Source organism: Pseudarthrobacter adonitolis (assembly GCF_055412845.1).
On sequence record NZ_JBVAYW010000003.1, the window covers coordinates 1 to 230686 of the forward strand.

A 230686-nucleotide genomic window follows, 5' to 3' on the forward strand; every position below is an offset into this window, starting at 1 on the left:
GTGATTCCCGTCCGACTGGACCCCTACCCGTCCCTGCCGGCAGGGCCCAGTAACTGACGAAGGTTGCTGAATCCGTCACGGATGCGGGACTTGACCGCCGGGACGCTCAGATTCAGGGCCCCGGCCACTTCCGTATAAGTTTTCCCACCAAGGTATGCCAGGGCGATTGCTTCGGCCTGCGGGGCACCGATTTTGGAGAGGCTGGCCAATACCTCCTTGTCCTGCAACCTGCGCAGGACAAGCTCCTCGGTGGAATCCTGACCCCGCGCTGATGCCTCCCGGTGGTGCCGGGCATCACGCTCAAGGCAGCTCTGCTCCCGCCGCACGACATCTACCGCCCGTCGGTGGGTCATCGTGAACAACCATGCGAGGGGCGTGCCACGAGAGGAATCACACCTGCGGGCCGATAACCACACCTCGACATAGACTTCCTGCACGATCTCCTCGGCCAGCTCCGGTCTCCGGACAACCTTCAGCGCCAGGCCAAACAGCCGCCGGGCAGTGCGGGAATAGAAATCCCGGAAGGCTTCCGCGTCGCCTTCGGCGATCCTGCCCAACAGAGTCTGGAGCGGATCCGAACCAGCGGGAACCCGCCCCCGGTTGCCGGCCACTGCCACGCTTACCTGCAAGGTCGGGCGGATAAACCCGCCAGACTATGAAGGCCCTTCACTTCAACGTCAGAGGCACACATGTCTTCAGCTCCGCACTGTTCAGGGGAAACCACTTCACATCCCACTGAACATATCCCGGAAAGAGGCCAATAACCACGAATATGTCAATGAATCCTTCAACGGATGACAAAGAGATGTGAAAAGTTGTCATCCTCGGAGGTAGGCCGAACCTGCCGACATGCGACGCTCCAGTGCACGTAGACCTCGTGGATTCGCCTCCTGACCTCCACCCTGGACGACCCCCGGCAAGGCCCGGGTTCCGCTAGGAAATTTTGAAGGATATGCCAGCCCGCAATTCACGCTCAACCCTCGTCATCGGCATGAGCTAGAACCGCCAATCGAACAGTGAAAAAACCGCCATTCTGAACTAACAGTCACGCCGCGGCCGCTCGATTCCCGTAAGACCCGCCCGAGAAAATGCCGGTGGGCGGGGTATAAACGGTACCTTCAGAGCCATGACCGGGCACCTCATCAGATACGCCCGCCTATCCACCAACGACCAAGAGCTCACCGCCCAGAAAACGCCCTGGCCGTGACCAAACTCGATCGTCTGGCCCGGTCGCTGCGCGATGCAAAAGACATTGGTGATGAACTCACCCGCCGCGATGGTCGCCGCATTCGAAGCCGACCTGATCCGGGCGCGGACCCGCGAGGGCAGGCAGGTCGCAAAAGCAAAAGGCCGCCTCCGGGAAACAGCCCAAACTTTCAAAAAGCAGGAAGCCCACCTGGTCTCCGTTCATCTGGCAGGTACGCACACGACGGTGGAACTTGCCGAACTCTTCGCCGTGGCGCGCTCAACCGTCTACCGCGCCATCAAACGGTCCGGCGACACCACACAACCCCTTAGCGTGAATTTCCGCACCGATCCTCCTCAGACCCTTATGTAAGAGAAGTCCTGCATAGCGCGTAGTCAGTGGCCGCCAAGGGTTTCCTTCGGCGGGACGGCAACCCGCCATTCCAACTGTGATTTAACCGCCAATTCGCGCTAACAGTCACAGCCCAGCAGATACCCCGAATGAGTAATCTGCACCACGTTTGGTGGAAATTTTCGCAAAAACCCCAAAAGTGGCACAAGCACCCTCAAACAGCAGGTAAGCTGTTTGAGTTGCCTTTCCAGAACACCGGATCGCCGGGAAACCTGCGGGGCACATGGTGGGCTTAGCTCAGTTGGCAGAGCGCCTGGTTGTGGTCCAGGAGGTCGCGGGTTCAACCCCCGTAGCTCACCCTCATAGGGCGGCAGTAGCAGCCGTCCAATTGGAGGCCGTACCGGATATCCGGTACGGCCTCTCTTTTTGCACAAAATGCCGGTGCCACACCGCACGCACGAAGGGTCACCTGCCATGACAGTTCTGCCGATCACCGTCTGGGGAGAACCGGTGCTGCACCGCCGCGCCGCCGAGGTGGAGGTGTTCGACGACGAACTGCGCGCCCTGATCGCGGACATGTTTGAAACCAACGACGCTGCCAACGGCGTGGGCCTGGCCGCCCCCCAGGTGGGAGTCGGCAAGAGAATCTTCGTGTACAAATACGACAATGACGACGGCGCTCCCCCCACCGGGGTCCTGGTCAACCCGGTCCTGACACTGTCCAAAATCTCTGGCGCCGTGCCGGACCCCGACGAAGAGGAAGAGGGCTGCCTCTCGTTCCCGGGCGGCGCGTACCCGCTCAAGCGTGCGGAGTGGGCACGGGTGGAAGGATTTGACGGCTACGGGCAGCCAGTCGAATTCGAAGCGACGGGCTGGTTCGCACGGGTGATCCAGCACGAATACGACCACCTCGACGGAAAACTCTACGTCAACCGCCTGATGGACCGCTATGCACGGAAGGCCATGAAACAGGCCAAGAAGAGCGGCTGGGGCGTGCCCGGGCTGACCTGGATGCCCGGCGTGGATCCGGACCCGTTCGGCCACTAGGGCCGCATGGCTTCACCTCGCTGAGACAGTCGGCTGGTCCGGGCAGGAGTCCAGGACGCGCTTCATCGCATCCTTCTCCGGCTGCGTGACCCACAGTCCATAGGACGCTTTTACCGAAATCTGGCGGGCAACATAATGGCAGCGAATGTTCTTGTTCTTCGGAAGCCAGGTGGCAGCGTCGCTTGCGCTCTTCTGCTGGTTGGCCGGACCGTCTGCGGCGATGAGGTTCAGCGGATCGTTGCCGAGGCTCTGGCGCTGCTGCATGGTCAGCTGCTGGGCGCCCTTTTGCCAGGCGTCAGCTAGCGCGACCACGTGATCGACCTGGACCGCCTTGCTGGTTTCCGGGCCGCGGCGGAAGTCCACCATCTCCCCCGTGTAGGGCTCGTGGAAAGCGCCCGACATTACCCTGCATTTGGACCCCTCCGTGAAGCCCACGGCGGTCAGGTCCCTGCGTAGGATGTCGTTACGGGTGTCGCAGCCGTTCCGGTCCACGTCCAGCCAGGCCGGCCCGAAGGCCTCCCGCTGGTAGTTGTCCTTGGGAGCCCGTCCCTTGACGGGCAGCCCCTCGAGGGCGGCGAGGGCACTCCCCTGCGGTACAGCGTGAACCGGGACCACGGGCTTCATCCAGGTCCCGTCGAAAACAGGCGCCTCGCTGGGCCCTGCGATTGCTGGTTCTGCCGCGGCGAACTGGCCCGCAGTGAAAAACCACACCGCAGAGCCCGCTACAGACAGGGCCAGCACCGCGAGTAAAACCCAGGCCTGCCTCGAACGGCGGCGGGCACGGCGGTAGGCACGCCAGCTGACGGTCATGGGCAACCAGCTCTTCCGGAAATGTAATGCACCAGAAGAGCCTAGGCCACCCCACTGACACCGAAGCGGTTATCCACAATGGGGAGGAAGAGTGGCCCGGGTACGCCGCCTACTGCTAAGACCGGCTACTGCTCCCGGGCTACCCGGCGCAGATCTTCTTCGGCAACCTGGAGGAGCCCCTCGAGCTGGCGCACTCGGTCCGCGCCGACGTCGCCGGAAGCCCGGGACGCTCGCGCCTGCTCCAGGAGCCTGATTGCTTCTTTGTGGTTGGCCTTGGCGACGTCGAGGGCGTGTTCAAGGGTGGTCTCGTGGAGAGTTTCGTTATCCATGCCACCAGTGTGGGCCCGATTCCCGGCTGATTCCAGCGAATCAGCCGGGAATGTCGGGCAGCCAGCCCGGGGGACGGGCCTAGACGGCGATTGCGGCCAAGGCAGCAGCGGGTTCCTTGGCAGGGAAGGACGGCGGGTTGACGCCAGCCATCTCTTCCATAACCCGGACCACCTGGCAGCTGTAGCCGAATTCGTTGTCGTACCAAACGTAGAGAACCAGGTTCTTGTCGTTAGAGATCGTGGCCAGGCCATCAATGATGCCGGCGCGGCGGGAGCCAACGAAGTCCGTGGAAACAACGTCAGGTGAGTCAATGTAGTCGATCTGCTTGCGCAGGTCCGAGTGCAGTGACATCTGACGGAGGTAGTTGTTGACCTCGTCCCTGGTGGTTCCGTTTTCCAGGCTGAGGTTCAGGATGGCCAGGGAGACGTCAGGGGTGGGGACGCGGATGGAGCTGCCGGTGAGCTTGCCCAGCAGCTCGGGCAGCGCCTTCGCCACGGCCTTGGCGGCGCCGGTTTCGGTGATCACCATGTTCAGTGCGGCGGAGCGGCCGCGGCGGTCGCCCTTGTGGAAGTTGTCGATCAGGTTCTGGTCGTTGGTGAAGGAGTGGACGGTCTCCACGTGGCCGTGGATCACACCGAACTTGTCGTTGATGGCCTTCAGGATCGGGGTGATGGCGTTGGTGGTGCAGGAGGCTGCGGACACGATCTGGTCCGTGTCCTCGATGGTGCCGTGGTTGATGCCATGCACAATGTTTTTGAGTTCGCCCTTGCCCGGTGCGGTGAGGAGAACTCGGGAAACGCCCTTGCTCTGCAGGTGCTGCGACAGGCCCTCGGCGTCGCGCCACCGGCCCGTGTTGTCCACCACCAGGGCGTTGTGGATGCCGTAGGCGGTGTAGTCGATCGTGGCGGGGTTGTCAGAGTAGATGACCTGGACCTGGACGCCGTTCGCCGTGATGGTGTTGGCGTCCTCGTCCACACGGATGGTGCCTTCGAAGGAGCCGTGGACCGAGTCGCGGCGCAGGAGGCTGGCGCGCTTGGTGAGGTCGTTGTCGGAGCCGCGGCGCACCACGATGGCGCGCAGGCGCAGGCCGTGGCCGCCGCCTGCCTTTTCGATCAGGAGGCGGGCCAGGAGCCGGCCGATCCGGCCAAAGCCGTACAGCACAACATCGGTGCTGGTGCGGTCATCGCCCCCACGCTTGCCCACTACCTCGGCAAGCTCGGCGCGGAGGAACTCTTCCAGGGTGGCGCCGCCGCCTTCTGCCTTGAACTTCTCCGCCAGGCGGGCGACATCGATGGCCGCCGCACCAAGCTCCAGCTGAGCCAGGATGTTAAGCAGCGGTGCGGTCTCTTCGAGCAGGAGTTCGGTGTTGCTCATGCGGCGGGCGAAACGGTGCGCCTTGAGGATGTTCATGGTGGACTTGTTGATCAGGCTGCGGCCGTGAATGCTGGTCACCACGTTGTTTTCGCGGTACAGCCGGCCAATCACCGGAATCATGGCCTCAGCGAGAGCCTCCCGGCCCATCCAGGTATCAAGACAAGAATCTGACGTATGGCTCACAGAACTACCTTCCTCGGTTCAGCCGCATACGTCGTCGTACACGGTTGGCGGCCACCTGATGTTGTCCAGGGGCTCTGGCACCGGCAGGATGCGTTCCAATCCCGGGTGCCGTGGAGAAGCGTAAAGAAAGCCACCGGCTGCGAACGCAGACCCGGCGGCAGAACTTCTACGTTCGCTCTCCATTCTAGGCTGGAGCAGACCCGCGGACCGCCGCCCCCAGCGTGAAATCACTCACATGCGGGGCAGGTCCGTACCGGGCTGATGGTGGTTGGATGGGTTGACCGATACGCCGGGTTCTGTGCTCCCGTGCCGTTACCAGCGCGGGAGTAGCGGCCATCCATCTACGGACGCCGTTGCCGACGCCCTCCAGCGGCCTACCCGGACACTCGGGCGGGCAGCCCTCAAACGTGTCCTGTCTGGCCTTGCTCCGGGTGGGGTTTACCTAGCCTTCCCGGTCACCCGGGAAGCTGGTGGTCTCTTACACCACCGTTTCACCCTTACCTGCTGCCCTCCGTCACCGGAAAACGCAGGCGGTCTGTTCTCTGTGGCACTGGCCTGCGGGTTACCCCGAGTGGGCGTTACCCACCACCCTGCCCTGCGGAGCCCGGACGTTCCTCGAGCCACTTGCGTGACGCGCGGCCGCCTAGCCAACCCATCCGCAGCCCAGTCTACCGCCGGAAGGGGCACCGCCGCCGCCGCCGGTAGGATCGTACGGTGCTGATCCTGCTTCCCCCCTCCGAAGGCAAGACCCCCGCAGTCCACGGGTCCGCCGTCGACTGGCCGTCACTGACCTTTCCCGAACTCAACACCTACCGGGCCAAGGTCCTGGAGGCGCTGGGGACTGTCAGCGCACATGAGGATGCCCTCGCACTGCTGGGCGTCGGCGCATCGCTGCAGGACGACGTCGAACGCAATACCCGCCTCCATGCCGAACCGGCTGCCCCGGCGCACCAGATCTATTCCGGCGTTCTGTACGACGCCCTCGGCTACAAAACCCTGACGCCGGCGCAGCGCCGGAAGGCCGACGACTCAGTGCTGGTCATCTCGGCATTGTGGGGTGCCATCCGCTTCGCCGACCGTGTGCCCGCCTACCGGCTGTCGATGGGAACGGCACTGCCCGACGTCGGCCGCCTCGCCTCGTTCTGGAAGCCGCAGCTTTCGGAGGCCCTTGCGGAGTCGGTGTCCGGACATCTGCTCGTGGACTGCCGCTCCAGTACGTATGCCGCAGCATGGGCACCGCCGCCGGTGAACACCGTCTCCGTCAACGTGTTCACCGAGGTGAACGGGGTGCGCAAGGTGGTCAGCCACTTCGCTAAGCACACCCGCGGCGAGCTGGCTCGGCACCTGCTGGCCCGCCGCGGCAACGCCCCGCAGACCCCGGTGCAGCTGCTGAAGGCCACGCGCGAAAAATGGGACGCGGAGCTGGTTGATGGTTCAGCGCGGAAGCCGCATGCCCTGAACGTCATCCTGCCCAACTAGGTATCAGCAGATGTCGTTATGGGCGCTCATAACGAGATCTGCTGCGACCTACATGGGCTGCTAGTTAGCTGGGGAGGGCGTGTTCCACTCGGCCGAGCGCACCAGGATGGCACCTGAATCCGGGCAGAACACAATGTCGTCTTCGGCGGCGGCCTTGATCTCGGCCAGGTCTCCGGGGCTCAGCTTCATTCCGGAGGCTTCAGAGGTGCCGTGGAACAACCGGGCGGCGCCCACTCCCCGCTTTGCCAGCGTCTTTTCGTAGACCGCCAGCATCCCGGCGTCGAGTCCTTCAGCGAATTCAGCACGCTTGCCGCGGACAACGGTCGCGTCAGCGCCTACTTCGGCCAGGGCTTCATCGAGTTCGGCGCGGATGCCGCCGAACGAGCCCTGGACGTTATCCACGATGAGCTGCTGGGCAGCCTGCCGCTCGCGCAGCGAATCAAGGCGTTCCAGGATTTCGAGCTCAACGTCTTCAAGGTCCGAACGGCGCTTGTTCAGCGATGCAATGTCCTTCTGCAGCGCCACGAGGTCCTTTGACAGCCCCGTTCCGCTGTTGAGCCGGGCTTCGTCGCGTTCGATGCGGGAGGCGACCTGTTCGACGTCGGCCTCGGCGCGCTTCAGCTCGGCTTCGGCGTCGTGGACGGCCATCTTGGCGGAGCCGAGTTCACCGTTCGCGACGGACAGGGCGGATTGCAGGTCCTCGATCCGGGGATCGGTTTCCAGGGCGCGGCGGCGGTTGGACAGGGACTTGAGCTTTGCGTCCAGCCCCTGCAGTTCGAGCAACTTCAACTGTTCCGCCGGTGCTGCCTTGGCCACTATTTACCTCCGCTAAATCCAATCCGGCCGAAGCCGGGCACCGTATCGGCGCTGTATAGACTCTAGCGCCTAGCGTGCTCCCCAGCCTCGCTACGCTCACCCGGGGCCCCTCGCACGCCAGGCTTAGCCCGGAGTCAGAATGAAGTCCCACGGATCGCTGTTGGTGGTACTTACCTGGATCTCGACGTCGTGGCCCTGGTCGGCGAGCACATTGCCCAGTGCCGACGCCGCGGCCGGCAGCCACAGCCATTCGCTGGCGAAGTGCGAAACGTCAATCAGGTACGGCCGGCCGTTCACTGCCGCCTCGCGGGCTTCGGACGCCGGATGGTGCCGGAGGTCGGCGGTGACATAGACATCGGCGTTGTTGGCCCGCACCTCGTTGAACAGGGAATCACCCGCGCCGCCGCACACCGCAATGCGCCGCACCAGCCCATCCTTATCACCTGACACACGGACTCCCCCGGCCACCGACGGCAGGATGCTGAACACCCGGGCAGCGAAATCGCCCAGGCTCATCACGTCAGCCAGATCACCCACGCGTCCGATGCCTTCCTCGGGCAGCCCGTTCGCGGCAACTGTCAGCGGGACAACGCCTTCGAGTCCCAACGCATCAGCCAGGACGTCGGAAACGCCCCCGACGGCGGAATCACCGTTGGTGTGGACGGTCAGCAGTGCGGTTCCAGACTCGATGAGCCGGTGAATGGCCTGTCCTTTGGCCGTGGTGGCCGCCACTGACGTGACGCCCTTGAGGAGCAACGGGTGGTGGGTAATCAGGAGCTCAGCACCCCATTCCACGGCTTCCTCGATCACAGTAAGCGTGGGATCCACGGCGAACATCACCCGAGTAACGGGCGCTGACGGGTGGCCGGCCACGAGCCCTACTTCGTCCCAGTTTTCGGCCAGTGACTCGGGCCAGAGTTCCTCTACCGCCAGCAGCACCTGGCCCAGCGTGGGAGCGACCGGACCAGCCACTGCAGCGTCCGCCCCCGTAAGCGTGCCGTCGTCGTGCTTGTCCGCATCTGTGACGCCGATGTCTGCAGGTTCCATACTCTCAGTTTTACCCCATCGGGCCGTTTGCCCCGCATGTTTCAAAGTCTCGTAGGGTGGTCAGGGAATCATCCGGCGCGCTCAACCATTGAAGAGGTCATGAAAACTTTTGTGCTTGGCGGGGGCTGCTTCTGGTGCCTGGACGCTGTCTACCAAATAACCAAGGGCGTCACATCGGTGATTTCCGGGTACACGGGCGGCCATGATCCCCAGCCGGACTACTACTCCGTCTGCGGCGGGACCACGGGCCACGCTGAGGTCGTGGCGGTCACATTCGACGAGTCCGTCATCCCGGCCGAGGTCATCCTGGACATGTTCTTCGCGCTACACGATCCCACCACGCTCAACCGCCAGGGCTACGACGTAGGCACGCAATACCGCTCGTCCATGTTCTATGAAACCACCGAAGAGAAGATCCTTTTCGAGGAAGCCATCGAACGGAACCAGGCGCTGTGGTCGCACCCGATCGTGACCGAGGTCAGCCGGCTGCCACGGTTCCATGTGGCCGAGGACCTCCATCAGGCCTACTACGCCAAGTATCCCGAGCAGGGTTACTGCCAGGTGATCATCAATCCCAAGCTCGCCAAGGCCAGGAAATATTACTCTGCATGGCTTAATGCTTAGCAGCGGCTGCTCAGCCATCGTTAGGCTGACCTCAGCATTCACACTTGAGAGATAGGCATATCTACATGGCACGGATCTATGACGATGTAACGCAGTTGGTCGGCGGCACTCCGCTGGTCCGCCTGAACCGGCTCACCGAAGGCCTGGGCGCCACTGTGGCCGTCAAGCTTGAGTTCTACAACCCGGCCAACAGCGTCAAGGACCGCATCGGCGTGGCCATCGTTGACGCCGCCGAGAAGTCCGGCGCCCTCAAGCCCGGCGGCACCATCGTTGAAGGCACATCCGGCAACACCGGCATCGCGCTTGCCATGGTGGGCGCGGCCCGCGGTTACAAGGTCATCCTGACCATGCCCGAGACCATGTCCACCGAGCGCCGCGTCATGCTGCGGGCGTTCGGTGCCGAGATTGTCCTGACCCCGGGTTCCGAGGGCATGCGCGGCGCTGTGGAAAAGGCCCAGGAAATCGTGGCCAACACGGAGAACTCCATCTGGGCCCAGCAGTTCGCCAACGAGGCCAACCCTGAGATCCACCGCACCACCACCGCCGAGGAAATCTGGTCCGACACCGACGGCAAGGTGGACATCTTCGTCGCCGGCATCGGCACTGGCGGAACTGTCACCGGCGTCGGGCAGGTCCTGAAGGAGCGCAATCCTGAGGTCCAGATTGTTGCCATCGAACCGAAGGACTCCGCCATCCTGAACGGCGGCGCTCCCGGGCCGCACAAGATCCAGGGCATTGGTGCAAACTTCATCCCGGAAATCCTGGACACCAACGTCTACGACGAAGTCCTGGACGCCACCCTGGAGGATTCGGTCCGTGTCGCCCGTGAACTCGGCGTCAAGGAAGGCATCCTCGGCGGCATCTCCTCCGGCGCCATCGTCTGGGGCGCCCTGGAACTTGCCAAGCGCCCGGAGAATGCCGGCAAGCTGATCGTCGCGGTTGTCTGCGACTTCGGCGAGCGTTACATCTCCACCGTGCTCTATGACGACATCCGCGGCTGATCAGCCCGTTGTCGCCCCGTTTCCTGTAGAAAGAACTTTGTGGGCTTTTTCGCAAGACTGAAGGAAGACCTCGACGCCGCCCGGTCACACGACCCGGCGGCGCGAGGCTCTTTTGAGAACTTTTTCGCCTATTCGGGGCTGCACGCCATCTGGATCCACCGGCTGACGCACCGTATGTGGCAAACCCCGGGGCTGCGGTTCCCGGCGCGGCTGGTGTCGCAGCTTGGCCGCTTCCTGACCGGAATCGAGATCCATCCCGGCGCCACGGTCGGCCGGCGCTTCTTCATCGACCACGGCATGGGTGTAGTCATCGGCGAGACCGCCGAAATCGGCGAAGACGTGATGATCTATCACGGCGTCACGCTAGGCGGCCGCTCCCTTGCTAAGGTCAAGCGCCACCCCACCATTGAGGACCGGGTCACCATCGGTGCCGGAGCCAAGATCCTGGGACCCATCACCATCGGCCGGGACAGCGCCGTGGGCGCGAACGCCGTGGTGGTCAAGGACGCGCCGCCGGAATCGATTGTTACCGGAGTGCCCGCCAAGTGGCGCCACCGCGATGCCCAGCGCGAAACCAAGCCCGCAGTGGATCCGGCCGAGTACGACATCGAATACCGGATCTGACCTTTCGCTGCAGCCTCTACCCGGCAACACGCTTCAGGACTGCCATGACCACCGCATCATAGAGCCGGTCAGGCAGGACGCGCCGAAGGCCCAGAATGGCCGCCGCGCCCCTGCCCACCGGGTACCGGGTCCGGGGACGCGCGGCCTTAGCCGCGTGCAGGACAGCCGCCGCAATCACCGCCGGTTGCGTTGACGTTTCAGGCCTGTCCGTGGACGCCAGGACATCCGCCATGTGCCTTGCCTGGGCAGCGTACGGCCCCTCGCCGCTGCTGGCCAGGAGCCCGTCAGCGGAAATCCGGCCCCATTCGCTCAGCGTACTTGCCGGTTCAATGATGGCGACTTCGATGCCGTGCGGCTTGAGTTCTAGCCGCAGTGCATCGCTCATGCCCTCAACGGCGAACTTCGTGGCGTGGTACCAGGCACCGAGGGGCTCGTAGAATTTTCCGCCGATGGACGAGATGTTGATGATCCTGCCCCGCCCCGCACTCCGCATGGCCGGCAGGACCAGCTGGGTCATCCTGGCAAGGCCAAAGACGTTCACCTCGAATTGGCGCCGGCCTTCGTCCAGGTCCACCTGTTCCAGCGCCCCGTAGGACCCGTAGCCGGCGTTGTTGACCAGGACGTCTATCCGCCCGCGCTCTTCCAGGACACGGCCGACGGCGGCACGCATCGAATCGTCGTCCGTCACGTCCAGTGCCAGGACCTGGATGCCAAGCGCTTTCAGCGGCTCCATCCTGTCCACCCGGCGGGCGCCGGCATAGACGATGAAGCCGTGGCTGCTGAGCTTCTTCGCCGCCTCGAAGCCGATACCCGTGGAAGCTCCCGTAACTAATGCGACTGGCTTGGGCATTCTGACTCCTTGGATGGACACCACAACTGCCGGAAACGCCAACGGCCGGCAACTCCCAGAATATCCGGGAAGTGCCGGCCGCAGCGTGTGCAGCTTGATGCATTCAGAGCGTGGTGATTAGTGCGTGTCCACTGCTTCGATTTCGGTCTTGTCCTCGCCCCATAGGGTGTGGAACGTGCCCTCTGCGTCGACGCGGCCGTAGGTGTGCGCGCCAAAGAGGTCACGCTGGCCCTGGATCACTGCGGCCGGCAGGCGCTTGCGGCGCAGGCCGTCGTAGTAGGCCAGTGAAGAGGAGAAGACCGGCACGGGGATGCCGAGCTGGACGGCGGTGGAGACCACGCGGCGCCATGCCGGCAGGACATCGGCGATGGCCTTGGTGAATGCCGGGGCGAACAGCAGGTTGGCCGGCTTGTCTTCGGCGGCGTAGGCCTTGGTGATTTCCTTGAGCAGTTCTGCACGGATGATGCAGCCGCCGCGCCACAGCGAAGCGATCTCGTCCAGCTTGAGGTCCCAGCCGTATTCCTTGGCTGCGGATGTCAGCATGTCCAGGCCTTGGGCGTAGGAAACTAGCTTGGAGGCGTAGAGCGCCTGGCGGACGTCCTCAACAAAGGTGTCCGGAACGTCGACGGCGATTTCCTCACCGGCGAGGAGTTCCTGGGCGATCTTGCGCTGCTCGGCCTGCGAAGACAGGGCCCGGGCGAAGACGGACTCGGCGATGCCCGACGTCGGGGAACCAAGCTCCAGCGCGGAGATGACCGTCCAGCGTCCGGTGCCCTTCTGGCCTGCGGCATCCACCACAACGTCCACAAACGGCTTGCCGGTACGGGTATCAACGTGACCCAGGACCTCGGCGGAGATTTCGATCAGGAAAGATGCGAGCTCGCCCTTGTTCCACTCTTCGAAGATCTTGGCCTGGTCGGCGGGCTCGATGCCGGCGCCGGAGCGGAGCAGGTCAAAGGCTTCACCGATGACCTGCATGTCGGCGTATTCGATGCCGTTGTGCACCATCTTGACGAAGTGGCCGGCGCCGTCGGTGCCGATCCACGCGCAGCAGGGCTTGCCGTCGACGTGCGCGGCGATCTTTTCGAGCAGCGGGCCGAGGGCGTCGTAGGACTCCTTGGAACCACCGGGCATGATGGACGGGCCGTTCAGGGCACCTTCCTCACCGCCGGAGACGCCGATGCCGACGAAGTGCAGGTCCTTTTTCGCCAGCGCGGCTTCGCGGCGGCGGGTGTCCTCGTAGTGCGAGTTTCCGGCGTCGATGATGATGTCGCCGGCTTCCAGCAGGGGTTCAAGTTGCTCGATGACCGAGTCAACCGGCTTGCCGGCCTTGACCATGATCAGGACACGGCGGGGCTTCTCCAGGGAGTCAACAAGCTCCTGCAGCGTTTCGGTGCGGACGAAGTCGCCGTCCGTGCCGTGCTTTGCGAGCAGCGCGTCAGTCTTTTCGACGGACCTGTTGTGCAGGGCAACGGTGAAGCCGTTGCGGGCCAGGTTGCGGGCCAGGTTGGCGCCCATCACCGCGAGGCCGGTGACACCGATGTGTGCAGACATCAAAAAACTCCAATTCGTTGTGCAATGGATGTGCAGATGGCTCCGCGTTCGCTGCGAAGCACGCTGTCACGAACCGATGGATCCTAATAAAGCATATATATTCAACCGATGTGAGGGAAGCGGTGCCCATTTTGTGGAACGGGGCCAGTCAATCCCAGTTTAGGCTTGAGTCCATGTCGACCAGCCTGCACCACCGTGCCATTGAGAACCTTGGCAGCCGGATCATCACGGGCGAGCTGCCCTCCGGACACATCATGCTGGCCGAGCACCTTGAGGAAGAACTGAAGGTTTCGCGCTCCGTGGTCCGCGAGGCCGTGCGGGTTCTCCAGTCCCTGGGCCTTGTGGAAACCACCAAGCGGGTGGGTATCCGCGTGCTGCCGCCGAGCCGCTGGAACCCCTTCGATTCCCAGGTCATTCGCTGGCGGCTGTCCAGCGACGCCCGCGGCGCCCAGCTGCGGTCATTGATCGAACTGCGCTCCGCCGTCGAGCCCGCCGCTGCAGAGCTGGCAGCGAACAATGCACCGGCACAGCTGCGGCGGGAACTAGTGGACATTGCCCATGCCCTGCGCGACGCCGGCCACAACGGGGATGCGCAGAAGTTCCTGGAGCTGGACATCGCCTTTCACTCCGTCCTGCTCTCCGGGTCGGGCAACGAAATGTTCGCCAACCTGATGGGGCAGGTGGCGGAGACCCTGACGGGGCGCACGGTCCACGGACTGATGCCGGACCATCCCCATGAGGGGGCGCTCCAGTGGCACGTTGACCTGGCCGAGGCGGTCGCCGCCGGGGACGCCGCCACGGCCCGGGACGCGTCCGAACAGATCATGCGCCGCACCACCTCCCGGCTGTCCGGAACCTGGACGGACCAGCCCCGGGTGTTCATTCCGGTCCGCCGGAACTGACCGCGCCGCCCAGAACCAGCCCAGAACCAGCCCGTCCGCAATCGCGTTACTCAGGCTGGAAGTTGAGGAGTACTTTTCCTGATTCTGCGGAGTTCCTGGCTGTTTCGAAGGCCGCCAGTCCTTGACTGAGGGGGTGTTCGTGGGTGATGACGGGGCTGATGTGCAGGGTGCCGTCGGCGAGGGCGGTGATTACTTCGTCGATCTCGTTGTTGAAGCGGAAAGAACCGCGCAGGTCCCCCGACGGCGGCGGCGATCTCCAGCGGTTTGGCGTGGACGTCGACGGCGGTGATCCGGGTGGCGCCGGCACCTTTGAGGACCGCGACGGCCAGGGCGCCGACGGGGCCGCAGCCGATCACCAGCACGCTCTTGCCCTTACCCCGCGGGATCATGTGCCGGGCCGCCTCACGCCCCACCAGGAACGCGCTCGTCAGATCCGTCTTGATCACCCGCTCCCAATCCGCCACATCCAGCTCCAGCATCGGCACCCGGTGCTGGATCCCGGCATTGTTCACCAGGATCTGCAACGGCCCCACATGCTCCTCCACCCTCGAAATACCCCGCGCAGCCTCGGCATCACTCGTGACATCGAACGCGACGCTGTGCACCCGGCCCGGGGCAAAGTCCGCGGCCATCGCCGCCTCCGCCGCCTTCAACCGCTCCGCATTAATCCCGTTCAACACCACCGTCGCCCCGGCCTCAGCCAACGCCCGCGCCAACGCATTACCAATCCCCCGGCTCGAGCCCGTCACCAGGGCAACCCGCCCCGTGATATCAAAAAGTCCACTCATGGTGCAGCTGTCCCTTTCGTTGCGGTATCCACAGGTTCCGCGATATCGAGGTTGTCGCTCAGATTCGAAATGGCCCGGCGGACCACGGCAAGCTCCTGATCGCCAACGCCCTGGCGCTTGAGTTCGGCGTAAAGCTCGACGCCGGCAGTCGCCATCGGCACGGCAGCGCAGGCCGCCCGGGCTGATTCGAGCACAAAGGACAGGTCCTTACGCATGAATTTAGCCGGGCCGGTTGGTGTGTAGTCCTTCCGGATGAGGCGTGGTCCCACGTTCTCCAGCACGCGGCTGCCCGCAAGGCCGCCGGCCAAAACGTCGAAAAGCGCTGCCGGATCCATCCCGGAGCGCTGGCGAGCTCGGCTGCCTCGGCGAGCGCCGCCGTCACGGTTCCTACAATGAGCTGGTTGCCTGCCTTGGCGAGTGAACCCTTGCCCAGTGGGCCCATGTGCCTAAGTTGAACACGTAGCAAGTGGTTGACGGATATTTTGTTCACAACCGGGGTTATGAACGTTGGGCCTCAGCCCAAGGGGTTGCCCAGGGACCGCGCCAGTTCGTTCAGTTCCTTGACCATCCGGGAACCCTGTTCCGCGGAGTATGTGGCCCTAAGGGCCGTGACTGACAAACCAAGGCTCGGGCCATGGGCGCCGCGCGTCGGCACCGAGACCGCCAGGCAGACTACTGCCGTAGTGGATTCCTCATCTTCGAACGCATAGCCCTGTTCACGGATGGTGGTCAGCCGGGCCTTCAACTCGGCCCCGGTGCGGAGGGACTTCGGGGTCAGCACCGGAAGTTCGGTGTCGTCGGAAAACATTGCGTCGACTTCGTGGTCATGAAGGCGGGCAATCAGGGCCTTGCCTACGGCACACAGGGACACCGGCATCTTGTCGCCGATGTTGGACGTCAGTCGGACCGCCGGATGACCCTCGTAGCGGGCCAGATAGATCACGTTGGTTCCGTCCAGCATGGCCATGCGTACCGTCTCCCGGAAAGCGTCGGCGCCTGCTCGCAGAACCGGTAGAACTCCTGCACTTCGTCGATCCGGCTGAGATATGCGGCGCCGAGTTCCACGAGCTTGCGGCCCAGCGTGAATTCGGCGCCCTGGCGGCTGATCAACCGGGCTTCTTCCAACGCCAGCAACAGGTTGGAGGTGGACGACTTGGGGATCCCCAACTCGCGGGCAAGGTCGCTCATTGTCAGCCTTCCGGTAGCAGCGGCTGCCAGTGCGTCCATGACGGCGGCGGCACGCGTGACCGCCGGTGCGGGCGATGTGCTCCCCAAACCCTCAGACGAGCGGGGGTGCGGGAATCGGCCATGATTCTCCTTCGATCGGCACACCGGGGCGCTTCGTGTAGATGCGTTCATTCTGCTGAACAGTAACCATCATCACGGCATAGCGATGATTCAGGGCCCGTAACGAGGCGCCGTCCGCCGCGCAAAGCACGCCGGCTCGCGTGGCTTTTTGTTTGTTTCAGGAAGTTCACGGTATATTCATTTCAGACCCTCCACCGCGGCATCCCCCAATAGTCGCGGTGGAGGGTTTTCCAATCCCTAAATGTTGTCTTGGCATCTGCCGCCGGGTTCAGGCGACGTCCACCACGGCTTCCCTCAGCCTCCAGCCGCCACCAAGGCCGTCGCGCTCCAGCATCATGGTGGTCAGCGCGGAATGCGGATTGCGACCCAGCCGCACCTGAACCTGCAACACCTCAACATCCACGCGGCCCAGCCCTTTGGGCATACGGCGCTGCGCCTCCCACCAGTTCACACGTTCAAACCATCTCACCGCATCGGCACCGACGGCCCATTCCCTGCCGTTGCTGACCACTTCCGTCGGGCTGCCGTCCCTGGCCGTCTTCACCACCACATATTCCATAGCGGGAACACTAGGGACTGCCACCGACAAAATGGCGCCCTAGCGGAATTGAGCCAGAAGGGCGCGGATCGTTTTGCCCTTGGCATCTGCGTAGTCCTGCATGAAGGTCCATTTCTGATCCGCCAGCCTACGTTTGATCTGTTCGTATTCGATCCGGACGTCCTGGTTACTTCGCAGGTAGTCCCGAAACCGGATCATGAGTGTTGCTTCCTCGCATCCAGCGGTAAACACGTGCAAATTCACCTGCTGAACCTTGTGCTTCAACAGGCGGTGTTCGTACCACCCCGGCTCGCGGAGGTGGTGGAGGAAGCCGACGGCCTCAAGCTGGGGGATGTACGTTTCCTCAGCGGCGGAGTCTTTGACGAGCAGGACAATGTCGATGACTGGCTTGGAAGCAAGCCCGGGAACAGATGTCGAGCCGACGTGCTCCAGTGCGCTGTTTGAGGAGCCCAGCGCGGAAAGGATGTCGTCGCGGATTTCGCAAAAGATCTCCGGCCACACTACGTCGTATGCCACGAGCTCCACGCGCCCGTTAAGGGAATCCCTCCCGCGCAGATACTCGACCCCATTCACAGTCATGGGCCGATCCTACGCCCTGAACCGCGCAGGGCAACAAAAAACCCCGCTATTCCCAGCCACTCGGGCCGGGAACAACGGGGTTTGGTGGTGGGTCCTACCGGGATCGAACCGATGACATCCACGGTGTAAACGTGGCGCTCTACCAGCTGAGCTAAAGACCCAAACTGCCGGTTTTTCGTGCCTCAGCGCGTCAACCAACGAACATAAACTCTACCCGACGGGCGGGACGAAAAGCCAATCGACACGTTCGTCCCCGGCACGGGTCAAAGATCGGGGAGTTCGGCGGCGAGCCAGGTCAGTGCCTCGCTGACGCCTGCGTGGAGCTTGATGGTGGCGTACTGATCGCCCCGGGTATCGCCCCTGTTGATGATCACCACAGGTTTACCGTCCTTCGCCGCGTGACGGACGAACCGCAGTCCGCTCATCACGGTCAGCGATGATCCCGCAACAAGCAAAGCAGCGGCGCCGTCCACCATCATGTAGGCGTCTTCCACACGCTCCTTGGGCACGTTCTCGCCGAAGTAGACAAAGTCAGGCTTGAGCATTCCGCCACAGGCGGGGCAGGCAGCGACCACAAAATTGCTGATCAGCGCCATGTCGTCCACAGTAGCGTCGGCGTCGGGGGCCATTTCCACCAAACCGGACGTGGTGGCGCGCGCCAGGAAGCCCGGATTCAGTTCTTCGAGCACCCCCGCCAGCAGGTGGCGGGTGTAGGTGCGTTTGCAATCCAGGCAGACCACCCGGTCATAGCGGCCGTGGAGGTCAATGACATTCCGGCTGCCGGCGTCTTCATGCAGCCGGTCCACGTTCTGCGTGATCAACCCGGTGAGGAGGCCCCGCCGCTCCAGTTCCGCGGCCGCACGGTGCCCAGGGTTTGGATCTGCGTGCCGCAAGTGGGACCAGCCGATGTGGTTCCGCGCCCAATAGCGCTGGCGGTTGGCGGCCTCGCGCACAAACTCCTGGTAAGTCATGGGCGAACGTGGCACGGCGTCAGGCCCACGGTAATCCGGAATGCCCGAATCGGTGCTCAGCCCTGCGCCAGTCAGCAGCGCCAGCCGTTTGCCGGACAACAATTCCCGGACCCGTTCCAGTCCTTGAAGGTCCGCACTGGACAGCGCAGCAGGGTCAGCGGCTGGCAGGCTGGCGAAGCCCGTCAGGCCGATACCGTGCCGCTGCTGGTCCATGCGGCGTCAGGCCTGGTCCAGACCTGCAAGAGCATCCTGGTAGTCGGCGAGCTCGCGGGCCTGCCCACGCGGATTCACCACAACGTAGCGGATTGTTCCCGCCGCATCGATGATGAACGTCCCTCGGCCAGCCATACCGCTCTCCGGGTCGAAGACACCATACGCGGTAGCGACAGCGCCGTGCGGCCAGAAATCGGCCAGGAGATCGAAGCCGTAGCCTTCCTTCTCGGCATAGGCCCGCAGGCTGAACTTACTGTCCACGGACACTGCCAGGATGGTGGCCCTGGCATCCTCGAACGAGGCCAGGTTGTCCCGGATTTCACAGAGCTCACCGGTGCAGACGCCCGAAAATGCAAACGGATAAAACACCAGCACAACGTTCTGCCCGCGGTAAGAGGACAACCGGACAGGTTCCCCGAACTGGTTCACCAGCTCAAAGTCCGGGGCAAGCTCCCCCACCGCCGGAACAGTCTGCCCGGCTACGGCAAGAGCTGCCGTCACTTGTTCTTCCGGCTGACCAGGCGGGTGGCGCTCCAGTCCTTCGACACGCCTGCGGAGGTAGTGAGGTGCAGGCCCGAAGTGGGCGCCGCTTCCTGGATTTCCGCCGGCGACACATACCCGGTGCGCCCGGACTTTGGAGTCAACACCCAGACAACCCCGGTTTCACTCAGGGTAGTCAGGGAATCCATGAGGGTGTCGACCAGGTCCCCGTCGCCGTCCCGCCACCAAAAAATGACGGCGTCAACAACGTCGTGGTCGTCCTCGTCCAGGAGCTCGGACCCTGTCAGGTCCTCAATATCATCACGTAAGTCGAAATCGACGTCGTCGTCGTAACCGAACTCCTGAATCAGATCCCCGTTTTTGAAACCCAATTTTTCCGCCACATTTACCGAAGTGGCGGCGTCGGCCTCGCTCACGTGTTCCTCCAATGCCTAATACATGCAATACGCATAGTGATTTCCATTACTCCCAGCCAACACCTTTTGTGCCTGCGCTTCAAGCTGCCACCACCGCGATCCGCCATATTCTGCGTCACATCCGGCGCCGTCAGCCTGCATTGCAGCGGCTTTCGTCACACAACCAGTATGACGGCGAAATACAACCGGGACGCCATGGACGCGGCTACGCATCGTGCTGGAGTCACAGCTAGAGTGGCTGGTGACAACTATGCCTGCGGGGCGACCGCCTGGAACTCAACGGCAGACATAGGCGTGATAGGACCCTGCCCGGCGCACATGACCGGGCTGTTGTAACCGATACGTCGCACACGTCGCATTCATGCCGGACAGCCACCCTGCCCGGCATGTGGGCGCCGATGCATGCGCGCAAAGAGAGGTTGGACGTGGCTGCAGGAGAAGAGACCTCCCATATCCTCAGCGGGTTGACAGACCAGCTGCCTGATCGTGATCCGGAAGAGACCGCCGAATGGGTTGAGTCCCTGGATGCGCTGATCAGGGAACAGGGCACCGAGCGTGCCCAATACATCATGCGCAGCCTGCTGCAGCGCGCCGGCGCGCAGAGCGTCGGTGTTCCGATGGTGACCACCACGGACTACGTGAACACCATCCCCGTGGATCAGGAAGCGACGTTCCCCGGCAACGAGGAGTTCGAGCGCCGGTACCGGGCGTACATGCGCTGGAACGCGGCCATCATGGTGCACCGGTCCCAGCGTCCGAACATCGGGGTAGGCGGACACATCTCCACTTACGCCGGTGCCGCCACCCTGTACGAAGTCGGGTTCAACCACTTCTTCCGCGGCAAGGACCACCCCGGCGGCGGTGACCAGGTCTTCTTCCAGGGCCACGCCTCCCCCGGCATGTACGCCCGCGCATTTATGGAAGGCCGGCTATCCGAGGAGGACCTGGACGGATTCCGGCAGGAAAAGTCCAAGGAAGGCCACGCGCTCTCCTCCTACCCGCACCCGCGCCTGATGCCGGACTTCTGGGAATTCCCCACGGTGTCCATGGGCATCGGCCCGATGAACGCCATCTACCAGGCGCAGTCCAACCGCTACCTGCACAACCGCGGCCTGAAAGACACCTCGGACCAGCAGGTCTGGGCGTTCCTCGGCGACGGCGAAATGGACGAGCCCGAGTCCCGCGGCCTGCTCCAGCTCGCCGCGAACGAGAACCTCGACAACTTGAACTTTGTGATCAACTGCAACCTCCAGCGCCTGGACGGTCCCGTCCGTGGCAACGGCAAGATCATGCAGGAACTGGAAGCGTTCTTCCGCGGCGCGGGCTGGAACGTCATCAAGGTGGTCTGGGGCCGGGAGTGGGATGACCTGCTCACCAACGACGCCGACGGCTCGCTGGTGAAGATCATGAACGAGACCCTGGACGGGGACTACCAGACCTACAAGGCAGAATCCGGCGGGTTCGTCCGCGAGCACTTCTTCGGCAAGTCCCCGCAGACCAAGGACATGGTCGCGGACCTGTCCGATGACGAGATCTGGAACCTCAAGCGCGGCGGCCACGACTACCACAAGGTCTACGCCGCGTATAAGGCAGCCACCGAATTCAAGGGCAAGCCCACCGTGATCCTGGCCAAAACGGTCAAGGGCTACGGACTCGGACCCCACTTCGAGGGCCGCAACGCGACCCACCAGATGAAAAAGCTCACCCTCGATGACCTGAAGAAGTTCCGCGACCACCTGCGGATCCCGGTCACCGACGAGCAGCTGGAGAAGGACCCGTACCAGCCTCCGTACTTCCACCCGGGCACCGATGCGCCAGAGATCCAGTACATGATGGAACGCCGCGCCCAGCTGGGCGGTTCTGTTCCTGAGCGCCGCTCCAAGCACCAGGAGATCGCCCTCCCCGAAGCAAAAACGTACGAGGTTGCCAAGCGCGGTTCCGGGAAGCAGCAGGCTGCCACCACCATGGCGTTTGTCCGGCTCCTCAAGGACCTGATGCGGGACAAGAACTTCGGCAAGCACATCGCGCCGATCATCCCCGATGAGGCCCGGACGTTCGGCATGGATGCGTTCTTCCCCACGGCGAAGATCTACAACCCGAAGGGCCAGAACTACCTGTCCGTGGACCGGGACCTGGTCCTGGCCTACAAGGAATCGGCCCAGGGCCAGCTGATCCACCCGGGCATCAATGAGGCAGGCGCCGTCGCGGCGTTCACCGCCGCCGGCACCGCCTACGCCACCCACGGCGTACCGCTGATCCCGGTATACGTGTTCTACTCGATGTTCGGGTTCCAGCGCACCGGCGACGCCTTCTGGGCCGCCGCGGACCAGATGACCCGCGGTTTCATCATCGGCGCCACGGCCGGCCGGACCACCCTGACCGGTGAAGGCCTCCAGCACGCCGACGGCCACTCCCCGCTGCTGGCCTCCACGAACCCGGCAGTGGTCACCTACGATCCGGCCTACGGGTACGAGATGGGCCACATCATCCGGGACGGCATCGAGCGCATGTACGGGCCCGATTCGGCTGACCGGAACCTCATGTACTACCTGACGGTGTACAACGAGCCCATCACGCAGCCCGCGGAACCCGAGGAGCTCGACGTGGAAGGTGTCCTCAAGGGCATCTACCTCCTGGCTCCGGCGAAGATCGACGGTCCCCGGACCCAGATCCTGGCTTCCGGCGTCTCGGTTCCCTGGGCCATCGAAGCCCAGCGGCTGCTCGCCGAGGACTGGGGCGTCTCCGCCGACGTCTGGTCCGTGACGTCCTGGAACGAACTGCGCCGCGACGGCATGGCCGCCGAGGAAGAGGCGTTCCTGAACCCGGGCAAGCCTGCCCGTGTTCCGTTTGTGACCCAGCAGCTCGCCGGTGCCACAGGACCCGTAGTGGCGGTCTCGGACTACATGAAGGCCGTCCCGGACCAGATCCGCCAGTTTGTGCCGAACGAGTTCGCCACGCTGGGTGCGGATGGCTTCGGGTTCTCCGACACCCGTGCAGCTGCCCGCCGCTTCTTCAAGAACGACATCCACTCCATCGTGGTCCGTTCCCTGGAACTGCTGGCGCGCCGCGGCGAAGTTGATGCCCAGGCCCCGGCCCAGGCCATCGAGAAGTACAAGCTGCACAACGTCAACGCCGGTTCCACCGGCAACGCGGGCGGCGAATCCTGATCAACTCCTGCTGACCTGCTGTCAGCGGAAATGAACGACGACGGCGACCCTCACCGAAAGGCGAGGGTCGCCGTCGTCGTTCCCTGCGTTCCTGTACCGGAGACCGCCTGTGATGCGGGTCCAACAACGTTGTAGCCTTTACACAAATGGAGCTTGCCGGGCAGGCACCGTATGCTCGGAGGATGCCAGAGCCAACCACCCCGCCCGTGAAGCGCAAGCCGTCCTCGCGCAGCATGACACCGGAGAAATCCGAAACCCTGAAAAAGCTCCGGGCCAGCGTGGGCCAGCTCTCCACCACCACCCTTCGCCAGCTGGAGAAGTCGCTGCCGTGGTATTCCCGGCTCAGCTCCGATGAACGCTCGGCCCTGGGCATGGTGGCGCAAAACGGCATCGCAGCGTTTGTCACCTGGTATGAGCGGCCCAGCTCGCCGTCGTGGATTCTCTCCGACGTTTTTGGGACGGCCCCCACAGAGCTGACGCGCTCCATCAGCCTCCAGAAGGCGCTCCAGCTCATCCGGATCGTGGTTGAAGTGGTGGAAGACCAGGTGCCGGTCATCGCCCCCGAAGCTGACCAGCCATCCCTCCGCGAAGCGGTACTGCGGTACTCGCGGGAAGTGGCCTTCGCGGCGGCAGACGTGTACGCGAGGGCGGCAGAGTCCCGCGGTTCCTGGGATACGCGGCTGGAAGCGCTGATCGTGGACGCCATCCTCCGTGGCGAAAACACGGACGCGCTACGGTCCAGGATCGCCGCGCTGGGTTGGAAGGCACAGGAGAGGTTTACTGTGATGGTGGGCAATTCGCCGTCTGAACCCAGTGCCAGCTACGTCAGCGAACTGCGCCGCCTGGCGGGCCGCTACGCCGAGGATGCGTTGGTGGGCATCCAGGGCGACCGGCTGATCCTGATCCTTGGCGGCGTCCAGGACCGCGAGACCGCGTACCTGAAACTCAGCGAAATGTTCGCCCCGGGCCCGGTGGTTTACGGCCCGGAAGCCGGTTCCCTGCTGGAGGCCAGCGGATCAGCTCAGTCTGCCTTTTCCGGTCTGACCGCGGCGAGGGCCTGGCCCGCCGCTCCCCGGCCCGTGGCCGCTGATGACCTGTTGCCCGAACGCGTCATCTCCGGTGACGAAGCGGCGCGCCGTTCCCTGGTGAAGAACATCTACCGTCCGCTTGTCGCGGCCTCCAACGGGCTGGTCGAGACCCTGGGCACCTACCTGGAGTTGGGTCATTCCCTTGAGGCGACTGCCCGCGAATTGTTCGTCCACGCCAACACCGTCAGGTACCGGCTCAAGCGCGTCTGCGACGTCACGGGCTGGGATCCGCTCCTCCCCCGGGAGGCGTTTGTGCTGCAGGCGGCGTTGGTAGTCGGGCGACTTTCGACGCCGCCAAAAGCCCCGGCGGAGCGTCATCCGGCGCGGAATCAGCCGTGAGTCGTTGTAGACTTCCTACAATCTGACTCCTTGAGCTTGGTGCAGTGAAACACCGCTGGATGACCCCGTAATTTGGAAAGCTGGATACGTGCTTGCAATAGTCTGCCCTGGACAGGGCTCACAGACCCCGGGTTTCCTGGCCCCTTGGCTGGAACTGCCTTCGGTAGCAGGCCATCTGGCCTCCCTCAGTGTGATCGCAGGCATCGACCTGACAGCCCACGGGACCACCTCTGACGAGGACACCATCAAGGACACCGCCGTCGCGCAGCCCCTGATTGTTGCCGCCGGGCTGGTCGCCGCAAAATCGCTGTTCGACGTCGACCTCGGCACGCTTCCTGTGATCCTTGCCGGTCACTCTGTCGGTGAAATCACCGCCGCTGCCCTCGCCGGCGTGCTCACCGAGCAGGAAGCCATGACGTTCGTCCGTGAACGCGCCAACAGCATGGCCGCCGCCGCTGCCGTGACCCCCACCGGCATGAGCGCCGTGGTGGGCGGGGACCCTGCCGAGGTCATGGCTGCCATCGAGGCTTCCGGCGCGACACCGGCCAATGTCAACGGAGCGGGCCAGACTGTGGCAGCCGGAACCTTCGAACAGCTCAAGGCCCTGGCGGACAACCCGCCGGCCAAGGCGCGCGTCATCCCGCTGAAGGTGGCCGGAGCGTTCCACACCTCACATATGTCCCCCGCTGTGAGCGCCCTTGAGTCTCTGAAGCCGGCCCTCAAGCCGCAGAAGCCGCAGGTGCCCCTGCTGTCCAACTTTGACGGCCGTGAAGTGACCGACGGCGGCGCCGCCGTCGAAAGCCTCATCGCGCAGGTCTCCCGGCCGGTCCGCTGGGACCTCTGCATGGAAACTCTTGTGCAGCGCGGCGTCACCGGTGTCATTGAGCTGGCCCCGGCCGGCACACTGGCCGGGCTCGCTAAGCGCGGCATGCCCGGCGTCAAGACCGTTGCAGTCAAAACCCCGGACGACCTCACGGCCGCATTGGCACTCTTCGCAGAACTGGAGGGAAATGCATGAGCGTTCCCACGCTGAAACAGGTTCCCGTAAACGAATACAGCCGCATCATCGGCCTCGGCGCATTCCGGCCCGACGTCATCGTTACCAACGACGACGTCTGCCAGTGGATTGATTCCTCGGACGAATGGATCCGCCAGCGGACCGGCATCGTGACCCGTCACCGGGCCGCTGCCGACGTCAGCGTCATCGACATGGCCGAGGGCGCCGCCCGGGAGGCCCTGCAGCAGGCAGGCATCGAAGCCTCCCAGCTGGGCGCTGTCATCGTTTCCACCGTCACCCACCCGTACGCCACGCCGTCGGCTGCCGTCGCCCTGGCTGACCGCATCGGTGCGACGCCGGCACCGGCCTTCGATATCTCGGCCGCCTGCGCCGGGTACTGCTACGGCATCGCCCAGGCTGATGCCTTGGTCCGTTCCGGCACCGCCACCTACGTGCTGGTGGTTGGCGCGGAGAAGCTTTCCGACGTCATCGACAACCGGGAACGCACCATTTCCTTCCTGCTGGGCGACGGCGCGGGCGCTGTTGTCATCGGCCCCTCGGACACCCCCGGAATCGGCCCCTCGGTATGGGGCTCGGACGGCAGCAAGTGGGACGCCATCGGCATGACGCGTTCTATGCTGGATGTCCGCGACCTGAGCATGGCGGCCCGCCAGTCCGACGAGCCTGGCGACTTTGCCCTGCTCGAAGAGGCGCAGGAGCTCTACCCCACCCTCCGCCAGGACGGACAGACCGTCTTCCGCTGGGCGGTCTGGGAAATGGCCAAGATGGCACAGCAGGCTCTGGAGGCCGCCGGTGTCCAGGCTGAAGACCTCGTTGCGTTCATCCCGCATCAGGCCAACATGCGGATCATCGACGAGATGGTCAAGAAACTTAATCTTCCCGAATCCGTCACCGTGGCCCGGGACATCGCCGATGCCGGAAACACCTCCGCGGCCTCCATCCCCCTGGCCACCCACCGCCTGCTCAAGGAAAACCCTGAGCTCAGCGGCGGCCTCGCGCTCCAGATCGGCTTCGGCGCCGGGCTGGTCTTCGGTGCCCAGGTAATCGTCCTTCCTTAGGAACGTCCCACACAGGCCGCATCCGCGGACTGCACCGTTTCCGGCACCCCCTGCCGGCAATAACAAGAAAAGGAGCCATCAATGGCTAGCAACGAAGAGATCCTGGCCGGCTTGGCTGAAATCGTCAACGAAGAAACCGGCCTCGCCCCCGAGGCTGTGGAACTGGACAAGTCCTTCACCGAGGACCTGGACATCGACTCCATCTCCATGATGACCATCGTGGTCAACGCCGAAGAGAAGTTCGGCGTGCGTATCCCGGACGAAGAGGTCAAGAACCTCAAGACCGTGGGCGACGCCGTCAGCTTCATCGCCGGCGCACAGGCCTAGCCAAGGCTACAGCCCCTTATGGCTGACTGGACTGCCGGTCCGTGCTCAGGCCGGACCGGCAGTCCACCACATTTTTCGGCAGCCAGCTGCCCCACACGCGGGACCCCGCCGGATAACCGGATACGGCCTGCCCACCGACAGAGAGTGATCCAATGACACGCAAAGTAGTCATTACCGGTCTGGGTGCCACCACGCCCATCGGCGGCGACGTACCCACCATGTGGAACAACGCGCTGAAAGGGGTCTCCGGTGCCCGCACGCTGGAAGACGAATGGGTCGCCAAGTACGAACTGCCGGTCCACTTCGCCGCCCGCTGCTCCACTCCGGCCCTGGAGGTCCTGAGCCGCGTTGAGGCCAAGCGGATGGACCCGTCCACCCAGTTCGGCGTCATCGCCTCCCGTGAAGCCTGGGCCGATTCCGGCATCACCGAGATTGACCCCGACCGCCTTGCGGTCGCCTTCGCCACCGGCATCGGCGGCGTCTGGACCCTGCTGGACGCGTGGGACACGCTGAAGGAAAAAGGCCCGCGCCGAGTCCTGCCCATGACGGTGCCCATGCTGATGCCCAACGGCGTCGCAGCAGCCGTCAGCCTTGACCTTGGCGCCCGTGCCGGCGCCCACACCCCGGTTTCGGCCTGCGCGTCGGGCACCGAGGCCCTTCATCTGGGCCTGGAGCTGATCCGCTCCGGCAAGGCCGACGTGGTGATGTGCGGCGGCGCCGAAGCGGCCATCCACCCCATGCCCCTGGCCGCGTTCTCGTCCATGCAGGCGCTCTCCCGCCGCAACGATGACCCTCAGGGCGCCTCGCGCCCATACGATCTTGGCCGCGACGGCTTTGTGATGGGCGAAGGCGCCGGTGCGCTGGTGCTCGAGGCTGAGGAACACGCCCTTGCCCGCGGCGCCCGCATCTACGGCGAACTGGCCGGCACCTCCGTGACCGCCGACGCCTACCACATCACCGCCCCGGACCCCCAGGGCCTGGGCGCCACCCGCGCGCTGAAGGCAGCCATGTTCGACGGCCGGATCCAGGCCGAGGACGTTGTCCACGTCAACGCGCACGCCACCTCCACTCCCGTAGGTGACAAGCCCGAGTACACGGCGCTTCGCGCATCGCTGGGGAACCACCTCGACAGTGTTGCGGTGTCCGCCACCAAGTCGCAGATGGGACACCTCCTGGGCGCGTCCGGTGCCGTGGAGGCAGTACTCACTGTGCTGTCCGTCTACCACCGCAAGGCCCCGGTCACCATCAACCTCGAGAACCAGGATCCAGAGATCCCGCTCGACGTCGTCACGTCGGCCAGGGATCTGCCGGCAGGCGACATCGTGGCGCTGAGCAACTCGTTCGGCTTCGGCGGCCACAACGCCGTGATCGCTGTCCGCAGCATCTAGCAGCGCGGGAACAGCAAGTACCGCAGACGGAGGAGAGGCCCCGCCATGTGGCGGGGCCTCTGCTTTTTGCTATGGAGCGCCGCATTCCGATCCTGCACGGCTTCTGCCAGGACAGCGGACGGGAAGTACGACGGCGTGACGTCCGACGGCGGTCAACCCACCTGGTGGAGCCAGCGGACCGGTGCGCCCTCGGCTGCGTGGCGGAACGGTTCGAGTTCCTCGTCCCAGGCCTCACCCAAGGCCAGGGAAAGCTCGTGGTACACGGCGGAAGGATCGCCGGCGCCCGTTTCGTAGGCGTAACGGATGCGGTCCTCTGAGACCATGATGTTGCCGTGGACATCCGTGGTGGCATGGAATATCCCCAATTCGGGGGTGTGCGACCAGCGGCCGCCGTCAACGCCCTGGCTCGGCTCTTCAGTGACCTCGTAGCGAAGATGGGCCCAGCCGCGAAGTGATGAAGCCAGCAGTGATCCGGTGCCCGGGGTTCCCGTCCAGGAGAGCTCGGCGCGGAACATTCCGGGCGCGGCAGGCTGAGGGATCCACTCAAGATCCGTCCGCTTATCCACGACGGATCCAATGGCCCACTCAACGTGCGGGCACAGTGCTGTAGGGGCTGAGTGAACAAACAGCACACCGCGGGTCATTGCAACAGACATTCCATCCTCCATAGCTGTAGGTACGTCTTCCCCAACGACCTCTGCCTGGATGAAACTGCCCGGTGCTGTACGTTCCAGCGGCGGTGTTCCCTGCCTGAATATTAAGCTGTGTCCGGACTTGCGGTGACGCGCGAAGCGAAGTGCTTCAAGCGAAACTTGAAAGTTTCCGGACGTGACTCTCATTGTGCCGTACGCCGCGTAATTACGCCAGTGCGATTCGCCACAGGCGACACGGACCAGGATTTGCCCGGATTGGCGGGAACCCGCCGGCTCTCAGGCCCGGGGATGTGCCTGCTGGTAGCTGCTCCGGAGCCGCTCAACGGACACATGTGTGTAGATCTGCGTGGTGGCGAGGCTGCTGTGGCCCAGGATTTCCTGGACCGCACGAAGATCCGCGCCGCCATCGAGCAGGTGCGTGGCCGCGGAATGCCTCAGCGCGTGCGGGCCGGTTGCCGACGTATCTCCCAGGGCTTCGAAGAGAGCATTTACCACGGTCCTGACCTGGCGCTGGTCAACGCGGTTTCCTCTGGCACCCAAAAAAAGTGCCGGTCCGCTGTGCCCCGTAACCAGGAGCGGCCTGCCTCGGCGGAGCCAGTCGTCGACGGCCACAGCGGCCGGGACGCCGTAGGGAACTGTCCGTTCCTTGTTGCCCTTGCCCACCACGCGCAGCGTCCGGCGGTCCGAGTTGAGATCGTCCACATCCAAAGCGGCCAACTCCCCGACCCGCAGTCCGGTGGCGTACAGGAGCTCCACCATGGCCCGGTTGCGCACCGGAACCGGTGACCCGTCAGCCGCGGCTTCCTCCAGACTGTTCAGCAGCCTGAGCAGTTGTTGGGACTGCAGCACCCCGGGCAGTGACTTTTCCGCTTTGGGAGCCCTGAGACGGAGTGCAGGATCGGTCTCGATGAGTTCTTCCCGCATGGCCCACGTGGTGAAGGAACGCGCAGTAGCCGATCTGCGCGCAAGGGTGGCCCGGGATATCCCGGCCTGGCTCTGCGCCCCCAGCCAGCGCCGGAGAGTGCCCAGCTCCAGGCCCGGCAGATCCGTGACGCCCTCGAAGGCGGCGTATTCCAGGAGGCTTCGAAGATCGGACAGGTATGCCCGAAGCGTATGCCCGGACCGGGCCCGCTCGGCCGTCAGGTATCTGCCGAAGCCGGCAAGGGCCTGCTCAAACGCCCGGGACAGTTCCTGATTCTCCACTGTTCCACTGTCCCAGAAGTCCTCGAGGAATCCCGTACCGGACACAGGCAACTACGCTGATTCCTTGGCCCGTTTCCAGCCGCCCCTTTCTGAAGCTGCGAGCCCCAGCAGGCCTAGCCTACCCAACCCGGCCCGCACCGATTCCGCACTGAGGCCTGCAACTGCGCAGAGCTTGTCCACTGACGTGGTGGACCGCAGCGGCAGGGCATCAAGAAGGATCAGGTCCTCCAAGGTCAGTCCGTCATGGTCGGCCTCGGGCGCGGTCCCGGGTGCCGCAAGCCCCACGCCGCTTGGAGACGCCAGCTCGGCGATCTCCGCGGCGTCAGTCACGCAGACGGCGCCGCCATCCCGGAGCAGCCGGTGGCAGCCAGCGGAGTTGGCGCTGTGCACGGACCCCGGAACAGCTCCAACCGCCCGGCCAAGCGTCTCGGCGTGGTGGGCCGTATTCAGCGCACCAGACCGCCAACGGGCCTCCACCACCACCGTTACTGCAGCCAAGGCCGCGATCAGCCTGTTCCGCTGGAGAAAGCGGTAGCGGGTGGGCGCCGACCCCGGCGGCACCTCGGCGAGCACCGCTCCCTGGTTGCAGACCGCCCGCAGGAGGTCCTCGTTGCCGGACGGGTAGAACCGGTCCACACCACCTGCCATCACCGCGATGGTAGGCACCGCCGCTGATCCCCCGGCCAGTGCGGCCCGGTGCGCGTGGGCGTCGATGCCGTACGCGCCCCCGGAAACCACTGTGAAGCCCCGCTGAGCCAGGGAGTAGGCCAGGTCCCCGGTCACCGAGGCGCCGTAGCTGGTGCTGTCGCGGGACCCCACGAGCGCCACGCTCCGGGCCGGGCCGGGAAGCTCCTGTTCCAGGCCCCGCCACCACAGACAGAGGGGCTCCTGCATACCAAGGTCGCCGAGCTGGGCAGGCCAGAGATCATCTGACGGAATAATCAGCCGGCCGCCAAGGCGTGCCATGGTGGCAAGGTCACGCTCGGGCGCCAGATCCGGAATGCGGGGAGCCCAACGTTTGAGGGAGGCAGCCATCCCGGCCCAGCTGGTTCCGGCGCCGTTGTCCGCCAGCAGCCCGGTGATCTCCCGCTCCAGTGCCGGGCAGGCGGCTGCCTCTCCGGTGGCGATTTTCAAGGCTTCGAGTGCGCCGGTGACCTGTACGAGGGCCAGTCCGGCAGCGTCCTGCGGTTCCATGAGCCGTGACAGGGCGGCCCGGGCGATCCGTTCGTTCTCCATGTGGTTTCTTCCTTCACGCAGCTGCCGAGGCAGCCTGCCGGAGGCCAAGGGCCTGACCAATATCGTTGGTGTCGGGCATGTCGCGGTGCGACAGGTCCGCCAGGGTCCAGGCCAGCCGCAGAACCCTGTCATAGCCCCTGGCGGTCAGCACGCCCCGCTCCAGTGAGTGGTCCAGGATCCGGGTGGAGCCGGCCGGCAACCGTAGGGGACCGCGCAGAATCCGGCCGGGCACCTGCGAGTTCGTTTCCATTCCCAGCGGCTGCAGCCGTTCAGCCTGCCGCCGGCGTGCGTCGCCGACCCTCCGGGCCACGACCGCCGTGTCTTCTTCGGCGCCCGCCTGGCCGAAGTCGGCCAGTGACACGCGCTCTACCTGCAGCTGGATATCAACCCGGTCCAGCAGCGGACCGGACATCCTGGCCACGTAGCGGCGCCGCATCATAGGCGTGCACGTGCAGTCCAGGCCCTTCCCCGAAGCCTTGCCGCAGGGACAGGGGTTGGCGGCAAGGACCAGCTGGAACCGGGCAGGATAGGCCGCTGTTCCAGCCGAGCGGTGAATGACCAGCTCCCCGCTCTCCAAGGGCTGGCGAAGGGCGTCCAGGACGCGCCGTTCGTATTCCGGGGCTTCGTCCAGGAACAGGACTCCGCGGTGGGCCCGGGATGCCGCACCCGGGCGGGGCAGCCCCGATCCCCCGCCGATAATGGCGGCCGCGGTGGCCGAATGATGCGGATTTTCGAACGGCGGCCGCCGCACAAGCTGAACGGCCGATGAGGGAAGGCCGCAGAGCGAGTGGATGGCAGTGACCTCCATGGCCTCATTGTCGGCAAGGTCCGGCAGGAGACCGGGGAGCCTTTCGGCCAGCATGGTCTTGCCCGCACCCGGAGGTCCTGTCAGGAGCAAATGGTGGGCCCCGGCAGCGGCCACCTCAAGTGCACGCCTGGCTTCACCCTGGCCGGAGACGTCCGCCATGTCAGGGACGGCCTGAGCCCCCGGTTCGGAATCCCCGTGACCGGCCTCGTCCTCCGGTTCGAAGTCCAGGGCGAGCTCTTGCGGGTCTGCACCGAAATCGAGCGCCAGCCGCGCCAGCGTGCGGTACCCCCGGACGTTGGCTCCGGGGACCAGCGATGCTTCGCCGAGGTTGGCGTGCGCGACCACAACGTCCGGATAGCCGGCCTGCACCGACGCCATCACTGCTGGCAGGATGCCGCGCACCGGCCGCAGCCGGCCATCCAACCCGAGTTCGGCGATGAAGACGGTCCGGCCGGTGGCCTTGATGTCATTTGCGGCCCTCAGGACCGCCATCGTCACGGCAAGGTCGAAGCCGGAACCGCGTTTGGGCAGCGAGGCCGGGATGAGGTTGGCCGTGATCTTCCGCCGGCTCAGCGGAATTCCGGAATTCTTGGCCGCGGAGCGTATCCGCTCCTTAGCCTCGTTAAGGGCGGCATCCGGCAGGCCCAGGATCACAAACGCCGGCAAGGTCTGGCCAATATCGGCTTCCACCTCGACGATGTACCCGTTCAAACCCACCAACGCCACGGAGTAGGCCCGGCCCAGCACCACCTACCCCACCCCCTTGAGGTGTTCCACCAAGGGTTCGCCGCCGCCGTCGTCCACCACGGCAATGACGTCCACGCGCCGTAGCGGCATCCGCAGCTCCCGGTCCCGGCACCACGCCGAACCAAGCCGATGCAGCCGGGCGAGTTTGTCCGGCCCCACGGCTTCGAACGGGTGCCCGTAGTCCAGGGAACGGCGGGTTTTCACCTCTGCGATGACCAGGGCGTCCCCGTCCAGGGCCACAATGTCTATTTCACCTTCGGTGCAGCGCCAGTTGCGTTCCACCACCAGCATGCCGAGCGATTCAAGATAGCCGGCCGCGAGCTCCTCGCCGCGCCGGCCCAACAGGTCTTTGGATTTCATTTCTACCTCCGCAACCAGCCTGCAGTGGCAGGACAGCGGAGGACAGGACGCTAGTCCCGTATGTGAGTAACCCGGGAAAATCGCCCCATTTTGGCAGAGCTGTGGAGGAGCAGTGGGCCGGTGTCAGTTGCCGAGGTCAACGTCCTTCGGCAAGGCGAGTTCCTCGTTGCGGGGCAGTTCTTCGACGTTGACATCCTTGAACGTGAGGACGCGGACCGTCTTGACGAACCGTGCCGAACGGTACACATCCCACACCCAGGCATCCTGCAGCGTCAGATCGAAGTAGACCTCGCCGTCTGCGCTTCGGGCCTGCAGGTCAACATGGTTGGCGAGGTAAAAGCGGCGTTCGGTCTCGACAACGTAACTGAAGAGCCCGACAACATCGCGGTATTCACGGTAGAGCTGCAGCTCCATGTCGGTTTCATAGTTTTCAAGATCCTCTGCACTCATGCTTCCATCTTGCACCATCCGTGGTGCCATGGCCGCCGCGTCAGCCCCACACCAGTCCGGCAGGGAATCAGAGTTCGCCGCCCAGGAGGTTCCAACTCACCCGGTGGTACGGTGTGGCTCCGGCGGCGCGGAGCGCGTCCCGGTGAATTGCCGTGGCGTAGCCCTTGTTGATGTCCCAGCCAAAATCGGGGTATTCACTGTGCAGGCCGCGCATCTGCTCGTCACGTTCCACCTTCGCAATCACGCTGGCCGCGGCCACGCTCAGGCACTGCATATCCGCCTTGATCTTGGTGTGGACGGGGGCAGTGCACGCGAAATCAAGGGGTGGCTCGTCAAACAGGGAAGGCTGCCCGGCGGGCGAGAGCCAGTTGTGGCTGCCATCGAGCAGCACCACATCAGGACTGACTCCCGCCGCAAGGATGTCCTGCCACGCCCGCGTACCGGCGAGCCGCAGCGCAGCAATGATGCCCAGCCCGTCGATCTCCCGCGCGGAGGCGTGCCCGACTGCGGACGCAACGCTCCAGCGTCTGACCAGCGGTTCCAGTCGTTCCCGTTCGGCGGGGCTGAGGAGCTTGCTGTCCCGCACACCGGCCAAGGGCTTCTGGGTTTGGAGGTCCACGACGGCGATCCCGACGCTCACGGGTCCTGCCAGCGCTCCGCGGCCCACCTCGTCCACACCGGCCAGGTAGCGAGCACCTTGCGCTTTGAAGGTCCGCTCATGCCGCAGTGTCGGTGCTTTGGAGCGGACCCCGGCCGTCTGGCGGGCTGGAGCCTTGGCGGCGGTGGCCGGTATCACTGCGGACACTGCTAGCCTCCCGCAGGCACGTTCCGGAAGACGGCCGGATAGTTGTCGAGGACAGTGATCCGGTTCAGCGGCCACGCGATGACGGCGGCTTTGCCCTCCACGTCCACGAGGTCGACGAATCCGCCATTGGACTCCAGGTGCGAGCGGGAATCCGCGGAGTGGTTCCGGTTATCGCCCATGACCCAGACCTTTCCTTCCGGAACAACGACGTCGAAGGCACGGATCTGCGGTTCCTCAGCCCCGTTGACATACGTTTCATCCATAGGGGATCCGTTGATGGTCAGCTTACCGCCGCCGTCGCAGCAGATCACCTCGTCACCGGGAAGCCCGATGACGCGTTTGACGAGGTGCTGCTCGGAGTTGTCCGGCAGGAGTCCCACAAATGTCAGGCCGTCCTGGACCCACGTGAACGGTCCATTCGGTTCATCCGGCGCGGTGCTCAGCCAGCCCTTGGTGTCACGGAAGACCACAACGTCGCCGCGTGAGAGCGAAAAAGGCTCCGGAACCAGCAGGTTCACGAAGATGCGGTCGTTGACGTCCAGGGTGCTGACCATGGACTCGGACGGAATATAGAACGCGCGGAACAGGAAGGTCTTGATCAGGAAGGATAGCACCACGGCGATCACCACCACCGTGGCAACCTCCTTCAGCCAGATAAAGAGCTGGCTGGGCGCGGCGGGCTCGGTATTCGGTGCCGCGGATCGCCTGCCGGACAGTGGCGCCGACGGGCTGCCATCCGCCACGTCGTCCGAGGCCACATCGTTGGCAATCACGCCGTCGGAGGTCCCGCCGTCTGAAATCGCGTTGGCGGACATACCGTCGGCGTCGGCACCGGGGGCGCCCTCGCGAGGCGGCTCGGGTGTCCGGGCATTGTTCTCGGGCATTTACTGTCTGTCCTCTGTTGTTGATCCTGCCGCTGGCGGCCGTAGTACTGCAGCAAATCTATCAAGTGGCCAGACGATCTGGACCGGCCTGCCGATGACCCGGTCCGTTGGCACCATGCCACCGCCGGGCGCACCGAGCAGGCTGCGCGAATCAGCGGACGCCGAGCGGTGGTCACCGAGCAGCCAAAGCCTCCCGGCGGGCACCACCGCGCTGAAGATCTGCGTGCTTGGGCTGTCTCCGTCGAACAGGTATGGCTCATCGAGCGCCTCCCCGTTGACGCTGATCTTTCCGTGTGCATCGCAGCAGACCACGGTGTCCCCCGGCAGACCGATAACCCGTTTGACGTACGTGGTGTCACTGCCGGCCAGGCCAAGCAACTGCCCGGCCGCGGCAACGGAATCCAGCAGGGGGCCCTTCCCACTGTTCAGGGGAGCGAACGAACCCCTGCCGTCAAAAACCACAATGTCACCCCGCCGGATGGGTTCGGCGTGGAAGTCTGTCCTGGAGACCAGGATGCGGTCCCCGTTCGCAAGGACCGGCTCCATGGATTCGGACGGAATGTAGTAGACATCCAGCCATAGCGAACGCACCAGCCCGCTGATAGCCACGGCCAGGAGAACTGCCAGGAACGCAAAACGCCAGCCCATTCTTCTGGGCTGGCGTTTTGTCTGGTCCATGATCCGTATTCCTGGGGCGCTGTTGCGAAGGGCTCCGGCGCTGGCCTGGTACGGCTGGGGCCTGCTTTATAGGTCCCTGGGGACTTACTTCTTGGGCTGGAAGTCGCGCTTTTCCTTGATCTTCGCAGCCTTGCCGCGCAGGTCGCGCATGTAGTACAGCTTCGCGCGGCGCACGTCACCCTTGGAGACGACCTCAATCTTATCGATGATCGGGGAGTGGACCGGGAAGGTACGCTCCACACCGACGCCGAAGGAGACCTTGCGGATGGTGAAGGTTTCGCGGAGACCGTCGCCGTGGCGGCCCAGGACGAAGCCCTGGAATACCTGGACACGGGAGTTCTTGCCTTCGATGATGTTCACGTGAACCTTGAGGGTGTCACCTGCGCGGAAGACAGGAACATCGGTGCGCAGCGACGCTGCATCTACGGAATCGAGAATATGCATAATTGCACTCCTGGTGAACGCCACAGGTCATTCACTTTGGGTCACGGCGGGCAAGCCCGGAAGCACCGGAAATTACCGCCGAAAATTAAGTGGGTCCGGTCCCTTCACTGATTGAAGGTCCCGGGGTGTCCAGCTGTTGGTTGCGCTCCCCCTGTGGCAGGTGCGGACCCAGCAGACACAAAGACTAATTTTGCCACACTCGCAGGCCTACAGCCAATCGCCGTCGACCCCCGCCGCGCCGGTTCAGGCTGAGGCGTCGGTTCCGGTGTCCGTGCTGGTACCGGCCTGCCGCCGCGCCCGGAGGTGACCGTCGACGACGTCGTACCCGAGGTCCGCGAAAGCCGTCCGGTCGGCGCGTGGCAGCATCCCGGCGTCGAACGTTTCCAGCAGGTCCGGGCGGCGTTCCGCCGTCCGCCGGTACTGCTCGTGGCGGCGCCACTGCGCGATCTTCCCGTGGTTGCCGCTCAGCAGCACTGCCGGGACCTCCCGGTCCCGCCAGCTGGAGGGTTTGGTGTACACGGGGTATTCCAGCAGCCCGTCCGAATGCGACTCCTCCACCAGGGAATCGGGGTTGCCCACGACGCCGGGCAGCAGCCTGCCGATGGCTTCGACCATCGCCAGAACGGCCACTTCGCCGCCGTTCAGCACGTAGTCGCCGAGGCTCATGGGGCGCACCGTGAAGTGCTCTTCCGCCCACTCGATGACACGCTCGTCGATGCCCTCATAGCGGCCGCAAGCAAAAACCAGCTGGTCCTCTTCTGCGAGCTCATAGGCCAGGGCCTGGTTGAAGCGCTCCCCTGCCGGCGATGGAACGATCAAAACCGGCTTGGCTGGCTCGCCCGCTGTGGTCTCGGCGCTTACTGCGGCTTCACCGGCTGCGGCGACAGCGGCCAACGCCTGCGCCCACGGCTCAGGCTTCATCACCATGCCGGCACCCCCGCCGTACGGGGTGTCGTCCACTGAGCGGTGCTTGTCCGTGGTGAAATCACGTAGGTCATGGACGCGCAGGTCCAGCAAGCCGTCCTGGCGGGCCTTGCCAATGAGCGAGAGCTCCAAAGGCGCCAGGTACTCCGGGAAGATACTGACGACGTCGATTCTCATCTACGAACTTTCCTCCGGTTCGCCGGTGCCGGCCTCGCCGTCGTTGACCTCAAAGAGTCCGTCCGGCGGCGTCAGCAGGACAAAGCCGTCGGCCACATTGACCTCCGGAACGATCTGCTCCACGAACGGGACAAGGATTTCCTTGCCGTCAGGCGTTTCAACCACGAGCAGGTCCTGGACGGGCAAGGTGTGCAGGGCGGCGACCTTACCGACTACCTGCGAGCCCACCCGAGCTTCGAGCCCCACCAGTTCGTGCTCGTACCAGCCTTCGTCGTCGTCCTCGTCCAGCTCTTCGGTTTCGATGAAGAGCTTGGCGCCACGCAGGGTCTCTGCCTGGTTGCGGGTCTCGATTCCCTCGAACGCAAGCAGCAGGATGTCCTTGTTCCACCGCGCACTCTCAACAATGAGCGGTCCGGCCGAAGCAGGCTCCACCACAAACTCCGTACCAGGAACGAACCGGTCCCCCGGAGCGTCGGTCAGCACCTGGACCGTCACTTCTCCGCGGATTCCGTGCGGTTTGCCGATTCGTGCCACCTGAAGCTGCATCTGTTCCTCTGTCTGTGATCGTGCCGGGATTAGGCGATGTGGTGAAAGCACTCCGGCCCCTCCACCGTTGCTGGTGGAAGGGCCGGAGCAAAAAACTGATGTTGCCGAGCGCTTAGCGGCGGCGGTCGGTGTCGACGACGTCGACCCTGACCGGCTCGCCGTCTGCCAGTGCCGCCACAACGGTGCGCAATGCCCGTGCCGTGCGGCCCTGGCGGCCGATCACCCGTCCCAGGTCATCCTGATGAACACGAACCTCGAGGGTGTCCCCGCGGCGGTTGTTCTTCGAGCTGACCTTGACATCCTCCGGCGAATCAACGATTCCCCGGACGAGGTGTTCGAGCGCTTCTGCCAGCAATCTACTCAGCCTCGGTGGTCTCTGCTTCGGCCGGGGCCTCGGCTGCGTCAGACTGCTTTGACTTCTTGGTGATGGCTTCCGGGATAAGCACGGAACCCTTTTCCGGGGCAACAAAGGCAACCTTCGGAGCTTTAGTCTTCAGGGTGCCTTCCTGACCCGGCAGGCCCTTGAACTTCTGCCAGTCACCGGTGATCTTGAGGATCGCGGCAACCTGCTCGGACGGCTGTGCGCCGACGCCGAGCCAGTACTGGGCACGGTCCGTGTCCACCTCGATGTATGAGGGCTCTTCGGTGGGGTGGTACTTGCCGATCTCTTCGATGGCACGGCCGTCACGCTTGGAGCGTGCGTCCATGACGACGATGCGGTAGTACGGTGCGCGCATCTTGCCAAAGCGCTTAAGGCGAATCTTTACGGCCACTTTTGTGGTCACTCCTGTTTCAGAAAAGGGGTGAACCGACGTTCTGCACCCGTGGGGCGGGCCATACTTGAGGGTTCAAAGGACAGGATCCAGACGCGGAGAGAGGGGCCACGCAGATCGAGTACCTGTTTATTGTGCCAGATCAGCGTCCGGATTTCGACTTGACACGTACGGATGGAGCAGCCGGGCGGACCCGGCAGGCCGCAGCCGGCCTAGGACGACCAGACATAGACCCCGGTGCGCGCGGCGTCATCGATCGAGTTGGCCAGCTCAGCGAACTGCTGGACATACGTCCGGGCCTCGGCCGCGCCGAAAGGCATGTCATCCTGGGCCGCCCACTTTTCAGCGACATCGTCCAAGACATTGCCGTCACCTTCAGTCTCATAACTGAGCAGGTCCGCCAGCGCACGCACCATCGCCGGCGGAACCCCGAGGAGGGAATCACTGGCCACGTCAACCATGGCCAGTTCGTAGTCCGCGCCACCGGCGTGCACCGCAGCACCGGCAAGATCACCAAGCTGTTCGATTTCGAAATCGCTGATTCCGGGAATCCGCAGGGCTCGGTCCGCCGGGGAGCCGCCCGCATCCAGGACGACTGCCCGCTTCAGCGCGGCATCGTGCGTGGAAACAAAAATTTCAGTGAAGCCCATGGGAACAGCCCTCATTCCGTCGACGGTGCGGCCCAGAAGGGCTGCATCAAGTGCCGCCCCGGCCGTTCAGAATCAGCCTAGTACAAGGCGTGCCGCACATTTGGCATCCGTACTCAGCGGACGGCGACACGGATACTGTTGCGCCACGGATCCTCGAAGCTAAGCTCGGCGCCCGTGTGGTGCGAGGCCACGCCGGCGACCTTCAGGCGGTCGGCGAGCGCTCCGACGTCGTCCCCGGATGGGACTTCGATGAGCACTTCACCAAGGCCCAGGGTGTCCTTGCGGGGACCGGCGCCGCGGCTGTTCCAGACGTTCATGGCCATATGGTGGTGGTACCGGCCGGCGGAGACAAACAGTGCCTGCCCGTGCCAGCCTGCGGTCTTTTCGAAGCCCAGCGTGCCCACATAGAAATCGTGCGCCGAACGGACGTCGCCCACCTGGAGGTGGACGTGGCCCACGCCGGCTTCGGTGGCCTGCTGGCCGTTCAGGGATTCCTGGGTCAGGTGCTGCTCAAGGTAGCGCTGCGGCGGCAGTGCCAGGCTGTCCATCACCACATCCTTCCCGTTCCAGGACCAGTTTTCGCGGGGCCTGTCCCAGTACAGTTCGATGCCGTTACCTTCGGGGTCATTGAAGTAGAAAGCCTCGCTAACGAGGTGGTCGGCGCTACCGGTGAAGGACCGGGGTTCGTACTGGGCTGCGGTGGCTACCGTGACTGCAAGCGAAGCCTGGTCGTCAAAAAGCAGCGCGGTGTGGAACAGCCCGGCCTCGCCCCTGCCAGGCAGGCTCAAGGACGGGGCGGCCGCGAGATGGACCAGCGGGCGCTGGAGCCGGCCAAGATAGACGCCGCCGTCCTGTTCGGCGACAACCTCCAGGCCGAGCGCACGCTGGTAGTAGTCGGTCATCAGCTTCATGTCGCCCACCTTGAGCATCACGGTGCCCATGGAGAGGCCGGCAGGAAGGACATCCCGGCTGGTGGCTTCTGCAGTCATTGAACGCTCCCGGTCCGTTGGCCTTCGAGGCCGAAGGCGGCTATAACTCCAATTTACTTGAAGCTTCAATGCAATTCAAGTGGCTGGGCCGACAGGTTGCGACCGCATCCCCGTGACTGCTGTCACCAGGCCACCCTCGGCCTGTGGTAGCTTCGACTTGACCACACGGGAGCCCTTGCAGGGGCTGAGATCGGGCTGACGCAGCCTGCGACCGTTGAACCTGTCCGGGTAATGCCGGCGAAGGAAGTGAGTATTCATTGAATACACAAGAAACACAGCTGATCCCTGCCCAAAGTGAAGCCGACCAGGATCAACCGGTCCGGCCTGGAACCCAGTCACTGAAGTCCCACTCGCTGGCTTTCATCAATGATGACGCCACCGGGATCCGGGTTCCCGTGACCGAGATCGCGCTGGAACCGTCGCCGAACGGCGAGGCGAACGGGCCGTTCCGGACCTACCGCACGGCCGGTCCGGGCAGCGATCCGGTGGTGGGCCTCAACCCGTTCCGCTCGGAGTGGATCGCCGCCCGCGGCGACACCGAGCCCTACAGCGGCCGGGAGCGGAACCTGCTCGACGACGGCAAGTCGGCAGTGCGCCGCGGCGCCGCCTCCGCGGAGTGGAAGGGCGCGCAGCCCGTGCCCCGCCGCGCCGTCGAAGGCAAGACCGTCACGCAGATGCATTACGCACGGCAGGGCGTGCTGACGCCCGAGATGCAGTTCGTTGCCCTCCGCGAGAACTGTGAGGTGGAACTGGTCCGCAGCGAAGTGGCGGCCGGTCGCGCCATCATCCCCAACAACATCAACCACCCGGAATCCGAACCGATGATTATCGGCAAGGCTTTCCTGGTGAAAATCAACGCGAACATCGGCAACTCCGCGGTGACCAGCTCCATTGCCGAGGAAGTGGACAAACTCCAGTGGGCCACCCAGTGGGGCGCCGACACGGTGATGGACCTGTCCACCGGCGATGACATCCACACCACCCGGGAATGGCTCATCCGCAACTCCCCCGTGCCCATCGGTACGGTGCCCATTTACCAGGCACTGGAGAAGGTCAACGGCGAGGCCAACGCACTGACGTGGGAAATCTTCCGCGACACAGTCATTGAGCAGTGCGAGCAGGGCGTGGACTACATGACCATCCACGCCGGTGTGCTGCTGCGTTACGTGCCGCTGACGGCCAACCGCGTCACCGGCATCGTCTCCCGGGGCGGCGCGATCATGGCGGGCTGGTGCCTGGCCCACCACCAGGAGAACTTCCTTTACACCCACTTCGACGAGCTTTGCGAGATCTTCGCCAAGTACGACGTCGCGTTCTCCCTGGGCGACGGACTGCGCCCGGGAGCGACGGCGGACGCCAACGACGCCGCCCAGTTTGCCGAGCTGGACACGCTGGCTGAACTGACCCAGCGGGCTTGGGATTTCGATGTGCAGGTCATGGTGGAAGGTCCCGGGCACGTCCCGTTCCACCTGGTGCGGGAGAACGTGGAACGCCAGCAGGAACTTTGCAAGGGCGCCCCGTTCTACACACTTGGGCCGCTGGTTACGGACATCGCTCCGGGCTATGACCACGTCACGTCCGCTATCGGCGCCACCGAAATCGCCCGCTACGGCACGGCGATGCTTTGTTACGTCACGCCCAAGGAACACCTTGGCCTGCCGAACAAGGACGATGTGAAGACCGGGGTGATCACCTACAAGATCGCCGCCCATGCGGCCGACCTTGCCAAGGGCCACCCAGGCGCCCACGAACGGGACGACGCCCTGTCCAAGGCCAGGTTCGAATTCCGCTGGCGCGACCAGTTCGCGCTGTCCCTGGACCCGGTCACGGCGGAGGCCTTCCATGACGAGACGCTGCCGGCCGAGCCGGCCAAAACGGCGCACTTCTGCTCCATGTGCGGCCCGAAGTTCTGCTCCATGAAGATCAGCCAAGACATCAGGGACGAATACGGTTCGGCAGATTCGCAGGCGGCCATCGCCGAGGCCTACAGCGGGATGCGCGAAAAGAGTGCGGAGTTCCTGGCTGCAGGCGGGAAGGTCTACCTCCCCGAGCTTCGGATCCCTGCAGGGAGCTGACGACTCAGGAAGCCTGAGCTGAGCGTGACCTGCCGACGTCGGCGATGAAGGACCGGATGGCACGGTCACCTTCGGCAGAGTCCTGGGGCCGGTGCCCACCCGCAGCGATGCGGTGCAGGGCACCGGTTTCCTGCAGATATCCGGCAATTTCCTCGTAGAGCGGTTCCCAGCCACCCGTCAGGACCATGGTGGGGACGCCCGGAACAATGTGCAGCGGGGCATCCCAGGACGGCGCCTGCAACCGGAGCCGGCGCGCTGACCGTTTTTCCTCCGGCGTGGCGGACTCCTGCAGGTCCGCCGCGAACATTCTCCGCACGAACTCACGCTGAAAATCTTCATCACTGAGTTGGTGCCGGACGTCGAACAGCGGTTGCATCAGTGCCCTGTGGGCAGACGTGGCCGGAAGTTCGGCGGTCAGGGACAAGCACGCCGGTTCTGCCAGCGTGAGGGAAAACACCAGATCGGGGCGTTCGACGGCGGCCATCATGGCCGCGATGGCGCCCTGGGCATGGGCAACAACATGGCCGCCGGCGGCACCGCGGCCGTCCTCGGCCAGTGAGCGCAGGATGATGGCGGTGTCGTCGGCGAACGAGGACTCCACGGGTTCAGCGACGGGGTCAAAGCCGTGCCGCCGCAGGAACAGGGCGTCGTACGTCAGCGCCATTCCGTGCTGGCGCGGCCACGCCGCCGCACCGAAAGGTCCGGCGCCGTGCACGAACACTACCCGCTGTTTGAACATGACCCAACCCTATTCCACGGCGCCGACATCCCAATTGGGCAGCGGTAAGTGTCGTTATGAGTGCTCAAAACGACACCTGCTGCTACCCAGTCGGGAGAGGTGGTTACTTGCCGAGGAACTTGTCGAATCCCTTGGGCAGGTTCAGCTGCGAAGGGTCGAAGTCGCCGCCCTGCTGGCCGAACGCTGCCCCCGTGGGGAGAGCCTTCGCCGCGCCGGCCCGCCGTTCCTCGGCGTCCTTGAGCTCCTGGGCAGCTTTGGCAGGGTTGCCTGAGCGGGCCTTCTTCTTCGGGGCGTTCTTGCCGCCCTTCCGCGCACCGCCGGGGCCGCCCATACCGGGCATCCCGGGCATTCCCGGCATGCCGCCGCCCTGGGCCATCTTCTTCATCATCTTCTGCGCCTGGCCGAAGCGCTCCAGCAGGCCGTTGACCTCGGAGACATGCACGCCTGAACCGCGGGCGATGCGTGCCCGGCGGGAGCCGTTGATGATCTTCGGGGCGACGCGTTCGTGCGGGGTCATGGAACGGACGATCGCTTCGACGCGGTCGATCTCGCGCTCGTCAAAGTTTTCCAGCTGCTCGCGGATGTTCTGCGCTCCGGGCATCATCATGAGCATCTTCTTCATGGAGCCCATGTTGCGGATCTGCTGCATCTGGGAGAGGAAGTCGTCCAGGGTGAAGTCTTCCTGGTCGGCGAACTTCTTCGCCATCCGGGCGGCTTCGTCCTTGTCCCAGTTCTTCTCGGCCTGCTCAATCAGGGTGAGGACGTCACCCATGTCCAGGATGCGGGAGGCCATGCGGTCCGGGTGGAACAGCTCAAAGTCATCCACGCCTTCGCCGGTGGAGGCGAACATAACCGGCTTACCGGTGACCGACGCAACCGACAGTGCGGCACCGCCGCGGGCGTCGCCGTCGAGCTTTGACAGCACGATTCCGGTGAAGTTCACACCCTCGTCAAACGCCACAGCCGTGTTCACGGCGTCCTGTCCGATCATGGCGTCGATCACGAACAGCACTTCGTTGGGGACGATGGCGCGGCGGATCTCGCGCGCCTGCTCCATCATCTCGGCATCAACACCGAGGCGCCCGGCGGTGTCAACAATCACGACATCGTGCAGCTTCTGGCGCGCTTCCTCGACGCCGGCGCGGGCGACAGCGACCGGGTCACCGGCGGGGTGCTCCAGTTCCGAGGTGGCTCCGGGATGCGGCGCGAAAACAGGAACGCCGGCACGCTTGCCGACAACCTGGAGCTGGGTGACGGCATTGGGCCGCTGGAGATCACATGCCACCAGGAGAGGGCTGTGGCCTTGAGCCTTGAGCCATTTGGAGAGCTTGCCCGCGAGGGTGGTCTTACCGGCACCCTGGAGGCCAGCCAACATGATGATGGTGGGGCCGGTCTTGGCCAGGCGGATGCGGCGGGTCTCGCCACCGAGGATCTCAACGAGTTCCTCATTGACGATCTTGACGATCTGCTGGCTCGGGTTCAGCGCCCCCGCTACTTCTGCCCCGAGGGCACGCTCACGGACGCGGGCCGTAAACTCACGCACCACGGCAACGGCAACATCGGCATCCAGGAGGGCGCGGCGGATCTCCCGGACTGTGGCATCGACGTCGGCCTCAGTGAGGCGGCCCTTGCCACGGAGATTCTTGAAGGTTGCTGTCAACCGGTCAGAGAGTGAATTGAACACGCGCCGCGCACTTCTTTCAGTGGATTTACAGGGGGGACTCGACTATCTAGGGTACCAAGTCGGGCTTGCCGGATGGCATGCTGGCAGGGTGACGAGCCAAACAAGTGTAAAAACCCTGCTCATTCTGGGTGCCTCAGGCGATCTGACCGGCCGCCTTCTGCTGCCGGGACTGGCCCGGCTGGTGGCGTCTGGTCGCGCCGATGGCCTGAGCCTGGTGGGCGCCGGCTCGGATGCCTGGACGCCGGAACAGTGGCGGACCCGGGTCCACGAGGCCTTCGCCCCCGCTGCGGCGGCCGCCGACGCGGCTGGAAAAAAGGCGCTCACCGCCTTGGCAAAGGCCACTCCCTACCACCAGCTTGATGTTACGGCGGACGGAGCCCTAGCGGCATTGTTGGCCGGACTGGAAGGCCCCACCGCGATCTATTTTGCGTTGCCTCCCCATGTCAGCCAGCTGGCCTGCGAGTCCTTGCACCGTGACCAGGTTCCGACCGGAACACGGCTGGTAATGGAGAAGCCCTTCGGCTCCAGTGAAGCTTCGGCCCGTTCCCTTAACCACACGCTCGCCGCCCTGGTGCCGGAGGACCACATCCACCGGGTGGACCATTTCCTGGGGAAAGCGACGGTGCTGAACATCCTGGGCCTGCGCTTTGCGAACAATTTCCTGGAACCCGTCTGGAACCGCGAGCATGTGGAAAAGGTCGAGATCATCTTCGACGAGGACCTGGCGCTGGAGGGAAGGGCGAGGTATTACGACAATGCCGGCGCCCTGCGCGACATGATCCAGAGCCACCTGCTGCAGATCATGGCCCTGATGGCCATTGAGCCGCCGGCCACCATCGGGGAGCGGGACCTACGGGACGCCATCGCAGCCGTACTCCGCGCCAGCAGCATCACCGCGCCGTACGCGAAATCCACGCGCCGGGCCACGTATACAGCGGGTTCGATTGCCGGCAGGACCGTCCCGGCCTATACGCGGGAAGAAGGGGTGGACGCAGCCCGCGGGACAGAGACCCTGGCGGAAGTCCGGGTGGACATCGACAACTGGCGCTGGAAGGGGGTCCCGTTCATCCTGCGTTCGGGCAAGGCCCTCGGGGTGAAACGCAAGGAGGCCGTTGTCACCTTCCGCCCCGTCCCGCATCTTCCGGCAGGATTCACGGGCGTGGACTCCCCCAACCAGCTGCGGATCGGTTTCGGGCCGGATACCCTGGCGTTCGACGTCGACGTCAATGGCCCCGGCAGCATCTTCAGCCTGAGCCGCACAACGTTGAATGCGGAGCTGAGCGCGTCTGAGCTGCTGCCCTATGGCGAAGTGCTGGAGGGCGTCCTGAGCGGCGATCCGCTGCTCTCGGTGCGCGGCGACACCGCGGAGGACTGCTGGCGGATTCTTGAGCCCGTGCTGAAGGCCTGGCAGCGGGGCACGGTGCCGCTGGAAAAGTACGACGCCGGTTCGGCCGGTCCCGCCGGATGGCCAGGTTCCGCGGCGGCTGGCTAAGCGGTGGCCGGTTAAGCGGCGGCTGAGTAGGCCACAACAAAGAGAGCGGGCAGGGAACCTTTGAGGTTCCCTGCCCGCTCTTTGGTGTGGGATGTATAACTTGTGGAACAGCTAGATGGCGGCGACGCCGCGTTCTCCGGTCCGGACCCTGACGGCTTCGAAGACGTCCACGGTCCAGACCTTGCCATCGCCCGCGCGGCCGGTGTTGGAGCTGGCGATGATGACGTCCAGGATGTCATCTGCCTGTTCGTCCGTGGCGAGGACTTCAACCCGGATCTTGGGCAGGAGGTCCACGTTGTATTCAGCTCCGCGGTAGACCTCCGTGTAGCCGCGCTGGCGGCCGTAGCCGCTGGCCGCGCTGACCGTCAGCCCCTGGACACCGTAGGACTCCAGGCCTTCCCGGATGGCTTCGAGCTTCTCCGGGCGGACGATAGCTGTGATCAGTTTCATGCTTCCACGCTTTCCTTGCCCGCTGCCGGCTCAGCCTTCTTCGCGCCGGCCGCTTGGCCGTCAGCAGCCGAGCCCTTGCCCGTGATCAGCTCGTGGAGCGGCTGGAAGCTCCCGCCGTGGCCGCCCACTCCGAACTCGTACGCCGTCTCGGCGTGCAGGCTGAGGTCAACACCAACGACTTCCTGCTCCTGCGAAACACGGAAGCCCATGGTCTTGTGGATAGCGAAGGCGATGATCGCCGTGAGGATTGCCGAGTACGCGATGGCGATGCCTGCTGCTGCCAGCTGGGCCCAAAGCTGGGCCGCGCCGCCGCCGTAAAAGAGGCCGCCGCCCACACCGTCGGTGGGGAGGGCGATGAAGCCCAGGACAACCGTTCCGATGACGCCGGAGACCAGGTGCACGCCCACAACATCCAGGGAGTCATCGAAGCCCCAGCGGAACTTGAGGCCGACGGCCAGGGCCGAGGCGACACCGGCGATGACGCCGAGACCGAGGGCGCCCACCGGGCTGACGTTGGCACAGGCCGGGGTGATGGCGACCAGGCCGGCAACCACGCCGGAAGCTGCGCCCAGGGAGGTGGGGTGGCCGTCGCGGATACGTTCGGTGACAAGCCAGCCGAGCATTGCCGCAGCCGGGGCTGCGAGCGTGTTGACCCAGATCAGGCCGCCCTGCTCAGCAGTGGTGGCCGCGCCGCCGTTGAAGCCGAACCAGCCGAACCACAAGATGGCTGCACCGAGCATAACGAACGGGATGTTGTGCGGGCGGTGGTTGGGGTCCTTGCCGAAGCCGCGGCGGTTGCCGATGATCAGGACCAGTACGAGGGCTGCCACACCGGCGTTGATGTGGACCACGGTGCCGCCGGCGAAGTCGATGGCCGGGCCGAGAGCCTGGCCAATGGCGCCTTCGGGGCCGAAGAGGCCGCCGCCCCAGACCATGTAGGCCAGGGGGCAGTAAACGAGGGTGACCCAGACGGGGACGAAGACGGACCAGGCGCCGAACTTGGCGCGGTCAGCGATCGCGCCACTGATGAGGGCGACGGTGATGATGGCGAAGGTGGCGGCGTAGCCGACCTTGATGAGCCCGTCCGGTGTGGTGATGCCTTCAAGGCCGAAGGTGGCGAACGGGTTCCCGACAATCTGCAGGAAGCCCTCGCCGGAGCTCATCGAAGCGCCCCAGAGGACCCAGACCACGCCGACCATGCCGATGGAGATGAAGCTCATCATCATCATGTTCAGTGCAGCTTTGGCGCGCGTCATGCCGCCGTAGAAAAATGCCAGACCTGGTGTCATGAACAGCACGAGTGCTGCCGCCACCATGAGCCATACGTGACCTGCGGTAAGTTCCATGGTGCACGTCCTCCCTATGATCGATGCTGCGGAATGCTCCGCCTTACTAACGCCTTTTGCGTCCTGCATCGAGTCTGTCGCTGCCGTGTTTCGCCCGCAGAGGATTTACATTGCCGGATTGTTACAACAACCTCCCGGAAGTAAATGGTGCATATCCTGCTTGTTACGGTTATGTTTCATCACTTCCCCCGCCACCGGCTGCCTACTATGCAAGGAACACCTCCCCATGACGGCACCCTCCCGTGTGAGCCGCGCCACTATGCGGATCTTGTCGGTTGTCCGCCCGCAGCGGCCCAGACTTCCGCGCGACATCAAGGTGATGCTCGCTGCGGCGTTCCTGATTGCCCTCGGTTTTGGGCTGGTGGCGCCGGTTTTGCCCCAGTTCGCCACCACTTTCGACGTCGGGGCAACGGCCGCCGCCGTGATCGTGAGCATTTTCGCCTTCATGCGGCTGGTGTTCGCGCCGGCCGGCGGGGCCTTGATCGGCCGGTGGGGTGAGCGGCCGGTCTATGTGGCGGGGCTGCTGATTGTGGCGGCATCAACCGCGGCGTGCGCCTTTGCCCAGGACTATTGGCAACTCCTGGTCTTCCGGGGGCTTGGCGGCGTGGGCTCGGTGATGTTCACTGTGGCCTCCATGGCCCTTGTGGTGCGGCTGGCGCCGCCGGAAAGCCGGGGCAGGGTGTCCGGCGCATATGCGTCCGCGTTCCTGATCGGCAGCGTCCTGGGCCCGGTGGTGGGTGGCCTGCTCGCCGGATTCGGCTTGCGGGTACCGTTCCTTGGCTACGCGGGCGCGCTGGTCCTTGCTGCCGCGGTGGTGCAGACCCAGCTCAGCCACGCGCCGTCCGCGGCCCGGTCCGCAGTGAGCCGCGCCCCTGACATGCCGTTCGCCGAGGCCTGGGGGGTTGGTGTGTACCGCTCGGCGCTGCTGTCCAGCTTCGCCAACGGCTGGGCCACGTTCGGTGTGCGGATGGCCACCGTCCCGCTGTTTGCCGTTGCTGCGCTCGGCGCCGGTCCTGAGGCTGCCGGCCTTGCGCTGGCCGTTTTTGCTGCGGGCAATGCCGCCGCGCTGACGTTCTCCGGCCGGCTGGCAGACAGCCTGGGCCGGCGGCCATTGATGGTCGTTGGGCTCTTGGTCGCCGGGCTCGCCACGGCCGCCATCGGCTTCACGTCCCACCTGGGGTGGTTCCTCGCCGCGTCGGTTGTGGCCGGGGTGGGGTCCGGCCTGCTGGGACCTGCCCAGCAGGCCGCCGTCGCGGATGTCATCGGCAACGAGCGGTCCGGCGGGCGCGTCCTGGCCGCGTACCAGATGACCTCGGACGTCGGGGCGATTGCCGGACCGGTGCTGGTGGGGGTGCTGGCGGACCGGCTGGGCTACGGCTGGGCATTCGGCGTCACCGGCGGTGTGCTGGTGCTCGCGGCGGCCTGCTGGGTCCCTATCCGCGAGACTTCTTCGCGGCATGAAGAGGACCCGCAAGGCCTGTCCCGGTAGCCGACAGTTCACATGCTTTGGTTAGGCTTGACCTTAAGCCACCCAAACGTTGGAGAAACCTGCATGTCCAATTCCGATCCTTTACCCCCCGACCTTCCTGCCACGAAGAGACGCGGCCGTGACAAGCGCGGCTTCCGTAAGTGGTGGCCGTTTGCGCTGATCGCCATAGTGGTTGTTGCCGCCCTTGTACTGGCTACGCAGCTGTTCCGCCCGGATGCTTCCGCCCAGGTGGCTGAAGAGCCAACCCCTTCTGCGGCGCCTACAAGCACAACGGCCCTTCCGCCGGCCCCCGCTGTGACCTACTACGACCAGGCCGGACCGCCGGCCGGATCGCCGTTGACTCCCGTTGAGCCGCTCAGCGTGAAGGTGTCCGGGGAGCAGGTAGGGAGCTCGCTACCGACGGGACTGACAGGGATCTCACTCGAGGCCACTGATCTCGGCGACGGAGACCTCAGCAGCAGCAATGCATCCATGGTCAAGCTGCTCAACGATCTCGACCAGCCGGTGTTGCGCTTTGGAGGGAACGCCGTGGACCGAAGGTTTTTCTGGACGTCCGCCAATGAGCCGATTCCGGCTGGCTACTCGGGCGATGCAGCGCATCCTGTCCGCGCCGTGGGACCGGCAGACCTGAGTCGCCTCAATACGTTGCTGGAAGCCACCGGAGCAAGGGTGAGCCTCACCGTCGATCTTGGCCACTACGACCCGACGCGTGCGGCAGACATGATGAAGCACGCCACCGCCATCCTAGGAGAGCGGCTGCTGAGCGTCACTGTGGGCAACGAACCCAACGGATTTGTCGACAACGGTGTGCGCAAGGACAGCTACAGCCTCGAAAAGTACCTGACGGAACTCCAGGCGTATGCCAAGGCCATCTACGCTGTGGCCCCGAACCTGCCTATCGCAGGGCCGGGCGCCTATGACCAGAAGTGGTGGCAGCCCTTTATCGACGCCGACATTCCGCAAAAGAAGATCCTCACCTTCCACCACTATCCGTTATACAGCTGCGATGGAAGTGACCCTAAAGGCTCACCTACTATGGCCAATCTGATGAACCAACTGATGCACGACCGCGCCGCGGACTACCACCAGGCAGCTTTGAAGGCGGGCACTGCAGCGGGCCTGGAAACCTGGCTGCCCGAGACAGGCATCGCTGCCTGCCCTGGCTCGAACGAGACATCAAAGACGCACGCTTCGGCCCTCTGGACGGTTGATTACGCTCTCAACGCCGCCCAACTGGGGATCACTCAGGTCGGCTTCCACAGTTCCATGCTCACCTGCAAGGGCGGGCCTCCCATGTCAGCGATCTGCAGCGCGGGAGGCTACCCGCAGGGCAACGGAGATATGTCTGGCCGCGCCAACTTCTTCGGGATTTCCATCCTGGCGGGTATTGGTGAGGGCAAGTTTCTCAAGGTAGCGAGCAGCGGCGGCGGCTTGGCGTTCAGCTACGCATTGCAGAACCCCAACGGCAGCACCACTGTGGTGATCATCAGCGAGAACAACCCCGAAACGGCAGCCCAGATGGATGCAACCATCACGCTTCCGGGGAGGCCCCTGACCGGGACAATGAGCCAGCTCACCGGACCGAGCTACGCAGCTCAGGATGCGACGCTTATTGACGGTGCCCGCACCGAGCCGCGGCCCATCGCCGATCGCCTGACTGTGCCTGGCTTCGAATATGGGGAAAGCACGCAGAAGATCAAGCTCACCGCCGGGACCGTGACTGTGCTGAACTTTACGTACTGACCCACCTACTGACGCAACGAGGGGTGAGATCCCGCCGCCACAGCTTCGGCTTAGCGGCGGGATCTCACCCCTCATTTGTGTAAACCCAGTGTTTGGGTAAACCCGGTTCCTAGTTCAGCAGGGCGTCTACAAAGCTCTCAACTTCAAACGGAGCCAGGTCATCGGCCCCTTCGCCAAGTCCGATCAGCTTGACCGGCACACCGAGTGATTTTTGGATGGCCACCACGATGCCACCCTTGGCGGTCCCGTCCAGTTTGGTCAGGACAATGCCGGTGATGTTCACTACCTCCGAGAAGACCCGGGCCTGGTTCAGGCCGTTCTGGCCTGTGGTGGCATCCAGCACCAGCAGGACCTCATCAACCTCCGCCAGCTTCTCGATGACGCGCTTGACCTTGCCAAGTTCGTCCATCAGCCCGGTCTTGTTCTGCAGGCGGCCCGCGGTGTCGATCATGACAACATCGACTTCCTGCTCGATACCGGCCTTGACCGCCTCATAGGCGACGGACGCTGGGTCTGCGCCGTCGACGTCGGACTTCACGGTGGGAACACCCACACGCTGGCCCCACGTGGCCAACTGTTCGGCGGCTGCCGCGCGGAACGTGTCCGCCGCGCCCAGCAGGACGTCCTTGTCCTCGGCAACGAGCACGCGGGCCAGCTTGCCCACGGTGGTGGTCTTCCCCACGCCGTTGACGCCTACCACCAGCACGATGGCCGGCTTGTCCGCGTGCCTGTCGGTGCGCAGTGCGCGGTCCATGGTGGGATCCACCAGCTTGATCAGTTCCTCGCGGAGCAGTGCCTTGACCTGCTCGGGAGTCCTGGTGCCGAGTACTTTAACGCGCTCCCGGAGGGCATCGACCAGCTGCATGGTGGGTTCAGTGCCGAGGTCGGCCAGAAGGAGGGTCTCCTCCACTTCATCCCAGACGTTCTCGTCGATCTTGTCGCTGGACAGCAACGCAAGCAGGCTCTTGCCGAGGATGTTATTCGACCGGACCAGACGCTCGCGAAGGCGGGTCAGGCGGCCGGCAACGGGAAGAGGGGTCTCAACCTGGATGGTTTCCAGGCCTGCCACGTCGTCAGGAACATCGGTGACTTCGAGGTCTTCGAGGTCGACGCCGGCGGGGGCGTTGCGCTCGGCCGGAACCACGGGCGCGTCCTCGAGCAGTGTTCCCCCGCCGGCGACGGGATCGTTGGCGTCACGCGTCCCGGGGTACTGGGTGATGTTCTTCCGCGTCTTCAACAGGACCGGGATCAGCCCGCCAATAACCGCCAGGGCAGCAACAATGGACAGAATAATGGGGAGGATGTCATTCACTCCCCTAGCTTCTCACAAACGTGGCAAGCATTCGGGGCTGCCACCTGAGCGGACGCTATACGTCGGCGCCCAGCCGCTGGCTAATGACGGTGGACACGCCATCGCCGCGCATGGTGACACCGTAGAGCGCATCAGCCACTTCCATGGTCCGTTTCTGATGGGTGATCACGATCAGCTGGCTGGACTCCCGGAGCTCTTCGAAGATGGTGATGAGCCGGCCGAGGTTGGTGTCATCAAGGGCCGCTTCGACCTCGTCCATGACATAGAACGGCGAGGGGCGGGCCTTGAAGATGGCCACCAACAGAGCGACGGCGGTGAGGGACCGTTCGCCTCCCGACAGCAGTGAGAGCCGCTTGATCTTCTTACCGGCCGGTCGCGCTTCGACTTCGATTCCGGTGGTGAGCATGTCCGAAGGGTCGGTCAGGACCAGCCGGCCTTCGCCGCCGGGAAAGAGTCGCTCAAACACGTGGACGAACTGGTCCCGTGTGTCCTCAAAGGCCTCGGTAAAGACCCGCTGGACCCGATCATCCACTTCCTTGATGATGTCCAACAGGTCCTTGCGGCTGGATTTCAGGTCCGCCAGCTGGGTGTTGAGGAACTGGTGGCGTTCCTCCAAGGCCGCAAACTCCTCCAACGCCAGCGGGTTGACCTTGCCCAGGGCTGACAGGTCCCTTTCGGCTTTGCGGAGACGTTTCTCCTGCTCGTCCCTGACAAAGGGTTTGCCTTCGGGGACCGGTGTGCCGTCATCGTCCACGGGTGTCCGCAGGGCCGCCCATTTGTCCCCGCTTTCCTCTGCGGGGACGGGCACGGGAACGTCCGGGCCGAAGTCCGCCACCAGGACGTCGGGGGTGATCCCGAGTTCCTCGACGGAACGTGTTTCCAGGGCTTCGATCCGTGCCCGCTGCTGGGCGCGGGCCAGTTCGTCACGGTGAACCGAGTCCGTCAGTTCTGCCAGCTCGCGGGCCAGGGAGTCATTGGTTGTCCGGGTCTCCAGCAGTGCACGGTCCCGCTCTTCCCGGTTCTCTTCGGCGAGGTCGCGTTCATGCCGGGCCAGTTCAACGGACACGTCGATGAACCGGATTGCCAGCTCCACCGCAGCGGAGACGGCGGCTGCCCGTCTGGCCTGGATCCGACGGCGGCGCGCCCGTTCGGCAGCCTCTTCACGTGCCCGGCGTTCGGTGGCCGCTGCCCGCTCCAGCGATAGGGCCCGGTTGCGGGTGGCGGTCAGCTGCTCTTCCGTGCTGCGGAGCGACAGCCTCGCGTCCATCTCCGCAGACCTGGCCAGCGACGCCGCCAGTGCGAGGGCATCACGCTGTTCGGTGGCGGGTTCATCTTCGGCCGGCGCCTCCTGCGCCGCAGCCAGCCGCGCCGCAACGGCGGCGAGCGCCTGCTCCTCTGTCACAACATTGGCCTCCGCCCTTGCCAGCGAGGAGGCCAGCCTGTCGCTTTCGCCGACGGCGCTGCGCAGGATGGAGTTCAGGTGGCCGAGCCTTTCGGCCACGGCCGCGAGCCGGGCGTCGGAATCGTGCAGGCGGTCCAGGGCAGCCTCGGCCCTCGTCCGGGCTTCGGCGCGCCGGACCTCGGCGCCGGCCAGGGCGAACCTGTTCCGTTCCAGATCCGCGGTGACAACGGCCAGCCGGGCCTCGGCGTCGTCCACGGCGGCCTGCACCTCAAGCAAGGACGGCGCCTTCGCCGAGCCTCCAGTCACCGTGAGGGCGGTAAACACGTCCCCGGCCCGGGTCACGGCCGTCACGTCCGGGCGTTCGGGAACCAGCAGCCCGGCACCATCCAGGTCTTCAACAACTGCCACACCGGTCAGGAGCGCGGCCACCGCGCGTGCGGGCCCGCCCCCGGCGGATACCAGGTCCACAGCCCAGCACGCGCCCGCCGGCAGGGGTCCGCCCGTGGCGGAGTTTGCGTCCGGCATGGTTGCAGCAGACGCCAGCAGCAGGGAGGCACGCCCCGCATCGTCGTCCTTCAGTAGCTGCACCACGACGGCGGCCACGTCAGGATCCCGGACCACTATCGATTCGGAGGCGTCGCCCAGCGCCGCGGCAATCGCAGTCTCGTAACCCGGCTGAATGGTGAGAGCCGAGGCAAGCGTGCCCACAACACCGTCCAGTCCGGAGTTGAGGGCGTGCGCCGTGCCGTCTTTGCGGTTAAGGCCAAGCTGCAGCGCATCCCGGCGGGCCACAAGGGCGTCACGCTCTCGGACGGTTTCTCCCCCCGCAGCGGTCAGGTCGGCAATCTCCTGCACGACGGCGTCGAGCACTGCGCTGGCGTCCTCGTAGTCGGCGTCGAGGCTTTCCTCACCTTCCTCGACCCCCGCCACCTGGGTTTCCAGGGCGGTGAACTCGGACTGGGCCCGGCGGCGGCGTTCCTCTCCGGCGGCGAGTGACTCCCGCAGCCTGCCCAGCTCGGCCTGCGCGGATTCAACCCGCGATCTTGCCGCACCAACGGCTCCGGCAAGCTTCGCCAGACCCTCGCGGCGGTCAGCGGCCGCGCGGAGGACGGCAGTGAGCCTTTTCTCCTCGGCAGACGCCTCGAGTTCGGCCCCGTTCTTCGCCGCCGTCGCTGAGTCCAGCGCGCTGCGCCGGTCAAGGATGTGGCGCTCCAGCTCCGTCAGCTCATCCCGGACACGGCCGGCCTGGCGTTCCAGCTGCTCAGGATCCCTGCCCGAGTACGGTTCAGCATCAACGGCGCCCAGCAGCCGGCCGCGTTCCTGGGCCAGCGACCCCAGGGAACGGAGCCGTTCCCTGGAAGCGGAGAGCCGGTACCAGGTATCCCGCGCGGCGTTGAGCTTGGGTGTGGCCTCGGCTGCGTGCTGTTCCACAGCTGCCTGTTGACGGCGCCCCGCCTCAAGCTGCAGCTCCACCACCGCGCGGCGGGCCTTCAGGGCCGTTTCGTCGGCCACGTCCTGCTCTAGTGAATTCTGTTGCTGGACAAGGTCGTCGGCCAACAGCCGTGCGCGCGCGTCCCGGACGTCGAATTGGACCCGCTGGGCGCGGCGCGCCACATCAGCCTGCTTGCCGAGTGGCGTGAGCTGGCGCCTGATCTCCCCCGTCAGGTCGCTCAGCCGCTGCAGGTTTGCCTGCATGGCTTCAAGCTTGCGGACCGTTTTTTCCTTGCGGCGGCGGTGCTTGAGGATCCCGGCCGCTTCCTCGATGAAGCCGCGGCGGTCCTCCGGGGTGGCGTGCAGGACCTTGTCCAGCTGACCCTGGCCCACAATGACGTGCATTTCCCGCCCCATACCGGAATCCGAGAGCAGTTCCTGGATGTCGAGCAAGCGGCAGCTGGCACCGTTAATAGCGTATTCAGAGCCCCCGGTGCGGAAGAGGGTCCGCGAGATAGTGACCTCGCTGTACTCGATGGGCAGTGCGCCGTCGGTGTTGTCGATGGTCAGGGAGACGTGGGCCCGGCCCAGCGGCGGCCGCCCGGAAGTCCCCGCAAAAATGACGTCCTCCATTTTGCCGCCGCGGAGCGTTTTGGCTCCCTGCTCCCCCATCACCCAGGAGAGGGCGTCCACCACGTTGGACTTGCCGGAACCATTCGGCCCCACCACTGCCGTGACTCCTGGCTCAAAATCGAAGGTTGTGGCCGACGCGAACGACTTGAACCCACGGACGGTAAGGCTTTTGAGGTGCAAGGTGTTTCTGTTCTCCTGAGTGGCTGAAGCGGCTGCTTTGCTTTCCCAAATCTACTGCGTTCTGGCGGAATTCCGCGGATTTGGGGCCTGTCCCTATACCGGATCCAGCGGCCGATCACGGCCGGCGCCGGCGAGGCGGACTACCAGCGGCCGTTGCGCGGGCGCGGCTGACAGACCGGGCAGGAGTATGAGGAGCGGTTCATGAACTGCTCGCGGCGGATCCTGGCGTTAATTCCGACGGCGGCACAACGGCTGCAGGGTTTACCTTCCCGCCCGTAGGCGTTCAGGGAGCGGTCGAAGTAACCAGAGGCCCCGTTGACGTTGACGTACAACGAATCGAAGCTGGTGCCACCGGCAGCCAGAGCGTCCAGCATGACCTCGCGCGCGCTGGTGATGAGCCGTTCCGCGTCGACGCGGCGCAACGTATCGGTGGGCCTGGCGTAGTGCAGCTTTGCCCGCCACAGGGCCTCGTCGGCATATATGTTGCCGATTCCTGAGACGAGTCCCTGGTCCAACAGGGCGCGTTTGAGGCCCGTCTTGCGCTTCCGCAGCCGGCTGTAAAAAAGGTCAAAGGAAAACGCCGGGTCCAGGGGGTCGCGGGAGATGTGGGACGCTTCCACGGCGATCAGCGCAACGGGAGATTCCGCCTGGCCGCCCGGGCCGCCGTCGTCCGTGGGAACCATGCCGGTGACGAACAACCCGCCGAAAATCCGCTGGTCAACAAACCTGAGTTGTTCGGGCATTCCGGCCAGGGGGCTCAGGCGCAGCCTGACCTTGAGGTGTTTCTCGTCCGGCATTGCGCTGTCCTGCATCAGGAGCTGGCCGCTCATTCCGAGGTGGGCCACGAGGGCGACAGGCGGTGCGCCGGCGGCGTCGGCAGTCTCGCTCAGCGGCATCCACAGGAATTTTCCGCGGCGCACCACGTCCACAACCGTGGTGCCCTGGAGGTTGCCCTTGAAGTCCTCGGGGCCCAGGGCATGCCTGCGGAGGGAGCGCGGGTCCAGCACCTCAACCGATGTGATGGTCCGGCCGCGGAGCCAACTCACCAGTCCGCGGCGGACCACTTCAACTTCAGGCAGTTCGGGCACGGCTCTGCCTAGACGCTGCGGGAGGACTCTGGTGACGCGCCCTCCGATGCTGAGGCAGCGGCGGCTCCCGCGGTTCCGGAGAGCTGACGCCAGGCGTCCGCGGCAGCTTCCTGCTCCGCTTCCTTCTTCGAGTGGCCTGATCCGTTGCCGTATGGTTTGCCACCGATATTCAGGACAGCTGTGAAGGTTCGGGCGTGGTCCGGCCCTGCCCCCTCAACGGCGTAGTAGATAGTGCCAAGCTGCCGGCCGGCGGCCAGTTCCTGGATGCTGGTTTTCCAGTCCGTGCCGGCGCCGAGTGCGGCCGCATCCTTGAGGAGCGGGCCAATCAGGCGCATGACCAATTGGCGGGCAGTCTCGATGTCGTTGGACACGTAGGTGGCGCCAATGAGTGCTTCCATGGTGTCCGCCAGGATCGAGGCCTTGTTCTTGCCCTCGGTGAGCTTTTCGCCCTGCCCCAGGTAGATGTAGTCTCCGATGCCGAGGCTTCGGCCGATGCCGGCGAGGGCGCGCGTGCTGACAACCGCAGAGCGGCGTTTGGCAAGGTCACCTTCGGGCAGGGTGGGGTTGTCCCGGTACAGGGCATCGGTCACGGAGAAGCCCAGGATGGAGTCGCCCAGGAATTCGAGCCGCTCGTTGGTGGGGATGCCGCCGTTTTCGTAGGCGTAGGAACGGTGCGTGAGAGCAAGACGAAGCGTCCCGGCGTCAATGGAGACACCGAGACGCTTCAGAAGCTCTTCAGTTGAAGACATCATGTCAGCCCAAGCGGCCGATTAGACGTCTGCGACCTTGCGGCCCTTGTACTCAAGGAACAACGCAGTGCCAGCCGAGTCGGTGACGACCTTCGCCTGGTGCGGCAGGCTGTAAGTAACCTGGCCGTTCTCTACGGTCTTCACCAGGTGGGGGGCAGTTGCCTTCCACTGGGAGCGGCGGGCGCGGGTATTCGAGCGAGACATTTTCCGCTTGGGAACAGCCACGGCTAACTCATTTCTCTCTAGACAAACACGTACAAATCAATTTTGCCGGTCAGGCTTAGCCATATCAGCTAGGGCAGCCCAGCGAGGATCCAAGACCTCGTGGTGGTGCCCCGGCTCGTCTTCCAGGCGAATTCCGCATTCGGAACAAAGGCCCTGGCAGTCTTCCCGGCACACCGGCTGGAACGGCAGCATGGTTACAACTGCGTCCCGCAACACCGGTTCAAGATCGATCAGATCGCGCTCGACTCGATATTGCTCTTCTTCGTCTTCTTCGTCCGACAGCACAACGCCCTCGTAGAAGAATAGTTCTTGCACATTGACCTCAAGATCATACGCAAGGGGATCCAGGCATCTGCCGCATTCGCCTTTTACTTCGGCGACCGCGGTTCCTGATACCAGAATTCCTTCGTGTACGGCCTCAAGCCTCAAATCCAGCTCGATATCCGAGCCTTCCTGAACGCCAATGAGTGCCACGCCAAGATCACTTGGTGCGGGTACATGTTCTTTCAGTGTCCGCATGCTTCCCGGGCTGCGCCCGATATCCTTGACGTCGAACGCCAAGGGCGAACTAGCATCTCGTTTAATGAGAACTCCTGTTGAACATATGACCGACGTACCATCTTAGCCTGAAGAACCGCAGGGACTCAAACCAGGCGACGGACAGCCGTCGAAGTACCGGACTAGCCTACCCTCTTGGCAGTTGATCAGGTGCAGACTCGCCAGCGAGCAACCTTTTATGTACCGAACGGGGCACGTAGTCGGACACGCTGCCACCCAGGCCCGCTACCTCTTTAATGAGGGTGGACGACAAATGCAGGTAGTGCGCCTCGGCCGGCAGGAACACTGTTTCCACGCCGCTGAGCTGGCGGTTCATGGTGGCCATCGGAAGTTCGTAGTCGAAGTCAGAGGATGAGCGGAGACCTTTCACGATCGCGGAGACACCGCGCTGGCGGCAGTACTCAGCCAGGAGACCATCACCCACCGGTTCCACCACAATGCCTTTCAGGGACGCCAGGGTTTCGCGCGCCATATCCAGGCGGTCCCCCAGGCTGAACCTATATTTCTTCGCATAATTGGTCGAAACCGCCACGATCACCTCATCGAAGAGGCCGGCGGCACGGGCGATGACCTCGAGATGGCCGTTGTGAATGGGGTCAAAGGATCCGGGGCAGACAGCGCGTCTCATGCACCGAACCTACCGCATGGGACGGCCGGGATACCATGACTGGATGCATCCACCACGGGACCTTTCCACGCCCGCCGCGCCTGCCCCGTGGCAACGCACGGCCTCTGGCGCCAACCTGCTGGGACCTGCCGGCCAGCTGGGCGTCACCATCTTCGAAGAGATGACCACCCTGGCGGCGCAGACCGGCGCCATCAACCTCGGGCAGGGCTTTCCGGACGAGGACGGGCCGCTGGAAATCAAGGCGGCAGCGATGGCCGCCATCGAGGCCGGGGCCAACCAGTATGCGCCGGGCAAGGGCATCCTGGTACTGCGTGAGGCCGTGGCTGCCCACCAGCAACGGTTCTACGGGCTGACCCCGGACCCACTTACCGAGGTCATCATCAGCACCGGTGCCACAGAGGGGATCGCGGCAACGCTGCTGGCGTTCGTTGGCCCCGGCGATGAGGTGCTGACCTTCGAGCCGTTCTATGACTCGTACGGCGCCGTCATAGGCCTGTCCGGCGCCACCCACGTTACGGCCCCGCTGCTGGCTCCCGACTTTTTCCCGGACATGGCAGCCCTGGAAGCGGCCTTCACCGACCGCACCAGGGTGGTGCTGTTGAACAACCCGCACAATCCCACCGGTGCCGTCTTCCCCCGCCATGTCCTTCAGCGCGTCGTCGAGCTTGCCGCAAAGCATGACTGCCTCATCATCACCGACGAGGTGTACGAGCACCTCACCTTCGGCGCCAGGCACATTCCTGTGGCCACCCTGCCGGGCGCAGCTGAGCGGACCATCACCATCTCGTCCGCCGGAAAGACCTTCTCCTTCACCGGCTGGAAGATCGGCTGGCTGACCGGCCCGGATCACCTGGTGGCGGCGGTCCGCACGGTCAAGCAGTTCCTGACCTACAGCTCCGGTACACCGTTCCAGGCGGCCATTGCGACAGGCCTGGCCCTGCCGGATGAGTTTTACCAAGGCATTTCGGCCACCCTCCAGAAGAAGCGGGACATCCTCAGCGAAGGCCTCCGCGCCGCAGGATTCGACGTCTACACGACGCAGGGCACCTATTTCGTCAACGTGGACACCTCGCCCCTCGGCATCGAAGACTCCGTGGACCTGGCCCGCCGGCTGCCCGGACTGGTGGGAGTGGCCGCCATCCCCGTCCCGGTGTTCTGCCACCCGGAGGGCGCGGAACGGACACGCAGCCTGCTCAGGTTCGCGTTCTGCAAGAAAGTGGAAGTCCTCGAGGAGGCCGCTGCCCGGCTGGCGACCCTCAGCGGAAAGCTCTGATGGCGGATCCCGGCGGCACACGTTCCACGCGGTTCCTGCGGACGACGGGACAGCACGCGTCCATTGAGCCCGATGCCTTCACCGACGGCGCCTACGTCCTGAGCATCGGCGGGGCAGAGCAGTCCCACGTTAACCTGGCACACCCGGAGGAGATCTTCTACGAGTACCTGCGCCGGATCGGCCACCTGGTGGATCTCGCCGCGCCCGAAGGCCAGCCGATCACGGCACTGCATCTCGGCGCCGGGGCGCTGACCTTGGCCCGCTATGTCCAGGCGACGAGGCCCGGATCCCGCCAATACGCAGTGGAGCTGGAACGGGAACTCCTCGACTTCGTCCTGCAGCAACTCCCCCTGCCCGGCGGAACCGACCTGCACACCGTCATCGGCGATGCCCGCGACGCCCTCGTTGACCTGGACCCGGAACTTCAGTTCGACGTCGTGATTCTGGACATCTTCTCCGGTCCGGATGCCCCGGGCCACATCGCCTGCCAGGAGTTCTACCAGGAGGCCCTCGCACGCCTTGCCCCGGACGGCATCCTGATCGTCAACGTAGGCGACGAACCGGGCCTGACCCTGGTGCGAAGCCAGGCCGCCGCCATGCGCCGCGCCATGACCGACGTTGCAGCCTTCGCCGAAACCGGGATGTTCGCGGGCCGCTACCCCGGCAACATCATCCTCGCCGGAACGCAGACTCCCTGGCCCGAAGCATGGACAGCCGAACTGACGGCACGCGGCCCTCACCCCGCGAAGGTTCTGGCCGGCGTAGACCTGGACGGGCTCGCCGGCTGAGCCAGCGCAACCTGGGCCTCAGGCGTTCCGGGCCTGGTCCTGAGCCTGGCCCGGCTCCTGCTCCTGCTTCTGCTCCTCAATAACAAGGTCCGGCGCGATGGCGTCAGGCACCAAGGGCTCCGCGAACCAGAGCCGGGTTTCGCCGTACTTCTTCTCGGCAAAGCGTTCCAGGCCTGCAGGCCAGAACGGCTCCGGTGAACGCGAGGACCGCTCCACGACAACCACCGCCGCCGGAGCCAGATGATCGGCTAGTTTGCCCAGCACCGCCGACAGGGCAGGGTCATCCAGCGGATACGGCGGGTCCAGGAACACCAAGTCCCAGCTGGCCGTCTCCGCTGCGCGCTCCAGGAAGGACTCCACCTTGGACCGGTGGACCGTCACACCTTTGCGGCCCAGCACGCCGTTGATCAGGTCCGCATTGCGCTGGCACACGGAACTGGCCTTGGCATCGAATTCCACGAGGTCCACCGTCTCGGCGCCCCTGCTGCCGCTCTCCACCCCTAACGATCCGGACCCTGCGTACAGGTCCAGGACCCGGGCACCGGCAATGATTCCGAAGGCGTCAAGCCGGGAGAACAGTGCTTCCTTGACCCGGTCGGTGGTGGGCCTGGTCAGGGAGCCGGGGACGCTGACTAAGGGGGTCCCGCCTGCGGCGCCCGCGATGATGCGGCTCATGGCCGCCTCCTATCCGCGCTCAAGGAACGCCTCCTTCTCGGGGTTCAAGTACTCGTCAATGGCCTCCGCCAACCGCGGATGCCGCGCCAGGGCCGGGTCCGCTCCCACAATTTCCTGGGCGTCCTGGCGCGCCTGCGCAATGATGTCCTCGTGCTCCAGCACGCGCAACAGTTTCAGGGTGGAGCGGCCGCCGGACTGCGACGCGCCCAGGATGTCTCCCTCGCGGCGCAGCTTCAAATCCTCCTGCGACAGTTCGAAGCCGTCGGTGGTTGCCGCCACGGCGTCCAGCCGGCGCCGGCTCGGGTGCCCGCGTTCCAGGCTGGTGACCAGCAGGCACGTTCCGGGAAGCCCGCCACGGCCCACCCGGCCGCGCAGCTGGTGCAGCTGCGAAATGCCAAAACGGTCGGCGTCGAGGATCACCATCAGCGTTGCGTTGTGAACGTCGACCCCCACCTCGATGACGGTGGTGGAGACCAGGAGCTTGGTCCGGTTGGCGGTGAAGTCGGCCATCGCTGCGGACTTCACTGCGGGGTCGAGGCGGCCATGCATTGGCCCAAGCGGCACACCGGCCAGGGCCGGCTCCTGCTGAAGATGTTCGACGACGGCGGTCACCGACGCGAGCTCCCGCGCAGCGCCGTCGCCCGCCAGGTCAGCCGCGGAAGGTTCCGCTTCCCCCGGACTGAAGTCGCCGTCGTCGTCCGCTCCGATCCTGGGGCACACCACATACACCTGGTGCCCGGCGTCGATCTCCTCACGGGACCGGGACCAGATGCGGTCTGCCCAGCCGGGGTTCTCGGCAAGGCCAACCACATGGGTGGAAATCGGTGCCCGGCCGGCGGGGAGCTCGTCCAGAATGGAGGTTTCGAGGTCGCCGAAGACCGTCATGGCCACGGTCCGGGGAATGGGCGTGGCCGTCATGACCAGCAGGTGCGGCGGCTTGTTGGCCTTTGACCTGAGAACGTCCCGCTGCTCCACGCCGAACCGGTGCTGTTCGTCCACCACGATCAGGCCAAGATCGTAGAACGCGACGTTGTCGCTGAGCAGCGCATGCGTGCCGATCACGATCCCGGCCGCGCCGGATGCGGCGTCCAGCATGGACCGTTTCCGTGCGGCGGCGGGCATGGAGCCCGTGAGGAGCGTGACTTGGACGGCCACTTCGGCCAGGCTGCCCAGCAGCCCGTCCGCGGACAGCATCGGGTCGCGGGACAGGGAGCCCAGGGTCCGCCGGATGGATTCAAAGTGCTGGGCGGCGAGGACCTCCGTTGGCGCCAGGAGCGCAGCCTGTCCGCCGGCATCCACCACCTGCAGCATGGCCCGCAGCGCCACGATGGTCTTGCCCGAGCCGACTTCGCCTTGCAGCAGCCGGTTCATGGGGCTGTCCTGCGCAAGTTCGGCGGCCAGTGTTTTGCCGACGGCGGCCTGGCCGGCGGTGAGCGTGAAGGGAAGCTGCCTGTCGAACGCCGTCAGCAGCCCGTTGGTGGCCGGGCGCCTCGCCGTGGCTTCCTCGGCCGCAAGCTGGGCACGGCGCCGAGCCAATGCCGCCTGCAGGACCAGGGCCTCCTGGTAGCGCAATCGCTCCTGGGCCTTCTTCCAGTCAGCGTGCGATTCCGGCTTGTGGATGAGCCGGTAGGCATCGGCCACCGGCAGGAAATCCTCCCGCGCGGCGACCGTCTCCGGCAGCGGATCCGGCAGGGCGTCCAGATCCACGGTTTCCAGGAGCGTGGAGATGACTTTTTGAATCGACCAGCTGGTGAGCTTGGCCGTGGCCGGATACACCGGGATAGGCATGGCGGCCAGCTTTTCGGGGTCCATGCCGGGCATGTCCGGGTCCTCGTCCAGGAGGTAGAAGTCCGGGTTGGTCAAGCCCAATGAGGGGCCGTACCGGGTCACCTTTCCGGAGAACATCACGCGCCGGCCCGGCAGGAGTTCGGCCCTTGCCCGGTGGCCGCTAAAGAAGGTGATCTTGAGCGTGCCGTGTCCGGTGCCGGGGCCTACGGCGGCCAGGCGCGGACGGCCATGGGAGGCGGCGTCATCGGTGATTACAACGTCGGTAATGGAACCTCGGCGGGTATGCATCTTGCGGGTGCTGTTGGAGAGCACCCGAGCAATGAGGGTGACCTCCTCGTCCACAGGGAGCTCGCTGATGGGCGTCAGTTCGCCGCGGTTCAGGTAGCGGCGGGGGAAGTAGTTCAGCAGCCCGCCCACTGTGGCGATGCCCAGGTGCTTCTCAATAGCCGACGCTGACCGCTTTCCGATCAGGCGCTCCAGGCCCAGGTCGAGTTCAGCGCTCATGCCCACTGGAGTTCACCGGAGCTGGTTCGGGATCGCGGGCCATGGCGAGTTCGCTGACCGAAACGTCGCTGGGTTCGCCGAGGGAACGGATCAGGTCGACCGCGGGTGCGGCGTCGGGAACGTGGACGTGAACCCGCCACCGGTAACTGCCCTCGGCATCGGCCATGCTGTCCACCTGGCTCATGATGACGGACTCACCGATCTCGTCGAGCCGCTGGCGGAGTGTGGCCGCGCTGAGCGGCGAAAGGCTGATGGTGCACATGACCTCAACGCCGTCGTCGTCCGGCATATCAGTGTGAATGTGGGGGTCCTGGACGTCATAGCCGTGCAGCCCGTCGAGGAGTTCGCTCTGGAGTTCTTCGCCCAGGACGGCGGAGCGGAGGCAGTCGAGGATGAGCAGCATGCCAACGCCCCCGGCATCGACCACATGCGCGGCTTCCAGGGCGGCCAGCTGGCTCTCGGTGCTGACAACTGCCTTGAGCGCGCCGTTGACGGCAGCATCGAGGGCTTTGCCCAGAGCTAGGTTGCTGTCGTCGCCGTTGTGTCCGGCGTCCACTGCCGCGGCGGCGCGGGCGGCGGCTTCCATGACCGAAAGCATGGTGCCGGGTACCGGATCGCTCAACGCGGACCAGGCCCGGATCTGGGCGCGGTTCAGTGCTGCGGCCAGGAGGGTTGAGGTCAGCCGGGTGTGACCGGCCAGTGGCTCGGCCGCGGCGCAGAGGAAGACCGAGAAAAGGGTTCCGGAGTTGCCGCGGGCCTGCTCCATCGCGGCCCGGCCGGCGCGCCCCAGCACTGCTCCGACATCCGCCTGGCCGGGATCAGCAGTGACTGCCGCGTCCTGGCCCGCCGGATCGCTGCGCACGGCACGGGCGGCCGCCCGCACGGTGAGGTAAAGGTTGGTGCCGGTGTCACCGTCCGCCACAGGGAAGATGTTGATGGCATTGAGGCGGTCGCTGTGGTTGGCAATGGCGGTTTCAGCCTTGTCCAACCACCGCTTCATCGCTTGCGCGTTGGCGGCAACCTTAGTCTGCAAAGTGATCCCATCCCCCGGTGCCAACGGCGTGGCCCGCAATCGTGACGCCCGGAGGTGTGGAGCTTCCCGGGGCTTGTACTGAGCCTATCGCAGTGAATCCGGCAGGCAGCTGAACGCCGGCCGGGAATGTGGCCAGCAGCCCGTGGTCCTCTCCCCCGCCCAGCACCCAGGCCATGGGGTCAGCACTGAGAAGGTCCGACGCCGGACGCAGGGTTGCTGCGAGAGGTTTCAGTGCCGCGGGGTCAAGGTCAAGAACGACGCCGCTGGCGGCGGCGAGGCGGCCGCCGTCGCGCACCAGACCGTCAGAGATATCCAGCATGGCGGTGGCGCCGGCCCGCGCTGCGGCCGGACCGGCTGCGAGGGGCGGCATTGGTCTGCACTGGCTGTCCATGAGCTGCTGCTGTTCAGCGGTGAGCATGTCCGCCGGGACGGCGCTCTCGAGGAGGGCGAGCCCTGCCGCGGCCCGCCCGACAGTTCCTGCCAGGGCAACAGTGTCCCCGGGGCGGGCGCCTGAGCGCAGCACCGGCGGGAGTCCGTCCAGGGTCCCGACGACGGCCACCGTCACCGCTATCTCCCGGCCGCGCCCCAGATCTCCGCCGGCGACGGAACAGTCAGCAGCGCCGAGCCCGATGATGCCGGCGGTCAGCCCATCGGCGAAGCGTTCAACCCATTCGACGGGGGTGCCCGGCGGCATGGTCAGGCTGACCACCAGGGACGTGGCCACGCCGCCCATGGCGTTGATATCGCTGAGGTTCTGCGCGGCGGATTTCCAGCCGACGTCGAAGCCCGTGGTGCGGTACCCGTTGGGCCACTCGAGGCGGAAGTCCTGGTCCTGGGTCTGGGTATCGATGGAGATCAGGGTCCGGCCGTCCGGGGCGAACACCAGCGCGGCGTCGTCCCCCGGACCCAAAAGGACGCTGGAGCTGTGGTTCAGGCGCGGGAAGATCCGGGCAAGGAGCTCGGACTCGGAGAGCGCGGCGACGGTCAACTGTTCTGCAGGCACAGCTCTACGCTATCGGCTGGGGCCGACATCCAAGCACCGCACCGGCACCTAGACTTGCAGAGTGCATCAGAAGGGGACCATCGCCGCGAAGATCTTTACCGGCACCCTTTTTGGCTTGTTCGTTTTATGGTTCACCGCATGCTTGTTGCTGTTTTGCGTCACGTCGCCGGCTTCGTCGACGCCTCCCGTGGACGCGGTCATCGTTCTGGGCGGCAGCAGCGGGGAGCGCCTGCCTGTTGCCCAGCGCTTCGCCGCCGACGCGGGGGCACCGGTTTTGGTGGTGTCCTGGACGGACACGCCGGGAAACATTTCTGCAGACGCCCTATGCGGGGAGGCTTCCTTTCCCAGTTCGTCGCTGGTCTGTTTCCGGCCGGCTGGCATGGATACCCGCAGCGAGGCGGACGTGATCGGGAAGTTGGTGGAGGCCAATGGCTGGACCTCGATAGCGGTGGTCACGTCCTCCTATCACGTGCCCAGGTCAGAAGCGCTGGTCCAGCAATGCACGGGCGCCCAGGTGTCCATGGTGGCGTCCCAACCCGACCTCGATTCAACGGAGTGGCTGCGGCGGTTTGTGATCGAAACTGGCGGCCTGATTGATGTGAATCTGTACCCGGAGTGCGGTTCCTAAGATGCTGGATGCAACAATTGATGCCAGCCCGGCTGAGCTCCAGCAGGGTTTGCTAAGCGAATTACAACCAGTCAGCGTGATCAGGTGAGGAGGAGCAATATGGACGAATCAAAGGACACTCGCCCGTTGATCGCCGCCCCGCGACACCTCAAAAGACGGCTCTTTCACTCCGAAATCCCCGATACGCTCCTGGTTCGAGTTGCGGACCCTTTTCCGCTGGAGGCAGCCCCCACCCGGGCACTCAAGCGGCCGGCCGGAACCGCTTCCGCTCGTCTCCAGGCAATTGGACGCAAACGGGCTGTCGCGCTAGTGGTCGTGATATTTGTCTCGGTCAGCATTCCCGCACTGTTTTTCGCCTTAATTCTTGCTGGCTAAAGGGAACTAGGCCGGATTATTGCGATCACGATCGCCAGCGTTGGTAATGCGGGAGGACCCGATTCAGCGATTCATCGCCGGTTCACGTAGCATCGTTGCCGTCGTCCACAAATTTTCGGGGGAACACCTATGCCCAGCATCATGCCGATATTCGGCACTCGACCCGAGGCCATCAAGATGGCTCCGATCGTCGCCGCACTCCACGAGTCCGAGCTCTTTGACTGTGTTGTGACGGTCACCGGCCAGCACCGCGAGATGCTGGACCAGGTCAACGAACTGTTCGGTATCGTGCCGGATCATGACCTGAATATCCTGCAGCAGCGGCAGTCGCTCTCCGCCATCATGACGCGGACCATCGACGGCTTGGACAAGCTCTTCGCCGAGAAGAAGCCGGACGCCGTGATCGTGCAAGGCGATACGACCACGTCCACCGCGGGCGCCATCGCGGCTTTCTATCACGGGATCCCCGTTGTACACGTCGAGGCCGGGCTTCGCAGCGGCGATCTCTTTTCGCCTTTCCCGGAAGAGGCCAACCGCAAGATAACGAGCCAAATTGCGAGCCTCCACCTTGCTCCCACCAGTGTCAGCCGTGCCAACCTCCTCGCCGAAGGCATCAATGCCAAAGACATCGTGGTCACCGGCAACTCGGTCATTGACGCGCTGCTGACGACCGTCGGCAAGCAGATCCCCTTCACCGATCCTCAGCTCGAAGAACTCGCGGCTAGCGGCCGGAAGGTTCTGCTGGTGACCACGCACCGGCGTGAGAACCAGGGCGATGCGATGCGCGGTGTAGGCCGGGCCTTGGCACGAATTGCGGACGCAGAGCCTGACATGGTGATCGTTTTGCCGGCGCACAAGAATCCCGTTGTGCGCGAAGCCGTGCTGCCTGCCCTCGAAGGCAAGCCGAATGTCATTGTCACTGAGCCCCTGGCATACGGTGAATTCACGCGTATGCTCTCGCTGGCACACATTGTCCTGACGGATTCGGGCGGAGTGCAGGAAGAGGCCCCGAGCCTTGGCAAGCCCGTCCTCGTCATGCGGGACAACACCGAACGTCCGGAGGCGGTCGACGCCGGAACGGTGACTCTGATTGGAACGGACGAGGAGCGTATCTTCAAGGAAGTTGAACGGCTCCTGCATGATCAGGACCACTTCGATTCCATGGCCAACGCGGTTAATCCCTACGGTGATGGCAAGGCCTCCGAACGCACCGTCGCCGCAGTAGCACACATGCTAAAGCGCGGAAACAGAATCGCCGAATTCAGTCTTTGACACGCGGCAAGCCCTGGGGTTTAGACGGGCTTCTCGCATCAGGACCGGGTAGAGACTGGAGAACTTTTGGTGCCGATGAATTTTGACCTCATGAGGGAAGCTGTAGCGTTTCAGCTCCCCCACGCCTCAGATGAAACGGCCCGATCGCGCGCAGAAAGGTTCTTCCGAGACGGAGAAATTGTCAGCGCAAGATTTGGAAATCTAGCCTTCAACGGCGGTGAAATCTGGGCTGACACAACGAAACGTTCCCAGGCGCGATTTGTTCACGGGTTCCTGTTCTTTTCAGACTGGCACGGGACGGTGCTGAGTGATCCTGAGGCCTCGCCGGATCACGCGGCTTTCGCCATAAAGGTGGCCCGCAGCTGGGCAGAGAACTACAGCGACGGCACACGGATCCCCGAAGTTTCGCACCATGACGAAACCACGGCCCAGCGGCTTATCCAACTAACGGCGATGCTCACGCGGCTGGAAAACCTCGTATCCGACGACGACTACAACTGGCTGTCAGCCCTGGCCTTGGACACGGCTAGCCTGCTGGCGACAAACGATTTTCATGCCACCGGTAACAACCACGGAATGTTCCAGGACATCTCGCTGCTCTATTTTTCCGTCATGTGCGATTTCGTCTCACCCCACGAGCGCGAAGAGTTTTTTAGGACCGCTACAACGCGGCTGTATTCATACTTTTCGACGTCGTTCACTTCAGACGGTGTTCACATCGAAAACACACCGACCTATCACCTGATGGTGTCTAAGTATGTCCACGGAGTGTTGGAAATTCTGTCCCAGGTCGAGCATATTCATGCCGAATATTACAAGTCACTGCTCCGGAACGCTGCCGAATACGCAACGCACGCGCTCATGCCGAACGGAATGTATCCGCCAATCAGCGACACGACTCAACAAGTGGAGACTCGTGCGGCGCGGCAGAATATCTTTGACAGCGACGAATTCGCTTATGCCGCATCCGCTGGACGAATGGGATCGAAACCCGGGCAGCGAACGTTGGTGTTGCCTGACTCTGGATACGCGATCTATCGAAGCTCGTGGGGAAATCCCAATGCTACCTTCGCCTTCTTCAGCGCGGCTTACAACGCGAACTACCACAAACATTCCGATGACCTTAGTCTGTTCCTACGCAGCGGCGGAGTTGATCTGCTGTCAGAGGCCGGTGCCTACGGATACGATTACAAGGATCCGCTGACTAAATACGGCTACTCGTCCTATGCACACAACTGCATTGTGGTCGACGGCATATCCCTACCGCGTACCGACGGGTTAGCTCACCTCACCACTCTGGAGGCACATGAGGTGCGCGAGGACGGCTACCGCGTGACCGGATGCACTCAGCGATGGGGGGATACATCTCATTCCAGAACCGTCAGTATCCAGGAGCGAGACGGAATTCCCACCCTCGACGTGTCAGACACGATTGAGAGTCAAAAAGAACACAGCTACGAACTGCTCTGGAATCTCGGCACGGATGTTGAAGCCGTTGTCCACGGGCAAGGTTTTGAACTGTTCCACGATGGCCGCAAGGTCATGGATCTCCAATTTGATGCGAATGTCCCCACCAAAGTCTCTCTCCATAAGGGAGAAGAACGACCGAAGCCCCTCGGTTGGCGCTTTCGGCGCTTCGGTGAAGCTGTACCGGCTCCGGTCGTCAAAATCTCATTCCAAGGCAGTCACGCTCAACTTGAAACGCGCATCCGTTTGGCCGACTTTAGTTATCTCGACCGAGGACTGAACGACAGCTCGAATACCTGGCGTCGCAGCAGCGGAAACGTAGGGTTGAACTACCTCTCGGTACCGGCCAGCTCAGTGTCGGGACAGGGAAAGCTCGCCGTCGTCTTTACTGCTATCCACCAGCCGGGCGACTTCACTTTCAACTACAAGAAATCCGTTGATGCAGCCGGTGTTCATGCCCTGTATATCCTTGACGACTTTGGGGACCAAGGATCCTATTATTTGGCTGACCACGGCGACAGGTCCATTTTTGCCGCCACCCAAGCGCTCATTGCCCATGAGCTGGACCGCCTTGGCCTCACCGCCAAGGACCTCATCACGGCAGGATCCTCCAAAGGCGGGACCGCAGCTATACTCCACGGCATAGCAGCCGGTGCCGGACGCGTCATCGTCGGTGCACCACAGGTCAAGATCGGCTCATTCCTCCAGGCCCCGCACCCAAACATTCTTCGATTCATGATGGGCGATACCGGCGAGGACTCGGTGAGCGCTCTCGATGCTGTTGTCTTCGATGCCATCGACGACATGCTCGAACCCACCCGACTGTCGATTTTGGTGGGCGAGGCAGACCACCACTACAAGAATCACGTTTTGCCACTGAAGTCTTACGCTGAGAGCCGTCAGAAAGAACTGGACCTCACGGTTCTGCCGGGTCTCCCCCACGCCGAAATCGGAGCGGTGTACCGGCAGTTCCTCACTTCGAAGATCCACCAGGAGATCGCTGAAGCAGGCGAAGGGGCAGTCCCGTTCACATTCCGGCGTTCCGGCGAGGATCCGGCGGCGCTAAGCCTTGACGTCCTGATGCCAGCTGGCTGGGAGCTTGCATCCCGCCTGTATCGTGGCGCTGAGTCCGTCGCTCGAATCCCTTACGGCACTGACAGCACCGCGCTGTGGAAGGGAATACCCGCTGGCCGGTACCGGGCCAGAGTATTCCTGAGAAACCCTGAGGACGACTATGTCCGTGCATTCACCACGCCGTGGGTGGCGCTCCCCTGACTTCACCCCTCGTCAAGGCTGCTTTAGTAGGCAGAGGTAGTAAGTGCCAAATTCTGAACCTGGGGCATGGATAGCTTGACGATTGTCAACGGCTGACCGTCCGGTCCGTTCTCCGGGGCGGGTACCGCCGTGAGGGAGGCCCCAGTCGGCACGCCAGCAAAACGGAGCACGAGAGTCTGTCCACTACGCCGCAGGACCGCCCGGTCAGAGCCCAAACTCACTGAGGCGTCGGTGACCCACTGCCAAACGAGGTCCAAGGGCTTGTCCGAACGAATGGCATCTTTGATCACCATGGCGGTAAGTCCATGGTTCACGGTGCGGGTTGCCAGGGTCGAGCCCGGGAACGCTTGCCGCAGGTCCGCTACAGCACTCGACGTAGTCGGCATCGTTACGGGGCCGCTTGCAGTGGTTGGCTGGTTGGCGCCCTGTACCATCAACGTCGAGTGGGCGGATGTGCCTGGCTTCCAATACGTCCAGCGCGTTGGTTCCGAGTAGTAGCCCGGTGCCGCGCCGTCCGGGGTGCCCGGATCGATCGACCACTGAACACCGCGGCGAAAGAACGAGACTGTTCCCAGATCAAGATGAGCGTGGTTGGCGCTATTCACGCCGCCCTTGAGCGTCGCTGTACTTGCTGGAAGTTGGAGGGCAGCGAGTCCCGTCAGCCAATAGACCGCAGATTTTTTCGGCGGCACCACACTAGCCGGCGAACCCCACCACATGAGATAGGCATCGGGCTTTTGCCTGAACTTTTCTGCAACCCATGCCCCCACGGCTGGGTCGTTCCGAACATGTGCATCCCAAGCAGGCATCAGCGGACTGAGCTCGGCGGGACTAGCGTCGGCGAATGGCGTTGGCCGGTTGTCAGGATCTGTGCTGTTCATGGCATAACCGGAAACTTTCGCCAGCGTTGGCATCTTGACCGGGCTCGCTGTGTACGCATTAGGCAAGGTGGAATAGAGCACTGATATTGCCCGGCTTTGGTAGGTCCAATAACCCGGGCCTTCCTGAGAACCACCGTCGGTGGTAATCAATCCAAGTGCCGGCTGTATCGAAGTAAGGGACTCCTTTGCGAGGGCAGCGGCCCGCGCCGGAGACTTCTTGAGAAAGACTGCGGTGGCTACAAAATTGGCTGCGTTATGAATCGCAGCGATGTTCGTAGCTGCATCCACGAAGTTTTCACCATCGGTTTGCAAACATGTCTGCGGCCCGAGCCATCGAACGAGTACGGTCTCCTCCATGCCGCTCGACTTGGCCCAATCCACTGCTGTCGCCGCCGCCAGTAGCAAATGGGAGGACGAGAGGGTGTCCATGCCCTCGGGACCGGCTGAGAGTATTTCCTTGGCTTCCGCGGCCAGGACGCTTCGGGAGGCGCTGTCGGAACCGGAAAGCCAGCCATATCCCAAACGGGCCACGCGTGGTACATAGGCATCGCGAAGTTCCTCCAACGGCATGGTCCGAGCCGCTTCTGCGGTTGCGGACCGAAGCATCTGGGCATGCACAGACCCCAATGCGGCATCTGCTGCCTGCCGGGCTTTCGCATCGGCTACTAGTTGTTTAGACGTGCCAACGCCAGGACCGTCGGCAGGAAGGGCAGGGGCGAATGAACTGCTCGCCGAGGGCAGTGCGCAGCCGCCCGGGAATCCGACCCAGCCCGGAACCGCCGGAATAGGTCCTGTGCCGTTTTGCAACGTCGAGAGCCAAGGCTCAGACTTCAAGTCAGGCGCCGGGACTGCTTTCCCGATAACACCCAACTGGACGGCCGTGTCAGCCGCCAGCTGCGTGGTAAAGGCACTGGTTCTTTCCTTTGATCCAGAATAGGTGCCGAGCGTGATGCGGGCAGCCGACAAGTCGCTCAGGGCCTTAGTGGCGACGCCCTGCTGCGCATTTCGAAGATCAACCAAGATGGAGAGCTGTCCGGCAGCTTTGAGGACTGTCGCCGCCCTTGTAGCCTCGTCCCGAATTCGTGCCGCGACGGTGTCCATCGCCTCCTGAGTCATCGCCACGGTCAGCTCATCGCCGGCAGCCTTAAGGGATGCGGTGCCTGACGCTATTGCGTGCTTGACCGTGAGGGCATTCCTTCTGGCAAGCTCTGCCACAAACGGACGGGCGTTCGCATAGTCCCTGCCGGCAGTGTAAGTGATCTGGCGTAGGGCGGCACGCTGCTCGCTGAGGGTCGCAGCCGATGCCGGACCAGCAAATAACGTACTCGCCAGGATAGCTAGCGCCGTGCCCGTCGCTGCGGGGCGAAGCGCTCCCCTAAACCAGCCCGTCGCCGCACCACCGAGGCCATGGAACCAAAACAGAATTCTCGGCGATTCCACTGGCTTTCCTCCATGGGGATAAGGGATGTGCAAACAAAGCGAACTTCCGGGCCCGAGCCCATATATTCACCCGCGCAGGCAAGACCCGCACGCCAACATAGTCTATTTCCTAAACGTCCATCGTGGGCGGTAGTTTCGCGCAGTTTTAGCAAAGGATTCTGCGCCACAAGCAAGTTGAATCCGGCATACGCCCCGCGTCACTGCGGGTTTCTTTGGGTCGTGCTGAGCGCATACCTATCGGGGAAATTACGTCGGCGCCGAATTCCTCGGTCGCCCTGTCATTGCAAAGGACGAGATAGCCCAGGGACCCATTACGATCGGTCACGAGGCGTATGACTGCGAATACGCACGGTCTAAGGAAATTCACGCTCGCCATCGGAACGCAATCCACCCAGATTCAGTCAAGGGTCGGGGCTGTGTCATCGACCAGAATGTGACGCTCGGTGGACGAGCTTGACGTAACGGGACTCCGATCATTGGCAACAACGTACTTGTCGGCGCCAATGTGGTTCTGCTGGACGAGATCCAGATAACTGCGTGGTCGCTGGAGTTCCAGCTCGAATAGTCAGCAGGGACATGGCACGCTACACGGATTACACAGCTCGCCCGAGCCGCCGCTGGACCCCTGAACCCTGTCCTGCGGGCGTCATGTGCAGGACAGGGTGAGCCGCTACCCCTTCGGAAACACCGGGTTGGCCACGCCGTCACCGAGGATGACACTTGTAATTGCTGCCAGCACGTCTCTCGAGTCGAACTGGGAGACAACGTAATCCTGTGCCATCCCCGAAGCGTGGGCCCATGAAACGTCGTCCAGCAAACCGACAAATTCGGCCAGTTCGCCCGCATCGGCATGAAGCCAGCTTGTCGGGTAGATCTGATCAGCGCCCGGCCACGCGAGGCTGGCAGGCAGCGCGCCGGAGGCGGCACCATCCGGCAGGGTCAGGTGGAAAGATTCAAAGTCGCTCAACGACAGCACCACTCCGATTTTGCGATACCAGGCAGCCATGTCGTCGCCCTGGGCATCAAACGTGACCGCGCCAACGAGAAGCGGGTCAGTTTCGATTCGCCGGTACTGCTCATCGTAGAACGACATTTCCTCGGGGCGATTCGCCATCCAAGCGAAATCTTCTGGCCGCTTGCCCTTGATGAATAGTTGGTAACGGTGGTCCTGCATCCGGAGAAGCCTCAACACATCCAAGGCCTTATCCAGCCGTTTGCGAGCAGGTACAATTCCCACAAACCCAAGATTGAATCTGGCGTCGGCAACCTTGTCCTGCCTAAGCCGCACCGAGTCCACCGCGTTTGGAACTACACAACTGATGTCTCGTGGAACATTGTGATCGCGGACGGCCACCTCGAGGATATGCCTTCCGACGAAAACCACGCCGTCCACACTTGCGTAGGAGACATCCTTAACGAAAGGTCGGAAGATCTCTTGGAGATGAATTCGGGTGACCAGCCGCTGGTTCGAAGATTTGTTCTTTGAATACCACACGGCATTTCCGAGCGTCCATTCACAGAAGATAACATCTGCTTGGGCAAGCAGGCGCCGACTTTCGCCTTCATCGTGTTTGTTGTGATCCAACCATTTGTCGATCAGGACGCTATGCCCCAGCGCCTCAAGTTCTGCAATGATGCCGGCGGCAAATTTTAGGTCGTGCCCTGCAATCAGTACGTTTCTTGGCTTGCTGAGCGACAGCACCGCCGATAGCTGTTCCATTGGCACGAGTTCCCGCCGGAGGCAAAGCGGGCCGTCATTTGGCCGGTCCTCGAGGGCCGTGAGCAGCGGGCCTCCCGACACCGCCGAGCCACGACGGGCTAGCCCGAGGCCTGGAATGTCCAGGTCGTCACTCGATATTCCGACGGCACTCCAGGTACCAAAGGTGGTGGCAGTGAGCATGTCCTCAAATACCGTTCGATCGCCATGTCCGGTTCCAGGGAAACCAATAAACGGGATCCCCTCCGCCTTTGCCAGCTTGGCGGCGTCGGCGAACCCAGCCACAATCTCTACGGCCATTTCCGGGACCATTCCGCCATCTGTGGAGTAAATCCGAACGGGTTGCACGGTCTGCATCGCGATTACTGAGGCAATTTCGGGAGTCACGGTATCAATGAAGACCGAATACGAAGGCATCTCTGGAGCTTCCACTATTAGTCCCGCGGTGCGAAGTACGTAAGCCAGCCGGTGTGCCGCGGTATGCCCCCGGTGCACATGCCTGTAGGCGAGCCACGCGTCCCTTATGCGCGCCGGCTCGTTGTTCATCCATTCAGTAACCAGCAGGTCCAATTCCTCTGAGCCGTCGATGACTGGCACAAGTCCATTCATGACATGTTCAACGCCAATGCCATTGCCGCTCAGAACGGCCGAGCCGGATGCAGCGACCTCCATGACGCGCCGGGAGAACATCGTAGGTGAGCCGTCGACAGAGTTAACATTTATGTGCACAGGATGCGATTTGTAGGCATCAACCATTTCAACGTAGCTCAGCCCACCACGCACGTATCGGGCCAAATGGTTAGGGAATCGGTAGGGACTTTCCGGATTTAGGTGCTGCCTGTCGTAGATCGACAATCCGTGGTTTTTGGCAACATCAAGGATCATGGTCAATTCTTCGGACCGTGCCTTATATCTGTCGCCGTAATACGAGCCAGCGTAGGCGACGGAGTGATCATATGCGCGGTCAGACGGAACGATGTTATGTAACCGGGGCTGGGCATAAAAGGAAAGGGAGGCCACAGTTCGCTGCCGGGGACCGGCACCAGCTTTGTACCGGCGGATGCAGTCCGAATCTGTCGTGAATACGTGGTCAAAGTGGGCCGCAGTATGGCTGAACCTGTTGAAGTGCACCGGATCTTCCTTATTCCAGAAGATCGTAGGGACTCCCACGGCGTTGCAGTGTTCCAGTATGGCCCTCAATGTGGAGAAGCGCTCGTCGTCATAGTAGCCGACCTTTTGCTTCCACTCGCCGTCAACGCCCTCCCAAGCAGACTCCACGAGCAGGGCATCCAGCGGCCGCGCATCTATCTGCTGGCGCCACGAGTCTGGACGGAGCTCGACCATCGTGGATTCGCCGCGCATCCCCTCTAGAGTGAATTCGTCGGCAATAATTCCGACGGTCAGTTCCGACAATCGCCGTCCTGCAGGAGGTGCTGCGCGGTTGCCGGCCCGCCCGTGCGCCTCGACTGCTTTGCCGCCGGTGGACCTCCATGTTCGTTCGTCAATCGCCCATAGCCGGGCCCGTCTGCCCATCGAGGCCCGACGCCCGGGATCTCGAGCCAAAACTGTGATGGCCTCCGCGAGGGAATGCGGATTTCCGGCTTCTGAGAGCAAAGCACGAGCCTGTCCCGGGCCTGCAAGATCGCGCAATGGGGCGAGGTCGCTGAGGATCAAAGCCTTGGCGCTTGCCATTGCTTCGAGAGGCTTCAGCGGCGAGACCATTTCGGTAACCGGTAACCTTCTCCGGGGGCAGGGCATGATGTCAAAAAGACTGACATAATTTGGAATTTCTTCGGCCGGCACTCGACCGGTGAACTTGACTTTGTCATCGATTCCGAGTTGAACGGCCAGCCGTTTGAGCTCACGCAATTGAACGCCGTCTCCGACGATCACTAACGTAACATCCAGGCCGTCATGCAGGACGATTCTTGCTGCCTCCAGGAGATCCTCTAGTCCCTCATAGGCGACAAGGCTTCCGGTGTAGCCGACCACGGTTGTCGTGTCTGCAAGCCCAAGTTTTCGACGTAGCGATTCAAGAGCGGGCATCGGAGCAAACATATCCGTGTCCACCGAATTCGGCATCAGGCTGATGGCGGATGAATCAACCCCGCGCTGCACCAATTCGTCGCGCACCTGGCTGGTTATTGCCAAGACGAGATCGGCTTCCGTCGCCACCAGGGTTTCAAGTCGGAGGGCAAGTTTGTAGCGGTCGGTTTCTGCCCAGAGCGGGTTGTTTGATAGCTGTGTGATCTCCCAGAGACCGCGCACTTCATAGACGAAAGGGATGCCAAGCCTTCGAGCCGCCATAAGCGCGGGGAGCGCCGTCACATAGCTGGATGCGGACTGGATTAGCGAGACTCGATTGCGCTGGGCCTCGCGAACATAGACGTCGACGGACTCCGCCAGATAGTAGTCGAGGCGGTCAGCGGTCCAGCTTGGTCCTGGATTGAAGATGTGCGTGACGCCGCTAATCTCACGTTCGAAGCGTTTCTTGGAAGAAACCTCAACGTCGACTTTCGAATCCCACGGGTACCCGGGGCGCGCCACAACCAAGACGTCTTCGCCGTTGGCCTTGAGTCCGCCGACGACACCGCCGGTTCGTGTCGAATAACCGTTGCTGTTGAAGTGTCCGGTGCTGTGAGCGCAGTACATGATCCGGTTGCGCTCCGCGGAGTACCCGGCGTTGGGTTGCCGAGGGGAGACGAAGTGCTCCCGGGTCAGCAGTTCGCGCTGTCCAAGAATATTTTGTACTAGCGCGAGTTCAGAACCAGCCAAGTCTCCGAGAAGCCCTGCGTTCTGCATTATGAACTCTGCTGGTTCCAGGATCGCCCCCCTGACGAAGTAATCGTGTGAGATCAGCTTGAGCGCGGCGGCCTTGGAGGGTTGCGCCTCAAACTCACCGACGAAGTCTTCGCGCCTGACAAGCGTGGGTGTCTCGGCTTCGACCGGTTTGGGCGGGGCGGGCCGGTCCACGGCCCCGGGTGCCAATGAGAGCTGGGCCGACTTGGGGGTGCTCCGGGTCGGCGTTCTCCTGTCGCCAAGTGCGCGCGAGAGACTCCGTGCGGGGGCAAGGATTGCCTGCCCGACACGGAGGCTCTTGGAGGAGCGGAGCGCTTTCAGCGCTGATTTGAGTCTGTTGCGGTCATCGTTCGCCGACTTCAGCTCAGCTCGGGCATTGTCCCGAGCCCTTCGCATGGCGCGGAGGTCTTTTTCAAGAACGTCCACCTGTCGTCGACTTTTGGCTTCCTGGGCCAGAAGTCGCTCATAATCCTGGATGACGGCGTCAATATCCTGCAGATACCGCTTGCGTTTGGCCAATATCACGGTCGCCAGCTGGGCGACTTCATCTGCATACTTCAAGGCTTCACTCCGTGTCCGCGCTGGGCATGCGAATTACTGCCAGATTCCGCGCGTGTCCAAAACGGGCTTACCCGCCATGAGCTGCCGGTCCATTTCCCTAAAGTCGTCGTGGTCCACAAGGAGCACCACCGCGTCGGCCGCAGCGACTGCCAGCTCCAGGTCCTGCAGAACTACGTTACTGAGACCGGAAAGCTGCCTCGGGAGTCGATCCACATGCGGCTCCACAACCAGCAGCTCTGCCCCGTCCAGCTTTGCGCTGAGCCTTTCGACGATTGCGACGGCAGGTGACTCGCGGAGGTCATCAATGTTTGCCTTGAATGCCAGTCCCAGGACAGCGATTTTGGGCGATATTATCTCTCCAACGGCGTCCTGTACTTTATTCACGACCCAGTCGGGCTTCGAGTCGTTGGTCTCACGTGCTTGCCGGATCAGCTGGGCTTCCTCCGGCGCCGCCGCGACAATGAACCATGGGTCGACAGCGATGCAGTGGCCGCCCACCCCAGGGCCCGGCTGCAGGATGTTAACGCGAGGGTGGTGGTTGGCTAGTCTGATGAGTTCCCAGACGTTGATGCCCAGCTTGTCGCTGATTACCGAAAGCTCATTCGCGAAGGCGATGTTGACATCGCGGTACGAGTTCTCAACCAGTTTGGCCATCTCTGCCGTCGCCGCATCGGTGACGAGGATCTCACCCTGGCAGAAGACTGCGTACAGCGCTTTGGCGAGATGGGCTGCCTCGGGGGTCAGACCCCCGACGATGCGGTCATTGGTGACAAGCTCAATCATGATCCGGCCGGGCAGCACACGCTCCGGGCAGTGGGCGACATGGATGGACGGCTTGCCGTCGGCTCCGTCGAGACTCAGGTCGGGCCGCAGGCTCATGAGGTAGTCTCCGAGGAGCTGGGTGGTTCCCGGAGGCGATGTCGACTCAAGAATAATGAGCTCGCCACCCACAAGCTGAGTAGCGATGCCCCGCGCGGCGGCCTTGATATATGTAACGTCAGCTGTGTGGTCGGCGTTAAAGGGCGTGGGGACGGCAACAATGTACGCCTGCACAGCCGGAGTTACGGTGGATGCGCTCAGCTTGTGCTGGCTCACGGCGCCGGCTACGTACGACGCCAAGTCTGGCTCTACAAAGGGAACTTCACCTCGGTTTACGGACTCGACCGTGTTCGGGTTTACGTCCACACCGATGACGTGGATGCCGTTTCCGGCAAGAATTGCCGCCGTGGGCAGACCGATGTAGCCCAATCCGATAACAGCTACTGTTTCAATAGTATTCAAGGAGAACCCCCACTCAGACAGAGACTTGATCTCTGTAATTTCCAAAAAATTTCAACACACCGCTGGCCAGCAACTCTGCGTCGCTAATCTTCCAGGTGTGGCCTTCGGCGGCACGTTGCTGACAGTAGTTGAACCTGTCGGACGCATAGACCGAACCTCCGCCAGCAACGACGTCACGAAGGAAGTGTGTATCTTCTCCGCTGCCCACTGCGGCAAAAGAGTTGCTGCGGAAAACGTCTGCGGCTCCCATGATTGTGGGCCCCATGACCGACCGAGTATATCGGTGCTCCCACTCGGGAAACCGGAGCAGCGTTGCATTCCGGTCCGAGAGGTACATATAGTGCGCCTGTTTGCCCACCACGTCCGCGCCAGAATAGTCGAGGGCGTAAAGCTGGTCACTCAGATAATGCGGGCCGTAGAAGTCGTCGTCATCCAGCTTCGTGAGGACCTGCCCGGAGGCCGCGGACACACACTTGTTCAGGCACTCTCCCAAGGGAACCTGAGCCTCAGCTGTAAGCAATGTCACAGCTGAAACGCCGTTTTGTTCCTTCAGATTACGGATCGTCGTCGCGTCCGGTGTGAAGCCATGCGTCAATAACACCAGCTCTGTTTCGACGTCTCGCTGGCTTCCGACAGTTTGGAATATGTGCTCAAGCTGCCAAGGCCGAATCGTCGAGACGAGAAGGGATAAGGTCGGGCGTCTGACCGCAACGGACAGCTTTGGAGCGACGGCAGCCAGTATTTGGTTGCTTCGCGCCCGGTAAGTATGTTCCCTCCAAATCCTCCGCTGTCCCCGGTGCAGTTGGCGCTCGCCCAGCTCCGGATTCCGATGCAGTGCCCGCAGAAGCTGCTCCGCTTCGGTCTCGGTGGAAACGGTGAAGATCTCGTCCGAGCTGAAGTGCGTGCCGATGGCCGCACTTGGGGTGGTCAAAACGTTAGATCCGGAGGCAATTATCTCGAAAATCCGCCGTGAGCACATGGTGGGCGAATCGACAACCGAGTTCACATTGAGAAAGGTCTTGTACGCCTTGTACGCCGTGAGCATCTCGGGATAGTCGAGTGTGCCCACGACTCTGTCGTCAAACGGTGCGGGGAACTGGTATCTGGAGTCCGCGCCCAGCTGCCGTGAGAAAATTTCTAGCCCAGTTTCCATTGAAGGCGAGGCTGACTCAGCTGCCTTTAGCAGTATGTCGAGCTGCTCGCGGCGTTCGGGGTACTTGGCAGCGAAGTACATCCCTCCGAAAGCCACATCTCTCGCGTGCCAGCCGTATTTCGGGCGGACCGGGTTATGGATAACCGGCTGGGCAGCGAAGGGCAGTACGTCCACGCGGTCGTGCCCGAGGTCACGCACGTATGCGTCGAGTCGGTTGGCGTCGCTCGTGAACACGAAGTCGAACAACCTAGCCGCAGCGAGGAAGTCTTCGTAATGCGGAGGGTCTTCCTTGTTCCAAAATGCTGTCGGAATGGCGTGTTCCTGGCACCACTCTGTCAAGTCGCGCAGCGGTGATGGTCCCGAGTGATCCTGGCGGGCGATCTTGCCAGCCCACAGACCCTGACGCCCGTTCCAGGCCGACTCGACGAACACCATGTCCACGGCACGCTCGGTCAGTTGCTCGTGCCAAGTCTTGGGTGAGAGGTGCACGCAGTCCCATTCAAGCCCAAAGGCGAGGGAGGAGAAATCATCGAGCACCACGCCGACACGGACCAAAGTTTGGGCCTGCTGCCGTGCCGGTTGGACCGCCGATGGCCGGAATTTCAACCGTCTTTTGCTGCCTCGCCCGACCCAGACCCCCTCAGCTCCGCGCACCGTCTCCAACTTGCGGTGACCGGCTTCAAAGGCCTCCCGCGCCAGCAAAGTCCGCACTTGCCGCGGTCCGCCCGCCCTGAAATGCCACAGTAACCTGCGCAGTGTCGTGATGTCAGCTCTCACGATTTGGCCCGCCGCGTTGCATTGCGGTCACTGACGTCCGCTACTTGGAGGTCGTTAATCATCCGTCGGCGGAGTTTGAGGGCGCCCACCCGGTCCCCCTCAGCCAGTCTTTGGGTGAACAGCCGGTATGACTTGACCACGTCTGCCGGCGTTCCATCAGCGAGCAGTTCGCCTTGATCGATCCAGATTGCCCTGTTACACAAGTCAAGTACCGTCGACATGCTGTGGCTGACCAAGAAGACGGTGCCCGCTTGGCCAAGCAATTCCAGCATGCGTTTGCGCGTTCTGTCCTTAAACTGTGCATCGCCGGTATTCAACGCTTCGTCGATAATTAGGATTTCCGGATCGATGGCCGCTGCTATCGCAAAGCGAAGCCTGGATCCCATGCCTGCGGAGTACGATTTCATTGGCATATGGATCGCCTCCTCTAAACCGGACAGTTCAACTATCGCCGCATATTTTTCATCGATCTGCTGCCTGGTCATACCCATAGCCAGACATCCCAGGACTATGTTCTGGTCCCCGGACAATCCCGGTATCAAGGCCGCGTTGACGCCAAGCATTACTGGCGTGGACGTCGCGTAAACCGCGCCCGAAGTCGGCGGGATCTGCCCACCCACGATTTTCAGCAAAGTGCTCTTGCCGGAACCGTTCCTGCCGATAATGCCGACTGACTCTCCATGCTCAACTACAAGGGACAACTCTTTCAGGGCGGTGACGCTGACAGCCGTGGTCCTACCCACGTTCTGTTTGATCGTTTGCCAAGTAGATCCGGCAGGCGACGCCTCGGCCCGGGACCGGGATGTTGTTTTGTAGGTCATGCTCACTTTGTCGATGACGACGGACGGCGTCCCCTCAACAAAATTCAGCTCAGAGCTCTCGCCCATAAGTCTCCTCCCCCTGCCAGAAGACGATTGTCCCAACGGCCAGCGCCAAGATGGACCAGAGCGCAAGGATCACCCAAGACCGCCATTCCCCGGCACTCCCGTAGAGCAACGTTTCCCTCGCCAGATCCAAGACGTTGTACAGGGGGTTGTACTCCATGATCGTCTTGACGACGGGCATGTCGTTGAACTGCTCGATTGAGTAGAACATGCAGGAGCCGTACATCCACAAACGCATCGCGTAGGAAATCAGCTGGCTAGCATCGTTGAATACGGAGACCACCCTGGCGAGGATCAGGCCGATGCCTAGGTTGAAGACGAATTGAAGCGCCACCACCGGAATTATCAGCAGCCATCGCCAGGTAATTTCTTCCGAGGGCGGCAAAACAATGATCAGGATGAGCATCGTGATCAAGACTGGGATGTTCGACAGAAGCTCACGCAGGTTGGCAGCTAAAACAAGGCTGGCACGCGGAAACTGAAACGCGTGGATAACGTTTTTATTTGCTGAGATAACGCGGGATGACGATGTGATGGCGCGGGTTGACATCTGGAAGAGGAAAACGCCGATGATCAAGAACGCGACGAAGTTCTCGATGCCGCTTCCGGACTTCAAGACAACACCCATGATCAGGTAGAACATCAGGCCATTCAAGAGCGGACCCAGCACGAGCCAGGCCCGGCCCAGCCGATCCTGCTCGTTGCCCGTCTGGACCCGAGCTTGGGCATCGTAAAAGATGAAGTGCCGGTAGTCCCAAAGTGACACAAGGTAGTCGAGGAACGGTGGCCGAGCACCCACCCGGCGGAGTCCGCGCAGGTTCACGGAAGTTGCCACCGGGGTAAATTGTGGCCCTCGGGGGGCCTCCCTAGTATTTGTGCTCAACGAGGAGCCTCCATCAGTTGCTGGTATGCGACGTTGAGGGTACTGGCATTTGCCTGCCATGTGCGACGGTTAAGCACGTCCCGTCTTCCGGCCTCCCCCAGACGGGCCCTGAGCTCAGGGGAGCCGAGTAATCGTTCCAGTTTAGTTGCCAAATCGCGTCGGTCGCCCGCGTCAGCCAATAGCCCGTTGATGCCGTCCCTCACAACTTCTTGGAGCGCCGGAAGCCTGCTAGCCAAGACGGGCCGAGCACAGGCCAGAGCTTCCACCGGCTTGAGCGGGGTTACCGCGCGGGTCACTTCAAGGTCGTGACGGGGGACGACAAAGACATCCAAGGCTTGATGATAGAGGCGCGCTTCAGCACGGGGAACGCGGCCCGCAAATATTATCCGGTCAGCGAAGCGGCTCAGCCGCGCCTGCCTCTTCAAAGACGGAAGGGATGCCCCGTCACCGGCGATCAGAAGTCGCAGATCCGGATGGTCAGGTGCTAGGAGTTCGAAGACCGCCACGAGGTCATCCAAGCCTTCATACGGTACGAGGCTACTCACCGTGCCGAAGTACGCTCCGTCTTCAGGAAGACCAAGCGCGCGTCGGGCACTTACTACGTCCAGGGGCTCTTCTAGAAAGTCCTCACCAACGGCGTTGGGCGCGATGATGATCTTCTCCCCTGGGACACCCGAGGCGGCGATGTTGGCCTTCATCGCCGAGCCGAGTGTCACCACCAGGTCCGCAGACAACATTGCTTCCGTTTCGCGCTCCTGGAACAGCCGGTATCGTTCGCTATTCCGGGCTTCCGGGCCTCGGGGGGCCGCCCACGTGTCGGCGAGCTGGCCGCGGACCTCATAGACCCACGGGATGCCCAGGGCCTCGGCGACAGCCCGCGTGACGATCGCGTTCACGTGGTGGGTGGTGGTGTGCAGCACGCTCGGCCGGAATTCCAGGGCAACGGCCAGCAGCGCCTCGGCCTGCTGCTGCCAGCGCCCGTCCATGGTGGCTGCGAGGCGGGAAGGCAGCAGCCGCTGATAGGTGACGCCATCCACCACGTCGCGACGCCGGGCATTGAGTTTCCCCACCTGCACCGGATAACCCATGCGCGTGACAGCAAGGGTTTCCCAGCCCGCCTGCTGCTGGGCAAGCAAAATGGAGTGCGAACGTTGCGCGTAGCCGCTGGCCGTGTGGGGCAGGGAGTTAGTCAGAACATGTAAAACTCGCTTTGGACGGGGATCCATGCGCACCGATTTCAGGCTTGGTCGCCACCCTTCGAGGATCCGCAAGTCAGCGGCGAGCCGCCTGCCCTGCCGGCGTTCAGCGCCGCCGTCGGCGTCTGCCAGAACCTCGACGGCGGAAGTAACCGCACCGCCGTACCAGTACCTCCGCGCCTGCACGGCCCGGAAGCGGGGGGCTCCCGCGGCGCGGACCAGAAAGGAGTCAGCCAGGTCCGGCCGGTAGGCAACCAAGGCAACATCCGCCATGGACCGTGCCTGGTCTGCAGACACGGTGCCACGGGACAAGGCGCTTTCGAGGCGACGAACCAGTTCCTCCTGCTCACCGCCGATCAGGCAGGCAAGCAGCAGTGGAACCGAAACGGAATCCGCGCGGGAAGTGCGTCGCACCAGCCCGGCGATAGGTTGCACCAGACGGGCCGGCAGCCGGCGTGAAATCTGCAGCATGAGCAGGGCAGGGTCATCCGTCAGATGCTCCCGCGCTGTACCGGCAGCAAGGCGAAGGTTGGTGAAAATCTGCTTCATGAACGTGGACCATGTCTGGCTTCGAGCAGGCCCAGGATCAGGTCCATGTATTGCGCAGCAAGCAAGGGGTAGTCGGCATTATTCTTGACCCACTGGCGCCCGTCACTAGTTCGGATGAGCTTTCCGCGGTTAGCCGCGAGGTCCCGCCATAGGGCAGCAACAGCCTCAGGCTTGCTCGGGACGATATCCCCAGCGCCGGCTTCGGCCACGATCCGGGCAGCCTCCCCCTTGACTATGGCGGTCACATGGCGCCCCACGGCCAACACTTCATAAGTTTTGGACGGGACAGTCGTGTCGAACGATTTCCAATCGTCCCGCAAGGACACCAGGCAGGTGTCCGCTGAGGCATATCGATCCATGACGTCCTGGCCATGCAATGAATCGTGGAAGGTGACAGGAGCATTTAGTTCTTTGGCGAGTTGCTCCAGCGCGGGGCGCTGCACTCCATGGCCCACCATGTGGAGATGCATCGAATCGCCTACCAACGCACTGGCTTGGATAGCGATCTCTAGCCGCTGGCTCTTGCCGTGGTTTCCCAGATACAAGGCCTCAAATACTGGCCGTTCCAATGCCGGAGCCTCCAGTACAGGAAGCGTCTCCAAGCGGACCCCGTTGCTAATAGTCGCAACATTCTCAAGACCGCGGTCGCGCAACGTGTCGGCAAAGCCCTCCGTCACCGTCACCACAAGATCTGCACGGCGCTGCACAAATTCGACTGCCCGTTCGGCCAGGGTCTTCACGTTGCCCTGCACCAGGCGTGCGTCCCGGGCAAGATCCGGCCAGGCGTCCCGCATCTCCACGACAAACGGAATCCGTCGAAACCGAGCAAGTGCATAACCGGCGCCCAGCATGGGCAGGCTTGGGGCCGTGACAATGAGGATGTCTGAGCGGCGCGTCAGCAAGCCGAGAGGAACCGAGAGTAAAGCCGAGAAGCATTGGTCAATGAACCTCGCTGCGTGGGAATTGCCATGCCGCAAGTACGGAACGCGCCTGATCAGCTCGGCGTAATTCCCCTTTTGAGCCAGCAGGGGGCGTCCGGCCAGGCTACGAGGCAAGTGCCGTCGGCCATGTGGTGCGTGCGCCACAGGAGTCACGACGTCGACCTGCCAGCCGGCTACCCTCAGCTCGTTGACAAGCGCACTCCACCGTCGTTGCGGTGGACTGCTCTCAGGCCAGTAGGAATGGGTCACGAGCGTGACGCGCGGCTCAGCCCGCGCCCGGCTAGGCGCTTGTTCGGTCTTCGGCATGGTCCGCAGGCTACTTCACGGACTTGGAAGGAGCGCGAGTCCCCTTGGACCCCACAACACGGAAATATGCAATGCCCGCGCCAATGAGGGCGAGCACCGTGAGGATCTGGACGTAAAGCGGGCTGCCGGTCGCTGTGGCAACTGCGGCATCGAGAGTCTCCGCCACCGGCTCGGGCAGCGCTATTGGCACAGCAGTCGCACTCGCTTCAGCAGTAAGACTGGGTGCCGGCGTGGGTGTGGCTTCGTCATTTGCAGGAACGGTTTCGCCGTTGACTGCGGCGAAACCATCCACGTTCGATGGCGGCAGCAACGACCGTTCCAACCGTGTCCCATCACTAACGTTGGGTTGCGCGTTGCCGGGAAATGGTGTCTCAGGAGTAGATGGCTGCTCTGGATTGGGTGCGGGGTCGGTCGCGGGAGCTGGCGCAGGCTCCGGAATTGGCGCAGGCTCGGGCACAGGCTCCGGCGCGGGCTCATCGCTGGGAGGGGGTGGCGTCTGCTGGTCCGGCGGGGTCTCTCCCGATGGCACGGGAAATGGTATGACAACGACAGGAGTTTCCTCGCCATCAGCGTATGCAGCGGGAATCGTCACAGCACCCAACAGTAGGGCAAACCCAACGGCCACTGCGCACTGGCGACCCATGCCACTGGACTTTTTCACTCGATGCCCCCCAGGCTTCAGATTTTCCGGAAAGTTGCTGTACCACTCGGAATGCGTCGTCGTACAAGCAAAGTCCAGTCACTGGACGTTCTAGCCCAGCTTACTTGATCCAAGCATCAACACAGACTCCAGTGTGTTTTGGCGGAGCACATTTCTCAGAAACGCGACATACATGACGCCCGCGTACGGCAGCCTTTGAAATCCCCACGATGGGTGGGGCGATAGGCTGAACAGATGCAACAACCGAGACCCGCCATGAACGTCCGCGCTCTTTTTTCTGTGTCAGCCGCGGCCCTGTCGGTCCTCATTCTCACCGGCTGCTCCCCCGCTGTGGATGTCACCGCCGCCGGCGATGCGGCGAACCCGGCCTGCGCTCCGATGATGGTGGCCCTTCCGGACGCCATCGGCGATGCTGCCCTGCGGAAAACCAACAGCCAGGCCACCGCGGCCTGGGGGGACCCGTCGCAGGTGATCCTGCGCTGCGGCGTCAACGTTCCAGGCCCGACGACGGACCGGTGCGTGAGTGTCAACGGCATCGACTGGGTCATCAAGGAGGGCGATCCGGTGTGGACACTGACTACCTTCGGCCGCGAACCCGCCACGGAAATACTGATGGATCCGGAGAAGATCAGCTCCGCGACGGTCCTGGCTGATCTTTCCGCCTCCGCCGGAAAGATCCCGGCCAGCCGGAACTGCGTCGGCCAGGAAGAACTGCAGAACCTGCCGTCCAGCAAGTAGGTCTCGACAGGCTCGACCACCGGGCCACGGGCCTCCGGTTACCGCAGGCCCGTCTTCCGGTTCAAGGCCAGGTAGATCAGCTCATCGATCAGGTCCGCATAGTCTAGGCCTGATGCTGCCCACATCTGCGGGTACATGCTCTTGGGCGTAAACCCCGGCATGGTGTTGATCTCGTTGATGATCAGTTCGCCGTCGGGCGTATAGAAGAAGTCCACGCGGCTCAGGCCTTCGGCTCCGACAGCGTCAAACGCGGCCGCCGCGAGTTCACGGACACGCACGATAGCTTCCTCCGGAATGTCGGCCGGGCAGCTCAGGGCGGCGGCGTCGTCTTCAACATACTTCGCATTGAAATCGTAGAATTCGTGCGTTCCGGCGGCGACGGAAATTTCGCCCGGCATGGACGTCCGGGGGGAACCGGTCCCCCGTCCTTCCAGGACGGCACACTCAATCTCACGCCCTACGATGCCGGCCTCGATGACCAGCTTGAGGTCGTGGCGTCGGGCTTCCTCGACGGCGGCGTCGAGTTCCTCAAGCGAGTCCACTTTGGAGATCCCCATGGACGAACCCGCCCGCGCCGGCTTGACGAACACGGGAAAGCCGAGCTGGTCCACCTGCTTGCGGACGGCCTCGGCGTCTTTGACCCACTGCCGGTCCGTGACGGCAATGTACGGCCCCACGTGCAGCCCGGCGGCCTCGAAAACAACCTTCATGTAGTGCTTGTCCATGCCCACAGCCGACGCGAGTACACCGGCGCCGATGTAGCGGGTGTCGGACAGTTCCAGGAGTCCCTGGATGGTGCCGTCCTCGCCAAAAGGACCATGGAGAAGCGGAAAAACGACGTCCACCGTGCCGAGTTCCTGCGGGACCTGGTTCGGTGACGCGACGATCAGCTGGTGCTCGCCACCGATCTCGGCCAGGGTCACGGTTTCCGACGACGGCGGGACTTCCGGCAGCGACGACGCGGACAGCGACCACTGGGCGGTGTCCCCCACGGCCAGCACCCACTGCCCCGATTTGGCGATGCCGATGGGGATGACATCGTATTTGTCTTTGTTGATGGCGCCCAGCACCCCGGCGGCGGTCACACAGCTCACGGCATGCTCGCTGGACCGGCCACCAAAAAGCACGGCGACGCGGGGTTTCAACCGGGGGGCTGGGTCCGCTGCGGTCAGGTTTTCGTCGGACATCGTCAGTAATCGCCTTCGGGTTTCAGGTCCCGGGCCAGCAGCAGCGGCCCCAGTTGGTCAACGGACAGTTTGCCGGCCAGGACGGCTACGACGGCGGCAGTGATGGGCATTTCGACGCCGAGTTTCCCCGCAAGCTCATGCACGGCCTGGCCTGATTTGATGCCTTCGGCTGTTTGGGTCATCTGCTGCGCCAACTGCTCGAGCGTGAGTCCCTGGCCCAGCATCCGGCCGGCCGTGTGGTTTCGCGATAGCGGCGAGGAGCAGGTTGCTACCAGGTCACCGAGGCCGGCCAAGCCGGCCATGGTGCGGGCCTCGCCACCGAGGGCAAGAGCGAGCCTGGAGGTTTCGGCCAGGCCCCGGGTGATCACGGAGGCCTTGGTGTTGTCCCCCATCTGTTTACCTTCACAGATGCCCACGGCCAGCGCGATGACGTTCTTGACGATGCCGCCGATTTCAACGCCGACGATGTCCGCTGTGGTGTAGGGACGGAAGTACGGAGCTGTGCAGGTTCTGGCGATCCAGCCCGCGGCCGCCGCATCAGTACAGGCCACCACGGAGGCCGTCGGTTCCTCGCGGGCGATCTCCATGGCCAGGTTGGGACCGGAAACCACGGCAATGCGGTCCGCGGGAATTTCCAGCTCGTCGCTGATGACTTCGCTCATCCGGGCGTCCGTGCCGAGCTCCAGGCCCTTCATCAGGGACACCACCACGGCGTCAGGGGCGATCAGCGGCTTCCATTCACGGAGCTGGAGACGCAGTGACTGTGCAGGAACGGCCAGGACCACCAGGTCCGCGCCCGCCAGCACATCACGGACGTCCGTGGACGCCGTGATGCTGGGCGGCAGCTCGGTGTCCTTCAGGTACTGGACGTTTCGGTGGGAGCTGTTGATCTGCTCCACCACTTCGCTGCGGCGGCCCCAGATTCGGATGCTCCGCTGTTCCCCCGCTGCGTCCGCCGCATCGGCGAGGATCTTGGCGAACGTGGTTCCCCAGGAACCGGCACCCAGGACGGCGACAGACCGGGCGGAACCCTGGCGGCCTCCGTCAGCCATCAGGTGGCATCCGTAGCGTCGTCAGGATTTTTCTGCTCAACGAAGCGACCATGCGTGGCTTGGTTGTGCTTGGAAGGGTCCCAGCGTTCAGCGGGAGGCTCCTCCCCGCGGATGCCGCCCAGCAACTCGGTCACGGCGTCCATGATCGCCGCGGTGGCCGCAGTCAGCGTTGCTTTGTCCAGTGGCCGGTCGGCCCACTGGCTGAGGTCCACGGGCTTGCCCACCATCGCCCTGGACGTCCTGCGCGGGAAAAGGTGGAACCGCTTCGCATAACGCGGGAACACTTCATGCGCGCCCCAGTGCGCAATCGGTACTACGGGAATGCCCGCCTCCAGGGCGAGCCGGGCAGCGCCGGTGTGGCCCTTCATCGGCCACAGGGCGGGATCGCGGGTGAGCGTTCCTTCGGGGTAAATGATGATCGCCCCGCCGTCGGCCACAATCTCCTGGGCGAGCTGCAGCGAGCGATTCGCTCCCGCCATCGACCGTTCCACCGGAATCTGCCGGGTGGCCCGCAGGACACCGCCCAGGACCGGAACCTTGAACAGCCCGGCCTTGGCCAGGAAGTGCGGGGCGCGCTTCTGGTTGTAGAGCAGGTGACCCACGATGAGGGGATCGATTTCCGTGCAATGGTTGGGCGCGGCAATAAATCCGCCGGCGGGGAGGTTCTCAAGACCTTCCCACTTCTTGTTCATCATGGCGTTCAACACCGTGCGCACGATGGCTGCGACCACAACGAATGTGGCCTGGCTCTTGGCCGATTCCTTCACGTGCCCACCGCTACTTTGTCGAGGTGATGTCGAAATCGGCGCCGAGGCCGGCCAGCTTTTCGGTGAACCGTTCATAGCCGCGGTTGATGATGTCGATCCCCGTCACGCGGGACGTGCCGGAAGCGGCCAGCGCAGCGATCAGGTGGCTGAAGCCGCCACGCAGGTCCGGTACGTCGATGTCGGTGCCCTTGAGCTGGGTGGGGCCGGAGATGACGGCGGAGTGGAGGAAGTTGCGCTGGCCGAAGCGGCACGGCACACTGCCCAGGCACTCCCGGTGCACCTGGATGCTGGCGCCCATCCGGATGAGCGCGTCGGTGAAGCCGAACCTGTTTTCATAGACGGTCTCGTGAACGATCGAGACGCCTTCAGCCTGGGTCAGTGCCACCACCAGGGGCTGCTGCCAGTCGGTCATAAAGCCGGGGTGCACGTCCGTTTCCAGAACCAGCGGGTTGAGCTTGCCCCCGCGGTGGTAGAAGCGGATGCCGTCCTCGCCGATGTCCATGCCGCCGCCTACCTTCCGGTAGGTGTTCAGGAACGTCATCATGTCCCGCTGAGAGGCGCCCTCGACGAAGATGTCGCCGCGGGTCACCAGTGCTGCCGAAGCCCACGACGCCGATTCGTTGCGGTCCGAGAGGGCGCGGTGGTTATAGCCGCCCAGGTTCCGGACGCCTTCAATGCGGATGGTCCGGTCGGTCTGGACGCTGATGATGGCGCCCATCTTCTGCAGCACGGCAATGAGGTCGATGATCTCAGGCTCGGTGGCGGCGCCGGAAAGTTCGGTGATCCCTTCGGCGCGGGTGGCGCTGAGAAGCACCTGCTCCGTGGCGCCGACCGAGGGATAGGGCAGATTGATCTTGGCGCCATGCAGGCCCTTGGGGGCTGAGATGTGAATGCCGCCCGGGCGCTTTTCCACCACGGCGCCGAACTGGCGCAGCACGTTGAGGTGGTAGTCGATGGGCCGGTCACCGATCTTGCAGCCGCCGAGGTCCGGAATGAAGGCCTCACCTATCGCGTGGATCAAGGGTCCGCAGAGCAGGATAGGGATCCGTGAATCACCGGCGTGGGCATCGATCGCGGTGCTCGGGGCGGTCTTGGCCGCCTTCGGATCCAGGGTGAGGTCACCGCTGACGGGGTCCTTGACCACCGTCACTCCGTGCAGCTGCAGGAGCGAGGTGACAACCTCCACGTCCTTGATCTCCGGAACGTTCCGCAACACCGATGGCTCGTTGCCCAGCAGTGCTGCCACCATTGCCTTGGGAACAAGGTTTTTGGCCCCCCGGACGCTGACGCGGCCTGTAAGCGGGACTCCGCCGCGGATTGTCAGAACACTACTCATATACCGGTTTCCTTACGATTACTCGCCCCAAAATCCTTGCAAAGGCTCCAGCTAAGCATAGGAGGTTGCGTTACCGAACCGAAATACGGGCGCCGAAAGACTTCGGCGCGGCGCCGTGCAGGCGGCTCCGTCCGGGGCGGGAAATTCCGGGCTCCTTCTCAGGAAAGGCGGGCCGGAAGCGTTGTGGGCTTGAAGGCGGGACGGGTGGCCTCGTAGGCGGTGATGTCCTCTTCGTGCTGGAGTGTCAGGCCAATATCGTCCAGGCCCTCCAGGAGGCGCCAGCGCGTGTAATCGTCGATTTCAAACGGCGCCACGATGCTTCCGCAGCTGACGGTCTTGGACGGCAGGTCAACGGTGACTTCGGTGCCCGGGGCGTTTTCCAGTTCCTTCCAGATCAGCTCAATATCGTCCTGGGCGAGCTCGGCGGCCAGCAGCCCCTGCTTGCCGGAGTTGCCGCGGAAAATATCAGCGAAACGGGACGACAGAACAGTCTTGAAGCCGTAGTCCTTCAGAGCCCAGACGGCGTGCTCGCGGGACGAACCAGTGCCGAAGTCCGGGCCCGCCACGAGGACGGATCCGGCGTTGAACGGCACCTGGTTCAGGATGAAGGCCGGGTCCTTGCGCCAGGCGGAGAACAGTGCGTCCTCGAAGCCTGTGCGGGTGATCCGCTTGAGGTAGACCGCGGGGATGATCTGGTCCGTGTCAACGTTGCTCTGGCGCAGCGGAACGCCGATGCCGGTGTGGGTGGTGAACTTTTCCATGGCGGTCTCCTAGGCTACGTCGGTGCGGATGGCGGCGGACTCGGGCGCCGGATCGAGGTCCGACGGCGAACTCAGGGTGCCACGGATGGCCGTGGCTGCCGCCACCACCGGTGATACGAGGTGCGTGCGGCCACCCTTGCCCTGACGGCCTTCGAAGTTACGGTTTGAAGTCGAGGCGCAACGCTCCCCCACCTCCAGCTGGTCCGGGTTCATGCCCAGGCACATCGAGCAGCCGGCGAAGCGCCACTCGGCGCCGAAGTCCTTGAAGACCTTGTCCAGGCCCTCGGCTTCGGCCTCCAGCCGAACGCGGGCCGAACCAGGTACCACCAGCATCCGGATGTTGGGGTCCTTCTGGCGCCCGCGGATGATGTCCGCAGCGGCCCGGAGGTCCTCCATGCGTGAGTTGGTGCAGGAGCCCAGGAAGACGGTGTCCACCCGGATGTCCTTCATCGGCGTGCCGGCCTCGAGCCCCATGTACTGAAGGGCGCGTTCGGCGGCCGCCTTGGCGTTTTCGTCGCCGAAGTCTTCAGGGGACGGAACCTTGGCGGAGAGCGAAACGCCCTGGCCCGGGTTTGTGCCCCAGGTGACAAACGGCTCCAGCGTGTCGGCGTCCAGGTCCACCTCGACGTCGAACGTCGCGTCGTCGTCGGTCTTCAGCGTGTTCCAGTACTCGACGGCGGCATCCCAGTCCGCGCCCTGGGGCGCGTGCGGGCGGCCATCCATGTAGTCGTAGGTGATCTGGTCCGGGGCCACCAGGCCGGCACGGGCACCGGCTTCGATGGACATGTTGCAGATGGTCATCCGGGCTTCCATGGACAGCGCGCGGATGGCGGAGCCACGGTATTCCAGGACGTAGCCCTGGCCGCCGCCGGTGCCGATCTTGGCTATCACGGCCAGGATGATGTCCTTGGCGGTGACTCCCGGGCGCAGGGTGCCTTCGACGTTGATGGCCATGGTTTTGAACGGCTTGAGGGACAGCGTCTGGGTGGCCATGACGTGCTCCACCTCGGACGTGCCGATGCCCATCGCCAGGGCACCGAACGCGCCGTGGGTGGACGTATGGGAGTCGCCGCAGACAACGGTCATGCCAGGCTGCGTGAGGCCAAGCTGCGGGCCAACCACGTGCACGATGCCCTGTTCCGCGTCGCCAAGCGAGTGCAGGCGAACGCCGAACTCCGCGCAGTTGTTGCGCAGCGTCTGGATCTGCGTACGGCTCGTGAGATCGGCAATGGGCTTGTCGATGTCCAGCGTGGGAGTGTTGTGGTCCTCGGTGGCGATGGTGAGGTCAGGGCGGCGCAGCTTGCGGCCCGCCAGGCGCAGGCCCTCAAATGCCTGCGGAGAAGTCACCTCATGGACAAGGTGAAGGTCAATGAAGAGGAGGTCGGGCTGGGCATTGGCTCCTTCGCCGTCGCCTTTGCGCACCACATGTGCGTCCCAGACTTTCTCGGCCAGTGTCTTTGCCACGGCCATCTCCCTTCACTGCTGTTTGGCTGTTTGGTTCCACTGAACCAGCAGGGCCGCATTATGTGCCAGCCCAAAGATTTGCATCTCAGATAATGAGACGTCAATATCATTACATGGACAATTCTAGTGGAGTCGGTGTCATTGATAAAGCGGCCCATGTGCTTGATGCATTGGAGGCCGGACCCACCACGCTGGCACAGCTGGTGGCCGCCACGGGCCTGGCCCGGCCCACCGTGCACAGGCTCGCCCTGGCCCTGATCCATCACCGGCTGGTGAGCCGCGACATCCAGGGCCGGTTTGTCCTCGGCAGCCGCCTGGTGGAGCTTGCCTCCGCCGCCGGCGAGGACCGTCTCATCGCTTCCGCCGGACCAGTCCTGATGCAGCTGCGCGACGCCACCGGCGAAAGCTCGCAGATCTTCCGCCGCCAGGGCGAATGGCGTATTTGCGTCGCCTCCGCAGAACGCCCCATCGGCTTGCGCGACACCATCCCCGTGGGCACGAAACTCTCCATGAAGGCCGGCTCCGCCGCACAGGTACTGCTGGCTTGGGAAGACCATGACCGTCTGCTCGAAGGCTTGCAGGCCGCCCGTTTCACGCCCACCGTGCTGGCAGGCGTACGACGGCGGGGCTGGGGCCAGAGCCTCGGCGAACGCGAGCCCGGGGTCGCCTCAGTCTCGGCCCCCGTTCGGGGACCGTCCGGACGCGTCATCGCCGCAGTCTCGATCTCCGGCCCCATCGAGCGGCTCACCCGGCAGCCGGGCCGCCTCCACGCCGAGGTGGTCTGCAACGCCGCTCGGCTCCTCACCGAGGCTCTGCGCAAGAGCAACGACTGAGGCCTCGCCTCCGTCCAGGCGTGGCTGCCCACAGCTAGGCTGTCGGCATGAACAGCTACGCAGTCTTCCTCCGCGGGATCAATGTCGGCGGGATCAACATCAAGATGGCGGACCTCAAGAACGCCCTTGCATCGCAGGGGTTCGCGGAAGTCAAGACACTGCTGGCCAGCGGCAACGTGGTGCTTGCCAGCGACGAGGATTCTGCTGCGGTGAAGCGGAAGTTTGAAAAATGCCTGCGTGACGCGTTCGGCTACGACGCCTGGGTGGTTGTTCTGACGGTCCAACGGGTCTCCGAACTCGTGGTGGCCTGCCCGTATCCGCCGGACGACAAGGCAACGCACACTTACATCACACTGGCTTCGGACACCGTCATGCTCGATGAGCTGGAAGCGGCCGGCGCAGCCCTTGACGGGACTGAACAGACAAGGCTCGGTCCGGAGGCACTGGCCTGGCTGGCTCCGGCCGGCGGGACGCTGGACAGCCCCTTCAGCAAGATCTCGTCCAAGGCCAAGTTCAAGGCAACCACCACCACCCGGAACCTGCGGACGCTGGTCAAGGTCAGGGACGCTTCCGGATCCTGAATGGCTTGCGTCACCCGTTACACACGAAATGGTCCGTTGACCTAGAGTCGATCAGTACACATTTGTTGAAGCAACGAAGGGAATCGGCTTGGAGCCCACCGACTATGCCGCTTGGAAGCAACCACTTTTTAGGTGGGACTCCGTCCTCTCGTTTGTGGAACAACCTCGCTGGGCAGACGGGATTCATATCGTGACCCTGCCGAATGGAAACCACCTGGACGTTCTGCTTCAGTCTGATCCTCTGAGCGCGGCCAGAAAAGACTCCGTAGCCGTGTTCTTTTCCGGTGCATTGCCGAATAGGACGGGAAAGCTAGGACCTTACTTCTCCGGCGTTCGCGTGGCTCAGGCGCTTGGCATACCGCTGGTTGCCTTCTCGGATCCCTCACTCAATTACGACTCAAGCACTCCGCTCGGGTGGTACGCAGGATCTCAAGCAGACCACGCCCAAGACTCGATCACCGAAATTCTAAAGAGTGCCATCGTGAGGTCAGGGCGGGACCTGCTGCTTATCGGAGGGTCCGGGGGTGGATTCGCCAGCCTCTACTATTCTCATCGCGTGGGAAGCCAAGCATCAGCCTTTGTCTGGAATCCGCAGACTTCAATAATTGATTACGAGATCGGCGCCGTAAAGCAATATTTCAACGTTGCGGTACCAGATAATGATTTCTCATACGATGGAGAAGACAACAAGGAATTCATAATTTCAGAGATGGCCGCCGTTGGCATTGACACGGTTCTGCCTGAGATTAATGCCGGTCGAGTGCTTTATCTGCAAAACTCTACTGATTGGCATGTTTCAAAGCACTTGAAGCCGTTCTTGAGGCTGAATCAATATATACATCGTGGTAACGGATTCTATTCCAATGATATGGGTCACTCGGTTATTATATCTAATTTCGGAGCAGGCCACGCGGTTCCACCGCTTGAAATAATTCATTCAGCAATTCGAGAGATGTTACTTCCGGCTCGTAGCACACGGGCCATCTATAATTCTCTTATCGCATCTCGATCACTTTCTCACGAATTTCATGAACTTCCGCGCGATATGAGGACGGAATGGCAGGCGGCCGCACCGCTTGTTGATCTAGAGCTGACACGAGATCAGGACAGGCTCATCGTTTCCGTCAACTGGAAGGGAGGCCGTCCCGGAGCCGGTGGTATCAAAGTTTCATATAATGTCTTCGGTGATTCCAAGAGAATACAGCATTCAATTCTCACGTCCGCTTCATATAGTCTGATTATCATTTCTCCCCAAGATGCAGTGAGGGTCGAGGCAACCTTCGTCGATGGGTTCAACAATCAATTGGGTACTATCAATATTCCGGTTACTGACGCTCCGAAAATGCTCAATAAAAATCCTGAATCGGTACCAGCTAAGCACAAGCCAGCCCGGGAAATGGAATCGTCGATCGGCGCTGCCGAAGAATCCGCAACTCTAGGGCAGCAGTCACCCGAAAAGTCCGACCTCCGGATTTTCGTATACGGCAGTTGCGTGTCACGAGATGCCTTCGAAGAGCCTGACGCACCTGAGTTGGTTGACTATCGCGCTCGCAGTAGCCTTGGAAGCGCCTTCGGCCGTCCTACTGGCCTGGTTGAAAAGGTCTCCATTGAAAAAAATCCCAGCTCGTTCCAGCGCCGAATGGTCGGTACGGATCTAAACAAGGAATTAGCCCAGGCCATCAGGGCTTCAAACTTTGATTACCTTCTTATAGATTTTATCGATGAGCGGTTGCAGTTAATTAGATCGGAAGGCGGATATGACACCTATTCGCCGGAGCTAAGCAGGACTGGATTCGACGTTGCTGGCGAGGCGCTTGTCGAACCAGGTTCGGACGAGTATATGACCGCATTCATGATCGGGTGGCATAAACTTCTAGAGATCGTACCTGCCGAGAAGATACTGGTAAATCGCGTATTTTGGGCATCCATAGATGAAAGCGGTGCCGAACTCGAAGGTATGCCGAAGATACTCGATGGAAATAAACTTCTTCGGCGCCTGTACACCTACGTTTTGTCCTTCCCTGGAATTCGCGCAATCGATTATCCCGAGGAGACAATTCAAGCCGACCGAAATCATAAATGGGGCGTATCCCCATTTCATTTCTCTTCAGCATTCTATAGAAGAACACTCAAGGCACTGGAATTCGTAGCGAATGGATACCCAGAACCCCAAATAGCAGGTAGACGCCGAGTGTCCACTTCTGTTGTAGTGGAAACAATATTCTGTGACTATGAACAGAACTCGTCAATTCTCCAGAAATTCGCAAATCGCTTTTTGTATACATTGCAGTCGGTGGCGGGACAACAGCTTCCCGAATCAGTTGACTTGCGCTATGTCGTCTATCTCTCCTCGGATAAGGTCACGGAACGTCGGCAGTTTGAGACGCTGATTTCGTCCTACCCCGAACCGGTGGCCAAGATATTCCATTTCGTGACCTATGATCATCCAATAAATGGCTACGGCTATTCTCCGCAACATCATGCAGATCTCTACAAGAATCCAAACAAACATGCTCCGCGCCGCAATTACCTTTTCGATGCCGCTCTTAAGCAGATGCCACCTATTGAAAGCTGTCGGCTGATCCGAATCGGACTGGATGACGACGATATCTGGCAGCCCTGGCAGGTGGCAGAGCTCGTGAGGATAGCTAGTGCGGCATATGACCAATTCCCGTCGCACAGCCTTTTTGTTTTGGGGCTTCAAAACTCCTATCTTTGCTATGTAAACGGGGAAATTGAAGTCGATGACGTCAGATTGAATCGCATCCTGACGGGCAATAAGTTTATAGTAGGACCGATGGCCGAACTGGATGCCCTTAAAGGCTGCAGCCCGTGGTCCATACCGGAGGTGTTTAATGAGAACGCTCAAGATCGGATGAAGCGAGTTGGCTTGAAGATGCTTGAAACTTCCGATAACAAACCCGGGTGGGTGTACATGCGGTGGGGAGATAACCTCACTCAGTCCCGAAAAGACACATATTATGAACAGGTAATGAGTACTCGGAAATTAGCAAATATTCAGGAAATCCTGGCATTACAGCGGCCGGCCGAAATTCCCAATGCAGTACCAAACTTTCGTGTCCGTCCGCGCGCCTTCGAAGTTGAAGCGACGAGAGATCCCTACGGAGTCGTGAGAGTTACATCTAACAGATCATTCATGCTGGACCCAGCCTCCTTGAAGTATTCCGTGACCTTGACGGACGGAACAGAAACATTTGCCACGGTTGCGGACTGTGAGGCCGACATGGTGACAATCAATGAGGTGCCTGCCACCAGTGTCTTTGCTAAGGCCGTGCTATTTCGCGAGGGCAAAGCAATTTCCACCATACGCTCGCGGGGGCTTATTTAGGCATACGGTAGCCCGGCCCTTCCTTAGGCATTACGGCAACCCGCCCCTTCGCAGATGCGCGTGGCTAGGACGGTCTGACGCCACCACGGTGTTTGTGGCTTCCGTTGCGGCGTTGTGCGGCGGGAGCGAGGTCAAGGGCCTCTTTGAAATGGTAGCGATCAAGCAACCAACACCCCGAAGGGGCCCTTCGCATTTAGGGGCTCTTCAAGGTTCCCGGGGAAATAGGTTCGTGTTGTAGCAGCAGAGGACTCGTGGTCCTGCTGGGATGAGTGTTACTACGCATTCAACCTGAACAGGAACCACGAGCCTTGTTAGAGCCTACTGTGGCGGCTGAAGATGCTGCCAGCTTGATCTTCAACCTGCCTGATTACCGTGTCACCGCCACCGTCCAGCTCCCGGACGGGGCACGCCACATCACGGTGGAGACCACATTCCCGCCGGGCTGCCCGAACTGCGGAGTGATCGCTTCCCGGGTGAAGGAGCGCCGTTGCCAGCGGCTGCGTGACCTCCCGGTCGCCGGCGCGGTCGTGCTTCTCTGGGACAAGCGGCGTTGGTTCTGTGACGAGTACCTGTGCGAGCGGAAATCCTTCTGCGAGGCGACGCCGCAGGTCCCGCGCCGGGCCCGGTCGACGCGGCGGCTGCGGCAGACGGTGCTGGACGCGGTCATCACCTCGGGCCGGGCCGTGTCCGAGACTGCCGCGGCATTCGGGATCTCCTGGTGGCTGGTACAGCAGGTCATTGGAGACGCCGCGCTGCGCCTGCCCGACGTGGACCTCCTCGCACCCAGAATGCTGGGCATCGATGAGCACCGGTACCGGTCGGTGCGGTTCTTCCAGGATCCCGGCACGAAGGCCTGGACCCGGTACGAGCCGTGGATGACAACGATCGTAGACCTGGACCCCGGCCAGGTCCTGGGCATCGTGGACGGACGCGACCACAAGGGTGTCGGGGAATGGCTCTTCGCCCGGCCGCTGGACTGGCGGCTCGGGGTGCGGGTTGTCGCGATCGACCCGTCCGCGGCGTTCCGGAAGGCGCTGCGGATGTGGTTGCCGCGCACGGCGGTCTCGGTGGATCTCTTCCATGTGACGATGCTGGCCAACGATATGCTCACCACGGTCCGTCAGGGCCTGTCCCAGCAAGTTCGGGGCCGGCGGGGTAGGGCCACGGACCCGGCGTGGGCGAATCGGATGCTGCTGCTGAAGGCCGATGAGAACCTCTCAGAACGCGGACAGCACCGGCTGGCTGGCCGGCTCGCGGGCGTGTTCGCCGGTGATGATCCGACCGGCAGCCTCGAGGCCGCCTGGCACGTCAAGGAACAACTCCGCATCCTGCTCTCCACCGGCTCCCTCGAAGCTGCGGCCGCCGCGAAGACTGCCCTGGCCGACCTCGTCGAACGCGCCGCGATGCCGGGAACCAACAGGCTCTACCGGACAGTGTGCCGATGGTGGGCCGAGATCGAGGTCCGCATCGTCACGGGAGCAACGACGGCCAAGGTAGAAGCCAATAACACCGCAATTAAACACATCAAACGAACCGCCCGCGGCTACCGCAACCCAATCAATTACAAATCGCGTATTCTCTTGAGAAGTGCAGCCCGGACGGCAGCATGAGCAATCATCTCAGCAGACCATCCCCGGGAACCTTGAAGAGCCCTTAAACACACCCCGCGGGCGACACCATCATGAAAACCCTGGGCTAACAAGGCTCGTGGTTCCTGTTCAGGATGAATGCGTAGTAACACTCATCCCAGCAGGACCCCGAGTCCTCTGCTTGCTACAACACGAACCTATTCCCCCGGGAACCTTGAAGAGCCACCAACCCCCGCGTCGTCAAACGCAAGATGTCAGGCTGGCAACTCAAACGAATACCCAAACCCGCCTAAGTAAACGGTATTGGGGCTAACTCATCATCTTCAGTTCAGCACCGATGGTCTGATCGTAGCCGCTCTGCCCTCGAACACGTTCCGCCGCCGCCGATGACATACTTACGAAGGCGTCAGGATTCCGGATAATTTGTGCAATACCGCTCGCCATTCCCTCGGAGTCCTCTCCAGCTGCGAGAATTCCGCAGGAGGGGTCGACGAATTCTGGAATGGCTGTTACTGCAGTCGTCACTGGGACGAGCCCAGAAGACATCGCTTCGTCCCTGGATACACCCTGGGAATCCATTCGAGTAGGAGTGATGAACAGCCCATATTCTTTATGAATGGAAGAGATCTCAGATCGAGACAGGAAACGCTGTTCGATCGTCACATTAGCAAACTTCCTGAGTGGCTCAAGGGTCTGATCGAACAACACCCCATCACCAATAATCTTGATATCCATCTTGTCAAAAAAGTCTTCCTGACTTAGCAAAACAATCGATTCAACCGTGAGATCGTTGGCGTATTTTCGAGATGCGAACGGACGTATACTCAACAACTTAAATCGATGTCCCGGGACCTTGGGGACGTAATTGAACAACTCAGTATCGATATAATTGTGCACAATCGAGTAACGGCTAGCGGGGAGGGCAATTCCAACATCCTCCATAACTTCTTCGGCAAAATATTGTGAAACAAAGACAAAATGGACATTGGGGTGGACATCAACAAATACCCTCCTCCACAACTCCATACGAATCTCGCTTGCCACCTTGGCATCTGAACGCTCAGTTTCATTAGAGTAGTTAAAGTCCCGTCGATACCACGGCTGGACCTCCGCTCCGTGGATCCATATTGTGACACGGCCTGACTTGGCATAGTCGGACACAACCGGCCACATTTCTGGATCCAAGAAGTGGACGAGGACATGGTCCAGGGTGTGCTGTCCGAGAAAACGCTTCAAATCTGCGGCGCCTCCAACGTGAACATCAACGCCTTCAAATTCATAAGAGTGAGCCGCGGCACGCGGGTTAAGACAAAACACCTCGCAATCGACGCCGGCATCTTCATAACCCTTAACGCGGCTGTGGATAAACCCATTGCGGTACAAAGCGGCCGACGATGGGTAGACATTGGTCAAAATCAGTTTCTTGGGCCGAATGAGCAGCGGCGCCGTAGCTTCAGCGAAATCAACAGCCTCAAGCGCGATGCCCCGGAGGGTACAGGTGCCGCTGCCCTGAGCACGAAGACCCAAGAGTACGCTCGAGGCGTTGTCCGGCATCTGTACCTCGTGATTTTGGCCGGAGTTGAGTACCACGTGATTCATCCGATTGGCGTCTGCATCAAAGAATACGACTACGACCGACAATTTGAGGCCCGCGGATGCAATCGGATGAATTATAAGCGTCCCACCGTCGTCTAGGAGTAAGTCTCTCGGTATGCGCTCCCCGGCGTACACGTACGTATGTTTTGACGCCAACAAATCGGAACGGATCTGGAGGCCATCATCGGCCGCAGTAATAACAAGATGTTCGTTCCTGGATCTACCGCGGAACAGTTTAGCCAATTGCACTCCCTGCAGGCCCCCAAAGTGCATACCGGTCTCCCCCGCCGGGTTGATCGTCTCCGCGGTGCGTTGGATCGATTCCATCGAACTACCGATGTCGATATGAAGGCCATCTAAGTAGACAACGCTGTCAGCCAGAGAATCACGCTGGTAATTAAATCTGTCAATACGCAGGACTTTATCACCCGCAAACACTCCCGTGTTGCAGTCATTCAGCCACTCCATCAAGCTGATCTTGCCCAGGCCTGCCGGTCGGCAAATACTCGACCTTATAGGACTCGAAGGGGTCCAGATATATTCGCAAGTCCGGTCATGGGAGTCATGACCAGGTTGTTCTGACTTGCCCACAACCTCGGCGTCGCTGTAGAGAAACGCCAATGCCAAGTCAGTAATGTACTCCGGACCATACGCGTCGTCGACATTGAGGAAGGCAACAGCATCCTCAATGAATGTATATCCGGGTACTGACTCGGCGTCTGATTCTCTGAGAAACTCGACGCCATCTCTATTGCCGTATTCGCGAGTGTCTACTTCAGAACCCACGACCAAGGTTAGCCGCTTGTTCATCCACGACTGCTTCTGGAAAATTTCCAGAAGCCGCTTCATCGATTCGTTGTTGTCTGCATGGCCGACAATTCTTACCCATGGCAAGTGCCGTTTTACACGGCCGCCCCAAATCTTTTCGGCTACATATTCCAGACGGTTAGCGGTTGTGTGTTCGCACAGCACCTTCCTTAGAGCCAGCAGACGCTTGTACGCGGCTATGACTGATGTCTTGGAAGAGTCAGTAGGGTCCAAGAGCAACCTGACTTGCCGCTTGATTTCAGGGACATCATCGCTGGAAACGACTAAATCTCCGAACATGAGACGAAGACCGCGCGAGTAGTTGCTCACAACATGAGTGTTGGACACCATGAGATCAAGGGCTCGCCTCGCGTACATGGTTTGCGACTGTTTCACAGAATTGAGATTGATACCAAACTCAAAACCCTTGTACGACTTTTCAACCTCCGCGAAGGGCAGATTACCGTGGATGAGATCTTTGTATTTTTCAGGGAAAAGAAAAGCTGGGTCATTTCCCCCAAACCTTCTGTCAAATATTACAGTTTTGCCAACTTCTCGGGTCGCGTCGATGATTGATTCGAAGTTCTTCTGACGTTCTGGATAACGAGCGTAATACGTTCCAGCAAAACTGAATCCGGGTAGCCTCGGAATAGATTGGACAGGACTGTGAAGTCTTGGTTCGCCAAAAAATGGAAAAACATAAACTTCGCTATGATCGAATTTACTTTTATAACTCTCCACGCTGTCGAAGTCTGTGGTAAAAACCAAATCAAAAATTGAGGCAGTACTCACGAACGAATTGTAGTGAACTGGATCTTCCTTGTTCCAAAACGCAGTCGGGATGGAGCGGGCTTTGCACCAAGCGACGAGCTCGATCAGCTCAGGCGACAGATGGTTGATTTTTCCGCGCCATGCGCCACCGTTGCCTTCCCATGCAGATTCAACTATGAGGAGGTCGGGACGAGACTTCTCAATATCCGATGCCCAGTTCTCCACCGATACCGGGAACAGCCTGCAAGCCTTAGTGAAAGCGTGCGTTGTGAATTCATCCATGATTGCCGCTACGCGTAGGCTCGAAACGTCGTTGGTTTCGGGCATTTTCCAAGAGGGAAAAGTAGACCTCGTAGATTCGGCACCCCCGGGTTCCTCGCCTTGGGCTTCATACGACATGTCGAGCCGACCACGCAGGACTGAAAACGATCTCAAGAGCGCATCTCTATCGCCGCGAAGCGCGGACATAGCCTGTTCTTGTCCCTTGGCCGTTTGCTCCAGGAGATCTTCAACTTCACGGAGCCGTAGCTCAAGGTTGGTCCGCTCTACCTGGAGATGTCGAATATCCATAAGCAGGAGGGAATTTCTTTCCGAAGCAGCGATCTCTGAGTATGCAACAGCTGTGTTATTTTCTTCTCGGCTCATTTTGCTGTTCCCCCATTATTCAGCTTGCTTTCTACAAAGATCGTTCTTGGCAAACGCCAGATGAGAGCAATCGCGGCCCCCGGATTCTTCAGCGAAGAAGTGATAAGTCGACCAATTCTCATAGAGCTGGAATCCTGCAAACTCCTGATTCTTGAACGCTCTTGGGTCAAAATCTCCAATGCGGTGTCCAGGCGTCGCGCTTTATCACGTCCGAAGGTTTCCTTCTTAACCATCGTCCGGCTGTATGAAGCAACCTCATTCTTCAGCCGCAGCACCTCCGCCTCGAGACTACCCGCAATGGCTTCGAGCTCGGAGACCTGCAGCAGCAATTGTGTATTGAGAGCGGAAGATTCCTCCTGCTGCACTTCAGAAGCCGCCGTTGCCTTACGTGAGCTGGCCTCAAGATCCGTGATGATGCGTTGTAGGTGATCCTGCTCGGCACGTTGGATTTCAAGCTGTATAAGTGATCGCTTCTCTACATCGTCGAGAAGGACTTCGAGGGACTTTTTGGATCTTAGGCTGTCAGCCCGAACTTGCTGAAGTTCCTTGCGTGCCTTATTTTCCCTCTTTTCGGAGAGTTCGACCTGTGCAATGAGCGCCCGTTCAGCTCCGGCGAATCTTAGCGCCAACACTTGCGAAGAAGTTCGACCGCCATCCCCGGGCTGCATCAAACTTGGATCAACCGAGTCACGGTCGGAGTCGTTCTTCATGTGTTCCTTCTTCAGCTTGTTCGCCGGTTACGTCTAGAGCGACTGCAGCGTCGTACCACGGCCCGAATCCAGGCACAGAGACTAGCCCGCTTGGTAAGGCATTGATGACTCCATTCAGGTTATCGGAAATCATCCAAAGCGTTGACTCTGAGTCAGCCAATGGCGGGCTCAATGACACCAGTTCATTGGCGGAAGTGCTCTACGCCACATTCTGGGCGTAGTGCTTCGAACTGAGCTAGCGCTCTGCCGCCTTCAGCGCCGCATTGAAAGACGCGAGCCTGCTGACCTCAACTTCCACCGGCTCCACCACCAAGTCCCGGGCAACCTCGCCCACCGCTGTCCTCAGCCGTTTCCTGGCCCTGGCTGCACGCGCCCTCGCGGCTCCGGCGCCGATGAAGTTTCCGGTCAGCGCCAGGAAGATCCCCAGCACCAGCCCGCCGGCAATCATCAGCGTCGGCACCGGCCAGCCTTCCACCTTCGGAACCTCAGGGACAGGCAGTTGGAGATATCCGAGCCCAGCCAGCACGCCAAGCCAGCCCAGGCCGCCCATGACCGCCAGCAGCGCGAGCCACTGGACCACGTTGAACACTCCCCACCACCAGGACTTCCGGGACGCCATCAGGTCCGTGCCCGCGATGGCCTGGTCCAGGGCATCCGGTATCGCTTCCCGTCCTTCCCGGGCAGCACCCCGGATCGCCGCACGCCACGGTCCGGGTGCGCCCGCACTCGCCGCGTCCGCAAACTCACGGACAGCAGCATCCGTCCGGGCACGTTCCGGGGCGCTCGCCGCCGGGAGCGATGTCCGGTTCAGTTGGGACGGCGAAGAACTTCTCAGATTGAGCCGGCGGAGCGGATCCGGCCGGAACCGCACCAGCCACCGCGTCGCCGGCCACCCTGTGCGGCGGGTCGACTCAATGCGGTAGGACCGGGCAACGGCGTCGACCACCACGGGCACGTTGGCAGCCGTGGCCAGTTCATCGGTGAGCCGGGACCTTGACGCCGGCCTGATACCGGCGGCTTCCCCAACGCCTGAGGCTGCCCGGAGCTGCCCGGAGGCCCGCGAAACGTCAGCGGCCAACCGCTGCGAAAGTGCCTGGCGCTGCACCACCACATGTCGGATGGCGCTCCGAACCTTGTCCACGCCGGTCCCCCTCAAGGCGGACGCTCCCAGGACCTGAATTTTGCCGAGCCCGTCGTGGGCAAGGATCCCCTTCAGGGACTCCAATACAGGCTGCACGTCCCGTTCAGGCAACCGGTCCACCTGGTTGAGGACCACCAGGGTCACGGCTCCATGTGCGGCCAGGGGCGCCAGGAAATCGTTGTGGACTGCCGCGTCGGCGTACTTTTGCGGATCCAGGACCCAGACCAGGACATCGACCAGGCCAACCATGCGCTCCACGATCTCGCGGTTCGCGGCCCTGGTGGAATCGAAGTCAGGCAGGTCCAGCAGGATCAGCCCCGTGCCCTCGTCCGCGAAGCCTGCCACGGGCTCGGCATGGTGGCGGTTGTGCACCTCAAGCCAGTCCAGCAACGGCTCACTGCCGTCCGCTCCCCAGACACCTGCCAACGGTTCCGACGTCGTGGGCCGGCGGGCAGCCGCCGTCGCGATTTCAGCGCCGCTGACCGCGTTGAAAAGTGACGACTTGCCACTGCCGGTGGCACCGAAGAACCCAACAACGGTGTGGTCAGCCGACAGTGACCGCCGGGAGCTCGCGCGTTGGAGGAGCTGGAACACCTCCTCGAGTGCGGCATCCGGCAAGACGCCTTCGGCGAGTTCGCGGGCGTCATTGAGGGCTTCGAGCCTGCGGTCCAGCTGCGACGCTTCGCGGGCAATGCTGTGGCGGCTCATGCCTTTGCCGCCAGCCGGGCCAGGGCAGCGGCGTGCTCGGTCAGGCTCCGGCCGGTGTCCGCGCCGCCCTCCGGCAGGCATTGGAGGAACTTCTGCTGCTCTGCCTGCAGCAGCCGTTGGCACCGGGCATGGAGGTCATCCCGCGCCGTCCGCGCAAGCCGGCGGACTGCGTCTTCGCCGAATACTGCCTCAAGCAATTTCTGGCCGACGACGGCGGTGCCGCCCGCCACTCCGATCTCCAGCCCGGTGAGGCCGGCGGTCATGGAAAACACCACGATCATCAGCGAGGCACCCAGTCCGTTGATCCCAAAGGAAAGCCATCTGGCCTGCGTACGCTTGCCCTGCCCCTCCGTGCGGATCAGTTCCATCAGGCCGGCCTGCCAAGCCCTGATCTCCGCTGCCGCCACCTCGGCAAAGCCGGGGCTGGTGCCGGACAGATCGTCCGTCCCCAGGAGCCCGCGGCCGGCCGGGTCCGAGCGCCACCGTTGGTCGGTTTCTTCGCCGGCGTTGGCGGCCTCATCCAGGATGACGGCCTGCAACCCCGTTTCGATGGCGGCCTCAACCCGGACGGCCGGCGTCGGCTCGCCCCGGAAGAACGCTCCCACACGGTCCCGAAGCCGTCCAATGTTCTGTTCCAGCGCCCGGAAGAATTCCCCCGTTCCGACGAAGTCCTGCCAGCGCGCCAGTACCTCCCCGCGAAGGAGGGCGCCGTCCTTTGTTGCGTCCAGGATCCGCGTTCCGGCATCGCGATAGGCGGCCTCAGCGTCTGCTCGGAGCGAGGCCGCGGCCCGCTCCTGCCCCTGGACCGCGTGCGCCACGGTGCCGACCCGCCCGGCCAGCGCCTTCACCGTCCCGTTGAGGGTACGGCGGGCAATTTCGGACCGTCCCGGGGCGTCGGCTGCGAGGTCCTGCAGCCAGCGCCGCAGCGGCTCCGCGGCGTTCGTTGGCAGCATACCGAGATGGTCCAGGTCTGTCTCCGGCACAATGAACAGTCGGGCATCGCCGAGGCCCTCTTTCTGCAGCAACGCGCGGAGGTCGGCGCTGACTTCGGCTTCCGCCTCCGCCGGCACACGGTCCAGGACCACGGCCACCATGATGTCCCGCGAGGACGCGTCCAGGAGAAGCTTCCACGGGACCGCGTCCGCGTAGCGGTTGGCAGTGGTCACAAAAACCCAGAGGTCCGCGGCGGCGAGTAATTGACCGGCGAGCCTGCGGTTGTCGTCGGAAATGGAGTCGACGTCGGGAGCGTCAAGCAGCGCGATCCCCTGCGGAACAGCCTGGTCCGCCACCAGCACCAGGGAGGAAATGGCCTCCGCATCGGGTGTTGCGCCGGCCCGGCTGGCCGGGACGGGTTCGGTGGAGACGGTGCCCCTGATTCGGTTGAGGGTGGGAAGCACACGGTGGCCTTCGAACCAGCCGCCATCGGCCGGGTGGTGCAGCAGAATGGGCTGCCGGGTGGTGGGCCTGATGGCGCCGGAGCGTGTGACCGGGTGCCCGACCAGGGCGTTCACCAGCGTTGACTTGCCGGCGCCCGTGGAACCCCCTACAACGGCGAGCAGCGGTGCGTCCAGGCTGCGGAACCGCGGCAGGATGTAATCGTCCAGCTGGGCGACTGCGTTCCGCGTGTCCTGGCGCGCCTGTTCGACATCCGCAAGGGCCAGCGGCAACGACACCGCGGAAAGATCCTCACGCACCGCCTCAAGCAATGCCACGGCTGGCTCCGACGCCAGATTCGGCGGGCCAGGCTGCGTTTTCGGTGCGCGGACAGGCAGCGGAGGCTGCGTGGGACGAAGCCCGTCTGAGGAGGTCACAGCATCATCATGCCAGTTGCGGTAGCTTTTCCACCGGGCTCCAGTTTTGTCCTGTTACCGGCAGGGCGGGCTCCACAACGAAAAACGGCCCCGGGCTGATGCCCGGGACCGTTCGTTGGTGACCCCAGCGGGATTCGAACCCGCGTTACCGCCGTGAGAGGGCAGCGTACTAGGCCGCTATACGATGGGGCCGTGTACTTCCAGGAAGTTTTCACCTCCACCCGGCGCCAGGCCGGTTTGCTAAGTGAGTATTTCATACACTCAGCGCGTGTTTCAAATCGGCGAACCCTCCTGAAACCACTGATTTGCCGCGGTTAGCCTGCGACCAAACAGAGCTGGGATACCAGGACTCGAACCTAGAATGACGGTACCAGAAACCGTAGTGTTGCCAATTACACCATATCCCAATGATACTTTCGGGCCGGAGTTTCGGGCTTCAAGCCGCGCTCCGTGCGCCTCAGCACGAGAAATTACTTTACCCGAGACTTTGGGCTGGCACAAATCGGCGCCGACGGCTTGAGCGCCGAAGCCCTTGCCAGATCACTCGGAATAAGTTTACTCTCGGTAAGTTACCCGAGAGTAACCACCCTCTGCCTTTGCTGCAGGCACTTCGGAATTTCATTTTGCGTCCGGACTGCCGACCCTGGTTCAGGTGGGTGGCCTGCAGCTTTCACTGCTGGCAAACCGTCGAGAGGACCCACCGTGACACAAAGTCGTGCCGCCGCGCCCACCAAGACCCGAACCCGGGCACAGCAACTCACTATTGCTGCCCTGGCCCTGATGCTTATTGCGCTGTTTGCGTTTTACACCCTGGTCACCGGCAGGATCACCGACGGATCGGCCAAACTCCTGGACGGCGCGGGCCAGGCCTCGGCTGGCGCTGAGCAGCTCAAGGACGGCGCCGGTCAGCTGGCGGCCGGTGCGGGCTTGGCAGACACCGGTGCCGGCAAGCTCTCCTCCGGCGCCGACAAAGTCTTTCTGGGTGTCAGCGAGAAGCTGGCCCCGGGCGCTGAAAAACTGCAGGCCGGCGCCGACCAGCTCGTCGCTGGCGCCGTCAAGATTGAGACTGACGTCAACAACAAACTCGCGCCCGGCGTCTACAAAGTGGACGATGGTGCCCGGAAGCTCGCCGCCGGAGCCACCCAGCTCGCCGCTGCACTGACGCCTACGGCCACCGGAAACGCCGAGAACAACCTGGCGGACGGCGCTACGGCGCTGGACGCCGGTGCGGCCCGCCTGGCCTCCGGAACCGGCGAGCTGGCCGCCGGAACGGCCCAGCTGAAGGGCTACCGGGGAGCGAACAACTCCCCCGAGGCAGGTACCGGCACGGCAGCCTTGGTGCAGGCCCTTGAGCAGCTGGAGGCGGCAGCCTCGGACCCATTTCGGGGACTGGTGCCGCTGTCCGTTGTCAAGGACAAGATCGCCAAGATCACCGCTGGGGCCCACAAGCTCGACGCCGGAGCGCAGCAACTGCAGGCTGGCGCCGGGAAGCTCAATGACGGAGCGGCACAGCTGCATACGGGAACAGGGCGCCTTACCGCCGGCTTCGCCACGCTTGGTGAAAAGCTCAACAGCCGCGATCCCAACAACCCGGGCGTTGTGCTCGCTACAGAACTGCTGGCCGCCGGAACCTCCCAGATCCGCACGGGAATGGACGGCGTGCCCGGCAATGCCGACCGCCCGGGCCTGATCAATGCCGTGGCCAAGATCACTCAGGGCAGCTCACGGCTGGCGGACGGCACGTTGGCTTTGAATGCCGGCATCAAGGGCGATCCGGCCGATCCCGGAAACCCCGGCCTGCTCCAGGGCTCACAGGCACTGGCTGCCGGCGCTTCGGAGCTCGCCACAGGCAACACCAAGCTGGCCTCCGGATCGACAGAGTTGGCGACCGGGGCCGAGAAACTTGCTGATGGAAACGCCCGGATTGCGGATGGCACGGACACCCTGTACTCCAGCGCAGCTGCCATCTCGCCCACCAGCATGGTGGGGAAGTCGGATACCGCCGTTGCCCTCGGCCTGGTTGCTGTGCTCGTGTTCGGATCCGTGGGCATCTACATCGTCCTGTGGAACCGGCGAAGGCTGCAGGACGACAGCTAAGAGTATTGCCCTCGGAGTCCGGTTCCGGGCGGAGAGCTTTCGGCGGCAAGACGGCCTCCGGGCACAGTCCGGCTAGTAGGCCGAAGCCACAAGATTCAGACTCGTCACGTTCGGCATCGACAGCTTGAGGATAGTCAGTGGTTGGCCAGCGGAGCCCGTATCGGGAGCAGGTACAGCCGTCAGAGTGGAACCGGCCGGGACGCCGTCAAGACGGATGGTGATGCTTTGCCCGTCCCGCCGCAGAACTGCGCGGTTCGTCCCTAAGCTCACGCTCGCATCCGTGATCCATTGCCAGGTCATACTTCGCGCAGTGGTGTTCCTGACGGCATCTGTAATGGTCATGCTGGTTGTTCCATGCTCGACTGTCCGCGTCGCCACCGTGGTTCCAGGCAGGGCCTGCCGCATATCCACATCAGCTGACCTGGAAGAGATGCGCTTGATAGTGCCGACAGCCGTGCTCGGCTGGTTTGTGCCTTCGAAGGCAAGTGTTGAGTGCGCTGCGGTTGTCGGCTTCCAGTACGACATCCGCTGGCTCGCGGAGTAATACCCCGGTCCAGCCGGCAACATCATGCCGGGGTCAACTGACCATTCGATGCCCTTTCTGAAGAAAGAGACGGTTCCAAGGTCCATGTGGGCGTGGTTTGCGGCGTTTGAGCCGCCCTTTAGCGTTGCAGTGCTGCCAGGTATATGAATGGCGGCAAAGCCGGTGTGAGGATAGACGGTGGACTGTTTGGCCGGGAGGGACCCCGGCGCAATCCGCCACCACATAAGGTAGGCGTCGGGCTTCTGCGCGAAGCGACCGGCCACCCATGCCGCCACGGAGGCGTCGCCTCGCACTCGGGCGTCCCACGCCGGCATCAGTCCGCTTAGCTCCTTCGGCTCTGCGTCCGCGAACGGACTCGGCCTGCCATCCGGTCCTGTGCTGTTCAGGGCATAGTCGGAGACCTTCTCCAGAGAGGGCATTGCCACCGGCAGACTGACGTATGCGTTGGGGAGCGTCGAATACAGGACCGCAATCGCCCGGCTCTGGTAGGTCCAGTATCCCGGACCCTCCTGGGTCCCGCCGTCCGCTGTGATCATCTTCAGCGCCGGCTGGATTGACTTCAGTGATTCCTGCGCCAGGGCCGCCGCCATTTCCGGCCATGCTTTCAGGAAGACTGCCGCCGCCGTGAAGTTGGCCGCGTTGTGAATCGCCCCCAGATTCGTCGGCCCCTTAACCCAAGTATCGCGGTCCTCGAACAGGCACGTCTGCGGCCCCAGCCACCGTACTAGTACCGTTTCGTCCAGGCCCGTCAGCTTCACCCAGTCAGCGGCACTCGACGCCGCCAGCAACAGATGGGACGAGGCCAAGGTACTCATTCCCTCCGGACCGGCCAGCAGGATGCGCTGAGTGTCCGCTCCCAGCACATCCCGGGCCTTGGCGTCGTTTCCGGACAACCATCCATACGCCAGCCGGGGAGTACGCAGCACATACGCCGATCGCAATTGATCCAGACTCAACTCCACGCCCGCCTCGTTCACTGCCGCGCGAAGCAGCTGCCGGTGAACAGCCCCAGTAGCAGTGTCCGCTGAGGCACCTGCAAGGGAATCTCGCAAGATCTGCTGGTTGGTTGCGACGCCTGGACCGTCGGTCGGGAGCGCGGGCCTGAAGGCGGGCGGTGCCGCTGGCAATGCACAGCCGCCAGCAAATCCAATCAGGCCCGATACCGCCGGAATGCTCCCTGTCCCCTGTTCCAGAGCCGCCACGTAGGTAGGTGATGCAAGTGCCGGCGCGGGCACAGCCTGCCCCACCGCTCCCAGCTGTCTGGAGGTGTCGGCCGAGAGCTGTGTGCTGAAACCACTGGTGCGCGCTTTTTGCGCCTCATACGTCGACGCTGTGATCTTGCCCGCCGTCAGGTCCGCGAGGGCAGTCGTCGCTACCAGTTGCTGCTTTGCCCGCAAGTCCTTCAGCACAATGAGCTGTTGTCCGCCCTTCTTTACCGTTGCCGCACGGAGCACCTCAGCCTTCATCTTCACTGCAACGGCATCCATTGAACTCTGCGTAGATGCTGCCGTCAGCTGGCCGCCCACAACTTTGAGCAGCTCCAGCCCCGATGCAATGGCTCCCTTGATCACAAGCCCGTTGGCCCGCGCCAACTTCGGAACATAGTCACGCGAATCAACATAATCCTGTGCCGCAGAATACTGGGCCTGCCGCAACGCAGCACGCTGCTCGCTCAGCGTCGCAGCGAATGCCGGAGGCGCAAGTAGGCCCGAAATGGCAATAACCAGCACCATGCCCGCCGCCAGGCCGGTCTCCAAACTGATCCGCACAATAGTGCGAACGGAACGGCTGCGAAATCGTGAGATTCTGCCTGTGCCACGGCTTTCTCGTTGATTTTTAGATGACTGCTCGTACATCGAAACCCCCCGGACACCAGTGCGGTTCAGGGTCAACGGACGGGCCAACCCCAGGACAGAAAGGCGCAGGTGTCAGGGCACAATAGGGGACGGCTCATTGAGCATTGACAGGAATCAATGCGGACAATGACGGCCGCTCGATAATAAAAACCCGCAGACAATAAATCTGTCCACGACGACAACTGCGTTTACTGCATCCCTAGGAATTTCGATCCTATGAAGTAGCGGATGAAGCCGCACGAGTGTCAGGTACGCGAATAGCGCAATGGGCAGCACTGAGTGCGCGTCAATGTGTACTCAGGGGAAAATCGGCACCACCTGCGCAAAGCAACCAGGCAGTTGAATGGAGAGCCGGCTGGCGGTCAGTCCCAGCGCCAAAGTCAGCCCAGCAGCTGCCCCAGCGAGCTGACCTCGTGGCCGGAGAAATCCGGTGCCGGCTCCCCCACTCTGTTGAGCCAGACGCCTACAAGGCCTGCCGCCGTCGAACCTTCTGCGTCCAGCATCCTGTTGTCCCCCACATAGAGGGTCTCTTCCGGGGCAGTCCCCAGCAGGCGGACGCCTTCGAGGTAGATGGCGGGCTCAGGCTTGGCCACCCCTACGGTGTCCGTGCCAACCAGGCGCATGACGCGCTCCAGGCCGGCGCCGTCGAGCTTGGCCCGCTGGTAGTCGTGCACGTTGTTACTGACGGCACCGTAGGGGATGCCGGCTGCATCCAGCAGGTCCAGGAGCGGCAGCACGTCCGCGAAGGCCCGCACATAGGTGGGCTGCAGCCGCCCGTAGGCCGAAAGCCACCGGTGCGATTCTTCGCCGTCGGCAAGATCCACCCCGAAGTGCCCCAGGGCGGCGCGTCCCCGGAGGAGGCGCTGGTCGTTGAAGGTCAGCTCCCCCGCCAGGTACCTGTCGTAGTAGTGCGTGGTCTCGTGCGTGAAGATCCTGCCGAAACGCTCCCACCCGGTCTGGTCCAGACCGGGCAGGAGGTGCTCGCTGACCTCGCGCAGGGCGGTGGTCATGGCGTATTCAAGATCCACCAGGGTGTCGTCGATGTCGAACAGGACGCCCCGGATGGTCCCGAAGCGTGTGCTCAGGACGCCGCCAGCCGTGGTGCCGGTGGTAGACATCAGCCGCGGAAGGTGCGGAGCCGGCTCAGGGACGAGTCCTTGCCCAGGATCACCATGGATTCGAAGAGCGGCGGGGAGATCCGGCGCCCGGAGATGGCGGTGCGGACGGGACCGAAGGCCAGCCGCGGTTTCATCTCGAGGTCCTCCACGAGGGCCTGCTTCAGGGCCGTCTGGATGTTCTCCGGGTTCCAGTCCTGGACAGGCTCGAGGGCCGCAAGCGCTGCGTCCAGGACTTCGGTCAGGTTGGCGGGCAGCCCCTTGCGGGCATCATCGGCGACGTCGATCGCGTTGTCGGCCTTGAACAGGAAGGCAAGCATCTCCGGGGCCTCCCCCAGCAGGGTGATCCGCTCCTGGACGAGGGGTGCAGCCTCGGTGAGGATCTCTTCTTCCCTGTCTGTGAGGATCTCCCCTACCAGGTCCGCGGCCCGGAGGTACGGCACCAGGCGCACACGGAAATCGGCGGTCTCGAGCATCCGGACGTGGGTGCCGTTGATGGCTTCTGCCTTCTTGATGTCAAAACGTGCCGGGTTGGCCAGCACATCGTGGATATCGAAGTGCTCCACCAGCTGCTCGACGGTGAAGATGTCCTCGTCGGCGCTCAGCGACCAGCCCAGCAGGGACAGGTAGTTCAGAAGGCCTTCAGGAACAAAGCCGCGCTCCCGGTGCAGGAACAGGCTGGATTCGGGATCGCGCTTGGAGAGCTTCTTGTTGCCCTGGCCCATGACGTAGGGAAGGTGGCCGAATTCGGGCATGTACTCCGCAACGCCAATGGCATAGAGGGCGCGGTACAGGGCGATCTGGCGGGGCGTGGAGCTGAGCAGGTCTTCGCCTCGCAGCACGTGCGTGATTCCCATCAGGGCATCGTCCACCGGGTTCACCAGCGTGTACAGCGGCGCGCCGTTGGCACGGACCACCGCGAAGTCCGGCACGGAGCCGGCCTTGAACGTGATCTCACCGCGGACAAGGTCCGTGAACGTCAGGTCCTCGTCCGGCATCCGCAGGCGCAAGACAGCCTGGCGGCCTTCGGCCTTGTACTGGGCCAGCTGTTCCTCGGTGATGTGCCGGTCAAAGCCGTCATAGCCCAGCTTGGGGTCCCGGCTGGCCGCACGGTGGCGGGCTTCGATTTCATCCGGCGTGGAGTAGGACTCGTAAATGTGGCCGCCGGCCTTCAGCCGCGCGATGACATCCTGATAGATGTCGCTGCGCTGGGACTGGCGGTAGGGCTCGTGCGGGCCTCCCACCTCGACCCCCTCGTCCCAGGTGATGCCCAGCCACTTCAGCGCGTCCAGCAGCTGGTGGTAGCTTTCCTCGCTGTCCCGCGCCGAGTCCGTGTCCTCAATGCGGAAGACCAGCGTGCCCTTGGTGTGCCGGGCATAGGCCCAGTTGAACAGCGCCGTGCGGATCAGGCCCACGTGCGGGGTGCCCGTGGGTGACGGGCAGAACCGCACCCGGACCGGGGTATCGGCAGTGACGGACGGGATGGCGGCAGGGTTCAGCGCGGAGGCAGTAGTCATAGTGGTTCCAACTTTACCCGTCAGCGGCGGACCACCGGGTTGGACAGGCGACCGATGCCCTCGATCTCCACGTCGTAGCGGTCCCCCGCGGTGACGAGGTCGACGCCGGCCGGCGTACCGGTCATGATGACGTCCCCGGGGAGCAGGGTGAAAGCCCGGGAAACGATGGAGACGATTTCGCGGACGCCGCGGATCATCTGGCTGGTGCTGCCGTCCTGGCGCAGTTCGCCGTTGAGCCAGCCCTTGATGGCCAGGTCTTCGGTGTCCAGCTCGGTCTCGATCCAGGGCCCGAGGGGTGCCGAGGTGTCGAAGCCCTTGGCCCGGGCCCACTGCAGGTCCGTTTTCTGGACATCGCGGGCGGTGAGGTCGTTGCCGCAGGTATAGCCGAAGATGACGTCGTCGACGCGATCTTCCGGGACGTCCTTGCAGATCCGGCCGATGACCACACACAGCTCGGCCTCGAACGAAACTTCCTCGGAGAATTCCGGCAGCACAATGGGGTCGCCGGGGCCGATGACGGAGGTGTTCGGCTTCAGGAACAGCAGCGGCTGCTGCGGGACTTCGTTGCCCAGCTCGGCCGCGTGCTCGGCGAAGTTGCGGCCCACGCCGATCACCTTGCTGCGGGGAATGATCGGCGCCAGGAGCCGGACGTCTTCGAGCTTGTGCTTGACGTGGGTGCGCTCCACCCCGTTGAAGAAGGGGTCGCCGTTGATGACAGTGATTTCCTCACTGCCGGGCCCGCCTTCAACAACGCCGTAGAGGGGATCAGAATCGACTACAAACCTGGCAATACGCATGGTTGCTAGCCTACCGTCTTGAGCGGCCACCCCTGCCGTTGCGTCACGTCTTGCTGTCAGGCGTCAGACTGCCCACGCAGGTAGTCAAGCTGCGCGGCAACCGACATTTCGGCCGCCCGCCGGACGGAAGGTTCGACGTCGGCGTACACGGCGTCTGCCACGTCCGCCACCGTAGCGTTCCCGCCGATCCGGACCAGCGCTGCGCGGATCTGCGCCAGCCGCTCGTGCCGGTGCTCGCGGTAGGCGCTGGTGATGGCCTCCAGGGAGGGCAGCACCGGCCCGTGGGCCGGCAGGACGGTGGCCTGGCCAAGGGCTTCAAGCCGGTCCAGGGACTCGAGGTAGTCCCCCAGCCTGCCGTCCGGGTAGTCCAGCATCGTTGTGCCGCGGCCCAGGATGGTGTCGCCGGTCAGTACGGAACCGTGCTGGCCGTCGTCGGGAAGGTGAAAGCAGACGGAATCGGAGGTGTGGCCAGGCGTGGCCAGGACCTGGACCGTCACTCCGGCCGCCCGGATGGTTTCACCGTCCTGCAGGGGCTCGCCCCCGCCGTGGCAGTGCCGGGGGTCGGCCGCACGGACCGGGGCGCCGGTGAGCTCATGGAGCCGCAGGGAGCCTGCAGTGTGGTCGGTGTGCCGGTGCGTCACGAGAATGACTTCCACGGAGCCTACGTCCGCGAGGCGGCGGAGGTGGTCTTCGTCCGCGGGGCCCGGATCCACCACCACGGATGTATTGGCTCCGGGGGCAGAGATCACGTACGAATTGGTGCCGTCCAGGCTCATGGGCCCGGGGTTGGGTGCCAGGAAGAAAGCCGTCAGTGGGCTGCAGGTATGGAGAGAGCCGCTCGAGGTGGAGTTCACTGCACCATCTTCGCATCAGGCCTCCCACGTGGCAGAAGTTCCGTGAGACCACCGACTGGAGCGAGGCGGTGGACGGTGTCGCCGAGGATTTCCGGTAACGATCAGCACCCTGAAACCGGTCTCCCGCAAGGCCCTCAAGAATGCTGCCCGGAAGGCTACCCGCCGCTGAGGACCCGCCTCAAAGTAAAAGGAAGACCCATTAACGGACGACGGCGGTTGCCCGGCGCTGTGTTGAACTTCCCACAGTGCCGGCCAACCGCCGTCGTCATTTCCTGCGTGCGTTGCCTGCCACCTAGGCCAGGCGGGTCAGCCAGCCGTGGGTATCCGGCACCGTTCCGGTCTGGATGCCGAGGAGCTGTTCGCGGATGGCCATGGTGGTCTCCCCCGCCTTCGCGTCCTCGGAGCCGATGAATTCGGTGGTGTCCTTGAGGACACCGATCGGGGTGATCACCGCTGCGGTGCCGCAGGCAAAGACCTCGGTGATCTGGCCGGATGCCACGCCGTCACGCCATTCGTCAAGGGTGATCTTGCGCTCCGTCACCTCGCGGCCCATGTCCTTGGCAACCTGCATCACGGAGGAGCGGGTCACGCCTTCCAGGATGGTTCCGCTCAGCGCGGGAGTGGCCAGTGAGCCGTCCTTCATAACGAAGAAAACGTTCATGCCGCCGAGCTCTTCCACGGCGTCATCGTTGAAGTGGTCCAGGAACAGCACTTGCTTGCAGCCGTTCGCTTCGGCTTCCTGCTGGGCGATCAGGGAGGCGGCGTAGTTGCCGCCACACTTGGCCGCACCGGTGCCGCCGCGGCCTGCGCGGGCGTACTCGCGGGAGATCCAGATGGACACCGGCTTGAGCTCGCCGCCGAAGTAGTTGCCGGCGGGTGATGCGATCACCCGGAAGGACACCTCACGCGCGGCCCGGACACCCAGGAACGCCTCGGTGGCGATCATGAACGGGCGAAGGTACAGGGCCTCGCCGTCACCGGCGGGAACCCATTCCTTGTCCGCCTGCACCAGTTCCCGGATGGCACCGAGGAAGTATTCCTCGGGCAGTTCCGGAAGTGCAAGGCGTCGCGCCGACTTGTTCAGGCGGGCCGCATTCGCCTCCGGACGGAAGGTCCAGATTGAGCCGTCAGCGTGGCGGTAGGCCTTGAGGCCTTCGAAGATCTCCTGGCCGTAGTGCAGCACCGCGGCAGACGGATCCAGGGAGATGGGTCCGTACGCCTCAACGCGCGCGTTGTGCCAGCCACCCTCGCCTTGCTCGTCCACGCTGTAGTCGACGACGGCGGTGTGGTCGGTGAAGTAATTGCCAAATCCCGGGTTTGCCAGGACGGCTGCACGCTCTTCAGCTGACTTCGGGGTTGCCGAGAGCTGCTGGTTAAATTCGACGCCATGGGCGGTCTGAGTCATGGTTCCTCCACGATCGGCTGCCTTGTGAATGTGGTTCAGCACTGAACCGCAGGGCAGCATTTGGTGATTCGAAACAAGCTTACGCCCGTTGGCAGGACCTCCAGGCCCGGCCTAGAGCGCTGCAGCGATGGCATCCCCGACGGCGCTGGTGCTGCGGGCGCCGCCGTCGCGGGTTTCGACGTCGGCGACCACCGCAGCTTCGATCCTGCGGGCCGCGGCGGTGTAGCCGAGGTGGTCCAGCAGGAGCACCGCAGACAGAATGGCCGCGGTGGGATCTGCCTTCTGCTGGCCAGCGATATCCGGGGCAGAGCCGTGGACGGGTTCGAACATGGACGGAGCGGTGCGGTCCATGTTGATGTTGCCTGACGCCGCCAGGCCGATGCCGCCGGTGATGGCTGCAGCCAGGTCAGTCAGGATGTCGCCGAAGAGGTTGTCAGTGACAATGACGTCGAAGCGGGACGGGTTGGTGACCATAAAAATGGTGGCCGCATCAACGTGCAGGTAATCGTGGGTGACCTCGGGGAATTCCTGGGCCACCGCCTCGACGGTGCGCTTCCACAGGTGTCCGGCGTAAACCAGGACGTTGTGCTTGTGCACCAGGGTCACATGCTTGCGTTCCCGGGCGCTGGCGCGGCGGAAAGCGTCGCGGACAACGCGCTCCACGCCATATGCCGTGTTCAGTGAGACCTCGGTGGCCACCTCGTGGGGCGTGCCGGTGCGAAGGGACCCGCCGTTGCCCACGTAGGGCCCCTCGGTTCCTTCCCGGACAACGATAAAATCGATGATGCCGGGATTGGCCAGCGGGCTGCCGACCGTTCCGTACAGCCGCGACGGCCGCAGGTTGACGTAGTGGTCCAGGCTGAAGCGGAGCTTGAGCAGCATCTCCCGCTCGATGATGCCGGACGGAATCCGGGTATCGCCGGGGGCGGCACCTACCGCGCCGAAGAGGATCGCGTCCCGCGTCCGCAAGTCGGCGAGGACCTCATCCGGAAGGGTCTCGCCGGTGGCCAGCCAGTGCTCGGCTCCGAGCTTGTAGTGGGTCTGCTCGAGGACAACGCCTTCAGCGGCGACGGCCTTTTCAAGGACTTTCAGTGCCTCGGCAATGACCTCTGGGCCAATGCCGTCACCGGGAATGACAGCGAGATTGATCGTGGATGCGCTCATGCTCCAAGAATATTAAGATCATCCGCATGCCGGACAATCAGTCTCATTTGTTGAGACGGTGGAGTGGGTCCTCCGGCGAGGCCACCACCACCACGTTGGTGCCCCAGAAATCATCGGTGTAACAGGAAATGAGGACCAGCCTGTTGGGTGCCACTTGCCAGATGGGGCTGTCCTTGAGGCCGGACTTGACGTAGGTGGTCACTGAATCCACCCGGTAGGCCACTTCGCCCGTGGCAGTGGCCACTGTCAGCCTGTCCCCTGCTGCCGCATGGGTACTGAGCCGGTTGAACGGCGCGTCTCTGTCCAACCAGCTATGGCCGGCGATGTAGGTGGTGTTGACCGAGCCGGCTCCGGGCACGCCGTAGGGCGCCAGCCAGTAGCCGTCCACGGTGGGGGGCGGCACGATGGTCCGGGTGGTCTGGTCCTCGCCGGTGGGTTCGAGCGGATGTACCGCCACATCGATGTCTGCGGCCGGGTATATCAGCCTCTGGGGTGGCGACGCCGCCGGACCGGCAGGGACCGGGACGCTCGTGGCCGCCGAGGGTGCGCGCGTGGGTGATGCTTGAGCCGGTGCCGTCTGGTGCACAGCAACCCCGGTCACCGCCGGGGAAGTCCCCGGCCCGGCCAGCAGCGGGAGAAACGCGAACGCCAGGTAGGCCAGCACGCCACAGAGCGCAATGAACACGATACTTTTGGCGCTGAAGAGCCTTCCCCGCCCGGCTTCGGGCAAACGGCCTGCCTGATCCTGGGACGAAGTTGATTCCGATGAATGATCGCTGTCCATGGTTACCCCGCAGGTCAGTCGGACTTACCCGGTTGGCCGGCAGGCGCCGTGCCCTTGCGGCCACGGCGCCTGCCGGTGATTCAAACAGCGCCCCTGCGGGCGCCAGTAGCCGGCGTCATTCCTTCCGAGGCCGGGACGCTGGACCGCTTGCCGACAGAGTCTTGCGGGCGGCTACCCCCGCTGCAGCGAGCAGCATCACGACGATGCCAGCGGCCCAGGGGGCAACCGCAAGGTCAGTCGAACCTGCCACTGCAGTCTGGACATTGAAGCCAGGGTTGTTGGCAGCTACGGCACCTCGACCCGCAGGCGTTCCGACAACTGCCCCAGTGGGATTACCCGGCACAACTGGCGTCACTCCCGGCGGCACTACTGGCGGAACGACTGGTGGGACGACTGGTGGGACGACTGGCGGTACCTTGGTGGGAACACAGCCGTGTTCAAAGGTGGCCTGGCCTTCGGCCGTCCAGTTCTGGCCGCCCGGCACGATGGTGCCGCTGTTCGGCGGGATGATGTCCTCACCGTTCTGGTGACCGGAGCCGGCGTGGCCGTTCAGCGCATGCAGGTCCACTGTGATTTCCTCAAAGGGGTTGGTGGTGGAGCCGGTGGCGTGGCAGATGGTGATCTTGTGGCCGCCATTGCCGTTCGGCGGCTCGCCGGGTGCCGCGCAGCCGGCACTCCAGATGTCGACCATGTCAAGATTCTGGCCTCCGGGGAGAATGTTGCCCTCATTGGCCGGAATGATGTCTTCGTCGTGCTGGTGGCCTACGTGGCCGTTGAGCCCGTGCAGGTCGATTGTCACTGGCACATACGGGTTGGTTGCCGAGCCGGTGGCGTGGCAAAGGGTGATCTTCTCTTCGCTATCTGGCGATGCGATCGCCGGTGTCGTGGCCCCCAATAGTGCAAGGCCCATGACACCTAGTGCGGCAAGGATCCGTTTCATTTCCGTCTCCGTCCATTATCTGGTCCAAACTGATCAGACAGGTGGAAGAACGGCGCCATCCCCGATACGGAGGGCTAAAGGCAAACGGACAGCATCGGGGCGACGGTTCTCCCAGATGCGAATCATCAGTTTGCTAACCAGATAAGGCTAGACAGACGGACAGCATGGTGTCTCCAGTACTCAGTACCCGCCTTCCAAGGCGGGCCCTACTGACCGGTACGGAACCCTACTCAGTCCGGGCCGGCACAGGAGGCCCGCCCGGACTGCTTCTAGGCTTCTGCCGGCTCCTCGTACTTGGGAAAGACGGGCGCCGGGGCCGGCAGCGGCGTTCCGGCGACAATCGGCGTAGTGAGCGCGGAGAACTGGCGGGATCCGCCGTCGGGCTGTCCCAGGGTGTCCAACAGTGCGGCGGTGGCGGTGGGCATCACGGGCTGGGCCAGGATGGCCACGATGCGCAGCACTTCCAGCGTCACGTACAGCACGGTGTTCATACGTTCGACGTCGGTCTTCCGCAGCACCCAGGGGGCTTGCTCGGCAAAGTAGGCGTTGGTGTCCCCCAAAACGCCCCAGATGGCCTCGAGTGCGCGGCTGAATTCCTGCTTTTCGAAGGCGGCGCGGGCCGTCTCCAGAAGCCCGTTGGCCTGCTTCAGGATCGCGGTGTCTTCAGCCGTGAAGGCGCCCGGAACCGGGACCCGGCCCTCGCAGTTCTTGGCCACCATCGACAGCGAACGCTGCGCCAGGTTGCCGAAGTTGTTGGCCAGGTCCGAGTTCATGCGGCCCACGATGGCCTCGTGGTTGTAGCTGCCGTCGGCGCCGAACGGGACCTCGCGGAGGAAGAAGAACCGCACCTGGTCCAGGCCGTATTGCGCCACGAAGTCTTCCGGCGCCACCACGTTGCCGAGGGACTTTGACATCTTCACGCCGTTGTTGTGCAGGAAGCCGTGGATCATCACGCGCTTGGGCAGTTCGATGCCGGCGCTCATCAGGAACGCCGGCCAGTAGATGGCATGGAAGCGTGAGATGTCCTTGCCGATCACGTGCACATCGGCGGGCCAGAACTTCCTGAATGATTCCGACTCGACGTCCGGATAGCCGACGCCGGTCAGGTAGTTGGTCAGCGCGTCCACCCAGACATACATCACGTGCTTGTCGTTGCCGGGGACGGGGACGCCCCAGTCGAACGTGGTGCGGCTGATCGACAGGTCTTCGAGGCCGCGCTTGACGAAGCTGATGACCTCGTTAAAGCGGGACTGCGGTGCACCGAACTCCGGCTGGGCCTCGTACAGCGCCAGCAAGCGGTCCTGGTAGGAGGACAGCCGGAAGAAGTAGCTCTCCTCGGCCGTCCACGTCACCTCGGTGTCCGTCTCTTTGGAGTGCCGCACGCCGTCGTCCTTTACAACGGTGTCGTCCTCGACGTAGAAGGCTTCGTCCCGGACGGAGTACCAGCCCTCGTACTTGGACAAGTAGATATCGCCGTTGGCTTCCATCTTCTTCCAGATGGCCTGCGACGCGGCGTAGTGGTCGGCGTCCGTGGTCCGGATGAAGCGGTCGTAGGTGATCCCCAGCGCGGCGTGGGCAGACTTGTATACTTCCGCGTTGCGGTCCACCAGCTCCTTGGGCGTGACGCCTTCTTTCTCGGCCGCCTGCGCAATCTTCATGCCGTGCTCATCCGTGCCCGTCAGGAACATCACGTCAAAGCCGTCAAGCCGCTTGAAGCGCGCCATGGCGTCGGTGGCGATGTACTCGTAGGCATGCCCGATGTGCGGAACACCGTTCGGGTAGGTGATGGCCGTGGTGATGTAGAACGGGCTTTTGTCTGTTGCGCTCACGTGCGGACGATACCTTTGGTGCGAAGGGTCAGGGCTAGATCAGTTCAGTCAGCGTATCGCTCAGGCGGACCAGTTCGTGGTCGTGTGAAGCGACCAGTACTGCGATTCCGTCCGAGGTGGTGTCCTTGAGGATGCTGATGATGCGGTTGGCGGAGGCTCGGTCCAGGCTGGCCGTGGGCTCATCAACCACCAGCACACGCGTGCCCAGGATCAGGGCGCGGGCGATCGCGACACGCTGGCGTTCACCACCGGAAAGCTGGGCCGGACGGTGCCGCATCCGGCGGCCCAGGCCCACCAGGTCCAGGAGGTCCTTGGCCATATCGCGGCGCTGGTCCACCTCGCCGTCGGGCACTGCCGGCAGGAGGACGTTTTCGAGGGCGCTCATGCCGTCGATCAGGGCACCGCCCTGGTCGACGTAACCGATCAGGGCCCGACGGCGGTCGGCGATTTCGTCGTCGCCCATGCTTTCGAGGGAATCCCCTTCCCAGAAGACTCGGCCCGACGTCGGCAGGGTCAGGCCCGCGCCCACTGTCAGGATGCTGGTCTTGCCGGATCCGCTTCGCCCGGCCACGCAGTGCATCTCGCCGGCGTGCAGCGTGAGGTCGAAGCCCTCCACGACGCTGACGGCTTCGGCACCGCCCTTGCCGCCGCCGTAGCGGATGGTGATGTCGCTCAGTTCCAGCGGGGTCCCGTGGTCCGCGGCCTTGACGATGGTGTTGGCACGGGTCTGCAGGGGCGCCTCAGCCGAGCCGGACCTCCGGCTCCGGTGAACATTCGTCTCGTTTGTCATTGGACCACTTTCGTTGCAATCGGTATCCAGCAAAGTACAGCCACCAGGCCGGCGACTCCTGCCCACAGGGCGGCATACGGGGCAAGGAGGAGCCCGATGCCCAGCGCGCCCAGTACGCCCAGCGGCAGGGCCAGCGTGCCCACCAGGGCGTTTTCGAAGAGACGGACCTGGCGGAGCATGTCCGGGTTCCAGCCCATGGCTTCGAGGATGCCCAGGTACTGGCGTTTGGCGTTGAGCTCAAACCTGCCGGTGACCAGGGTCAGAACCAGCCCGACGGCGACGCCGGCGAGGGCCAGAAGCATGCTGGGCAGCGCCACGCTAGCTGCAGCCAGCCCGCTGAGCGCACTCGCTCCGGCCACACGGGGGATGTCGATGAGCAGAGCAACCAGCCCGCCCACCGCGGCTCCGAACACGCCTACTGCGACGGCCAAGGACAGGGTATTGAATTTGTTGGTGCTGAGCTGCCGGTTGGCGAACGTCAGCGGGGAGTCCACCGGGATCAGCCGCTCGTCGTGCTGCGGTTCCTGGTCCACCTCATCACGGTGACGCAGCTGTTGTGCGGCGAAGAAGGCCGCTGCCGCGTACAGGACCAGGACGGAGACCGAGACAATGGCTGTGGTCACGCTCCAGCTCACCAGGCTCAGGATGATCCCGGCCACCGCGAGCAGCACAGCGCCGACACCGAATTCCTCGAGCACCCAGTTCCTGATGCGCAGCTGGGTCCAGCCCATGGCGCGGAGGGTCCCAGCTTCGCGTTTGCGTTTCCGGACGTAACTGACGGTGGAGGCGCCGGTCAGCAGCGCGGCCCCGCAGAGGGTGAGGAAGAGCAGCGTGACGTTGGTCCCGGTCAGTGAGCCGGAGACTGCGTCGGCGGCGTTCTGCCGGACCCAGGACTGCTGGACGGTGCCCAGCGCTGACTCCTTGCCGGCGTCGTCCTTTGAGTATCCAGGGACAAAAATGCTGGCGTCTTCACGGGCGGAGCCGGCCACGACAGTGGCTTCCAGACCCATTTCGCGGATCTCGCTGGCGAGCTTTTCGACGTCGGGCTGGGCTTCCTTCCAGCTGCCGGGAGCCTTGGCCCGGACACGCACGGCGTCGATCACGGCGGCGTTGTCCTTGTAGCCGCGCGCCGCGGCCAGGCCGTAGAAGTCGGTGATGGCGCCGGCCGACTGGCTTGCCAGTCCGGTGGCACTGAGTGAGGGCTTGAGTTCGGTAGCGGCGACCGTCTTGCCTTCGGCGTCCTTGGTGAGGGTAAAAGGCGTGGGGTCGTAGCCGCCCAACGGGAGGCGGTTGACGTCGCCAGCGGCCTTCTCGACGGCCGAGGGGTCAAACGTGCCATAGACCATGGCCAGCGGAGCCGCGAGCTTCTCCCCTGTTGCCAGGTCTTCCCGGTAGGAGCGTTCATCCACGGGTTCACGCTGCGTCTGGTCCACCGGGGCGCCGTTGGCACTCTTCTCCGGCAACCGGTTCACGGTGACCCAGCCGCTGGGAACGGCGGTTTTCTGGACGGCGCCGTTGGCCGCGGCCTCGCCGTCGGTGTACTTTGGCGCGGCAGCGAAGTCGGTGCTCCACGTAGCCGGGGTGTAGAGCCCCTGGTTGAAGTTGCCGGCGCTGCCGAGGAGGCCGGAGTGATCGGTGGAACCGGGCCAGGACAACGCGAAGGGGTCCTTGGACACAAACGGCAGGTAGTCCTTGCCGAGGGAGCGAGTGGCGGTGCCGACTTCCTTGACCACCTTGCCCGCGGCGTCGATCTCCTCGATCTTGACGTTGTATTTAAGGTCCAGGGAGGTGCCGGAACGGACAATCAGGGGAATGGCCTGCGAGTCCGCGGTGAGCTGCCCGCTTCGCTTCGCCTGCTGGTACTGCGTCATCAGCGGTGCCCAGTACTTGAGTTTGACGCCGAGGAAGTCAGGGCCTTCGTTGAGCTCTTCCCGGCTGATGCCATTGGTGAAGAGGCTTTCGAAGTGGCGGCCAATGGCACCGGCGTTCCGCGCGTCCGCGGGCGGGGCCTTCTCCAGCGGGGCCAGGAAGTCACCCGCTGAGCCCAGCAGTGCGCGCTCGGAGACGGGGTCGACGGCGACCACGGACTCGGTCACTTCGGGCGACAGCGGCAGGGACACCGAAAGGTTGAACAGGTTGTGCTCGGAGCCGCCCGCAGGAGCGGGGAACTTGATGCCCGTCTCGCCCGTAGGAGGGGCGATCCGGATGCTGGTGCCTCCGGCCGTCTGCTCTTCGACCAGGCGGGCCTTGCCCAGGCTGCCCTCGGCGGTGGACTTGAAAAGGGTCTGCTCGGAGACGCCGTCGGAGCTCACGGCGCTGGCCGTCAGGCGGTAGCTCTTGGCGGAATCGCTGAACACGGACTCGGCGGCGGGCCATTTGCTGGGTTCCGTAGCGCCGGCGGCCTGGTCGGTGGTGGCCGTGCCTGCCAGTCCGGAATTGTGGCCAAGGTAATCCATGGCGTCGAGCCGCGGCGCTTCCAGGTTCTGCGTCACGCGGGACACCAGGCTGATGGGGGCCGCTACGGAGGTTCCGGAAAGCTTCCGGATGTTCTCGAGCTGGTCAAAGCTGATACCGCCGCCGCCGTTGGCGATCTCCGGCTGCATCAGCCCCCCGGAGCCTGCCTTGGCTCGGACCAGGACGTCGTAGAGCCCCCGCGAGTTCTCATCCACCGTCCGGTTAAGCGCGGCCTGCGACTGGCCTTGGACGAGGACCGACAAGCACATGGCTGCGATCAAGATGGCCGCGGTCAGCAGCAGCACTTTGCTTCTGATGAACCTCTGGACGGCGTTCATTGGGCTCCCTGAAACCTGGATTGCGTGCGCACACCGGGATCGCAGGCGGCGGATATGAAGGATTTCCTGCCTGGTGTGCAAAAAGTATTGGCCGGTCTGCCGGCGTGGTCCCGAAACAGGACCTAGCCATTGTAAGCAGACCGGCCAATCATACGTGGCCGACCTTAAGCTTCGGTCACGCGTCGTTGATGGCGGTGCGGTTCTTAGTCCTCGAGGTCCACTTCGCGGACCATCACGGCGCCGATGCCTGCCTTGATGGCGTCAAGCACCTGCTGCGGAACGGAGCTGTCGATGGTCAGCAGGGCCAGGACCTGGCCGCCTTCCGCCTGCCGGGCTACCTGCATGCCGCCGATGTTGATGTTGTTCATGCCCAGGATGTGTCCGATGGTTCCGATCACACCCGGCCGGTCGGCGTAGGAGACCACCACCAGGTGCTCGCTGATGGGGATCTCGACGTCGTAGCCGTTGACTCCGACGAGCTTCTCCACCTGCTTCGGGCCCGTAAGCGTACCTGCCACGGAGATCTGGCTGCCGTCGCTCAAAGCACCCCGGATAGTCAGGACGTTGCGGTAGTCCTCCGCTTCCGCCGTCGTGATGAGGCGGACGTTGATGCCTCGCTGTTCGGCGATGACGGGAGCGTTGACGTAGGAAACCTGCTCCGTGACGACATCGGCGAAGATGCCCTTGAGGGCTGCAAGTTCCAGGACCTTGACGTCCAGCGCAGCGATCTCGCCGGCCACCTCGACGTCGATCTGGGTCAGGGAGGCGTGGGTCAGCGCGGTGAAGATCCGGCCCAGCTTTTCGATCAGCGGGATGCCCGGACGGACGTCGGGCGCGATCACGCCGCCGGCCACGTTCACGGCATCCGGAACGAGCTCGCCGGCCAGCGCCAAACGTACGGACTTGGCAACGGAGACGCCTGCCTTCTCCTGGGCTTCATCGGTGGATGCACCCAGGTGGGGGGTGACCACCACGTTGTCCAGGGCGAAGAACGGCAGGTCCGTGCTGGGTTCCTTGACGAAGACGTCCACGGCTGCGCCGGCGATCTGGCGGTCCTGCAGTGCCGCATAGAGCGCCTCTTCGTCCACGAGGCCGCCACGGGCCACGTTGACCACGTAGGCGGTGGACTTCATCTTGGTGAACGCGTCAGCGCCGAGCATGCCGACAGTTTCCGGCGTTTTGGGCATGTGGATGGTGACGAAGTCCGACTGGCTCAGGAGCTCATCCAAGGTGACGAGCCTGACGCCGAGCTGCGCGGCGCGGGCCGAGGTGATGTACGGATCGTAGGCGAGGATTTCGGTGTCGAAGCCCTGGAGGCGGGCAGCAACAAGCGCGCCGATGCGGCCCAGGCCGATGATGCCGATTTTCTTCTCGAAGAGTTCGATGCCGGTGTACTTGGAGCGCTTCCACTCACCGTTTTTCAGCGCTGAGCTGGCCTGCGGGATGTGGCGTGCCAGGCTCAGGATGTGGCCCACCGTCAGTTCCGCTGCCGAAATGATGTTCGACGTCGGGGCGTTGACCACCATCACGCCGGCCTGTGTGGCGGCTTTGATGTCAACGTTGTCCAGGCCAACGCCGGCGCGGGCGATGATCTTGAGGTTCTTCGCGGCGGCAATGGCTTCGGCGTCCACTTGCGTGGCGGAGCGGACCAGGATGGCGTCCACGTCCGCGATGGCGGCGAGCAGCTGGGTCCGGTCGGCGCCATCGGTGTGGCGGATCTCGAAGTCCGGGCCGAGGGCCTCGATGGTGGCGGGCGAAAGTTCTTCGGCGAGCAGTACTACGGGTTTTGACACGGCTGATCCTCTGCGTTGCAGTCCTGGGGATAGGAACAAGTCTAGGCTGACGGAAAGGCCGGGCTCACATTGTTAAGTGTGAGCCCGGCCTCACTGTTGCACGGTGAATGGCGCCGGAAGGGGAGACTTAGCGGGCTGCGGAGCCCTCTACGTAGTCCTCGTCCGTCTGCTGCCAAGCGAACAGGGAGCGCAGCTCACGGCCTACGGCCTCGATCGGGTGCTGCTCAGCCTTGGCACGCAGGGCCTTGAATTCGGCGCCGCCGTTGTCCTGGTCGTCGATGAAGCGCTTGGCGAAGGCACCGCTCTGGATGTCGGCGAGGACAGCCTGCATGTTTTCCTTCACCTCGGGGGTGATGACGCGGGGGCCGGAGACGTAGTCGCCGTACTCGGCGGTGTCGGAAACGCTCCAGCGCTGCTTGGCGATGCCGCCTTCCCACATGAGGTCAACGATGAGCTTGAGCTCGTGAAGTACCTCGAAGTAGGCGATCTGCGGCTGGTAGCCGGCTTCGGTCAGGGTTTCGAAGCCGTACTGGACCAGCTGGGACACGCCGCCGCACAGGACGGACTGCTCGCCGAAGAGGTCGGTTTCGGTCTCTTCGGTGAAGGTGGTCTTGATGACGCCGGCGCGGGTGCCGCCGATGGCCTTGGCGTAGGACTTGGCCAGGTCCCAGGCTGCGCCGGTGGCGTCCTGCTCCACGGCGATGATGTCCGGGATGCCACGGCCCGCTTCGAATTCGCGGCGCACAGTGTGTCCCGGAGCCTTCGGGGCGATCAGGATGACGTCAACGCCCTCCGGCGCCTCGATGTAGCCGAAGCGGATGTTAAAGCCGTGGGCGAAGGCCAGTGCCTTGCCCGGGGTCAGCTTGTCCTTGATGGAGTCGTTGTAGATCGAGCGCTGGTACTGGTCCGGCGCCAGGATCATGATGACGTCGGCCCATTCGGCGGCGTCAGCAACGGTCAGGGCCTTGAAGCCGGCTTCTTCGGCCTTGGCGATCGACTTCGAGCCTTCCTTGAGGGCGATGACAACCTCAACGCCGGAGTCGCGCAGGTTCAGCGCGTGGGCGTGGCCTTGGGAGCCATAGCCCACAATGGCAACCTTGCGACCCTGGATGATCGACAGGTCAGCATCGTCGTCGTAGAACATTTCAGTCACTTGGGTAACTCCTCTTGAGTGGATTCACTGGGTAATCAGTCTGTGGGTGTTGCGGTACTGCACGGGCATTGCGCCGCAGGTGGGGCCGTGCCCCGCCTTACTAAGCGCTGCGCAAAGCCCTGTCACTCATGGAGCGGGATCCCCGTCCAACGGCCAGGGTGCCGGACTGCACAATTTCGCGGATGCCGAAGGGCTCGAGCACTGAGAGCAGCGCCGTGAGCTTTTCGGGGTGGCCTGTTGCTTCAATGACCACGGAGTCTGTGGAGACGTCAACCACTGAAGCGCGGAACAGGTCTGCAGCCTGGGTCACCTGCAGACGAGTTGCGGCATCCGCACGTACCTTGACCAGGATGTGGTCTCGCTGTACGGAAGATTCGGAGGTCAGCTCAACAATCTTGATCACGTTGACCAGCTTGTTGAGCTGCTTGGTGACCTGTTCAATGAGGTCACCATCGGCGTCGACGACGACGGTCATCCGGGACATGCCCGGAACTTCCGTCGGGCCCACGGCCAAGGAGTTGATGTTAAAGGCGCGTCGGGCGAACAGGCTCGCGACGCGGGTCAGTACACCGGGCTTGTCTTCAACCAGAACGGACAGTGTGTGGCGGGTCATGTTCAGTCCTCCTCTTCCCATTCCGGGGTCATGTTGCGGGCAACCTGTATCTGGTCGTTGCTCACGCCGGCGGGCACCATCGGCCACACCATGGAGTCGGGGCTCACCACGAAGTCGATGACCACGGGGCGGTCATTGATTTCGAGGGCCTTCAGGATGGTGGCATCAATATCCTCGTCCCGCTCGCAGCGGAAGGAAGCACAACCGTAGGCCTCCCCCAGTTTGACGAAGTCCGGGATCCGGACGGTCTCGTGGCCGGTGTTGAGGTCCGTGTTGGAGTAGCGGCCCTCGTAGAACAGGGTCTGCCACTGGCGGACCATGCCCAGCGAGGAGTTGTTGATGATGGCAACCTTGATGGGGATCTTGTTAATGGCGCAGGTGGCCAGTTCCTGGTTGGTCATCTGGAAGCAGCCGTCGCCGTCGATGGCCCAGACCACGCGGTCCGGCTCCCCCACCTTGGCACCCATGGCAGCCGGTACGGCATAGCCCATGGTGCCGGCGCCGCCTGAGTTCAGCCAGGCATGCGGACGCTCGTATTTGATGAACTGCGCCGCCCACATCTGGTGCTGGCCAACGCCGGCAGCGTAGATGCCTTCCGGGCCGGTCAGCGCGCCGATGCGTTCGATGACGCGCTGCGGGGCGCTGAGCCCGTCCTCCGGCTCGGTCCAGCCCAGCGGGTAGGTTTCCTTAAGGTTGTTAAGGAAGGCCCACCACGTGGTGAGGTCCGGCGTGCCGGCGGATTCGAACTGTGAGCGGACCGCCTCGGTGAGTTCGGGGATGATTTCCTTGACGGATCCCACGATCGGCACGTCGGCGGTACGGTTCTTGGAGATTTCGGCGGGATCAATATCCGCGTGGATCACCTTGGCGTTCGGCGCGAAGGACTTCAGGATGCCCGTCACCCTGTCATCGAAGCGGGCTCCGAGCGTGATGAGCAGATCGGACTGCTGCAGCGCCGTGACGGCGGAAACGGTGCCGTGCATGCCCGGCATGCCCACGTGCTGCGGGTGGGAATCGGGAAACACGCCGCGTGCCATCAGGGTGGTGACAACGGGGGCGCCGGTCAGTTCCGCCAGTTCGCGGAGTTCCGCGGAGGCGTGTGCCTTGACCACACCGCCGCCCACGTAGAGCACCGGCTTGGTGGCCGAAGCGATCAGCTTGGCTGCTTCGCGGACCTGCTTGTTGTGGCCGCGCGTCACCGGGCGGTAACCGGGGAGGTCGATCTTCGGCGGCCAGGAGAAGGTCATCTGACCCTGCTGGGCGTCCTTTGCAATATCCACGAGGACCGGGCCGGGACGTCCGGACGAGGCCAGGTGGAAGGCCTCCGCCATAACGTGCGGGATCTCGTTGGGGTCGGTCACCAGGAACGAATGCTTGGTGATCGGCATGGTGATGCCAACAATGTCGGCTTCCTGGAAGGCATCGGTGCCGATCACACCGCTGGATACCTGGCCGGTGATGGCCACCAGCGGCACGGAATCCATGTGGGCATCCATGATGGGGGTAACGAGGTTGGTGGCACCGGGGCCCGAGGTGGCGATACAGACGCCCACCCGGCCGGTAACCATGGCATAGCCTTGCGCGGCGTGGCCGGCTCCCTGTTCGTGACGGACCAGTACGTGATTCATGCTGGAGGCCATCAAGGGGTCATAGGTAGGCAGGATCGCGCCACCAGGTAAACCAAAAATATCGTCGACGCCGAGTTCTTCGAGCGAGCGGACAATAGCTTGCGAGCCGGTCATCACCGTTGGGGGTACAACGTTGTTCGGCCCAAGGACAGGAGAGACAGCGGCAAGATCAGCGACGACGGCGGCTTGGTCAGCCGTACGGTCGGCGCGTTCCGGAGCCTTGGGGGCTCCAGCGGACTTAGTAGCCATCAGCGAGGGGCTGATCGGCGATCCTTTGCTCATCGGACTCTTCCTTGTGGATCATTTGTGTACTTGGAAATACGGGAAATAAAAAAACCCCTCAGCCTGGTGGCTTTTCGAGGGGTTGCGCGTGACGGTTCGTTACCAGTCGGGCTAGTCAGCCACGCGCTTGGTAAGGACGACGACGCCGCCGGCGGTAACGAATGCGATCATGCATTCAGTTTTCCCTCTGCGTGAGATGCCTGTCAATGAGGACAGTGCGCATCTCACCATGCGGACCCCATTGTCCACTGGTTGGCCACAATCCCCAACTGGGTCGCAGTGAGTGTCGTTATGAGCGCTCATAACAACAGTTACTGCTACCTAGTTGGGCTCAACCAGCGGCCGGAGGTTGAGGAGCGAAACCGTGCTACCCGCAGTATGCGCCGGTGGAGGCGCTGTGGACCAGCTTGGCGTACTTGGCGAGCACACCCTTGGTGAACTTGGCCGGCAGCGGCTCCCAGCCAATCTTGCGGGATTCCAGCTCGGCCTCATCCACCAGCAGGTCGAAGCTTCGCGCGGCCATGTCCACGCGGATCCGGTCCCCGTCCTTGACGAAGGCGATGGGGCCGCCGTCGACAGCTTCCGGCGCCACGTGGCCGATGCACAGGCCAGTGGTACCGCCGGAGAAGCGGCCGTCGGTGAGCAGCAGGACGTCCTTGCCGAGGCCGGCACCCTTGATGGCGCCGGTGATGGCGAGCATCTCGCGCATGCCGGGGCCGCCCTTGGGGCCTTCGTAGCGGATGACCACAACGTCCCCGGCCTTGATCAGGCCCTTGTCCAGTGCGTCCAGGGCACCCTGCTCGCGTTCGAACACGCGGGCTGTGCCTTCAAAGACGTCGGCGTCGAAGCCGGCACTCTTCACCACGGCACCCTCAGGCGCCATGGAACCGTGCAGGATGGTGATGCCGCCGGTCTTGTGGATCGGGTTGTCCAGCGCGCGCAGGATCTTGCCGTCCAAGTCCGGCGGGTTGATCGCGGCGAGGTTCTCGGCGAGGGTCTTGCCCGTAACGGTGAGGCAGTCGCCGTGCAGCAGGCCGGCGTCGAGCAGCGCCTTCATGATGACCGGCACACCGCCGATCTTGTCGACGTCCGTCATAACGTAGCGGCCGAACGGCTTTAGGTCGCCCAGGTGCGGGATCTTGTCGCCGATGCGGTTGAAGTCATCGAGGGTCAGCTCGACTTCGGCTTCGCGGGCAATGGCCAGCAGGTGCAGCACAGCGTTGGTGGAACCACCGAAGGCCATGGTGACGGCGATGGCGTTTTCGAACGCCTTCTTCGTCATGATGTCCCGGGCGGTGATGCCGAGGCGGAGCAGGTTGACCACTGCTTCGCCGGACTTGCGGGCAAATTCATCACGACGGCGGTCTGCCGAGGGCGGGGCGGCCGAGCCGGGCAGGGACATGCCCAGCGCCTCGCCGATGCAGGCCATGGTGTTGGCCGTGTACATACCACCGCAGGCGCCTTCGCCCGGGCAGATGGCCTTTTCGATGCGTTCCAGGTCCCCGAGGCTCATCTTGCCTGCGGCACAGGCACCGACGGCCTCGAAGGCGTCAATGAGGGTGACTTCCTTTTCGGAGCCGTCCTCGAGCTTGACCCAGCCCGGCATGATGGAGCCCGCGTACAGGAAGACGCTGGCGAGGTCCAGGCGGGCGGCAGCCATGAGCATGCCCGGCAGGGACTTGTCACAGCCGGCGAGCAGGACGGAGCCGTCGATGCGCTCGGCCTGCATAACGGTTTCCACGGAGTCGGCAATGACCTCACGGGAAACGAGCGAGAAGTGCATGCCTTCGTGGCCCATGGAGATGCCGTCGGAGACGGAGATGGTGCCGAACTGCATGGGGAAACCGCCGCCTGCGTGGACACCCTCCTTGGCGCCCTGGGCCAGCCGGTTCAGGGAGAGGTTGCAGGGAGTTATTTCATTCCAGGAACTCGCAACGCCGATCTGGGGCTTCGCGAAGTCGTCATCGCCCATGCCGACTGCGCGGAACATACCGCGCGCGGGGGCGGCATGGATCCCGTCGGTGACGACCCGGCTGCGGGGCTTGATGTCAATCTTGTTCTCGGGTGCTGTTTGGGTGTCCTCACTCATGGGTCAAAGTCTATGACTCAGATCGGGACGCCAACGACTCGAACAGCCCGTTTGGGCCATTTTCAGGATTATTTCGATCAAATAGTGGACTCTCGTCTCAAATTCTGAGACGGACCCTTGCGGGCCTGCCGGAACCTAGACAGTCCCGTTCGCGCCGACGTACCGTCAGGGAACGGCAACCATGCCATCCGGACTGAAGGGCCCTGCTATGGATTTTGTCTTCTGGATTATCCTCATTGTGTTGATCGTGGGCGTTGTGTGGTGGCTGCTGAACCGCAGCAACTCCTCGAGCACAGGCGACTCCACGCCGGTCCGGGCGGACGGCGGCCTCTCCGGTGGAAGCGCGGCCGCCTCCGCAGAAGCTGCCGGCACGGCGGGCATCCCCAGCGCGGCGGGCTTCGGCGCCGCTGAGCCGGCACCACCGACGACGGCGGACGAGGCGCCCGAACAGTCCAGCACGGCAGAACCCCGGGAAACCTGCGCCGGGCACAAAGCCAGTCCGGGAGAACCGGGCCTTGCAAAGGACACCAACATCGGGCGGGACGCCGGCGTTGCACGCGACGCTGCCGGTTCCACAGATGCTGCCGCAACTGATGCACCGGAACGCCTGTCCTCTGGAGAACTGTCATCCCCTGATAAGTCGGCTGGCTCTGAGGAACAGTCGTCCCCTGAGGGGCAGGCCCGTCCCGAGAATCCGGCTCGCCCGGAGGAGCTAACAATCCAGGAGCCTACAATCCAGGAAGCTGGCAGCCAGGAGAGCGTGAGCCGGCAGGCAGACGAAGCCGAGTGGGAAACCCACTGGTCAGAGGCAAGCGCGCCAACCCAACCCGCCGCCAGCCACCGCCCGGCAGGCGAGGCGTCCACCGTTATTGCAGGCACCCCGCTGTCCGAAGCGCCACCGGCCCGGGACACCGGATTCGTGCATCACCCGGAGTACACAGAACCCCACGCACCCACGCTGCCCGGCGCCGAAACGGCCGCTGCCGAAGCTGTTGAAGCGGACGCGAACGTGCAAGTGGAACCGGATGCCGTCGGTTCAGCCCGGGACGCGGCAACCACGGATTCCGTACAGGCTGCAGGATCAACGGAGGCTGCGGAACCCGCGACCATGGAGCCCGCAGCGGTGGCGGATTACGAAGCCGCGCCGGAACCGACGGGACCTTTGGCCGCGGACCAGCCCTACGGCGCCGGTTCAGCGTCGCCCGGCCCGGACGGCAGCGGCCCGGCGGATTTCGATGTCAAGGCCGACGCCGGAACGATGGTCTATTTCGAGGAGGGGCATCCTGACTATGAGCAGACGAAAGCCGACGTCTGGTTTGAGTCGGCGGCCCATGCGGAAGCTGCCGGTTTCCGGGCTCCCCGGCGCACCCGCACCTGACCGGACGCAGGCGCCCCTCCTGGCCGTCGCGGCGGCCAAGCAGACTGCGGGCGCCTTCGCAGTGTGCTTGGCCCTGCTGCTGTCGGGTTGTACGGGGAACGCTAACGACGCTCCCACCGGCAGCATCACAGGAACAGTGACCGGGACCGAAATCGGGACAGGCCCGGGAAACGCCACGCCGCCGGAGGTTGTGGCGCGGCTCGATCTCCAGCTCGACATTCCCTGGGCCGCGGTATTCCTGCCGAACGGGTCTGCCATCATCTCCGAGCGTGACTCTGCGCGGCTGAAAGCTGTCCGGGCTGGCAAGGCGACCACCATCGGCCAGATCCCCGGCGTTGCTCCAGGCGGTGAGGGAGGCCTGCTGGGTCTGGCCCTCTCCCCCGGATTTCCGGCCGACAGCTACCTTTACCTGTACTTCACCTCGGCACAGGACAACCGCATTGCCCGCCTGAAGCTGACGGAACAGCCTGACGGATCCCTGGATCTCGGCGACCCCGAGGTGGTCTTTTCCGGAATCCCAAAGGCGTCCACCCACAATGGCGGCCGTATCCGGTTCGGTCCGGACGGGTTCCTGTACGTGGGCACTGGAGACTCCCAGCGCCGGGAACAGCCGCAGGACCCGAACGCCCTGGGCGGGAAGATCCTGCGGCTGACTCCGGAGGGTGACCCCGCACCTGGCAACCCGTTTGACAATGCCGTGTACAGCCTGGGGCACCGAAACGTCCAGGGACTGGCGTGGGACAGCGCCGGCCGGCTTTGGGCCAGCGAATTCGGCCCGGACGTCAACGATGAACTCAACCTCATCGAGCCGGGAGCCAACTACGGGTGGCCCGCAGTGACCGGGGCACCGCACCGGGAGGAGTACCGCGACGCGAAGGTAGTTTGGCCTTCGACGGCGGACTCCTCACCCAGCGGCCTGGAAATCGTCGGGTCCACGGCGTACCTGGGCGCGTTGCGCGGCCAGCGTCTCTGGACGGTTTCCCTATCCGGCGAGGAGGCAAATACGCCTGTGGCCTATTTCACACGGGAATACGGGCGGATCCGGGACGTCATCAGGACCCCCGACGGCGGATTTTGGCTCCTTACTAATAACAAAAACCCTGATTTTGTGCTGGTTCTGGGCCCTCCCGACTGAACCTGAGGGCAACGGCGGCTTCGATTTCACATGGCCCGAAAGTTCGTGTAGAGTTTCATGTCGTTGCGGAGATCAACCGGGAAAGAAAAAGCCTGGAGGATCACCACAAAAGAGATGCACCTCTAGCTCAATTGGCAGAGCAATTGACTCTTAATCAATGGGTTCCGGGTTCAAGTCCCGGGGGGTGCACCATAAGAAAGGCCCTGATCTGCGGAAACGTGTGATCAGGGCCTTTTGTCTTTCTCTGGCGGACGTCCAACCGCGCGGTTACTCACGCTTTTCGCCCAGTAAGTCTTCTTCTCTGGACCCCAAAGCCTCCAGTACAGCTCGTACGCGACCGGGAGCTGGAGTTGTCGTCTGCGTCGGCGTGGCTGTTGCCGTTGTCGTTGCCGTTGCGTACTGGCGGAACCAGTCAACCTGCATCTTGCTTTCCTTCAGCGCCGTCCCGTCCGGAAACCAGTCAAGCTGGATGGCGGAGTGCATCGGCTGGCCGGGGTTATGTGACGCTGCCGTGTCCTCAAACCACAGCACACCGTCGATGTAACCGCGCACGCCTGTTGGGCTCCATGACACTGCGTAGTTGTGCCAATGGGTGGTGTCAATGACCTTCTCTGCCCGCGTCTGCGTGGTGGAACCGGCAGGGCCGTAGTGCAGGTAGAACTTCATCTTCGACGTGTCGCCAGTGCCTTCCGCGAAGTCCACCTCGTCCTCGGTGGTGATGTGCGCCCCGGTGTCTGGCCAGAGAAGCATCACGGGGTGATACTCGCTGTCGCGGAGGTTGGTCCGCATGCGGGCTTCCCAGTTGCCGTACATGGTGCCGGGGTGGTACTTCGAGGAAACGTACCCGGTGTCGCCGTTCGGCATGCCGGTATGGGTGAGGAAGCCTTCGCCGACGACCGACTGCGCCTTCATCCGTCGCCCGGCCCCGTGGTGACCGGAGGTGTCGTAGCTGATCCACTTGGCCGAGTCCGGGGGGCCGGTGTAGTTGAACTCGTCGGAACCGGCGGTAATCGGGGTGCCCCAGTTCAATTTCGTCGCTGCCGAGTCCGTCGCAGCCGGGGCGGTTGTCGCCGTGGGCGTCGGAGTTGGGGTGACGGTAACGGTGTGGGTAGGTACGGGTAACTGGGTGGACCGGCAGACGGCCACTTTTTCCGCCGTGGTTGGATCGCACTCAGCCTGAACGGAGCCGTCAGCTGAGGTGGGGGCGGAGCACCCTGACAGGGCTAGCCCGGCCAGAGCAAGAGATGCTAGTAAATTTTTCATGGCGCCAACAGATTCCCTCTATGTGTGAAGTGGTGCCTGTTTATTCCACTCGCCCCATCAGGGCCGTTGCGGAGGTAACGCCTGCCGAAGGAAGCGGACCACGAGAAGGACTTGCGCGCGTACGCGAGGGAGCCGCCGGATGGTTCGGTACCGGCCGCGCCGCCGGGGCTGTGGTGTAGACAGCGCCATATGTGGCTGCTCCCTTGTAGGCGTCCGCGAGGATGTTCTTCATCGCTAAAGTCTGAACTGCCATGATCTTCGGCCTTTCGCTAGGGTCACCGTAGGATCACTCTCATGATCGAACAGGTTCCGGTACTAGTACAGCTTCTCCGGGGGCGAGCATGGCCGGGTCCTTGCCGTTGCCGCTGGCTGGCTGGACGCGGGCTGAAGCAGGTACCCCTGCATTGGGTAGCGTGCTCCGACCTCATTGTTCAGCGAACCGGCACGTTGGTAATGACAGCGCCTGTACCGTAGGTCGATGACCAGCGGGAGCAGGTGGAGGACGCATGAAAAAGTCCACCGTAGTTTCACCTCAACTGGACGGGACCGAAGAGGTTCAGGTTCTTCAGGTTCCCGGGAAGTGGGCCAACGCTCAGGAAATTTCCCAGCGCGTCCGGATCACACTCGGCGTAAACCCACAGGACCATACGGTGGACGTCCCTCGTGAACCCACGGAAACACCTGATAGGCGTTCATGGCTGCCGCCTGCGTCGCAACACGGTTTGCAGGGACTGAATCGATGCCATGAAAACCATCGAAAACAACGACTCACAAGCAATGGGTTCCGGGTTCAAGTCCCGGGGTGCATCAAGGGAAAAACAGCCCCTGGCGCGCGGAAACGCGGCCAGGGGCTGTTTTTGTTTGTTGCGGGAGGAGATTCCGTCTGTGCTGCCAGGAACTACATCGGCGAAAAAATCCAGCACCACCACTGCGGAACTCTGCAGCGGGGATGCCGGAGGGGTCTTTCCCGGATTCCGGGATTGCTAGCCGAGCGGGGCACCGTCCACCAGGGCGCGGGTTGACGGCGAGGCGAACTGGCTGGCCAGCTCACGGACCACTGCCTGGAGCTCCTGCCGCAGGGCCTCAGGGTCAATGGAGGCTGCGGCGAGTACCGAGCGCTCCATCTCTACTGCTGCGGCTTCGGCTTCCCGGCCTCTGTCAGTGAGGGATACGACCTGGCTGCGGCGGTCCGACGTGCTGCGGACGCGGGCAATGTGTCCGTGGGACTCCAACCGGCTAAGGGTCTTACCCATGGTCTGGGCCTGAACGCGCACATATTGGGCGAGTTGTGCCTGTGTCATAGGCCCCTGCGCTGAGAGGACTTCGATAGCGATCACGCCGGCGTGCGTCAGTCCGATGGCGCTTAGCTTTTCGTTCCAGGAATGTTCAACGAGGCGTGCCGCAGTGGACAATAGGCGCCCAGTGGGCCAGCGATCCATGTCAGGCATACCAGCAAGTATAGCTAAGGCTGGTCCCGAGGAATCATGTCAAGATGCCCGCGTGGCTTTCATCGTGGAATCATTTGATTTTGCCCGGAGGGTCGGTTGGCTCTTGGGTCCTTGCTTGGCGGTGGTGAGGGTGAGCAGTTCAGCGCAGAGTGCTTGAACCTGACGTTGGATTGCCGCAGGATTCAAGGGTTTGTTCTCCCGCTTCAACTTCGCCTTCTCGCTGGGCCGGACGGCGCCTTCGTCGGCCAGGACCCGCTGGTGAGGGGTCGCCGGCCGGTCATACTTCTTGGTGATCTTTGCGCCGGTCCGGATCTTCTGGACGAGTTTCTGCTGGGGTCCGAAGTGATTGGTCAGCCGCCCTTGCAACGCCCAGATCCGGTTCAGCAGCTCGAGTTCCGCCTCCGTGTCGTAACGGTGGTAACCGACCGTTTGCCGGACAACATGCCAGTTCTTCTGTTCCACATGGGCGCCGTCATTCTTGTTCCCGGACCGGGACCTGGTGAAGGTCAGTTGCTCCTGTTCACACCACCGCAGCAGCCCCCAATTGATGAACTCGGTCCGGTTGTCCGAATCGATCCCCCGGATCGGGAACGGGAATGCAGCGGTGGCTTCCTTGATCGCGGCGAACACCCATTTCTGGGCCTTGTTCCTCACCGACCGGGTCTCGGTCCACCCCGTGGAAATGTCAGTGATCGTCAGGGTGAAGCAGAACTCACCCCTGGAATTTCCGCCCTCGTGTCCGACCAGATCAATCGCCACAAACCCCGGCACTGCATCGTCCCATTCGGCGCAGCCGAGGAACCAAGTCCGGCAGCGCTGCTGCCAGCAGACGCCCGCACGGGGTGCCCTGGACGGCCCAGCAGAACCGCAGCGCCTTTATCACGTCCTCGCCGTAGACCGGGAGCCTGGGCGGCCTGGGCTTGACCTGTTTGAGCACCAGGGCCTGCCGCAGCGCCTTCCGCGCATGGTCACGGTGCCAAAGCGTCAGGGCACATAGTTCGTCGAGGATGGTCTTCTTGGCGGCCCGGTCCGACCGGGCATATCGGAGGGCGGTGGTTTTCGTGACGGCCTTGCGTTCGCTCATCGAAAGCTCCATGGCTCACAGTGCCGGGCCGGCGGAAACCACCCCAGCAAACGCGCCGCTACGCGGGCATTACCAAATGATTCTTCGATAGCAGCTACGCGGGCATCTTTGATGAGTCAACGCGCTGGTTAGCACCGGCCCCAGATGCTTACTAAAATGGTGTGTTCCGCCTGCAACGAGGAGATTAACAGTGGCCGACAGACTCTTGACCGGTGACGTAGCGCCCGGCTTTACCCTGAAGGACTCGTCGGGTAAGGACGTCAGCCTTGCCTCCCGTCACGGCGGCAGCACCATCGTCTATTTCTACCCGGCCGCCGCAACCCCCGGCTGCACCAAAGAGGCATGCGATTTCCGCGACAGCCTGGCGTCCTTCACGTCGGCCGGCTATCGGGTCCTGGGCGTCTCCCCCGATTCCGTGAACAAACTTGCTGCCTTTGCCGCCAATGAAGACCTTAGCTTTCCTTTGCTTTCGGACGAGGACCATGCCGTGGCCGAGGCCTATGGCGCCTGGGGCGACAAGAAGAACTACGGACGGACCTATGAGGGACTGATCCGCAGCACGGTGGTGATCGATCCCGACGGCAAGGTGGCAATGGCCCAGTACAACGTCCGGGCCACCGGCCACGTGGCAAAACTGCGGCGCGAACTCAAACTGGACGCGTGACGCATTACGCCTGAAGGGGCGCCGGTACGGGCGGCCGGATCCGGCTGACCGGAACCCCGCCTGCCCGAGGCTACAATGGAAACTGGCATCCGCCGTCGTACGTTTTTATCCGTTGGCCATCTGGCCAAGCTCGAAGACAGCGGCGGCAACTGCCAAGCGCGAGTGGTGAAATTGGCAGACACGCAGGATTTAGGTTCCTGTGCCTTCGGGCGTGGGGGTTCAAGTCCCCCCTTGCGCACACTGATACAGAGATCCCGGGCCCATAGGCCCGGGATCTCTGTCATTTAACTGCCGCCAGCTGCGGCGTTCTTTCCCGGTTTGGCATGAAATTCAAAAACTCTTGGCGATCCACCCATCCGCTTCGGCGCTCCGGCCGAATACCCATTGAGACACCAGCCAAAGGCAGGTGCCCAACAGTCGGAAAAGGCCACGCGGCAGGCACCAGGTCTGCGGCAGGCAAGAAATCGGCACAAACAAGGAGAACCGAAATGCAGTCATTCAAGCGCACATCCTTCACCGTCGCAGGCGTTGCAGCTGCAGCCCTGCTGAGCCTCACCGCCTGCGGTGGAACCACAACGACGGCCCCGAGCTCCTCTGCTCCGTCCGCCGCACCGTCGGCGTCCAGCAAGGCTCCGTCACCGTCCGCCAGTGCTACTGCCATGGATCCGGCCGCAAACCTCGTTGGCGCAGGCTGCGCCGGCTACGCGGAGAAGGTCCCCACCGGGGCAGGCTCGGTTGCGGGAATGGCCCTTGACCCGGTAGCGGTCGCGGCGTCCAACAACCCCATCCTGACCACCCTCACGGCAGCTGTCTCCGGCAAGCTGAACCCCAAGGTTGACCTGGTTGACACCCTTAACGGAGGCGAGTTCACCGTCTTCGCTCCGGTGGATGACGCCTTCGCCAAGATCGATGCCGCCACCATTGAAACGCTCAAGACGGACGACGCCCTGCTCAGCAAGATCCTGACCTACCACGTGGTCCCCGGCCAGATCACCCCGGACAAGATCGCCGGCACACACGCCACGGTCCAGGGCGGATCAGTCACCGTGACCGGTAGCAAGGATGCCCTCATGGTTGATGGCGCCAGCGTGATCTGCGGCGGCGTCCAGACCAAGAACGCCACCGTTTACCTGATCGACTCGGTGCTGATGCCCAAGTAGTCCCGCTTTCAAACCCAAAGGCCTGTTCCCGCCGGAACAGGCCTTTGGGGTGCCCAGGGAGCACTGGGGCGTGTCAACTAGACTGTGTCCTTGGCCCGCAGTCGGCGGCGCCGGCCAGAAGCAGCCAGAGGTGATAGACGAGTGCCCAGCAGTACTTCGCGGCGAACGGTCATCAAGACCGGCGCCGTTTTTATGGCGTTAAGCCTGACATCCTGTACCGGCATCCCTTCGCCGTCACCCACACCCACGTCGCCCTCAACGGCACCCGCCGGCGCTGAGCCCACCGAGACGTTCACCTTCGGCACGGCGTCCCAGCCCTTGGGCCTGGACCCTGCACTCTCAAGCGATGTGGAAAGCTACCGGATCACCCGGCAGATCCTCGAAGGCCTGGTGGGTGTGGACCAGACCACGGGCAAGCCCACGCCGCTGCTGGCAACGGAATGGACCGAAGCCGACGAAGGCCGCTCCTACACCTTCAAACTCCGCAGCGGCGTCTCGTTCCAGGACGGCACGCCCTTTAACGCCGACGCCGTGTGCGCCAACTTCAACCGCTGGTTCGCCTTCTCCCCGGAACTGCGGCGGCAAGCTCCGGGAAGCTCGTTCAAGAGCGTGTTCAAGGCACATTCCGATGATGCTGCGCTCTCTATCTTCAAGAGCTGCACGGCCTTATCCGCTGACACTGTCCGGATCGACCTGACGCAACGCTTCACCGCGTTCCTCCAGTCGCTCACCCTGCCGGCGTTCGCCATCGCGTCCCCAGCAGCCCTCACCGCGGGCACAGCGGATGTCCTGGATCAGACACGTGGCGGAAACCCGGTCTCCCGGTTCGCCACCAACCCCGTCGGAACCGGACCGTTCAGCCTCGCCGCCTGGGACGAAGCCAGCGTCCGGCTCGTCAGCCACAAAAACTACTGGGACGACCGCGGGCAGATCTCCACCATCAATTTCGTCACGTATGACCACCCCCAGACGCGGCTTCAGGCCCTCTTGGACGGCAAGATCGACGGATACGACGCCGTCACGGTGGGCAACTTCGATCAGCTGGTCAAGCGGGGCATGCAGATCGTCCAGCGTGATCCTTTCTCGGTGATGTATCTTGGCATCAACCAGGAAATTCCGGTCCTGCAGAACCAAAAGGTGCGGCAGGCCATTGAGCTGGCCATCGACAAGGAAACCCTGATCCGCAAGTTCTTTATCGACAACACCGCCAAAGCCTCACAGTTCGTCCCGCCCAAGATCAGCGGCTTCAATAACGATGCTCCCGCGCTGGGCCACGATCCGGTCAAAGCCAAGGCCTACCTGACCGAGGCCGGCTACGCCGGGGAAGAACTCAGGTTCTACTACCCGCTCAACGCCACCCGCCCGTACCTGCCCACGCCGGAGAAAATCTACGCCGAAATCAGCAGGCAACTGACCGCCGTCGGGTTCAACATCAAACCTGTCCCGGTGGATTGGTCTGACGGCTATCTCCAGAAAGTGCAGTCACCCGGGGACCACGGGCTCCACCTGCTCGGCTGGAACGGCGCGTATGCCGACGCCGATAACTTTCTAGGCCCACTGTTTGGCGAAAAGAACGGCGAATTCGGTTACCGGGATCCGCAGGTCTTTTCCAAGATCAACCGCGCCCGCGGCCTGCCCCCGGGCAAGGAACGCGACGAGCAGTACCACACCATCAACGCCCAGATCGCGGCCACAGTGCCGGCCGTTCCCATCGCCTTCCCGATCTCGGCCCTCGCACTCTCGGACCGCGTCAGCAGCTACCCGGCGTCCCCGGTATTGAGTGAAGTTTTCACAAAGGTACAGCTAAAGCCTTGACGGTCCGGCCCAATTTCAGTATGCGGGCTGCCCGGGGATATTCTTTGACAGCCAGAGCCGCTGCTATCGGAGACTGATTGTGACCTTCATATCCAAGACCCAACATGCCGACGTCGTACTGATCGGCGGCGGCATCATGAGCGCCACGCTGGGGGCGTTCATCAAGCAGCTTGAACCGAACTGGACCATTTCGTTGTTCGAACGCCTGGATCAGCCCGGGCTGGAAAGCTCCGACCCTTGGAACAACGCTGGAACGGGCCATGCCGCCCTGTGCGAACTCAACTACTCCCCCGCAGCCAAAGACGGCTCGGTGGACCCCGCCAAGGCCCTGCTGATTAACGAGCAGTTCCAGCTGTCACGGCAGTTCTGGTCCCATCTCGTGGAAGAGTCGCTGATCGGCTCCCCGAAGGGCTTCATTAACACCGTCCCGCACATGAGCTTTGTGCTCGGCGAGAACAACACACAGTTCCTCAAGACCCGCTACGAAGCGCTCAAGTCCCACACACTGTTCCGCAGCATGGAATATTCCGAGGACCACGCGCAGATCGCCAAGTGGGCACCGCTGATCGTCAAGGGCCGCGACCCCAAGCAGCGCATCGCCGCCACCCGTGCAGCGGAAGGGACCGATGTCGACTTCGGGGCACTGACCCGTGAGCTGACCACCTACCTCGGGAACAACGGCGTCGAAATCAATTACGGCCATGATGTCACCGGCATCTCCAAGGCGGCCGACGGCGCCTGGGACCTGTCGATCAAACACCCGGCGTCCGGGGAACACGGCAAAATCCACGCCAAGTTTGTGTTTGTGGGCGCCGGCGGCGGCGCGCTGCACCTCCTCCAGGCCTCCGGTATTCCCGAAAGCAAGGGCTACGGCGGATTCCCCGTGTCCGGCCAGTTCTTCCGATGCACCGACGAAAAACTCGCCGCCCAGCATAGCGCCAAGGTCTATGGCCAGGCTTCAGTGGGCGCCCCGCCCATGTCCGTCCCCCACCTGGACACCCGCTACGTGAACGGGAAGCGTTCGCTGCTGTTCGGCCCTTACGCCGGCTTCTCCACGAACTTCCTGAAAAACGGCTCGTACCTTGACCTGCCACTGTCCATCCGCCCCAGCAACATCATTCCGATGCTTGCAGTGGCCAAAGACAACATGGACCTCACGGCGTACCTCGTTAGAGAGGTGGCCAAGCGCCACGGCGACAAGGTGGAAGCTCTGCGCGAGTACTACCCCGAGGCCAAGGACGGCGACTGGGAGCTGATCACCGCCGGCCAGCGTGTCCAGATCATCAAGAAAGACCCGAAGAAGGGCGGCATACTCCAGTTCGGTACCGAAGTCATCGCCGGCCGCGACGGCTCCATCGGTGCTCTTCTGGGCGCCTCGCCCGGTGCCTCCACGGCAGTGCCCATCATGATTGAACTGCTGCAGAAGTCCTTCCCCAAGAACTTCAAGGGCTGGCAGGGCAAGCTCAAGGACATGATGCCCGGCTACGGCGTGAAGCTGGATGAAAATCCGGATCTGGCCGCAGAGCTCGAGACGGCAACGGCCAAGGTATTGCAGCTGGAGAGCGTTTCCGCCAACCACTGACGCCCGGCATTCCGGCCGGCAGGCCCGGCTGGACGGTCCGGTCCGCAGGAGTCCGTCAACCCCACAGGAGAGACCGCGATGTTCCGGCTGGCACAACTTTCATTGGCAAACCGGGCGCTGATCGCGCTGATCACCGTCTTCGCGACGGTGTTCGGCGTGATCACCATGTCATCGCTGAAACAGGAACTCATCCCCTCCATTGAGTTCCCGCAGATCACCGTCCTCTCCGCCATGCCCGGCGCGTCACCCGAAGTGGTGGACAAGCAGGTCAGCGCACCGCTCGAAACGGCCCTGAACGGCGTCGAAGGTCTGGAGTCAACCTCCTCGACGTCGCGCAACGGCGTCTCACAGATCTCCATGGTGTTCACCTACGGGACAAACCTCGACCGCGCCCGGAACCAGATCGACCGGGCCATCTCCAACGCCAAGCGTTCACTGCCGGATGACGTACAGCCGCAGGCCATCGCGGGCAGCATCAGCGATTTCCCCATCGTGTTCCTGGCAGTGTCTTCGGACAAGCCGCTGAGCGAACTGAACGCCGACCTCCTGCGCCTCTCCGTTCCCCGGCTCCAGAAGATCGACGGCGTCCGGGGAGCCGACGTGACCGGCGGCGCCACCCAGTACATCGCGATCCTCCCTCGCCCCGACGCGATGGCCGCCAAGGGCGCCACGATCGAGTCCATCCGGACCGCCCTCGGCAACAACGGCGCGCTGATCCCGGCCGGGACCATCCAGGAGCAGGGCAAGACGCTCTCCCTCCAGATTGGCAGCCCGGTGGATTCTCTGGACGCCATCAAGGCATTGCCCCTGGGCGGAGCCAAGGATGCCGCGACGATCGGAACGGTGGCCGACGTCAGCCTGCAGGACAACGCACGGACCTCCATCACCCGGACCAACGGCCAGGAAACCCTGGCGGTGTCCGTGACCAAAAAGCCCGAGGGAGACACCGTGGGAATCTCCCACGCCGTGAACGACTCGTTGGCGGCCCTTGAGGCTGAACTGGGGTCCAACGCAAAATTCACGGCCGTGTTCGACCAGGCCCCGTTTATCGAGAAGTCCATCAAAGACCTCACCACTGAGGGCCTGCTCGGGCTGGGCTTCGCGGTCGCCGTCATCCTCGTTTTCCTGATGTCGGCCCGCTCCACCCTTGTTACCGCGGTGTCCATTCCGCTCTCGCTGCTGATCACGTTTATTGGCCTCTCCGCGACCGGCTATTCACTGAACATCCTGACCCTGGGCGCGCTCACCATTGCGATCGGCCGGGTGGTGGACGACTCGATTGTGGTGATCGAAAACATCAAACGCCACCTCAGCTACGGGGAGGAAAAAGTCTCGGCGATCCTCACCGCTATCCGGGAGGTGGCCGGCGCCATCACAGCCTCCACCTTGACCACCGTGGCGGTCTTCCTGCCCATTGCCTTTGTGGGTGAGCTCGCCGGCGAACTCTTCCGGCCCTTCGCCCTGACAGTCACCATGGCGCTGCTGGCATCCCTGCTTGTATCTCTGACCATCGTGCCGGTCCTGGCCTACTGGTTCCTCAAGAGCCCCGCCAGTTCCGCCGCAAGTTCGCCTGCTGCCCGCGAAGCTGCCGCCGCCGCCCGTGCCCAGGCTCAGGAGGCCGAACAGAAGAGCCGGCTGCAGCGTGCGTACCTGCCCGTCCTCAGCAAGACCCAGAAGCATCCGGTGCTGACGCTGGTCGCCGCCGTTCTGGTCCTCGGCGCCACGGCCGCCATGACGCCGCTGCTTTCCACCAACCTTCTCGGCGATTCCGGCCAGAACAACATGACTGTCCGCCAGATGATGCCGGCGGGCACAAGCCTGGCCGACACCAGCACCGCCGCCATCAGGGTCGAGGAAGTCCTCCGCGGCATCGAGGGTGTCGAGAATGTCCAGGTCACCTCCGGCAACGCGCAGGCCGGTTTTGCCGCCCTGACGTCCTCCGGCTCCGCCAACTCCACGTTCACCGTGGTGACGGATGAGAGGGCGAATCAGGCAAAGCTCCAGGAATTCGTAAGGACTGAAGCAGGCAAGGTGGCCGGTTCCGGGAAAATTACCGTCGGCACCCAGCAGGGTGGCTTCGGGACGTCCTCCACGGTGGACATCACCATCAAGGCGGCAACGTCCGCGGACCTCCGCAGGGCCAGCGACGCCATGGTGGAAGCAATGACCGGCGTGCCGGAGACCAGCGAGGTAGCCACGAACCTCGCGGCCAGCCAGCCCGTGGTCCAGGTCAAGGTTGACCGGGCCAGGACCGCGGCGGCCGGACTGAACGAGGAACAGGTCGCCGGCGTCCTCGCTGCCACGATCAGCCCCATCCCCGCCGGGACGGTCCGGATCGACACCGACGACTTTCCGGTCCAGATCGGCAAGGGCACCCGGTTCACCAGCATCGAGGCGGTGCGCAACATCACACTTCCCGCATCCGGCGCCCCCGTCACCCTTGGCAGCATCGCGTCCGTGGAACAGGTGGACGTGCCGGTCTCCATTACCGCCAGCAACGGCCAGCGGACCGCCAAAGTGTCAGTCACGCCGTCGGGCTCCAACCTTGGCGCGGTGAACGCGGAGGTGCGGAAGCGCCTCACGGAGGTCAGCCTCCCCGCCGGGGTCACGGCGGAACTGGGCGGCGCCACCACCCAGCAGGCCGAGTCCTTCCAGCAGCTGGGCCTGGCGCTCCTCGCGGCGATCGCGATTGTCTACGTCATTATGGTGGCCACCTTCAAGTCGCTGATCCAGCCCCTGATCCTGCTGGTGTCCGTTCCCTTTGCCGCCACCGGCGCCGTGGCCCTGCTGCTGGCCACGGGCGTTCCCCTGGGCCTGCCGTCGCTGATCGGCATGCTGATGCTTGTGGGCATTGTGGTCACCAACGCCATTGTGCTCATCGACCTCATTAACCAGTACCGGCAGCCACGGGACGGCCGCGGCGGGATGAGCGTGGCGGACGCGATCACCCATGGCGCGAGGCAGCGCCTCCGCCCCATCCTGATGACCGCGCTGGCCACCGTTTTCGCCCTGACGCCCATGGCGCTCGGCCTGACCGGGGGCGGCGGCTTCATTTCGCAGCCGCTGGCCGTGGTGGTGATCGGCGGCCTGGTCTCGTCCACAGCGCTGACCCTGGTACTGGTTCCTGTGCTGTACCGGCTGGTGGAGGGACGGCGGGAAACAAAAGTACTGCTCCGTGCCATGCAGCAGCGCCCGGAGTTTGCAGCAGCGGACGACGTCGATGCCGAGTTCCACGACTGGACCACCGGTATGGTGCCCCGCGTCAGTGGACGCCGCGCCGCCGCGGGCGGCCCCCAGTAGCGCCTGGAGTTTTCGCCGGGGAGGCGTTACATCCCTTGATACATGCAAACGCATGAAAATCGGGTATAGTGGAAGCAAGCCCAGGGAAGTCCAGGAAACGGAAGGCACACCATGCAGATCGGCGTATTCAGCGTCAGTGACATCACCACTGACCCCACCACCGGCCGGACACCCACGGAGAACGAACGCATCAGAGCCGCCGTGGCCATCGCCAAAAAAGTCGAGGAAATCGGCATGGACGTCTTCGCCCTCGGCGAGCACCACAACCGCCCGTTCTTCTCCTCCTCGCCCACCACCACCCTCGCGTACATCGCCGCGCAGACCGAGCGGGTCACCCTCTCCACTGCCACCACGCTGATCACCACCAACGATCCGGTTAAGATCGCCGAAGACTTCGCCATGCTGCAGCACCTGGCTGACGGCCGGGTGGATCTGGTTCTGGGCCGCGGCAACACGGCTCCGGTGTACCCGTGGTTCGGCAAGAACATCCAGGACGGCGTGGAACTGGCCATCGAGAACTACAGCCTGCTGCGCCGACTGTGGGACGAGGACACGGTGAACTGGTCCGGCAAATTCCGTACGCCGCTGCAGAACTTCACTTCCACCCCGCGCCCGCTCGACGGCGTCGCCCCCTTTGTATGGCACGGCTCCATCCGCACGCCGCAGATCGCCGAAGTGGCCGCCTACTACGGCGACGGGTTCTTCGCGAACAACATCTTCTGGCCCAAGGAGCATTACCAGCAGCTGATCAGCCTCTACCGTGAGCGCTACGAGCACTATGGCCACGGCACGGCGGACCAGGCAATCGTGGGCCTCGGCGGCCAGTTCTTCATGCGGAAGAACTCCCAGGATGCCGTCAAGGAATTCCGGCCCTACTTCGACGACGCGCCCGTCTACGGCCACGGCCCGTCGCTGGAGGACTTCACCTCCCAGACCCCCCTCACGGTGGGCAGCCCGCAGGAAGTCATCGAAAAGACCCTGACGTTCCGCGAGTACTTCGGTGACTACCAGCGCCAGCTGTTCCTGATCGACCACGCAGGCCTGCCCTTGAAGACGGTGCTGGAACAGCTTGACCTGTTCGGCGAGGAAGTCCTCCCGGTCCTCCGCAAGGAATACGCAGCCCTCAAGCCCGCCCACGTGCCGGATCCGCCCACCCATGCCGGCCGCGTTGCCGCCCTAATGGCTGCCCAGGCGCCTGACACTGCCCCTTCGGAGGCGTGATGGCTGCCGACGGCAACGAATCACCCATCCGTTTGGCAGCGGAAACCTGGGAATCCCTGTTCCGGGCGCAGGTTGCCGTCATGCGCAGGCTGCAGGCCGGTCCCGCTTTCCGGAAGGTGGCACTGAACGAATACGACGTGCTGTTCACACTGTCCCGGTGTCCGTCCGGCTGGCTCCGGCTCAATGAACTCAATGACCATGTCCTGCTGAGCCAGTCGAGCCTCAGCAGGCTGGTTGAGAGGCTGGAGAAGCGAGGGCTCGTGGTCCGGATGGCGGCCCCAGACGACGGCCGCGGCGTGCTGCTGAAGCTCACCGAAGAGGGGTCTGCCCTTCAGAAGGAAATCGGCCGGGAGCATGTGCGGGACATCTCGAGCCTGGTGGGGCCAGCCCTGACGGCTGCCGAGCAGAAGGAACTTCAGCGGCTGACCGAGAAACTCCGGCATTCGGTGGGAGCGAGGCCGGCAAAGTAACTGCCCGGGAAGTATCCGCCCGGCAGTGGCCGGGCCCCTGCCGGGAACTAGCCCAGCATGACCAGCTCGGCCGGATCTTCCGCCGGAAGCTGGCCGTTGACCACAGCGCTGACGCGCAGCTCGGTCAGCGTCAGGCGCCCGCCCACAGTGGACAGGAACGCGGTGTCGGACGAGTCGCGGCCGGCGGTGATCTGCAGCATCGACTCCCGCGGGGCGAGCCCCGTGGGGTCGATGACGTGCCAGGCGCCATTGACATGCGCCTCGGCTACCGCGTGGAAATCCATGGGACTCAGCCCCGGCGCGTACACGGCGGTGAGCCGGGCCGGGACGTCCTTAGAACGCAGCAGGGCGATAGCCAGGTGCGCGAAGTCCCTGCACACTCCCCTGCGGTGCAGGAGGGTTTCCACGGCGCCGTCGGTGCCCCTGGAGGAACCGCTGATGTACCGCAATTCCCCATAGACCCAGGTCCGCACGGCCTGGAGCAGTTCGGCACCGTGCAGACCGCCAAATTCGGCGTAGGCCGTGGGCAGGAGCCGGTCTGACTCCGCGTAGCGGCTTGGCCGCACGTAGCGGATGAGCTCAGCCAGGGTGGCTTCTTCCGGGACGGCCTGCCCTGCCACCGTCGCTGAGTACTCAACGGTGACCTCGGAGGGTTCAACGAATTCCATATAGTGCAGGCGGCCGCCATGATGGTCCGCGAGTTCCTGCAACGGAACCGGCTGCCCGTCGGCCGTGACAGTCAGGGATTCGTCAAACGAGGTGTAGCCGGGATTCCTGGCCACAGCGATGGCCAGGGCTGCCTTCGTGTCGGCGATGGTCCTGAAAACCATACGTGCTGAAACGGTGCGTTCCATGTATCTCCGGGGTGTGAGGTAGTGGCAGAACTTCCCGCTCTGGCCCGGGGATGAGGGGCCGGGGGCGGGACTAGTTTTTGATCTCCAGAGACATTAGCATCCGCTGGACGTTCGCGAATTCCGAGCTCTCGTCCACGTACTTTGCGGCCTGTCCCAGGGTGTCGAACGCCTTGGCCGGGGCCACCTTCTCATCCGGGGCGAAGGCCTTCAGGACGCCCAGGTCACCGAACGAGTAGTCACCTTTCCCTGCCGGGCCACGGACCACGTTGCGCAGTTCGCACGCCTGACCGCCTGCCCCGCCCACAATGTTGGTGATTCCGTAGGAACCGAAGTAGCGGTAACCCTGGATGACGCGGAACACCACGTGCGGCGCGATGGTCCCTTCCCCCGCCAGGCCGGGAAGCTCTACCGGCACGCTGCTGATCACAACGTACGGTTTCCGGGCAGCCTCGGGGCACTCGGACGACGACGGCGGCAGTCCTGTCCGGAGCACGGCCACAACCGTGCCGTCCTGCTTTTTCACCTCAATCTTCAGGGCACCCGGCAACGTCCCCTCCTCGGGTGTGACGGACTGGGCGATCCATTCCTCCGGCAGGTCGAAGCTGACGGTCTTCGCCGGATCGGCAAACGTCTTCCAGGCAGTCGCTGTTGCGGCCGGGCCGGGCGATGCGGACGCCGAGGCGCCCGGTGCGGCCGAAGGATCCGGCGACGGGGACCCGGTAGCGCCGGCGATAGAGCTCGTATTGGCGCCAGGGCTGGCCGATGTGTCCGGCTGCGCCGTCCACGCCGAATCACTGCCGCCAGGGGCGCTGCACCCGGCCGCCAGGGTACCGGCCATCACCAGCGCTGCCGTCCGCACTCCCCACATTGTCGCCTTGTGTGTCATGCAGCCAGCCTATCGGCGGACGGCGGCGGCCAAGAGCGGGAGCCTCGTGTCGCCGTCGGACATTCCCCGCACGCAAGGGGCTAGGCTGGTGCCTATGGCGGATGAGCAGTATGGCGCGGACCCTGAGAGCCTGGCGGACATCTCTGCCATCGACATTGCGGACTGGCGGCTGCGGACGTTTGCCCTGTACGACACAGTACGGAAAGTTGCCGCTGAAGATCCGGCCGAGGCCCATTCCCTGTGGCGGCATGAACGCGACCGTATGTTCGCAACACATCCGGCCTCAGCCCTCAGCGCGAAGGACAAGTCGCAGTTCGCTGGCCTGAAGACGGCCGACTACGATCCCATCTACCGCTTCTATGTGCCGCTGACCCTTGAGGGGGCCGGCCGGGAAATGACAGTGGAAACCGCCACTGACGGCGTGGTCCGTTTTGTCCGGTTGGGCACATTCGATCTTCCCGAGCTGGGCCAGCTTGGCGTATGGGAGCTGCACGGCTACGGCGGGGGGATATTCGTTCCGTTCCGGGACGCCACGGCTGGCCAGCCGGGCGGAACCTACGGCGCAGGACGGTACCTCCTGGACACCATCAAGGGCGCGTTCCATGGCGTCCATGGTTCCGGGGCGGGCGCCGAGTTTGTCCTGGACTTCAACTTTGCCTACAACCCGTCCTGTGCGTACAACGAGGCCTGGGCCTGCCCGCTGCCCGGCCCGTCCAACCGCCTGGCCGTGGAGATCCCGGTGGGCGAGCTGTACTGAGCCGCCACCGGCGGTCGCCGCTGCCCGGTGCCGCCGCCCGACGCCGCTGCCCGGTGCCGCCGCCCGACGCCGCTGCCCGGTGGCGCCCGACGCCGCCGGCCGGAGGACGCAGGATGTCGGCCGCGACCTCCCGCCGCAGGCCTTCCACAAGGCGGCATCCAGCGTGATCGACCCCGGCGACACCATTGAACTGAGCTCTACGGTGGACTACGTGGACCCGGAAGCGGAACTCACCGTCGTCGTCGGGCGCACCGTCCGTGGCCTGACGCTGGAGACTGCCCGGAGCGCCATCCTTGGATTCACCATCGGCAACGATGTCTCGGCACGCGATCTGCAGAAGTCGGACGAACTGTGGATCAGCGCCAAGAGCCAGGACACGTTCACTCCCGTGGGCCCATGGATCGTCACGGACCTCGACGACTCGGACCTGTGCATCAGCGTCGGTTCACAACGGCACCGGGCTGAAAGCCGCCAGCAGCGCCGACCTCGGCTGGAAGGTGGACGAAATCCTCGTGTACCTCAGTTCCTTCATGACCCTGCACGCCGGCAATCTGGTCCTCACCGGCTTCCCGGCGGAGTATGCCCGACTCCACCCCGGAGACACAGTTGTGTGCCGCGTCGAGGGCATTGGCGAGCTCAGCAACCCGGTCAAGGCTGCGTCCTGGGAGGAAGCTCCCGCCTGATATGTCAGGCTTAGGCCATGGAATTCCCTGCTGCGCCCAGTGCCCAGATGACGCAGCAGCCCACCCGTGGCGAGCCTGCCACCAGGCACTACCGCGGGATCTTTAGGTTTCCGGTGGTGCGGCAGCTCCTGCGCTTTACCGGCGTCGGCATCATCTGCACCGCCACCTCCCTGGCGCTGTATGCGTTGCTGCGTCCCTGGCTGGGACCGCAGCTGGCCAACGCGGCTGCCCTGGTGCTGACGTCTTTGATGAACACGGCGCTGAACCGCAGGCTGACGTTTAAGATCTCCGGGCAGCACCGGATGGCCCGCGACCACCTGAACGGCATGATCGTCATCGCCGTGGCGCTGGTCATTACCGGCGGCAGCCTGGGCGTGCTGCATTGGCTGCACCCGGACGCCACCGTGTCCGATGAGCTGTGGACCACCACACTGTCAGGCTTCGTGGCCACCGCCGTGCGGTTCACGATGCTGCGGCACTGGATCTTCCGCCGCGCCCGCCACATCTAGCGGCCGAGGGTCCTGACGCTCTCGACGGCGGTGCCCACGGCTGCCGCCGCCTGCTCCAGTTCGTCCGCGGTCACTGCCGAGGTGAAGCTGAACCGCACAGCTGTCTGCGCAACTTCGGCGTCATAGCCCAGCGCGGTCAGCACCGGCGACGGCGCATCCGAGCCGGCGGCACACGCTGAACCGCTCGAGCACACCACACCCTGCCGCTCCAGCTCCAACAGCACAGATTCGCCGCTGGTGCCGGGGAAACAGAACGACGCTACTGACGGCAGCCGTTCCGTTCGATGCCCGGTGAGCAGGGCTCCGGGAACCCTGTCCAGGATGGTGGCGATGAAGTGTTCGCGGAGCCCAGCCACCCGGGCGGCCAGTTCCGGCCGTTCGGCGTGGGCAAGCGTCAGGGCGGTAGCCAGCGCCACTGCGCCGGCAACATTTTCGGTCCCCGACCGGCGGCCGCGTTCCTGGCCGCCGCCGTGCACTAGGGGCTCGACGCGGGTCCGGCCGCGGACGTACAGCACGCCGCACCCCTTCGGCGCCCCGAGCTTGTGGCCGGAAATGCTCAGGGCATCCACCCCGAGTTCTTTAACATCCAGGGACAGCCAGCCCGCGGCCTGGACGGCGTCGGTATGGAACGGGATGCCCCGCTCAGTGGCCGCGGCGGCCAGTTCGGCAACCGGCTGGATGGTGCCCACCTCGTTGTTCGCGTACATGACGCTGACCACGGCGGTCTCCGGCCGGAGCGCGGCGGCGAGCGCCTCAGGCGTCACCCGGCCGGTCCCGTCCACCGGAACCACGTCCACGCCGAACCCGTGAAACCGTTCCAGGTACCGCGCGGACTCTTCCACTGCGGGATGTTCGACGGCGCTGATCACCACGCGGTCGAGCGTCGGGTCCGCGGCCTGCCGGGCCAGGGCTATGCCCTTGACCGCGAGGTTGTCAGCCTCCGTGCCGCCGGAGGCGAAAGTGACCTCGCCCGGGCGGCAGCCGAGGACCTTGGCCACGGCCGCGCGTGCGCCCGCGAGCACGGACGCCGCGGCCTCACCCAGGGTGTGGTGGCTGGAGGGGTTGCCGAACTCGCCGCTCAGGTAGGGCCACATGGCCTCGAGGACTTCACGGCGGACGGGCGTGGTGGCGGCGGCATCGAGGAAGATCATGGGCGTTTCAACCAACGCTCAGTTCGACGTCCAGGCCAAGGTCCAGGGCAGCCACGCTGTGGGTGAGACCACCGATGGAGATGACATCCACGCCCGCCGCGGCGATGTCCGCGACGGTGCCGAGGTTGACGTTGCCGCTGGCTTCCACCACGGCACGTCCGTCCACCAGCTTGACGCCGGCACGGAGCTCGTCGAGGGTGAAGTTGTCCAGCATGATGGTGTCCACGCCGGCCGCAAGGACAGGTTCGATCTGCTCGGCGCTGTCCACTTCCACTTCGAAGTGCGTGGTGTGCCCCAACTGGGCTTTGGCCGCTGCCAGGAGCTCGGTCAGTTTCGCCGGATCGCCCCCGGTCATAACGGCCAGGTGGTTGTCCTTGGCCAGCACGGCGTCGGACAGGCTGTAGCGGTGGTTGGCTCCCCCGCCGCAGCGGACGGCGTAGCGCTCCAGCACACGCAGGCCGGGCGTGGTCTTGCGAGTGTCCGTGATGCGCGCCTTCGTGCCCTCGACGAGCCGGACGAATTCCGCGGTCTTGGTGGCGATGGCACTCATCCTCTGCACGAGGTTCAGCCCGACTCGTTCGGCGAGCAGCACCGAGCGCGCGTTGCCGGTAACACGCGCGAGGTGCGTGCCGGCGTCGAACGCTGCACCCTCAGCGAGCAGCAGCTCCACGTCGGTGTCCGGGTCCACGATCGTCATGGCGTCGCGGAACACCGTTCCACCGCTGAATACGCCGGGCACCCGGGCGTTCAGCACCGCAGTGGCGCGGGCGTCGGCCGGAATCAGCAGCTGCGAGGTGATGTCACCGTTGGGCGCGTCCTCGGCAAAAGCCCGCTCCAGGATGTCCCGGACGGGTGCTGCGGGGAGGGTCAGGCTAGTCATTGACGAGGCTCGCTTTCCGGCTCATGGTGTAACGCTTATCAAAATGTTCGACGACGGCGGCATCTGCGGCCACGCTGTCGCTGCGGTAATGCGCCCCCAAGGATTCACGCCGCTCCCGCGCGGCATGCACCAGCAGCTGCGCAGCCAACAAGAGATTGGCATCCTCATGCTCCCGGGGATCGAAAGAGCCAGGCAGGTTGACCGGATTGTCAGCAGAGGCCCAAGCCCCAAGCAAGCCAGAAGCCTCCCGCAACAACCCGCCATTACGCAAAACCCCAGCGTTAGCAGTCATAAGCCGCCGAAGAGCCACCCGGGAAAAAGCCCCAGCCTCAACAAACGACGTCTCAACAGGACCAGGCGCCGGGACCGTTTCTAACTCCCACGCTGGCACCTTGAGGGCCGGCACGTCAGTGGCCCCACCCGGCTGGAGCGATGAATGGACGCGTGAGGGTGCTCCGGAAGCGTGCGTCAAGGGGAGGCCGCCAGCGGCCGAGACAGCACGCGGAGGAGTGCCGTCAGGCGACACCCAACCCGGACAGGCGGCCAGGAAAGCTGCGACAGCCCGCCGCCCAAAAACAAGACCTTCGAGCAAAGAGTTACTGGCAAGCCGATTAGCACCCTGGACGCCGGTGCAAGCAACCTCTCCAGCCGCCAGCAACCCAGGCACCGAAGTCCGCCCGTAAAGATCGGTAAGAACCCCGCCCATCCAGTAGTGCGCTGCCGGTGCCACGGGAACGAGATCCCGGGTCCAGTCGACACCGGCTTGGCGGGTGCGGGCGCTGATGGTGGGGAAGCGCTTTTCGAGGTAGCCCTTGCCGCGCTTGGCCTCCACCACCATGGCGTCAAGGAACACGTGCCCGTTGGGATCCCCAAGGGTGGCGAGGTGCAGGGCGATGCTGCGGGAGACGACGTCGCGCGGGGCAAGTTCTGCGTCGGCGTGATAGGCGGGCATAAAGCGTTCGCCGTGGACGTCCAGCAGGATGGCGCCTTCGCCGCGGACGGCTTCGGAAATCAGGAGCGGTTCAGCGCCGTTGCCGGCTGCCTCGAGGGCATCGGCCGGGAGCACCATGCAGGTGGGGTGGAACTGGAAGAACTCCAGGTCCGCCACGGCGGCTCCGGCCCGCCAGGCGAGCGCCAGCCCATCGGCAGTTGCCACGGCAGGGTTGGTGGTCTGGGCGAACAGCTGGCCCGCTCCCCCGGTGGCCAGGAGCACGGCATCACCGTGGACGCCGAGTTCCCGTCCGTCGTGGAGGAAATTCACGCCGGCCACACGGCCTTCGCTCTGCGACAGGGACGTGACCTGGGCATGGCCGATCACCTGGATCCGGCCGGCGGCCTGCGCATCCAGGAGGGTCTTGATGAGCGCCCTGGCTACGCCGGTACCGGTTGCGTCGCCGCCGGCGTGCAGGATCCGCGGCGCGGAATGGGCGGCTTCGAGCCCCAGCGAGGGGTCGCCGTCGTCGTCTATATCGAAACGAACGCCGAATCGTTCCAGACCGTCGATAGCCAGGCGGGCCTCGGTGCAGAGCACGCGGACAGCGTCCTCATCGCAGTGCCCGGCCCCGGCCTTCAGCGTGTCTGCGATGTGCGCGGCCACAGTGTCCCCGGGCGCGGGCTCGTCGAGGACGGCGGAGATGCCACCCTGGGCGTAGTAGGTGTTGCTGTCCGCGAGCGCGCCCTTGGTCAGCAGCACCACCTCGGCGCCGGCATCGGCGGCAAGCAACGCGGAGTACAGTCCCGCAATGCCGCTCCCGACGACGATCAGCCGCCGGGGTGCCGGACCTCCGGCTGGGCTCTCTGCGCTCATGTGGGGCTCGTTTCGATTTCCGGTGTTGCGGGAGGGGGACTAGAGCGGACGCGCTACAGCGGACGCGAGGCGAGCATACGCTCGAGCGCGGTCTTGGCGTTGTCCTGGACGGAATCGTCTACGCTGATGCGGTTGACGATGCGGCCTTCGACGAGTTCCTCCAGGACCCAGGCGAGGTAGCCGGGGTGGATCCGGTACATCGTGGAGCAGGGGCAGATCACGGGGTCCAGGCAGAAGATGGTGTGCTGCGGGTACTCGGCGGCGAGCCGGTTCACCATGTTGACTTCCGTGCCGATCGCGAAAGTGGTCGGTTCGGTGGCGGCTGCGATGGCCTTCTTGATGAAGTCGGTGGAGCCGGCGGAATCAGCGGCATCCACCACCTCCATGGGGCACTCGGGGTGCACAATCACGTTGACGCCGGGGAACTCGGCGCGGGCCTTTTCGATCTGGCCCACGTTGAAGCGTTTGTGCACCGAGCAGAAGCCGTGCCACAGGATTACGCGGGAATCGAGCAGGGCCTGCTCGTCATTGCCGCCCAGTTCCTTGCGCGGGTTCCACATGGGCATTTGCTCCAGCGGCACACCCATAGCTTTGGCGGTGTTGCGGCCCAGGTGCTGATCGGGGAAGAACAGGACCCGCTGGCCCCGTTCGAACGCCCATTCCAGGACCACCTTGGCGTTGGAGGAGGTGCACACGATCCCGCCATTGCGGCCGCAGAAAGCCTTCAGGGCGGCGGAGGAATTCATGTAGGTGACCGGAATGACCGGAACCCGCCCCTCGGCGTCGGCCTCGGTACCGAAGATTTCTTCGAGCTGTTCCCAGCATTCTTCCACGGATTCGGTATCCGCCATGTCCGCCATGGAGCATCCGGCGGCGAGGTTCGGCAGGATGACGGCCTGTTCCGGGGTGGAGAGGATGTCTGCGGTCTCGGCCATGAAGTGCACGCCGCAGAAAATGATGGCCTCGGCGTCAGGCCGGGTGAGGGCGGCGTTGGCCAGCTGGAACGAGTCGCCCACGAAGTCGGCGTACTGGATGACTTCGTCGCGCTGGTAGAAGTGGCCCAGGACCACGGCCCGGTCGCCCAGCTTTTCCTTGGCCGCGCGGATGCGCACGTCGAGTTCGGCATCGCTGGCGAGCTTGTATTCTTCCGGCAACTGGCCCTGGCGCGGTGTGGCGGCCGGGGCCACGTCCGCACTGGAGGCTCCGGGTCCGTAAGCCGGGCTACCAGCGAGCGCCTCGGCAAGGTCGTATTCCCACGGGCCCTTGGCGAGCGCCGGGCTGCAGGTGGCTGCTGTTTTGCCTGCAGCCGCGCTCCGGGACGCGCTTTCGGCTTGTTCGCGCGTGATCAGCTGGATGGCTGTGTTGACGCTGCTCATGGTGTGCTCCTGTTATCGGGGTCAAGGCCGGGACGGCCGGTGAAGCGGTAAAGACGTGGCGGACGGTGCTTGCCGCCCTGGAGGTATTCGCCGGTTTCTTCGATCTCCGGCGTGGATTTGAGCTGGCGGCGGAAGTTGGCCGGGTCCAGCCGGGTGTCCAGGACGGCTTCATAGACTTCCCGGACCTGGGCGAGGGTGAAGTACTCCCCCAGGAAGTGGTAAGCCACCGAGCCGTAGGCCAGCTTGTTCCGCAGGCGCCGGAGCGCGTACTCAACAATGGCGTTGTGGTCGAAGGCCAGGTCCCCCACCTTGTCGGCCCGGAACCACTTCACGTTCTCCGATTCGTCGGCCAGGGCGGCCTCGGTGGGCTGGACCAGCGCCCAATAGACGATCGACACCACACGCTGGGTGGGTGAGCGGTGCAGCCCGCCGAACGCGTAGAGCTGTTCCAGGTAGCTCGGTGTGAGTCCTGTGGTTTCCCGGAGGTTCCGGGACGCAGCATCCTGCAGGGATTCAACATGAGTCAGCGGGCCGCCGGGAAGGGCCCAAAGATCCTTGTACGGCTCACGTATCCTGCGGACCAGGGGAAGCCAGAGGGTAGGCCGGCCGGAGGATTCGCTGGGCCGCAGGGCGAAGATGACGGTGGAGATAGCGAGCGAGGGTGCAGCGGTGGCCCGTTCGGAGACGTTCGCTGAGCTGTTGTACACGGTCACTCACCCGCTCTCTGCTTCTGCGCTTCATTGCCAGATGCTTAGTTATAGTCAATTTGACTATAACTGATTCTACGGCCCTATTCCTCTGATTCAAAATGTTTCGCCGCCCCGCGCGACGGGGCGAAGAGTCCTGGGGCTGGTCCCCGGAGACCCTACTCCGGCTGTCTAGCGGCTGCGGCTTCGAGCAGGTTCAGTGTCCTGCCTTGGAAGTGGGTGTTGAGGACAATAACGGACGACGCGCGGAGAACGGTCTTGGTGGCGATCATCGCATCCAGAACACGCTGCAGGTCCGGATTGGACCGCGCGGCGATCCTCGCCATGAGATCCGAACTACCAGAAACGGTGTGGACCTCGATCAGTTCCGGGATCGCAGCCAGCGCCACGGCCACGGCGTCGTGGCCCAGGTCCTGGTTGATGGTGAGCGAGCAGAACGCCACCACCGGGAAACCGAACTGCGCGGGATCAGGCCGGGGCACCCACGAACTGATCACGCCGGCCTCCGTCATCCTGTCCAGCCTCGACTGGACGGTGGCGCGGGCAATGCCCAGGACCCTCGAGGCCTCCAGCACCGAGCCCCGCGGAGTGTCGGTAAAGAATCGGACAATTGTGGCATCCAGGGCATCAACGTTCATACAATCTCCTTCGCACACCGCCATTAGGTAAGCAATTTGCTAACCAATAGCCATCCGAGTGATTCAAAGTGCCACCATCGTTGCACAACAGCTGCCTGCGGGCCAGCGACTTAGGCGGTAAATTCAAGTGGTCCCTGCGGGGACACTACCCCCAACCCCAAGAAGGTTCACAGGCATGACATTGAAGTCCACGGTAGTGCGGCCGGAATCCCGCCTCGGCCACACCATGAAACCCCGGCAGCTCACCATGATGGGGCTGGGCAGCGCCATCGGCGCCGGCCTCTTCCTGGGTTCAGGGGCCGGTATCCAGGCCGCGGGGCCCGCCGTGCTGATCTCGTACCTGGTCGCCGGGACGCTCATCATTCTGGTGATGTGGGCGCTGGGCGAGATGGCCGCTGCGAATCCCACCAGCGGCGCGTTCTCCGTGTACGCCGAGCGCGCCCTTGGAAAAACCGCCGGCGCCACGGTGGGCTGGCTCTGGTGGCTCCAGCTGGTGGTGGTCATCGCCGCGGAAGCTCTCGGTGCCGCAGGCCTGCTGTTTTCTGTCTGGCCGGCTATCCCCGTCTGGGCCTTGGCCCTGATCTTTATGGTCGTGTTTACGGCCATCAACCTGACGGGCGTCAAGAACTTCGGCGAGTTCGAATTCTGGTTTGCCATCCTGAAGGTTGCCGCCATTGTGGCGTTCCTGGCCGTGGGGGCCGCCCTGCTGCTGGGCCTCCTGCCCGAGGTAGCTTCGCCCGGACTCGCAAACATCACCACTGATTTTGCTCCCGCCGGGCTTGGCGGAATCGCCACGGCATTGTTCGTGGTGATCTTTGCCTTCGGCGGAACCGAGATCGTGGCCGTGGCCGCCGCGGAAACGCAGGATCCGGAACACAGTGTGGGCAAGGCGATCCGCACGGTACTGTGGCGCATCCTGGTCTTCTACATCGGATCGGTCTTTGTCATCGCGGCCGTCCTGCCGGTCACCTCCGAAGGACTCGCCTCGCCTTTTGCCGGTGTGCTCGACGCGGCCCAGATCCCCGGCGCCGGCACGGCAATCACCCTGGTTGCCGTCGTCGCACTTCTCTCCGCACTGAACGCCAACCTCTACGGCGCGTCCCGCATGGTGTACTCGCTCGCCGAACGCGGCGAGGCTCCCCGGCTCCTGGCGAGGCTCAGCAGCGCCAGCGTGCCGATGATCGCCGTAGGCGTTTCCGTGGCGTTCGGCTTCTTCGCCACCGTTCTGGAGCTGCTGTTCCCGGACCGGATCCTGCCGGCCCTGTTCCAGCTGGTCGGATCCACGTGCCTGGTGGTCTGGGGCACAGCCCTTGTTTCGCAGCTGATCCTCCGGCGCCGCGCAGACCGGGCCGGTTCCGTACTTCCCCTGCGGATGAAGGGATTCCCGGGCCTGACAATCTTAGGACTGGCGCTCCTGGGCCTGATCTTCGCCGTCGGCTTCAGCGCGGAGAGCAGCCGCGGACAGCTACTGAGCACGTTCGTTCTGGTTGGCTGCCTCGCGGCAGCCTGCTGGTTCGGCGCCCGGCTCACCACCCGCGACCGTCAGCCCAAGTAAGTAGCAGTAGATGTCGTTATGAGCCGTCATAACGGCATCTGCTGCTACCCAGTTGGGTGAAGGGCAGAAAACTAACGCCGGCTCGCACTGTACAAATTGCGAAGCTGCTGGCCGGAACACGGGCGGTTATTTGCAGCCTGGACAGCCTACGCTGTGCTGATTGCTATTTCGCTCATGGTGGCCGTCCGGCACCTGGACACCTCCGCCGTCGCCTGGCAGCGGCAGGGCATCATCCCCGGCTACGCCCCCGAACTTGGCCAGGAAGCAGCCCAGGTGGGCGGCGGTTACGCAGTGGACCTGTCCCGAGACTTCGTCTTCCCCACGTACCGGGAAATGGGTGTGGCCCGCGCCATGGGCGTGGACATGGTTGCCTACATGGCCACCCACAAAGCCACGTGGCACGGCGGCCTCTACGATCCCCTGGAATCCCGGCTCGCCCCGATCCAGGCGGTAGTGGCCGGCTCCGTACTGCACGCCGTCGGCTGGGCCCACGGCCAAACCCTGGCCGCCGCCCCCGGCGACGAAACCGGCGCGGCCCTGAGCTACTTCGGCGACGGCGCCTCATCCCAAGGCGACGTCCACGAGGCCATGAACTTCGCGGCCATCATGAAGGCGCCGGTGGTGTTCTTCGTCCAGAACAACGGCTGGGCCATCTCAGTGCCCACCGAACGCCAGGTGGCCGGCGGCTCCGTGGCTGCCCGCGCCGAGGGCTATGGTATCCCCGCCGTTAAGGTGGACGGCAACGACGTGGTGGCCGTCGTGGAGGCAACGCGGCGAGCGCTGGCACACGGCCGGGCCGGAAACGGTCCCGTCCTCATCGAAGCCATGACCTACCGCCGCGGCCCGCACTCCACCTCCGATGACTCCGGCCGCTACCGCACCCTTCAGGAAGAGCACAACGACGGCGGCCAGGATCCGCTGGAACGCTTCCGCCAGGTCCGGCTCGCCGCCGGCGTCGCCGACGAGGAGTTCTTTGCCGCCGCCCTCGCTTCAGCTAAGGCCGAAGAGGAACAGATCCGGGAGGGCCTCCAGGCCCTGGCACCGCGCCCCGGCAGCGAAATGTTCAACCTGGTGTTCCAGGAAACCACGCCCGCCCTGCAGGCCCAGGCTGCCAACTGGCGGAAGGAGTCCGAGCATGTCTAACTCGGACATTGGATTTCGACAGGCTCGATCACCGGAACGGCAGGCCCATTCACCGGAGGCCACGGTGATGTCCATGCAGCAGGCCCTGAACCGGGCCCTCAATGAGGTCCTCGCGGAAAACGCCAAGGCCCTCATCTTCGGCGAGGACTGCGGCCGGCTCGGCGGAGTCTTCAGGATCACGGACGGCCTGCAGGCAAAGTACGGCGAAGCCCGGGTCTTCGATACCCCGCTGGCGGAGTCCGGCATCCTGGGCATGTCCGTGGGCCTGGCCATGGCCGGTTTCCACCCGATCCCCGAGGTGCAGTTCGACGGCTTCGCCTACCCGGCCATCAACCAGATCGTCTGCCAGATCGCCAGGATGAACTACCGCAGCCGCGGCGCCCTGCCGATGCCCATCACCCTGCGCGTTCCCAGCTTCGGCGGCATCCGTGCCCCCTGACACCACGGCGAATCGCTCGAGACGCTTTTCGCCCACGTGCCGGGCCTGAAGGTGGTGTCGCCGTCGAACCCGCACGAGGCCTACCACCTCCTCAAGTACGCAGCCTCACGTCCGGATCCTGTGATCTTTATGGAGCCGAAGTCCCGCTACTGGCAAAAAGGTGAGGTTAACGTCGCCAACGCCGATGCCGGCGGCGGCTCCCCCACGGGCGCCAAGGTGATGCGCGAAGGCCGCCACCTCACGCTCGTGGCCTGGGGTGCCATGGTGACGCGCTGTCTGCAGGTGGCCGACCTGGCGGCTGAGGACGGCGTGGACATCGAGGTCCTGGACCTGCGCTGGCTCAAGCCCATCGATGCGCAGGCCCTGGTGACGTCCATGGGGAAGACGCGGCGCGCCGTCGTCGTCCATGAAGCCCCACTGACATCCGGCCTCGGTGCGGAAGTCGCATAGCTCATTACCCAGGGCTGCTTCGACACCCTCAAGGCGCCGGTGGAACGTGTGACCGGCTTCGACGTTCCGTACCCGAGCGGTGACCTCGAGGACGAATACATCCCCAGCGTTGATCGGATCCTTAGCGGGATCCAGCGAGTATTGGAGTACCGTCGTGGCTGAGATTTCATTCCCGCTCCCGGACCTCGGCGAGGGTCTGATCGAGGCGACTGTTCTTGAGTGGCTGGTTTCGCCCGGCGATCAGGTGGAGCGGAACCAGCCGCTGGTGGAGGTGGAAACCAGCAAATCCGCTGTTGAACTGCCCAGTCCGCAGGCAGGTAAAGTGGTGCGTACCTTCGGTGGGGCAGGCGACAGGATCAACGTCGGCGAACCCCTGATCGTGTTCGAGGTGCCGGACAACACTGCCGGAATCGTGGGTACGGTCCCGAAGGATAAGGCACCGACGCGCCGGGTCCGCCTGAGCGCCGTACTTGATGAGGACTGACACCATGAGCGGCAGGCACACCGGCGAGATGCATTCCCACACCGTTGAGGGCACTGACCCCCAACTTTTTGTGGAGGTGCACGACCCCCAGGACGACGCCGGACTGCGTCCTGTGCTGCTGCTGCACGGATTCTCCTCTTCCAGCAAGCTCAACTGGCATGACACCGGCTGGGTGCCGGCCCTACTGGAGGCTGGCCGCCGCGTCATCACCGTGGACCTGCCCGGACACGGCCGCAGCGGCGCCCCCGAGGACATGGACTCCTACTCCCCCAGCCGGATCCGCGCGGATCTGCTGCAGATAGCGTTCGACGCCGGCGTGCGGCCATTGCACAACGGTGACCCCACCAGCGGGGTGGACGTTGTGGGCTATTCCTTGGGCGCCCGGCTCGCCTGGGAATTCGGCGCCACCCAACCCGAGATCGTCCACCGCCTGGTCCTGGGCGGACCGAACATCGCCGATCCGCTGGCAGCCTTTGACCTCATCGCCGCCCAGAACTACCTCGCCGACGGAACCCCCATCGCGGACCCGTCCACAGCCGGCCTGCTCAAGATGGCCATGCTCCTGCCAAGCAACAACATCTTCGCGCTGCTGTCCCTGGTGGATGCCATCAAGGCCGAACCCTTCGATCCTGCCGAAGCCGTTCCCCACATGCCCATGCTCCTTGTGGCCGGCGACCAGGATGAACGTGCGGCCACCATGCCGCAGCTTGCGGAACTCGGCATCCGGGCAGGGTCCATGGCTGAACAGCTGACCTTACCCGGGCGGAACCACACCAACGCCATCACCAGCCGGGCTTTCAAACAGGGAGCCATCGCTTTCCTGGGTGTCTGATCCCCGGCCGTCTGGTCCCTAACAGGGGTTTCATAGCTCCCGCATCCGCCTTACGCCGCCGTTCCGTCCTGGTGACTGCCGCCGGTTTCCTCGCCATGGTCCTGATCGCTGCCGTCTATATGCTGGCGCCTGCCCGGCCGGGCTGGGAGCGGCGTCGCGAACATCGATAGGCATCGACACCTTTGCGAGCTCCGCCCCGATTGACGCGGGCCTGGACGCAGCCATCGATGCCATCATCGGCGAAAACAGCCAGTACCAGGTGGGTGTTGCGCTGATGGCCACCGCCGGCGGGGACCTGCACCTGTACGGCGTGGAGGATGGTTCGGCGTCCCTTGATGAGCCTCCCGGCGCCTTCACCTCGGGATTCCAGATCCAGACGATGGTCCAGGACTGCAACAACGATTCGTGGAGCCTGCTGATGGACGCCGTGGGCCTGTCCGAACTCTCGGAATACGCCGCCTCCATCGACGTCACCTATGACCCCAAGGTGAACACGCTCTCGACCGCAAACATGGCCCATATCCTGGCGGAACTGTTCGAGGGCCGGCTCCTGGACCAGGAGCACACGGAGCAGCTGCTGTCCTACATCCCTGAACGGACGGTGGTGATCCAGGACATCACCAAGGCCGATACCGCCGCCCTCTCATAACTCGGCAGTGCGCGGCAGGCAGTATCCCCGCTTTCCGGCGCGGCGGCAGAAGGTAGGCTGGAAGCGGGGCGGAGACAGCCGGAGAGGGAACAATGAGCACGCGTTTTGAAGACCGCACCGATGCCGGTGAACGGCTGGCGGCGGTGCTCACCCAGTTCCGGGAACGCCCCGACACCATCGTCCTGGGGCTGGCCCGCGGCGGAATCCCCGTGGCCGCCGCAGCTGCCAAAGCCCTGTACCTGCCACTCGGCGCCGTTCTGGTCCGGAAACTCGGCATCCCCGGCCACGACGAAACAGCGTTCGGCGCGCTGGCCTGGTCCGGAGGCCGGATAGTGCGCCTGCTCAACCGTCCGCTGATCACCCGCATTCTGGACCACGGTGTCCGCCAGGAATGGCTGGACGAAGTGGAGAAACGCGAGAGGGCGGAGCTACTTCGCCGGGCCGGGACCTACCCGCGGATCAGCAACCACCTCACCGGCAAGACAGTCCTCCTGCTCGACGACGGCCTGGCCACCGGAGCCACCATGCGCGCCGCCGTCGAGGCCGCACGTTCCGGTGGTGCGGCACGCGTCGTCGCCGCAGCGCCGGTGGGTTCGGTGGAAGCCTACGCGGCTGTGTCGCGGGTGTGCGATGCCGTGCTGTGCCTGCATCTGCCGGGCAAGTTCCGCGCCGTGGGCAGCTTCTACCGGCACTTCGAACAATTGACCGATGAGGACGCCATTAGCCTGCTGAACCAGTAGGGGCCCCACTCCAGCACTGGGCCCTCACGGCAAATCGGCGGGCCCGGCCAGATGGCCGGAACCCGCCGTTCTGCGATGCGAACTACTTTAGTGGTGGCTGCTGACGCCGAGCGGGTTGCCCTTCGTCTCCTTGGCGAGCAAAACTCCGACAGCCGAAATGACGCACAGGATCATGATGTAGATGCCGATGGATCCGGTCCATTTGGTGCTCTGCAGCAGAGTCTCGGCGATGGTCGCAGCGAAGGCACCACCCAGGATGGCACCGAAGGCGTACCCGATGGAGATCCCCGAGTAGCGGACGTTGGCCGGGAACATTTCGGCGTACATCGCCGACATGGGACCGTAGGAGAGTCCCAGGCCGATGGTCAGAACGAAGAGCGCCACACCGTAAAGCCAGATGTTCCTGGTGTCGATCAGGGCAAACATCGGGATCATCCAAACGAAGATGATCGCATAACCTATCAGGAAGGTCTTGACCCGGCCGATCCGGTCTGAGAGCCAGCCGCCTGCGAGCGTGAAGATCAGCCAGCCGAAGGAGGCAAGGGTGGTGGCGAGCAGGATTTCCGGGACCGGCATCTTCAACGACCTGGTGGCGTAGGAGATGAAGAAGGCAATCAACAGGTAGCCGGCGGCGTTGTTGGCGATGAAGATCATGGTCGAGTAGAGCACGGGCCTCTTATGGCTACGAATGAGTTCGCTGAGGGGCGCCCTGCTTTCGGCCTTTCGGGCCGCCATCTCCTGGAAGACGGGGCTCTCGGCCACAGCCCGACGGATCAGGTATCCCACCACAATAAGCACGATGGACAGCAGGAACGGCACCCGCCAGCCCCACGACGCGAAGTCTTCCTTTGACATGTTCGAGTTGAGTACAAAGAGCAGGCCGGTGGCCAGGATCATGCCGACCGGGACACCGATCTGCGGGTACGCGCCGAACACACCGCGACGGCTCTTGGGGGCGTGCTCCACGGCCATCAGGGCAGCACCGCCCCATTCGCCGCCGGCGGAGAAGCCCTGGGCAATGCGGAGGATGATCAGCAGGATGGGGGCCCAGACGCCGATCTGCGCATAGGTCGGCAACATGCCGATCAGGGAAGTGGCCGCACCCATCATCAGGAGGGTGAAAACCAGCATGGCCTTGCGTCCGAGCCGGTCGCCAAGGTGGCCGGCAACCACTGCACCCAGCGGGCGGAACAGGAAGCTGATGCCGATGAGCGCGAAGGACAGGATCTGGGCCAGGCCCGGGTTGGATTCGTTCAGCGGAGCCAGGAACAGCGGGGACAGCAGTGTGCCCGTCAGTTGCGCGAAGATGAAGAAGTCGTACCACTCGATGGTGGTGCCGACCAGCGTTGCTGCGAGGACCTTGCGTTCCTCGTGCTTGCTGCTCGGGCCCGCCTCGGAATCGACGCGTGAAGTTTCGGTCATTGGAACTCCGTGGCTTGGGGCAGCCTGGTTAGGGATGAGGGCTGCCGTAGGTGGATTCAGGCCGTCCGATTTACTGATCGAACGGTCAGTTAGTAAGACGTTACGCGAAGATATGACGAAACGCACTACTTTTCTTGATTCTTCCCGCGGATCAGTTCCATAGTTGAACTGCCTTTTCGAAATCAGCACACAGCTTTTCGAAAATCGGCACGCAGCCCGCGTGCGGGAAGCACCATCACGGCACACGGGCAGCGCCCCTGCAGCCGCCTAGGATGGAATCCATGACCCCCACCGCAGTCCCCGCCGGAGCAGCTCAGGCTTCGCCGTCCCAGACCCTGTCGCGCGGAATCCGGGCACTGGAAATCCTGGCCGCGGCGCAGGCGCCATTGACCATTGCGGAACTTGCAGACGCCATGGGGGTTCACCGTTCCGTGGCCTACCGGATCCTGCGGACCCTGGAAGACCACTCCTTACTGGTGCGCGATGACGCGGGCAAGGTCCAGCCAGGGCCCGGGCTCGCTGTCCTGGCGCGGGGCGTTGCCCGCAACCTGCAGACGGCGGCCCTGCCGGAACTGACGCAACTCGCGAATGCCCTGACCATGAGTGCTTTTGTGGCCGTCTGGGACCGCGAGGACTGTGTCACCCTGGTCACCGTGGACCCGCGGCATACCGGCGCCGCCATTGTCCAGCACCCAGGCTCCCGGCATCCCATCAGCGCCGGTGCCCCCGGAATTGCGATCCAGTCAGCCTACTCGGAAGCAGACTGGCATGCGGCTGCCCCGGGAATCCCCTACCGGCCCGAGGCCGGAACCGCACGGCACCGGGGCTATGCCGCCAGCCACGATGAAGTCATCGCCGGCGTCTCCTCCGTGGCAGTTCCGGTCAGGGTCCCTGGCGGTCGGCCGGCTGCTCTGGCCGTCGTCTACATCCGGGCAGCCCAGAATCCGGACGAAATCGCCGCGGCGCTGATGGCGGGCGCCGGGCGGATTGAAGTCCAGCTGGGCTGATCGCTGCACACGCGGCAGGGCCCAGCGTCAATTAGTGGCGTTTGCGGAGAATGGCCGCCGCCGCGCCGCCAAGCACCAGCAGGCCGCCTGCAGCAACCACAGGCACAACAAATGCGGCGTGGTAGCCGTGGACCTGCGCGAGCTGACCACCAACGGCGGCCCCCAACGCGGTGCCCGCCACGATCCCGCTCGCCAGAGCCGTCATCACGGTCCCCAGCCGTTCTACCGGCGCCACCAGGCCTCCGATCGCGAAGACCGTGACCATCACTGGACCCACCGGCAATCCCAGGACCAGAAGCACCGCGACCATGCCGCCCAACGATCCCGGCACCAGAAGCAGCAACGCGAGCACCGTCATCAGCGCCGCGCCGACCAGCCACCGGGCGGCCGGAGTGAAGCGCTGGGGCCAGTACGCCACGGAGAGGGCTGCGGCGGCCGAACTCAATCCCATAACCGCATACAGCAGTCCGGCGATTTCGGAGGTGGCGAAACTGGCGGAGAAGGAGCTCAAGGCCGTCTGGGCGGACCCGAAGAAGGTGCCCATGGCCACCATCGCCAGGACGGGCAGTGCGACGACGGCGGGAATCCTAGCGGCCTTGCGCGAGACCGCGGAGCCCCGGTTCAGGGGAACCGCTTTGTAGGTGGAGTGCATGGCAAAGGCGGGCACCAGCGTGATGGTCATGGCCGCTGCCAGGGCCAACGGCAGCCAAGGGGCCACCAGGCTGGCCAGGATTCCCACAAGAGCCGGTCCCAGGACGAACGTCAGTTCATCGGCCGTGCTCTCGTAGGACAGGGCCGTGTCCAGATCCCTGCCGGCCTTCGCTCCCTTGCCACGCGAGGTGAGTGCCATCCAGCGCACCCTGGCCAACGGCCCTACCTGCGGGCAGCTGGCACCGGCAAGGAACGCGGCGGCGATCACGGCCACGGGAAAAGATCCGGCTTCGGGCGCAGTCCAGGCCGTGCCGATCAGCGCCAGGACCGCCAAGGTGTTGAGCACCGCCGCAACCAGGAGGACGGGCCGCTGCCCCCTGCGGTCTGCGAGGGCACCAAAGACCGGGGCGCCGAGGGCCGAGCCGATCCCCACAGCACCGGCGGCAGTGCCACCCAGCGCGTAGGAACCGGTCACGGACGTGACGAGGGTCAGGGCACCGACGGTCAGCATGGCCAGGGGCAGCCGGGCGAACAGGCCCAGGGGGATGAAGCTGCGGCCGGCGAGGTGCGGGAGCCTGGCGAACCGCCCCGTGGGCGGCGACTGCAGGACCTGGGGCGAGGTTGGGACGGCAGTGGCGCCCGCGCTGGCGGGAATCGCCGCAGCGGAGGCCGGCGCAGGGTCAGGAGCGGCAGGGTCAGGAGAGAGAGGCGCTTCCGGGGAAACGGGCAGGGAGGACATTTTTGAGGAGTTCAAGGTTCCGGGCTCGTTCAGCAATGCGCATCGTCCCTCCTCCCGATGCGCGCGACCCGGTAACTGTCTAATAATACAGGCCGGTTCGGCCCAGTCCAGCCCGGCATGGCCGCAGTCACACCAGCGCCCCGGCGGCGTCCGAAATGCGGAGCGTGGAGCCGTTCCGGCCCTTGAGGACCTGGAGTTGGGTTCCGATGCGCTGTTTCATCTCCCCCACATGGCTGACGAGACCCACAACGCGCCCGCCGTCGCGAAGGCCTTCGAGGGCATCCATCACCTGTTCGAGGGATTCTTCGTCTAGGCTGCCGAAACCCTCATCCACAAAGAGTGTCTCGATCTGGATGCCGCCGGATTCCTGCTGCACAACGTCTGCCAGCCCCAGGGCGAGGGACAGGGACGCCATAAAGGATTCGCCGCCGGAAAGTGTGGAGGTATCCCTGCGGTGTCCGGTCCACTGGTCCACCACTTCCAGGCCCAACCCGGATTTCGCGCCGCGCGCGGCCTTGGCGTCTGAATGCTGGAGCAAGTAGCGGCCATCGCTCATGGCGACCAGGCGTTCAGAAGCAGCCAACGCCACCTGTTCAAGCCGTGCAGCGAGGACGTAGCTGTTCAGGCTCATGCGGTACGTGTTGTCTCCACGGCCGGCGGCGGTATCAGCCAGGGCTGTCAGCAGCTGGGCGCGTTCCCTGGGAACCCGCCCGGAACCGGCCAGCTGTTCGTAGTCATTGCGGACAGCGGCCAGCGATTCCACACAGCGCACGGCCATACCGGCGGCGAGATCGGCGGCGCGTGCCTCCTGTCCGGCCTGCTTCGCGGCGGCTTGGAGCTCCGCGAGGAGGGCTTCGTCCACCAGGGGATGGGCTGACTCTTCCGTCAGTGCCAGCAACAGATCCTCGGATGCGAACAGCTCGGCAATCCGCGCCTGTTCGTCTTGGCCGGCCCGGACCTCAACCAGCAGGGCATCGGCATCGTTGGCCGACAGCAGCTGCGCCCGGGCTTCCAGGTCCGAGCTGAAGCCAGCCTCCGGCAATGCCAGTTCAAGCTGGATCCGTGCTTCCTCGGCCCTGGCCTTGGCTCTGTTGAGCAAGGCTTGGGCCTCCACAGCCTTTTCCAGTGTGGCGGCGGCGTCCTGCAGCGACCGCAGCCGGTGCGTGAGGCTGCGGTGACCGCCACGCAGCGCGGACAGGGCGCCGTCAAGGGACGCCAGCTGGTCCACCAGTCCCGACAATTCAGTGCTGACCTGCGCGAGTTCGGATGCTGCGCTGTGCCTGGCGGAATCCGCTGCCGCCATTCTGGCTTCCGCGGCCTCAAGCTGCTGCCGGAGGTCCTCGAGGTTTTTCACAGCCAGCTGCGACTCTCCGGCGGCGGTGCGGGCAGACTCGAAGGCCGCAAGCGCATCCTCTTCGGGCATGTCCCCGCCCTGGCCTTCAAGGACAGCCACCAACTGGTTCGCGTCGCCCAACTCACGGGCCCGCGCTGCCAGGTTTGTCTCTGCGTCCTCATGGTCCTGCTGGGCGGCTTCCTCGGCCTGGCTGAGGCCCAGCGCTGACGCCGCAGCCTCCGCGGGAGCCGGGTGGTCCGCACTGCCGCAAACGGGGCAGGCCTGTCCCTCGGCCAGCTGGGCAGCGAGTTCGGCGGCGGCGTTGGCGAGTCGTTCCTCGCGCAGGTCCAGCCAGCGGAGTTTCTCCTCGAGCTGGATCTCCCGGGACGCCGAGTGTCGGTCGGCGGCGAGCGCCTGCGCTGCGCGTGCAGCCGCGTAGCGCCGGACGACGTCAAGAAGTTCCTCAGCCGCAGCGGCTTCCTTGGCATGCAGGATGGCGGCTGAGGCCAGTTCCGCCAAGGGCTCCAGGCCTGGCATCAGGGTTTCCTGCTCCGCACGGAGGGCCTGCAGCGAAACGCCCAGGTCATTGCCCTTTTGTGTGAGCTCCTGCTGCTTCGTGGTGAGTGCGGCGCGCCTGGCAACCAGCGAATGGAGGCGTTCTTCGTCCGGCAACCTGGCTTCCACAACGGCCAACAGGGACCGGAGTCGGCTAAGCTCACCAGCGATATCAAGAGCCCCTGCGGTGGAGAGCCCGGCATCGGCGTGGTCCGCATCCAAGGCGCCGAGGTCCAGCTGGTCCAGTTCGGGGTCTTCATCCGCCGCCATCCGCAGCAGTGTGATGGCGGATTCCATGGCTCCCGCCGCGTGCCGGACCTGGGTCTGGCTGGACTGGACAGCCTGCAGCTGGCCCGTGAGCACCTCGGCGCGGCGGTGCTGTTCGAGCCGGGCGGCATGGAGCTCCAGGGACGGCAGGGTTGCCTCAGCGGCTGCCTTCCGGGCCTCGGCGGCTGCCAGCTTGCGGTGCCGTTCCCGCCGCGCGGACTCGCTCTCCAGCCGGCCTGACGTGTGCTTGCTGACGGCCGCTGCGGCATCCGCCGCCGCAGCCAGTTCCCCTGCGCGGTGGGTCACTGCTTCCTGGAGCCATTCGATCCGGGCAGCGGATTCTTCCTGGCCAGGAGCTGCAGAATCATCAATGGCCAGCACAGCGGCCTCGGCTTCGGCGCGACCCGCCAGCAGCTCAAGCTCCCCGTTCAGCCGGGCAACATCGTTCCGCGCGGCCTGGGCCTCCGCCGACAGCTCCTGCTCCAGAGCCTCGAACCGCTGGGTGCCGAAGAGCTTCTGCAGCAGTTCCAGGCGATCGGCAGCCTTGGACCGCAGGAAGGCGGCAAAATCGCCCTGCGGCAGCATCACCACGCGTGTGAACTGTTCCCGGTCCATTCCCAGCAGGGCGGTGATTTCAGCGCCGGCTTCATCGTTGCGTCCGGATCTGTCCGTCCAGGTCCCGCTGATGCGCTCCCGGAAGAGCGTCTTGGCCTGCTGTGTGGTGAAGCCGTTCTTCCCTCGGGCGCTGGGTTTATCCCAGGCCGGCGACCTGGATACTTCGAAGTGGCGGCCCTGGGCGGAAAACTCGCAGGTGACCGCCGGTTCGAGCGACGGCTCGGCATGATCGCTGCGCAGGCGCTTACCTTCCTGGCGCGCCCCAGGCACGGATCCGTACAGCGCAAAGCAGACGGCGTCCAGCACGCTGGTCTTCCCTGCTCCAGTAGGTCCGTTGAGGAGGAAGAGTCCGTGGGCGCTCAACCTGTCGAAGTCGATTTCCTCGGTGCCCGCAAAGGGCCCGAAGGCGGAGATGACAAGGCGGTGGATCCTCATAGCGATGCCTCCTTGAGGCGTACGTTGTCCAGCGCCGCGGCGATGGCCAACCGCTCGGCGTCGCCCGCGTCCCGCCCCCGCACATGATCGAGGAATCCGCAGCAGAGCGCGAGATCATCCTGGGCTTCGGCGAGCCGGCTGCTGTAGCTTTTGGACGCCTTGACGGCGCCGCCCTGCGGATCAAACCCGAGGACCAGCGTGTCCGGAAAACGGGCCCGCAAACGCTCCATGGCCTGCGCGGGTCTCTGCTCATCCGTCAGGGTGATCTGGCAGTACGCTCCTTCGGCCCAGGAATGCTTTGCGGACTCCAGAAGCTCCGAGATTTCTCCGCGGAGCACGGCCAGCTTCCGCGGGGCTTCCCACGACAGTTCCGATACGCCGATCACGCCCTCCGGGCCGACGTCGATCAGCCAGCTTCCCTTGGTGTGCTTGGCTTCGGAGAACGAATAGGCCAGGGGCGATCCCGAGTACCTGACCTGCGGCGACAGGCTCTGGCGGCCGTGCAGGTGCCCCAGCGCGGTGTAGCTGAATCCGTCGAACAGGTCCAGGGGCACGGCTCCGACTCCCCCGATGCTGAGGTCCCGCTCACTGTCGGAGCTGATCCCGCCGCTGGCGAACGTGTGGGCGAGGACCACAGAATGGACGGTTCCCGCTGCGCTGCGCTGCGCGAGGTCCGCCCGGATGCGATCAGTGGCGGCGCGGGTGACTTCGAAGTGGCTGGGGGTTTCTGCACCAAGTTGTTCGGCGACAAGGCGCGGTTCCAGCCAGGGGATTCCATAGATGGCCAGGACGGCGCCGGGCGTCCCGCCGTCACCTGTGCCCAGCGGCAGGACGACTGGCTGGTCCAGGTCCGCCAGCCTGGTCCGCAGGTGGACGCCGCCACGTTCCAGCAGCCGGGAGGCGAATCCCAGCCGGATGGCGGAGTCGTGGTTGCCGGATGTCAGCACCACCGTGGCGCCGGCCGCCGTCAGCCGCACCAAGGCATCGTCCAACAGCCCCACGACGTCGACGCCGGGCAGGGCGCGGTCGTAGACATCGCCGGCGATCAGGACAACGTCGACGGCGTTTCCGGTAACGGCGCTGACGAGCTGATCAACAAATGACCGCTGGGCGTCCAGCATCCCGACGCCATGGAAGGACCTGCCCAAGTGCCAGTCCGAAGTGTGCAATAACCGCATATTCTTACGCTAGCGGCTGCCACCGACAGTTTAAGAAACCGCCGCAACAGGCCGTTGCCCAGTCAGGCCAACTAGCCGCGCTTTCCGTCGAAGAATTCCTGGGCCTCGTCGCGGCTGTCCGGCTCGTCCGCGGCGGCATGGGCCGGTGTGGGCTTGGTAGGGGCAGCCGTCTTGGCAGGCACCGGAGCGGCCTCGTCGGCGACGTCGGCATCCTCGTCTTCGTCAAAATCCTCAACGTCGTCGGCAGTGCTGTCGTCAAGCACTGATCCGTCAGCGGCTGATCCAGCGGCAGCAACCGGCTCGGCGAACCCACGGAAGACCAGCCCGGCGATGGCCGCGCCTGCCAAGGGAGCAACCCAGAAAAGCCACAGCTGCTCAAGGGACCAGCTGGAGCTGAAGACGGCCGAAGCCGTGGCGCGGGCGGGGTTGAACGGCGCGTTGCCCACGGACAGGCCTAGCTGCAGCAGAACGGCGAAGGCGAGGCCTACGGCTACGGCCGCTGCCGTCTTGTTGATGTTGTTGCGTGCGGTGGTGCCCAGGAAGACTGCGACCAGGATGGCAGCCCCGAGTACTTCGAGCAGGAGCACACCGGCGAGGGGCGCCTGGATGATGGAGTGTTCGCCGAATCCGGCGGTCACGGTGTCGAACGCCGTGCGGCTGTCCTGGATGCCAGGCAGTGTGCGCAGGATGCCGAAGAGTGCGAGGGCGCCCAGAAGCCCGCCCACCAGCTGCGCGCCGATGTACGCGGCGGCGTCACCGAGCCGGATCCGGCCGGCGACGGCGTGGCCAACGGTCACCGCCGGGTTGAAGTGTCCGCCGGAAACATAGCCGAAGGCCAGCATCGCCGCGGTCACCGCGAGGCCTGCTGCGAGCGCGGCGGGCAGCGGGCTGGACTGCGGGATGGAGAACAGCGGCACTCCCAGCCCTGCCACCACGATGAAGAGGCTGCCAAAGGCTTCCGCTGACAGCCTGGACACCAGCCCGTGCCGGATTTCGGCACCGCTGCCGGCAGTCAGCCCGGAGGCGGGATCACGGTGGACGGGCACAGGCGTGGTCATGGTGGGGCAATCCTTATCGTTGGGTGTGGTGCCTTTGCATTCTGCCAAGGGATTCTGGGCGTTGGCTGAGTCCGAGCTTAGTGGACGGACGGCGTGGCGCCCCGGCGCGTTCCACCTCCGCCCCACGGTAAATTTACTGTCATGAGCATTGAACCGGGCGCCGTTGCCGCGCCCCCGCTGAAGTCCCGCATCCACGGCTGCCTCCTGGGCGGCGCGCTAGGAGACTCGCTGGGCTACGCGGTGGAGTTCGACTCGATCGAGACCATCCGCCAGCGCTTCGGCCCCGCGGGCCTGACAGACCTGGATGCGCTCAACGGCGGCAGCCACTTTTCGGACGACACGCAGCTGACGCTGTACACCGTGGACGGGCTGGTGGAGGTGCTCGAATGGGCCAATGACGGCGTGGGTGCCGACGCGAACGCCTGCCTGTGGCTGGCCTATCTCCGCTGGCTGGATACCCAAGGTGAGTCCGTACCGCCGCAGGCCCCGGCACAGCCGCCGCGGTGGATCGACGGCAACGAAGTGCTGAGGCACCGCCGCGCCCCAGGTAACGCGTGTATCAGCGGGCTGGCCACCGGCGAAATGGGGACGGTCTACCGGCCGGTGAATCCGGACTCGAAGGGCCGCGGAACGGTGATGCGGTCCGCACCGTTCGGCCTGATTCCCTATATAGCGTCCGACGCCGTCTATAAGTTGAGTGCCGACGCCGCCTCCCTGACGCACGGCCATCCCTCCGCACGGCAAAGTGCCGGCAGCTTCAGCCTGCTGATCCACCGCCTGGTGGCCGGCGACACCCTGGCGGACGCGGCAGCGGCGGTCCTGGACGAGGTCCGTGGCCTGAAGGATGTGGCCGCAGAACTTCCCGAGCGGCTTGAGGCGGCCATCCGCTGTGCGGGAACAGGCGTCCTGTCGCCGGAGGAACTGGTTCGGCAGCTGGGCGAGGGCCGGGTCGCGGAGGAGGCGTTCGCCGTCGGGCTTTACGCTGTCCTGGCCACAGCGCCCGGCGCGGGCTCCCCCCTGTCGCCGCAAGACCACTTCCGGGCGGCCGTTGCGCTGGCCGTCAACCACAGCGGCGGCAGCGATTCCACGGGATCCATCGCCGGAAACATCCTGGGCGCCTATTACGGCGAAGCGTGCCTGCCCCCGGAATGGCTCGACGCCCTCGAAGGGCCGGACGTCATCCGCGGCATGGCCGATCTGCTGGTGGGCGTTACCACCGCTTGAGCGCCACGTTGTTGCAGGCCTCGCAGATGTCCTCCGGAATCAGGCCCCGGCGCTGCAGCACTCCGAAGATGACGCAGCCCAGGCAGAATCCGGCGAAAGCCTCCAGCGAGGCAGCCGCAATGAGAACCGCCAGCGCAATCCAGGCTCCGGGGGCGGCACCGGCAAGGAACAGGATCAGCGCCGTCGTGGACACCACCGTTCCCATGCCCTGGGCAAAACGCTTGGGCGGTCCGGGAACCAGGCGAACCCGGCCCAGGCGGGGCGCCAGGACCTTGACGGAAAGCAATGCCAGGGGCGAAATCCGTGGCCCGAACAGCACCCGCAGCCAGAAGCCAGCGGCGATCAGCACCAGTCCCCAAACGGAACCGCTCAGCAGCGTGGCGCACGCCAGCAGCACCACCAGGCCGGCGGCGATCCGGGCCGCGTACTCATTGACGGGGTTGGGAAAGGCGAACACGGCGGACCAGTTGATTCCGGTTCTTTGGCCGGCCGTTAGTTTGCTCATCCTGCAAGGCTAGGAGCCGGGCCTGCCGCAGGGAAGATTTGTTGCGCCGGATGAACGCTGCACCGGGGCAGCGCAGCCGGACAATCAGTGCGGCTCAGCCGCCCACCATCTGCAGGAACTCGCCTTCGGAGAGCACTTCAATGGGCTGGCCGCGGTCGTGGAGCTCCAGGACGCGCCGGGCCTTGCCGGTCAGCCTGCCGGACCGCAGGTCCGAGGCCACAAAACCGTCACCCACCACCAGCACCGTCGTGCGGGCCGTCACCCGGCTTTCCGGCCGGGCACCCAGCTCGGCCGAACGCACCTTCGCTTCCGGCCGGGCCATGGAGAGCTCGCCGGTGAAGACAACGGTCTGGCCGTACAGGGGGTGGGAGGGTTCGGCGTCGGCATTGGGGACGGGGTTGGCGCCCTCCTGCGGCCACCCGGACAGGAACGGGCGCACCAGCGCGGCGCTGTTTCCGCCGGCAGCGGCGCCGGCAAGTGCGGTAAGGCTGGCTTTGGACAGGACATCGTGCGCCGGGTCAAACGCCTCCTGATGCGGCAGGACCAGGCCCAGCGACAGGTAGAGCTCGGCAATGCTGTTGGCGTTGTTCCGCGCAGCGATGTCGATCAGGATGCCGGCGCAGGCACGGGCGTCTTCTGCGGCATCGTGATGGTTGACCAGCGGCACGCCGGCTTCCTCCGCAGCGAACGGCAAGGAATTGGAGACCAAGGAGTAGCAGCGCCGGGACAGCATCACCGTGCAGACGTAGTCATAGGCAGGGCCGGGCAGGCCGGAGACCTCAAGCCCTGACCGGATCACGCCCAGGTCAAAGGCCGCGTTATGCGCCGCCAGGATGTCGCCCCCGATAAAGGCACCAATCTCCGGAAAGAGCTCACCGAAGCGGGGAAGGCCGGCCACGTCCGTGGCCTTAATGCCGTGGACCCTGACGTTGTGGTACTCGAAGTGGTCGTGGTTGACCGGCGGCCGCATCAGCCACGACGCCTCATCCACCACCCGCCCGCGCCGCACCTTCGTCAGGCCAACGGCGCACGGTGAACCCCGGAAGCCATTGGCCGTCTCGAAGTCGATCGCCGTAAAGTCCAAACCCACGGCCCATACTTTACCGCCGGACAGGGCCGTTCCCGCTTCACCGGGGCGGCCCTGTCGCGCATATCACGCGTTCGACGCCGGGTGGCGGGGTTAAGGAATCGTCCGCCGCAGCGTGAGGTAGGACCCTCCGGCGAGCACCAGGCACAGGGCGGCAGCCCAGGCGCCCATGGTCAGCGGAGTCTGCTGGACGAACCAGCCGCCGATGCTCAACCACCACTGGTTCCGTCGCCAGCGCCACAATGCCGAGCAGCAGCACCGCCGACCCGATCAGGGAGACGAGCATCCCGGTGGTACTCAGCGCTTGTAGATCGTGGCGAACCAGAAGCCGATGATGAACATAAACATCATGATCGTGAATTAGAACCCTGCCGTGCCGTACCAGGGCCCATCCGCGACCCAGGGATGTTGAAGAAGTACCTGTTGACGCCCCAGCCGCCGGTTGCCCGCTCGGCCAGGCCACCCAGCAGGTAGATGGCCGTCATGCCCACTGCGAGCTGGGAAAACAGGCCCAGGGTGCCCAGATAGAACGCGCGGCGGCTGATGCTGAGCACCTGTGAAAACGGAAAGGCCAGCGTCATGCTTTGGATGCCCAGCACCATGAAGTACTAGGCGTCTGGCTGCCGCCGCCGTACTTGGCCTCATCCACCGGGATCAGGGCGAAGATGGCGATCGAGAGGAGAAACGCCGCCGCGAGGATGACCAGCGGGTTCCCCGGACAGGTCCATTTGGTGACGAGTTGCATGCGCGCCACCGCTACTGCCTTGCTCATCGTGCTACCTCCAATGCATCGCGTTGCGGTCCGTCACCCGGCGCCCGGCGCCGGGCGTGGTTGTCCATGGTCTTCCTGACGAGCCCAGCAGGCCATAGATCCGCCCCGCTGAAAGGCTGATGCTCACGTTGTCGAGTGCCAGGACATCCCGGTACCGTTTTGTGAGATTCCTTGCTTCGACCACTGTTTCATTCACAATGCCGCGCTCCTTTCCTGGTTGCCGTCCGCTGCCGTCGCGGCCTCGGTGCCGCGGATGATCATGCGGCTGGGCTCGTCCACGGGAATGCCCAGCTTGTGGGCTTCCGCCGCCAGCGGCCGCACGTACTGCTCAAAGAATTCCTGGCTCCGGCGCGCCACCAAAACCGCCCGGGCACCTGTGCAGACAAACATGCCGATCCCCCGCCTTTTGTAGAGGATTCCCTCTTCCACCAGCAGGTTCACGCCTTTTGCTGCGGTGGCCGGGTTGATCCGATGGAACGCCGCGAACTCGTTGGTGGACGGGACCTGGAATTCCTCCGGGGGGTTCCCGCCCACGAAGTCGTTTTCTATCAGCGCGGCAATCTGCAGGAAGATCGGCCTGCTGTCGTCAATCACTGGCGCCGCCTTGATCCTCGTCCAGGAGGCCGGATAGCCTCCTGGTTAGTCACTGATGCAACTAACCAGACAACAGGGACTACCTGGTGCGTCAAGTACCCTGAGGAGGTGAACTTTCTTGCGATCAGCGACCTTGCCGCGCCCATGCTGGGTGGTGCAGGACCGGTTCAGCCGCAACTGGCCTCCTTCCTGCCCGACTGGCTGAACCCCCAGATATTCCTGGCCGATCCCGCACTAGCGCCCTGGGTGGTGCTGCTGGTCTGCGGAATCGTCTTTGCCGAGACGGGCCTGCTGGTGGGATTCTTCCTCCCCGGCGACTCAATGCTGTTCACAGCAGGGCTGCTGGTGGCAACGGACACCATCCAGTTCAATGTCTGGCTCCTGGCGCTCCTGATCACCATTTCCGCCATCATCGGCAACCAGACCGGCTACCTGATCGGGTCCAAGGCCGGCCCCGCAATCTTCAACAAGCCGAACTCCCGCCTCTTCAAGCGCGAAAACGTGGAGAACGCGCACGCTTTCTTTGAAAAACACGGCGGCAAGGCACTGATCCTCGCCCGCTTCGTGCCGATCATCCGGACCTTCGTGCCCGTGATCGTTGGCGTGGCCCAGATGAATAAAAAGAAGTTCTTCCTGTTCAACGTGATCGGCGCGGTCCTGTGGGGCAGTGGCGTCACGCTGTTGGGCTACCTGCTGGGCGACAGGGTCCCGTGGGTCCGGGAGAACCTGGACATCATCTTCATCGTCATCGTGCTGATCTCCGTGATTCCGATCGGCATCGAAGTAATCCGCGGCCTCTCGGCCAAGCGCCAGGCTGCCACGTTCGGCACCGACCCCGTCGACGAATTCATTGACGAGCACGCTCCCCGCGAAGAGCGTAAGACCAATCTGGACTAGTTCCTTGAAGCGCCGCTGGCCGGCGCTGCATCCAAGGCAAAGCTAAGGGAGCCCCACCATGGTGGGGCTCCCTTAGCTGTTAATGGCGTTTCGGGTGCGAGCCTATTGGCGCGCCAGTGCTTCGACGATGGCCGGCAGGAGGGCCCGGAAAGCCTGCCCGCGGTGGCTGATGGCGTTCTTTTCCGCCGATGACAATTCAGCGCAGCTGCGGTCCTCGCCGGCGGGCTGCAGCACGGGGTCGTAGCCGAAGCCACCGTCACCGCGGGGTTCACGCAGCAGGGTCCCCTCAAGCTGGCCGTACTCCACCACTTCGCGGCCACTGGCACCGGGCCCCGGGACCGCCAGGGCCGCTGCGCAGACAAACGCGGCCCCCCGGTGCCCGTCCGGGACATCGGCGAGCTGGTCCAGCAGGAGCCTCAGGTTGGCGTCGTCGTCACCGTGCCGGCCCGACCAGCGCGCGGAAAAGATGCCCGGCGCCCCGCCCAGCACGTCCACGGCCAGCCCCGAATCGTCGGCGATGGCCACCAGCCCAGTGGCCTCCGCAACTGCCCGCGCCTTCAACAGCGAGTTTTCGGCGAACGTCACGCCGATTTCGACGACGTCTGGCGCACCCACCGCCGCGGCGTCCACGACCTGAGTGTCGACGTCGAGCCCGGGGACCTGTCCGCGCAGCAGCTCTCGGAGCTCCTTGAGCTTGCCCTTGTTGTGTGTGGCCAGGACGAGGCGCGGTGCAGGCGGGTCCTCACGTTCAGCGTTCACGGCGCTGGTGTTCATTGCGTTCGGGTTCACAGCGTTCAGGTTCACAGTGCGTCTGCGAGGGTTTCGCGCTGGATCGCCGCCAGCGCGGTGGTGCCCAGGAGGGCCAGGTCCAGCAGCTGGTTCAGCTCGTCCCGGTCGAAGGGAGCGCCCTCTGCGGTGCCCTGGACTTCCACGAATTTCCCGGAGCCGGTGACCACCACGTTCATGTCGGTTTCGGCGCGGACGTCTTCAACGTAGGGCAGGTCCAGCATGGGCACGCCGTCGATGATGCCCACCGAAACGGCTGCGATCGTGTCGATCAGGGGCTGGGCGTTCTTGGCGATCAGCTTGTTGTCGCGGGCGAAACGGATGGCGTCCGCCAACGCCACGTAGGCTCCGGTGATGGCAGCGGTGCGGGTTCCGCCGTCGGCCTGGAGGACGTCGCAGTCGAGGACGATCGTGTTTTCACCCAGGGCCTTGGTGTCAATGATGGAACGCAGCGAGCGTCCGATCAGCCGGGAAATCTCGTGGGTCCGCCCGCCGATTTTCCCCTTGACCGATTCGCGGTCGGAGCGGGTGTTGGTGGCCCGCGGCAGCATGGCGTATTCAGCCGTGACCCAGCCACGGCCTTCGCCCTTGAGCCAGCGCGGCACCCCGGCCGTCAGGGACGCCGTGCACAGGACCCTGGTGTTGCCGAACTCGATGAGGGCCGATCCCTCGGCCTGCTTGGACCATCCGCGGGTGATGCTGATGGGGCGGAGCTGGTCGGGGGCGCGGCCATCGGCGCGCACTACGGGCACTGCGATTGCTTCAGAAGTCATGCCTTTAGCTTATCGACTCACGGTGAGCCGTCCCGCCGCAGCGAGTGCAGTCGACCAGAGGTGCAGTGGATCAGACGGTGTAGTGCACACCGGCCACGGCAACGGCCACGTCGCCGCCGAACACGGGGCGGGCTTCGGCCATGACCGTGGTGGGTGATGTCCAGACGGGGATGTGCGTGAGCAGCAACCGGCGTGCGCCTGCGCGCTCTGCCGCCTCGCCGGCGCGTTTTCCGGTCAGATGGACATCCTTGATGTCGTCGTCGCGGCCTTCCTCAAAGGCGGCCTCGCACAGGAACAGGTCAGCATCCTTCGCCGCTTCCTCCAGCCCGGCACAGGAATCGGTGTCCCCGGAATAAGTCAGGACCCGGCTGACCGGGTTGCCCTGCTTGTCCGGTTCGGTCACTTCCACCCGCAGGGCGTAGGCCTCCTCCACTGGGTGGTTCACCGCGAAAGGCGTCAACGTGAACGGCCCCACCGTGACGGATTCCCGTTCGGTCCAGTTGGTGAAGTCGAATTCCTCGTGCATCCCCGGATCCAGTTCCAGGCCGTAGGCGGTGGCCATCCGGTCGGCCGTCGCGGCGGGGCCCCACACCGGAATCCGGCCGCGTCCCCAGCCGCCGGGCTTCCAGCGGACCGCCACGTGCAGGCCGCACAGGTCCATGCAGTGGTCCGGGTGCAGGTGGGTCAGGAAGATCGCGTCGATGTCCTCAAGGTCCGTGTAGCGCTGGATGGCGCCCAAGGCTCCGCTGCCCAGGTCCATCACGATCTTCCACGTCCGCTCGCCGTCGTTGGCGGTCAGGAGGTAGCAGGACGCCGGGGAACCGGGGCCGGGGAAGGAGCCCGTGCAGCCGACGATGGTGAGCTTCACAGGGCAGGACCTCCGGCCCGGTGGGCGCCCACAAAGTTCGAAATCCTGGGTCCCAACGACGACTGCCGGGCGCTGGCGGTCTGCGCGGCGGCGATCATCTCGGGGGTGATCCGCGCCAGGCTGCCGGTGGGGTACTGGGCCGCCACGTGGTCCACGTGCCGGACGGACAGGACCTCCGGGCCCAGGAACCGGCGGGCCAGCGTTTCGAACTGGCCGGCGTCACCGGTGGCGATGAAGTGGTATTCCGGCGGTGTTGCGGCGGTGCGCTGAAGATTGTGGGTGGCGAGGGCACGGTACACATCCTTCGCCGTTTCCTCGGCACTGGACACCAGCGTCACGGCGTCGCCCATCACGAAGGAAATGACGCCGGTCAGCAGCGGATAGTGTGTGCAGCCAAGCACCACGGTGTCCACGCCGGCTGCCTTCAGCGGCGCAAGGTATTCTTCGGCGATGGCCAGCAGGGCGGGTCCGGTGGTGATCCCGGACTCCACGTAGCTCACGAACTCCGGGCAGGCAACGGACGTGATCGCCAGGTCCGGCGCGGCGGCAAACGTGTCTTCGTAAGCCCGTGAACCAACGGTGGCAGAGGTACCGATGACGCCGATACGCCCGCTTCTGGTGGCAGCGACAGCCCGCCGGACAGCCGGCTGGATCACTTCGATGACGGGGATGCCGTATTTTGCCGTGTACCGCTCGCGGGCGTCCCGCAGGACAGCGGCCGACGCCGAGTTGCAGGCAATGGTCAGAAGCTTGACGCCGGAGTCCACCAGTTCGTCCATCACACCCAGGGCGTTGGCGCGGACTTCGGCAATGGGCAACGGCCCGTAGGGCCCGTTGGCGGTATCCCCCACATAGAGGATGGACTCGTTGGGGAGCTGGTCGATGATGGACCGCGCCACAGTCAGTCCGCCGACACCGGAATCAAAGACGCCGATAGGGCGGGACCCCACCGGGCCTGTGGTGCTGCTGGCTGCGGAGTCCGATGCGGCTGCGTCTGACGGATCCATGCTCGAGGCTGTAGTCATGATTATTCGAGGATAGGTCTTCCCCGGGCCGCAGCCATCACATTGTGGCGCCGGACTCATGTCAAATTTGTCACACTGGCGGACGTATCCCGAAACAGAACAGCAGATCAGGCCCTGGAATCCAGGGACTGGAGCATCGCCTGGACCAGGGATTCCTGCAGCCACGTGGTGAAGTTATACACCAGGGCGAGGTAACTTTCCACGTCCTCGGCCTGGGACCAGTCCTGCATCAGGTGCACGTGCTCGGCGTCCTCTTCATCCCGGATATCCAGGCGCTCCGCAAGCACCAGGCGCACATCGTTCAGGGCCATGGACCAGAGCCTGGCCCCTTCAGCGGTTAGGACCACCTCGTCCTTGTCCAGGTCCAGCGCGGCGGCGCGGAGCGCGCCGATCTTGGTTTCGCGCAGCGAGCGCTCGGTGAGCTGGCGGAACTCCAGGGACGCGCCGTCGTCGTTCTTCATCACGTTCGGCAGCAACCGCTTAACGGCACGGTCCGTCGGTTCCTGGACGTCCATATCCAGTCCGATCAGGGCGGCCAACGGGTCCTGGCTGGCGTGTTCGGCCGGCTGGAGCATGGAGATGACGTCATCGACCAGGCTGCGGAGCAGTTCCCGTTCGGCGGGTTCCAGGAGCCCGGTGATGCCCTTGAGCCCGTATTTAAATGCCTTAGCCACGTTTCCCCTTGCCCTGCCCTGACCCGCCGGATTTTCCAGAGTTGCCGCCCGGACCGCCGGTGGCCTTCTCCACGGTGGCCCAAAGGCCGAAGCCGTGCATGGCCACGGCATGCCGCTCAACCTGCTCCTTGCTGCCGTGGGCAACAATGGACCGGCCCTTCTTGTGGACTTCCATCATCAGCTTATTGGCTTTGGACTCGGAGTAGCCGAAGTAGCTTTGGAAGACGTAGCTGACATAGCTCATCAGGTTGACGGGATCGTTCCAGATCACCAGGTTCCAGGGGATGTCCGGGGCGGTCAGGGAGTCGGTGGACGCCTCTGTCCCGGTCCGGGTGCCCTCCTGTGTATCAGGGCCGAGCGCAACGCTTAAGGTCATCTGTCCATTCTATGGGGATGCACACTAGAGTGAATTTTGTGAGTACCTCCGCCGGCTGGGACCATCCCCGCACGTCCTTTTACACAGACCACTACGAGCTGACCATGCTGCAGGCGTCGCTGCATTCGGGCGCCGCGCACCGCCGGTCGGTCTTCGAGGCCTTTGCCCGCCGCCTGCCCGACGGCCGGCGGTACGGGATTGTGGCGGGAACGGGCCGTCTACTGGAAGGCATCGCCGACTTCCGGTTCGGCGAAGCGGAGCTGGACTTCCTGGGCCGGACCGGCGTGGTCAACCAAGACACCCTGGACTACCTGGCGAACTACCGGTTTTCCGGTGACATCTGGGGCTACCCGGAGGGCGAAGCCTACTTCCCCAACTCCCCCATACTGATTGTCGAATCAACGTTTGCCGAAGCCTGCATGCTGGAGACCTACCTTCTCTCGGTCCTGAACCATGACAGTGCCATCGCCTCCGCCGCATCCCGGATGATCACCGCGGCCGGAAACCGGCCCTGCATCGAAATGGGATCCCGGCGCACGCACGAGGAATCGGCAGCCGCGGCAGCCCGCGCCGCCGTCATCGCCGGATTCGACAGCACCTCCAACCTCGAGGCCGGCATCCGCTACGGCATCAAGACGGTGGGGACGGCCGCGCACTCCTTCACGCTCCTGCATGACACCGAGAGGGATGCCTTTGAGGCGCAGATCGCCTCCCTCGGGCCCGGCACCTCGCTGCTCGTGGACACGTACGACGTCGAAGCAGCCGTGCGTGCCGCCGTCGAGTTGGCGGGGCCCAAGCTGGGAGGCGTCCGCCTGGACTCCGGGGACCTCGTGGCCCAAGCCCAGTGGGTCCGGCAGCTGTTGGACGAGCTCGGCAATGTGAACACGAAGATTGTGGTTACCTCGGACCTGGACGAATTTGCCATCGCCGCACTGCAGTCCGCTCCGGTGGATTCGTACGGGGTGGGCACGTCGCTGGTCACCGGCTCCGGTGCACCCACAGCGAGCATGGTCTACAAGCTCGTCAGCCGCACCGACGACGCCGGCAATTTCCTCTCCGTGGCGAAGGCCGCCAAAAACAAAACCAGCATGGGCGGACGGAAATATGCGCTGCGCAAGCTCAACGAGCGGGGGGTGGCTACCCAGGAAATTGTGGGCATCGGCCACCGCCCCGAAGACGACGGCAACGACCGGCCGCTGCTCCAGCAGTTTATGAAGAACGGCGAACTGCTGCCGGGCTGGACCGGACACGAGGGTGTGGTCCGCGCCCGCCAGCGGCACGCGGACACCATGGCCGAACTGCCCGGCGTCGTCAACCGCCTGCAGCGCGGCGAGCCTGCTATCCCCACCACCTACGAGGAGAACTGATGTCCCGCGCCCTGATCATCGTTGACGTCCAGAACGACTTCTGCGAGGGCGGCTCCCTGGCCGTGGCCGGCGGTGCCGGTGTTGCCGGAGCCATCAGCGAGTACGTGGACGCTCACCACAACGAGTTCGACCACATTATTGCCACCCAGGACTGGCACATCGATCCCGGCGCGCATTTTTCCGACACGCCCGATCTCAAGGACAGCTGGCCGCGGCACTGCGTCGCCGGCACACGAGGCGCCGAACTCCACCCGGACCTGGACACCGAATACATCCAGGCCTACTTCCAGAAGGGCCAGTTCACCGCGGCGTACTCCGGCTTTGAGGGCCTGTTGGCCCCTGAGGATGCCGTCCCTACCGGGGAACGCCAGCCTGGCGCCATGCCCGCTGACGCAGCTGCCTACGCACCGGCGGACAACGCCATCGGACTCGACGACTGGCTGCAAAGCCACGACGTGGAGGACGTTGTAGTGGTGGGGATCGCCACCGACTACTGCGTCATGGCCACCTCGCTGGATGCGGTCCAAGCCGGCTACTCCGTCACGGTCATCCGCTCACTCACCGCCGGCATCGCCGAGGACCTGGAGGATGCCGTCGCCGAAATGGAGCTCGGCGGCGTCGAAGTGGCCTGACACAGGACCAGTAACGAGCGTGGCCCGGGATGCACAGCACCCGGGTCACAGCTGTCTCCCGGGGCGCTACTTCCGGCCGATGAACCAGTCTTGGAGCTTGCGCAGCCTGGACTGAAGCTGCTCCTCATTCGCCTGGGCCACCGGCGGGCCGCCGCAGACCGTCCGCAGCTTCGTGTGCACCACACCATGCGGGGTTCCGGTCCGCGCCGACCAGGCCGCCACGTTTTTGGCCAGCTCGTTGCGCAGGTCCATCAGCATCCGGTGGTCCGGTATGGCCGGCGCCGTCGCGGCCGGCTCGGCTGCCGGTGCGCGCCGGTTCTTGCGGTTGAGCTGTTCGTGCTGGCGCTGCCGCAGCAGTGTCCCCACCTGCTCGGCGTCCAGCAGCCCGGGGATGCCCAGGAAGTCCAGTTCGTCTTCCGAGCCCACCTCTCCCCCGGTGCCGAACTCGCCGCCGTCGAACAATACCCGGTCGAAGGACGCCTGCGAGTCCAGGGCCTCGAACTTGCCCTTGGTGAGGCTGTCGGACGCCTTGTCCTCCCGGTTGGCCTCTTCCATCAGCGAGTCCTCGGGATTGAACAGGCCGTCGCTGTCCTCTTTTTCGGGGCGGTCCAGCGCGTGGTCGCGTTCGGCCTCCATCGAGTTGGCCAGGGCCGTCAGCTGCGGCACGGACGGCAGGAAGACCGAGGCCGTTTCGCCGCGCTTCCGGGCACGCACAAAGCGGCCCACCGCCTGGGCGAAGAATAGCGGCGTGGATGTGGACGTCGCATAGACGCCGACGGATAGCCGGGGCACGTCCACGCCCTCTGACACCATCCGGACGGCAACCATCCACCGCTTCTCGCTCACGGTGAATTCCTCGATCTTGCTGGAGGCCTTGGCGTCGTCGGAAAGGATCACGGTGGGCGATTCGCCGGTGATCCTTTTCAGCTGCCCGGCATAGGCCCTGGCATCCTCGTGGTCCGTGGCGATGACCAGCCCGCCGGCGTCCGGAACCGTGCGGCGCACTTCGCTGAGGCGTTTGTCCGCCCCCGCCAGGACAGCGGGAATCCACTCCCCGGCCGGGTTCAGCGCCGTCCGCCACGCCTGCGACGTGATGTCCTTCGTGACCGCGGCCTCGCCCAGGGAGGCCGCCATTTCCTCGCCGGCGCTGGTGCGCCACCGCATCTGGCCCGAGTAGGCCATGAACATGACCGGGCGCACCACGTGGTCACGCAGGGCGTTGCCGTAGCCGTACGTGTAGTCAGCTTTCGAGCGCCGGATGCCGTCCCTGTCCTGCGCATATTCAACAAACGGGATGGGCGAGGTATCGGAGCGGAACGGCGTACCCGTCAGGGAGAGTCGCCGTGCCGCAGGGTCAAACGCTTCGCGGAGACCGTCGCCCCAGGACAGGGCCTCGCCGCCGTGGTGGATCTCGTCGAGGATCACCAGCGTGCGGGCGGCCTCGGTCTTGGCGCGGTGCAGCATGGGTTTGCTTGCCACCTGGGCGTATGTGACAGCCACGCCAACGAAACCGCGGCCGTGCTGGCCGTCGGAGTTCTTGAAATTGGGGTCGATGGCGATGCCCACCTTGGCAGCCGCGTCGGCCCACTGCCGTTTCAGGTGGTCCGTGGGCGCCACGATGGTGACCCGGTTGACCGCCCCGGATTCGATGAGCATGGAGGCCACGCGCAACGCGAAGGTGGTCTTGCCGGCGCCGGGAGTTGCTACGGCCAGGAAGTCGCGGGGATCGGTCCTGAAGTAGAGGTCAAGGGCTTCCTGCTGCCAGGCACGGAGTTTTTGGGCGGTTCCCCAGGCTGCGCGTTCCGGATAAGCCGGTGGCAGGGTGGGGCCGCCAAAGAGCGTCTCCGTCACTACTTGTTGTTGCCCGAGTCCCCTCCGGGACCCTTGCCGCCGTCGTTGCCCGGGCGGAGGCCGTCATAAACCTCTTTGCACATGGGGCACACCGGGAACTTCTGCGGATCCCGGCCCGGCGTCCACACCTTGCCGCAGAGGGCAATGACAGGATCACCCGTTAGCGCGGATTCCATGATTTTTTCCTTGCGCACGTAGTGCGAGAAGCGTTCCCGGTCACCGGGCTCCACTTCCTGGCGCAGCTCTTCGCGCTCGATGGTTGCCGTGGACGTTCCAGCCCCGGAAAGCTCGCGCATCGGGTCGTTTTCGAGAGGGTCCGTCATGCTAGTCATGGCATCCATCTTAGCGTCCCGGGACGGAGGACGTTCGACGGCGGAGGACCGTTTTGCACTCACGGCACGCGCCGCCGTCGGCCGTTCCGCGCACTGCCGGTACCCGCCGCCCGTGGCGTATGGCCGGAATTACAGCCCCTGCCAGGCAGGTTTGTGATCGTACGTGTGCCGGTAGAAGTCGGCGAGCTTCAGCGACGATGCCGCGGCCTCATCCACAAGGATAGTGGCGTGCGGGTGGAACTGGAGGACCGAGGCCGGGCAGATAGCGGCGACGGGCCCTTCCACGAAGTCGCGGACGGCCGGGGCCTTCTGTGCCCCGGTAGCAATGAGGACAACGTGCCGGGCCTCGAGAATGGTGCCCAGCCCCTGGGTCACCACGTGGTGCGGCACCTCTGCCAGGCTGGTGAAGAAACGGGCGTTGTCACGGCGGGTCTGCTCAATCAGCGTTTTGATGCGGGTCCTGGACGCCAGCGAGGAACCGGGCTCGTTGAAACCGACGTGGCCATCCGTACCTACGCCAAGGAGCTGCAAGTCCACACCGCCCGCTGCCAGCATGGCATCTTCGTAGGCGCGGCAGGCCGCGGACAGGTCCTCGGCCGCACCGTCAGGCGTATGGACGTTGCCTTCGGCGATGTTGACCCGGCTGGTGAATTCCCGCCGGATGACTTCCCGGTAGGACTCCGGATGCTCGTGCTCCAGCCCCACATACTCATCCAGGGCAAAGGCATGGGCATTGCTGAAGTCCAGCCCGTCACGCTGGTGCCGTGCCGCCAGCTCGTCGTAGACAGGCAGCGGCGATGACCCTGTGGCGAGGCCCAGCACAGCGGTGGGCTTCCGCCGGAGCAGGGCCTCGATGGCATCGGCGGCGAGCCGTCCGATCTGTTTGCTGCCCTGGAGGATGACAACTTCCATGTCCGGCCGCCTTTCTGGTGCTTTACGGAATCAGCGGTTGACGTTCAGTTGGGCCAGCATTTCCGGGCCACGGGCCTCCAGCCAGCGGCCACCGATCCTGATGCCCACCACAAAAAGTACCAGTCCCAGGATCAGGCCCAGCGCAAGGTTCAGCCACCCGAAGACGGGATTTCCCGTCACGCTTTGGGCAATGATCAACCCGACTTCCGGAAGCACCAGGATGGACAGGACACCTATGCCGCCGAACTGCACGGCCATGGTCTGGCCGACGTTGCCGGGCGGCTTCTTGAAAGGGCTGTCTCCGGGCAGTGGCACTGCGACGTTGTACCGCGCCGATACCACCGACGAGAGGCCAAGGCCGGTCAGGAGAATTCCCACCGACAGTCCCAGTACTCCGGGCAGCCATTCCCAGCTGCCGGTGAACATAAACGGCACCACGGAAAAGGCCAGCACCACCGGGACGGCGAGAATCAGGCACGCCATGGCCCGGCCCAGCCGGTCCGGGACACCCCGCACGCCGGTGGCAAGGTGGAGAGCGAACGCGGTGCTGTCGTAGGAGATGTCGGCGGAGATCGACCAGGCCATGAGGAAAGCGGTCAATGGGCCCAGCATCGCGAGGATTCCGAAGCTGTCCCCCTGGCTCGCCTGGAAGAACATCACCACCGCCAGCAGCGGAATCACAATGAGCGATCCGCCGTAACGGGGATCCCGCAGCCAGTAGGTCAGGGCACGCGCTGTGACGGCACCGGTCGGCGTTGCGGGTAGGAGCGCGAACAGCCCCAGCTTGCCGCCCTTGCGGCTCCCGCTCCCCGCATACGGAGGGTTAACCAGGGCACGTTCCAGGAGGACTTTCCAGCACCAGGCGAGTCCCGCGAGGGTAAGCAGCGAAATGAACAGCTTCACGGCGGCCTCGCCGGGCCGTCCGGCGTCGACGTCTCCACCCAGGGACCAGGCAGCACCGAGCGGCGTCCAGGCGAGAGTCCGGGCAAAGTCAGGCAGGAACCCGGCGGACGCTGAGATCCCCTGCGACACTCCTGCCACGATGGGGCCCATCAGGATCAACGGAATCATAAAGACAACGCCGCTGACGTCCTTGAAGCGCCGCGACGCCGCCAGGCTGGCCGTGGCGGTGGTGACCACTTTGGCCAGCACAATGCACGTCAGGACACCGAGGGATGCTCCCAACAACGCGGCCACGGCAGGAACGAAGCCGCGCGCCCACGTGCCCACGGTGGACAGTGCTACGAGCGACGTGGCCACCCCAGGAATTCCGATCAGGCCGCCCAAGGCCAGGCCGGTCAGGAGCTGCCGCATGGGGACCGCAAACGTGGTGAAGCGGGCGGGATCGAGGGTCATGTCGGTGGCCGAAACCGCCACCGGGATGATCCCCCAGCCCAGGATGGCCGCTGAACCGCCGAGCACTACGGCCGTGTATGCCAGCTCGTTGTTTTCCTGTCTCAGCATCACCAGGGCCACGACCAGCGCACCCACGATTCCGAGCGCATAGAGACCGCCGAACGCCAGGCCCACGAGCTGCCAGGGGCTGCGGCGAAGGCCGTTCCGCAGCAGGGTCAGCTTGAGCCTTAGGAGGTGCGCAACCATTCCAGGCCTTCCGTGTGGTTGCGTCCGCCGACTAGCTGGACGAACCTTTCTTCCAGCGATGCCCCGGCGCGAACTTCGTCCACGGTCCCGGCAGCGAGGAGCCTTCCGGCCGCCACTACCGCGACGTGGTCGCACATACGCTGGACCAGGTCCATAACGTGGCTCGAGACGATCACCGTCCCGCCGGAGGCTACGTAACTGTCCAGGATGGACCGGATGTTGGCCGCCGAGACGGGATCCACGGACTCGAAGGGTTCATCGAGCACCAGCAGCCGCGGGGCGTGGATCAGGGCCGACGCCAGGGCGATCTTTTTTGTCATGCCAGCCGAATAGTCCACCACGAGGGTCCCGGCGTCCTGATTGAGGTCCAGGGCCGACAACAGCTCCCCCACGCGGGAGGCCACCACGTCTTTGTCCATGCCACGCAGAAGCCCCGCGTAGGTGACCAGCTGTTCGCCGGTGAGCCGGTCAAAGAGGCGGACACCGTCAGGGAGGATGCCCATCAACTTCTTGCCCTCCAGCGGCCTGGCCCAGACGTCCACTCCGTGGACAACGGCTGTGCCGAAGTCCGGCCGCAGCAGGCCGGTGGCCATGGACAACGTTGTGGTCTTGCCTGCGCCGTTGGGGCCCACAATGCCAAAGAATGAACCCGCCGGGACGTCGAGGCTGATGCCGTCCACGGCGATTTTTCCGCCGAAACGCTTTGCCAGCCCGCGGATGGACAGGGCAGGAACGGGCCCGGCGTGCGCCACCGAATCAGAGTGGGGATCAGGATGCGGAGCAGTCATGATGCCAGCCTAGACCCAGGGCCCTGCCGGAGGGGTCCTCCCGCAGGAGTAGGGCCAGAGGCGTAGGGAAGCCTAGAACGAATGCCGCGGCATGGCCCGTTCGTACTGCGGCGCCCATGGGAGGTCATGCCCAAGTTCAAACGCCGCCCGGAGCCACCAGTGCGGATCCCGGAGCGCGGCCCGGGCAATAAACACGCCGTCGGCCTGCCCGGTTGCCACGGCATGCTCCGCCTGGTCCGCGCAGGTCAGCAGGCCAACGGTGCCCGTGGGGACCTCGGCTTCCCGGCGGATACTTGAGGAGAACTCCGTTTGATAGCCCGGACCCGGCTTGATGTCCTGATGGGCCACGGCCCCTCCGCTGGAGACGTCGATGAGGTCCACCCCGCGCTCCGCCGCCTGTGCGGCCAGCCGGACCGAAGCCTGGACATCGACGCCGCCCGGCGCCCAGTCGGTGGCCGAAATCCGCAGCAGCAGGGGCATGGATTCGGGGATGACGTTGCGGACGGCATCAACAACGGCGAGCACCAGCCGGTTCCGGCCGGCTTCGTCCCCGCCCCAGGAATCGGTCCGGGTATTGATCAGCGGGCTTTGGAACTGGTGCAGGAGGTAGCCGTGCGCGCCATGGATCTCCACGGTGTCGAAGCCGGCGTCCACGGCACGCACTGCGGCCGCCGCGAAGTCGGCAATGACGTCCTGGATCTGCGCCTCGGTCATTGCGGCGGGTTCGGCATAGCCGTCGAAGGCAAGCCTTGATGGACCCACCGTGGGCCAGCCGCCGTCGGACTCCAGGACGCTCCCCCGCTGCCCGGCGAACGGCCAGTAGGTGGACGCTTTCCGGCCCGCGTGGGCAAGCTGGGCGCCGATCTTCGCTTCCGCGGCACCATGCCGGTGTACAAAGGACGTGATCCGCTGCCAGGCCTCGGCCTGTGCATCGTTGTACAGCCCGGCGTCGCGGGGGCTGATCCTGCCGGCCGCTTTCACGGCGGCCGCCTCGGTGAGGATCAACGCTGCGCCGCCCGCGGCGAAGGAGCCCAGATGCATCAGGTGCCAGTCGTTCGGAACCCCCGGGGCGCCGTCGGGACCGCAACTGTACTGGCACATGGGTGAGACCCAGCCGCGGTGCGTGAGCTCCAGGGAACGGAGCTTGAGCGGCTGGAACAGTGCGGGCACTAGAACAGGACTCTGGCGAGTCCTTGGCGTGCCTTGGCCACCCGGGGGTCGGACGTGCCCACCACGTCGAAGAGCTCCAGGAGCCGTACGCGGGCGGTCTCCCGTTCCGGGCCGAAGTTCCGGCCGATGAAGCTGACCACGCGGTTCAGCGCGTCCTCCACGTGGCCGCCGGAAACGTCCAAGTCCGCCACGCCCAGCTGGGCGGCCAAATTGTCAGGTTCGTTGGCGGCGAGCGTACGCAACGCTTCAGAGTCCGCGGCGGAGAGCGGCTGAATCCGGGCCATCAGCTCCACCTGGGCCAGGCCTGCCTTGGCCTCCGCGTCGGCGGGCATTTCCAGCAAGGCCTGACGGTAGGCCACGGCTGCTGCCTCGTAGTCGCCTGCTTCAATGGCGTCGAAGGCAGCCTGGTGCAGCGGCGGAAGGAGTGCCGGTTCCGTTTCCGGCGGCGTACCGCCCCCGCCGAGACTGCCCGTGACACCGTTGGCCGCCGCCACTTTCAGCAGTTCATCCAGGAGCGGCCGGATCTGGGCTTCTTCGGCGCCGCCCTGGAAGAGCGGTACGGGCTGGCCCTTGAGGACAGCGACGGCGGTGGGGACGGCCTGGACCTGGAAGGCCTGTGCCAGCTGCGGGAAGGCCTCGATGTCAGCCGCCCCCAGTACCAGGCGGCCGCCGTAGCTGTTGATGACCCGCTCCAGCGAGTCAAGCATCGCGGCAGATTCCGGCGAGTACGACGCCCACAGCGCGAAGACCACCGGTACCTGAGCGGAAAGCTCCACAAGTTCCTGGAAGTTGCCTTCTGTGACGGTGACCCGCAGCGGCGCCGCGCCGTCGTCGGGCGTTCCCGCACCTGCTCCTGCGCGGACACCTGCATCCCCGGGACCCGGCGGATTGCCGGGAGCCGCAGGAGGTGCCTGGCGCTGTTTCAGGGATGAAAGGTCGACGGCGCCACGCAGGTTAAGCAGGCTGGCAGCGGCTGGAGGGACTGGGCGGGAAGCTGGCGAACTCATGCTTTCCACTCTAGCCACTCCGGCCGCTGCCGGGGGTACTGCATCAGGGGACTGGACCCTGCGGACCTATTTGAAGCTTGCGCCTACCAGCCCGCGTGTTGCGGCCACCAGCTTGATGGGATCCGTCGAACCTGCCGGTGGGACGTAAACCGCCATTGATTCAGCAAAGTTCAGCACCATGCCGGTGGTGGTTTCCTTGCCGCCTGCGAGCGCCGCGGCGTCGTCGCCGATGGTGAGTTTGTCACCGGAGGCTTTCGGCGTGCCATCAAAGCCGAAGTTGATCCGGCCCAGCACCAGCGCCCCGCCGTCGGCCGTCCGGAACACAACAGTACTTTCCGGCACCACCTTGTGGGTGAAGGAGAAGGTGCCGTTTTCGCCAGACTTCACCACCTCGGCCTGGTAGGAGAGCGTGTCGGCGATGTACGGCGAGGATGCCCCCTCCACCACCTTGTCCTTGAAGCTCGACTCTGCATTGGTCAGGCGGTCGGCCAGCCCGGCCAAGGCTTCTTCGCCGCTGTACAGCAGGCCAGATTTGTCGTTGGCGGCCAGCGTGTCGGTGCCGCCCCGGCTGATGGCGGGGAACGTGGTTCCCGGCTGCAGCGGGGTGGTCTCGGTGAGCTTGTAGTTCTCCCGGGGCGAGGGCTGGACCAGGGTGAGCAGCTGCGGGACGACGTTGCCGTCACCCTGCGTGACTGCGAGGACAGAACGGGGCCAGCTGCGGTCGCTGGTGACCACCGTGGTAAGGAGCTTGGTGGAACGGACGGGCATCCGGGCTTCATAGGTGCCCACCTGGGAACGGATCTTGTAGTTCTGGGTACGGACCTCAAGCTCCGTCCCGGCGACTCGCTCGGCGAGCTTGGCTCCGTCCTTCGCGGCGTCACCGGCGTCAGCGGCGCTGGAGACCTGCTCCAGGATCCTGCGGAACTGGGCGTCGAGGAGGACCGGCGCGGCTGCCTGGGCGGTCTCCGGCGACGTTGATTCGGTGGCGGGGGCCGGGGCGGGGGTGGTGGCCGCGTTGGCAGCAACACCCGTGCCGGCCACAACAATGGCGGTCACTGCGGCGGTGACCATGCCGCCGGAAACCATGCCGAGCCGTGAGGAAGACTTGGCCTCAGCCTTGGCCCGGGCACGCCGGGCGAACAGGCTTCCCTTGCCATTGCCTTCGCCGTCGCGCTTGCGTGCGGACAGGACCACCAAGGCGATGCCGGCGAGGATCAGGAGGCCGCCAATCACCATCAGCGGGATGGCCCACGGGGTGGAGGTGTCATTCGGGAACGTCATGGAGATCGACGACGGTGCGGGATTGGTGCCATCGGACGCCAGCAGCAGCGACCATTCGCCGTCAGCGGGGGGCGTCCATGAGTACTCCAACTCGCCGCTCGCGTTTTCGGTGGCCACCCAGAGGTCGGATCCGGACGGATTCGGCGCCGTGGCGTCGCCGTCGGCGTGCTCAACCTGCAGGGTTTTGTTGTCCTTGGAAACCCCCGTGATGGTGTTGTGGGCCGTCGGGCCCACCCAGGCGTCCACGTCGTCAGGCCGGCCGGCTGCGAGCAGGAAGTTGCCGTCGCCTTCGATCTTGATCTTCACTGTTCCACCATGCGCGGTACGCAGCTTCTGGTCGATGACGGTCAGTGGCGCCTCCGCGGCATCTGCCGGGGCGGAAGCCGTGAAGGTCTCGGAGGGAGCCCAAATTGTCTTCTGGCCTATACCGGCCAGAAGTGTCAGGAGGCCGAGCAGCACGAGTGCAACTGCAGTCTTGAAGCGCAAAGGAAACACCTATCATTCGCGGGGGTTTACTTTCAATAGTAACCGTTTTGTTACCAGAACCCCGTTTGGCCGCTGGCGGAGTCCGGAAACAGCGGCGCCAGGACCGTCGGGCGGGCGCCCTCACGCCTGTTCGCAAGGCTGCTGATAGTGTTTGCGATGATCATCACATCGGCCCGCAAATGCGGCGCCACGCACGGAACAGGCCCAACAATCCAGTGACTGACAAGACGGAAGAGTCCTCCACGGGACACGAAAATCAACCGGCCGCTGGCGCTTTGGAATCCTCGCCGGAAAGGCCTGCGACGGCGAGGCTGCGGGGCTCCGCGGCTGCCGCCCTTGGCCAGCTTGTGCGGCGCCTGCGCCAGCCGCTGCCGGGCGCCCAGCCCAGGCTCCGGTTTGAGATCCCGCCGGAGTACAACCACACGGGAGAACCGGCCGCCACCGAGGACGGCGAGACTGCGGCGCAGTTTGGCCGGCCTGGTCCCCGGATGTCGATGCAGCATCCCCTCTATATGGGGTTCATGGGCACTGTAGGGGTGGGCCTTGCCCTGCTGGTCTATTGGATCGGCTCCAACACCACGCAGCTACTGTTGTGGATTGTGGCTGCCCTGTTCATTGCCCTAGGCCTGGAACCAGTGGTCGGCTGGCTGGAGAACCGCCGGATTCCCCGGCCGGCCGGCATTCTTCTGGCCGTCGTGGTCCTGGTGGGAGCCGTGGCAGGGTTCTTCGCCACCCTCATCCCAACGATCGTGGAACAGGTCACCCAAATTGTGGTGCAGGCACCCGGCTGGGTGCGGGACTTCATCGACTCTGAATTCTTCCGCAACGTGGACGACCAGTTTGGTGTGCGGGATCGCATCAACGAGGAACTCGACAAATTCGTCAACAACCCCGAAGCGATGGGCGGAATCTTCGGTGGGGTGGTGGGCTTCGGTTCCACCCTGGCCAACGGTCTCTTCGGCACGTTGATCGTCCTCGTCCTGAGCCTCTACTTCCTGGCAGCCCTTCCGGCCATGAAGAAGTGGGGCTACCGACTGGCGCCCCGGTCACGCCGGGCCCGGGTGGAGGCCCTCTCGGAGGAGATCACCCGGTCTGTAGGCAACTACGTGATCGGGCAGGCCTGCGTGGCACTGCTCAACGCCACGTTTGCGTTCATCGTGATGTCCATTGTGGGTGTCCCGTTCGCCCTTTTGCTGGCCTTCGTGGTGGCACTGCTGGCGTTCATCCCCCTCGTGGGCGGCATGATCGCCGGCATCGTGGTCCTGCTGGTATCGCTGTCGGAAGGCTGGCAGACCGCCGCCGTCTATGGCATCTGCTACTTCGCCTACCTCCAGTTCGAGGCGTACTTCATCTCCCCGCGCATCATGCAGAAAGCTGTAGCCGTGCCGGGGGCCGTTGCCGTGATCTCCGTGATTGCCGGCGGCAGCCTGCTGGGAGTCCTGGGCGCGCTGATCGCCATCCCCACAGCGGCCGCCATCCTGCTGCTGGTCAAGGAGATCTACATCGTCCGCCAGGACAAGCACTAACGGGCAGGCACTAGGCGGCCGAGGTAGCCACCGGACCGTTCCACACCTGCGGCAGGCCTTCGGGTCCGGAGCCTGCTTCCGTCACCTCATCCACGATTTCATTGAGTACGCGGGAAGCGTACTTCTCCCCCACCCAAAGGTGCTTGGCGCCGTCCACCCCCACCACCCGGGCCTGCGGCACCAGGCTAAAGCGTTCAGTGGCGGCCGCGGGCTGGAGGTAGTCGTCATGCTCCGGCACAAGCACGGTGAGCGGCTTGGCGGAGTCCGCCCAGAGGCGCAGGTGGGCGTCGGTGGCTCGGTGCAGCGGAGGCGACAGCAGGACGGCACCTTCAACCTGGCTAGCCACCGGCTCAACCGCCCCGTACATCAGCGCCAGCTCGGTGCCGAAGGACCATCCCACCAGCCAGCGGTTGGGCAGTTGGCGCTCGACGGCGAAACGCACCGCCGCCTCAACGTCCTGCCGCTCGCCGACCCCCTCTTCGAAGGAACCTGCGCTGATTCCCCGCGGCGAACCCGTCCCGCGGGTGTTGAAGCGAAGCACAGCCACTCCGGCCAGGGCAGGAAGCCGGTACGACGCCTTGCGATAGACATGCGAGTCCATGAACCCGCCGTGGGTCGGAAGCGGATGCAGCGTGATCAGCGTCGCGGTGATCTGGCCGGACTCGGGCAGCGCCAGTTCCCCCACCAGCATGTGGCCATCCTCGGTGCGGAGCTCGATGTTCTCGCGCCGGGCCGGCAGCACCGTTGACGCGCGGATGGGTGCGGGACCTGTTGGCTGGCTGAATTCGTACGACGCCGGATCAAAAGTCATGCCTGCCAGCTTAGCGACTCCCGGCGACCGGCAGGTGCGGTGTTCCGGCTCGTTAAGGCGGATTCTCCCGAGCGCCGAACATCAGCGGTAACGGTAGGTCCGCGACAGCCAGCAGTTCGTGTGCCAGTGGCGGCGTTCAGCCAGGCCGGCGGCCGCACCGAACATATGGTCGTCCTTCCACACCACCAGGTGGGCGATGCCGGGGACAACCGCGGTGGAGCAGCCGGGGCAAATATAGGTCTTTTCCGCGTTCCTGGCGGTCATGGTCCTGACCATCCACTCGCCGTCGGGCGCGTTTTCCCGCCGGGCGATTCCAGCACGCGCCCGCTCCAAATCCAGCTCAGGAACGTCGCCGTTGCCCTTCTTCCCGGCCGGCTTTACGGCAGCTACGCCCGGCTTTCCGGAGGCAGGTCTGCGGGGACGGTTGGAACGTGGCATGCCTCCATTCTGCCCCAGCCCCGGTAGTGTGTACGGCGTGCGACTTGTCATAGCCCGATGTTCAGTTGATTATGTTGGCCGGCTCAAAGCCCATCTCCCCCTTGCCACCAGGCTCCTGCTGGTCAAGGCCGACGGCTCGGTGCTAGTCCATTCCGACGGCGGCTCCTACAAGCCGCTGAACTGGATGAGCCCCCCCGCAACCCTGCGGGTGTCCTCGCCGGCGGACGTTGACCTGGAAGTTGGCGTCACGGAACAGTGGACAGTCCAGTCCGCCAAGACTGATGACCGCCTGATCATCAACATCCACGAGCAGCTGCACGAGTCCTCCCACGATCTGGGGGTGGACCCCGGCCTGATCAAGGACGGCGTCGAAGCTGACCTCCAGCGCCTGCTCGCCGATCAGATTGAGACCCTGGGCTCAGGCTTTTCGCTCATTCGCCGAGAATACTTCACCGCCATAGGCCCTGTGGACATCCTGGCCCGCGACGCCAGCGGGGCCACGGTGGCCATCGAGCTGAAGCGGCGGGGCGACATTGACGGCGTGGAGCAGCTCACCCGCTACCTTGAACTCCTGAACCGCGACCCGCTGCTGGCGCCGGTCCGTGGCATCTTCGCTGCCCAGCAGATCAAGCCGCAGGCCAAGGTGCTGGCAAACGACCGCGGCATCGACTGCATCACGCTGGACTACGATGCCATGCGCGGTGTGGACGACACTGACTCCCGGCTCTTCTGACGCCGGGTATCCGCACCGGTGACGGCCTTCGGCCCCTGACAAGGGGATGCATCCGTTTATTATGCAAAATTTGCCGTTCAGACCGTTGACCTGACGGAATCGGCGTGAAATTCTTAGGTCAGTCTTTGTGTAGGTGTTTTTCATGCTCGCAAGACATGTTGCGAGCGCGAAGCTCCTGCAGCGCATGTTCCCAGGAACGGCATTGAAGGATTCTTCTCGCAGAGTGACCGAGTCCGGCACGAGGTGTGCCGGACTTAGACAAGTTCCATAATGAGGAGAAATAAATGGCACAGGGAACCGTCAAGTGGTTCAACGCTGAAAAGGGCTTCGGCTTCATCACCCCGGATGACTCCGATGGCGATGTCTTCGTTCACTACTCGGAAATCCAGACCGGTGGCTTCAAGACCCTCGACGAGAACCAGCGCGTTCAGTTCGAAATCGGGCAGGGTGCCAAGGGCCCCCAGGCTACCGGCGTAACGCTGGTCTAGTCCCCCGCCCGCGGCCGCCATCTGCGCGGCTTCCAGCGAAGAAAAGATCCCCGGTATCCGTGCCGGGGATCTTTTCTTGTCCACTGTGACCTAGTCCACCGCGTCTTTATCCACCGTGACTTTCCAGTCACAAATCTTTAGGGCCGCTTCCTATTGTGTCAACTTCTTTGGCCCACCAGGCCCCGGACCAGCCGTGCCCCCTGCTGCAGCGAAAGGCCGGGCAAATAGGCCCGGGTGAGCGCCCGCCCGATCGCCGGCAACTGCAAAGGATCCTGGTAATACAGGTAAAGCGCCCGATACTCGGGTTTGAAGCGTGATTTGAAGGCCGCCAAGGACCGGAATCCGTAGACCGGTTCGAGGGCGTGGCCCACCACATCGAGAATTCGGACGAGGTTTTCGGCCTGCACCGGCTCTCCCTGTGTGTCGTCGTCGGGCAGGCTGGCGAGCGGGGACCCGGAGAGCGAGATGACCTCCACGGATTCGCGCAACTCCAGGACCGCCGAAGCAATCAGGAACTCCATCACCCCGGGAAATCCGTCGGCGCCCCGGCGCATAACGTCCAGCGTGCGGCTGACCAGTGTCCCGGCGTCGTAAACGGGCAACCAGCTGGTGACCCCGTGTACGTGGCCGTCGCCGTCCACGGCCAGGCAGCACAGCACTTCGTCGTCCATCAGCTCATCCATGCCGCCGAGCGTGAATCCCATTTCCGGAACTGATTTTCCTGCCGCCCATTCCTCCGACACCTCGCTGAGACGGGCACGAAGGGCGGACGGAAGGCCGTGGTAGGTACCCCAGACGGCTTTGACGCCCAACTTGGCGGCGCGGTTCCGCGCAGTCCGCACGTTCTGCCATTCCTTGCCCGTGAATTCGAGTTGCCGGACGGACAGCCTGGTCTCCTGCGCCACGGACACGCGCTTGAAGCCCCGGTCCTGCAGGAGGGGCCACAGCGTGTCATCGCATGAGTAGAAGGCCGGGATGAGCGCGCGGCTGCCGCAGTAGGATAGAAACCCTTCGGCGGTCCGCTGACGGCAGTCGGCCGCGCCGAAGGGGCCCGCTAGCGTCAGTGCAACACTGCCGTGCAACTGGTAGGCGACGGCGCCGCGTCCATCCGGGCTGAACCAGTACCGGTTGGGCTCCCAGAGTGCCATCCACGACAGTGAATCGCCGCCCTCGTGCAACAGCTTCCGCGCTGCGGCCCTGTCGTCGTGGCCCGAATCGCTGCCATGGTGCCGGCCCAGGAGCACGGACCAGACGCCGGCCAATGCAACAAGCCAGAAGACCGGTCCGGAGTAGGCAAAAATCAGGGACTCGAGGCCGTTCCGTTCAGCAAAAACCCGGTGGTAGAGATTCGGAAGTGGAACCGGCAGATACTGCCTGGACAATTCGGCCAGCAAGCCCAGCAGGCCGCCGTCGCGCGTCATTCCCCCCGCGGCAAACCAGGCCAGGGTGTAGCTCCCGGCCAGCAGGATCCACATGCCACCTACCACTGCCAAGAGCCGACGGCGGGCGGCAGGGATGGTCTCGACGCGGAACTGGCGGCGGTTAACCCAGAGCAGGAAGGCCAGCAGCAACGGGACGATCACCAAAGGCAGGATGTGGGCAAAACCCGAACCCATGGCGGCAGTATGCGGACGGGCGGGATAGTGCGGGATCAGCGCGAAGAGGGCCAGGTAGACGGCGGCCATCGCCGTGACCGCCACCTGGAGGGCCAACGTGATGCGCAGTGCCATTCGGCGGCCCCGGCGCATTCCGTCAGCACAGATGAGGAGCAGCACCACCGGGACTACTGCCAGGGCGAGGCCAAAGGGTCCGGCGAACCCCGTCCGCCCCACCTCCAGGCAGGATGCCTCCACTGTTGCTCCGCAGTTTGCTTCGAGCTGGCCCAGTGTGGGCATGGGGTTCAGCACCACGTCCCGGAGCAGCGCCAGCGGGCCGGTGGGCGTCCGGGCAACGGCGGTAAGGATGGGGCCCACGGCGAACACGCCCACCGTCAGGGCGAGGAGGTTCCTGGTTTCTCTGCCGCTCGAGCGGGGCGGGTGAATCTGGCCGTGGTCGCCTTGGTTCCACCAGGTGGCTGCGAGACCCACCGCTGCACCTACCAGGCCGATGACGGTCTCGGCATGCCCCACGTACAGAACCAGCAGGAGCGACACCGAGAGCAGCGTCGTCCGCAACCGGCGCCGCCATAGAACAGGAACCCTGCCGCTCGCGGCGAGGGAAGCGGCCAGGATAGCGGCGTAGGGTCCGATCAGGCTGTTGTCCGCCATCAGCCCCAGCCAGCCGTCTCCCGCGTAGCGCGCAACCTGGGTCAGCAGCAGGAAGACGGTGACAGCTGCAAACTGGCCACCGAGGAAAAACGCTGCCGTCTGAAGAGTCCCAAGGTTCCTCTCGGCCAGGCCCAGCAGCAGCAGGATCATCAGGGACGCCACCAGGTAAGCCAGCGGGTTGGTCGCAAAGAACAGTGACGTCACCAGGGCCCACCAGTTGCCGGCCTTCAAGCCAGGGGCGCTGACACCTGCGAGGGGAAGAAGATCCTCCGGCGGCCCGCTGAGGAAGCTGCCGGTTACCGCTCCGACCAACAGGAAAATCCCGAGGATACTGAGCGTCAGTGGCACTGACCGAAGGAAGCTCCACATTCTTCGGCCGGCCGGAAGCACAACGGTTGACCAGAGCAGGGCCGGCGCACGGGTTTCGCCAGCTTCCCTCATTTGGCCCACCCCCAGTGTGCGGCCAGCAGCTCAAGCCCATTGTCCATGCCGGGAGTCAGCACGTCCCACGAATGGCCGGTGTGCGCCACCACGTCCGAGCCCACCGTGAAACCTGCCCCGCGGGCCGCCGCCTCCAGGGTCCGCAGATTTGCCACAAACTCCGGATCGGTGGCCCCGGCCGCGAAATACGCCACGCTGCCAGAATATTCCCGCTCCTTCAACAGCGTCAGCGGCACCTGGGCATCAAAGGCGGCGGTGCCGCCGTGGAAAGCTGCGTCAACCGTTTTCTGGCGTTCCTTGGCCAGCGCAGGCTCGCTCTCGCTGGAAAAGGCGAGAACACCCGTGTACAGCTCCGGGTGGCGGGTGGCCATCTGAACCGCACATGTGGCCCCAAAACTGAAACCGCCCATGGCCCATTGCCGGTGGTCGGGGTCCACGTCCAACGTTTCCGAGATCCATGCCGGCACGTCCACCGCGAGGTAGGTGTCTGCCTTGGCGATGGCGCTGTCCATGCAGAGATTGTTCGCTGACTGGCTGCCGTTGGGATCAACCACCACAACAACAGGCGCCACTCCCCCGTGCCGGGCGGCGAAAGTATCCATGCGTGCCGGGAGCGACCCGCCAGTCAACCAGTCGGCTGGGCCGCCGGGCTGGCCCGGCACCAGAACCAGCACCGGAAGGCGGGGACGGTTTGAAGCAAAGTAGGCCGGCGGCAGGTAGATGTACGAGTCGCGTGTCTGGAGGCCCGAGGACGTTCCTGCAATGGCGGCGGTGCGAACAATGCCACCGGCAGGGAGCTCATTGGCGGGTTTCCATCCGTCCAGAGGCGTGGCCGGACTGTCCGGCTGGCGCATCAGCTCCTGTTCCAAGGCTGGGATACGGGTCAGCGCCGTTCCCGTCAGGTCCGCAACTGTCCGGTTGAGGCCGAAATACGCGTTGATCTGCACCGCGGCCAGCAGCACCACGGCCAGGAGGGCGAGCACATCCAGCCCACGGCGGCGCCACGACGCCGGAGGGAGCCGGAGCCCCACCAGCAGGAGGGCGGCCACGGCCGGAACCATCCACGCCAGGACGTCGAACGGCAGTTCTTCGGGGAAGGTTGAGGCCCAATAGATGAGGACCCAATGGATCAGGAGCACCACGGCGGCGGCGGCGGCAACCGCGGCGGCAACGCTGAGGAACCAACGGCGGCGGCCCAGGGCGCGCGGGGGCCAGATCAGGGACAGCGCGGCGGCGGCCCCAAGGACCCAGACGGCCCAGTACACCGGCCCGTCGGTCAACGGGATATCAGCAACCCAGTCCACGTGGCTAGCGCCAGGTACCCACGCCGATGACCGGCCCGGCTTCAAGCCAGGAGGACAGCCCCGTGTAGGCATCGAATTTCATAGCCAGCCGCAGATCCTGGCCTTCGTACCGCAGCTCAACAATCACAACGTCGGGCTGGACCTTCACGGCTTCGGCCTCGGTGGGTTTGCGGCGACCCAGCAGCTCCAGGGAGCTGCGTTTGAACTTGTGTTTGGGACGCACACTCAGGGACAGCAGGCGGAACCATTCAAGGTCGTTGTCCTGATAACGACAAACCCCCATCTGCCAGCTGTTTCCAGCGATGCAAATGGAGGCGTCCACTGTGCCAAGGGCGCGCCGCAGATTGAAGCGGCGCACCCCTGAAAGGCACAGTGCGAAAATCAGCAATCCGAAAACGATTGCCAAGGCGATGAACGTAAAAGTCGGAGCGTCCATCAGGGTCGTGCTAGCGGATCCCAGCAGTAGCCGCGTCACCCAGTTGGGCGTTGTCAGCAACAATCACCACGCGGTTGTTGTCGACGGAGAAGAATCCGCCGTCAACAGCCACGGCAATGCGGTTCCCGGAAACCGGCTCAATGGCCAGTTCACCTTCGGCCAGGATCGCCAGCAGGGGCGAGTGGCCGGGCAGGATTCCGATCTCACCATCACTGGTGCGGGCCTTGACCATCTTGGCCGCTCCGGACCACACGAAGTGATCCGCTGCGACAATCTCAACCTCAAGCTCAGCCATATTACTTGGTCTGTTCCTGGATCTTGGCCCACTGGCGCTCAACATCGTCCAGGCCGCCGACGTTGAAGAACGCCTGTTCTGCAACGTGGTCAAGGTCGCCGTCGCAGATAGCGGTGAAGCCTTCAACCGTGTCCTTGATGGTAACGGTGGAGCCTTCGACGCCGGTGAACTGCTTGGCGGTGTAGGTGTTCTGGGAGAGGAACTGCTGGATACGGCGTGCACGCGACACGACGATCTTGTCCTCTTCCGACAGTTCGTCAACACCGAGGATGGCGATGATGTCCTGGAGTTCCTTGTTCTTCTGCAGAATCTGCTTCACACGGACAGCCGTGTTGTAGTGGTCCTGACCGATGTACTGCGGGTCCAGGATGCGGGACGTCGACGTCAGCGGGTCAACGGCCGGGTACAGACCACGGGAAGCAATTTCACGGGAAAGTTCCGTGGTTGCATCCAGGTGTGCGAAGGTCGTGGCCGGGGCCGGGTCAGTGTAGTCATCTGCGGGAACGTAGATGGCCTGCATCGAGGTGATCGAGTGGCCCTTGGTGGACGTGATGCGCTCCTGAAGGAGACCCATCTCGTCAGCCAGGTTGGGCTGGTAGCCCACGGCCGACGGCATGCGGCCGAGGAGGGTGGAAACCTCGGAGCCTGCCTGGGTGAAGCGGAAGATGTTGTCAATGAAGAGCAGCACGTCCTGGTTCTGCACATCGCGGAAGTACTCCGCCATTGTGAGCGCAGACAGGGCGACCCTCAACCGCGTTCCCGGCGGCTCATCCATCTGGCCGAATACAAGGGCGGTGTCCTTGAGGACCCCTGCCTCTTCCATTTCAACCCAGAGGTCGTTGCCTTCACGGGTACGCTCGCCAACACCGGCGAATACCGAGGTACCACCGAAGTTACGGGCCACACGGGTGATCATTTCCTGGATCAGAACCGTCTTGCCCACGCCGGCGCCGCCGAACAGGCCAATCTTTCCACCCTTGATGTACGGGGTGAGGAGGTCGATGACCTTGATGCCGGTTTCCAGCATCTCGGTGGAGCCTTCAAGCGTCGCAAAGGCAGGAGCCTTGCGGTGGATCGGCCAGTAGTCCGCAGCCTGGATCTCAGACTCGTCAACGTCCAGCGGCTTGCCGAGGACGTTGAAGATGTGGCCCTTGACGCCGTCGCCCACAGGCACGGTGATCGGAGAACCGGTGTCCACTACGTTGGTGCCGCGGACGAGTCCGTCGGTAGCCTGCAGTGAGATGGCGCGGATGAGGTTGTCACCCAGGTGCAGGGCAACCTCAAACGTGATGGTCTTGGTCTCACCGTTGAGGGTAATCTCCGTGGTGAGGGCGTTGTAAATCGAGGGGATTGCGTCAGCCGGGAATTCGACGTCGACAACCGGGCCAATAACACGTGCAATACGGCCGGTGGCACCGGACGTTGCGGCTACGTGTTCGGTAGCAGTGGCAGTCATCTCTCTCACTTCACTCAGTAGATGGCGTGGGGTTTAAGTTTGTTCTTTAGTGCAGGTACAGCTGGACCGGACCGTGCAGGCTAAGACGCGTTCAAGGCGTCGGCACCGGCAACAATTTCGGAAAGCTCCTGCGTAATTTCAGCCTGACGGGCAGTGTTGCGCAGACGCGTGTACTTCTTGATGAGGTCCGTGGCGTTGTCACCGGCGGACTTCATGGCCCGCTGGCGGGCTGCAAGCTCGGAAGCTGCTGCCTGCAACATGGCGGCGAAAATGCGTGACTCGATGTAGCGCGGGAGAAGGGCATCAAGAACCTGCTCCGCTTCCGGCTCGAATTCGTAGAGCGGCAGGAGGTCCGACTCGGACGCGGCCTGCTCTTCGACAACCTCGAGCGGAAGCAGACGGATAACCGTCGGCTCCTGCGTCACCATGGACTTGAAGCGGGTGTACACGACATGGATCTCATCGACACCACCCTCTTCGTAGTCTGTCGCGAAGGCTTCGAGCAATGCCGCGCCAACCTCACGTGCAGTCCCAAACTCCGGCGCATCAGTGTTGCCGGTCCACACGCGCTCGTAAGAAAGGTTACGGAAGTCGAAGTACGCCTGTGCCTTGCGGCCCATCACGTACGTCTTGACTTCTTTGCCCTCCTCGTGGAGCAGCTCGGTGAGACCAACCGCCTGTTTAAGCACAGTCGCCGAGTATGATCCTGCAAGGCCGCGGTCTGCACTGATGACCAGGACAGCCGCCCGGCGGATTTGCGCCGGCTCGGTGACCAGCGGGTGGTCGATTTCGCTCTGGCTTGCGACAGCAGAAACGGCACGCGTAATCGCGTTTGCGTAAGGCAGTGAAGCCGCTACGCGTGCGCGGGCCTTGCCAATGCGCGAGGTAGCGATCAGTTCCATCGCCTTGAAGATCTTGCGCATCGACGTGGTCGAGCTGATCTTCTGGCGGTAGACCCGAATCTGGGCTCCCATACTTTTCCTTTCCTAAGATCCCGATGGCCGGGACTGCCGGAACCTCAGGGTTCCGGCAGTCCCTGCCAGCGAAACTAGCGCTTCTGCTTGACGATCTTTTCCTGGTCTACATCGGCTTCCGAGATAGCTTCGTGCTCCTCGTGGCCGGCGCCTACCAGGCGGTTGTCACCCTCACCGAAGAAGCCCTTTTTGAAGCTCACAATCGCGGTCTTCAGTGCTTCAGCGGTGTCATCGTCCATAACGTTGGTCTGCGCCAGCGTGGTCAGGATGGAGGACTTGTGCTTGAGGTGCTCCAGGAATTCGGTCTCAAAGCGGTTGATGTCCTCAACCGGAACCTCGTCGAGGTGGCCGTTGGTACCGGCCCAGATGGACACAACCTGGTTCTCGATCGGGAACGGTGAGTACTGGCCCTGCTTGAGCAGTTCCATCAGGCGGGCGCCGCGGGTCAGCTGCTGGCGCGATGCGGCATCGAGGTCCGATGCGAACATGGCGAAAGCCTGCATGTCGCGGTACTGCGCGAGTTCCAGCTTCAAAGTACCGGAGACCTTCTTCATGGACTTGACCTGCGCAGCACCACCAACGCGGGAGACAGAGACACCCACGTCGACGGCCGGACGCTGGTTGGCGTTGAAGAGGTCCGACTGCAGGAAGATCTGGCCATCGGTAATGGAGATCACGTTGGTCGGGATGTAGGCAGAGACGTCGTTTGCCTTGGTTTCGATGAGCGGCAGGCCGGTCATCGAGCCGGCACCGAGCTCGTCGGAGAGCTTGGCACAACGCTCCAGCAGACGGGAGTGCAAGTAGAAGACGTCGCCCGGGTAGGCTTCGCGTCCCGGCGGGCGCCGCAGCAGCAGTGAAACTGCACGGTAGGCCTCGGCCTGCTTGGAGAGGTCATCAAACACGATGAGGACGTGCTTGCCGCCGTACATCCAGTGCTGGCCGATGGCCGAACCGGCGTACGGTGCCAGGTACTTGAAGCCTGCGGGGTCAGACGCGGGGGAAGCCACAATGGTGGTGTATTCCAGTGCGCCGTTGTCCTCAAGTGTCTGACGGACAGCCGCAATGGTGGATGCCTTCTGACCGATTGCCACGTAGATGCAACGCACCTGCTTGGTCACATCGCCGGAAGCCCAGTTGGCCTTCTGGTTGATGATGGTGTCGATGGCGATAGCCGACTTGCCGGTCTGGCGGTCACCGATGATCAGCTGACGCTGACCGCGGCCGATCGGGATCATGGCGTCGATAGCCTTCAGACCGGTCTGCATCGGCTCGTGGACCGACTTACGCTGGGTCACGCCGGGCGCCTGGAGTTCCAGTGCACGGGTGGTTTCGGCCTTGATCTCGCCGAGGTCGTCGATGGGCTGGCCCAGGGGGTCAACCACACGGCCGAGGAAGGCGTCGCCTACCGGTACGGACAGAACCTGACCCGTGCGGTGGACTTCCTGGCCCTCTTCGATTCCGGTGAAGTCACCGAGTACGATGACACCGATCTCGCGGACGTCAAGGTTCTGGGCCAGGCCCAGGGTGCCGTCTTCAAAGCGAAGCAGCTCGTTCGCCATGACCGAGGGAAGGCCCTCAACACGGGCGATGCCGTCACCTGCGGTTGTTACACGGCCAACCTCTACGCGCTCTGCGTTTCCGGGTTCGTAGGACGCCGCGAACTCGTTCAACGCATTACGGACGTCGTCGGCGTTGATGGTCAATTCGGCCATCTGCAGTCCCTGCTCTCCTGTTTTCGTGATCATCGTTGCTCACGATGACCGGGGTTTCGTTTCGTTAAGTTGTGCTTGTCCGGCTAACCGGCCAGTTGGCGGTGAAGCTGTCCCAGCCGGGTGATAACCGAAGCGTCAAGCACTTCGTCACCCACCTGGACACGGATTCCGCCGATCAGTTCAGGATCAACGGTGATGTTGATCTTGAGCTCGCGACCGTACAGGGAATTAAGCCCTGCCCGGAGGCGGCCGAACTGCGTCTCCGTCAAGGGACGGGTGACGCTGACCGTTGCAATCCAGCGCTGCTGCCGTTTGGCTGCAAGCTCGGCGAACCGGGCTACGAGCCTCGTTGGCTTGATGCCGCGCGGCTGGGAAACTGCCTGCCCAATGAGGGCTTTTGCTTCCTCGCCTGCGCCGGGCTGCAGCTTCTGCGCCAACCCGATCTTCGCTGCAGCACTGGCCTGCGGCTCCGACAGAGCACGTTGTACCTCATGGTTGGAGGCCACGGCCTGGTTGAAGGAGAACAGATCGTTCTCCAGCTCTTCCAGCCCAGAGATTCCGGAGGCAGAAACGGCCGACTTGTTTTCAGCAACGGCAATGACCACCGTTGCGGCAAGCGTCTCGAGTGCATCGCCGATATCTCGGGCCGATGCCCAGCGTGAACTGGCCAGTCCGCCCGCGATGTCCGCAGCCTCAGCGGAGACTTTTCCGCCAACAAGCTGCTTGACCAGCGCCGACTTTTCGTCACCGGTGCGGGACGGGTCAGTCAGGGCGCGGCGCAAACCAGCCGAGCTGTCCACCGTTCCCAGGATTCCGAAGAGTTCCTTAGCCAACTGCAGCGAGGCCAACGGAAGCTTTGCTTCCAGTTGGGTCAGCGCCGTGGTCAGCGATTCGCTCGATACACCTGACATTACTTAGCTGCACCTGCGTTCTGGTTCTCCAGATCTGCCAGGAAGCGGTCAACCACACGGGCAGAACGCTCGTCGTCGTTGAGTGCTTCGCCAACGATGCGGCCTGCCAGCGTGGTGGCCAGCGTGCCTACCTCGGAGCGCAGGGACACAACTGCGGCCTGGCGCTCCGATTCGATCTGCACATGTGCCTGGGCCGTGATGCGGGCAGACTCAGAGGCGGCCTTTTCCTTCAGATCTGCAAGGATCTGGGCGCCTTCAGCACGGGCTTCCTCGCGGATGCGGTTAGCTTCCGCGCGGGCGTCCGCGAGCTGCTGCTTGTACTCTTCGAGGGCGGCTGATGCTTCTGCCTGGGCCTTTTCAGCCTTGGCAATGCCGCCTTCGATCGCCTCTGCGCGCTCTGCAAACGTCTTCTCGAACATCGGGACAACGAACTTGACCACGATGAACATGAGGACAGCAAAGCCCGCAAGGACAACGCCCATTTCCCAGACGTTGGGTACCAGTGGGTTAGTCTCGCCCTCTGTGGCGGCTGAGATGATCACCTGGTTCATAATTCACCCGTCCTTATCTACTCGGTTCTGGATGTTCGCTTGGTTCTGAAGTCAGACTAGAGAACGAAAGCGAAGACCAGGCCGAGGATGGCGAGGGCTTCAGTCAGCGCAAGGCCGAGGAATGCGATCGGCTGCAGGACGCGCTGGGCTTCCGGCTGACGTGCTACGCCGTTGATGTAAGCGGCGAACACGAGACCAACACCGATACCACCGCCGATGGCGGAGAGACCGTAGCCGATGAGGTTGAGGGAGCCGTTAATGGAGCCTTCCATTTTTCTTCCTTTCAAGATGCCACCCGTGTGGCAGGTTGTTTGGTTTGCTTCATCCCCGTGAGGGGAAGTGTGTGGGTGCCTAGTGGCTGTCCGCGTGCAGTGCGCCTTCGATGTAAATGGCGGTCAGCAGCGTGAAGACGTAGGCCTGCAGGGCCATGATCAGCGCTTCCAGCATGTACATGGCGACGGCGCCGGCGATGACCAGAAGGGAGGTTCCCTTGAGCAGGATGTTCTCCTGCATCACGAGGAACTCAATGCCCGAACCGGCGATCATGACGATCAGGTGTCCTGCCAGCATGGTGGCGAAAAGACGGAGGCTGTGTGTGACCGGCCGGACCAGGAAGTTCGAGATGATCTCGATCGGGATCACAATCGGGAGAATGTACACCGGGACGCCGGACGGCACGGTGGCCAGCTTGAAGTATTTCAGGCCGTTCTTCTTGATGCCGATGGCAATCCAGGTGACGTATACAATGCCGGCGAGGACATAGGCGCCGCCAACGTGCGAGAAGCTCGGGAGCTGGATCACGGGAATGGCGCCGTAGATGTTGTTCACCAGAATGAAGAAGAAAAGGCTGAACAACAGCGGGACATACTTCATGAAGTCTTTGCCGCCGATAATGTCTTTTGCAATGCCGTTTCGGACAAAGCCATAAGCCATTTCACCAGCGAACTGGAGCTTGCCGGGAACAAGCTGCTGCTTCCGCGCAGCTAGCAGAAAGAATGTGGCGATAATGACGACCGACAGGATTACGAGCAGCATCTGCTTGGAGAATCCGTCAGCCACCCCCCACGGCAGGATTGCCGGCAGGTGCATTTCTTCAATTCCAGGAGGATTGAACTCTCCTGAATCTTGGGCCGGGAGCGCAAGCGCGATCAACGCGTTTCCTCTCTGCAGTGTCCATCATTGGGCGTTGGTCGAGGACCCGCGGATTTGTGCTCCGCAGCTCCCCCTGTGAAATTATTTGGCATTTGTGTTTCCGTCCGCGGACGGGCCGCTGTCTGCGCTGCTCTTACCGGCCGTGGTTCTGGAACTGGTAAGGCCATGCATGTGGGAAAGATAGAAACCTCCGAGAGCTCCAAGCAGAGCGCCTGCGAGCACGATCCAGCGGGTTCCCCACAGATAATCCAGACCCCACCCTATCAAACTCCAGACGATGATTCCGCCAATAATGTAGCTAAAGACGGCCATTCCGGCGTTGTATCCGCCGTCGTTGTTTTCGTTCGACACCCCCGGCGTGGGAGCAGCGTTCTTGGGCACGGAGGAACCGTTTTCCGCTGTTCGTTTCCGATCAGACATCGTTTGGATCCTTGGGCTCGGGGTCGTTGTAAATCTGCAGGCGCGCCGTGCTGAAGCCATAGGTTTCGGCGGCCTGCCAGAAAACAACAGTGGCAACGGCACCAATCAGGAACCATTGTTCGTGAAGCCAGGCAGGTGCTCCGATCACAAACAGGACAACTGCGAAACCCACTACCTTGACAAAATAGGTGGCCACGAACATTCCGATGGCACCGGAGGGGTTGTTGCGCCCCATGAAGTGACCCACGAGAAGACTGATGGCGAAGAAGAGCATCACTAGGAGGCCGCCCAAGGTACTGGACAGGACGCCGCTGGGGCCGTTCAGGATCACAGCCGGGATGCCCGCAAGGATCAGTGCGCCTGCACCGGCAGCTGAACTGAGTGCGAGGAGGCGAAGCCACAGGGACCGCGTGGGACCGGAAACGCCAACGGGTCCGCTGCCGGACGCACGTCCGGATTCGGCGTTGGAGGTCATAAGATCCCAATCGTCGGCGCCCTGGGGCTGGGTGGAGGGCAGCTTTGGCTGCCCCTAAATTCTACACGAGATAGAAATAAATCCGAACGCCGTTAGGCCGGCGACTGGTCGCTGTTGCGGTGCAGGTATGGCCAGGCCGTAATTAGGCCCATGACCAGGGTGGCGAAGATGTCCGCGGCCAGTACAACTTGCCAAGGGAAGACTGCAAAAGCCAATCCTCCGAAGGACAGGATGGCGGTCCAGAGGTACATCAGGATCACGGCCGTCCGGTGCGAGTAGCCGATGTCCAGCAGCTTGTGGTGGAGATGGCCGCGGTCTGCGGACCATGGCGAACGTCCCCGCGCCGTCCGGCGGACGACGGCGAGGCCCAGGTCAAGCAGTGGCAGGAACAGCACGGCGAAGGGCAGCAGAATCGGTATGACGGTGGAGATACCGTTGGCGCGATCGTACAGCCCTGAGGTGATCTGGCCGGTGGACACAATGCCGGCGGCGGCCATCAGGAGCCCGATCAGCATGGCGCCGGAATCGCCCATAAAGATCTTGGACGGGAACCAGTTGTGCGGCAGGAAACCGATGCAACTGCCAACGACGACGGCGGTGAGGAGCGTCGCGAGATCGGACTTATCCAGCACGTCTGAGTTGCGGTGCACCCAGTAGGCCGTGAGGAAGAACGCCGCTCCCCCGATGATCGCGACCCCGGCAGCGAGGCCATCCAGCCCGTCAATGAAGTTGAACGCGTTCATGGTGGTCACGATCAGCCCGGCCGTCAGCACCACGCTCAGCATCTCGTTCTCCAGGAAGATCGGTTCCGGGACCCATGGAACGATCGTCATCCGGACTCCCCAGATGGCCACCACCAGGGCTGCGGCGCTCTGGCCGATGAGTTTCACCCACCAACGGATGTCCAGGATGTCGTCCGCGATCCCCACGAGCACGATCAGCGCCGCGCCCGCCAATACGCCCCATGGCGAGAAGTTGTTCCGGTAGATGTCCTTGACGAAGAAGGACTGGCTGGCCACGATGAGGGCCACCAGTATGCCAAGAAAGATGGCCACACCGCCCAGCCGGGATACCGGCGTCGAATGCATGTCGCGGCTGCGGATGGGGGCGTGGAGTTCAAGCCGGTTGCCGATGACCCGGGCAGCCCATGTGGCCCCGTAGGACACGACGGCAGCCGTCAGCCCCATAAGCAGGTACATAATCATGCGATAGCGGCCGTTTCGTCGGTGTGCGGCGCAACCCTGCGGCTGCGCACGGGCATGGACAGCAGCCCGAACAGGTGGTCCTCGATCGATGGGCTCACTGGCGGGGAATCTGACTTTCGATAAATGAAACTTCTCCGTCGCCGGGCGCGCAGCAGGCAGTGCTTGGTGCCTTACAGGGCTGTATTACAGTGGACTCTAGTCAAGATACTAGCGCCAACGGCTCCATGGCTTCGCGCCACACTGGCGCATTGCGAGCGGGGAATCCCCTGAAGGCCATGCTGAAAGGAATCCCCATGACCGTCCGGGTTGCAGTTGCCGCCGTGACATTTAACCGTCACAAAGAACTCTCCGTCCTGCTGGACGCCATTAATGCGCAGTCCGCGGCCGTGGACACTATCTGCCTTGTCGACAGCGGCACGGACCCGGCACGCGACGTTGCCGCGCAGCATGCAAATGTCGATTACGTCCGTTCTGAAGCGAACCTCGGCGGGGCAGGCGGCTTTGCCCTCGCCGCGCTGAAGGCCGTGGCCAGCGGAGCCAAATGGGTCTGGATGATGGACGACGACGCCGAGCCGGCAGATCCCGAATGCCTCGCCACGCTGCTGCGTGAGGCTGAGGCACGCAACCTTGAAGCCGTGGTCCCGCTGGTAGTTGCCCCGGGCCATCCCGACCGACTGTCCTTCTTCTTCCGGCTGGACGGAAAAGTCACCCACGATCGGGCCGAACTGGAAAAAGTGGGCTTCCTGCCCAACGACGGACACTTCTTCAACGGTGCCCTGATCCGGTCCGATGTGTTTTTCAAGGTAGGCCTGCCGGACATGCGCCTCTTCATCCGCGGCGACGAGGTGGACTTCACCATCCGCCTGCGCAAGGCGGGCATCCGGTTCGGCACGGTGACCACCACTGCCATCACCCACCCGCACGCATTTTCAGAGACGCAGCATGTCTTTGGTGCACGCTGGCATGTGATCGTGCCGGATTCCGCGTTCAAACGCTACTATTACTACCGCAACCGCGGGTACCTGATCCGGCGCTATTTCCGGGTGAAGTCGCTGGTGGCCGACGTCGGCGGCTACCTAGGCTATTTTGCGCAGCGCCGCGACCTGCCGGGATTTCTCGCCTGGGCAAGGACCTTCACCAAGGGACTGCGGGCCAAGGGCTTCGCGCCGCTGGATGACCAGAAGTTCTAGGACACGCGCCGCAGCCGGCGGCGGACCAGCAGCCAGAGCAGTACCCACGGCTCGCCAAACACCCGGTACGCCACGCGGCGCGGATGCAGCAGCAGGCGCCAGGCCCATTCCAGCCCGAGCCGCCCGAGCCAGCGGGGCGCAAGCTTCTGGATTCCGGCCAACTGCTCGATCGCGCCGCCCACGGTGCAGTAAATGGCTGGCGGAAGCGTGCCAAGCCGGCGCTGCAGCACTGATTCCTGCAGCGGCATGCCCAACCCGAGCAGGACGAGCTGGGGTTGCTGCTCCGCGAGCCACGCCACCGCGGCCGTTTCGACGTCGTCGTTCCAGCGTTCGCCGGGCAGGCCCGCCACCGTTGCACCGGGAACAATGCTCCGGAGTTTTTCGACGGCTAAGGCGTTAGCCTCGGCGCCGGCGCCAACCACCGCAATCCGCTGCAGGCCGGCAACCTTGCCCAGGGACGGCAACCAGTCCGTGGAACCCAGCCGGTACTCCATGACCGGCCCCACGGCTTTGCGCGTCCGGCCCCACAGCCACAGCACCGGCGCCCCGTCGAGGAGGACCACGTCGCTGTCCTCATAGACGGAACGAAAGCCGGCGTCTGAATGTGTCAGCGTGACACTGTGCAGGTTATGTCCGACGACGGTCCGTTTGCTCCCGTCGGCGACGAACCCCGCCAGCACCTCAAGCAGTTCGTCCACCTTGAGCGGTGTGGCGTCCACACCAAGGACGGGGATGTGCTGGCGCGCCAGGCTCATCCGTCCGTCTCCCGGACCGGGGCGGCCGGCTCGTCAATTGCTTTTTCAGCTACCGGCTCTTCAGCTGCCGGCTCTTCAGCTGCCGATTCGGCCGGCAAAGCGACTACTTCAGATTCTTCCTCGGGCTCAGCCATCGGAATTTCGCCCAGGCCCAAGACACCGGGAACGTACTCCCGGAGTTGCTCCAGGGACACGGCGCCGTTGCGCACCACGCGCAGGAGCGGACCGGTGGCGTCCACAATGGTGGAGGGCACGGCGTCGGTTCCTTCCAGCGGCCGGAAACCGCCTTCAAGGTAGACCTCCACAGACTCCGCGAGTTGGGCCCGTGCCTCCGCGGCGGTCTGCGCCGGCGGCTGGCCGGTCCGGTTGGCGGAGGACACAGCCAGCGGACCGGTCAGCGTCAGGAGTTCCTGGGCCACTTCGTCGGCGGGCATGCGCAGGGCCACCGTTCCCTGGGTCTCGCCCAGATCCCAGTCCAAGGACGGCTGGGCGTGCAGGATCAGGGTCAGTCCCCCCGGCCAAAACGCCTCGGCGAGCTTACGGGCATCAGCGGAAACATCCGTGGCCAGCCCGTCCAGGGCATTGATCCGGGGAATCAGTACCGGCGGCGGCATGGTGCGGCTCCGGCCTTTGGAGGCCAACAGCATGGTGACCGCCTGCGGTGAGAAGGCATCGGCGGCAATCCCGTAGACCGTATCCGTGGGTAACACCACGCACTTCTTTTCGCCGATGGCACGCTGGGCATGCTCCAGGCCAAGGGCGCGCTGATCCTCTGACGTGCAGTTGTAGGTTGTGGTCACTGGCCTATTCTTTCATCACTCGTGGTGCGGACCGGCAAGGACGGCGCTGGTGGCGCGTTCCTTGCCGTTGAGGTCCAGGTGCGTAGTGATCTCCGACCAGGCACCCGACCGCTGCATCATGCCGGCGATCCAGCTGGCCTGGACTTCCGCGTGTTCCATCACGAAGTAGCCGCCGGAAACCAGCAGTCGCGCGGCCGAGGCAGCCGCCGCCGTCGGAAGTTCCATGCCGTCCGCTCCCCCGCCGTACAGGGCTTCGGGAGGGTCGTGCAGGGCAACTTCGGGTTCATTCGGGATGGCTTCGGCGGGAATGTAGGGCGGGTTGGAGATCACGACGTCGAAGGTTCCGTTGAGTTCCGGCAGCGCGCTGCGGAGGTCCCCCAGCACCAGTTTGACGCCCAGGGGCGCCAGGTTCCTGGCTGCCCATGCATGGGCGAACGGACTGTACTCGACCGCGTGGACTTCCGCGCCGGGCACCTCGTGGGCAATGGAGCCGGCGATCGCGCCCGACCCCGTTCCCAGGTCCACAATCCGCGGGTGTGCCATGCCCTTCACGTGGTCGATGACCAGTTGGACAACGGACTCTGTTTCGGGCCGGGGGATAAAGACCCCGGGCCCGACCGCAAGCTCCAGGTACCGGAAATGCGCCACGCCGGTGATGTGCTGCAGCGGGATCCGTTGGGCCCGTTCAGCAACAAGTTCGGCATACCCAACAGGCGCTGGAGTGTCCCCCAGCATCATCGCCCGGAGCCTGCCGAGCCCCACACCGAGCAGGTGGTCCGCCAGGAGTTCCGCGTCGACGCGGGGGCTGGGGACCCCGGCGTCCCGGAGGATCGCCGTGGCCTCGCTGACGGCAGCCGCGAGGGACTGCTCCGACCCGAGTGTCATGGGCGCCGGGGCTAGTCGCCGATGGCGTCCAGGCGTGCCTGTTCGTCCATCTCGATGGCGGACTGGATAACCGGTTCCAGGTCACCGTTCATGACCTGGTCCAGGTTGTATGCCTTGTAGCCGGTGCGGTGGTCCGCGATCCGGTTTTCCGGGTAGTTGTACGTGCGGATGCGCTCAGAACGGTCCATGGTGCGGATCTGGGACTTACGCTGGGCCGAGTTCTCGGCGTCGATAATTTCCTGCTGGTGCGCCAGGATGCGGGCGCGGAGCACGCGCATGCCTGCTTCGCGGTTCTGCAGCTGGGATTTCTCGTTCTGCATGGCCACCACAATGCCGGTGGGAAGGTGCGTGATGCGGACAGCTGAGTCCGTGGTGTTCACGGACTGGCCACCGGGACCCGAGGAGCGGTAGACGTCGATCTTAAGGTCGTTCTGGTTGATGTCCAGCTCTTCGGGCTCGTCAACTTCGGGAAGGACCAGGACGCCGGCAGCAGAAGTGTGGATGCGGCCCTGGGATTCGGTGACGGGCACACGCTGCACGCGGTGGACGCCGCCTTCGAACTTGAGCCGCGCGTAGACGCCCTCGGCAGGATCGTTTGAGTTGCCTTTGACGGCCATCTGGACGTCCTTGTAGCCACCGAGATCGGATTCGTTGGCTGAGATGAGTTCAGTCTTCCAGCCGCGGGATTCCGCGTACCGGGTGTACATCCGCAGGAGGTCGCCGGCGAAAAGTGCGGCTTCGTCGCCACCTTCACCGCCCTTGACCTCGAGGATCACGTTGCGGGCGTCGTCAGGGTCCCGCGGAATGAGCAGCCGGCGCAGGTTGGCCGAAGCAGCCTCCAGGGCCACCTCCAGCTCAGGCACCTCGGCCGCGAACTCAGGGTCCTCCGCAGCCATCTCCCTCGCAGCGGCGAGATCGTCCTCCAGGGCATGCCACTTGTTGTATGCCTCCACGATGCCATTGAGCTGCGCAGACCGCCGCCCCAGCTTCCGGGCCAGCCGCTGGTCAGCATAAACAGCCGGATCCCCCAACTGCGCCTGGATAGCATCATGCTCATCAAGCAGGCCCTGTACGGACTCAAACATTTGTCATTACCTTTCAACGCTCTGCGTATAAGTCTAGTAACGCCGGCAGCGGGAGGTGGCGGACCATCGCCGTCGCATATTTTTGCCGGCAAGGGAGTGCGGTCGATGACTCCCAACCTTCGCAAGCTCAGGTCGGGTCCCTCGTCATCTCCCTTGCGGGCCTATCGGAGCGTTGCTGCTGACGTACGCAGTATGTCAGCAGCAACGCGAAGGGGCGGGGCCGGCAAAATATGCGACGGCCCCACCCCCTAGTCAGCTACTTGTCGTTATCCGACTTCGCACCAAGAGTTGTCTTCTGGACCTGCATGAGGAACTCGACGTTGCTCCCGGTCTCCCGGATCTTGTTGGTCAGCAGCTCAAGGCTCTGCTGCGTTTCCAGTCCGGAGAGGACGCGGCGCAGCTTCCACATGATCTTGACTTCCTCGGGGGAAAGCAGGTTCTCTTCACGGCGTGTACCTGACGCGTTGACGTCCACGGCCGGGAAGATACGCTTGTCCGCCAGCTGGCGGGACAGGCGGAGCTCCATGTTGCCGGTGCCCTTGAACTCTTCGAAGATGACCTCGTCCATCTTGGAACCGGTCTCCACGAGGGCGGTTGCCAGGATGGTCAGCGAGCCGCCGTTTTCGATGTTGCGGGCTGCACCGAAGAAACGCTTCGGCGGATAGAGCGCGGCGGAGTCAACGCCACCGGACAGGATACGGCCGGAGGCCGGTGCTGCCAGGTTGTAGGCGCGGCCCAGGCGGGTCATGGAGTCGAGGAGGACCACCACGTCCATGCCCATTTCCACCAGGCGCTTGGCGCGTTCGATGGAGAGCTCGGCCACGGTGGTGTGGTCATCGGCCGGACGGTCGAAGGTGGAGGCAATAACCTCACCCTTGACGGTGCGCTGCATGTCCGTCACTTCTTCGGGGCGTTCGTCAACGAGCACCATCATGAGGTGGACCTCAGGATTGTTGATGGTGATGGCGTTGGCGATGGACTGCAGGATGAGCGTCTTGCCGGCCTTCGGCGGGGAGACGATCAGGCCACGCTGGCCCTTGCCGATCGGGGCAACCAGGTCGATGACGCGGGGGCCGATCTTCTTGGGATCCGTCTCGAGGCGCAGGCGCTCGGACGGGTACAGCGGAACCAGCTTGGCGAATTCGACGCGGTCCTTGAGCTCTTCCGGCGTCTTTCCGTTGACGGAGGTGACGCGGACCAGGGCGTTGAACTTCTGGCGGGCAGTCTGCTGGCTGCGGTCTTCGCCTTCACGCGGTGCACGAATGGCCCCGACGCAGGCGTCGCCCTTGCGCAGGTTGTACTTCTTGACCTGGGCCAGGGAGACGTAAACGTCGTTCGGGCCCGGCAGGTAGCCGGAGGTGCGGATGAACGCGTAGTTCTCCAGCACGTCCAGGATGCCGGCAACGGGCAGCAGGACGTCGTCCTCAGTGACCTCGACGTCGTCGACGTCCGGTCCCTGCGCACGGCCACGACGGCGGTCATTGCGGTCGCGGAAACGGTCGTTGCGGGAGTTGTCCCGGCTGTCCTGGCCGCCACCGGAGCGGTCATTGCGGTCGTTCCGGTCGCGGCGGTTGCGGCGGTTCCGGCGGCTTCCGCCGTCGGAATCATCGTTGTCGCGGCTGTCATCACGGCGGGTGCCTTCACGCTGGCCAGCGTCACGGCTGCCTACGTTGTCGCGGCCACCATCAGTGGTCTCGCGGGCGGTGGTTTCGCGGGCGGTGGTTTCACGGGCCGTGGTGTCGCGGGCGCCACGGGTGCGGCCGCCCTCACGGCGGTCAGCACGCTGGCCGTCGCCGGATTCCGCACCCTGGGTTTCGGTGCGCTGGGTTTCGGTGCGCTGGGTTTCGGTGCGGTCAGCGTGGCGCTGTTCAGCGGCGGGCTGCTCGGCCGGAGCCTCAACGGCTTCTGCCTGTGGTGACGTGGCAGCCGCTTCGCCGCGGCGGCGGTTGCGGGTGCGCGGCTGGCGGCGTTCGCCTTCAGCTGCTGCGCCGGCCTCCACGGGCGCCGACGCCGGAGCCTCAGCGGGTGCAGCGGCCGGAGCTTCAGCGACTGTTGCCGCGGCCGGGGCCGCGACCACTCCGTCGCTGACAGCGCGGCGGCTGCGGCCACGGCCACGGGCACGGGACCCCTCAGCAGCCGGGGCCTCCGAGGTTTCGCTGGCGGCAGCCACCGGTGCTGCAGCGGCCGGGGCTACGTGGTTTGCGGTCGCCTTTTCCGCAGCCCTGGCCGGGGCCTTGCTGGCTGACGTGCCTGCGCGGTGGGCAGAAATGGCGGTCACCAGATCCCCCTTACGCATGCGGGATCCACCGGAAATCCCCAGCTGGCTGGCAAGTGCCTGCAGCTGGGCGAGCTTGAGGCCGGCGAGGCCACTGCTCTTGGCGGGTGCGGCCATTGACGATCCGGCAGCAGAAGTTGATGGTTCCACAGCTGAAGACAGCTCAGTGGTTTCGGTCACGAAGGATCCTTCCCCCTCGACGGCGTCCAGACTGTGAGCTGGACGCGATGATTTTGATCTGGGCTGCAGTTCAGATCTGCAGCCGACATTTTCGGTCTTGCCGGTTGGATTTCGGCCAGCAGGGCCGGATACTGATTCACCTCACGCACCGATTAATGGCGGGGCGCCGGGCTGACGGTTCAGGGGCAGACAATTCAAGGCTGCAGATTCCTGCGACAGACCAAAGCAGGTGGCACCGGAAAATACTGCGCAGTAGGAGATCACTAACAACTGAATGCAGCTGCCGATCAGATAGGCGGAATTACCGCCGGTGCAATTCCACCTTAGCACCTTCGACGTCCACTGCCAGCTTCAGCACACGCCAGCCGATGCCCGGCGTGTTCGCATCTGCAAAGGACTCTATAAACCGGAGCACCGCGCCGGCTTCGGCTTCGCCGTCGGCGAGAACCAGGACCGTAGGTCCGGCACCTGAAACCACCGCCGCGTGGCCCGCGTTGCGCAGTGCCCTGATGAGGGCCGCACTGGGGCGCATCGCTTCGGCCCGGTAGCTCTGGTGAAGGTAATCCTCGGTGCCGGCGTGAAGAAACTCGGGCTTCTGGGTCAGTGCATGGATCAGCAGCGCCGCCCGGCCGGAGTTCATGGCCGCGGCATGATGGCCCACAGACGCCGGCAGCAGGGCGCGCGCGGCCTCAGTGGACAATTCAAAATCGGGGACAGCGACGATGGGAATCACCGAACCGGCCACGGTAGCGCATGTACTGCTGTACTGGTCATTGTCCTGCCATGACAGCGCCAGTCCGCCGAAAATCGCGGGCGCGACGTTGTCCGGATGGCCTTCCATCTCACTGGTCAACTGCAGGATCCAGTCCCGCCCGCGACGCGCTGCTTCGGGCACCATGGCGTTGGCAGCCGAGACGGCCGCCACCACGGCCGATGCCGATGATCCCAGGCCGCGGCCATGGGGGTTGACGTTCGTCGCCGTGATCCTGAGTCCGCCGTGCCGGTAACCCAGCCGGGTAAAGGCAGACTCCATCGCCCGGACCACCAGGTGGCTGGCATCCTGTGGCAGCGTGTCCGCACCCTCGCCGCTGAGCTCGAAGACGAGCTCAGCGGATTCAAGGCTTTCCACCGTCAGAGTGTCGTGTAGTGCCAGGGCGAGGCCCAGGCTGTCGTAACCCGGCCCGAGGTTGGCACTGGTGGCCGGGACCCTGACGGTGACGCGCTGTCCTGCCTCGATGACAGGCAGGTCAACGGTGATGGGCGAGGTGGTTTTCAAGGCTACTTTTCTTCCAGTCCCAGTTCAGCTGCAACAGTGACAACGTCGTTGGAGACCTTGACAGGCTGCACTTCGCTGCCATCCTCGGTCCGCAGGGCCCATTGGGGGTCTTTGAGCCCATGGCCCGTAACGGTGATGACGATGGTCTTGCCGGTGGGAACTTCACCGGCGGCGTGCTTCTTGAGCAAGCCCGCCACACCGGCGGCGGAGCCGGGCTCCACAAAAACGCCTTCGCGCGCGGACAGCCAGCGGTGGGCATCAAGGATCTGCTCGTCCGTCACGGCGTCGATGAATCCGCCGGACTCGTCGCGGGCCGCGATAGCACCGTCCCAGGATGCCGGGTTGCCGATCCGGATGGCAGTGGCAATGGTGTCCGGCTCCGTGATGGGGTGCCCCGCCACGAACGGTGCCGCGCCGGCTGCCTGGAAGCCCCACATCTGGGGGGTCTTGGTGGATACGGCTGGCAAGGTTCCGGCTGTTGCGGATTCGAAGGGTGCCGAGTACTCCTTGTAGCCCTTCCAGTACGCGGTGATGTTTCCGGCGTTGCCTACGGGCAGGACGTGGATGTCCGGAGCATCGCCGAGTGAATCGACAATCTCAAACGCGCCCGTCTTCTGGCCCTGGATGCGGGCGGGGTTCACGGAGTTGACCAGGAACACCGGGTAGGACTCCCCCAGCTTCCGTGCAATGTCCAGGCAGTTATCGAAGTTGCCGTCCACCTGGAGCAGCGTGGCGCCGTGCGCGATGGCCTGGCTCAGCTTGCCCATGGAGATCTTGCCTTCGGGGACCAGCACGGCGCATTTCAGTCCCGCTGCAGTGGCGTAGGCCGCGGCGGAAGCTGAGGTGTTGCCGGTGGACGCGCACACCACGGCCTTGGCACCGGACGCAACGGCGGCCGTCATGGCCATAGTCATCCCGCGGTCCTTGAACGAGCCTGTGGGGTTCATCCCCTCGACCTTCAGGTACACGGTGGAACCGGTGAGCTCGGAGAGCTTCTGCGCGTGGACCAGCGGAGTGCCGCCTTCGCCCAGCGTGATGACCCTGGTGGATTCCGTTACGGGCAGGCGGTCAGCGTATTCGCGGACAACGCCGCGCCATTGGTGAGCCACTTAGACTCCTTCTACCCGCAGAACGGATGTCACTGAATTGATGACGTCCAGGCCCTTGACGGCCTCGACGGTGGCTGCGAGGGCAGCCTCTGATGCGCGGTGGGTAACGATCCGCAGTTCGGCGGACTCCACGTTGGACTCTGCGTCCCGGTGGATGGTCTGCCGCATGATTTCGATGGACACGCCATGCTCCGCAAAGAGCTGGGCGATCCTGGCCAGCACGCCGGGCTGGTCGGCGACGTCCAGTCCGATGTAGTAGCTGGTGATGGCCGCGTCGATCGGCAGTGCCGGAACGTGGCCCGTGGTGGTCTCCGTGCGTCCGGGTCCGCCCAGCACAATGCGGCGGGCGGCCGAAACGAGGTCACCCAGGACGGCAGACGCCGTCGGAGTTCCGCCGGCACCCTGGCCGTAGAACATCAGCTCGCCGGCGTTTTCCGCCTCAATGAAGACCGCGTTGAACGCGCCGCGTACGGCGGCCAGCGGGTGCTCGCGCGGCAACAGCGTGGGGTGCACGCGCACGGAAACGCCTCCGCCGCCGTCGGCATCGGTGAGCTTTTCGGCGATGGCCAGCAGCTTGATGACAAAACCGGCGTCTTTGGCTGCGGCGATGTCCGCCGCGCTGACGGAGGTGATGCCTTCACAGTGGACGTTCTCCAGGGCAAAGCGGGTGTGGAAGGACAGCGAGGCCAGGATGGCGGCCTTGGCTGCGGCATCGTGGCCTTCGACGTCGGCGGTGGGGTCAGCTTCCGCGTAACCGAGGCGCTGGGCCTCGGCGAGGGCGTCCGCGAACTGGGCGCCGGTGGAATCCATCTGGTCCAGGATGAAGTTGGTGGTGCCGTTGACGATGCCCAGCACGCGGGTGATGCGGTCGCCGGCCAAGCTGTCCCGGATGGGCCGCAGGATGGGGATGGCACCGGCCACGGCGGCTTCGTAGGACAGCTGCACGCCGGCCTTGTCGGCCTCTTCGTAGAGGGTGGGACCGTCCTGGGCGAGCAGGGCTTTGTTGCCGGTGACAACACAGGCGCCGTTGCGCAGCGCGGAAAGGATCAGGGTGCGGGCAGGCTCGATCCCGCCCATGAGCTCGATCACCAGGTCGGCGTCCTTGACCAGGGTGTCGGCGTCGGTGGTGAAGAGGTCCTGCGGCAGGTCCACATCCCGCTTGGCATTGACGTTGCGCACCGCGATGCCGCTGAGCTGCAGGCGCGCCCCGGTACGGGCGGCAAGGGCGTCGGCGTCCTCAATGAGAATCCGCGCAACCTGGGCCCCAACGTTGCCACAGCCCAGCAGGGCTACTTTCAGGGTTCGCAATTCAGTCATTCGGCACTCCCATGTCGCGGTTAAGCAGATCTTCTTCGGTTTCCCCGCGGACTATCAGCCGGGCAGATCCGCCGCGCACCGCGACAACGCCCGGCCGGGCCAGATAGTTGTAGTTGCTTGACAGGGCCCAGCAGTAGGCGCCGGTCCCCGGTACAGCAAGCAGATCACCGGCTGCCACGTCCTCGGGCAGATATACATCTCTAACAACTATGTCGCCGCTCTCGCAATGTTTGCCCACCACGCGGGACAGCTGCGGGGACGCGGCGGACGTACGGGAAGCCAGAATCGCCGAATAATCCGCGTCGTAGAGCACCGGGCGGGCGTTATCGCTCATGCCGCCGTCCACTGACACATAGCGGCGGGGATGCGTAACGTTCTCCTGGCCTGCTTCGCTGGCGGGAGCGTCCACCCGCACGGTTTTCAGGGTGCCCACCTCGTACAGCGTGAAGGTGGTGCTGCCCACAATCGCGCGTCCGGGTTCGATGGAAATCCGGGGTGCGGTGATCCCCAGTTCAGCACAGGTGGAACGCACGACGGCGGCCATCGCCTGCGCGATGTCCGCTGCGGGGCGGGGGGTGTCCACCGGGGTATAGGCAATGCCGTAGCCGCCGCCAAGGTCCAGCTCGGGCATGATGATGGAGTGCTTTTCCTGCATGGCAGCGTGGAAGCGCAGGAGCTTCTGCGCAGCGAGCTCGAAGCCGTCCGGCTCGAAGATCTGCGAGCCGATGTGGCAGTGCAGGCCCAGCAGTTCGACGCTGGCGTAGCCCGTGGCCGCAGCCACAGCTTCCTCCGCTGCCGACAGTCCGGCCTGGTCAGTGGAATCCCCGGCCATGGAGAGGCCGAACTTCTGGTCCTCGTGGGCGGTGGCGATGAACTCGTGGGTGTGCGCGTGCACGCCCGGTGTCAGGCGCAGCATGACCTTGGCTATTTCGCCGCGGCCCGAGGCGATCTTGGCGACGCGGTCCAGCTCATCGAGGCTGTCCACCACGATGCGTCCCAGCTTCATGTCCAGCGCGCGGTTGATCTCGGCGTCGGATTTGTTGTTGCCATGCAGGCCCAGGTTTTCGCCCTTGATGCCGGCCCGGGCGGCCACAGCGAGCTCGCCGCCGGAACAGGTGTCCAGCCGGAGTCCTTCGTCTGCAACCCAGGCGGCTACTGCGGTGCACAGGAAGGACTTGCCCGCGTAGTAGACGTCCACTCCCCCACAGATGTCGGCGAATGCGGCGTCAAAGGCGTCCTTGAAGGAGCGGGCGCGGGCCCGGAAGTCTGTCTCACTCATCACAAAGAGCGGGGTGCCGAACTGTGCCTTGAGCTCGCTGACGGCGATGCCGTCAATGGCGAGCTCACCGGCGCCGTTCTTCCGGACGTCCTGCGCCCACATGGGCTCGTGGAGCGCGTTCAGGTCCGCGGGAACGGCGAGCCATTCGGGGGCCAGCGGGGATGCGGTGTTGGTGTCCTGCGCTGAAATTTCCTGTGCCGGCATGGGTTTCACATCCGTTCCGGCGCGGATACGCCCAGCAGGTCCAGACCGTTGGCCAGCACCTGGCTGGTGGCGTCGTTCAGCCACAGGCGGGTGCGGTTGACGTCGGTGACGGCTTCGTCTCCCTGCGGGGCAACGCGGCAGGCGTCGTACCAGCGGTGGTAGGCGCCGGCAATTACCTCGAGGTGGCGGGCAACGCGGTGAGGTTCACGCAGTTCGGCGGCCTTGGCCACAATCGAGGGGTAGCTGCCCAGATAGGAGAGCAGTTCGTTTTCCGTGGCGTGGTCCAGCAGGGAGGCGTCGAACGCGCTCCGGTCCACGCCTGCAGCCACGGCGTTGCGGGCAGTGCCGCGGGACCGGGCGTGGGCGTACTGGACGTAGAACACCGGGTTCTCGTTGCTGTGTTTCTTCAGCAGGTCAGGATCCAGGGTGAGCGGAGAATCCGCCGGGAAACGGGCCAGGGAGTAGCGAACGGCGTCCTTGCCGAGCCAGGAGATGAGGTCCTTGAGCTCGATGATGTTGCCCGCGCGCTTGGACAGCTTGGCGCCGTTGACGGACACCAGCTGGCCGATCAGCACCTCGATGTTCACTTCGGGGTCATCGCCAGCGCAGGCGGCGATGGCCTTGAGGCGGTTGATGTAGCCGTGGTGGTCCGCGCCCAGGAGGTAGATCTTTTCGGTAAAGCCGCGGTCCTTCTTGGAGAGGTAGTAGGCGGCGTCCGCGGCTAAGTAAGTGGGTTCGCCGTTCGCGCGGATCATCACGCGGTCCTTGTCGTCCCCGAAGTCGGTGGTGCGCAACCACACCGCACCGCCGTCGTCGAACACGTGGCCCTGCTCGCGAAGGCGGGCAACGGCATTTTCGATGGCGCCGGCTTCGTGCAGTTCCTGCTCCGAGAAGTAGACGTCAAAAGCAACGCCAAAGTCGGCGAGGGTGTCCTTGATGTCCTTCATCTGCGCCTTGTAGGCGGCGGCGCGGATGACGGGAAGGGCGGCGACCTCGGTGAGTTCGCGGATACCGGGGTGCTGGGTCAGGACGTCGTGGCCGAGGTCGGCAATGTACTGACCCGGGTAGCCGCCGTCCGGCACCGGATGTCCATGCAGCCGTGAGTAGACCGAATTCGCGAACACGTTCATCTGCGAACCGGCGTCGTTGATGTAGTACTCGGCGGTCACCTCTGCACCCGAAGCACGCAGCACGCGGGCGATGGCGTCGCCCAAGGCGGCCCAGCGGGTGTGGCCGATGTGCAGCGGACCGGTGGGGTTCGCCGACACAAATTCCATGTTCACCACGTGGCCGGCGAGCGTGGTGGTGGTGCCGTATTCCCGTCCGGCTTCCACGATAGCCTTCGCCAGGGCGCCCGCTGCGGCGGCGTCCACGGTGATGTTCAGGAAGCCGGGGCCGGCGATGTCCACGGCAGAGACGCCGTCGATGGACTTCAGGCGGGCGCTCAGGATGGTGGCGAATTCGCGCGGGTTGGTGCCGGCCTGCTTGGACAGCTGGAGGGCGATGTTGGTTGCCCAGTCGCCGTGGTCCCGGTTCTTCGGTCGCTCCACGCGCACCACATCAGGGACAGCTGATGCGGAAAGCGCGATTTCGCCAGCGGCGACGGCGTCTTTCAGACAGGCGGATATGGCGAGGGAGAGTTCTTCGGGAGTCACCCCTCTAGCCTACCGGGGGCCGCCACGTGGACGAATTTGGGCGCGGTGCGTGACTGTTTCCGCTCAACTTTTTCGCACAGCGGACACACTGCTGATTCACAGGGTGAACCGATACGCTGAATCCGACGTTGACTACACCGTAAGCACCCAGCCCACGAAACGAGCCCCAATATGAGACCGTCCGTCCGCAAGAGTGTTTTCGTGGGCATCGCCGGCCTGTCCCTCGCCGGTACGGTGGCCGGCTGCGCGCCGTCGGCCACGCCGGGCACACCCGCCCCGACTTCCGACAACACGTCCGGCGCGTC

The 230686-nt window shown here is 64.0% G+C and carries 200 protein-coding genes, 6 tRNA genes, 1 other RNA gene, 4 pseudogenes and 1 riboswitch (1 of these 212 cut by a window edge); of the genes and pseudogenes, 61 read left to right on the forward strand and 150 right to left on the reverse strand.

What is annotated here, in order from left to right; genetic code table 11:
• Positions 1 to 23: 23 nt before the first annotated feature.
• On the reverse strand, positions 24 to 629 hold the full coding sequence (locus tag ACZYZ4_RS04700) for a sigma-70 family RNA polymerase sigma factor (protein ID WP_463858653.1): 606 nt from the start codon (positions 627 to 629) through the stop codon (positions 24 to 26).
• Positions 630 to 1258: 629 nt separating this feature from the next.
• On the opposite strand from ACZYZ4_RS04700, the gene ACZYZ4_RS04705 reads away from it, so the two are divergent.
• The 3 genes from ACZYZ4_RS04705 (at position 1259) to def (ending at position 2584) form a co-directional block, all read left to right on the forward strand.
• Positions 1259 to 1558: a recombinase family protein gene (locus ACZYZ4_RS04705; protein ID WP_463858655.1), complete on the forward strand. Its 300-nt coding sequence runs from the start codon at positions 1259 to 1261 to the stop codon at positions 1556 to 1558.
• Between the two features lie 265 nt (positions 1559 to 1823).
• Positions 1824 to 1896: transfer RNA gene (locus tag ACZYZ4_RS04710), tRNA-His, on the forward strand.
• Between the two features lie 115 nt (positions 1897 to 2011).
• Positions 2012 to 2584 (forward strand): peptide deformylase, encoded by a 573-nt coding sequence (gene def, locus ACZYZ4_RS04715; protein ID WP_463858657.1) that lies wholly within the window; start codon positions 2012 to 2014, stop codon positions 2582 to 2584.
• Positions 2585 to 2596: 12 nt separating this feature from the next.
• On the opposite strand, the gene ACZYZ4_RS04720 is transcribed toward def, so the two are convergent.
• From ACZYZ4_RS04720 to rnpB, 4 genes are all read right to left on the reverse strand, one after another.
• Positions 2597 to 3394: an HNH endonuclease family protein gene (locus ACZYZ4_RS04720; RefSeq protein WP_463858659.1), complete on the reverse strand. Its 798-nt coding sequence runs from the start codon at positions 3392 to 3394 to the stop codon at positions 2597 to 2599.
• Positions 3395 to 3519: 125 nt separating this feature from the next.
• Entirely contained in the window at positions 3520 to 3723 is a 204-nt protein-coding gene (locus tag ACZYZ4_RS04725) for a hypothetical protein (RefSeq protein ID WP_252576301.1), read from the reverse strand.
• A gap of 79 nt (positions 3724 to 3802) precedes the next feature.
• Positions 3803 to 5281: a glyceraldehyde-3-phosphate dehydrogenase gene (locus ACZYZ4_RS04730; RefSeq protein ID WP_463858661.1), complete on the reverse strand. Its 1479-nt coding sequence runs from the start codon at positions 5279 to 5281 to the stop codon at positions 3803 to 3805.
• Between the two features lie 269 nt (positions 5282 to 5550).
• Positions 5551 to 5936, reverse strand: an RNA gene (gene rnpB, locus ACZYZ4_RS04735) — RNase P RNA component class A.
• A 59-nt stretch (positions 5937 to 5995) separates the two neighbouring features.
• Between rnpB and ACZYZ4_RS04740 the strand changes: the two genes are divergently transcribed.
• Positions 5996 to 6760: a YaaA family protein gene (locus ACZYZ4_RS04740; RefSeq protein ID WP_463858663.1), complete on the forward strand. Its 765-nt coding sequence runs from the start codon at positions 5996 to 5998 to the stop codon at positions 6758 to 6760.
• Positions 6761 to 6820: 60 nt separating this feature from the next.
• On the opposite strand, the gene ACZYZ4_RS04745 is transcribed toward ACZYZ4_RS04740, so the two are convergent.
• Complete coding sequence (locus tag ACZYZ4_RS04745) at positions 6821 to 7576, reverse strand: zinc ribbon domain-containing protein (protein ID WP_463858665.1); 756 nt, start codon at positions 7574 to 7576, stop codon at positions 6821 to 6823.
• A gap of 123 nt (positions 7577 to 7699) precedes the next feature.
• Positions 7700 to 8623 (reverse strand): Nif3-like dinuclear metal center hexameric protein, encoded by a 924-nt coding sequence (locus ACZYZ4_RS04750; protein ID WP_463858666.1) that lies wholly within the window; start codon positions 8621 to 8623, stop codon positions 7700 to 7702.
• A gap of 99 nt (positions 8624 to 8722) precedes the next feature.
• Between ACZYZ4_RS04750 and msrA the strand changes: the two genes are divergently transcribed.
• From msrA to epsC, 3 genes are all read left to right on the forward strand, one after another.
• Positions 8723 to 9247 carry a peptide-methionine (S)-S-oxide reductase MsrA gene (gene msrA, locus ACZYZ4_RS04755; protein ID WP_463858668.1) on the forward strand — a complete coding sequence of 175 codons (525 nt, stop codon included), beginning with the start codon at positions 8723 to 8725 and terminating at the stop codon, positions 9245 to 9247.
• A gap of 65 nt (positions 9248 to 9312) precedes the next feature.
• Positions 9313 to 10248 carry a cysteine synthase A gene (gene cysK / locus ACZYZ4_RS04760; RefSeq protein ID WP_185263766.1) on the forward strand — a complete coding sequence of 312 codons (936 nt, stop codon included), beginning with the start codon at positions 9313 to 9315 and terminating at the stop codon, positions 10246 to 10248.
• A gap of 39 nt (positions 10249 to 10287) precedes the next feature.
• Positions 10288 to 10872, forward strand: a complete 585-nt coding sequence (epsC, locus tag ACZYZ4_RS04765; protein ID WP_463858671.1) for a serine O-acetyltransferase EpsC — start codon at positions 10288 to 10290, stop codon at positions 10870 to 10872.
• 16 nt (positions 10873 to 10888) lie between these two features.
• Here the strand turns inward: epsC and ACZYZ4_RS04770 are convergent, their stop codons facing one another.
• Both ACZYZ4_RS04770 and gnd read right to left on the reverse strand, forming a co-directional pair.
• Positions 10889 to 11722 carry an oxidoreductase gene (locus ACZYZ4_RS04770; protein WP_463858673.1) on the reverse strand — a complete coding sequence of 278 codons (834 nt, stop codon included), beginning with the start codon at positions 11720 to 11722 and terminating at the stop codon, positions 10889 to 10891.
• A 117-nt stretch (positions 11723 to 11839) separates the two neighbouring features.
• The gene (gene gnd / locus ACZYZ4_RS04775; RefSeq protein WP_463858674.1) at positions 11840 to 13276 is read right to left on the reverse strand and encodes an NADP-dependent phosphogluconate dehydrogenase; all 1437 of its coding nucleotides are present in this window, start codon (positions 13274 to 13276) and stop codon (positions 11840 to 11842) included.
• Between the two features lie 173 nt (positions 13277 to 13449).
• Here gnd and ACZYZ4_RS04780 point away from each other — a divergent pair, with 173 nt between their 5' ends.
• Positions 13450 to 14178 carry a FadR/GntR family transcriptional regulator gene (locus tag ACZYZ4_RS04780; RefSeq protein WP_463858676.1) on the forward strand — a complete coding sequence of 243 codons (729 nt, stop codon included), beginning with the start codon at positions 13450 to 13452 and terminating at the stop codon, positions 14176 to 14178.
• 50 nt (positions 14179 to 14228) lie between these two features.
• On the opposite strand, the gene ACZYZ4_RS04785 is transcribed toward ACZYZ4_RS04780, so the two are convergent.
• From ACZYZ4_RS04785 to ACZYZ4_RS04825, 9 genes and pseudogenes are all read right to left on the reverse strand, one after another.
• Positions 14229 to 14966 carry an SDR family NAD(P)-dependent oxidoreductase gene (locus ACZYZ4_RS04785; protein WP_463858678.1) on the reverse strand — a complete coding sequence of 246 codons (738 nt, stop codon included), beginning with the start codon at positions 14964 to 14966 and terminating at the stop codon, positions 14229 to 14231.
• Positions 14963 to 15417: pseudogene (locus ACZYZ4_RS04790) on the reverse strand (NAD-binding protein); the annotation flags it as partial. The gene ACZYZ4_RS04785 and the pseudogene ACZYZ4_RS04790, both read right to left, overlap by 4 nt.
• A gap of 63 nt (positions 15418 to 15480) precedes the next feature.
• Positions 15481 to 16276 (reverse strand): annotated as a pseudogene (locus ACZYZ4_RS04795) (IclR family transcriptional regulator).
• 266 nt (positions 16277 to 16542) lie between these two features.
• On the reverse strand, positions 16543 to 16833 hold the full coding sequence (locus ACZYZ4_RS04800) for a hypothetical protein (RefSeq protein WP_463858680.1): 291 nt from the start codon (positions 16831 to 16833) through the stop codon (positions 16543 to 16545).
• A gap of 39 nt (positions 16834 to 16872) precedes the next feature.
• Entirely contained in the window at positions 16873 to 17412 is a 540-nt protein-coding gene (locus ACZYZ4_RS04805; protein WP_463858682.1) for a GrpB family protein, read from the reverse strand.
• 85 nt (positions 17413 to 17497) lie between these two features.
• Positions 17498 to 17573: transfer RNA gene (locus ACZYZ4_RS04810), tRNA-Val, on the reverse strand.
• 102 nt (positions 17574 to 17675) lie between these two features.
• Positions 17676 to 18596, reverse strand: coding sequence for an NAD-dependent protein deacetylase (locus ACZYZ4_RS04815; RefSeq protein WP_463858684.1), 921 nt, complete (start codon positions 18594 to 18596; stop codon positions 17676 to 17678).
• A 6-nt stretch (positions 18597 to 18602) separates the two neighbouring features.
• Positions 18603 to 19097, reverse strand: coding sequence for a peroxiredoxin (locus ACZYZ4_RS04820; protein ID WP_463858686.1), 495 nt, complete (start codon positions 19095 to 19097; stop codon positions 18603 to 18605).
• On the reverse strand, positions 19094 to 19513 hold the full coding sequence (locus ACZYZ4_RS04825) for a DUF3052 domain-containing protein (protein WP_463858688.1): 420 nt from the start codon (positions 19511 to 19513) through the stop codon (positions 19094 to 19096). The genes ACZYZ4_RS04820 and ACZYZ4_RS04825 overlap by 4 nt, the downstream gene beginning before the upstream one ends.
• A gap of 398 nt (positions 19514 to 19911) precedes the next feature.
• Between ACZYZ4_RS04825 and aceE the strand changes: the two genes are divergently transcribed.
• The 6 genes from aceE (at position 19912) to ACZYZ4_RS04855 (ending at position 27898) form a co-directional block, all read left to right on the forward strand.
• Positions 19912 to 22680, forward strand: a complete 2769-nt coding sequence (aceE, locus tag ACZYZ4_RS04830) for a pyruvate dehydrogenase (acetyl-transferring), homodimeric type (RefSeq protein WP_463858690.1) — start codon at positions 19912 to 19914, stop codon at positions 22678 to 22680.
• A gap of 182 nt (positions 22681 to 22862) precedes the next feature.
• Positions 22863 to 24107 carry a PucR family transcriptional regulator gene (locus tag ACZYZ4_RS04835; protein WP_463858692.1) on the forward strand — a complete coding sequence of 415 codons (1245 nt, stop codon included), beginning with the start codon at positions 22863 to 22865 and terminating at the stop codon, positions 24105 to 24107.
• A gap of 88 nt (positions 24108 to 24195) precedes the next feature.
• Positions 24196 to 25125: an ACP S-malonyltransferase gene (locus ACZYZ4_RS04840; RefSeq protein ID WP_463858693.1), complete on the forward strand. Its 930-nt coding sequence runs from the start codon at positions 24196 to 24198 to the stop codon at positions 25123 to 25125.
• A complete protein-coding gene (locus ACZYZ4_RS04845) occupies positions 25122 to 26183 on the forward strand; it encodes a beta-ketoacyl-ACP synthase III (RefSeq protein ID WP_463858695.1) in 1062 nt (353 codons plus the stop codon). Before ACZYZ4_RS04840 ends, ACZYZ4_RS04845 begins: the two co-directional genes overlap by 4 nt.
• 81 nt (positions 26184 to 26264) lie before the next feature.
• Positions 26265 to 26510, forward strand: coding sequence for an acyl carrier protein (locus tag ACZYZ4_RS04850; RefSeq protein ID WP_009359314.1), 246 nt, complete (start codon positions 26265 to 26267; stop codon positions 26508 to 26510).
• A gap of 152 nt (positions 26511 to 26662) precedes the next feature.
• Entirely contained in the window at positions 26663 to 27898 is a 1236-nt protein-coding gene (locus ACZYZ4_RS04855) for a beta-ketoacyl-[acyl-carrier-protein] synthase family protein (protein ID WP_463858698.1), read from the forward strand.
• A gap of 152 nt (positions 27899 to 28050) precedes the next feature.
• Here ACZYZ4_RS04855 and ACZYZ4_RS04860 read toward each other — a convergent pair whose 3' ends face one another.
• The 16 genes from ACZYZ4_RS04860 to ACZYZ4_RS04935 form a co-directional block, all read right to left on the reverse strand.
• Positions 28051 to 28554, reverse strand: coding sequence for a DUF3145 domain-containing protein (locus ACZYZ4_RS04860; protein ID WP_463858699.1), 504 nt, complete (start codon positions 28552 to 28554; stop codon positions 28051 to 28053).
• 273 nt (positions 28555 to 28827) lie between these two features.
• Positions 28828 to 29754, reverse strand: coding sequence for a tyrosine recombinase XerC (locus ACZYZ4_RS04865; protein ID WP_463859074.1), 927 nt, complete (start codon positions 29752 to 29754; stop codon positions 28828 to 28830).
• 51 nt (positions 29755 to 29805) lie between these two features.
• Positions 29806 to 30990 (reverse strand): DNA-processing protein DprA, encoded by a 1185-nt coding sequence (dprA, locus tag ACZYZ4_RS04870; RefSeq protein ID WP_463858701.1) that lies wholly within the window; start codon positions 30988 to 30990, stop codon positions 29806 to 29808.
• A gap of 13 nt (positions 30991 to 31003) precedes the next feature.
• Positions 31004 to 32548, reverse strand: a complete 1545-nt coding sequence (locus tag ACZYZ4_RS04875; protein ID WP_463858703.1) for a YifB family Mg chelatase-like AAA ATPase — start codon at positions 32546 to 32548, stop codon at positions 31004 to 31006.
• Positions 32549 to 32905, reverse strand: coding sequence for a YraN family protein (locus ACZYZ4_RS04880; protein ID WP_111909355.1), 357 nt, complete (start codon positions 32903 to 32905; stop codon positions 32549 to 32551).
• Between the two features lie 123 nt (positions 32906 to 33028).
• Positions 33029 to 33355 (reverse strand): DUF2469 domain-containing protein, encoded by a 327-nt coding sequence (locus tag ACZYZ4_RS04885; protein WP_111909356.1) that lies wholly within the window; start codon positions 33353 to 33355, stop codon positions 33029 to 33031.
• 67 nt (positions 33356 to 33422) lie between these two features.
• Positions 33423 to 34151, reverse strand: a complete 729-nt coding sequence (rnhB, locus tag ACZYZ4_RS04890) for a ribonuclease HII (RefSeq protein WP_463859076.1) — start codon at positions 34149 to 34151, stop codon at positions 33423 to 33425.
• A gap of 11 nt (positions 34152 to 34162) precedes the next feature.
• Positions 34163 to 35044 carry a signal peptidase I gene (lepB, locus tag ACZYZ4_RS04895; protein WP_463858706.1) on the reverse strand — a complete coding sequence of 294 codons (882 nt, stop codon included), beginning with the start codon at positions 35042 to 35044 and terminating at the stop codon, positions 34163 to 34165.
• Positions 35045 to 35722 carry a signal peptidase I gene (gene lepB, locus ACZYZ4_RS04900; protein ID WP_463858708.1) on the reverse strand — a complete coding sequence of 226 codons (678 nt, stop codon included), beginning with the start codon at positions 35720 to 35722 and terminating at the stop codon, positions 35045 to 35047.
• 84 nt (positions 35723 to 35806) lie between these two features.
• Positions 35807 to 36166, reverse strand: a complete 360-nt coding sequence (rplS, locus tag ACZYZ4_RS04905; RefSeq protein WP_056349088.1) for a 50S ribosomal protein L19 — start codon at positions 36164 to 36166, stop codon at positions 35807 to 35809.
• A gap of 243 nt (positions 36167 to 36409) precedes the next feature.
• Complete coding sequence (trmD, locus tag ACZYZ4_RS04910; protein WP_463858710.1) at positions 36410 to 37267, reverse strand: tRNA (guanosine(37)-N1)-methyltransferase TrmD; 858 nt, start codon at positions 37265 to 37267, stop codon at positions 36410 to 36412.
• Positions 37268 to 37813: a ribosome maturation factor RimM gene (rimM, locus tag ACZYZ4_RS04915; RefSeq protein WP_463858712.1), complete on the reverse strand. Its 546-nt coding sequence runs from the start codon at positions 37811 to 37813 to the stop codon at positions 37268 to 37270.
• 112 nt (positions 37814 to 37925) lie between these two features.
• Positions 37926 to 38168 carry an RNA-binding protein gene (locus ACZYZ4_RS04920; RefSeq protein WP_056349097.1) on the reverse strand — a complete coding sequence of 81 codons (243 nt, stop codon included), beginning with the start codon at positions 38166 to 38168 and terminating at the stop codon, positions 37926 to 37928.
• Between the two features lies 1 nt (position 38169).
• Positions 38170 to 38586, reverse strand: a complete 417-nt coding sequence (gene rpsP, locus ACZYZ4_RS04925) for a 30S ribosomal protein S16 (protein ID WP_463858714.1) — start codon at positions 38584 to 38586, stop codon at positions 38170 to 38172.
• A gap of 212 nt (positions 38587 to 38798) precedes the next feature.
• A complete protein-coding gene (locus ACZYZ4_RS04930) occupies positions 38799 to 39236 on the reverse strand; it encodes a hypothetical protein (RefSeq protein ID WP_463858716.1) in 438 nt (145 codons plus the stop codon).
• A gap of 113 nt (positions 39237 to 39349) precedes the next feature.
• A complete protein-coding gene (locus ACZYZ4_RS04935) occupies positions 39350 to 40225 on the reverse strand; it encodes a VOC family protein (RefSeq protein ID WP_463858717.1) in 876 nt (291 codons plus the stop codon).
• A gap of 155 nt (positions 40226 to 40380) precedes the next feature.
• Positions 40381 to 40488, forward strand: a riboswitch (TPP riboswitch).
• Between ACZYZ4_RS04935 and thiC the strand changes: the two genes are divergently transcribed.
• The gene (thiC, locus tag ACZYZ4_RS04940) at positions 40483 to 42300 is read left to right on the forward strand and encodes a phosphomethylpyrimidine synthase ThiC (RefSeq protein ID WP_463858719.1); all 1818 of its coding nucleotides are present in this window, start codon (positions 40483 to 40485) and stop codon (positions 42298 to 42300) included. (Overlaps the previous riboswitch by 6 nt.)
• A 4-nt stretch (positions 42301 to 42304) precedes the next feature.
• Here thiC and ACZYZ4_RS04945 read toward each other — a convergent pair whose 3' ends face one another.
• A complete protein-coding gene (locus ACZYZ4_RS04945; protein WP_463858721.1) occupies positions 42305 to 43039 on the reverse strand; it encodes an alpha/beta hydrolase in 735 nt (244 codons plus the stop codon).
• Positions 43040 to 43142: 103 nt separating this feature from the next.
• Positions 43143 to 44723 (reverse strand): signal recognition particle protein, encoded by a 1581-nt coding sequence (gene ffh, locus ACZYZ4_RS04950; protein WP_463858723.1) that lies wholly within the window; start codon positions 44721 to 44723, stop codon positions 43143 to 43145.
• Positions 44724 to 44811: 88 nt separating this feature from the next.
• Here ffh and ACZYZ4_RS04955 point away from each other — a divergent pair, with 88 nt between their 5' ends.
• Positions 44812 to 46215 (forward strand): glucose-6-phosphate dehydrogenase, encoded by a 1404-nt coding sequence (locus ACZYZ4_RS04955; RefSeq protein WP_463858725.1) that lies wholly within the window; start codon positions 44812 to 44814, stop codon positions 46213 to 46215.
• 111 nt (positions 46216 to 46326) lie between these two features.
• Here ACZYZ4_RS04955 and ACZYZ4_RS04960 read toward each other — a convergent pair whose 3' ends face one another.
• Both ACZYZ4_RS04960 and ACZYZ4_RS04965 read right to left on the reverse strand, forming a co-directional pair.
• On the reverse strand, positions 46327 to 46665 hold the full coding sequence (locus ACZYZ4_RS04960; protein WP_056349123.1) for a P-II family nitrogen regulator: 339 nt from the start codon (positions 46663 to 46665) through the stop codon (positions 46327 to 46329).
• The gene (locus ACZYZ4_RS04965; protein ID WP_463858727.1) at positions 46662 to 48011 is read right to left on the reverse strand and encodes an ammonium transporter; all 1350 of its coding nucleotides are present in this window, start codon (positions 48009 to 48011) and stop codon (positions 46662 to 46664) included. Before ACZYZ4_RS04965 ends, ACZYZ4_RS04960 begins: the two co-directional genes overlap by 4 nt.
• Positions 48012 to 48270: 259 nt before the next feature.
• On the opposite strand from ACZYZ4_RS04965, the gene ACZYZ4_RS04970 reads away from it, so the two are divergent.
• Both ACZYZ4_RS04970 and ACZYZ4_RS04975 read left to right on the forward strand, forming a co-directional pair.
• Positions 48271 to 49500, forward strand: a complete 1230-nt coding sequence (locus ACZYZ4_RS04970) for an MFS transporter (protein WP_463859078.1) — start codon at positions 48271 to 48273, stop codon at positions 49498 to 49500.
• 471 nt (positions 49501 to 49971) lie between these two features.
• Positions 49972 to 51243, forward strand: a complete 1272-nt coding sequence (locus tag ACZYZ4_RS04975) for a hypothetical protein (RefSeq protein WP_463858729.1) — start codon at positions 49972 to 49974, stop codon at positions 51241 to 51243.
• Between the two features lie 109 nt (positions 51244 to 51352).
• Here ACZYZ4_RS04975 and ftsY read toward each other — a convergent pair whose 3' ends face one another.
• The 7 genes from ftsY to coaD all read right to left on the reverse strand — a co-directional run bounded on the left by ftsY (position 51353) and on the right by coaD (position 59449).
• The gene (gene ftsY / locus ACZYZ4_RS04980; protein ID WP_463858731.1) at positions 51353 to 52555 is read right to left on the reverse strand and encodes a signal recognition particle-docking protein FtsY; all 1203 of its coding nucleotides are present in this window, start codon (positions 52553 to 52555) and stop codon (positions 51353 to 51355) included.
• A 55-nt stretch (positions 52556 to 52610) separates the two neighbouring features.
• Positions 52611 to 56201 carry a chromosome segregation protein SMC gene (smc, locus tag ACZYZ4_RS04985; protein WP_463858733.1) on the reverse strand — a complete coding sequence of 1197 codons (3591 nt, stop codon included), beginning with the start codon at positions 56199 to 56201 and terminating at the stop codon, positions 52611 to 52613.
• 140 nt (positions 56202 to 56341) lie between these two features.
• Positions 56342 to 57289 carry a bifunctional DNA-formamidopyrimidine glycosylase/DNA-(apurinic or apyrimidinic site) lyase gene (gene mutM, locus ACZYZ4_RS04990; protein WP_463858735.1) on the reverse strand — a complete coding sequence of 316 codons (948 nt, stop codon included), beginning with the start codon at positions 57287 to 57289 and terminating at the stop codon, positions 56342 to 56344.
• Positions 57290 to 57297: 8 nt separating this feature from the next.
• Positions 57298 to 58038: a ribonuclease III gene (gene rnc, locus ACZYZ4_RS04995; protein WP_463859080.1), complete on the reverse strand. Its 741-nt coding sequence runs from the start codon at positions 58036 to 58038 to the stop codon at positions 57298 to 57300.
• Between the two features lie 21 nt (positions 58039 to 58059).
• Positions 58060 to 58263 (reverse strand): 50S ribosomal protein L32, encoded by a 204-nt coding sequence (rpmF, locus tag ACZYZ4_RS05000; protein ID WP_009356569.1) that lies wholly within the window; start codon positions 58261 to 58263, stop codon positions 58060 to 58062.
• 36 nt (positions 58264 to 58299) lie between these two features.
• Positions 58300 to 58824, reverse strand: coding sequence for a YceD family protein (locus ACZYZ4_RS05005; RefSeq protein ID WP_463858737.1), 525 nt, complete (start codon positions 58822 to 58824; stop codon positions 58300 to 58302).
• 124 nt (positions 58825 to 58948) lie between these two features.
• A complete protein-coding gene (gene coaD / locus ACZYZ4_RS05010; protein WP_463858739.1) occupies positions 58949 to 59449 on the reverse strand; it encodes a pantetheine-phosphate adenylyltransferase in 501 nt (166 codons plus the stop codon).
• A 43-nt stretch (positions 59450 to 59492) separates the two neighbouring features.
• Here coaD and ACZYZ4_RS05015 point away from each other — a divergent pair, with 43 nt between their 5' ends.
• Positions 59493 to 60722 carry an aminotransferase class I/II-fold pyridoxal phosphate-dependent enzyme gene (locus tag ACZYZ4_RS05015; RefSeq protein WP_463858741.1) on the forward strand — a complete coding sequence of 410 codons (1230 nt, stop codon included), beginning with the start codon at positions 59493 to 59495 and terminating at the stop codon, positions 60720 to 60722.
• Complete coding sequence (locus ACZYZ4_RS05020) at positions 60722 to 61510, forward strand: spermidine synthase (protein ID WP_463858743.1); 789 nt, start codon at positions 60722 to 60724, stop codon at positions 61508 to 61510. Before ACZYZ4_RS05015 ends, ACZYZ4_RS05020 begins: the two co-directional genes overlap by 1 nt.
• An 18-nt stretch (positions 61511 to 61528) precedes the next feature.
• Here the strand turns inward: ACZYZ4_RS05020 and rsmD are convergent, their stop codons facing one another.
• Genes rsmD through thiL form a run of 4 tightly spaced genes read right to left on the reverse strand, consistent with a single transcriptional unit; the run spans position 61529 to position 66513 of the window.
• A complete protein-coding gene (gene rsmD, locus ACZYZ4_RS05025) occupies positions 61529 to 62185 on the reverse strand; it encodes a 16S rRNA (guanine(966)-N(2))-methyltransferase RsmD (RefSeq protein WP_463858745.1) in 657 nt (218 codons plus the stop codon).
• 9 nt (positions 62186 to 62194) lie between these two features.
• Complete coding sequence (locus ACZYZ4_RS05030; protein WP_463858747.1) at positions 62195 to 64477, reverse strand: ATP-dependent DNA helicase RecG; 2283 nt, start codon at positions 64475 to 64477, stop codon at positions 62195 to 62197.
• Positions 64467 to 65477 (reverse strand): DAK2 domain-containing protein, encoded by a 1011-nt coding sequence (locus tag ACZYZ4_RS05035; protein WP_463858748.1) that lies wholly within the window; start codon positions 65475 to 65477, stop codon positions 64467 to 64469. The genes ACZYZ4_RS05030 and ACZYZ4_RS05035 overlap by 11 nt, the downstream gene beginning before the upstream one ends.
• Before the next feature lie 22 nt (positions 65478 to 65499).
• Positions 65500 to 66513: a thiamine-phosphate kinase gene (thiL, locus tag ACZYZ4_RS05040; RefSeq protein ID WP_463858749.1), complete on the reverse strand. Its 1014-nt coding sequence runs from the start codon at positions 66511 to 66513 to the stop codon at positions 65500 to 65502.
• 61 nt (positions 66514 to 66574) lie between these two features.
• Here thiL and ACZYZ4_RS05045 point away from each other — a divergent pair, with 61 nt between their 5' ends.
• The 3 genes from ACZYZ4_RS05045 to ACZYZ4_RS05055 all read left to right on the forward strand — a co-directional run bounded on the left by ACZYZ4_RS05045 (position 66575) and on the right by ACZYZ4_RS05055 (position 71530).
• Entirely contained in the window at positions 66575 to 67141 is a 567-nt protein-coding gene (locus ACZYZ4_RS05045) for a YdcF family protein (RefSeq protein WP_463858751.1), read from the forward strand.
• Positions 67142 to 67645: 504 nt separating this feature from the next.
• On the forward strand, positions 67646 to 68788 hold the full coding sequence (gene wecB, locus ACZYZ4_RS05050; protein ID WP_463858753.1) for a non-hydrolyzing UDP-N-acetylglucosamine 2-epimerase: 1143 nt from the start codon (positions 67646 to 67648) through the stop codon (positions 68786 to 68788).
• A 75-nt stretch (positions 68789 to 68863) separates the two neighbouring features.
• Positions 68864 to 71530 carry a heparinase II/III domain-containing protein gene (locus ACZYZ4_RS05055; protein WP_463858755.1) on the forward strand — a complete coding sequence of 889 codons (2667 nt, stop codon included), beginning with the start codon at positions 68864 to 68866 and terminating at the stop codon, positions 71528 to 71530.
• A 23-nt stretch (positions 71531 to 71553) separates the two neighbouring features.
• On the opposite strand, the gene ACZYZ4_RS05060 is transcribed toward ACZYZ4_RS05055, so the two are convergent.
• The 9 genes from ACZYZ4_RS05060 to ACZYZ4_RS05100 all read right to left on the reverse strand — a co-directional run bounded on the left by ACZYZ4_RS05060 (position 71554) and on the right by ACZYZ4_RS05100 (position 87208).
• Complete coding sequence (locus ACZYZ4_RS05060; RefSeq protein WP_463858757.1) at positions 71554 to 73851, reverse strand: heparinase II/III domain-containing protein; 2298 nt, start codon at positions 73849 to 73851, stop codon at positions 71554 to 71556.
• A 670-nt stretch (positions 73852 to 74521) separates the two neighbouring features.
• Positions 74522 to 78928: a glycosyltransferase gene (locus ACZYZ4_RS05065; RefSeq protein ID WP_463858759.1), complete on the reverse strand. Its 4407-nt coding sequence runs from the start codon at positions 78926 to 78928 to the stop codon at positions 74522 to 74524.
• Between the two features lie 33 nt (positions 78929 to 78961).
• Positions 78962 to 80209, reverse strand: coding sequence for a UDP-N-acetyl-D-mannosamine dehydrogenase (gene wecC, locus ACZYZ4_RS05070; RefSeq protein ID WP_463858760.1), 1248 nt, complete (start codon positions 80207 to 80209; stop codon positions 78962 to 78964).
• A 13-nt stretch (positions 80210 to 80222) separates the two neighbouring features.
• Positions 80223 to 81917 (reverse strand): glycosyltransferase family protein, encoded by a 1695-nt coding sequence (locus ACZYZ4_RS05075; RefSeq protein ID WP_463858762.1) that lies wholly within the window; start codon positions 81915 to 81917, stop codon positions 80223 to 80225.
• A 218-nt stretch (positions 81918 to 82135) separates the two neighbouring features.
• Complete coding sequence (locus tag ACZYZ4_RS05080; protein WP_463858764.1) at positions 82136 to 83026, reverse strand: ABC transporter ATP-binding protein; 891 nt, start codon at positions 83024 to 83026, stop codon at positions 82136 to 82138.
• Positions 83010 to 83858 (reverse strand): ABC transporter permease, encoded by an 849-nt coding sequence (locus ACZYZ4_RS05085; protein ID WP_463858766.1) that lies wholly within the window; start codon positions 83856 to 83858, stop codon positions 83010 to 83012. Before ACZYZ4_RS05085 ends, ACZYZ4_RS05080 begins: the two co-directional genes overlap by 17 nt.
• A 44-nt stretch (positions 83859 to 83902) precedes the next feature.
• A complete protein-coding gene (locus tag ACZYZ4_RS05090) occupies positions 83903 to 85651 on the reverse strand; it encodes a glycosyltransferase family 4 protein (RefSeq protein WP_463858768.1) in 1749 nt (582 codons plus the stop codon).
• Complete coding sequence (locus ACZYZ4_RS05095) at positions 85648 to 86898, reverse strand: glycosyltransferase family 4 protein (RefSeq protein WP_463858770.1); 1251 nt, start codon at positions 86896 to 86898, stop codon at positions 85648 to 85650. The genes ACZYZ4_RS05090 and ACZYZ4_RS05095 overlap by 4 nt, the downstream gene beginning before the upstream one ends.
• Positions 86899 to 86908: 10 nt before the next feature.
• Positions 86909 to 87208, reverse strand: coding sequence for a hypothetical protein (locus ACZYZ4_RS05100; RefSeq protein ID WP_463858772.1), 300 nt, complete (start codon positions 87206 to 87208; stop codon positions 86909 to 86911).
• Positions 87209 to 87814: 606 nt separating this feature from the next.
• Between ACZYZ4_RS05100 and ACZYZ4_RS05105 the strand changes: the two genes are divergently transcribed.
• Positions 87815 to 88297 (forward strand): DUF3515 domain-containing protein, encoded by a 483-nt coding sequence (locus ACZYZ4_RS05105; RefSeq protein ID WP_463859081.1) that lies wholly within the window; start codon positions 87815 to 87817, stop codon positions 88295 to 88297.
• A gap of 38 nt (positions 88298 to 88335) precedes the next feature.
• On the opposite strand, the gene ACZYZ4_RS05110 is transcribed toward ACZYZ4_RS05105, so the two are convergent.
• The 6 genes from ACZYZ4_RS05110 to leuC all read right to left on the reverse strand — a co-directional run bounded on the left by ACZYZ4_RS05110 (position 88336) and on the right by leuC (position 94864).
• A complete protein-coding gene (locus ACZYZ4_RS05110) occupies positions 88336 to 89484 on the reverse strand; it encodes a D-alanine--D-alanine ligase family protein (RefSeq protein ID WP_463858773.1) in 1149 nt (382 codons plus the stop codon).
• Between the two features lie 2 nt (positions 89485 to 89486).
• Positions 89487 to 90536, reverse strand: coding sequence for an NAD(P)H-dependent glycerol-3-phosphate dehydrogenase (locus tag ACZYZ4_RS05115; RefSeq protein ID WP_463858775.1), 1050 nt, complete (start codon positions 90534 to 90536; stop codon positions 89487 to 89489).
• Positions 90536 to 91303 carry a lysophospholipid acyltransferase family protein gene (locus tag ACZYZ4_RS05120; RefSeq protein WP_463858777.1) on the reverse strand — a complete coding sequence of 256 codons (768 nt, stop codon included), beginning with the start codon at positions 91301 to 91303 and terminating at the stop codon, positions 90536 to 90538. The genes ACZYZ4_RS05115 and ACZYZ4_RS05120 overlap by 1 nt, the downstream gene beginning before the upstream one ends.
• Positions 91304 to 91313: 10 nt before the next feature.
• The gene (gene murA / locus ACZYZ4_RS05125; RefSeq protein ID WP_463858779.1) at positions 91314 to 92639 is read right to left on the reverse strand and encodes a UDP-N-acetylglucosamine 1-carboxyvinyltransferase; all 1326 of its coding nucleotides are present in this window, start codon (positions 92637 to 92639) and stop codon (positions 91314 to 91316) included.
• Positions 92640 to 92797: 158 nt separating this feature from the next.
• The gene (gene leuD, locus ACZYZ4_RS05130) at positions 92798 to 93400 is read right to left on the reverse strand and encodes a 3-isopropylmalate dehydratase small subunit (protein WP_463858781.1); all 603 of its coding nucleotides are present in this window, start codon (positions 93398 to 93400) and stop codon (positions 92798 to 92800) included.
• A gap of 9 nt (positions 93401 to 93409) precedes the next feature.
• The gene (gene leuC, locus ACZYZ4_RS05135) at positions 93410 to 94864 is read right to left on the reverse strand and encodes a 3-isopropylmalate dehydratase large subunit (RefSeq protein ID WP_463858783.1); all 1455 of its coding nucleotides are present in this window, start codon (positions 94862 to 94864) and stop codon (positions 93410 to 93412) included.
• Between the two features lie 113 nt (positions 94865 to 94977).
• Between leuC and ACZYZ4_RS05140 the strand changes: the two genes are divergently transcribed.
• The 4 genes from ACZYZ4_RS05140 (at position 94978) to ACZYZ4_RS05155 (ending at position 101237) form a co-directional block, all read left to right on the forward strand.
• Positions 94978 to 95697, forward strand: coding sequence for an IclR family transcriptional regulator (locus ACZYZ4_RS05140; protein WP_104061235.1), 720 nt, complete (start codon positions 94978 to 94980; stop codon positions 95695 to 95697).
• 47 nt (positions 95698 to 95744) lie between these two features.
• Positions 95745 to 96278 (forward strand): DUF1697 domain-containing protein, encoded by a 534-nt coding sequence (locus ACZYZ4_RS05145; protein ID WP_463858785.1) that lies wholly within the window; start codon positions 95745 to 95747, stop codon positions 96276 to 96278.
• 88 nt (positions 96279 to 96366) lie between these two features.
• Positions 96367 to 99627, forward strand: coding sequence for a DUF6270 domain-containing protein (locus tag ACZYZ4_RS05150; protein WP_463858787.1), 3261 nt, complete (start codon positions 96367 to 96369; stop codon positions 99625 to 99627).
• A gap of 308 nt (positions 99628 to 99935) precedes the next feature.
• Positions 99936 to 101237 (forward strand): ISL3 family transposase, encoded by a 1302-nt coding sequence (locus ACZYZ4_RS05155; RefSeq protein WP_463858789.1) that lies wholly within the window; start codon positions 99936 to 99938, stop codon positions 101235 to 101237.
• Positions 101238 to 101525: 288 nt separating this feature from the next.
• Here the strand turns inward: ACZYZ4_RS05155 and ACZYZ4_RS05160 are convergent, their stop codons facing one another.
• From ACZYZ4_RS05160 to ACZYZ4_RS05185, 6 genes are all read right to left on the reverse strand, one after another.
• Positions 101526 to 105035 (reverse strand): glycosyltransferase, encoded by a 3510-nt coding sequence (locus tag ACZYZ4_RS05160; protein ID WP_463858791.1) that lies wholly within the window; start codon positions 105033 to 105035, stop codon positions 101526 to 101528.
• A complete protein-coding gene (locus ACZYZ4_RS05165; protein ID WP_463858793.1) occupies positions 105032 to 105745 on the reverse strand; it encodes a hypothetical protein in 714 nt (237 codons plus the stop codon). Before ACZYZ4_RS05165 ends, ACZYZ4_RS05160 begins: the two co-directional genes overlap by 4 nt.
• A gap of 235 nt (positions 105746 to 105980) precedes the next feature.
• Positions 105981 to 107594, reverse strand: coding sequence for a GTPase (locus ACZYZ4_RS05170; RefSeq protein WP_463858795.1), 1614 nt, complete (start codon positions 107592 to 107594; stop codon positions 105981 to 105983).
• Complete coding sequence (locus tag ACZYZ4_RS05175) at positions 107591 to 109306, reverse strand: dynamin family protein (protein ID WP_463858797.1); 1716 nt, start codon at positions 109304 to 109306, stop codon at positions 107591 to 107593. Before ACZYZ4_RS05175 ends, ACZYZ4_RS05170 begins: the two co-directional genes overlap by 4 nt.
• Positions 109307 to 109521: 215 nt before the next feature.
• Positions 109522 to 109597 (reverse strand) — tRNA-Glu (locus ACZYZ4_RS05180).
• Positions 109598 to 109740: 143 nt separating this feature from the next.
• A tRNA-Gln gene (locus ACZYZ4_RS05185) sits at positions 109741 to 109812 on the reverse strand.
• Between the two features lie 295 nt (positions 109813 to 110107).
• Between ACZYZ4_RS05185 and ACZYZ4_RS05190 the strand changes: the two genes are divergently transcribed.
• Positions 110108 to 111502: a hypothetical protein gene (locus tag ACZYZ4_RS05190; protein ID WP_463858799.1), complete on the forward strand. Its 1395-nt coding sequence runs from the start codon at positions 110108 to 110110 to the stop codon at positions 111500 to 111502.
• 72 nt (positions 111503 to 111574) lie between these two features.
• On the opposite strand, the gene ACZYZ4_RS05195 is transcribed toward ACZYZ4_RS05190, so the two are convergent.
• The 17 genes from ACZYZ4_RS05195 to ilvD all read right to left on the reverse strand — a co-directional run bounded on the left by ACZYZ4_RS05195 (position 111575) and on the right by ilvD (position 135447).
• Positions 111575 to 113938, reverse strand: a complete 2364-nt coding sequence (locus ACZYZ4_RS05195) for a heparinase II/III domain-containing protein (protein ID WP_463858801.1) — start codon at positions 113936 to 113938, stop codon at positions 111575 to 111577.
• 344 nt (positions 113939 to 114282) lie between these two features.
• Positions 114283 to 115020, reverse strand: coding sequence for an HAD family hydrolase (locus ACZYZ4_RS05200; RefSeq protein WP_463858803.1), 738 nt, complete (start codon positions 115018 to 115020; stop codon positions 114283 to 114285).
• Positions 115020 to 116534, reverse strand: a complete 1515-nt coding sequence (gltX, locus tag ACZYZ4_RS05205; protein WP_463858805.1) for a glutamate--tRNA ligase — start codon at positions 116532 to 116534, stop codon at positions 115020 to 115022. The genes ACZYZ4_RS05200 and gltX overlap by 1 nt, the downstream gene beginning before the upstream one ends.
• 20 nt (positions 116535 to 116554) lie before the next feature.
• Positions 116555 to 117331 (reverse strand): fumarylacetoacetate hydrolase family protein, encoded by a 777-nt coding sequence (locus ACZYZ4_RS05210; protein ID WP_463858807.1) that lies wholly within the window; start codon positions 117329 to 117331, stop codon positions 116555 to 116557.
• A gap of 56 nt (positions 117332 to 117387) precedes the next feature.
• Positions 117388 to 118185, reverse strand: coding sequence for an MBL fold metallo-hydrolase (locus ACZYZ4_RS05215; RefSeq protein WP_463858809.1), 798 nt, complete (start codon positions 118183 to 118185; stop codon positions 117388 to 117390).
• Between the two features lie 292 nt (positions 118186 to 118477).
• Positions 118478 to 119590 (reverse strand): branched-chain amino acid aminotransferase, encoded by a 1113-nt coding sequence (locus ACZYZ4_RS05220; protein WP_463858811.1) that lies wholly within the window; start codon positions 119588 to 119590, stop codon positions 118478 to 118480.
• Between the two features lie 111 nt (positions 119591 to 119701).
• Positions 119702 to 120754: a 3-isopropylmalate dehydrogenase gene (locus ACZYZ4_RS05225; protein ID WP_463858813.1), complete on the reverse strand. Its 1053-nt coding sequence runs from the start codon at positions 120752 to 120754 to the stop codon at positions 119702 to 119704.
• 43 nt (positions 120755 to 120797) lie between these two features.
• Complete coding sequence (locus ACZYZ4_RS05230) at positions 120798 to 121538, reverse strand: class F sortase (protein ID WP_498049676.1); 741 nt, start codon at positions 121536 to 121538, stop codon at positions 120798 to 120800.
• A 115-nt stretch (positions 121539 to 121653) separates the two neighbouring features.
• Positions 121654 to 122478, reverse strand: coding sequence for a hypothetical protein (locus ACZYZ4_RS05235; RefSeq protein WP_463858817.1), 825 nt, complete (start codon positions 122476 to 122478; stop codon positions 121654 to 121656).
• Positions 122479 to 122747: 269 nt separating this feature from the next.
• Positions 122748 to 124307, reverse strand: a complete 1560-nt coding sequence (gene metG / locus ACZYZ4_RS05240) for a methionine--tRNA ligase (protein WP_463858819.1) — start codon at positions 124305 to 124307, stop codon at positions 122748 to 122750.
• A gap of 34 nt (positions 124308 to 124341) precedes the next feature.
• The gene (locus ACZYZ4_RS05245) at positions 124342 to 125097 is read right to left on the reverse strand and encodes an ABC transporter ATP-binding protein (protein ID WP_463858821.1); all 756 of its coding nucleotides are present in this window, start codon (positions 125095 to 125097) and stop codon (positions 124342 to 124344) included.
• Positions 125094 to 127889: an ABC transporter permease gene (locus tag ACZYZ4_RS05250; protein ID WP_463858823.1), complete on the reverse strand. Its 2796-nt coding sequence runs from the start codon at positions 127887 to 127889 to the stop codon at positions 125094 to 125096. Before ACZYZ4_RS05250 ends, ACZYZ4_RS05245 begins: the two co-directional genes overlap by 4 nt.
• A 203-nt stretch (positions 127890 to 128092) precedes the next feature.
• Complete coding sequence (serA, locus tag ACZYZ4_RS05255) at positions 128093 to 129682, reverse strand: phosphoglycerate dehydrogenase (protein ID WP_463858825.1); 1590 nt, start codon at positions 129680 to 129682, stop codon at positions 128093 to 128095.
• Between the two features lie 127 nt (positions 129683 to 129809).
• Positions 129810 to 130835: a ketol-acid reductoisomerase gene (ilvC, locus tag ACZYZ4_RS05260; protein ID WP_463858827.1), complete on the reverse strand. Its 1026-nt coding sequence runs from the start codon at positions 130833 to 130835 to the stop codon at positions 129810 to 129812.
• Between the two features lie 100 nt (positions 130836 to 130935).
• Entirely contained in the window at positions 130936 to 131448 is a 513-nt protein-coding gene (ilvN, locus tag ACZYZ4_RS05265) for an acetolactate synthase small subunit (RefSeq protein WP_028271611.1), read from the reverse strand.
• 2 nt (positions 131449 to 131450) lie between these two features.
• Positions 131451 to 133358: an acetolactate synthase large subunit gene (locus ACZYZ4_RS05270; RefSeq protein ID WP_463858829.1), complete on the reverse strand. Its 1908-nt coding sequence runs from the start codon at positions 133356 to 133358 to the stop codon at positions 131451 to 131453.
• A gap of 367 nt (positions 133359 to 133725) precedes the next feature.
• Positions 133726 to 135447 carry a dihydroxy-acid dehydratase gene (gene ilvD, locus ACZYZ4_RS05275; RefSeq protein ID WP_463858831.1) on the reverse strand — a complete coding sequence of 574 codons (1722 nt, stop codon included), beginning with the start codon at positions 135445 to 135447 and terminating at the stop codon, positions 133726 to 133728.
• Positions 135448 to 135655: 208 nt separating this feature from the next.
• Between ilvD and ACZYZ4_RS05280 the strand changes: the two genes are divergently transcribed.
• The 3 genes from ACZYZ4_RS05280 to ACZYZ4_RS05290 all read left to right on the forward strand — a co-directional run bounded on the left by ACZYZ4_RS05280 (position 135656) and on the right by ACZYZ4_RS05290 (position 138152).
• Entirely contained in the window at positions 135656 to 136825 is a 1170-nt protein-coding gene (locus ACZYZ4_RS05280; protein ID WP_463858833.1) for a sunset domain-containing protein, read from the forward strand.
• The gene (locus ACZYZ4_RS05285) at positions 136779 to 137960 is read left to right on the forward strand and encodes a PQQ-dependent sugar dehydrogenase (RefSeq protein ID WP_463858835.1); all 1182 of its coding nucleotides are present in this window, start codon (positions 136779 to 136781) and stop codon (positions 137958 to 137960) included. The genes ACZYZ4_RS05280 and ACZYZ4_RS05285 overlap by 47 nt, the downstream gene beginning before the upstream one ends.
• Before the next feature lie 116 nt (positions 137961 to 138076).
• Positions 138077 to 138152 (forward strand) — tRNA-Lys (locus tag ACZYZ4_RS05290).
• Positions 138153 to 138227: 75 nt separating this feature from the next.
• Here ACZYZ4_RS05290 and ACZYZ4_RS05295 read toward each other — a convergent pair.
• The 4 genes from ACZYZ4_RS05295 to ACZYZ4_RS05310 all read right to left on the reverse strand — a co-directional run bounded on the left by ACZYZ4_RS05295 (position 138228) and on the right by ACZYZ4_RS05310 (position 141755).
• On the reverse strand, positions 138228 to 139223 hold the full coding sequence (locus tag ACZYZ4_RS05295; protein ID WP_463858837.1) for a glycoside hydrolase family 16 protein: 996 nt from the start codon (positions 139221 to 139223) through the stop codon (positions 138228 to 138230).
• Between the two features lie 983 nt (positions 139224 to 140206).
• Complete coding sequence (locus ACZYZ4_RS05300; RefSeq protein ID WP_463859083.1) at positions 140207 to 140662, reverse strand: MarR family winged helix-turn-helix transcriptional regulator; 456 nt, start codon at positions 140660 to 140662, stop codon at positions 140207 to 140209.
• 48 nt (positions 140663 to 140710) lie between these two features.
• Complete coding sequence (locus ACZYZ4_RS05305; RefSeq protein WP_463858839.1) at positions 140711 to 141430, reverse strand: integrase catalytic domain-containing protein; 720 nt, start codon at positions 141428 to 141430, stop codon at positions 140711 to 140713.
• Positions 141420 to 141755, reverse strand: a complete 336-nt coding sequence (locus tag ACZYZ4_RS05310) for a hypothetical protein (RefSeq protein ID WP_463858841.1) — start codon at positions 141753 to 141755, stop codon at positions 141420 to 141422. Before ACZYZ4_RS05310 ends, ACZYZ4_RS05305 begins: the two co-directional genes overlap by 11 nt.
• A 190-nt stretch (positions 141756 to 141945) precedes the next feature.
• Between ACZYZ4_RS05310 and bcp the strand changes: the two genes are divergently transcribed.
• The 8 genes from bcp (at position 141946) to ACZYZ4_RS05350 (ending at position 151967) form a co-directional block, all read left to right on the forward strand.
• Positions 141946 to 142419: a thioredoxin-dependent thiol peroxidase gene (bcp, locus tag ACZYZ4_RS05315; RefSeq protein ID WP_463858843.1), complete on the forward strand. Its 474-nt coding sequence runs from the start codon at positions 141946 to 141948 to the stop codon at positions 142417 to 142419.
• A 156-nt stretch (positions 142420 to 142575) separates the two neighbouring features.
• Positions 142576 to 142657, forward strand: a tRNA-Leu gene (locus ACZYZ4_RS05320).
• 250 nt (positions 142658 to 142907) lie between these two features.
• The gene (locus ACZYZ4_RS05325) at positions 142908 to 143579 is read left to right on the forward strand and encodes a fasciclin domain-containing protein (protein WP_463858845.1); all 672 of its coding nucleotides are present in this window, start codon (positions 142908 to 142910) and stop codon (positions 143577 to 143579) included.
• A gap of 141 nt (positions 143580 to 143720) precedes the next feature.
• On the forward strand, positions 143721 to 145394 hold the full coding sequence (locus ACZYZ4_RS05330; protein WP_463858847.1) for an ABC transporter substrate-binding protein: 1674 nt from the start codon (positions 143721 to 143723) through the stop codon (positions 145392 to 145394).
• Between the two features lie 79 nt (positions 145395 to 145473).
• Positions 145474 to 146976 (forward strand): malate:quinone oxidoreductase, encoded by a 1503-nt coding sequence (locus tag ACZYZ4_RS05335; protein WP_463858849.1) that lies wholly within the window; start codon positions 145474 to 145476, stop codon positions 146974 to 146976.
• Positions 146977 to 147054: 78 nt separating this feature from the next.
• On the forward strand, positions 147055 to 150276 hold the full coding sequence (locus tag ACZYZ4_RS05340; RefSeq protein ID WP_463858851.1) for an efflux RND transporter permease subunit: 3222 nt from the start codon (positions 147055 to 147057) through the stop codon (positions 150274 to 150276).
• Positions 150277 to 150387: 111 nt separating this feature from the next.
• A complete protein-coding gene (locus ACZYZ4_RS05345) occupies positions 150388 to 151497 on the forward strand; it encodes an LLM class flavin-dependent oxidoreductase (RefSeq protein ID WP_463858853.1) in 1110 nt (369 codons plus the stop codon).
• A complete protein-coding gene (locus ACZYZ4_RS05350) occupies positions 151497 to 151967 on the forward strand; it encodes a MarR family winged helix-turn-helix transcriptional regulator (protein ID WP_463858855.1) in 471 nt (156 codons plus the stop codon). Before ACZYZ4_RS05345 ends, ACZYZ4_RS05350 begins: the two co-directional genes overlap by 1 nt.
• Positions 151968 to 152014: 47 nt before the next feature.
• On the opposite strand, the gene ACZYZ4_RS05355 is transcribed toward ACZYZ4_RS05350, so the two are convergent.
• Both ACZYZ4_RS05355 and ACZYZ4_RS05360 read right to left on the reverse strand, forming a co-directional pair.
• Entirely contained in the window at positions 152015 to 152821 is an 807-nt protein-coding gene (locus ACZYZ4_RS05355; protein WP_463858857.1) for a transglutaminase-like domain-containing protein, read from the reverse strand.
• 70 nt (positions 152822 to 152891) lie between these two features.
• Positions 152892 to 153707 (reverse strand): hypothetical protein, encoded by an 816-nt coding sequence (locus tag ACZYZ4_RS05360; RefSeq protein ID WP_463858859.1) that lies wholly within the window; start codon positions 153705 to 153707, stop codon positions 152892 to 152894.
• Between the two features lie 94 nt (positions 153708 to 153801).
• On the opposite strand from ACZYZ4_RS05360, the gene ACZYZ4_RS05365 reads away from it, so the two are divergent.
• The 4 genes and pseudogenes from ACZYZ4_RS05365 (at position 153802) to ACZYZ4_RS05380 (ending at position 155656) form a co-directional block, all read left to right on the forward strand.
• Positions 153802 to 154464 carry a DUF1684 domain-containing protein gene (locus ACZYZ4_RS05365; protein WP_463858861.1) on the forward strand — a complete coding sequence of 221 codons (663 nt, stop codon included), beginning with the start codon at positions 153802 to 153804 and terminating at the stop codon, positions 154462 to 154464.
• Positions 154465 to 154627: 163 nt separating this feature from the next.
• A pseudogene (locus ACZYZ4_RS05370) lies at positions 154628 to 154810 on the forward strand (fumarylacetoacetate hydrolase family protein); the annotation flags it as partial.
• Positions 154779 to 155147: a fumarylacetoacetate hydrolase family protein gene (locus ACZYZ4_RS05375; RefSeq protein ID WP_463858863.1), complete on the forward strand. Its 369-nt coding sequence runs from the start codon at positions 154779 to 154781 to the stop codon at positions 155145 to 155147. The pseudogene ACZYZ4_RS05370 and the gene ACZYZ4_RS05375, both read left to right, overlap by 32 nt.
• Positions 155148 to 155164: 17 nt before the next feature.
• Positions 155165 to 155656, forward strand: coding sequence for a GtrA family protein (locus ACZYZ4_RS05380; RefSeq protein WP_463858865.1), 492 nt, complete (start codon positions 155165 to 155167; stop codon positions 155654 to 155656).
• On the opposite strand, the gene ACZYZ4_RS05385 is transcribed toward ACZYZ4_RS05380, so the two are convergent.
• The 6 genes from ACZYZ4_RS05385 to ACZYZ4_RS05410 form a co-directional block, all read right to left on the reverse strand.
• Positions 155653 to 156807, reverse strand: coding sequence for a cysteine desulfurase family protein (locus ACZYZ4_RS05385; protein ID WP_463859085.1), 1155 nt, complete (start codon positions 156805 to 156807; stop codon positions 155653 to 155655). The two genes, ACZYZ4_RS05380 and ACZYZ4_RS05385, sit on opposite strands and share 4 nt — an antisense overlap.
• A 7-nt stretch (positions 156808 to 156814) precedes the next feature.
• On the reverse strand, positions 156815 to 157687 hold the full coding sequence (gene nadC, locus ACZYZ4_RS05390; protein ID WP_463858867.1) for a carboxylating nicotinate-nucleotide diphosphorylase: 873 nt from the start codon (positions 157685 to 157687) through the stop codon (positions 156815 to 156817).
• A complete protein-coding gene (locus ACZYZ4_RS05395) occupies positions 157680 to 159494 on the reverse strand; it encodes an L-aspartate oxidase (protein WP_463858869.1) in 1815 nt (604 codons plus the stop codon). The genes nadC and ACZYZ4_RS05395 overlap by 8 nt, the downstream gene beginning before the upstream one ends.
• Positions 159495 to 159547: 53 nt before the next feature.
• Positions 159548 to 160870 carry a quinolinate synthase NadA gene (nadA, locus tag ACZYZ4_RS05400; protein ID WP_463858871.1) on the reverse strand — a complete coding sequence of 441 codons (1323 nt, stop codon included), beginning with the start codon at positions 160868 to 160870 and terminating at the stop codon, positions 159548 to 159550.
• The gene (locus ACZYZ4_RS05405) at positions 160867 to 161577 is read right to left on the reverse strand and encodes an NUDIX hydrolase (RefSeq protein WP_463859087.1); all 711 of its coding nucleotides are present in this window, start codon (positions 161575 to 161577) and stop codon (positions 160867 to 160869) included. Before ACZYZ4_RS05405 ends, nadA begins: the two co-directional genes overlap by 4 nt.
• Positions 161578 to 161735: 158 nt before the next feature.
• Complete coding sequence (locus ACZYZ4_RS05410) at positions 161736 to 162215, reverse strand: Lrp/AsnC family transcriptional regulator (RefSeq protein WP_463858873.1); 480 nt, start codon at positions 162213 to 162215, stop codon at positions 161736 to 161738.
• A 175-nt stretch (positions 162216 to 162390) separates the two neighbouring features.
• Between ACZYZ4_RS05410 and ACZYZ4_RS05415 the strand changes: the two genes are divergently transcribed.
• The 7 genes and pseudogenes from ACZYZ4_RS05415 to ACZYZ4_RS05445 all read left to right on the forward strand — a co-directional run bounded on the left by ACZYZ4_RS05415 (position 162391) and on the right by ACZYZ4_RS05445 (position 168507).
• Entirely contained in the window at positions 162391 to 163770 is a 1380-nt protein-coding gene (locus ACZYZ4_RS05415; RefSeq protein ID WP_463858875.1) for an amino acid permease, read from the forward strand.
• A gap of 174 nt (positions 163771 to 163944) precedes the next feature.
• Complete coding sequence (locus ACZYZ4_RS05420) at positions 163945 to 164913, forward strand: thiamine pyrophosphate-dependent enzyme (RefSeq protein WP_463859089.1); 969 nt, start codon at positions 163945 to 163947, stop codon at positions 164911 to 164913.
• 67 nt (positions 164914 to 164980) lie between these two features.
• A pseudogene (locus tag ACZYZ4_RS05425) lies at positions 164981 to 165964 on the forward strand (alpha-ketoacid dehydrogenase subunit beta).
• Positions 165957 to 166286, forward strand: a complete 330-nt coding sequence (locus ACZYZ4_RS05430; RefSeq protein ID WP_354250910.1) for a biotin/lipoyl-containing protein — start codon at positions 165957 to 165959, stop codon at positions 166284 to 166286. The pseudogene ACZYZ4_RS05425 and the gene ACZYZ4_RS05430 overlap by 8 nt, the downstream one beginning before the upstream one ends.
• Positions 166287 to 166290: 4 nt before the next feature.
• Complete coding sequence (locus tag ACZYZ4_RS05435) at positions 166291 to 167118, forward strand: alpha/beta fold hydrolase (protein ID WP_463858877.1); 828 nt, start codon at positions 166291 to 166293, stop codon at positions 167116 to 167118.
• A gap of 259 nt (positions 167119 to 167377) precedes the next feature.
• On the forward strand, positions 167378 to 167767 hold the full coding sequence (locus ACZYZ4_RS05440) for a serine hydrolase (protein ID WP_463858879.1): 390 nt from the start codon (positions 167378 to 167380) through the stop codon (positions 167765 to 167767).
• Between the two features lie 92 nt (positions 167768 to 167859).
• Complete coding sequence (locus ACZYZ4_RS05445; RefSeq protein ID WP_463858881.1) at positions 167860 to 168507, forward strand: phosphoribosyltransferase; 648 nt, start codon at positions 167860 to 167862, stop codon at positions 168505 to 168507.
• 87 nt (positions 168508 to 168594) lie between these two features.
• On the opposite strand, the gene ACZYZ4_RS05450 is transcribed toward ACZYZ4_RS05445, so the two are convergent.
• Entirely contained in the window at positions 168595 to 169929 is a 1335-nt protein-coding gene (locus ACZYZ4_RS05450) for an MFS transporter (RefSeq protein WP_463858882.1), read from the reverse strand.
• A 281-nt stretch (positions 169930 to 170210) separates the two neighbouring features.
• Between ACZYZ4_RS05450 and ACZYZ4_RS05455 the strand changes: the two genes are divergently transcribed.
• Positions 170211 to 170936 (forward strand): IclR family transcriptional regulator, encoded by a 726-nt coding sequence (locus ACZYZ4_RS05455; protein ID WP_463858884.1) that lies wholly within the window; start codon positions 170211 to 170213, stop codon positions 170934 to 170936.
• 31 nt (positions 170937 to 170967) lie between these two features.
• On the opposite strand, the gene ACZYZ4_RS05460 is transcribed toward ACZYZ4_RS05455, so the two are convergent.
• The 4 genes from ACZYZ4_RS05460 to ACZYZ4_RS05475 form a co-directional block, all read right to left on the reverse strand.
• Positions 170968 to 172326, reverse strand: a complete 1359-nt coding sequence (locus ACZYZ4_RS05460; RefSeq protein WP_463859091.1) for an MFS transporter — start codon at positions 172324 to 172326, stop codon at positions 170968 to 170970.
• A gap of 127 nt (positions 172327 to 172453) precedes the next feature.
• Positions 172454 to 175531: an AAA family ATPase gene (locus ACZYZ4_RS05465; protein WP_463858886.1), complete on the reverse strand. Its 3078-nt coding sequence runs from the start codon at positions 175529 to 175531 to the stop codon at positions 172454 to 172456.
• A complete protein-coding gene (locus tag ACZYZ4_RS05470) occupies positions 175528 to 176709 on the reverse strand; it encodes an exonuclease SbcCD subunit D (RefSeq protein ID WP_463858888.1) in 1182 nt (393 codons plus the stop codon). Before ACZYZ4_RS05470 ends, ACZYZ4_RS05465 begins: the two co-directional genes overlap by 4 nt.
• A gap of 71 nt (positions 176710 to 176780) precedes the next feature.
• Positions 176781 to 177767, reverse strand: coding sequence for an MIP/aquaporin family protein (locus tag ACZYZ4_RS05475; protein WP_463858890.1), 987 nt, complete (start codon positions 177765 to 177767; stop codon positions 176781 to 176783).
• A gap of 141 nt (positions 177768 to 177908) precedes the next feature.
• On the opposite strand from ACZYZ4_RS05475, the gene ACZYZ4_RS05480 reads away from it, so the two are divergent.
• Positions 177909 to 178991, forward strand: coding sequence for an ADP-ribosylglycohydrolase family protein (locus ACZYZ4_RS05480; RefSeq protein ID WP_463858892.1), 1083 nt, complete (start codon positions 177909 to 177911; stop codon positions 178989 to 178991).
• Here ACZYZ4_RS05480 and ACZYZ4_RS05485 read toward each other — a convergent pair.
• The 6 genes from ACZYZ4_RS05485 to ACZYZ4_RS05510 all read right to left on the reverse strand — a co-directional run bounded on the left by ACZYZ4_RS05485 (position 178978) and on the right by ACZYZ4_RS05510 (position 181949).
• The gene (locus tag ACZYZ4_RS05485; RefSeq protein WP_463858894.1) at positions 178978 to 179496 is read right to left on the reverse strand and encodes a DUF4395 domain-containing protein; all 519 of its coding nucleotides are present in this window, start codon (positions 179494 to 179496) and stop codon (positions 178978 to 178980) included. The two genes, ACZYZ4_RS05480 and ACZYZ4_RS05485, sit on opposite strands and share 14 nt — an antisense overlap.
• A 94-nt stretch (positions 179497 to 179590) precedes the next feature.
• Positions 179591 to 180586: a 3'-5' exonuclease gene (locus tag ACZYZ4_RS05490; RefSeq protein ID WP_463858896.1), complete on the reverse strand. Its 996-nt coding sequence runs from the start codon at positions 180584 to 180586 to the stop codon at positions 179591 to 179593.
• 344 nt (positions 180587 to 180930) lie between these two features.
• Positions 180931 to 181164 carry a hypothetical protein gene (locus ACZYZ4_RS05495; RefSeq protein ID WP_463858898.1) on the reverse strand — a complete coding sequence of 78 codons (234 nt, stop codon included), beginning with the start codon at positions 181162 to 181164 and terminating at the stop codon, positions 180931 to 180933.
• Positions 181161 to 181355, reverse strand: a complete 195-nt coding sequence (locus ACZYZ4_RS05500) for a hypothetical protein (protein ID WP_463858900.1) — start codon at positions 181353 to 181355, stop codon at positions 181161 to 181163. Before ACZYZ4_RS05500 ends, ACZYZ4_RS05495 begins: the two co-directional genes overlap by 4 nt.
• Before the next feature lie 4 nt (positions 181356 to 181359).
• Positions 181360 to 181551 carry a hypothetical protein gene (locus ACZYZ4_RS05505; RefSeq protein WP_463858902.1) on the reverse strand — a complete coding sequence of 64 codons (192 nt, stop codon included), beginning with the start codon at positions 181549 to 181551 and terminating at the stop codon, positions 181360 to 181362.
• On the reverse strand, positions 181548 to 181949 hold the full coding sequence (locus ACZYZ4_RS05510; RefSeq protein ID WP_463858904.1) for a GntR family transcriptional regulator: 402 nt from the start codon (positions 181947 to 181949) through the stop codon (positions 181548 to 181550). The genes ACZYZ4_RS05505 and ACZYZ4_RS05510 overlap by 4 nt, the downstream gene beginning before the upstream one ends.
• 123 nt (positions 181950 to 182072) lie before the next feature.
• On the opposite strand from ACZYZ4_RS05510, the gene ACZYZ4_RS05515 reads away from it, so the two are divergent.
• The gene (locus tag ACZYZ4_RS05515) at positions 182073 to 182846 is read left to right on the forward strand and encodes a DedA family protein (protein ID WP_463859093.1); all 774 of its coding nucleotides are present in this window, start codon (positions 182073 to 182075) and stop codon (positions 182844 to 182846) included.
• Between the two features lie 102 nt (positions 182847 to 182948).
• Here ACZYZ4_RS05515 and rdgB read toward each other — a convergent pair whose 3' ends face one another.
• From rdgB to clpS, 6 genes are all read right to left on the reverse strand, one after another.
• On the reverse strand, positions 182949 to 183620 hold the full coding sequence (gene rdgB, locus ACZYZ4_RS05520) for an RdgB/HAM1 family non-canonical purine NTP pyrophosphatase (protein ID WP_463859095.1): 672 nt from the start codon (positions 183618 to 183620) through the stop codon (positions 182949 to 182951).
• A gap of 26 nt (positions 183621 to 183646) precedes the next feature.
• Positions 183647 to 184405, reverse strand: coding sequence for a ribonuclease PH (rph, locus tag ACZYZ4_RS05525; RefSeq protein ID WP_463858906.1), 759 nt, complete (start codon positions 184403 to 184405; stop codon positions 183647 to 183649).
• Positions 184406 to 184475: 70 nt separating this feature from the next.
• Positions 184476 to 185273 carry an MBL fold metallo-hydrolase gene (locus ACZYZ4_RS05530; RefSeq protein ID WP_463858908.1) on the reverse strand — a complete coding sequence of 266 codons (798 nt, stop codon included), beginning with the start codon at positions 185271 to 185273 and terminating at the stop codon, positions 184476 to 184478.
• Positions 185270 to 186298 carry a glutamate racemase gene (gene murI, locus ACZYZ4_RS05535; protein ID WP_463858910.1) on the reverse strand — a complete coding sequence of 343 codons (1029 nt, stop codon included), beginning with the start codon at positions 186296 to 186298 and terminating at the stop codon, positions 185270 to 185272. Before murI ends, ACZYZ4_RS05530 begins: the two co-directional genes overlap by 4 nt.
• Before the next feature lie 107 nt (positions 186299 to 186405).
• Positions 186406 to 186972: a DUF2017 domain-containing protein gene (locus ACZYZ4_RS05540; RefSeq protein WP_463858912.1), complete on the reverse strand. Its 567-nt coding sequence runs from the start codon at positions 186970 to 186972 to the stop codon at positions 186406 to 186408.
• Positions 186965 to 187348, reverse strand: a complete 384-nt coding sequence (gene clpS, locus ACZYZ4_RS05545) for an ATP-dependent Clp protease adapter ClpS (protein WP_463858914.1) — start codon at positions 187346 to 187348, stop codon at positions 186965 to 186967. The genes ACZYZ4_RS05540 and clpS overlap by 8 nt, the downstream gene beginning before the upstream one ends.
• 38 nt (positions 187349 to 187386) lie before the next feature.
• Here clpS and ACZYZ4_RS05550 point away from each other — a divergent pair, with 38 nt between their 5' ends.
• Complete coding sequence (locus ACZYZ4_RS05550; RefSeq protein WP_463858916.1) at positions 187387 to 188715, forward strand: nicotinate phosphoribosyltransferase; 1329 nt, start codon at positions 187387 to 187389, stop codon at positions 188713 to 188715.
• Entirely contained in the window at positions 188715 to 189347 is a 633-nt protein-coding gene (locus tag ACZYZ4_RS05555; RefSeq protein ID WP_463858918.1) for an isochorismatase family protein, read from the forward strand. Before ACZYZ4_RS05550 ends, ACZYZ4_RS05555 begins: the two co-directional genes overlap by 1 nt.
• Before the next feature lie 66 nt (positions 189348 to 189413).
• Here the strand turns inward: ACZYZ4_RS05555 and ACZYZ4_RS05560 are convergent, their stop codons facing one another.
• The 8 genes from ACZYZ4_RS05560 to ACZYZ4_RS05595 form a co-directional block, all read right to left on the reverse strand.
• A complete protein-coding gene (locus tag ACZYZ4_RS05560) occupies positions 189414 to 191198 on the reverse strand; it encodes a DEAD/DEAH box helicase (RefSeq protein ID WP_463858920.1) in 1785 nt (594 codons plus the stop codon).
• Complete coding sequence (locus ACZYZ4_RS05565) at positions 191198 to 191539, reverse strand: DUF3039 domain-containing protein (protein WP_056349372.1); 342 nt, start codon at positions 191537 to 191539, stop codon at positions 191198 to 191200. The genes ACZYZ4_RS05560 and ACZYZ4_RS05565 overlap by 1 nt, the downstream gene beginning before the upstream one ends.
• 120 nt (positions 191540 to 191659) lie before the next feature.
• Entirely contained in the window at positions 191660 to 192442 is a 783-nt protein-coding gene (nagB, locus tag ACZYZ4_RS05570; RefSeq protein ID WP_463858922.1) for a glucosamine-6-phosphate deaminase, read from the reverse strand.
• Between the two features lie 30 nt (positions 192443 to 192472).
• The gene (locus ACZYZ4_RS05575; protein ID WP_463858924.1) at positions 192473 to 194044 is read right to left on the reverse strand and encodes a transporter; all 1572 of its coding nucleotides are present in this window, start codon (positions 194042 to 194044) and stop codon (positions 192473 to 192475) included.
• Positions 194026 to 194832 (reverse strand): ABC transporter ATP-binding protein, encoded by an 807-nt coding sequence (locus ACZYZ4_RS05580; RefSeq protein ID WP_463858926.1) that lies wholly within the window; start codon positions 194830 to 194832, stop codon positions 194026 to 194028. The genes ACZYZ4_RS05575 and ACZYZ4_RS05580 overlap by 19 nt, the downstream gene beginning before the upstream one ends.
• A 72-nt stretch (positions 194833 to 194904) precedes the next feature.
• Positions 194905 to 196002, reverse strand: coding sequence for an NADH:flavin oxidoreductase/NADH oxidase (locus ACZYZ4_RS05585; RefSeq protein WP_463858928.1), 1098 nt, complete (start codon positions 196000 to 196002; stop codon positions 194905 to 194907).
• Entirely contained in the window at positions 196002 to 197009 is a 1008-nt protein-coding gene (locus ACZYZ4_RS05590; protein WP_463858930.1) for a tetratricopeptide repeat protein, read from the reverse strand. The genes ACZYZ4_RS05585 and ACZYZ4_RS05590 overlap by 1 nt, the downstream gene beginning before the upstream one ends.
• A gap of 66 nt (positions 197010 to 197075) precedes the next feature.
• Entirely contained in the window at positions 197076 to 198776 is a 1701-nt protein-coding gene (locus ACZYZ4_RS05595) for a DUF8094 domain-containing protein (RefSeq protein WP_463858932.1), read from the reverse strand.
• 215 nt (positions 198777 to 198991) lie between these two features.
• On the opposite strand from ACZYZ4_RS05595, the gene ACZYZ4_RS05600 reads away from it, so the two are divergent.
• Entirely contained in the window at positions 198992 to 200302 is a 1311-nt protein-coding gene (locus ACZYZ4_RS05600; protein WP_463858933.1) for an AI-2E family transporter, read from the forward strand.
• Positions 200303 to 200312: 10 nt separating this feature from the next.
• Here the strand turns inward: ACZYZ4_RS05600 and ACZYZ4_RS05605 are convergent, their stop codons facing one another.
• Together ACZYZ4_RS05605 and ACZYZ4_RS05610 are read right to left on the reverse strand one after the other, a co-directional pair.
• Entirely contained in the window at positions 200313 to 201113 is an 801-nt protein-coding gene (locus tag ACZYZ4_RS05605; RefSeq protein WP_463858935.1) for an alpha/beta hydrolase, read from the reverse strand.
• 81 nt (positions 201114 to 201194) lie between these two features.
• Positions 201195 to 201551 carry an Rv1322 family protein gene (locus ACZYZ4_RS05610; RefSeq protein WP_463858937.1) on the reverse strand — a complete coding sequence of 119 codons (357 nt, stop codon included), beginning with the start codon at positions 201549 to 201551 and terminating at the stop codon, positions 201195 to 201197.
• A 37-nt stretch (positions 201552 to 201588) separates the two neighbouring features.
• On the opposite strand from ACZYZ4_RS05610, the gene nucS reads away from it, so the two are divergent.
• Together nucS and ACZYZ4_RS05620 are read left to right on the forward strand one after the other, a co-directional pair.
• Positions 201589 to 202284, forward strand: coding sequence for an endonuclease NucS (gene nucS, locus ACZYZ4_RS05615; protein ID WP_463858939.1), 696 nt, complete (start codon positions 201589 to 201591; stop codon positions 202282 to 202284).
• A 284-nt stretch (positions 202285 to 202568) separates the two neighbouring features.
• Positions 202569 to 202772: a cold-shock protein gene (locus tag ACZYZ4_RS05620; RefSeq protein WP_011692441.1), complete on the forward strand. Its 204-nt coding sequence runs from the start codon at positions 202569 to 202571 to the stop codon at positions 202770 to 202772.
• A gap of 158 nt (positions 202773 to 202930) precedes the next feature.
• Here ACZYZ4_RS05620 and ACZYZ4_RS05625 read toward each other — a convergent pair whose 3' ends face one another.
• From ACZYZ4_RS05625 to ACZYZ4_RS05690, 14 genes are all read right to left on the reverse strand, one after another.
• Positions 202931 to 205480 carry a bifunctional lysylphosphatidylglycerol flippase/synthetase MprF gene (locus ACZYZ4_RS05625; protein WP_463858941.1) on the reverse strand — a complete coding sequence of 850 codons (2550 nt, stop codon included), beginning with the start codon at positions 205478 to 205480 and terminating at the stop codon, positions 202931 to 202933.
• A complete protein-coding gene (locus tag ACZYZ4_RS05630) occupies positions 205477 to 206784 on the reverse strand; it encodes an alpha/beta hydrolase (RefSeq protein ID WP_463858943.1) in 1308 nt (435 codons plus the stop codon). Before ACZYZ4_RS05630 ends, ACZYZ4_RS05625 begins: the two co-directional genes overlap by 4 nt.
• Positions 206785 to 206788: 4 nt before the next feature.
• On the reverse strand, positions 206789 to 207220 hold the full coding sequence (locus tag ACZYZ4_RS05635; protein ID WP_185260918.1) for a DUF2550 domain-containing protein: 432 nt from the start codon (positions 207218 to 207220) through the stop codon (positions 206789 to 206791).
• Between the two features lie 10 nt (positions 207221 to 207230).
• Complete coding sequence (locus ACZYZ4_RS05640; RefSeq protein WP_056349400.1) at positions 207231 to 207515, reverse strand: F0F1 ATP synthase subunit epsilon; 285 nt, start codon at positions 207513 to 207515, stop codon at positions 207231 to 207233.
• 1 nt (position 207516) lies between these two features.
• Complete coding sequence (gene atpD, locus ACZYZ4_RS05645) at positions 207517 to 208971, reverse strand: F0F1 ATP synthase subunit beta (protein ID WP_463858946.1); 1455 nt, start codon at positions 208969 to 208971, stop codon at positions 207517 to 207519.
• An 80-nt stretch (positions 208972 to 209051) separates the two neighbouring features.
• Positions 209052 to 209945: a F0F1 ATP synthase subunit gamma gene (locus ACZYZ4_RS05650; protein WP_463858948.1), complete on the reverse strand. Its 894-nt coding sequence runs from the start codon at positions 209943 to 209945 to the stop codon at positions 209052 to 209054.
• Between the two features lie 74 nt (positions 209946 to 210019).
• The gene (gene atpA, locus ACZYZ4_RS05655) at positions 210020 to 211657 is read right to left on the reverse strand and encodes a F0F1 ATP synthase subunit alpha (protein ID WP_463859097.1); all 1638 of its coding nucleotides are present in this window, start codon (positions 211655 to 211657) and stop codon (positions 210020 to 210022) included.
• 83 nt (positions 211658 to 211740) lie between these two features.
• On the reverse strand, positions 211741 to 212568 hold the full coding sequence (locus ACZYZ4_RS05660; RefSeq protein ID WP_463858949.1) for a F0F1 ATP synthase subunit delta: 828 nt from the start codon (positions 212566 to 212568) through the stop codon (positions 211741 to 211743).
• Positions 212568 to 213119: a F0F1 ATP synthase subunit B gene (locus tag ACZYZ4_RS05665; protein ID WP_463858951.1), complete on the reverse strand. Its 552-nt coding sequence runs from the start codon at positions 213117 to 213119 to the stop codon at positions 212568 to 212570. Before ACZYZ4_RS05665 ends, ACZYZ4_RS05660 begins: the two co-directional genes overlap by 1 nt.
• A gap of 56 nt (positions 213120 to 213175) precedes the next feature.
• Positions 213176 to 213391, reverse strand: coding sequence for an ATP synthase F0 subunit C (gene atpE, locus ACZYZ4_RS05670; protein WP_282328946.1), 216 nt, complete (start codon positions 213389 to 213391; stop codon positions 213176 to 213178).
• Positions 213392 to 213470: 79 nt separating this feature from the next.
• Positions 213471 to 214271: a F0F1 ATP synthase subunit A gene (gene atpB / locus ACZYZ4_RS05675; protein WP_056349417.1), complete on the reverse strand. Its 801-nt coding sequence runs from the start codon at positions 214269 to 214271 to the stop codon at positions 213471 to 213473.
• An 81-nt stretch (positions 214272 to 214352) separates the two neighbouring features.
• The gene (locus ACZYZ4_RS05680) at positions 214353 to 214691 is read right to left on the reverse strand and encodes a hypothetical protein (RefSeq protein ID WP_463858954.1); all 339 of its coding nucleotides are present in this window, start codon (positions 214689 to 214691) and stop codon (positions 214353 to 214355) included.
• Entirely contained in the window at positions 214684 to 215166 is a 483-nt protein-coding gene (locus ACZYZ4_RS05685) for a Cg1360 family ATP-synthase-associated protein (RefSeq protein WP_463858955.1), read from the reverse strand. The genes ACZYZ4_RS05680 and ACZYZ4_RS05685 overlap by 8 nt, the downstream gene beginning before the upstream one ends.
• 92 nt (positions 215167 to 215258) lie before the next feature.
• The gene (locus ACZYZ4_RS05690; protein WP_463858956.1) at positions 215259 to 216371 is read right to left on the reverse strand and encodes an MraY family glycosyltransferase; all 1113 of its coding nucleotides are present in this window, start codon (positions 216369 to 216371) and stop codon (positions 215259 to 215261) included.
• 293 nt (positions 216372 to 216664) lie between these two features.
• Between ACZYZ4_RS05690 and ACZYZ4_RS05695 the strand changes: the two genes are divergently transcribed.
• Complete coding sequence (locus tag ACZYZ4_RS05695; protein ID WP_463858958.1) at positions 216665 to 217561, forward strand: glycosyltransferase; 897 nt, start codon at positions 216665 to 216667, stop codon at positions 217559 to 217561.
• On the opposite strand, the gene ACZYZ4_RS05700 is transcribed toward ACZYZ4_RS05695, so the two are convergent.
• The 10 genes from ACZYZ4_RS05700 to argS form a co-directional block, all read right to left on the reverse strand.
• Positions 217558 to 218316, reverse strand: coding sequence for a WecB/TagA/CpsF family glycosyltransferase (locus tag ACZYZ4_RS05700; protein ID WP_463858960.1), 759 nt, complete (start codon positions 218314 to 218316; stop codon positions 217558 to 217560). The two genes, ACZYZ4_RS05695 and ACZYZ4_RS05700, sit on opposite strands and share 4 nt — an antisense overlap.
• Entirely contained in the window at positions 218313 to 219116 is an 804-nt protein-coding gene (locus tag ACZYZ4_RS05705; RefSeq protein ID WP_463858962.1) for an L-threonylcarbamoyladenylate synthase, read from the reverse strand. The genes ACZYZ4_RS05700 and ACZYZ4_RS05705 overlap by 4 nt, the downstream gene beginning before the upstream one ends.
• 15 nt (positions 219117 to 219131) lie before the next feature.
• A complete protein-coding gene (prmC, locus tag ACZYZ4_RS05710; RefSeq protein WP_463858964.1) occupies positions 219132 to 220001 on the reverse strand; it encodes a peptide chain release factor N(5)-glutamine methyltransferase in 870 nt (289 codons plus the stop codon).
• A gap of 11 nt (positions 220002 to 220012) precedes the next feature.
• Entirely contained in the window at positions 220013 to 221086 is a 1074-nt protein-coding gene (gene prfA / locus ACZYZ4_RS05715) for a peptide chain release factor 1 (protein WP_354252223.1), read from the reverse strand.
• 256 nt (positions 221087 to 221342) lie between these two features.
• Positions 221343 to 223541, reverse strand: a complete 2199-nt coding sequence (gene rho / locus ACZYZ4_RS05720; RefSeq protein WP_463858966.1) for a transcription termination factor Rho — start codon at positions 223539 to 223541, stop codon at positions 221343 to 221345.
• Positions 223542 to 223842: 301 nt separating this feature from the next.
• Complete coding sequence (gene thrB, locus ACZYZ4_RS05725) at positions 223843 to 224817, reverse strand: homoserine kinase (protein ID WP_463858968.1); 975 nt, start codon at positions 224815 to 224817, stop codon at positions 223843 to 223845.
• 2 nt (positions 224818 to 224819) lie between these two features.
• Positions 224820 to 225926: a threonine synthase gene (gene thrC, locus ACZYZ4_RS05730; protein WP_463858970.1), complete on the reverse strand. Its 1107-nt coding sequence runs from the start codon at positions 225924 to 225926 to the stop codon at positions 224820 to 224822.
• Complete coding sequence (locus ACZYZ4_RS05735; RefSeq protein ID WP_111907812.1) at positions 225927 to 227243, reverse strand: homoserine dehydrogenase; 1317 nt, start codon at positions 227241 to 227243, stop codon at positions 225927 to 225929.
• Entirely contained in the window at positions 227236 to 228726 is a 1491-nt protein-coding gene (lysA, locus tag ACZYZ4_RS05740) for a diaminopimelate decarboxylase (RefSeq protein ID WP_463858972.1), read from the reverse strand. The genes ACZYZ4_RS05735 and lysA overlap by 8 nt, the downstream gene beginning before the upstream one ends.
• Positions 228727 to 228731: 5 nt before the next feature.
• Positions 228732 to 230381 (reverse strand): arginine--tRNA ligase, encoded by a 1650-nt coding sequence (argS, locus tag ACZYZ4_RS05745; protein ID WP_463858974.1) that lies wholly within the window; start codon positions 230379 to 230381, stop codon positions 228732 to 228734.
• A gap of 171 nt (positions 230382 to 230552) precedes the next feature.
• On the opposite strand from argS, the gene ACZYZ4_RS05750 reads away from it, so the two are divergent.
• Positions 230553 to 230686: the 5' end (the start) of an FMN-binding protein gene (locus ACZYZ4_RS05750; RefSeq protein ID WP_463858976.1), read on the forward strand. It continues 340 nt past the right edge of the window; the window shows 134 of its 474 coding nt (coding positions 1-134); it begins with the start codon at positions 230553 to 230555; its stop codon lies beyond the right edge, outside the window.

Excerpts from the sequence above, each read along its gene's own strand:
- ACZYZ4_RS04705 (WP_463858655.1), top strand. The coding sequence starts at position 1,259 with ATGAACTCACCCGCCGCGATGGTCGCCGCATTCGAAGCCGACCTGATC.
- def (WP_463858657.1), top strand. The coding sequence starts at position 2,012 with ATGACAGTTCTGCCGATCACCGTCTGGGGAGAACCGGTGCTGCACCGC.
- ACZYZ4_RS04720 (WP_463858659.1), bottom strand. The coding sequence starts at position 3,394 with ATGACCGTCAGCTGGCGTGCCTACCGCCGTGCCCGCCGCCGTTCGAGG.
- ACZYZ4_RS04725 (WP_252576301.1), bottom strand. The coding sequence starts at position 3,723 with ATGGATAACGAAACTCTCCACGAGACCACCCTTGAACACGCCCTCGAC.
- ACZYZ4_RS04750 (WP_463858666.1), bottom strand. The coding sequence starts at position 8,623 with ATGGAACCTGCAGACATCGGCGTCACAGATGCGGACAAGCACGACGAC.
- msrA (WP_463858668.1), top strand. The coding sequence starts at position 8,723 with ATGAAAACTTTTGTGCTTGGCGGGGGCTGCTTCTGGTGCCTGGACGCT.
- cysK (WP_185263766.1), top strand. The coding sequence starts at position 9,313 with ATGGCACGGATCTATGACGATGTAACGCAGTTGGTCGGCGGCACTCCG.
- ACZYZ4_RS04770 (WP_463858673.1), bottom strand. The coding sequence starts at position 11,722 with ATGCCCAAGCCAGTCGCATTAGTTACGGGAGCTTCCACGGGTATCGGC.
- gnd (WP_463858674.1), bottom strand. The coding sequence starts at position 13,276 with ATGTCTGCACACATCGGTGTCACCGGCCTCGCGGTGATGGGCGCCAAC.
- ACZYZ4_RS04780 (WP_463858676.1), top strand. The coding sequence starts at position 13,450 with ATGTCGACCAGCCTGCACCACCGTGCCATTGAGAACCTTGGCAGCCGG.
- ACZYZ4_RS04785 (WP_463858678.1), bottom strand. The coding sequence starts at position 14,966 with ATGAGTGGACTTTTTGATATCACGGGGCGGGTTGCCCTGGTGACGGGC.
- ACZYZ4_RS04800 (WP_463858680.1), bottom strand. The coding sequence starts at position 16,833 with ATGGAATATGTGGTGGTGAAGACGGCCAGGGACGGCAGCCCGACGGAA.
- ACZYZ4_RS04805 (WP_463858682.1), bottom strand. The coding sequence starts at position 17,412 with ATGACTGTGAATGGGGTCGAGTATCTGCGCGGGAGGGATTCCCTTAAC.
- ACZYZ4_RS04815 (WP_463858684.1), bottom strand. The coding sequence starts at position 18,596 with ATGGACCAGCAGCGGCACGGTATCGGCCTGACGGGCTTCGCCAGCCTG.
- aceE (WP_463858690.1), top strand. The coding sequence starts at position 19,912 with ATGCATGCGCGCAAAGAGAGGTTGGACGTGGCTGCAGGAGAAGAGACC.
- ACZYZ4_RS04835 (WP_463858692.1), top strand. The coding sequence starts at position 22,863 with ATGCCAGAGCCAACCACCCCGCCCGTGAAGCGCAAGCCGTCCTCGCGC.
- ACZYZ4_RS04845 (WP_463858695.1), top strand. The coding sequence starts at position 25,122 with ATGAGCGTTCCCACGCTGAAACAGGTTCCCGTAAACGAATACAGCCGC.
- ACZYZ4_RS04850 (WP_009359314.1), top strand. The coding sequence starts at position 26,265 with ATGGCTAGCAACGAAGAGATCCTGGCCGGCTTGGCTGAAATCGTCAAC.
- ACZYZ4_RS04855 (WP_463858698.1), top strand. The coding sequence starts at position 26,663 with ATGACACGCAAAGTAGTCATTACCGGTCTGGGTGCCACCACGCCCATC.
- ACZYZ4_RS04860 (WP_463858699.1), bottom strand. The coding sequence starts at position 28,554 with ATGTCTGTTGCAATGACCCGCGGTGTGCTGTTTGTTCACTCAGCCCCT.
- dprA (WP_463858701.1), bottom strand. The coding sequence starts at position 30,990 with ATGGAGAACGAACGGATCGCCCGGGCCGCCCTGTCACGGCTCATGGAA.
- ACZYZ4_RS04880 (WP_111909355.1), bottom strand. The coding sequence starts at position 32,905 with ATGAAATCCAAAGACCTGTTGGGCCGGCGCGGCGAGGAGCTCGCGGCC.
- ACZYZ4_RS04885 (WP_111909356.1), bottom strand. The coding sequence starts at position 33,355 with ATGAGTGCAGAGGATCTTGAAAACTATGAAACCGACATGGAGCTGCAG.
- lepB (WP_463858706.1), bottom strand. The coding sequence starts at position 35,044 with ATGCCCGAGAACAATGCCCGGACACCCGAGCCGCCTCGCGAGGGCGCC.
- lepB (WP_463858708.1), bottom strand. The coding sequence starts at position 35,722 with ATGGACCAGACAAAACGCCAGCCCAGAAGAATGGGCTGGCGTTTTGCG.
- rplS (WP_056349088.1), bottom strand. The coding sequence starts at position 36,166 with ATGCATATTCTCGATTCCGTAGATGCAGCGTCGCTGCGCACCGATGTT.
- trmD (WP_463858710.1), bottom strand. The coding sequence starts at position 37,267 with ATGAGAATCGACGTCGTCAGTATCTTCCCGGAGTACCTGGCGCCTTTG.
- rimM (WP_463858712.1), bottom strand. The coding sequence starts at position 37,813 with ATGCAGCTTCAGGTGGCACGAATCGGCAAACCGCACGGAATCCGCGGA.
- ACZYZ4_RS04930 (WP_463858716.1), bottom strand. The coding sequence starts at position 39,236 with ATGGGCTTCACTGAAATTTTTGTTTCCACGCACGATGCCGCGCTGAAG.
- ACZYZ4_RS04935 (WP_463858717.1), bottom strand. The coding sequence starts at position 40,225 with ATGACTGCAGAAGCCACCAGCCGGGATGTCCTTCCTGCCGGCCTCTCC.
- ACZYZ4_RS04945 (WP_463858721.1), bottom strand. The coding sequence starts at position 43,039 with ATGTTCAAACAGCGGGTAGTGTTCGTGCACGGCGCCGGACCTTTCGGT.
- ACZYZ4_RS04960 (WP_056349123.1), bottom strand. The coding sequence starts at position 46,665 with ATGAAACTGATCACAGCTATCGTCCGCCCGGAGAAGCTCGAAGCCATC.
- ACZYZ4_RS04965 (WP_463858727.1), bottom strand. The coding sequence starts at position 48,011 with ATGGAACTTACCGCAGGTCACGTATGGCTCATGGTGGCGGCAGCACTC.
- ACZYZ4_RS04970 (WP_463859078.1), top strand. The coding sequence starts at position 48,271 with ATGCGGATCTTGTCGGTTGTCCGCCCGCAGCGGCCCAGACTTCCGCGC.
- ACZYZ4_RS04975 (WP_463858729.1), top strand. The coding sequence starts at position 49,972 with ATGGTCAAGCTGCTCAACGATCTCGACCAGCCGGTGTTGCGCTTTGGA.
- rnc (WP_463859080.1), bottom strand. The coding sequence starts at position 58,038 with ATGTCTTCAACTGAAGAGCTTCTGAAGCGTCTCGGTGTCTCCATTGAC.
- coaD (WP_463858739.1), bottom strand. The coding sequence starts at position 59,449 with ATGAGACGCGCTGTCTGCCCCGGATCCTTTGACCCCATTCACAACGGC.
- ACZYZ4_RS05015 (WP_463858741.1), top strand. The coding sequence starts at position 59,493 with ATGCATCCACCACGGGACCTTTCCACGCCCGCCGCGCCTGCCCCGTGG.
- ACZYZ4_RS05020 (WP_463858743.1), top strand. The coding sequence starts at position 60,722 with ATGGCGGATCCCGGCGGCACACGTTCCACGCGGTTCCTGCGGACGACG.
- rsmD (WP_463858745.1), bottom strand. The coding sequence starts at position 62,185 with ATGAGCCGCATCATCGCGGGCGCCGCAGGCGGGACCCCCTTAGTCAGC.
- ACZYZ4_RS05030 (WP_463858747.1), bottom strand. The coding sequence starts at position 64,477 with ATGAGCGCTGAACTCGACCTGGGCCTGGAGCGCCTGATCGGAAAGCGG.
- ACZYZ4_RS05035 (WP_463858748.1), bottom strand. The coding sequence starts at position 65,477 with ATGAAGCGGTGGTTGGACAAGGCTGAAACCGCCATTGCCAACCACAGC.
- wecB (WP_463858753.1), top strand. The coding sequence starts at position 67,646 with ATGCCCAGCATCATGCCGATATTCGGCACTCGACCCGAGGCCATCAAG.
- ACZYZ4_RS05055 (WP_463858755.1), top strand. The coding sequence starts at position 68,864 with ATGAATTTTGACCTCATGAGGGAAGCTGTAGCGTTTCAGCTCCCCCAC.
- ACZYZ4_RS05080 (WP_463858764.1), bottom strand. The coding sequence starts at position 83,026 with ATGGGCGAGAGCTCTGAGCTGAATTTTGTTGAGGGGACGCCGTCCGTC.
- ACZYZ4_RS05090 (WP_463858768.1), bottom strand. The coding sequence starts at position 85,651 with ATGAAGCAGATTTTCACCAACCTTCGCCTTGCTGCCGGTACAGCGCGG.
- ACZYZ4_RS05095 (WP_463858770.1), bottom strand. The coding sequence starts at position 86,898 with ATGCCGAAGACCGAACAAGCGCCTAGCCGGGCGCGGGCTGAGCCGCGC.
- ACZYZ4_RS05105 (WP_463859081.1), top strand. The coding sequence starts at position 87,815 with ATGAACGTCCGCGCTCTTTTTTCTGTGTCAGCCGCGGCCCTGTCGGTC.
- ACZYZ4_RS05110 (WP_463858773.1), bottom strand. The coding sequence starts at position 89,484 with ATGTCCGACGAAAACCTGACCGCAGCGGACCCAGCCCCCCGGTTGAAA.
- ACZYZ4_RS05115 (WP_463858775.1), bottom strand. The coding sequence starts at position 90,536 with ATGGCTGACGGAGGCCGCCAGGGTTCCGCCCGGTCTGTCGCCGTCCTG.
- murA (WP_463858779.1), bottom strand. The coding sequence starts at position 92,639 with ATGAGTAGTGTTCTGACAATCCGCGGCGGAGTCCCGCTTACAGGCCGC.
- leuD (WP_463858781.1), bottom strand. The coding sequence starts at position 93,400 with ATGGAAAAGTTCACCACCCACACCGGCATCGGCGTTCCGCTGCGCCAG.
- ACZYZ4_RS05140 (WP_104061235.1), top strand. The coding sequence starts at position 94,978 with ATGGACAATTCTAGTGGAGTCGGTGTCATTGATAAAGCGGCCCATGTG.
- ACZYZ4_RS05145 (WP_463858785.1), top strand. The coding sequence starts at position 95,745 with ATGAACAGCTACGCAGTCTTCCTCCGCGGGATCAATGTCGGCGGGATC.
- ACZYZ4_RS05160 (WP_463858791.1), bottom strand. The coding sequence starts at position 105,035 with ATGAGCCGAGAAGAAAATAACACAGCTGTTGCATACTCAGAGATCGCT.
- ACZYZ4_RS05165 (WP_463858793.1), bottom strand. The coding sequence starts at position 105,745 with ATGAAGAACGACTCCGACCGTGACTCGGTTGATCCAAGTTTGATGCAG.
- ACZYZ4_RS05170 (WP_463858795.1), bottom strand. The coding sequence starts at position 107,594 with ATGAGCCGCCACAGCATTGCCCGCGAAGCGTCGCAGCTGGACCGCAGG.
- ACZYZ4_RS05200 (WP_463858803.1), bottom strand. The coding sequence starts at position 115,020 with ATGTCTACCACCGGCACCACGGCTGGCGGCGTCCTGAGCACACGCTTC.
- gltX (WP_463858805.1), bottom strand. The coding sequence starts at position 116,534 with ATGACTACTGCCTCCGCGCTGAACCCTGCCGCCATCCCGTCCGTCACT.
- ACZYZ4_RS05210 (WP_463858807.1), bottom strand. The coding sequence starts at position 117,331 with ATGCGTATTGCCAGGTTTGTAGTCGATTCTGATCCCCTCTACGGCGTT.
- ACZYZ4_RS05220 (WP_463858811.1), bottom strand. The coding sequence starts at position 119,590 with ATGACTCAGACCGCCCATGGCGTCGAATTTAACCAGCAGCTCTCGGCA.
- ACZYZ4_RS05225 (WP_463858813.1), bottom strand. The coding sequence starts at position 120,754 with ATGAGCGCATCCACGATCAATCTCGCTGTCATTCCCGGTGACGGCATT.
- ACZYZ4_RS05230 (WP_498049676.1), bottom strand. The coding sequence starts at position 121,538 with ATGGACAGCGATCATTCATCGGAATCAACTTCGTCCCAGGATCAGGCA.
- ACZYZ4_RS05235 (WP_463858817.1), bottom strand. The coding sequence starts at position 122,478 with ATGAAACGGATCCTTGCCGCACTAGGTGTCATGGGCCTTGCACTATTG.
- ACZYZ4_RS05245 (WP_463858821.1), bottom strand. The coding sequence starts at position 125,097 with ATGACAAACGAGACGAATGTTCACCGGAGCCGGAGGTCCGGCTCGGCT.
- ACZYZ4_RS05250 (WP_463858823.1), bottom strand. The coding sequence starts at position 127,889 with ATGAACGCCGTCCAGAGGTTCATCAGAAGCAAAGTGCTGCTGCTGACC.
- ilvN (WP_028271611.1), bottom strand. The coding sequence starts at position 131,448 with ATGACCCGCCACACACTGTCCGTTCTGGTTGAAGACAAGCCCGGTGTA.
- ACZYZ4_RS05270 (WP_463858829.1), bottom strand. The coding sequence starts at position 133,358 with ATGAGCAAAGGATCGCCGATCAGCCCCTCGCTGATGGCTACTAAGTCC.
- ilvD (WP_463858831.1), bottom strand. The coding sequence starts at position 135,447 with ATGAGTGAGGACACCCAAACAGCACCCGAGAACAAGATTGACATCAAG.
- ACZYZ4_RS05280 (WP_463858833.1), top strand. The coding sequence starts at position 135,656 with ATGGATTTTGTCTTCTGGATTATCCTCATTGTGTTGATCGTGGGCGTT.
- ACZYZ4_RS05285 (WP_463858835.1), top strand. The coding sequence starts at position 136,779 with ATGCGGAAGCTGCCGGTTTCCGGGCTCCCCGGCGCACCCGCACCTGAC.
- ACZYZ4_RS05295 (WP_463858837.1), bottom strand. The coding sequence starts at position 139,223 with ATGAAAAATTTACTAGCATCTCTTGCTCTGGCCGGGCTAGCCCTGTCA.
- ACZYZ4_RS05300 (WP_463859083.1), bottom strand. The coding sequence starts at position 140,662 with ATGGATCGCTGGCCCACTGGGCGCCTATTGTCCACTGCGGCACGCCTC.
- ACZYZ4_RS05310 (WP_463858841.1), bottom strand. The coding sequence starts at position 141,755 with ATGAGCGAACGCAAGGCCGTCACGAAAACCACCGCCCTCCGATATGCC.
- ACZYZ4_RS05325 (WP_463858845.1), top strand. The coding sequence starts at position 142,908 with ATGCAGTCATTCAAGCGCACATCCTTCACCGTCGCAGGCGTTGCAGCT.
- ACZYZ4_RS05340 (WP_463858851.1), top strand. The coding sequence starts at position 147,055 with ATGTTCCGGCTGGCACAACTTTCATTGGCAAACCGGGCGCTGATCGCG.
- ACZYZ4_RS05345 (WP_463858853.1), top strand. The coding sequence starts at position 150,388 with ATGCAGATCGGCGTATTCAGCGTCAGTGACATCACCACTGACCCCACC.
- ACZYZ4_RS05350 (WP_463858855.1), top strand. The coding sequence starts at position 151,497 with ATGGCTGCCGACGGCAACGAATCACCCATCCGTTTGGCAGCGGAAACC.
- ACZYZ4_RS05355 (WP_463858857.1), bottom strand. The coding sequence starts at position 152,821 with ATGGAACGCACCGTTTCAGCACGTATGGTTTTCAGGACCATCGCCGAC.
- ACZYZ4_RS05360 (WP_463858859.1), bottom strand. The coding sequence starts at position 153,707 with ATGACACACAAGGCGACAATGTGGGGAGTGCGGACGGCAGCGCTGGTG.
- ACZYZ4_RS05365 (WP_463858861.1), top strand. The coding sequence starts at position 153,802 with ATGGCGGATGAGCAGTATGGCGCGGACCCTGAGAGCCTGGCGGACATC.
- ACZYZ4_RS05375 (WP_463858863.1), top strand. The coding sequence starts at position 154,779 with ATGTCTCGGCACGCGATCTGCAGAAGTCGGACGAACTGTGGATCAGCG.
- ACZYZ4_RS05380 (WP_463858865.1), top strand. The coding sequence starts at position 155,165 with ATGGAATTCCCTGCTGCGCCCAGTGCCCAGATGACGCAGCAGCCCACC.
- ACZYZ4_RS05385 (WP_463859085.1), bottom strand. The coding sequence starts at position 156,807 with ATGATCTTCCTCGATGCCGCCGCCACCACGCCCGTCCGCCGTGAAGTC.
- nadC (WP_463858867.1), bottom strand. The coding sequence starts at position 157,687 with ATGACTAGCCTGACCCTCCCCGCAGCACCCGTCCGGGACATCCTGGAG.
- ACZYZ4_RS05395 (WP_463858869.1), bottom strand. The coding sequence starts at position 159,494 with ATGAGCGCAGAGAGCCCAGCCGGAGGTCCGGCACCCCGGCGGCTGATC.
- nadA (WP_463858871.1), bottom strand. The coding sequence starts at position 160,870 with ATGAGCAGCGTCAACACAGCCATCCAGCTGATCACGCGCGAACAAGCC.
- ACZYZ4_RS05410 (WP_463858873.1), bottom strand. The coding sequence starts at position 162,215 with ATGAACGTTGATGCCCTGGATGCCACAATTGTCCGATTCTTTACCGAC.
- ACZYZ4_RS05415 (WP_463858875.1), top strand. The coding sequence starts at position 162,391 with ATGACATTGAAGTCCACGGTAGTGCGGCCGGAATCCCGCCTCGGCCAC.
- ACZYZ4_RS05420 (WP_463859089.1), top strand. The coding sequence starts at position 163,945 with ATGGTGGCCGTCCGGCACCTGGACACCTCCGCCGTCGCCTGGCAGCGG.
- ACZYZ4_RS05435 (WP_463858877.1), top strand. The coding sequence starts at position 166,291 with ATGAGCGGCAGGCACACCGGCGAGATGCATTCCCACACCGTTGAGGGC.
- ACZYZ4_RS05445 (WP_463858881.1), top strand. The coding sequence starts at position 167,860 with ATGAGCACGCGTTTTGAAGACCGCACCGATGCCGGTGAACGGCTGGCG.
- ACZYZ4_RS05450 (WP_463858882.1), bottom strand. The coding sequence starts at position 169,929 with ATGACCGAAACTTCACGCGTCGATTCCGAGGCGGGCCCGAGCAGCAAG.
- ACZYZ4_RS05455 (WP_463858884.1), top strand. The coding sequence starts at position 170,211 with ATGACCCCCACCGCAGTCCCCGCCGGAGCAGCTCAGGCTTCGCCGTCC.
- ACZYZ4_RS05460 (WP_463859091.1), bottom strand. The coding sequence starts at position 172,326 with ATGTCCTCCCTGCCCGTTTCCCCGGAAGCGCCTCTCTCTCCTGACCCT.
- ACZYZ4_RS05465 (WP_463858886.1), bottom strand. The coding sequence starts at position 175,531 with ATGAGGATCCACCGCCTTGTCATCTCCGCCTTCGGGCCCTTTGCGGGC.
- ACZYZ4_RS05470 (WP_463858888.1), bottom strand. The coding sequence starts at position 176,709 with ATGCGGTTATTGCACACTTCGGACTGGCACTTGGGCAGGTCCTTCCAT.
- ACZYZ4_RS05475 (WP_463858890.1), bottom strand. The coding sequence starts at position 177,767 with ATGACCACGCCTGTGCCCGTCCACCGTGATCCCGCCTCCGGGCTGACT.
- ACZYZ4_RS05480 (WP_463858892.1), top strand. The coding sequence starts at position 177,909 with ATGAGCATTGAACCGGGCGCCGTTGCCGCGCCCCCGCTGAAGTCCCGC.
- ACZYZ4_RS05485 (WP_463858894.1), bottom strand. The coding sequence starts at position 179,496 with ATGAGCAAACTAACGGCCGGCCAAAGAACCGGAATCAACTGGTCCGCC.
- ACZYZ4_RS05495 (WP_463858898.1), bottom strand. The coding sequence starts at position 181,164 with ATGACGCTGGCCTTTCCGTTTTCACAGGTGCTCAGCATCAGCCGCCGC.
- ACZYZ4_RS05500 (WP_463858900.1), bottom strand. The coding sequence starts at position 181,355 with ATGAGCAAGGCAGTAGCGGTGGCGCGCATGCAACTCGTCACCAAATGG.
- rdgB (WP_463859095.1), bottom strand. The coding sequence starts at position 183,620 with ATGAACACCAGCGCCGTGAACGCTGAACGTGAGGACCCGCCTGCACCG.
- rph (WP_463858906.1), bottom strand. The coding sequence starts at position 184,405 with ATGACTTCTGAAGCAATCGCAGTGCCCGTAGTGCGCGCCGATGGCCGC.
- murI (WP_463858910.1), bottom strand. The coding sequence starts at position 186,298 with ATGACTACAGCCTCGAGCATGGATCCGTCAGACGCAGCCGCATCGGAC.
- clpS (WP_463858914.1), bottom strand. The coding sequence starts at position 187,348 with ATGACCTTAAGCGTTGCGCTCGGCCCTGATACACAGGAGGGCACCCGG.
- ACZYZ4_RS05555 (WP_463858918.1), top strand. The coding sequence starts at position 188,715 with ATGTCCCGCGCCCTGATCATCGTTGACGTCCAGAACGACTTCTGCGAG.
- ACZYZ4_RS05565 (WP_056349372.1), bottom strand. The coding sequence starts at position 191,539 with ATGGATGCCATGACTAGCATGACGGACCCTCTCGAAAACGACCCGATG.
- nagB (WP_463858922.1), bottom strand. The coding sequence starts at position 192,442 with ATGGAAGTTGTCATCCTCCAGGGCAGCAAACAGATCGGACGGCTCGCC.
- ACZYZ4_RS05575 (WP_463858924.1), bottom strand. The coding sequence starts at position 194,044 with ATGGTTGCGCACCTCCTAAGGCTCAAGCTGACCCTGCTGCGGAACGGC.
- ACZYZ4_RS05580 (WP_463858926.1), bottom strand. The coding sequence starts at position 194,832 with ATGACTGCTCCGCATCCTGATCCCCACTCTGATTCGGTGGCGCACGCC.
- ACZYZ4_RS05590 (WP_463858930.1), bottom strand. The coding sequence starts at position 197,009 with ATGAGTTCGCCAGCTTCCCGCCCAGTCCCTCCAGCCGCTGCCAGCCTG.
- ACZYZ4_RS05605 (WP_463858935.1), bottom strand. The coding sequence starts at position 201,113 with ATGACTTTTGATCCGGCGTCGTACGAATTCAGCCAGCCAACAGGTCCC.
- ACZYZ4_RS05610 (WP_463858937.1), bottom strand. The coding sequence starts at position 201,551 with ATGCCACGTTCCAACCGTCCCCGCAGACCTGCCTCCGGAAAGCCGGGC.
- ACZYZ4_RS05620 (WP_011692441.1), top strand. The coding sequence starts at position 202,569 with ATGGCACAGGGAACCGTCAAGTGGTTCAACGCTGAAAAGGGCTTCGGC.
- ACZYZ4_RS05625 (WP_463858941.1), bottom strand. The coding sequence starts at position 205,480 with ATGAGGGAAGCTGGCGAAACCCGTGCGCCGGCCCTGCTCTGGTCAACC.
- ACZYZ4_RS05635 (WP_185260918.1), bottom strand. The coding sequence starts at position 207,220 with ATGGACGCTCCGACTTTTACGTTCATCGCCTTGGCAATCGTTTTCGGA.
- ACZYZ4_RS05640 (WP_056349400.1), bottom strand. The coding sequence starts at position 207,515 with ATGGCTGAGCTTGAGGTTGAGATTGTCGCAGCGGATCACTTCGTGTGG.
- atpD (WP_463858946.1), bottom strand. The coding sequence starts at position 208,971 with ATGACTGCCACTGCTACCGAACACGTAGCCGCAACGTCCGGTGCCACC.
- ACZYZ4_RS05650 (WP_463858948.1), bottom strand. The coding sequence starts at position 209,945 with ATGGGAGCCCAGATTCGGGTCTACCGCCAGAAGATCAGCTCGACCACG.
- atpA (WP_463859097.1), bottom strand. The coding sequence starts at position 211,657 with ATGGCCGAATTGACCATCAACGCCGACGACGTCCGTAATGCGTTGAAC.
- ACZYZ4_RS05660 (WP_463858949.1), bottom strand. The coding sequence starts at position 212,568 with ATGTCAGGTGTATCGAGCGAATCGCTGACCACGGCGCTGACCCAACTG.
- ACZYZ4_RS05665 (WP_463858951.1), bottom strand. The coding sequence starts at position 213,119 with ATGAACCAGGTGATCATCTCAGCCGCCACAGAGGGCGAGACTAACCCA.
- atpE (WP_282328946.1), bottom strand. The coding sequence starts at position 213,391 with ATGGAAGGCTCCATTAACGGCTCCCTCAACCTCATCGGCTACGGTCTC.
- ACZYZ4_RS05680 (WP_463858954.1), bottom strand. The coding sequence starts at position 214,691 with ATGTCTGATCGGAAACGAACAGCGGAAAACGGTTCCTCCGTGCCCAAG.
- ACZYZ4_RS05685 (WP_463858955.1), bottom strand. The coding sequence starts at position 215,166 with ATGACCTCCAACGCCGAATCCGGACGTGCGTCCGGCAGCGGACCCGTT.
- ACZYZ4_RS05690 (WP_463858956.1), bottom strand. The coding sequence starts at position 216,371 with ATGATTATGTACCTGCTTATGGGGCTGACGGCTGCCGTCGTGTCCTAC.
- ACZYZ4_RS05695 (WP_463858958.1), top strand. The coding sequence starts at position 216,665 with ATGACCGTCCGGGTTGCAGTTGCCGCCGTGACATTTAACCGTCACAAA.
- ACZYZ4_RS05700 (WP_463858960.1), bottom strand. The coding sequence starts at position 218,316 with ATGAGCCTGGCGCGCCAGCACATCCCCGTCCTTGGTGTGGACGCCACA.
- prmC (WP_463858964.1), bottom strand. The coding sequence starts at position 220,001 with ATGACACTCGGGTCGGAGCAGTCCCTCGCGGCTGCCGTCAGCGAGGCC.
- prfA (WP_354252223.1), bottom strand. The coding sequence starts at position 221,086 with ATGTTTGAGTCCGTACAGGGCCTGCTTGATGAGCATGATGCTATCCAG.
- ACZYZ4_RS05735 (WP_111907812.1), bottom strand. The coding sequence starts at position 227,243 with ATGACTGAATTGCGAACCCTGAAAGTAGCCCTGCTGGGCTGTGGCAAC.
- lysA (WP_463858972.1), bottom strand. The coding sequence starts at position 228,726 with ATGCCGGCACAGGAAATTTCAGCGCAGGACACCAACACCGCATCCCCG.